216 protein-coding genes, 2 tRNA genes, 2 other RNA genes, 6 pseudogenes, 1 riboswitch and 1 other annotated feature (2 of these 228 running past the window's edge) are annotated in these 230686 nt (G+C 51.1%); of the genes and pseudogenes, 120 read left to right on the top strand and 106 right to left on the bottom strand.

What is annotated here, in order from left to right; translation table 11 throughout:
- The 3 genes from SK39_RS22500 to cybB all read right to left on the bottom strand — a co-directional run.
- On the bottom strand, positions 1 to 1211 hold the 5' portion of the coding sequence (locus tag SK39_RS22500) for a Y-family DNA polymerase (RefSeq protein WP_003843755.1). The gene continues 58 nt to the left of window position 1, outside the view; only the first 1211 of its 1269 coding nucleotides appear in the window; its start codon is at positions 1209 to 1211; the stop codon falls past the left edge of the window.
- Positions 1212 to 1213: 2 nt separating this feature from the next.
- The gene (locus SK39_RS22495) at positions 1214 to 1633 is read right to left on the bottom strand and encodes a translesion error-prone DNA polymerase V autoproteolytic subunit (protein WP_003020321.1); all 420 of its coding nucleotides are present in this window, start codon (positions 1631 to 1633) and stop codon (positions 1214 to 1216) included.
- 172 nt (positions 1634 to 1805) lie between these two features.
- Positions 1806 to 2336 carry a cytochrome b561 gene (gene cybB, locus SK39_RS22490; protein ID WP_048217518.1) on the bottom strand — a complete coding sequence of 177 codons (531 nt, stop codon included), beginning with the start codon at positions 2334 to 2336 and terminating at the stop codon, positions 1806 to 1808.
- Between the two features lie 189 nt (positions 2337 to 2525).
- Here cybB and gap point away from each other — a divergent pair, with 189 nt between their 5' ends.
- Together gap and SK39_RS22480 are read left to right on the top strand one after the other, a co-directional pair.
- A complete protein-coding gene (gene gap / locus SK39_RS22485; protein ID WP_003020325.1) occupies positions 2526 to 3527 on the top strand; it encodes a type I glyceraldehyde-3-phosphate dehydrogenase in 1002 nt (333 codons plus the stop codon).
- 126 nt (positions 3528 to 3653) lie between these two features.
- Positions 3654 to 4580: an alpha/beta hydrolase gene (locus SK39_RS22480; protein ID WP_003020328.1), complete on the top strand. Its 927-nt coding sequence runs from the start codon at positions 3654 to 3656 to the stop codon at positions 4578 to 4580.
- Between the two features lie 41 nt (positions 4581 to 4621).
- On the opposite strand, the gene aldA is transcribed toward SK39_RS22480, so the two are convergent.
- The 3 genes from aldA to hrpA all read right to left on the bottom strand — a co-directional run bounded on the left by aldA (position 4622) and on the right by hrpA (position 11041).
- Positions 4622 to 6061 (bottom strand): aldehyde dehydrogenase, encoded by a 1440-nt coding sequence (gene aldA, locus SK39_RS22475; protein WP_044710833.1) that lies wholly within the window; start codon positions 6059 to 6061, stop codon positions 4622 to 4624.
- Positions 6062 to 6260: 199 nt separating this feature from the next.
- Complete coding sequence (locus SK39_RS22470; protein WP_171278978.1) at positions 6261 to 7058, bottom strand: YdcF family protein; 798 nt, start codon at positions 7056 to 7058, stop codon at positions 6261 to 6263.
- A gap of 80 nt (positions 7059 to 7138) precedes the next feature.
- The gene (gene hrpA, locus SK39_RS22465; RefSeq protein ID WP_048217516.1) at positions 7139 to 11041 is read right to left on the bottom strand and encodes an ATP-dependent RNA helicase HrpA; all 3903 of its coding nucleotides are present in this window, start codon (positions 11039 to 11041) and stop codon (positions 7139 to 7141) included.
- Positions 11042 to 11242: 201 nt separating this feature from the next.
- Here hrpA and azoR point away from each other — a divergent pair, with 201 nt between their 5' ends.
- Positions 11243 to 11848 carry an FMN-dependent NADH-azoreductase gene (gene azoR / locus SK39_RS22460; RefSeq protein ID WP_016150301.1) on the top strand — a complete coding sequence of 202 codons (606 nt, stop codon included), beginning with the start codon at positions 11243 to 11245 and terminating at the stop codon, positions 11846 to 11848.
- 43 nt (positions 11849 to 11891) lie between these two features.
- On the opposite strand, the gene SK39_RS22455 is transcribed toward azoR, so the two are convergent.
- The 4 genes from SK39_RS22455 to SK39_RS22440 all read right to left on the bottom strand — a co-directional run bounded on the left by SK39_RS22455 (position 11892) and on the right by SK39_RS22440 (position 15367).
- Positions 11892 to 12083, bottom strand: coding sequence for a hypothetical protein (locus SK39_RS22455; RefSeq protein ID WP_003020344.1), 192 nt, complete (start codon positions 12081 to 12083; stop codon positions 11892 to 11894).
- Between the two features lie 122 nt (positions 12084 to 12205).
- Positions 12206 to 12532 carry a YdbL family probable chaperone protein gene (locus tag SK39_RS22450; protein WP_003840834.1) on the bottom strand — a complete coding sequence of 109 codons (327 nt, stop codon included), beginning with the start codon at positions 12530 to 12532 and terminating at the stop codon, positions 12206 to 12208.
- Between the two features lie 7 nt (positions 12533 to 12539).
- Positions 12540 to 12731, bottom strand: coding sequence for a YnbE family lipoprotein (locus SK39_RS22445; RefSeq protein WP_003020350.1), 192 nt, complete (start codon positions 12729 to 12731; stop codon positions 12540 to 12542).
- Positions 12728 to 15367 carry a YdbH family protein gene (locus SK39_RS22440; protein ID WP_003020352.1) on the bottom strand — a complete coding sequence of 880 codons (2640 nt, stop codon included), beginning with the start codon at positions 15365 to 15367 and terminating at the stop codon, positions 12728 to 12730. Before SK39_RS22440 ends, SK39_RS22445 begins: the two co-directional genes overlap by 4 nt.
- 615 nt (positions 15368 to 15982) lie before the next feature.
- Between SK39_RS22440 and SK39_RS22435 the strand changes: the two genes are divergently transcribed.
- Positions 15983 to 16972, top strand: a complete 990-nt coding sequence (locus SK39_RS22435; RefSeq protein WP_003020354.1) for a 2-hydroxyacid dehydrogenase — start codon at positions 15983 to 15985, stop codon at positions 16970 to 16972.
- Positions 16973 to 17084: 112 nt separating this feature from the next.
- The gene (gene hslJ, locus SK39_RS22430) at positions 17085 to 17504 is read left to right on the top strand and encodes a heat shock protein HslJ (RefSeq protein WP_044710852.1); all 420 of its coding nucleotides are present in this window, start codon (positions 17085 to 17087) and stop codon (positions 17502 to 17504) included.
- Between the two features lie 13 nt (positions 17505 to 17517).
- Here the strand turns inward: hslJ and SK39_RS22425 are convergent, their stop codons facing one another.
- Positions 17518 to 17784 carry a putative hemolysin gene (locus tag SK39_RS22425; protein WP_003020360.1) on the bottom strand — a complete coding sequence of 89 codons (267 nt, stop codon included), beginning with the start codon at positions 17782 to 17784 and terminating at the stop codon, positions 17518 to 17520.
- A 274-nt stretch (positions 17785 to 18058) separates the two neighbouring features.
- Here SK39_RS22425 and nifJ point away from each other — a divergent pair, with 274 nt between their 5' ends.
- From nifJ to ttcA, 5 genes are all read left to right on the top strand, one after another.
- Positions 18059 to 21583, top strand: a complete 3525-nt coding sequence (gene nifJ, locus SK39_RS22420) for a pyruvate:ferredoxin (flavodoxin) oxidoreductase (protein ID WP_044710855.1) — start codon at positions 18059 to 18061, stop codon at positions 21581 to 21583.
- 367 nt (positions 21584 to 21950) lie between these two features.
- The gene (ompC, locus tag SK39_RS22415) at positions 21951 to 23105 is read left to right on the top strand and encodes a porin OmpC (RefSeq protein ID WP_032935630.1); all 1155 of its coding nucleotides are present in this window, start codon (positions 21951 to 21953) and stop codon (positions 23103 to 23105) included.
- A 145-nt stretch (positions 23106 to 23250) separates the two neighbouring features.
- Positions 23251 to 23463 carry a KTSC domain-containing protein gene (locus SK39_RS22410; RefSeq protein WP_003020366.1) on the top strand — a complete coding sequence of 71 codons (213 nt, stop codon included), beginning with the start codon at positions 23251 to 23253 and terminating at the stop codon, positions 23461 to 23463.
- An 81-nt stretch (positions 23464 to 23544) separates the two neighbouring features.
- Positions 23545 to 23979 (top strand): universal stress protein UspF, encoded by a 435-nt coding sequence (gene uspF / locus SK39_RS22405; RefSeq protein ID WP_048217515.1) that lies wholly within the window; start codon positions 23545 to 23547, stop codon positions 23977 to 23979.
- 198 nt (positions 23980 to 24177) lie between these two features.
- Complete coding sequence (ttcA, locus tag SK39_RS22400; RefSeq protein ID WP_003833209.1) at positions 24178 to 25113, top strand: tRNA 2-thiocytidine(32) synthetase TtcA; 936 nt, start codon at positions 24178 to 24180, stop codon at positions 25111 to 25113.
- A gap of 93 nt (positions 25114 to 25206) precedes the next feature.
- Here ttcA and dbpA read toward each other — a convergent pair whose 3' ends face one another.
- The 4 genes from dbpA to SK39_RS22385 form a co-directional block, all read right to left on the bottom strand.
- A complete protein-coding gene (gene dbpA, locus SK39_RS22395) occupies positions 25207 to 26580 on the bottom strand; it encodes an ATP-dependent RNA helicase DbpA (protein ID WP_003843930.1) in 1374 nt (457 codons plus the stop codon).
- 28 nt (positions 26581 to 26608) lie between these two features.
- A complete protein-coding gene (ynaL, locus tag SK39_RS27920; RefSeq protein WP_085951593.1) occupies positions 26609 to 26776 on the bottom strand; it encodes a proline-rich small protein YnaL in 168 nt (55 codons plus the stop codon).
- A 275-nt stretch (positions 26777 to 27051) separates the two neighbouring features.
- Positions 27052 to 28035 (bottom strand): zinc transporter ZntB, encoded by a 984-nt coding sequence (zntB, locus tag SK39_RS22390; RefSeq protein WP_003020379.1) that lies wholly within the window; start codon positions 28033 to 28035, stop codon positions 27052 to 27054.
- A 154-nt stretch (positions 28036 to 28189) separates the two neighbouring features.
- Positions 28190 to 29299, bottom strand: a complete 1110-nt coding sequence (locus tag SK39_RS22385; RefSeq protein ID WP_016150306.1) for a methyl-accepting chemotaxis protein — start codon at positions 29297 to 29299, stop codon at positions 28190 to 28192.
- 411 nt (positions 29300 to 29710) lie between these two features.
- Between SK39_RS22385 and SK39_RS22380 the strand changes: the two genes are divergently transcribed.
- Together SK39_RS22380 and SK39_RS22375 are read left to right on the top strand one after the other, a co-directional pair.
- Positions 29711 to 31825: a putative bifunctional diguanylate cyclase/phosphodiesterase gene (locus SK39_RS22380; RefSeq protein WP_048217514.1), complete on the top strand. Its 2115-nt coding sequence runs from the start codon at positions 29711 to 29713 to the stop codon at positions 31823 to 31825.
- 67 nt (positions 31826 to 31892) lie between these two features.
- Positions 31893 to 33125, top strand: a complete 1233-nt coding sequence (locus SK39_RS22375) for a GGDEF domain-containing protein (RefSeq protein WP_003843938.1) — start codon at positions 31893 to 31895, stop codon at positions 33123 to 33125.
- Positions 33126 to 33137: 12 nt separating this feature from the next.
- Here the strand turns inward: SK39_RS22375 and smrA are convergent, their stop codons facing one another.
- Positions 33138 to 33701, bottom strand: a complete 564-nt coding sequence (smrA, locus tag SK39_RS22370; protein WP_003843940.1) for a DNA endonuclease SmrA — start codon at positions 33699 to 33701, stop codon at positions 33138 to 33140.
- A 225-nt stretch (positions 33702 to 33926) separates the two neighbouring features.
- Between smrA and ogt the strand changes: the two genes are divergently transcribed.
- The 3 genes from ogt to uspE all read left to right on the top strand — a co-directional run bounded on the left by ogt (position 33927) and on the right by uspE (position 36491).
- Entirely contained in the window at positions 33927 to 34442 is a 516-nt protein-coding gene (ogt, locus tag SK39_RS22365; RefSeq protein ID WP_003840811.1) for a methylated-DNA--[protein]-cysteine S-methyltransferase, read from the top strand.
- Positions 34443 to 34636: 194 nt separating this feature from the next.
- On the top strand, positions 34637 to 35389 hold the full coding sequence (gene fnr / locus SK39_RS22360; protein WP_003020397.1) for a fumarate/nitrate reduction transcriptional regulator Fnr: 753 nt from the start codon (positions 34637 to 34639) through the stop codon (positions 35387 to 35389).
- Positions 35390 to 35540: 151 nt separating this feature from the next.
- Positions 35541 to 36491: a universal stress protein UspE gene (gene uspE, locus SK39_RS22355; RefSeq protein WP_003020400.1), complete on the top strand. Its 951-nt coding sequence runs from the start codon at positions 35541 to 35543 to the stop codon at positions 36489 to 36491.
- A 48-nt stretch (positions 36492 to 36539) separates the two neighbouring features.
- Here uspE and SK39_RS22350 read toward each other — a convergent pair whose 3' ends face one another.
- Positions 36540 to 36800, bottom strand: a complete 261-nt coding sequence (locus tag SK39_RS22350; protein ID WP_003020403.1) for a DUF2534 family protein — start codon at positions 36798 to 36800, stop codon at positions 36540 to 36542.
- A 244-nt stretch (positions 36801 to 37044) separates the two neighbouring features.
- Here SK39_RS22350 and SK39_RS22345 point away from each other — a divergent pair, with 244 nt between their 5' ends.
- Positions 37045 to 38076, top strand: coding sequence for a mechanosensitive ion channel family protein (locus SK39_RS22345; protein WP_003020406.1), 1032 nt, complete (start codon positions 37045 to 37047; stop codon positions 38074 to 38076).
- 37 nt (positions 38077 to 38113) lie between these two features.
- Here the strand turns inward: SK39_RS22345 and SK39_RS22340 are convergent, their stop codons facing one another.
- The 3 genes from SK39_RS22340 to SK39_RS22330 all read right to left on the bottom strand — a co-directional run bounded on the left by SK39_RS22340 (position 38114) and on the right by SK39_RS22330 (position 40334).
- Positions 38114 to 39166, bottom strand: coding sequence for an NAD(P)-dependent alcohol dehydrogenase (locus SK39_RS22340; protein WP_044700101.1), 1053 nt, complete (start codon positions 39164 to 39166; stop codon positions 38114 to 38116).
- Positions 39167 to 39209: 43 nt separating this feature from the next.
- Positions 39210 to 39617 (bottom strand): cupin domain-containing protein, encoded by a 408-nt coding sequence (locus SK39_RS22335; RefSeq protein ID WP_048217513.1) that lies wholly within the window; start codon positions 39615 to 39617, stop codon positions 39210 to 39212.
- Between the two features lie 333 nt (positions 39618 to 39950).
- Entirely contained in the window at positions 39951 to 40334 is a 384-nt protein-coding gene (locus tag SK39_RS22330) for a VOC family protein (protein ID WP_048217512.1), read from the bottom strand.
- 120 nt (positions 40335 to 40454) lie between these two features.
- Between SK39_RS22330 and SK39_RS22325 the strand changes: the two genes are divergently transcribed.
- On the top strand, positions 40455 to 41225 hold the full coding sequence (locus SK39_RS22325; protein ID WP_048217511.1) for a DeoR/GlpR family DNA-binding transcription regulator: 771 nt from the start codon (positions 40455 to 40457) through the stop codon (positions 41223 to 41225).
- On the opposite strand, the gene SK39_RS22320 is transcribed toward SK39_RS22325, so the two are convergent.
- Both SK39_RS22320 and SK39_RS22315 read right to left on the bottom strand, forming a co-directional pair.
- Entirely contained in the window at positions 41213 to 41506 is a 294-nt protein-coding gene (locus tag SK39_RS22320; protein ID WP_048217510.1) for a Rho-binding antiterminator, read from the bottom strand. The genes SK39_RS22325 and SK39_RS22320 overlap by 13 nt on opposite strands.
- Before the next feature lie 66 nt (positions 41507 to 41572).
- Positions 41573 to 41803: a glutaredoxin family protein gene (locus SK39_RS22315; protein ID WP_003843952.1), complete on the bottom strand. Its 231-nt coding sequence runs from the start codon at positions 41801 to 41803 to the stop codon at positions 41573 to 41575.
- 114 nt (positions 41804 to 41917) lie between these two features.
- Here SK39_RS22315 and SK39_RS22310 point away from each other — a divergent pair, with 114 nt between their 5' ends.
- Positions 41918 to 42481, top strand: coding sequence for a MarR family winged helix-turn-helix transcriptional regulator (locus SK39_RS22310; RefSeq protein ID WP_048217509.1), 564 nt, complete (start codon positions 41918 to 41920; stop codon positions 42479 to 42481).
- A 99-nt stretch (positions 42482 to 42580) separates the two neighbouring features.
- Here SK39_RS22310 and mppA read toward each other — a convergent pair whose 3' ends face one another.
- A complete protein-coding gene (gene mppA / locus SK39_RS22305; protein ID WP_048217508.1) occupies positions 42581 to 44194 on the bottom strand; it encodes a murein tripeptide ABC transporter substrate-binding protein MppA in 1614 nt (537 codons plus the stop codon).
- A gap of 184 nt (positions 44195 to 44378) precedes the next feature.
- On the opposite strand from mppA, the gene mpaA reads away from it, so the two are divergent.
- Positions 44379 to 45107 carry a murein tripeptide amidase MpaA gene (gene mpaA, locus SK39_RS22300; protein ID WP_048217507.1) on the top strand — a complete coding sequence of 243 codons (729 nt, stop codon included), beginning with the start codon at positions 44379 to 44381 and terminating at the stop codon, positions 45105 to 45107.
- On the opposite strand, the gene ycjG is transcribed toward mpaA, so the two are convergent.
- A complete protein-coding gene (gene ycjG, locus SK39_RS22295; RefSeq protein WP_003840784.1) occupies positions 45082 to 46047 on the bottom strand; it encodes an L-Ala-D/L-Glu epimerase in 966 nt (321 codons plus the stop codon). The two genes, mpaA and ycjG, sit on opposite strands and share 26 nt — an antisense overlap.
- 115 nt (positions 46048 to 46162) lie before the next feature.
- Here ycjG and tpx point away from each other — a divergent pair, with 115 nt between their 5' ends.
- On the top strand, positions 46163 to 46669 hold the full coding sequence (gene tpx / locus SK39_RS22290; RefSeq protein ID WP_003020437.1) for a thiol peroxidase: 507 nt from the start codon (positions 46163 to 46165) through the stop codon (positions 46667 to 46669).
- A gap of 53 nt (positions 46670 to 46722) precedes the next feature.
- Here tpx and tyrR read toward each other — a convergent pair whose 3' ends face one another.
- The 4 genes from tyrR to pspE form a co-directional block, all read right to left on the bottom strand.
- Positions 46723 to 48267, bottom strand: a complete 1545-nt coding sequence (tyrR, locus tag SK39_RS22285) for a transcriptional regulator TyrR (protein WP_032935606.1) — start codon at positions 48265 to 48267, stop codon at positions 46723 to 46725.
- 147 nt (positions 48268 to 48414) lie between these two features.
- Positions 48415 to 49476, bottom strand: a complete 1062-nt coding sequence (locus tag SK39_RS22280) for a YcjF family protein (protein WP_003840778.1) — start codon at positions 49474 to 49476, stop codon at positions 48415 to 48417.
- Positions 49473 to 50870 (bottom strand): YcjX family GTP-binding protein, encoded by a 1398-nt coding sequence (locus tag SK39_RS22275; protein ID WP_003843959.1) that lies wholly within the window; start codon positions 50868 to 50870, stop codon positions 49473 to 49475. The genes SK39_RS22280 and SK39_RS22275 overlap by 4 nt, the downstream gene beginning before the upstream one ends.
- A 142-nt stretch (positions 50871 to 51012) precedes the next feature.
- Entirely contained in the window at positions 51013 to 51330 is a 318-nt protein-coding gene (gene pspE, locus SK39_RS22270; RefSeq protein ID WP_003020447.1) for a thiosulfate sulfurtransferase PspE, read from the bottom strand.
- 228 nt (positions 51331 to 51558) lie between these two features.
- Here pspE and SK39_RS22265 point away from each other — a divergent pair, with 228 nt between their 5' ends.
- The gene (locus SK39_RS22265; RefSeq protein ID WP_048217506.1) at positions 51559 to 52569 is read left to right on the top strand and encodes a LacI family DNA-binding transcriptional regulator; all 1011 of its coding nucleotides are present in this window, start codon (positions 51559 to 51561) and stop codon (positions 52567 to 52569) included.
- 214 nt (positions 52570 to 52783) lie between these two features.
- Here SK39_RS22265 and pspD read toward each other — a convergent pair whose 3' ends face one another.
- The 4 genes from pspD to pspA are packed head-to-tail and all read right to left on the bottom strand — an operon-like array spanning position 52784 to position 54329.
- Complete coding sequence (pspD, locus tag SK39_RS22260; protein WP_003020493.1) at positions 52784 to 53014, bottom strand: phage shock protein PspD; 231 nt, start codon at positions 53012 to 53014, stop codon at positions 52784 to 52786.
- 8 nt (positions 53015 to 53022) lie between these two features.
- On the bottom strand, positions 53023 to 53382 hold the full coding sequence (gene pspC / locus SK39_RS22255; RefSeq protein WP_003020497.1) for an envelope stress response membrane protein PspC: 360 nt from the start codon (positions 53380 to 53382) through the stop codon (positions 53023 to 53025).
- Positions 53382 to 53606, bottom strand: coding sequence for an envelope stress response membrane protein PspB (gene pspB / locus SK39_RS22250; RefSeq protein ID WP_003020509.1), 225 nt, complete (start codon positions 53604 to 53606; stop codon positions 53382 to 53384). Before pspB ends, pspC begins: the two co-directional genes overlap by 1 nt.
- Positions 53607 to 53660: 54 nt before the next feature.
- On the bottom strand, positions 53661 to 54329 hold the full coding sequence (gene pspA / locus SK39_RS22245; RefSeq protein ID WP_003020532.1) for a phage shock protein PspA: 669 nt from the start codon (positions 54327 to 54329) through the stop codon (positions 53661 to 53663).
- A gap of 155 nt (positions 54330 to 54484) precedes the next feature.
- Here pspA and pspF point away from each other — a divergent pair, with 155 nt between their 5' ends.
- Both pspF and SK39_RS22235 read left to right on the top strand, forming a co-directional pair.
- Positions 54485 to 55474 (top strand): phage shock protein operon transcriptional activator, encoded by a 990-nt coding sequence (pspF, locus tag SK39_RS22240; RefSeq protein WP_162778279.1) that lies wholly within the window; start codon positions 54485 to 54487, stop codon positions 55472 to 55474.
- A gap of 44 nt (positions 55475 to 55518) precedes the next feature.
- Positions 55519 to 55806, top strand: a pseudogene (locus SK39_RS22235) (pentapeptide repeat-containing protein); the annotation flags it as partial.
- A gap of 8 nt (positions 55807 to 55814) precedes the next feature.
- Here the strand turns inward: SK39_RS22235 and SK39_RS26430 are convergent.
- Positions 55815 to 56138 (bottom strand): hypothetical protein, encoded by a 324-nt coding sequence (locus tag SK39_RS26430; protein ID WP_071684394.1) that lies wholly within the window; start codon positions 56136 to 56138, stop codon positions 55815 to 55817.
- Between the two features lie 311 nt (positions 56139 to 56449).
- Between SK39_RS26430 and sapA the strand changes: the two genes are divergently transcribed.
- The 5 genes from sapA to sapF are packed head-to-tail and all read left to right on the top strand — an operon-like array spanning position 56450 to position 61732.
- Positions 56450 to 58093, top strand: a complete 1644-nt coding sequence (sapA, locus tag SK39_RS22230; RefSeq protein ID WP_003840735.1) for an ABC transporter substrate-binding protein SapA — start codon at positions 56450 to 56452, stop codon at positions 58091 to 58093.
- Positions 58090 to 59055, top strand: coding sequence for a peptide ABC transporter permease SapB (gene sapB, locus SK39_RS22225; RefSeq protein WP_003020545.1), 966 nt, complete (start codon positions 58090 to 58092; stop codon positions 59053 to 59055). The genes sapA and sapB overlap by 4 nt, the downstream gene beginning before the upstream one ends.
- Positions 59042 to 59932: a peptide ABC transporter permease SapC gene (gene sapC, locus SK39_RS22220; protein ID WP_003020550.1), complete on the top strand. Its 891-nt coding sequence runs from the start codon at positions 59042 to 59044 to the stop codon at positions 59930 to 59932. Before sapB ends, sapC begins: the two co-directional genes overlap by 14 nt.
- A complete protein-coding gene (gene sapD, locus SK39_RS22215; protein ID WP_003020556.1) occupies positions 59932 to 60924 on the top strand; it encodes a peptide ABC transporter ATP-binding protein SapD in 993 nt (330 codons plus the stop codon). The genes sapC and sapD overlap by 1 nt, the downstream gene beginning before the upstream one ends.
- A 1-nt stretch (position 60925) precedes the next feature.
- A complete protein-coding gene (gene sapF, locus SK39_RS22210; protein WP_003020558.1) occupies positions 60926 to 61732 on the top strand; it encodes a peptide ABC transporter ATP-binding protein SapF in 807 nt (268 codons plus the stop codon).
- A gap of 37 nt (positions 61733 to 61769) precedes the next feature.
- Here the strand turns inward: sapF and SK39_RS22205 are convergent, their stop codons facing one another.
- Positions 61770 to 62459, bottom strand: a complete 690-nt coding sequence (locus SK39_RS22205; RefSeq protein WP_048217504.1) for an EAL domain-containing protein — start codon at positions 62457 to 62459, stop codon at positions 61770 to 61772.
- Between the two features lie 442 nt (positions 62460 to 62901).
- On the opposite strand from SK39_RS22205, the gene fabI reads away from it, so the two are divergent.
- The 7 genes and pseudogenes from fabI to osmB all read left to right on the top strand — a co-directional run bounded on the left by fabI (position 62902) and on the right by osmB (position 71013).
- Positions 62902 to 63690: an enoyl-ACP reductase FabI gene (gene fabI, locus SK39_RS22200; RefSeq protein ID WP_003020565.1), complete on the top strand. Its 789-nt coding sequence runs from the start codon at positions 62902 to 62904 to the stop codon at positions 63688 to 63690.
- Between the two features lie 197 nt (positions 63691 to 63887).
- Positions 63888 to 65033 (top strand): CMD domain-containing protein, encoded by a 1146-nt coding sequence (locus tag SK39_RS22195; RefSeq protein ID WP_044700143.1) that lies wholly within the window; start codon positions 63888 to 63890, stop codon positions 65031 to 65033.
- An 89-nt stretch (positions 65034 to 65122) separates the two neighbouring features.
- Entirely contained in the window at positions 65123 to 67057 is a 1935-nt protein-coding gene (locus tag SK39_RS22190; RefSeq protein ID WP_003840726.1) for an exoribonuclease II, read from the top strand.
- A gap of 264 nt (positions 67058 to 67321) precedes the next feature.
- Positions 67322 to 69312: pseudogene (gene pdeR, locus SK39_RS22185) on the top strand (cyclic di-GMP phosphodiesterase).
- 183 nt (positions 69313 to 69495) lie between these two features.
- Positions 69496 to 69678, top strand: coding sequence for a YciZ family protein (locus SK39_RS22180; RefSeq protein ID WP_003020577.1), 183 nt, complete (start codon positions 69496 to 69498; stop codon positions 69676 to 69678).
- Between the two features lie 95 nt (positions 69679 to 69773).
- Complete coding sequence (gene yciT / locus SK39_RS22175) at positions 69774 to 70526, top strand: DNA-binding transcriptional regulator YciT (protein ID WP_003020580.1); 753 nt, start codon at positions 69774 to 69776, stop codon at positions 70524 to 70526.
- Between the two features lie 268 nt (positions 70527 to 70794).
- A complete protein-coding gene (gene osmB / locus SK39_RS22170; RefSeq protein WP_003020583.1) occupies positions 70795 to 71013 on the top strand; it encodes an osmotically-inducible lipoprotein OsmB in 219 nt (72 codons plus the stop codon).
- 91 nt (positions 71014 to 71104) lie between these two features.
- On the opposite strand, the gene yciH is transcribed toward osmB, so the two are convergent.
- From yciH to pgpB, 5 genes are all read right to left on the bottom strand, one after another.
- A complete protein-coding gene (gene yciH / locus SK39_RS22165) occupies positions 71105 to 71431 on the bottom strand; it encodes a stress response translation initiation inhibitor YciH (RefSeq protein ID WP_003843984.1) in 327 nt (108 codons plus the stop codon).
- Positions 71432 to 72169 (bottom strand): orotidine-5'-phosphate decarboxylase, encoded by a 738-nt coding sequence (gene pyrF / locus SK39_RS22160; protein WP_127674298.1) that lies wholly within the window; start codon positions 72167 to 72169, stop codon positions 71432 to 71434.
- 189 nt (positions 72170 to 72358) lie between these two features.
- Positions 72359 to 73528, bottom strand: a complete 1170-nt coding sequence (lapB, locus tag SK39_RS22155; RefSeq protein ID WP_003020592.1) for a lipopolysaccharide assembly protein LapB — start codon at positions 73526 to 73528, stop codon at positions 72359 to 72361.
- 6 nt (positions 73529 to 73534) lie between these two features.
- The gene (locus SK39_RS22150) at positions 73535 to 73843 is read right to left on the bottom strand and encodes a LapA family protein (protein ID WP_003020595.1); all 309 of its coding nucleotides are present in this window, start codon (positions 73841 to 73843) and stop codon (positions 73535 to 73537) included.
- A 149-nt stretch (positions 73844 to 73992) separates the two neighbouring features.
- Positions 73993 to 74757 (bottom strand): phosphatidylglycerophosphatase B, encoded by a 765-nt coding sequence (pgpB, locus tag SK39_RS22145; RefSeq protein ID WP_048217503.1) that lies wholly within the window; start codon positions 74755 to 74757, stop codon positions 73993 to 73995.
- Positions 74758 to 74959: 202 nt separating this feature from the next.
- On the opposite strand from pgpB, the gene ribA reads away from it, so the two are divergent.
- Positions 74960 to 75550, top strand: coding sequence for a GTP cyclohydrolase II (ribA, locus tag SK39_RS22140; RefSeq protein ID WP_003020601.1), 591 nt, complete (start codon positions 74960 to 74962; stop codon positions 75548 to 75550).
- Positions 75551 to 75599: 49 nt separating this feature from the next.
- Here ribA and acnA read toward each other — a convergent pair whose 3' ends face one another.
- The 5 genes from acnA to topA form a co-directional block, all read right to left on the bottom strand.
- A complete protein-coding gene (gene acnA / locus SK39_RS22135) occupies positions 75600 to 78275 on the bottom strand; it encodes an aconitate hydratase AcnA (protein ID WP_048217502.1) in 2676 nt (891 codons plus the stop codon).
- Between the two features lie 308 nt (positions 78276 to 78583).
- Complete coding sequence (locus tag SK39_RS27425; RefSeq protein WP_008322403.1) at positions 78584 to 78754, bottom strand: hypothetical protein; 171 nt, start codon at positions 78752 to 78754, stop codon at positions 78584 to 78586.
- Between the two features lie 2 nt (positions 78755 to 78756).
- Entirely contained in the window at positions 78757 to 78897 is a 141-nt protein-coding gene (locus tag SK39_RS26415; RefSeq protein ID WP_213165176.1) for a YmiA family putative membrane protein, read from the bottom strand.
- A 314-nt stretch (positions 78898 to 79211) separates the two neighbouring features.
- Positions 79212 to 80186 carry an HTH-type transcriptional regulator CysB gene (gene cysB, locus SK39_RS22130; RefSeq protein ID WP_048217501.1) on the bottom strand — a complete coding sequence of 325 codons (975 nt, stop codon included), beginning with the start codon at positions 80184 to 80186 and terminating at the stop codon, positions 79212 to 79214.
- Between the two features lie 208 nt (positions 80187 to 80394).
- Positions 80395 to 82992 (bottom strand): type I DNA topoisomerase, encoded by a 2598-nt coding sequence (topA, locus tag SK39_RS22125; protein WP_003840713.1) that lies wholly within the window; start codon positions 82990 to 82992, stop codon positions 80395 to 80397.
- A 398-nt stretch (positions 82993 to 83390) separates the two neighbouring features.
- Between topA and SK39_RS22120 the strand changes: the two genes are divergently transcribed.
- Positions 83391 to 83642, top strand: a complete 252-nt coding sequence (locus SK39_RS22120; RefSeq protein WP_003020616.1) for a YciN family protein — start codon at positions 83391 to 83393, stop codon at positions 83640 to 83642.
- A gap of 110 nt (positions 83643 to 83752) precedes the next feature.
- Here SK39_RS22120 and sohB read toward each other — a convergent pair whose 3' ends face one another.
- Positions 83753 to 84799, bottom strand: coding sequence for a protease SohB (gene sohB, locus SK39_RS22115; protein ID WP_003843986.1), 1047 nt, complete (start codon positions 84797 to 84799; stop codon positions 83753 to 83755).
- A gap of 221 nt (positions 84800 to 85020) precedes the next feature.
- Here sohB and SK39_RS22110 point away from each other — a divergent pair, with 221 nt between their 5' ends.
- Together SK39_RS22110 and cobO are read left to right on the top strand one after the other, a co-directional pair.
- On the top strand, positions 85021 to 85782 hold the full coding sequence (locus tag SK39_RS22110; protein ID WP_003843987.1) for a YciK family oxidoreductase: 762 nt from the start codon (positions 85021 to 85023) through the stop codon (positions 85780 to 85782).
- Positions 85779 to 86369, top strand: coding sequence for a cob(I)yrinic acid a,c-diamide adenosyltransferase (cobO, locus tag SK39_RS22105; RefSeq protein ID WP_016150337.1), 591 nt, complete (start codon positions 85779 to 85781; stop codon positions 86367 to 86369). Before SK39_RS22110 ends, cobO begins: the two co-directional genes overlap by 4 nt.
- Before the next feature lie 83 nt (positions 86370 to 86452).
- Here the strand turns inward: cobO and rluB are convergent, their stop codons facing one another.
- A complete protein-coding gene (gene rluB / locus SK39_RS22100) occupies positions 86453 to 87328 on the bottom strand; it encodes a 23S rRNA pseudouridine(2605) synthase RluB (protein ID WP_016150338.1) in 876 nt (291 codons plus the stop codon).
- A gap of 254 nt (positions 87329 to 87582) precedes the next feature.
- Here rluB and SK39_RS22095 point away from each other — a divergent pair, with 254 nt between their 5' ends.
- From SK39_RS22095 to SK39_RS26385, 6 genes and pseudogenes are all read left to right on the top strand, one after another.
- Positions 87583 to 88047, top strand: a complete 465-nt coding sequence (locus tag SK39_RS22095; RefSeq protein ID WP_053069603.1) for a hypothetical protein — start codon at positions 87583 to 87585, stop codon at positions 88045 to 88047.
- Positions 88048 to 88114: 67 nt separating this feature from the next.
- Positions 88115 to 88803, top strand: a pseudogene (locus tag SK39_RS26950) (IS3 family transposase); the annotation flags it as partial.
- A 672-nt stretch (positions 88804 to 89475) separates the two neighbouring features.
- Positions 89476 to 90984, top strand: coding sequence for a group II intron reverse transcriptase/maturase (gene ltrA / locus SK39_RS22085; protein WP_001189111.1), 1509 nt, complete (start codon positions 89476 to 89478; stop codon positions 90982 to 90984).
- A gap of 80 nt (positions 90985 to 91064) precedes the next feature.
- Positions 91065 to 91253 (top strand): annotated as a pseudogene (locus SK39_RS26395) (DDE-type integrase/transposase/recombinase); the annotation flags it as partial.
- 272 nt (positions 91254 to 91525) lie between these two features.
- Positions 91526 to 92602: an IS110 family RNA-guided transposase gene (locus SK39_RS22080; RefSeq protein ID WP_000227969.1), complete on the top strand. Its 1077-nt coding sequence runs from the start codon at positions 91526 to 91528 to the stop codon at positions 92600 to 92602.
- 16 nt (positions 92603 to 92618) lie between these two features.
- A pseudogene (locus SK39_RS26385) lies at positions 92619 to 92927 on the top strand (integrase core domain-containing protein); the annotation flags it as partial.
- Positions 92928 to 92955: 28 nt separating this feature from the next.
- On the opposite strand, the gene SK39_RS22075 reads toward SK39_RS26385, so the two are convergent.
- The 5 genes from SK39_RS22075 to rnm all read right to left on the bottom strand — a co-directional run bounded on the left by SK39_RS22075 (position 92956) and on the right by rnm (position 96748).
- On the bottom strand, positions 92956 to 93399 hold the full coding sequence (locus tag SK39_RS22075; protein WP_003841269.1) for a hypothetical protein: 444 nt from the start codon (positions 93397 to 93399) through the stop codon (positions 92956 to 92958).
- A 117-nt stretch (positions 93400 to 93516) separates the two neighbouring features.
- Positions 93517 to 94143 carry a hypothetical protein gene (locus SK39_RS22070; protein ID WP_048217500.1) on the bottom strand — a complete coding sequence of 209 codons (627 nt, stop codon included), beginning with the start codon at positions 94141 to 94143 and terminating at the stop codon, positions 93517 to 93519.
- Between the two features lie 25 nt (positions 94144 to 94168).
- Positions 94169 to 94900 (bottom strand): HNH endonuclease, encoded by a 732-nt coding sequence (locus SK39_RS22065; protein WP_046671245.1) that lies wholly within the window; start codon positions 94898 to 94900, stop codon positions 94169 to 94171.
- Between the two features lie 352 nt (positions 94901 to 95252).
- Positions 95253 to 95873, bottom strand: coding sequence for an L-threonylcarbamoyladenylate synthase (locus SK39_RS22060; protein ID WP_003020628.1), 621 nt, complete (start codon positions 95871 to 95873; stop codon positions 95253 to 95255).
- On the bottom strand, positions 95870 to 96748 hold the full coding sequence (gene rnm / locus SK39_RS22055) for an RNase RNM (protein ID WP_048217499.1): 879 nt from the start codon (positions 96746 to 96748) through the stop codon (positions 95870 to 95872). Before rnm ends, SK39_RS22060 begins: the two co-directional genes overlap by 4 nt.
- Positions 96749 to 96883: 135 nt before the next feature.
- On the opposite strand from rnm, the gene trpL reads away from it, so the two are divergent.
- The 6 genes from trpL to trpA all read left to right on the top strand — a co-directional run bounded on the left by trpL (position 96884) and on the right by trpA (position 103552).
- Entirely contained in the window at positions 96884 to 96928 is a 45-nt protein-coding gene (gene trpL / locus SK39_RS27215; RefSeq protein WP_191229385.1) for a trp operon leader peptide, read from the top strand.
- Positions 96905 to 96999 (top strand) — a sequence feature (Trp leader region). Its footprint overlaps the gene before it by 24 nt.
- A 23-nt stretch (positions 97000 to 97022) precedes the next feature.
- Positions 97023 to 98585 carry an anthranilate synthase component 1 gene (locus SK39_RS22050; protein ID WP_048217498.1) on the top strand — a complete coding sequence of 521 codons (1563 nt, stop codon included), beginning with the start codon at positions 97023 to 97025 and terminating at the stop codon, positions 98583 to 98585.
- Positions 98585 to 100180: a bifunctional anthranilate synthase glutamate amidotransferase component TrpG/anthranilate phosphoribosyltransferase TrpD gene (gene trpD / locus SK39_RS22045; protein WP_003020639.1), complete on the top strand. Its 1596-nt coding sequence runs from the start codon at positions 98585 to 98587 to the stop codon at positions 100178 to 100180. Before SK39_RS22050 ends, trpD begins: the two co-directional genes overlap by 1 nt.
- A 3-nt stretch (positions 100181 to 100183) precedes the next feature.
- Positions 100184 to 101542, top strand: coding sequence for a bifunctional indole-3-glycerol-phosphate synthase TrpC/phosphoribosylanthranilate isomerase TrpF (gene trpCF / locus SK39_RS22040; RefSeq protein ID WP_048217563.1), 1359 nt, complete (start codon positions 100184 to 100186; stop codon positions 101540 to 101542).
- 10 nt (positions 101543 to 101552) lie between these two features.
- Positions 101553 to 102746: a tryptophan synthase subunit beta gene (trpB, locus tag SK39_RS22035; RefSeq protein ID WP_003020645.1), complete on the top strand. Its 1194-nt coding sequence runs from the start codon at positions 101553 to 101555 to the stop codon at positions 102744 to 102746.
- Positions 102746 to 103552, top strand: coding sequence for a tryptophan synthase subunit alpha (trpA, locus tag SK39_RS22030; protein WP_003020647.1), 807 nt, complete (start codon positions 102746 to 102748; stop codon positions 103550 to 103552). The genes trpB and trpA overlap by 1 nt, the downstream gene beginning before the upstream one ends.
- A 32-nt stretch (positions 103553 to 103584) precedes the next feature.
- On the opposite strand, the gene SK39_RS22025 is transcribed toward trpA, so the two are convergent.
- Together SK39_RS22025 and SK39_RS22020 are read right to left on the bottom strand one after the other, a co-directional pair.
- The gene (locus SK39_RS22025; RefSeq protein ID WP_032935568.1) at positions 103585 to 105057 is read right to left on the bottom strand and encodes a GGDEF domain-containing protein; all 1473 of its coding nucleotides are present in this window, start codon (positions 105055 to 105057) and stop codon (positions 103585 to 103587) included.
- 185 nt (positions 105058 to 105242) lie between these two features.
- Complete coding sequence (locus tag SK39_RS22020; RefSeq protein ID WP_003841288.1) at positions 105243 to 105518, bottom strand: hypothetical protein; 276 nt, start codon at positions 105516 to 105518, stop codon at positions 105243 to 105245.
- A gap of 260 nt (positions 105519 to 105778) precedes the next feature.
- On the opposite strand from SK39_RS22020, the gene SK39_RS22015 reads away from it, so the two are divergent.
- Positions 105779 to 106216, top strand: coding sequence for a hypothetical protein (locus tag SK39_RS22015; RefSeq protein ID WP_231040640.1), 438 nt, complete (start codon positions 105779 to 105781; stop codon positions 106214 to 106216).
- 72 nt (positions 106217 to 106288) lie between these two features.
- On the opposite strand, the gene SK39_RS22010 is transcribed toward SK39_RS22015, so the two are convergent.
- Entirely contained in the window at positions 106289 to 107005 is a 717-nt protein-coding gene (locus SK39_RS22010; protein ID WP_003020658.1) for a YebC/PmpR family DNA-binding transcriptional regulator, read from the bottom strand.
- A gap of 567 nt (positions 107006 to 107572) precedes the next feature.
- On the bottom strand, positions 107573 to 108211 hold the full coding sequence (gene ompW, locus SK39_RS22005) for an outer membrane protein OmpW (RefSeq protein WP_003833354.1): 639 nt from the start codon (positions 108209 to 108211) through the stop codon (positions 107573 to 107575).
- A gap of 283 nt (positions 108212 to 108494) precedes the next feature.
- Here ompW and SK39_RS27630 point away from each other — a divergent pair.
- The 4 genes and pseudogenes from SK39_RS27630 to yciA form a co-directional block, all read left to right on the top strand.
- A pseudogene (locus SK39_RS27630) lies at positions 108495 to 108581 on the top strand (YkgJ family cysteine cluster protein); the annotation flags it as partial.
- 28 nt (positions 108582 to 108609) lie between these two features.
- Positions 108610 to 109353, top strand: a complete 744-nt coding sequence (locus tag SK39_RS22000; protein WP_003020663.1) for a YciC family protein — start codon at positions 108610 to 108612, stop codon at positions 109351 to 109353.
- Between the two features lie 54 nt (positions 109354 to 109407).
- Positions 109408 to 109947 (top strand): septation protein A, encoded by a 540-nt coding sequence (locus SK39_RS21995; RefSeq protein ID WP_003020667.1) that lies wholly within the window; start codon positions 109408 to 109410, stop codon positions 109945 to 109947.
- A gap of 165 nt (positions 109948 to 110112) precedes the next feature.
- Positions 110113 to 110514 (top strand): acyl-CoA thioester hydrolase YciA, encoded by a 402-nt coding sequence (gene yciA, locus SK39_RS21990; RefSeq protein WP_003020670.1) that lies wholly within the window; start codon positions 110113 to 110115, stop codon positions 110512 to 110514.
- Positions 110515 to 110578: 64 nt separating this feature from the next.
- Here the strand turns inward: yciA and tonB are convergent, their stop codons facing one another.
- Positions 110579 to 111307, bottom strand: a complete 729-nt coding sequence (tonB, locus tag SK39_RS21985) for a TonB system transport protein TonB (protein WP_171278973.1) — start codon at positions 111305 to 111307, stop codon at positions 110579 to 110581.
- A 215-nt stretch (positions 111308 to 111522) separates the two neighbouring features.
- Between tonB and SK39_RS21980 the strand changes: the two genes are divergently transcribed.
- Positions 111523 to 111819 carry a YciI family protein gene (locus SK39_RS21980; protein WP_003020675.1) on the top strand — a complete coding sequence of 99 codons (297 nt, stop codon included), beginning with the start codon at positions 111523 to 111525 and terminating at the stop codon, positions 111817 to 111819.
- Between the two features lie 50 nt (positions 111820 to 111869).
- Here SK39_RS21980 and SK39_RS27210 read toward each other — a convergent pair whose 3' ends face one another.
- Complete coding sequence (locus SK39_RS27210; protein WP_003020684.1) at positions 111870 to 112043, bottom strand: YciY family protein; 174 nt, start codon at positions 112041 to 112043, stop codon at positions 111870 to 111872.
- A 142-nt stretch (positions 112044 to 112185) separates the two neighbouring features.
- Between SK39_RS27210 and cls the strand changes: the two genes are divergently transcribed.
- Both cls and SK39_RS21970 read left to right on the top strand, forming a co-directional pair.
- On the top strand, positions 112186 to 113646 hold the full coding sequence (gene cls / locus SK39_RS21975; RefSeq protein ID WP_003020687.1) for a cardiolipin synthase: 1461 nt from the start codon (positions 112186 to 112188) through the stop codon (positions 113644 to 113646).
- Between the two features lie 34 nt (positions 113647 to 113680).
- Positions 113681 to 114010: an HI1450 family dsDNA-mimic protein gene (locus SK39_RS21970; RefSeq protein ID WP_003020691.1), complete on the top strand. Its 330-nt coding sequence runs from the start codon at positions 113681 to 113683 to the stop codon at positions 114008 to 114010.
- A 37-nt stretch (positions 114011 to 114047) separates the two neighbouring features.
- On the opposite strand, the gene SK39_RS21965 is transcribed toward SK39_RS21970, so the two are convergent.
- The 7 genes from SK39_RS21965 to ychE all read right to left on the bottom strand — a co-directional run bounded on the left by SK39_RS21965 (position 114048) and on the right by ychE (position 121972).
- Complete coding sequence (locus tag SK39_RS21965; protein ID WP_003020693.1) at positions 114048 to 114884, bottom strand: ion transporter; 837 nt, start codon at positions 114882 to 114884, stop codon at positions 114048 to 114050.
- A 45-nt stretch (positions 114885 to 114929) separates the two neighbouring features.
- Positions 114930 to 115934: a murein tripeptide/oligopeptide ABC transporter ATP-binding protein OppF gene (gene oppF / locus SK39_RS21960; RefSeq protein WP_048217496.1), complete on the bottom strand. Its 1005-nt coding sequence runs from the start codon at positions 115932 to 115934 to the stop codon at positions 114930 to 114932.
- Positions 115931 to 116944 carry a murein tripeptide/oligopeptide ABC transporter ATP-binding protein OppD gene (gene oppD / locus SK39_RS21955; RefSeq protein ID WP_003833364.1) on the bottom strand — a complete coding sequence of 338 codons (1014 nt, stop codon included), beginning with the start codon at positions 116942 to 116944 and terminating at the stop codon, positions 115931 to 115933. Before oppD ends, oppF begins: the two co-directional genes overlap by 4 nt.
- An 11-nt stretch (positions 116945 to 116955) precedes the next feature.
- The gene (oppC, locus tag SK39_RS21950) at positions 116956 to 117864 is read right to left on the bottom strand and encodes an oligopeptide ABC transporter permease OppC (protein ID WP_003020701.1); all 909 of its coding nucleotides are present in this window, start codon (positions 117862 to 117864) and stop codon (positions 116956 to 116958) included.
- A 14-nt stretch (positions 117865 to 117878) separates the two neighbouring features.
- The gene (gene oppB / locus SK39_RS21945; RefSeq protein WP_003020708.1) at positions 117879 to 118799 is read right to left on the bottom strand and encodes an oligopeptide ABC transporter permease OppB; all 921 of its coding nucleotides are present in this window, start codon (positions 118797 to 118799) and stop codon (positions 117879 to 117881) included.
- Between the two features lie 122 nt (positions 118800 to 118921).
- Entirely contained in the window at positions 118922 to 120553 is a 1632-nt protein-coding gene (oppA, locus tag SK39_RS21940; RefSeq protein ID WP_003844005.1) for an oligopeptide ABC transporter substrate-binding protein OppA, read from the bottom strand.
- A gap of 771 nt (positions 120554 to 121324) precedes the next feature.
- The gene (gene ychE, locus SK39_RS21935) at positions 121325 to 121972 is read right to left on the bottom strand and encodes an NAAT family transporter YchE (RefSeq protein WP_003020714.1); all 648 of its coding nucleotides are present in this window, start codon (positions 121970 to 121972) and stop codon (positions 121325 to 121327) included.
- Positions 121973 to 122459: 487 nt separating this feature from the next.
- Between ychE and adhE the strand changes: the two genes are divergently transcribed.
- Positions 122460 to 125138 carry a bifunctional acetaldehyde-CoA/alcohol dehydrogenase gene (gene adhE, locus SK39_RS21930; protein ID WP_048217495.1) on the top strand — a complete coding sequence of 893 codons (2679 nt, stop codon included), beginning with the start codon at positions 122460 to 122462 and terminating at the stop codon, positions 125136 to 125138.
- A gap of 237 nt (positions 125139 to 125375) precedes the next feature.
- Here the strand turns inward: adhE and tdk are convergent, their stop codons facing one another.
- Positions 125376 to 125993, bottom strand: coding sequence for a thymidine kinase (gene tdk, locus SK39_RS21925; protein ID WP_003020720.1), 618 nt, complete (start codon positions 125991 to 125993; stop codon positions 125376 to 125378).
- A 610-nt stretch (positions 125994 to 126603) separates the two neighbouring features.
- Here tdk and hns point away from each other — a divergent pair.
- Positions 126604 to 127017 (top strand): histone-like nucleoid-structuring protein H-NS, encoded by a 414-nt coding sequence (gene hns / locus SK39_RS21920; protein ID WP_003020723.1) that lies wholly within the window; start codon positions 126604 to 126606, stop codon positions 127015 to 127017.
- A 136-nt stretch (positions 127018 to 127153) separates the two neighbouring features.
- Here the strand turns inward: hns and galU are convergent, their stop codons facing one another.
- The 3 genes from galU to rssA form a co-directional block, all read right to left on the bottom strand.
- Positions 127154 to 128062, bottom strand: a complete 909-nt coding sequence (gene galU, locus SK39_RS21915; protein WP_003020727.1) for a UTP--glucose-1-phosphate uridylyltransferase GalU — start codon at positions 128060 to 128062, stop codon at positions 127154 to 127156.
- A 204-nt stretch (positions 128063 to 128266) separates the two neighbouring features.
- A complete protein-coding gene (rssB, locus tag SK39_RS21910; protein WP_003841305.1) occupies positions 128267 to 129280 on the bottom strand; it encodes a two-component system response regulator RssB in 1014 nt (337 codons plus the stop codon).
- Positions 129281 to 129370: 90 nt separating this feature from the next.
- On the bottom strand, positions 129371 to 130282 hold the full coding sequence (rssA, locus tag SK39_RS21905; protein WP_003020732.1) for a patatin-like phospholipase RssA: 912 nt from the start codon (positions 130280 to 130282) through the stop codon (positions 129371 to 129373).
- 111 nt (positions 130283 to 130393) lie between these two features.
- On the opposite strand from rssA, the gene SK39_RS21900 reads away from it, so the two are divergent.
- The 6 genes from SK39_RS21900 to SK39_RS26360 all read left to right on the top strand — a co-directional run bounded on the left by SK39_RS21900 (position 130394) and on the right by SK39_RS26360 (position 132461).
- Complete coding sequence (locus SK39_RS21900) at positions 130394 to 130849, top strand: YchJ family protein (protein ID WP_003841307.1); 456 nt, start codon at positions 130394 to 130396, stop codon at positions 130847 to 130849.
- A 55-nt stretch (positions 130850 to 130904) separates the two neighbouring features.
- Complete coding sequence (purU, locus tag SK39_RS21895) at positions 130905 to 131747, top strand: formyltetrahydrofolate deformylase (protein ID WP_048217494.1); 843 nt, start codon at positions 130905 to 130907, stop codon at positions 131745 to 131747.
- A 156-nt stretch (positions 131748 to 131903) separates the two neighbouring features.
- Positions 131904 to 131988 (top strand) — tRNA-Tyr (locus SK39_RS21890).
- A 44-nt stretch (positions 131989 to 132032) separates the two neighbouring features.
- Positions 132033 to 132164, top strand: a non-coding RNA gene (locus SK39_RS26365) — RtT sRNA.
- A gap of 36 nt (positions 132165 to 132200) precedes the next feature.
- Positions 132201 to 132285: transfer RNA gene (locus SK39_RS21885), tRNA-Tyr, on the top strand.
- Positions 132286 to 132329: 44 nt separating this feature from the next.
- A non-coding RNA gene (locus tag SK39_RS26360) (RtT sRNA) lies at positions 132330 to 132461 on the top strand.
- Positions 132462 to 132696: 235 nt separating this feature from the next.
- Here the strand turns inward: SK39_RS26360 and narI are convergent.
- From narI to narK, 5 genes are all read right to left on the bottom strand, one after another.
- Positions 132697 to 133374, bottom strand: a complete 678-nt coding sequence (narI, locus tag SK39_RS21880; protein ID WP_003020743.1) for a respiratory nitrate reductase subunit gamma — start codon at positions 133372 to 133374, stop codon at positions 132697 to 132699.
- Entirely contained in the window at positions 133374 to 134084 is a 711-nt protein-coding gene (gene narJ / locus SK39_RS21875) for a nitrate reductase molybdenum cofactor assembly chaperone (protein WP_003020745.1), read from the bottom strand. The genes narI and narJ overlap by 1 nt, the downstream gene beginning before the upstream one ends.
- On the bottom strand, positions 134081 to 135619 hold the full coding sequence (narH, locus tag SK39_RS21870) for a nitrate reductase subunit beta (protein ID WP_003020747.1): 1539 nt from the start codon (positions 135617 to 135619) through the stop codon (positions 134081 to 134083). The genes narJ and narH overlap by 4 nt, the downstream gene beginning before the upstream one ends.
- On the bottom strand, positions 135616 to 139359 hold the full coding sequence (locus SK39_RS21865; RefSeq protein ID WP_016150348.1) for a nitrate reductase subunit alpha: 3744 nt from the start codon (positions 139357 to 139359) through the stop codon (positions 135616 to 135618). The genes narH and SK39_RS21865 overlap by 4 nt, the downstream gene beginning before the upstream one ends.
- Positions 139360 to 139874: 515 nt before the next feature.
- Entirely contained in the window at positions 139875 to 141266 is a 1392-nt protein-coding gene (gene narK, locus SK39_RS21860) for a nitrate transporter NarK (protein ID WP_048217493.1), read from the bottom strand.
- Between the two features lie 340 nt (positions 141267 to 141606).
- On the opposite strand from narK, the gene narX reads away from it, so the two are divergent.
- Positions 141607 to 143403 (top strand): nitrate/nitrite two-component system sensor histidine kinase NarX, encoded by a 1797-nt coding sequence (narX, locus tag SK39_RS21855; protein WP_003020754.1) that lies wholly within the window; start codon positions 141607 to 141609, stop codon positions 143401 to 143403.
- The gene (gene narL / locus SK39_RS21850) at positions 143396 to 144046 is read left to right on the top strand and encodes a two-component system response regulator NarL (RefSeq protein ID WP_003020756.1); all 651 of its coding nucleotides are present in this window, start codon (positions 143396 to 143398) and stop codon (positions 144044 to 144046) included. The genes narX and narL overlap by 8 nt, the downstream gene beginning before the upstream one ends.
- A 21-nt stretch (positions 144047 to 144067) precedes the next feature.
- Here narL and SK39_RS21845 read toward each other — a convergent pair whose 3' ends face one another.
- The gene (locus SK39_RS21845) at positions 144068 to 145453 is read right to left on the bottom strand and encodes a YchO/YchP family invasin (RefSeq protein WP_044700186.1); all 1386 of its coding nucleotides are present in this window, start codon (positions 145451 to 145453) and stop codon (positions 144068 to 144070) included.
- A gap of 175 nt (positions 145454 to 145628) precedes the next feature.
- Here SK39_RS21845 and SK39_RS21840 point away from each other — a divergent pair, with 175 nt between their 5' ends.
- Both SK39_RS21840 and SK39_RS21835 read left to right on the top strand, forming a co-directional pair.
- Positions 145629 to 145982: a DsrE/DsrF/TusD sulfur relay family protein gene (locus tag SK39_RS21840; RefSeq protein ID WP_003020761.1), complete on the top strand. Its 354-nt coding sequence runs from the start codon at positions 145629 to 145631 to the stop codon at positions 145980 to 145982.
- Between the two features lie 262 nt (positions 145983 to 146244).
- Entirely contained in the window at positions 146245 to 146490 is a 246-nt protein-coding gene (locus SK39_RS21835; protein ID WP_003020763.1) for a DUF1883 domain-containing protein, read from the top strand.
- A 54-nt stretch (positions 146491 to 146544) separates the two neighbouring features.
- On the opposite strand, the gene SK39_RS21830 is transcribed toward SK39_RS21835, so the two are convergent.
- The gene (locus tag SK39_RS21830; RefSeq protein WP_003020766.1) at positions 146545 to 147240 is read right to left on the bottom strand and encodes a gamma-glutamylcyclotransferase; all 696 of its coding nucleotides are present in this window, start codon (positions 147238 to 147240) and stop codon (positions 146545 to 146547) included.
- A gap of 403 nt (positions 147241 to 147643) precedes the next feature.
- Between SK39_RS21830 and chaA the strand changes: the two genes are divergently transcribed.
- Complete coding sequence (gene chaA, locus SK39_RS21825; RefSeq protein ID WP_003020769.1) at positions 147644 to 148744, top strand: sodium-potassium/proton antiporter ChaA; 1101 nt, start codon at positions 147644 to 147646, stop codon at positions 148742 to 148744.
- A 98-nt stretch (positions 148745 to 148842) separates the two neighbouring features.
- On the opposite strand, the gene kdsA is transcribed toward chaA, so the two are convergent.
- The 6 genes from kdsA to hemA are packed head-to-tail and all read right to left on the bottom strand — an operon-like array spanning position 148843 to position 154147.
- Positions 148843 to 149697 carry a 3-deoxy-8-phosphooctulonate synthase gene (kdsA, locus tag SK39_RS21820; protein WP_003020772.1) on the bottom strand — a complete coding sequence of 285 codons (855 nt, stop codon included), beginning with the start codon at positions 149695 to 149697 and terminating at the stop codon, positions 148843 to 148845.
- A 35-nt stretch (positions 149698 to 149732) separates the two neighbouring features.
- Positions 149733 to 150542, bottom strand: coding sequence for an invasion regulator SirB1 (gene sirB1, locus SK39_RS21815; RefSeq protein WP_003020775.1), 810 nt, complete (start codon positions 150540 to 150542; stop codon positions 149733 to 149735).
- 2 nt (positions 150543 to 150544) lie between these two features.
- The gene (gene sirB2 / locus SK39_RS21810; protein ID WP_003020779.1) at positions 150545 to 150937 is read right to left on the bottom strand and encodes an invasion regulator SirB2; all 393 of its coding nucleotides are present in this window, start codon (positions 150935 to 150937) and stop codon (positions 150545 to 150547) included.
- Positions 150934 to 151767 carry a peptide chain release factor N(5)-glutamine methyltransferase gene (prmC, locus tag SK39_RS21805; RefSeq protein WP_048217492.1) on the bottom strand — a complete coding sequence of 278 codons (834 nt, stop codon included), beginning with the start codon at positions 151765 to 151767 and terminating at the stop codon, positions 150934 to 150936. The genes sirB2 and prmC overlap by 4 nt, the downstream gene beginning before the upstream one ends.
- Positions 151767 to 152849, bottom strand: a complete 1083-nt coding sequence (gene prfA / locus SK39_RS21800) for a peptide chain release factor 1 (RefSeq protein WP_003020786.1) — start codon at positions 152847 to 152849, stop codon at positions 151767 to 151769. Before prfA ends, prmC begins: the two co-directional genes overlap by 1 nt.
- A gap of 41 nt (positions 152850 to 152890) precedes the next feature.
- The gene (gene hemA, locus SK39_RS21795; RefSeq protein WP_003020789.1) at positions 152891 to 154147 is read right to left on the bottom strand and encodes a glutamyl-tRNA reductase; all 1257 of its coding nucleotides are present in this window, start codon (positions 154145 to 154147) and stop codon (positions 152891 to 152893) included.
- 211 nt (positions 154148 to 154358) lie between these two features.
- Here hemA and lolB point away from each other — a divergent pair, with 211 nt between their 5' ends.
- The 4 genes from lolB to dauA all read left to right on the top strand — a co-directional run bounded on the left by lolB (position 154359) and on the right by dauA (position 158851).
- Positions 154359 to 154982: a lipoprotein insertase outer membrane protein LolB gene (gene lolB, locus SK39_RS21790; RefSeq protein ID WP_016150355.1), complete on the top strand. Its 624-nt coding sequence runs from the start codon at positions 154359 to 154361 to the stop codon at positions 154980 to 154982.
- Entirely contained in the window at positions 154979 to 155830 is an 852-nt protein-coding gene (ispE, locus tag SK39_RS21785) for a 4-(cytidine 5'-diphospho)-2-C-methyl-D-erythritol kinase (RefSeq protein ID WP_016150356.1), read from the top strand. The genes lolB and ispE overlap by 4 nt, the downstream gene beginning before the upstream one ends.
- 266 nt (positions 155831 to 156096) lie before the next feature.
- Positions 156097 to 157044, top strand: coding sequence for a ribose-phosphate diphosphokinase (gene prs, locus SK39_RS21780; protein WP_001518537.1), 948 nt, complete (start codon positions 156097 to 156099; stop codon positions 157042 to 157044).
- A 124-nt stretch (positions 157045 to 157168) separates the two neighbouring features.
- Positions 157169 to 158851, top strand: coding sequence for a C4-dicarboxylic acid transporter DauA (gene dauA, locus SK39_RS21775; RefSeq protein ID WP_071701111.1), 1683 nt, complete (start codon positions 157169 to 157171; stop codon positions 158849 to 158851).
- A gap of 120 nt (positions 158852 to 158971) precedes the next feature.
- Here dauA and SK39_RS21770 read toward each other — a convergent pair whose 3' ends face one another.
- Both SK39_RS21770 and SK39_RS21765 read right to left on the bottom strand, forming a co-directional pair.
- Positions 158972 to 160435, bottom strand: a complete 1464-nt coding sequence (locus tag SK39_RS21770; RefSeq protein ID WP_048217490.1) for a pyridoxal phosphate-dependent decarboxylase family protein — start codon at positions 160433 to 160435, stop codon at positions 158972 to 158974.
- Positions 160436 to 160450: 15 nt separating this feature from the next.
- On the bottom strand, positions 160451 to 161836 hold the full coding sequence (locus tag SK39_RS21765; RefSeq protein WP_048217489.1) for a diaminobutyrate--2-oxoglutarate transaminase: 1386 nt from the start codon (positions 161834 to 161836) through the stop codon (positions 160451 to 160453).
- A gap of 608 nt (positions 161837 to 162444) precedes the next feature.
- Here SK39_RS21765 and lysC point away from each other — a divergent pair.
- The gene (lysC, locus tag SK39_RS21760; RefSeq protein ID WP_048217488.1) at positions 162445 to 163806 is read left to right on the top strand and encodes a lysine-sensitive aspartokinase 3; all 1362 of its coding nucleotides are present in this window, start codon (positions 162445 to 162447) and stop codon (positions 163804 to 163806) included.
- A 114-nt stretch (positions 163807 to 163920) separates the two neighbouring features.
- Here lysC and ychH read toward each other — a convergent pair whose 3' ends face one another.
- Positions 163921 to 164202 (bottom strand): stress-induced protein YchH, encoded by a 282-nt coding sequence (gene ychH, locus SK39_RS21755; RefSeq protein ID WP_003020810.1) that lies wholly within the window; start codon positions 164200 to 164202, stop codon positions 163921 to 163923.
- 274 nt (positions 164203 to 164476) lie between these two features.
- Here ychH and pth point away from each other — a divergent pair, with 274 nt between their 5' ends.
- Both pth and ychF read left to right on the top strand, forming a co-directional pair.
- On the top strand, positions 164477 to 165061 hold the full coding sequence (gene pth, locus SK39_RS21750) for an aminoacyl-tRNA hydrolase (RefSeq protein ID WP_003020814.1): 585 nt from the start codon (positions 164477 to 164479) through the stop codon (positions 165059 to 165061).
- Positions 165062 to 165176: 115 nt separating this feature from the next.
- Complete coding sequence (gene ychF / locus SK39_RS21745) at positions 165177 to 166271, top strand: redox-regulated ATPase YchF (protein WP_003020818.1); 1095 nt, start codon at positions 165177 to 165179, stop codon at positions 166269 to 166271.
- 200 nt (positions 166272 to 166471) lie between these two features.
- Here the strand turns inward: ychF and SK39_RS21740 are convergent, their stop codons facing one another.
- Positions 166472 to 167467, bottom strand: a complete 996-nt coding sequence (locus tag SK39_RS21740; protein WP_048217487.1) for a LacI family DNA-binding transcriptional regulator — start codon at positions 167465 to 167467, stop codon at positions 166472 to 166474.
- A gap of 173 nt (positions 167468 to 167640) precedes the next feature.
- Between SK39_RS21740 and SK39_RS21735 the strand changes: the two genes are divergently transcribed.
- The 3 genes from SK39_RS21735 (at position 167641) to SK39_RS21725 (ending at position 171380) form a co-directional block, all read left to right on the top strand.
- A complete protein-coding gene (locus SK39_RS21735) occupies positions 167641 to 169077 on the top strand; it encodes a glycoside hydrolase family 32 protein (protein ID WP_032935439.1) in 1437 nt (478 codons plus the stop codon).
- Positions 169078 to 169107: 30 nt separating this feature from the next.
- Complete coding sequence (locus SK39_RS21730) at positions 169108 to 170055, top strand: aminoimidazole riboside kinase (RefSeq protein ID WP_003844025.1); 948 nt, start codon at positions 169108 to 169110, stop codon at positions 170053 to 170055.
- Between the two features lie 65 nt (positions 170056 to 170120).
- Positions 170121 to 171380, top strand: a complete 1260-nt coding sequence (locus tag SK39_RS21725) for an MFS transporter (protein ID WP_016150363.1) — start codon at positions 170121 to 170123, stop codon at positions 171378 to 171380.
- A gap of 78 nt (positions 171381 to 171458) precedes the next feature.
- Here SK39_RS21725 and SK39_RS21720 read toward each other — a convergent pair whose 3' ends face one another.
- From SK39_RS21720 to ycgZ, 4 genes are all read right to left on the bottom strand, one after another.
- On the bottom strand, positions 171459 to 172010 hold the full coding sequence (locus tag SK39_RS21720) for a LuxR C-terminal-related transcriptional regulator (RefSeq protein ID WP_032935433.1): 552 nt from the start codon (positions 172008 to 172010) through the stop codon (positions 171459 to 171461).
- A 132-nt stretch (positions 172011 to 172142) separates the two neighbouring features.
- Complete coding sequence (locus tag SK39_RS21715) at positions 172143 to 172409, bottom strand: biofilm development regulator YmgB/AriR family protein (protein ID WP_003020849.1); 267 nt, start codon at positions 172407 to 172409, stop codon at positions 172143 to 172145.
- 34 nt (positions 172410 to 172443) lie between these two features.
- Positions 172444 to 172716, bottom strand: coding sequence for a hypothetical protein (locus SK39_RS21710; RefSeq protein ID WP_003844030.1), 273 nt, complete (start codon positions 172714 to 172716; stop codon positions 172444 to 172446).
- Between the two features lie 41 nt (positions 172717 to 172757).
- Positions 172758 to 172994, bottom strand: a complete 237-nt coding sequence (ycgZ, locus tag SK39_RS21705; RefSeq protein ID WP_003020856.1) for a regulatory protein YcgZ — start codon at positions 172992 to 172994, stop codon at positions 172758 to 172760.
- A gap of 317 nt (positions 172995 to 173311) precedes the next feature.
- Here ycgZ and SK39_RS21700 point away from each other — a divergent pair, with 317 nt between their 5' ends.
- From SK39_RS21700 to SK39_RS21620, 17 genes are all read left to right on the top strand, one after another.
- Positions 173312 to 174541: a diguanylate phosphodiesterase gene (locus SK39_RS21700; RefSeq protein ID WP_032935432.1), complete on the top strand. Its 1230-nt coding sequence runs from the start codon at positions 173312 to 173314 to the stop codon at positions 174539 to 174541.
- 203 nt (positions 174542 to 174744) lie between these two features.
- Positions 174745 to 175476 (top strand): MerR family transcriptional regulator, encoded by a 732-nt coding sequence (locus SK39_RS21695; protein WP_003020862.1) that lies wholly within the window; start codon positions 174745 to 174747, stop codon positions 175474 to 175476.
- A gap of 309 nt (positions 175477 to 175785) precedes the next feature.
- Positions 175786 to 176316 carry a Csu type fimbrial protein gene (locus SK39_RS21690; RefSeq protein ID WP_003020867.1) on the top strand — a complete coding sequence of 177 codons (531 nt, stop codon included), beginning with the start codon at positions 175786 to 175788 and terminating at the stop codon, positions 176314 to 176316.
- A gap of 14 nt (positions 176317 to 176330) precedes the next feature.
- On the top strand, positions 176331 to 177053 hold the full coding sequence (locus SK39_RS21685; RefSeq protein ID WP_003020869.1) for a fimbrial biogenesis chaperone: 723 nt from the start codon (positions 176331 to 176333) through the stop codon (positions 177051 to 177053).
- Positions 177054 to 177108: 55 nt separating this feature from the next.
- Positions 177109 to 179394, top strand: a complete 2286-nt coding sequence (locus SK39_RS21680; protein WP_032935429.1) for a fimbria/pilus outer membrane usher protein — start codon at positions 177109 to 177111, stop codon at positions 179392 to 179394.
- Between the two features lie 13 nt (positions 179395 to 179407).
- On the top strand, positions 179408 to 180376 hold the full coding sequence (locus SK39_RS21675) for a Csu type fimbrial protein (RefSeq protein WP_032935427.1): 969 nt from the start codon (positions 179408 to 179410) through the stop codon (positions 180374 to 180376).
- Between the two features lie 321 nt (positions 180377 to 180697).
- Positions 180698 to 181972, top strand: coding sequence for a Glu/Leu/Phe/Val family dehydrogenase (locus SK39_RS21670; protein ID WP_003841543.1), 1275 nt, complete (start codon positions 180698 to 180700; stop codon positions 181970 to 181972).
- A 325-nt stretch (positions 181973 to 182297) separates the two neighbouring features.
- On the top strand, positions 182298 to 183368 hold the full coding sequence (dhaK, locus tag SK39_RS21665; protein WP_048217486.1) for a dihydroxyacetone kinase subunit DhaK: 1071 nt from the start codon (positions 182298 to 182300) through the stop codon (positions 183366 to 183368).
- A gap of 11 nt (positions 183369 to 183379) precedes the next feature.
- Positions 183380 to 184012, top strand: coding sequence for a dihydroxyacetone kinase subunit DhaL (gene dhaL / locus SK39_RS21660; RefSeq protein ID WP_003020881.1), 633 nt, complete (start codon positions 183380 to 183382; stop codon positions 184010 to 184012).
- Positions 184013 to 184022: 10 nt separating this feature from the next.
- Positions 184023 to 185453 carry a dihydroxyacetone kinase phosphoryl donor subunit DhaM gene (dhaM, locus tag SK39_RS21655; RefSeq protein WP_048217485.1) on the top strand — a complete coding sequence of 477 codons (1431 nt, stop codon included), beginning with the start codon at positions 184023 to 184025 and terminating at the stop codon, positions 185451 to 185453.
- A 170-nt stretch (positions 185454 to 185623) separates the two neighbouring features.
- The gene (locus SK39_RS21650; protein ID WP_003841545.1) at positions 185624 to 187336 is read left to right on the top strand and encodes an alpha,alpha-trehalase; all 1713 of its coding nucleotides are present in this window, start codon (positions 185624 to 185626) and stop codon (positions 187334 to 187336) included.
- Positions 187337 to 187543: 207 nt separating this feature from the next.
- The gene (locus tag SK39_RS21645) at positions 187544 to 188566 is read left to right on the top strand and encodes an ABC transporter substrate-binding protein (RefSeq protein WP_032935420.1); all 1023 of its coding nucleotides are present in this window, start codon (positions 187544 to 187546) and stop codon (positions 188564 to 188566) included.
- A 26-nt stretch (positions 188567 to 188592) separates the two neighbouring features.
- Entirely contained in the window at positions 188593 to 189552 is a 960-nt protein-coding gene (locus SK39_RS21640; protein ID WP_370686028.1) for a FecCD family ABC transporter permease, read from the top strand.
- Positions 189549 to 190310 carry an ABC transporter ATP-binding protein gene (locus tag SK39_RS21635; RefSeq protein WP_032935414.1) on the top strand — a complete coding sequence of 254 codons (762 nt, stop codon included), beginning with the start codon at positions 189549 to 189551 and terminating at the stop codon, positions 190308 to 190310. The genes SK39_RS21640 and SK39_RS21635 overlap by 4 nt, the downstream gene beginning before the upstream one ends.
- 9 nt (positions 190311 to 190319) lie before the next feature.
- Positions 190320 to 191132, top strand: a complete 813-nt coding sequence (locus tag SK39_RS21630; RefSeq protein WP_032935412.1) for a class I SAM-dependent methyltransferase — start codon at positions 190320 to 190322, stop codon at positions 191130 to 191132.
- Positions 191129 to 191986 (top strand): ModD protein, encoded by an 858-nt coding sequence (modD, locus tag SK39_RS21625; RefSeq protein WP_016150375.1) that lies wholly within the window; start codon positions 191129 to 191131, stop codon positions 191984 to 191986. Before SK39_RS21630 ends, modD begins: the two co-directional genes overlap by 4 nt.
- 23 nt (positions 191987 to 192009) lie before the next feature.
- Positions 192010 to 193980 carry a TonB-dependent receptor plug domain-containing protein gene (locus SK39_RS21620; protein WP_016150376.1) on the top strand — a complete coding sequence of 657 codons (1971 nt, stop codon included), beginning with the start codon at positions 192010 to 192012 and terminating at the stop codon, positions 193978 to 193980.
- A 41-nt stretch (positions 193981 to 194021) separates the two neighbouring features.
- On the opposite strand, the gene SK39_RS21615 is transcribed toward SK39_RS21620, so the two are convergent.
- Positions 194022 to 194276: a GlsB/YeaQ/YmgE family stress response membrane protein gene (locus SK39_RS21615; RefSeq protein WP_003020908.1), complete on the bottom strand. Its 255-nt coding sequence runs from the start codon at positions 194274 to 194276 to the stop codon at positions 194022 to 194024.
- Between the two features lie 201 nt (positions 194277 to 194477).
- On the opposite strand from SK39_RS21615, the gene ycgR reads away from it, so the two are divergent.
- Positions 194478 to 195212, top strand: coding sequence for a flagellar brake protein YcgR (gene ycgR, locus SK39_RS21610; protein ID WP_003020911.1), 735 nt, complete (start codon positions 194478 to 194480; stop codon positions 195210 to 195212).
- An 11-nt stretch (positions 195213 to 195223) separates the two neighbouring features.
- Here the strand turns inward: ycgR and emtA are convergent, their stop codons facing one another.
- Positions 195224 to 195835 carry a membrane-bound lytic murein transglycosylase EmtA gene (gene emtA / locus SK39_RS21605; protein WP_003020914.1) on the bottom strand — a complete coding sequence of 204 codons (612 nt, stop codon included), beginning with the start codon at positions 195833 to 195835 and terminating at the stop codon, positions 195224 to 195226.
- Between the two features lie 98 nt (positions 195836 to 195933).
- Between emtA and ldcA the strand changes: the two genes are divergently transcribed.
- Complete coding sequence (gene ldcA, locus SK39_RS21600; RefSeq protein ID WP_003841560.1) at positions 195934 to 196848, top strand: muramoyltetrapeptide carboxypeptidase; 915 nt, start codon at positions 195934 to 195936, stop codon at positions 196846 to 196848.
- A gap of 97 nt (positions 196849 to 196945) precedes the next feature.
- Positions 196946 to 198679: a potassium/proton antiporter gene (locus tag SK39_RS21595; RefSeq protein WP_032935411.1), complete on the top strand. Its 1734-nt coding sequence runs from the start codon at positions 196946 to 196948 to the stop codon at positions 198677 to 198679.
- A gap of 105 nt (positions 198680 to 198784) precedes the next feature.
- Here SK39_RS21595 and dadX read toward each other — a convergent pair whose 3' ends face one another.
- Both dadX and SK39_RS21585 read right to left on the bottom strand, forming a co-directional pair.
- The gene (dadX, locus tag SK39_RS21590; RefSeq protein ID WP_003020922.1) at positions 198785 to 199855 is read right to left on the bottom strand and encodes a catabolic alanine racemase DadX; all 1071 of its coding nucleotides are present in this window, start codon (positions 199853 to 199855) and stop codon (positions 198785 to 198787) included.
- 12 nt (positions 199856 to 199867) lie between these two features.
- On the bottom strand, positions 199868 to 201166 hold the full coding sequence (locus SK39_RS21585) for a D-amino acid dehydrogenase (protein ID WP_003841565.1): 1299 nt from the start codon (positions 201164 to 201166) through the stop codon (positions 199868 to 199870).
- Between the two features lie 322 nt (positions 201167 to 201488).
- On the opposite strand from SK39_RS21585, the gene SK39_RS21580 reads away from it, so the two are divergent.
- On the top strand, positions 201489 to 203021 hold the full coding sequence (locus tag SK39_RS21580) for a SpoVR family protein (RefSeq protein WP_003844058.1): 1533 nt from the start codon (positions 201489 to 201491) through the stop codon (positions 203019 to 203021).
- Positions 203022 to 203123: 102 nt separating this feature from the next.
- On the opposite strand, the gene fadR is transcribed toward SK39_RS21580, so the two are convergent.
- Positions 203124 to 203843: a fatty acid metabolism transcriptional regulator FadR gene (gene fadR, locus SK39_RS21575; protein WP_003020931.1), complete on the bottom strand. Its 720-nt coding sequence runs from the start codon at positions 203841 to 203843 to the stop codon at positions 203124 to 203126.
- A 236-nt stretch (positions 203844 to 204079) separates the two neighbouring features.
- On the opposite strand from fadR, the gene nhaB reads away from it, so the two are divergent.
- From nhaB to SK39_RS21560, 3 genes are all read left to right on the top strand, one after another.
- On the top strand, positions 204080 to 205624 hold the full coding sequence (gene nhaB / locus SK39_RS21570; protein ID WP_003020934.1) for a Na(+)/H(+) antiporter NhaB: 1545 nt from the start codon (positions 204080 to 204082) through the stop codon (positions 205622 to 205624).
- Between the two features lie 141 nt (positions 205625 to 205765).
- Complete coding sequence (gene dsbB, locus SK39_RS21565) at positions 205766 to 206296, top strand: disulfide bond formation protein DsbB (RefSeq protein WP_003844060.1); 531 nt, start codon at positions 205766 to 205768, stop codon at positions 206294 to 206296.
- A 110-nt stretch (positions 206297 to 206406) separates the two neighbouring features.
- The gene (locus tag SK39_RS21560; protein WP_003020940.1) at positions 206407 to 206748 is read left to right on the top strand and encodes a TehB family protein; all 342 of its coding nucleotides are present in this window, start codon (positions 206407 to 206409) and stop codon (positions 206746 to 206748) included.
- A 29-nt stretch (positions 206749 to 206777) separates the two neighbouring features.
- On the opposite strand, the gene SK39_RS21555 is transcribed toward SK39_RS21560, so the two are convergent.
- The 3 genes from SK39_RS21555 to SK39_RS21545 all read right to left on the bottom strand — a co-directional run bounded on the left by SK39_RS21555 (position 206778) and on the right by SK39_RS21545 (position 208339).
- Positions 206778 to 207224, bottom strand: a complete 447-nt coding sequence (locus SK39_RS21555; RefSeq protein WP_003020944.1) for a YcgN family cysteine cluster protein — start codon at positions 207222 to 207224, stop codon at positions 206778 to 206780.
- 92 nt (positions 207225 to 207316) lie between these two features.
- Entirely contained in the window at positions 207317 to 207976 is a 660-nt protein-coding gene (locus SK39_RS21550; protein ID WP_003020947.1) for a fumarylacetoacetate hydrolase family protein, read from the bottom strand.
- Positions 207977 to 208045: 69 nt separating this feature from the next.
- Positions 208046 to 208339, bottom strand: a complete 294-nt coding sequence (locus SK39_RS21545) for a YcgL domain-containing protein (protein ID WP_003020949.1) — start codon at positions 208337 to 208339, stop codon at positions 208046 to 208048.
- Positions 208340 to 208465: 126 nt separating this feature from the next.
- On the opposite strand from SK39_RS21545, the gene minC reads away from it, so the two are divergent.
- Genes minC through minE form a run of 3 tightly spaced genes read left to right on the top strand, consistent with a single transcriptional unit; the run spans position 208466 to position 210279 of the window.
- Positions 208466 to 209173 carry a septum site-determining protein MinC gene (gene minC, locus SK39_RS21540; RefSeq protein ID WP_003844062.1) on the top strand — a complete coding sequence of 236 codons (708 nt, stop codon included), beginning with the start codon at positions 208466 to 208468 and terminating at the stop codon, positions 209171 to 209173.
- A 23-nt stretch (positions 209174 to 209196) separates the two neighbouring features.
- A complete protein-coding gene (gene minD / locus SK39_RS21535) occupies positions 209197 to 210009 on the top strand; it encodes a septum site-determining protein MinD (RefSeq protein ID WP_003020956.1) in 813 nt (270 codons plus the stop codon).
- 3 nt (positions 210010 to 210012) lie between these two features.
- A complete protein-coding gene (minE, locus tag SK39_RS21530; protein WP_001185666.1) occupies positions 210013 to 210279 on the top strand; it encodes a cell division topological specificity factor MinE in 267 nt (88 codons plus the stop codon).
- Between the two features lie 86 nt (positions 210280 to 210365).
- Here minE and SK39_RS21525 read toward each other — a convergent pair whose 3' ends face one another.
- Entirely contained in the window at positions 210366 to 211283 is a 918-nt protein-coding gene (locus SK39_RS21525) for a LysR family transcriptional regulator (protein WP_032935407.1), read from the bottom strand.
- A 103-nt stretch (positions 211284 to 211386) separates the two neighbouring features.
- On the opposite strand from SK39_RS21525, the gene SK39_RS21520 reads away from it, so the two are divergent.
- Entirely contained in the window at positions 211387 to 212472 is a 1086-nt protein-coding gene (locus SK39_RS21520; RefSeq protein WP_032949464.1) for a tartrate dehydrogenase, read from the top strand.
- Between the two features lie 50 nt (positions 212473 to 212522).
- Here the strand turns inward: SK39_RS21520 and rnd are convergent, their stop codons facing one another.
- From rnd to SK39_RS21495, 5 genes are all read right to left on the bottom strand, one after another.
- Positions 212523 to 213638, bottom strand: coding sequence for a ribonuclease D (gene rnd / locus SK39_RS21515; protein WP_008322612.1), 1116 nt, complete (start codon positions 213636 to 213638; stop codon positions 212523 to 212525).
- An 84-nt stretch (positions 213639 to 213722) separates the two neighbouring features.
- Positions 213723 to 215408 (bottom strand): long-chain-fatty-acid--CoA ligase FadD, encoded by a 1686-nt coding sequence (fadD, locus tag SK39_RS21510; RefSeq protein ID WP_003020970.1) that lies wholly within the window; start codon positions 215406 to 215408, stop codon positions 213723 to 213725.
- Positions 215409 to 215612: 204 nt separating this feature from the next.
- Entirely contained in the window at positions 215613 to 216197 is a 585-nt protein-coding gene (locus SK39_RS21505; RefSeq protein WP_003020975.1) for a Slp family lipoprotein, read from the bottom strand.
- A gap of 94 nt (positions 216198 to 216291) precedes the next feature.
- Positions 216292 to 216987, bottom strand: coding sequence for a tRNA (adenosine(37)-N6)-threonylcarbamoyltransferase complex dimerization subunit type 1 TsaB (gene tsaB / locus SK39_RS21500; protein WP_048217484.1), 696 nt, complete (start codon positions 216985 to 216987; stop codon positions 216292 to 216294).
- Between the two features lie 58 nt (positions 216988 to 217045).
- Positions 217046 to 218956 carry a DNA repair helicase YoaA gene (locus tag SK39_RS21495; protein WP_003020980.1) on the bottom strand — a complete coding sequence of 637 codons (1911 nt, stop codon included), beginning with the start codon at positions 218954 to 218956 and terminating at the stop codon, positions 217046 to 217048.
- A gap of 140 nt (positions 218957 to 219096) precedes the next feature.
- Here SK39_RS21495 and SK39_RS21490 point away from each other — a divergent pair, with 140 nt between their 5' ends.
- Complete coding sequence (locus SK39_RS21490; RefSeq protein WP_003020984.1) at positions 219097 to 219441, top strand: RidA family protein; 345 nt, start codon at positions 219097 to 219099, stop codon at positions 219439 to 219441.
- 6 nt (positions 219442 to 219447) lie between these two features.
- Here SK39_RS21490 and SK39_RS21485 read toward each other — a convergent pair whose 3' ends face one another.
- Positions 219448 to 219627 carry a YoaH family protein gene (locus SK39_RS21485; protein ID WP_048217483.1) on the bottom strand — a complete coding sequence of 60 codons (180 nt, stop codon included), beginning with the start codon at positions 219625 to 219627 and terminating at the stop codon, positions 219448 to 219450.
- Positions 219628 to 219710: 83 nt separating this feature from the next.
- Between SK39_RS21485 and pabB the strand changes: the two genes are divergently transcribed.
- The 4 genes from pabB (at position 219711) to SK39_RS21465 (ending at position 224934) form a co-directional block, all read left to right on the top strand.
- Positions 219711 to 221072: an aminodeoxychorismate synthase component 1 gene (gene pabB, locus SK39_RS21480; RefSeq protein WP_048217482.1), complete on the top strand. Its 1362-nt coding sequence runs from the start codon at positions 219711 to 219713 to the stop codon at positions 221070 to 221072.
- Between the two features lie 3 nt (positions 221073 to 221075).
- Positions 221076 to 221654 (top strand): CoA pyrophosphatase, encoded by a 579-nt coding sequence (locus tag SK39_RS21475; protein WP_003020991.1) that lies wholly within the window; start codon positions 221076 to 221078, stop codon positions 221652 to 221654.
- Positions 221655 to 221837: 183 nt separating this feature from the next.
- Complete coding sequence (sdaA, locus tag SK39_RS21470; protein WP_003020994.1) at positions 221838 to 223202, top strand: L-serine ammonia-lyase; 1365 nt, start codon at positions 221838 to 221840, stop codon at positions 223200 to 223202.
- A 130-nt stretch (positions 223203 to 223332) separates the two neighbouring features.
- Positions 223333 to 224934, top strand: a complete 1602-nt coding sequence (locus SK39_RS21465; protein ID WP_016150388.1) for an EAL domain-containing protein — start codon at positions 223333 to 223335, stop codon at positions 224932 to 224934.
- Between the two features lie 6 nt (positions 224935 to 224940).
- Here SK39_RS21465 and yoaE read toward each other — a convergent pair whose 3' ends face one another.
- Both yoaE and SK39_RS27915 read right to left on the bottom strand, forming a co-directional pair.
- Positions 224941 to 226500, bottom strand: coding sequence for a CNNM family cation transport protein YoaE (yoaE, locus tag SK39_RS21460; RefSeq protein ID WP_003844070.1), 1560 nt, complete (start codon positions 226498 to 226500; stop codon positions 224941 to 224943).
- Positions 226488 to 226646: a protein YoaL gene (locus tag SK39_RS27915; protein WP_370766360.1), complete on the bottom strand. Its 159-nt coding sequence runs from the start codon at positions 226644 to 226646 to the stop codon at positions 226488 to 226490. The genes yoaE and SK39_RS27915 overlap by 13 nt, the downstream gene beginning before the upstream one ends.
- Positions 226647 to 226959: 313 nt before the next feature.
- On the opposite strand from SK39_RS27915, the gene manX reads away from it, so the two are divergent.
- The 5 genes from manX to mntP form a co-directional block, all read left to right on the top strand.
- On the top strand, positions 226960 to 227922 hold the full coding sequence (gene manX, locus SK39_RS21455) for a PTS mannose transporter subunit IIAB (protein WP_003841624.1): 963 nt from the start codon (positions 226960 to 226962) through the stop codon (positions 227920 to 227922).
- Between the two features lie 58 nt (positions 227923 to 227980).
- Positions 227981 to 228781, top strand: a complete 801-nt coding sequence (locus SK39_RS21450; protein WP_003021004.1) for a PTS mannose/fructose/sorbose transporter subunit IIC — start codon at positions 227981 to 227983, stop codon at positions 228779 to 228781.
- Between the two features lie 12 nt (positions 228782 to 228793).
- On the top strand, positions 228794 to 229645 hold the full coding sequence (locus SK39_RS21445) for a PTS mannose transporter subunit IID (protein WP_008322630.1): 852 nt from the start codon (positions 228794 to 228796) through the stop codon (positions 229643 to 229645).
- 60 nt (positions 229646 to 229705) lie between these two features.
- Positions 229706 to 230164 (top strand): DUF986 family protein, encoded by a 459-nt coding sequence (locus tag SK39_RS21440; protein WP_003021010.1) that lies wholly within the window; start codon positions 229706 to 229708, stop codon positions 230162 to 230164.
- Positions 230165 to 230361: 197 nt separating this feature from the next.
- Positions 230362 to 230466, top strand: a riboswitch (yybP-ykoY riboswitch).
- Positions 230467 to 230596: 130 nt separating this feature from the next.
- On the top strand, positions 230597 to 230686 hold the 5' portion of the coding sequence (gene mntP, locus SK39_RS21435; RefSeq protein WP_003021013.1) for a manganese efflux pump MntP. 477 nt of this gene lie beyond the right edge of the window; only the first 90 of its 567 coding nucleotides appear in the window; the start codon lies at positions 230597 to 230599; the stop codon falls past the right edge of the window.

Genomic DNA, 230686 nt, shown 5'->3' with positions numbered 1-230686 from the left:
CGCTTCATCGCCCACGGTTGTTGTATACCTTGTCCGGCAAAATAGAGCGTTCCTTTACCCTTTTCAGCATTGAGCGTATCCAGAACGGCCATCAGCTTATCGCTGTTATGCCGTGGAGCGTTGTCATCAAAAAGATTCAACTGTGCAACACCTGAGCTAAAAAAATCGCCCAGCATGACCCCTGCTTTTTGATAACGTAGCCCCTCTCGCCATATTGCGTCCAGGCTACATGTGGCCGCCCTTATAATTTCCCGACTATCCTGGGTTGGTGTCAGCAGTTTTATCGATGCGCTGTTACCGTAATACGGTTCATTCAGGGAAAATGGGCTGGTTTTGATAAACGTAGAGATAAACCGGCAGAACTGGTGCTCTCTGCGCAGCTTTTCCGCAGCACGTGAAGCATAGGTACAAATTGCCTCTCGCATCGCGTTGTAATCCGTGAGTTTTTCACCAAACGATCTTGAGCAGATAATTTCCTGCTTAACTGGCGCAAACTCCTCCAGCTCCAGGCAAGGTTCACCGCGCAATTCCCGCACAGTACGCTCAAGCACAACGTTGAAATGTTTGCGGATAAAGCGAATATCGGTATCTGCCAGGTCGCAGACCGTTTTAATGCCCATAGCGTCAAGTTTTTTACTGATACGGCGTCCGACACCCCAGACTTCATCAACCGGGAGCGCAGTCATCAGCTTACGCTGGCGCTCAATATTCGAGAGATCCACCACCCCGCCAGTCTGTTCCTGCCACTTTTTGGCCGCATGGTTAGCCAGCTTGGCCAGGGTTTTGGTCTGGGCGATACCGACCCCAACCTTGAGGCGTGTTTTTTGTAAAATGGTTGCTCTGATTTCCCGACCAAAATCCGTCAGATCCCGGCAGTTTCGCACGCCCGTTAAATCGCAAAAGGCTTCATCAATACTGTACATCTCCACGCGCGGCGACAGCTCCTCCAGAATCGACATCACCCTGCTGCTCATATCCGCATACAATTCGTAGTTCGAACTAAAACAGAACACGCCATAGCGCCTGAACAGATCTTTCTGTTTGAAGTATGGCGCGCCCATATTAACGCCAAGCGCTTTTGCCTCCGCGCTACTGGCAATGACACAGCCATCGTTATTTGAAAGAACGACAACGGGTTTGCCCTTAAGATCGGGCCGGAATGCCGACTCACAGCTGGCATAAAATGAATTAACATCCACCAGCGCAAACATAATCAGCCCGCAGATTTAATGATGAATGTCACCACGCCAAATATATCCAGCGTGTCCTCGCTGCCGATCATGATCGGCGCGTAGGCGCTGTTCTCTGGCTTCAACATCACCACCGGATGCAATTGCAGGCGCTTAACGGTGAATTCGCCTTCAATAGCAGCAACCACAATGTCTCCGTGGGCCGCTTTTCTGGCACTGTCGACTACCAGCAAGTCGCCAGCACCGATCCCTGCCCCCATCATGGAGTCGCCAGACGATTTAACAAAATAGGTTGCACTGGGATGCTGCACCAACAGATCGTTGAGATCGATACGTTTCTCAACGTAATCCTGCGCAGGAGAGGGAAAACCGCAGGGCACGAGATCGCTAAATAGCGGGAAGTGTTTGATTTCGCGGTGTTCAACTGGCTGGAAAAACAACATAATAATCTGCCTCTCATATAACTGTATTTATATACAGTAGTTTTAATGAAGACAGTGATCAAGTGACAAGTGTGGCGAATTGAGCGTTGTTTAACCATCTTGTCGATAAGCTTTTATGATGTCTGGAAAAATAATCGGCTAAAAAAATGCCCCACATTTGCGGGGCATTACCTCAGGAGCGTTTTCGCGGCATCATGCGCAACAACGTATTGTCCTTCCAGAAATAGTGATGCATCAGGGCAGCAGCAGCATGCAGAGCAATAACAAAATAACCCAGGTTTGCCAGCCTCACGTGCCAGGACTTCAGCATATCCACTAAATCAAAGTTGGCCTCTGCCGCATGCGGCATAACGATGCCGAATGCAATCCACGGGTTACCCCGGTTGTACATCATCACCAGCCCAATAATCGGCAGGACAATAAACAACAGATAGATAACCAGATGCCCCAGATGCGCCATTCCGGTCATCATCGGCTTCGGTTTTGGCACAATCGGCGGAGCCGGGTATTTCAGCCTGACCAGCAGACGCGCCACCATCAGCGTTAAAATAGTGATACCGCAGGATACGTGCACCATGTTGAACAAGGGGCGATAGCTGCGCGGGAAAAATCCGCGAAACTCCATGGCGCTGTACGCCACAATAACCAACAAAAAGACCAGCCAGTGAATACCGATTTGCAGGCCAGAATACTTATTCCCCATAACACTTCCTGAATAAAAACAATAATGCGTCAACATAACGGGCTTTTGTTAAAAATTCATTAACTTTTGTTCACCCATTTTCAGTCGCTTACGCTTAACCGCAAGAACCGCTATTGCCGAGGATGCCTGTCTGGACTAAGCCTGGTAGGGAAAATATGTCGTACCGCCTCATTCTGACAGGAGAAAACCATGAGTAAAATTGGCATTAACGGTTTTGGTCGTATCGGTCGTCTGGTATTGCGTCGACTACTGGAAGTCAAAAGCAACGTGGAGGTTGTGGCCATTAATGACCTCACCTCGCCCAAAATTCTCGCCTATCTGTTAAAGCACGATTCAAACTACGGCCCGTTTCCCTGGAGCATCGACTTTACCGAAGACGCGCTGATTGTCGACGGTAAAAAAATCGCGGTTTACGCAGAAAAAGAGGCCAAAAATATTCCGTGGAAAACGACTGGCGCTGAGATAATCATCGAATGCACCGGTTTTTATACCTCGACAGAAAAAGCCAACGCGCACCTGGATGCAGGGGCCAAAAAAGTGCTGATATCCGCCCCGGCTGGCGATATGAAAACCATCGTCTTTAACGTCAACGACGATACAATGGATGCGAACGATCGGATTATCTCGGTCGCATCGTGCACCACTAACTGCCTCGCACCGATGGCGAAAGCCCTGCACGACAGCTTCGGTATTCAACTTGGCACCATGACCACCATCCACGCCTACACGGGAACGCAGTCGCTGGTTGATGGACCTCGCGGGAAAGATCTGCGCGCCTCACGGGCAGCAGCGGAGAATATCATTCCCCATACCACCGGAGCCGCCAAAGCCATTGGTCTGGTCATTCCGGCATTGAGCGGAAAATTAAAAGGCCACGCCCAGCGTGTTCCGGTGAAAACAGGATCCGTCACGGAACTGGTATCGGTATTGGGGAAAAAAGTCACTGCTGAAGAGGTCAACAACGCGCTGAAAAAAGCCACGCAAGACAATGAGTCATTTGGTTATACCGATGAGGAAATCGTCTCGTCAGATGTCATTGGCTCGCATTTCGGTTCGGTATTTGATGCGACACAAACCGAAATTACCGAAGTGGGCGATCTGCAACTGGTAAAAACAGTCGCCTGGTACGATAACGAATACGGTTTTGTCACCCAACTTATTCGTACACTGGATAAATTTATCAAGCTCTAATGTTCTGGCGGAGGCTCGCCTCCGCCCTCTTTCATTTCCCGCGAATTCAATACGTTGTGAGTCTCTCCCCGTTTTCGATTCACTGACTGTGCTATAGCTAACCTTTGCCACTGAGGGAGCATAGTAATGGAAGCACTGAGTCGTGAAACGTTAGAAAACATGATGGAGCAAGCCGTTGCTAAGGCCACCACCGTCTCATTCTGGCCGCAGGGTGAAGCCCCCGGAGCAAAAAACAGCGATGCGGTGTTTACGCCTGAACCCCGACATACAGGAACATCTCAGTATGATCGTGCGGTCACCGGTATTCGCGCCCCGGAAATTACCGTTTATGCCCCCGCAAAACCTAACGGCATAGGGATCCTTGTCACGCCAGGCGGCTCTTATCGTCGCGTGGTGGTGGATAAAGAAGGCAGCGTACTGGCACCGTTCTTTAACGCTCGCGGTTATACCCTGTTTGTGATGACCTACCGCATGCCGGGTGATGGCCATGAGGAAGGCGCAAACGCGCCGCTGGCCGATGCCCAGCGCGCCATGCGCTACATTCGCGCCAACGCCCATGAATGGAAAATTAACCCTGATCGTATCGGTGTGTTGGGCTTCTCTTCCGGTGGTCACGTGGCCGCCAGTCTGGGAACCCGGTTTGCTGAAACGGTTTATACGCCGATAGATAACGTAGACGAGCAACCTGCGCGCCCTGCGTTTATGGCACTGGTGTACCCGGTTGTCACTCTGCGCGAAGACATCGGTCACCCGGGATCTCGTCTTGAGCTGGTTGGCGCTAAGCCCGAAAAGGAAGATCTGCGCCACTATTCTCTGGAAGAACGCGTGGATAGCACAACGCCGCCGACATTCCTGCTACACGCCATTGACGATCCGGCGGTGAAGGTAGAAAACAGCCTGGTCTTCTTTAATGCGCTACGTGAGCAGGGCGTTCCGGTCGAAATGCATCTGTTTGAACGCGGTAAGCACGGATTTGGTATTCGTGATGCGCAAGGGTTACCGCTGGCAATCTGGCCGGAAATGATGATGAACTGGGTAGCCACTAAAGTGTGAAGATTGCGCCGGGTGGCGTACAGACTCACCCGGCGAAAAACTTAGGACTGCAGATACACCACTTGCGTTTGCAGGTATTCGTTCAGACCATGTTTACCATCAGCCCCGCCAATCCCGGACTTACGCCAGCCAGCGTGGAAGCCCTGCATCGCCTCGAAGTTTTCACGATTAATATAGGTTTCGCCAAACTTCAGCCCCTTAATCGCCTTCATTGCCGTATTCAGATTCTGCGTATAGATCGATGAGGTCAGACCGTAGTCGCTGTCATTGGCCATTGTCAACGCCTGTTCCAGCGTATCAAACGCTACCACTGGCAGCACCGGACCAAACGTCTCCTCGTGCATAATCGCCATCTCCTGGCGCACGTCTAACAGTAACGTCGGCGGGTAGTAATAACCTTTGCCGACAACAGCCTTACCGCCCAGCACCACTCTGGCCCCTTCCTGCACCGCTCGTGCGACTTTCTGCTCCACACGATCCAGCGCAGCGGCGTTAATCAGCGGCCCCATCGCAATGTCATTGCGTTCGGCCGGATTGCCAAACTGCACGGCTTTCATCGCCTCACCCAAACGATTAACGAACTGGTCATAGATACCTTTCTGAACGTATACGCGCTCAGCACAGTTGCATACCTGTCCGGTATTGATCACCCGCGAGTCAACAATGGCCTTCACCGCCAGCTCAAGGTCAGCATCGTCCATCACGATAGCCGGAGCTTTACCACCCAACTCCAGACAAACTTTAGTGATGTTTTTGGCCGCTGCAGCCATAATTTTTTCGCCCGCGCCGACGCTGCCGGTCATACTCACCATCGCCACCTTCGGGTTTCCGGCCAGCTCCTGACCGACCGTTTCACCGCGTCCCAGCACCAGATTAAAGACCCCGCGCGGTAAACCAATGTCATCAACAATTTTGGCAAAGGCGATGGCGTTATTCGGTGTGAATTCACTCGGCTTAATGACAATGGTATTCCCCGTCAGCAAGGCGGGAGCCAGTTTGCGGGCAATCAGGAAAAACGGGAAGTTCCACGGCAGAATGCCCGTCGTCACGCCCAGTGCACGCTTAAACAGCAGAATATTCTCACCCGGGCGATCGCTTTGCAGGATCTCGCCTTCATAGCGACGCGCCCATTCCGCCATGTAATCGATATAGTCGGCGGTAAACGCGACTTCAACGTCAGCCAGTTGTCGAATTTTTCCACCTTCCGCCACAATCAACGCGCTGATTTCATCGGCTCGCTGGCGGATACCCGCAGAAATTTTGCGTAACCAGTTTGCCCGTTCAATGGCAGGCAACGCTTCCCATTGCGGCTGAGCGCGATCCGCGGCATCGATCGCTTTACGTGCGTCTTCGGCACGCCCATCGGGAATACGCGAGATAATCTCTTCCGTGGCCGGATTGACGACATCAATCCAGGCGTCATCGTGCCAAGTCACAAACTGCCCATCGATATACATAGGATGTTGTACGGGTACTGACATGCGGCTCTCCTGTGATTGATTTGTTTTCAACAAGTAAAACTATTGTTAATTAATATCAATCATGCATGGCGCATTATCGCTGGAGTGGCGGTTCTGTGAACTGCTTCATAAAAGCGCCTGGCAAAGTGATTATGAAGAGAAAAAACGGGTGGGCTTTCTGCCCGTTTGCCGTAAAACGCCGACAAACGGGCAGAAGGGATTACAGAGAACGGCTCTCAAGTAAGTCGGTCAGCGCGGTATCATTTTTTAGCTGCTGCCAGGCTTGCTCAACGTCCTGAGGAATATCAACATGGGCGATAAAATCGCGGCCGCAAGGCCCGTAGCCGGTTGCATCATCACGCAGGCGCGGAAGCTCACCGGTAATGAGAGACAGGTAACGATCCACCGACCACAGACCTTCGGCGGTCGGGGCAAAATCCACGCCGTCGCCCTGCTCAATCAACTCGGGGACAAAACCGGGGAAACTGATCCAGCGTGGGGCCTGAGGGTCGTCACGCGTGACGCGTTCAAATGTCGCCATGGTACGGCGCTGCATGGTAGGGTCTTGCACCACAATGACGGTCCCCATGGTTTGGGTCGCCTGACGCAGTAACGCACAGCTAAACCGGGCGTTCTCCCCACAGTTGGTGGACTGATCCTCTACCCAAATCTTCTCACCAGGAATGTGCCAGAACTGGTGCGCGATATCGGCAAGGATCGCCGCTTCCGCGCGACCAGTGGTACGAATCGTGTGGTAGCGTGGATGCTCTGCGATGGCGGCATACAGAAAGGTCGTTGAGTGACCGATACCGCCGCTAATCAGCAAGGGAACCTGTTGCTCTTTCGCTATCCGACAGGCTGCATCGATGGTCGGGATCACTGCGTTCCCGGCCAGAATCACGCAATCTGTCTGCACCGTGATATTTTCAGCGAAATCATTTTGCGCCAGCCATTGCCCCACGGTGTTAATCGCCGCAAGGGTGGTGGCGGAAAGTGGCGGAAACTGTCTCATGTTCATGACTCCTGGAGTTTGTTCTTTACCGGATACAGATGCCGGATGGCGGCTACGCCTTATCCGGTCTACGGTCCAGCACTGCGTTAACCCGTAATCTGATCCATTGCCTGCAGGATACGCTTATCCGAAATCGGATACGGCGTGCCAAGCTGCTGGGCAAAGTAGCTGACGCGTAGCTCTTCTATCATCCAGCGGATCTCTTTGACATCGTCATCTTCGCGGCGCGCGGGCGGCAGTTTATTGAACCACTGCTGCCAGGACTGCTGCACGCTGTCCACTTTCAGCATCTGCGCGCGATCGCGGTGCGGATCGATGGCCAGTTTCTCCAACCGTTTTTCAATCGCCTGCAAATAACGCAGCGTATCGCCCAGACGTTTGAAACCGTTGCCGGTAACAAATCCTCGATACACCAGTCCGCCCATTTGCGCTTTGATATCCGCAAGCCCCAGCGCCATGGTCATATCCACGCGCCCTTTCAGACGTTTGTTGATATTAAACACTGCGGTCAGGATCTGTTCGACCTGCTTCGCAATCTCCACCACCGTATCGTTCAGTTCAGCCCGCACTTTTTCATGCAACGCCGCAAAGCCTTCTTCGGTCCACACCGGACCACCGTTGGCGTCAATTAACTGATCCACACCGCAGGAGATACAGTCGTCTATCAAATCCAGAACTTTACCGTACGGGTTAAAGTACAGTCCCAGCTTGGCTTTATTGGGCAGCTTCTCGTGCAAATATTTGATTGGCGAAGGAATATTCAGCAGCAACAGGCGGCGTAAACCGCACCACATCGCCTGCTGTTGTTCCAGCGGATTATCAAACAGTTTGATGGCAACGCTGTCACGCTCATCGACCAGCGCCGGCCACGCTTTTACCTTATAGTTACCGCGTTTTTGTTCGTAACTTTCCGGAAGTCGGCCGAAGCTCCAGATGTGCAATCCACTCTGTTCGATACCGTCATCGGCCACCGCAGACAATGTTTCCTGAACTTTGCCCTTCAGCGCATCTTTCAAATCCTGTAGCGAACGCCCTTCCTGCAGCTTCTTGTTCTTATCATCCACCACCCGGAAGGTGATTTTTAGGTGATCGGGCACCTGATCCCAGTGCCAGTCTTCACGGTCAACGGTGACGCCAGTCATGCGGCGCAGTTCACGCTCCAGCGAGTCCAGCAGCGGCATTTCCAGCGGCGTCACTCGGCCTAAAAACGCTTCCGCATAGTTCGGTGCGGGTACAAAGTTGCGTCGTACCGGTTTTGGTAACGATTTAATCAGGGCGATCACCAGTTCGCGGCGCAGCCCTGGAATTTGCCATTCAAAACCGCTCTCGTCGATCTGGTTGAGCAGCGGGAGTGGAATATGTACGGTCACACCGTCCGCATCGGCTCCGGGTTCGAACTGGTAGCTCAGGCGCAGCTTAAGGTTACCCTGATGCCAGAAGTTCGGATAATCCAGCTTACTGATTTTCTCCGCGCCCTCTTTGATGAGCATGCTCTTTTCAAAGTTGAGCAGATCCGGTGTTTCACGGCTGACCTTTTTCCACCAGCTATCAAAGTGACGAGCAGAAACCACCTCATGGCTGATACGTTGGTCGTAGAACTCAAACATCGTTTCGTCATCGACGAGAATGTCGCGGCGGCGTGATTTGTGCTCTAACTCTTCCACCTCCGCTCGTAGTTTCAGGTTATCGCGGAAAAACGCATGGCGCGTTTGCCAGTCACCTTCCACCAGCGCATGACGAATGAACAGTTCACGCGATAACGCAGGATCGATCTGACTGTAATTCACCTTACGGGCCGCAACAATCGGTAAGCCGTAGACAGTGACTTTTTCTGTCGCCATCACAGCACCCTGCGCGCGTTCCCAGTGCGGCTCACTGTATGAACGTTTGATCAGATGCTGGGCTACCGGCTCCACCCATTCAGGATCGATACGCGCGGCAATGCGTCCCCACAAGCGGCTGGTTTCCACCAACTCCGCTACCATCGTCCACTTCGGCGGTTTTTTGAATAAACCTGACCCCGGGAAGATCGAGAAGCGAGCGTTACGCGCCCCGGTAAACTCCTGTTTATCGGTATCTTTCATCCCGATATGAGACAGTAAACCGGTCAGCAACGCGACGTGGATCTCCCGATATTCAGCAGGTTCGCTGTTAACCGGAATACCCAACTCTTTCACCACCTGGCGCAGTTGTGTGTAGATATCCTGCCACTCTCGCACGCGCAGATAGTTCAGAAAGTCGACTTTGCACTGGCGACGAAACTGGTTTGACGACAACGCTTTTTGCTGCTCGCCGAGATAGTTCCACAGGTTCACAAACGCGAGGAAATCAGACTCTTTGTCGTGGAAACGGCGGTGCTTCTCGTCGGAAGCCTGCTGCTTGTCCATTGGACGCTCGCGCGGATCCTGAATGGACAGCGCCGAGGTAATGATCATCGCCTCACGTACGCAGCCATGTTTTTGCGCTTCCAGCACCATGCGCGCCAGACGCGGATCCACCGGCAGTTGCGACAGCTGACGGCCCAACGGCGTTAACTTGTAAGCTGTTGCCTGTTCGTCGGTGGTTATCGCCCCCAGCTCTTCGAGCAGGCGTACACCGTCCTGAATATTGCGCTTATCCGGCGCTTCAACAAACGGGAACGCCGCGATATCGCCCAGCCCCAACGCGGTCATCTGCAAAATAACGGATGCCAGGTTGGTACGCAGGATCTCCGGGTCGGTAAACTCCGGACGCGACAGGAAATCGTCTTCGGAATACAGACGAATACAGATCCCTTCCGAAACACGACCGCAGCGGCCTTTACGCTGGTTGGCAGAAGCCTGCGACACCGGTTCAATCGGCAAGCGCTGAACTTTGGTGCGGTAACTGTAGCGACTGATACGCGCGGTGCCTGGATCAATGACGTATTTGATTCCCGGAACGGTCAGCGACGTTTCTGCCACGTTGGTCGCCAGCACGATACGGCGACCACTGTGCGACTGGAATACGCGGTTCTGCTCACTGTTTGAAAGACGCGCATACAGCGGCAACACTTCGGTGTGGCGTAAATCCAGTTTATTCAGGGCATCGGCGGTATCACGGATTTCACGTTCGCCGCTCATGAAGATCAGAATGTCGCCCTGACTTTCACGGCCTAACTCATCTACGGCATCAAAAATCGCCTGCAGTTGGTCACGCTCGGTGTCATCTGCATCTTCAACAATCGGGCGATAGCGCACTTCCACCGGATACGTTCGGCCGGAGACTTCGATAATCGGCGCGTTATTGAAATGCTTTGAGAAGCGTTCAGGATCGATGGTCGCCGAAGTGATGATAATTTTTAGATCCGGGCGACGCGGCAGAAGTTCTTTCAGATAGCCGAGCAGAAAGTCGATATTCAGACTGCGTTCATGCGCTTCATCGATGATGATGGTGTCGTACTGCATCAGCAGTCGATCCTGCTGGATTTCCGCCAGCAGGATACCGTCCGTCATCAGCTTGACCATGGTGTTATCACTGACATGATCGCTGAAACGAACTTTATAACCAATACAGCCGCCCGGCTCGGTCTGCAGCTCTTCCGCAATACGGTTCGCCACGGTGCGCGCCGCCAGACGACGCGGTTGGGTATGGCCGATCAGCCCTTTTACCCCGCGCCCCAGTTCCATACAGATTTTGGGTAACTGGGTGGTTTTCCCCGAGCCGGTCTCGCCAGCAACAATCACCACCTGATGATCGCGAATTGCGTCCAGAATATCCTGTTTTTTCTGGCTGACGGGCAGGTTTTCCGGATAGCTGATTTCCGGACGCGCCGCTTCACGCAGCACAACTTTACCGGCTGCCTGCTCAATCTCTTTCGCCATCTCCTGGTAAATGGCCTGTTGTGCATCAGGATTTTTAACCTTCTTCACGCCGTGCAGGCGGCGGGCAAAACGCTGTCTGTCACGCAGCATCAATGAATCCAGCTGTTGCTGCAACATGTTGAAGGTTAATTTTTGTTGTTCTGTCATAGCGTTAAAAGGCAGTGCTCTGCCGGGTTAAATCTCTTTTAGATGATGGGTATAGAGTACCACATCGGCGCTTTTCATGTGTTGTTCAATAATTTCGAACATAGGATTCGATATATTGCGCTATCACTGCGACAGGATTGTGAATAAAGTGTCAACAAGCAACGGGGCTCACCCCCTTCAAACACATAAAAGGAAACACCCATGAGCAAGGTATTAGTTCTTAAATCCAGTATTCTGGCAGGGTACTCTCAGTCTGGTCAGTTGTCTGATTATTTTGTTGAACAGTGGCGTGAAAAGCACTCTGCTGATGAAATCACTATCCGTGACCTGGCTGCAAATCCTGTACCGGTACTGGATGGCGAACTGGTGGGTGCGATGCGCCCGAGCGATACACCGCTGACACCGCGTCAGCAGGAAGCGCTGGCGCTGTCCGATGAGCTGATTGCTGAGCTGAAAGCGCATGATGTGATTGTTATCGCCGCGCCGATGTACAACTTCAACATCCCTACGCAGTTGAAAAACTACTTTGACCTGATTGCCCGCGCTGGTGTGACTTTCCGTTATACCGAGAAAGGCCCGGAAGGTCTGGTGACGGGTAAACGCGCTGTGGTGCTGACCAGCCGTGGTGGTATCCATAAAGATACACCAACCGACCTGATCACGCCGTACCTGAACGTATTCCTGGGCTTTATCGGCATCACCGACGTGAATGTCGTCTTTGCTGAAGGTATTGCTTACGGCCCGGAAGTGGCGTCTAAAGCACAATCCGACGCGAAAGCCGCTATCGACAGCGTAGTTGCTGCCTGATAATTCCCCCTCTCACCGTCCGGTGAGAGGGTTTCTCCGGCACTTACTTCTTTACCTGTACCCGTATCTGTTTGCCGTGAATGCGATTAATATCACGCCAGATGGTTGCATAATCCCTGCATTTCGCCAGATTCTCTTCCCAGCAATGAAGCAAAAATTGTTCAGGCTCCGCGACATCCCGGCTTAACAGTTTGAATACCCAACGATTCCAGACATACCACTTGAGAAGCCACATGATTTCACCCCACAACGCGATCGGTGTTGGACTATATCAGCATCCATTTTATGCCGTGTGACAACTATTGCGATGTCGATGAATAAGTCAGCGTCGTGACCAGGGGTTGTGTACAAAGAGATTTATTCTTTCCGCAACCACTTACCATTTATACCCTGGACGTATTCACCCGGTTTAGCGCGAGCAACCAGCTTTTGCCCGGCCATTTTTGCTACTTCATCTGGCGGAATATTATTGCTCTCTGCCAGTTGCTGATAGCTGGCGTTGCGCGCTTTATTAATCTCACTCACCAGTGCCTGCGTTTCGGCATCGGTTTGCAATGCAACCAGATAGCCATTGAGCGTTTCTCCTACTCGACCCTGAGCTCTGGCTTCATTCAGGGTCAATGCCCACGCATTGCTACTGAGTAAACTCAGGACGACCAGCGCCACTGCAAACTGTTTTCTCATCATGACCTCAGAACAAATCGCTGCGCGATTTCAATAAGCTTTCGACGTCTTTATCAACTTTGATATGGATCTCATGCTCGATTTTGACGTTCATATTAATGGTGATGGGCTCTTTTGGCGCAGCCACTTCGATTCTGGGAGTGCACCCTACCAGCAGAGATGAAGCCAGCAGACCCAGCATGGCAGCTATCGTTTTCATTGTTGTTCCTCACATTCCTTGCCTTCCGGGCAATGGGTTTCCGGCAGCGCTGCATTTTGTTCAAGCCATGCCTGTAAATTGTCGCCAAAACGCAAGCTGCGCCATAGCGTAAAGACGTTTTCCTCGTGGGTATAATTCAAATTAACTGTACCTACTTTGCCATCCACCCGACTATTGCCAGTCACGGTTGACTGCATGGTTAAGACACCGAGGTTATCCAGATTTATTTTCGTCCACGAATGGCTTATTTCCATATAACGCAGCCAGTTAATGGCCGCCCCCGCCGCCATGTTATCTTTGACGACCGCATCAGCGGTATCCTTATCAATACGCAACGTCATCGGCCCTGGATTAGTCAACCAGCCGTCTTTAATGATCCATTTTTCATTATCCAGCCATAATGGCAACGCGCCACTGACCGGGCCAGACATGGCGAACTGTTTGGGGTTAACCGCACTGATAAGCTCGCTGGAAGAGATATTCTGCACTCGCAATAAGGCCGGATCGTGCTGCGGCATCCGCAGTTGCTGCATGATGATTTTGCCCCCCAGCAGGTCAGCGCTGACATCGCTCAACAGTAACGGGTTGTTTTCACTCCAGGGGTATGCCCCCTGCAGATCGGCGGCGATATTTTTCACCGTCACCTGATTCACCACTTCCGCAATACGCAAAGAAATAGGTCCACGCGTACCCAGTTGCCATGCACCTTCACTAAACCGGAAAGGCAATACAAAATCGACACCGTTGATTTGGTTATCGGGCATCCAGGCGCTACCGCCTTTTAACACTCCATGACCGCCCGCTTCAAAGCCCTGCTCCGGGGCTGCCGAAAACGCGACCTGCGCATACAGCTCACCTTCTCGTAGCTTCATTTTCCAGTCAGGTGGGATCAGCGGTTGGAATACGGTGAGCGATTGTTTTGGCCACCAGGCCTGTCCGCGCAGGCGGATACCGTCCCAACGACCATTCAACTGTACGGGCCCAATCGCCCCAGCGTGAAGCTGGCCTTTGAACTGGAAGATTGTCGGATCGCTACCATCGACGCTAAACTTCAGCGTCGATGGTGGTAACACGCTTCCCCCGGTGAAAGTGGTGTTACCTGCGTCCAGCGACAGCGCGCCGCTAAATGTCGGTTTGGTTGCATCCCGCACCCAGACTATCGGTTCGTCCATCACCAGACGTGGGTTTTCCACCTTCATCGTGCCGTATTGCAGATGATCAAATCCGGTGGAAAGATCAAATAGCTTCAGGGTATTGTCATGCCATTCCCCCTTACCCGCTACGTCCCAACGGGCATGCATCGGCGTAAAGCTGCCTTCACCCCAATATCGCCACTGCCAACGACCAGCATCAGGAAGAAAATCATTTGCCAGGCCATCCAGATGCAGTTCAAAGCCCCCCATCTGGTTTTCATGCGCACGTAAAATAGCCTGCAGACGCCCATCCACACCGCGTTGCGTGACTTTTACCCCTGCCAGCGGCCAGCGAATCTCGTCAATATCCAGCGAATCAATCACCCGCCCACGTGAGCGCAGCAGCGCCCCTGGCTCGAAAGCCAATTGCGGATCGTTCAGACTTCCGGTGAGTCTCGCGGGTAATTTCGCGTAGAAGATCAGATCGCCCTGTTTCGCTTCACCGGTCAACTGTAGCGGCATCTCGCTACTATCCATGCCAAGCTTACCCGGCCCCAGCGTTAATACGGCATTTCCTTTACCGGCGTCGCCATGCGTCAGAACATTCAGACGCCCACTCACCACCGCGTTTTCCAGTCCTGCCTGCCAGTTTTCAACTTTCATGCCCAGCCGGCCACTTAACGGGAATCCCTGATAAGGCCAGTTCCAGCGTCCGTCGCTGATGGTCAGTTGCTGGCGTGTTATTTCCCACGGAAGGTCAAGCAGCGGATCGGCATTATCCCGCGCCATGACGATCAGTTGTCCGCTGTTTTGTTGCCACTCCAGTTCGGCGTCCACAAGCGTAGGTTCTTGCGGCAAACTTAACGTCGCAACCGCATGACCGCTTACCGGCAGTCCATCGGGCACCAGTGGCATAGTAAATTCACCGACCAGTCTTACCGGCGGCTGGCCTTCAAATGCCGCAACATCCAGCTCAGTTACTGTGAGGTTTTGCCCGTGCAAACGCCCCTGGAATTTAACTTTGTCCCCCTGGTAACGCAGCTGTTGAGTAGAGGGAGTGAGCGAGAGTGACAGTTTTCCCTGCCATTCCTGCCATGGAGAGAGAATAAGTTTGTCGATGTTAATCCAGGTATTAGGCAGCATTGACTGCCATTCAGCCAGCGTTTTGGGCGCTACTGGCGACGGCTCTGTCTGCGGCAATTTGGCCAGGCAAGCTGAGTCCAGCTCGATGCTCCCGACATTCAGCAACCAGCGGCTGGGGTGAGACAGATCCGCCTGAGTAATGCGCGCTAGCGGACAATCTTCAACCAGATAGCGGAGTTCAGGTATATGTAACCCATGCCGTGTCAGCCGCGGGCTCTCGTCCAGCGCGATGCGTGTTCCAACGGGTAACCAGATACCCACCAACGTAGGCACCCACAGGCCAAGCGTCATCACTAGCGTCAGCGGCACGAGAATCAATAATAAGAGGAGTGCCAGAACGGCTTTATATTTACCCTTCATGGGTAGTTAATATCCTGATTTAGCAAAAATTTAAGCCGGTTTAGGCCCGTATTGTGGCATGTTTAACTGGATATGCCCACATTAAGGATAGATAACCGTTTTATAGGCACGCTGTTACACGTGCCGTCGGGGATATTAAGATTCAGACTCAATGGGGCCTCAGTTGTCCATCGCTATGTTTAGGTCCTATACGACCTGCTTCTATCAGAATTTCTTCAATGAGTTCTTCGAGGCACTCCCTACCATGATGATCGCAGACCAGATGTACCTGCCGGGAAATCTCATCAGGTTTCATACCATCGCATAATGCCGCCTTCAGCATTAAGGTGGCCCATCGTTTTGCTTCAGAGTGAGTTAACATGACTCCTCCCGATATTTGCTACCTGTATAAGCGTAGCTGTCAGGATGTGATTCGGCTGGCTTTTTCACCACGTTGTCTTTACCGGCATGAGCTGAATGAAAATTATCCAGTTGTTGAAAACGCGTAATCTGCCCACACTAACCAGATATACGTTGGAATTATTCATTACGTCCATGACTATCAATAACTTTTTATATTTTGTAAAATAATTTGAATTAGATTAATGTGACGTCAAAATCACTGGAGAAAGTCTTATGAAACTCGCCATCTATAGTACAAAACAGTACGACAAGAAGTATCTGCAGCAGGTTAACGAGGCTTTTGGTTTTGAACTTGAATTCTTTGACTTTCTGTTGACGGAAAAAACAGCCAAAACCGCCCATGGCTGCGAAGCCGTGTGCATTTTCGTCAACGACGATGGTAGCCGCCCTGTTCTGGAAGAGCTGAAAAAGCATGGCGTGAAATATATCGCGCTACGTTGTGCCGGGTTCAACAACGTCGATCTCGACGCTGCAAAAGAGCTGGGTATGCAGGTCGTACGTGTGCCAGCCTATTCACCGGAAGCCGTCGCTGAGCATGCGATTGGCATGATGATGACGCTGAATCGCCGCATTCACCGCGCTTATCAGCGTACCCGTGATGCCAACTTCTCTCTTGAAGGGCTGACCGGCTTTACCATGTATGGCAAAACGGCTGGGGTGATCGGTACAGGTAAAATCGGTATTGCGGCCCTGCGGATCCTGAAAGGTTTTGGTATGCGCCTGCTGGCGTTTGATCCCTACCCAAGCGCTGCTGCGCTGGAGTTAGGCGTTGAATATGTCGATCTTAAAACGCTATTTGCCGAGTCCGATGTCATCTCTCTGCACTGCCCGTTAACACCGGAGAATTATCATCTGCTCAATCACGAAGCCTTTGAGCAAATGAAAAACGGCGTGATGGTTATTAACACCAGTCGTGGTGCATTGATCGACTCGCAAGCCGCTATCGATGCGCTGAAAAACCAGAAAATTGGTTCTCTGGGTATGGACGTGTATGAAAACGAACGCGATCTGTTCTTTGAAGATAAATCCAATGACGTGATTCAGGATGATGTGTTCCGTCGTCTGTCGGCCTGTCATAACGTGCTGTTTACCGGGCACCAGGCATTCCTGACCGCCGAAGCGTTAACCAGCATTTCTGAGACTACGCTACAGAATCTGGCACAAATCTCCAAAGGCGAAACCTGTCCAAACGCCCTCTTCTGATTTCCGTGCTCCCCTGGATTCAGGGGAGCATTTTCAGACAATCACCGATGATAAAACACTCAGTATCATTATTATATTGAATGTATTCCCGTCACAAACCCAGAGAAATAGAATGAAGAAAGTTGTCACGTTGATTGCGCTCAGCATGCTGATGGCTGGCTGTGTGAGCAATGGAAAAGTGTCCGTCAATCGCGAACAGTTGCAGCATCACCGCTTCGTTTTGCAGAGCGTCAATGGCAAGCCGGTAACCGTCGCCAATAACCCACCTGAATTAAGTTTCGGTGAAAATATGACGGTGTCGGGAAAAATGTGTAATCAGTTCCATGGTCAGGGCAAGCTGTCCGACGGTGAATTAAAAGTGAAAGACATAGCAATGACGCGCATGATGTGCGCCGATCCACAGCTTAACGCGCTCGACGGCATCGTCAGCGAGATGTTTAAGCAAGGCGCACAAGTTGATCTGACTGCTGACCAGTTAACACTGGCTACGGCAGAACAAACGTTGACGTTTAAACTGGCAGATTTAATGTAGTAAAAGCAGTGGCTCAATAATTCCCACAGCTTCCGGCGGCAAGCGACTGCTCACTACAGCGTTTGCCGTTAGGTAATGCACACATGCCGATGGCAGAACCATCCAGTTGGCGTGCCACGGAGAGCGAACCTCCAATCATGGCGCAATTTGCCTCTCCAGAACTGGACATTGCGGCCTTCATCCCCGGTGCGACATGAGCGGCTGTTGCCTGCTGAACAGGTTCACTGCTGCACGCCGATAATAATAACGCGGCACACCCTACCCAAAACGCTGCGCGCATCTTACTCCCCTCTGAATATTAACCAAACGACACAGCCATAAATAATAGGCAGCGGAAACACTGCCGTCGAGAGGCAAAATGCGCATTTATGCGTGCTGTTTACATTTTCTGGCAATTTTTTGGCTACTCCTTTGATCAAACCATTCATTCTGATTATTCCCAGGACACAAAAGCGAAAATCTGTCTTTAGCGCTTTTGCTAAAATAGAAAGATAACTACAGGATTCGCCGCAGTTACGCGGGTCCCTCTTTTTGCGCAATGTAAGGGTGTCAGTATGATCACAATTGACGGTAATGGTGCGGTTGCTTCAGTCGCATTTCGTACCAGCGAAGTTATCGCCATCTACCCGATTACGCCCAGTTCGACAATGGCTGAACAGGCAGATGCCTGGGCCGGAAACGGGCTTAAAAACGTCTGGGGAGATACCCCTCGCGTCGTAGAAATGCAGTCAGAAGGCGGCGCAATCGCAACCGTTCACGGTGCATTGCAGACCGGTGCGCTCTCTACGTCGTTTACCTCATCGCAGGGCCTGTTGCTGATGATCCCAACGCTGTACAAACTGGCCGGTCAGTTGACGCCATTTGTGCTGCACGTTGCCGCGCGTACCATTGCTACTCATGCGCTGTCTATCTTCGGTGACCATTCCGACGTAATGGCAGTGCGCCAGACAGGGTGCGCGATGCTGTGTGCCAGCAGCGTGCAGGAAGCACAGGACTTTGCGCTCATTTCACAAATGGCCACTCTGAAAAGTCGGGTTCCGTTTATTCATTTCTTTGATGGTTTCCGCACATCGCATGAAATCAATAAAATTGTGCCGCTGGCCGATGACACGATCCTCAGCCTGATGCCGCAAGCTGAAATTGATGCGCATCGTGCCCGCGCGCTGAACCCTGAACATCCCGTTATTCGCGGGACATCTGCGAACCCGGATACCTACTTCCAGTCGCGTGAAGCGACAAACCCCTGGTATAACGCGGTTTACGAAAACGTCGAACAGGCGATGAACGACTTCGCCGCGGCGACGGGCCGCCAGTATCAACCCTTTGAGTATTACGGTCATCCACAGGCGGAACGTGTCATTATCTTGATGGGTTCTGCAATTGGTACCTGCGAAGAAGTCGTCGAAGAGTTACTTGCTCGTGGAGAGAAAGTTGGCGTCCTGAAAGTTCGGCTATTCCGCCCATTCTCTGCCAAACATTTACTGCGCGCCCTGCCGGAAACCGTACGCAGCATCGCCGTTCTGGATCGCACCAAAGAGCCGGGTGCCCAGGCAGAACCGCTGTATCTGGATGTAATGACCGCGCTGGCGGAAGCCTTTAACTGCGGCGAGCGGGAAACCCTACCACGCGTAATTGGCGGGCGTTATGGCCTTTCTTCCAAAGAGTTTGGCCCGGACTGCGTCATGGCGGTCTTTACTGAGCTGAGTAGCGCGAAGCCGAAACCTCGCTTTACGGTTGGTATCTATGATGATGTCACCAACCTGTCACTACCGCTACCGGAAAGCACCCTGCCCGGTACCGCGAAGCTCGAAGCGCTGTTCTACGGTCTGGGCAGTGACGGCAGCGTGTCGGCCACCAAAAATAATATCAAGATTATCGGTAACTCGACGCCGTGGTATGCGCAGGGTTATTTCGTGTATGACTCGAAAAAAGCAGGCGGTCTGACGGTTTCTCACCTGCGCGTCAGCGAGCAGCCTATTCGATCAGCGTATCTGGTTTCACAAGCCGATTTTGTTGGCTGTCACCAACTGCAATTTATCGATAAGTATCAGATGGCCGAGCGCCTGAAACCAGGCGGGATCTTCCTGCTTAATACTCCTTACAACGTGGATGAAGTCTGGGCGCGTTTGCCGCAGGAAGTTCAGGCAGTACTGAATCAGAAGAAGGCCCGTTTCTACGTGATTAATGCGGCCAAAATCGCTCGCGAATGCGGTCTGGCAGCGCGTATTAACACCGTTATGCAAATGGCATTCTTCCATTTGACGCAAATCTTACCCGGCGACAGCGCGTTGGTTGAATTGCAGGGTGCGATTGCGAAAAGCTATAGCAGTAAAGGTCAGGATCTGGTTGAACGTAACTGGCAGGCGCTGGCTCTGGCGCGTGAATCCGTCGCCGAAGTGGCACTCCAGCCAGTTGACCCGCACAGCGCTAACCGCCCACCGGTGGTTTCTGATGCCGCGCCGGATTTCGTGAAAACCGTTACCGCGGCAATGCTCGCCGGTCTGGGTGATGCTCTTCCCGTATCCGCGCTGCCGCCAGACGGCACCTGGCCAATGGGCACCACGCGTTGGGAAAAACGCAATATCGCCGAAGAGATCCCCATCTGGAAGGAAGAGCTGTGTACCCAGTGTAACCACTGCGTTGCCGCTTGCCCGCACTCGGCAATCCGCGCCAAAGTGGTTTCACCAGAAGCGATGGAAAACGCCCCTGCCAGCCTGCATTCTCTGGATGTGAAATCACGCGATATGCGCGGTCAGAAATATGTCCTGCAGGTTGCGCCTGAGGATTGCACCGGTTGTAATCTGTGCGTCGAAGTGTGCCCGGCGAAAGACAGGCAGAATCCGGAGATCAAGGCCATCAATATGATGTCGCGCCTTGAGCATGTTGAAGAAGAAAAAGTTAACTACGACTTCTTCCTCAATCTGCCGGAAATAGATCGCACTAAACTGGAACGCATTGATATTCGTACCTCACAGTTGATAACGCCACTGTTTGAATATTCCGGCGCCTGCTCGGGCTGTGGTGAAACGCCGTATATCAAGTTGCTTACGCAACTGTACGGCGACCGCATGCTGATCGCCAATGCGACCGGCTGTTCATCGATTTATGGCGGTAACCTGCCCTCAACGCCGTATACCACCGACGCTAACGGTCGTGGGCCCGCGTGGGCAAACTCACTGTTTGAGGATAACGCCGAGTTCGGTCTGGGCTTCCGTCTGACGGTAGATCAGCACCGTGTGCGCGTTATGCGTTTATTGGAACAGTTTGCCGATAACATTCCGGCTGAACTGAATGACGCCCTGCACGCTGAAGCGACGCCAGAAGTACGCCGTGAACAAGTTGCCGCGCTGCGCCAGCACCTGAAAGATGTCGAAGGCGCACAGCAGCTGTTAACCGATGCCGACGCGTTGGTCGAGAAATCCATCTGGCTGATTGGCGGCGACGGCTGGGCTTACGATATTGGTTTTGGCGGTCTGGATCACGTCCTGAGCCTGACCGAGAACGTCAATATTCTGGTGCTGGATACTCAATGTTACTCCAACACGGGTGGACAAGCGTCGAAAGCCACGCCTCTCGGGGCTGTCACCAAATTTGGCGAACACGGCAAGCGCAAGGCGCGTAAAGATCTTGGCGTCAGTATGATGATGTACGGGCACGTGTATGTTGCACAGATCTCTCTAGGCGCACAGTTGAACCAGACGGTGAAAGCGATTCAGGAAGCAGAAGCCTATCCGGGTCCGTCGCTGATTATCGCCTATAGCCCATGTGAGGAGCACGGTTACGATCTCGCGCTAAGCCACGATCAGATGCGCCAGCTGACGGCGACCGGATTCTGGCCGCTGTACCGCTTTGATCCGCGTCGTGCAGATGAAGGTAAATTGCCGCTGGCGCTGGACTCTCGCCCACCGTCAGACGCGCTGGCCGAAACATTGCTTAACGAGCAGCGCTTCCGCCGCCTGAATGCCCAACAGCCAGAAGTTGCTGAGCAGCTGTGGAAAGACGCCGCCGCCGATCTGCAAAAACGCTACGACTTCCTGGCCCAACTGGCAGGTAAAGCAGAAAAGAGCGGTGCCGAGTAATACATTTATCTCAGTATTTGCCTGGAACCAAAAAAAAAGCCCGAACAGTCGTTCGGGCTTGTCAATTTATTCGCTGGCTAATTAATAATTACCATCAATATACCAACGAAAAATAAAACGTGACAATAAAGGCATATAACACGCGCAGAATAGCCCAACAAAATTCAATTGTATAATTTTTATTTTATATATATTTCAACCAATTCATTCATGATGTCTATTACCATTTCCGTAGAATTATTTGTTTAAGGTTTTACTTAAGGCGTAACAATTCACATTTATCTCTTTACGGAACTTCTCCTTTAGCATGCCTTTACTCCCTACATGGGTAGTCACAGGTTAATAAAAAAACTAAAGGATTATTTCAATGAACAGAAAAGTACTGGCTCTCATAATTCCTGCCCTGCTGGCTGCAGGCGCTGCTCACGCTGCTGAAGTTTATAATAAAGACGGCAACAAATTAGATCTCTACGGTAAAGTAGACGGCCTGCATTATTTCTCTGACGACGCTAACAGCGATGGCGATCAGACTTATATGCGTATGGGCTTCAAAGGCGAAACTCAGGTTAACGATATGATCACCGGTTATGGCCAGTGGGAATATCAGGTTCAGGCCAACGGCACCGAAGGCGATAAAGGCGACTCCTGGACTCGTCTGGCATTCGCAGGTATTAAAGTCGGCGACTACGGTTCATTCGATTACGGCCGTAACTACGGCGTCATGTACGACGTTGAAGGCTGGACCGATATGCTGCCAGAATTCGGTGGCGACTCTTACACCAAAGCAGACAACTTCATGACCGGTCGTGCAAACGGTGTTGCAACCTACCGTAACACCGACTTCTTTGGTCTGGTTGACGGTCTGAACGTTGCGCTGCAGTACCAAGGCGCGAACGAAAATCAGTCACCAGAACAAGAAGGCACCAATAACGGTGGCGACGATCGTAACATGAAGAACTCTAACGGTGACGGCTTCGGTATCTCCTCTACCTACGATCTGGGTATGGGCGTAAGCTTCGGTGCCGCATACACTTCTTCTGACCGTACTAACGAGCAGGTAAACCATTCAACTGCAGGTGGTGATAAAGCTGACGCATGGACTGCTGGTCTGAAATACGACGCGAACAATATCTACCTGGCAACCATGTACTCTGAAACCCGCAATATGACTCCGTATGGTGGTTCTGACGGTAGTGATAATACTATCGCCAACAAAACTCAGAACTTTGAAGTGACTGCGCAATACCAGTTCGACTTCGGTCTGCGTCCGGAAGTTTCTTTCCTGATGTCTAAAGGTAAGGATCTGACTATGCCAGGTACTGCTGCAAGCCCAGCAGGAACAAGCGGTGACAAAGATCTGGTCAAATATGCTTCTGTAGGCGCTACTTACTACTTCAACAAAAACTTCTCCACCTATGTTGATTACAAAATCAACCTGCTGGACGAAGACGACAGCTTCTACACTCGCAATGACATCTCTACTGATGACACTGTAGCACTGGGTATGGTTTACCAGTTCTAATCCGTCAGCCCGCTGGCAACAGCGGGCTCTCTTTATGTTCTAACAATTCTGTTTTATCCAGATCAAAACATTATATCTGTTGCGTTAAAACATCTCTCTGATAGATGATATCTTGCATTAAGACCTGTAGTAGAGGATACCTGCAATGAATCATCATCCTGTAAAATCATCCCGTATTGCATCCGTCGGCTATGACGAATCCTCTCACACGCTGGAAATTCGCTTTCACCAATTGGCTACCCTGCAATATCAGCCTGTCCCTGCCCGTATTTTTCGTGATTTCCTGAGCGTGGTCTCGAAAGGTCGATTTTACGACGGCGTAATAAAAGGCAAGTTTCCTGAAATCAAAATAAAGTGATGCCAAAATGTGATCTTTGTCATTGTACATAAAGTGCCATTACGCGGTAAGCTTTAGGTGGATACTTAAACAGGAGGTTTTATGAACAGAACGATTCTTGTACCCATCGATATTTCAGACTCAGAATTAACTCAACGCGTTATTGCCCATGTTGAAGCAGAGGCCAAAATTGACGATGCGCAGGTCCATTTTCTGACCGTAATTCCGTCACTGCCCTACTACGCTTCTCTGGGACTGGCCTACTCGGCAGAGTTACCGGCCATGGACGATCTGAAAGCCGAAGCAAAATCTCAACTGGAAGAGATTATCAAGAAGTTCAATATCCCAAGGGACAGGGTGCACATTCATGTCGCAGAAGGTGCGCCGAAAGATAAGATTCTGGAGATCGCCAAAAAATTACCGGCTGATATGGTCATTATTGCCTCACACCGACCTGACATCACCACCTACCTGCTGGGCTCTAACGCCGCAGCAGTAGTGCGTCATGCGGAGTGTTCGGTACTGGTAGTCCGCTAAGCTTTCAGGCCCGCACATCGCTGCGGGCTTTTTGTTTCTACCACTTATACCCCACGATTCCTGTCCTAAATGTGCTGACATTTTTCCCGCTTATCCGTACCATACACGCCACAGTTTTTATATCAGACTTCTTTTGCCGGACTATCCGGCGTGATGCATACTCTTCTGATGCCACACTATGAATTGAGCCTCTATTAAATGTCGCAAAATCAAGATATTAGCAAGAAAGAACAATACAACCTGAACAAATTGCAAAAACGTCTGCGTCGTAACGTGGGCGAAGCCATTGCCGACTTCAATATGATCGAAGACGGCGATCGCATTATGGTGTGTCTTTCCGGCGGGAAAGACAGCTATACCATGCTGGAGATCCTGCGTAATTTGCAGCAAAGCGCCCCGATCAGTTTTTCCTTGGTTGCGGTTAACCTCGATCAAAAACAACCTGGCTTCCCAGAGCACATTCTGCCGGAGTATCTGGAACAGCTGGGCGTTGAGTACAAGATTGTCGAAGAAAACACTTACGGGATCGTCAAAGACAAAATCCCTGAAGGCAAAACGACCTGCTCGCTCTGCTCTCGCCTGCGTCGCGGCATTCTGTACCGTACGGCAACCGAGTTAGGTGCCACCAAGATTGCGCTCGGCCACCATCGCGACGACATCCTGCAAACGCTGTTTTTAAACATGTTCTACGGCGGAAAAATGAAAGGTATGCCGCCGAAGCTGATGAGTGATGACGGTAAGCACATCGTGATCCGTCCGCTGGCTTACTGTCGTGAGAAAGATATCGAGCGCTTCTCCGAAGCGAAAGGTTTCCCGATTATTCCGTGCAATCTGTGCGGCTCACAGCCTAACCTGCAGCGTCAGGTCATTGCTGACATGCTGCGTGACTGGGACAAACGCTATCCAGGTCGGATTGAAACCATGTTCAGTGCGATGCAGAACGTTGTGCCTTCACATCTGAGCGATATCAATCTGTTCGATTTTAAAGGCATTAAGCACGGTTCAGAGGTTGTGGACGGCGGTGATTTAGCGTTCGATCGTGAAGAGATCCCGCTACAGCCTGCGGGCTGGCAGCCAGAAGAAGATGATGCTCAACTGGATGAGTTACGCCTGAACGTGGTGGAAGTGAAGTAAGTCGATTATGTAAACGCCCTATCAGGCCTACAACGAGCATATACCCGTTGTAGGCCTGATAAGCGGAGCGCCATCAGGCACTCCAATGGGTATTTATTTCAATAAACGAACTCGGCAAGTCTTGCCTTTAATCTTACCGTTTTGCAATTGTTTCCACGCCTTGTGCGCTATGTTCTGGCGAACGGCGACATAGACGTGTGCCGGATGAACGGCAATTTTGCCGATATCGGCGCCATCCAGGCCAATATCACCGGTCAGAGCCCCCAGAACATCACCAGGACGCATTTTAGCCTTTTTGCCACCATCAATGCATAACGTCGCCATCTCTGCTTCCAGCGGCAGGATTGACACGTTAGCTGGCGCCGGCAGCCAGTTCAGCTTCAATTGCAGCATTTCAGAAAGAATATTGGCACGCTGTGCTTCTTCCGGCGCACAGAAACTAATCGCCAGACCGCTGTTACCGGCTCGCGCGGTACGTCCGATACGATGGACATGAACCTCCGGATCCCACGCCAGTTCGAAGTTAACCACCAGTTCGAGTGATTTAATATCCAGGCCACGTGCGGCCACATCGGTAGCAACCAGAACGCGTGCGCTGCCGTTGGCAAAACGCACCAGCGTCTGGTCGCGATCGCGCTGTTCAAGATCGCCATGCAGTGAAAGTGCGCTTTGCCCCGCCGCATTCAATGCGTCACACACGGCCTGACAGTCTTTTTTGGTGTTGCAAAAAACGACGCATGAAGCAGGCTGGTGCTGGCTGAGCAATTTTTGCAGCAGCGGAATTTTTCCGTGGCTGGAGGTTTCGAAAAACTGCTGTTCAATCGCCGGTAACGCATCGACCGTATCAATTTCAATGGTTAATGGATTTTGTTGCACCCGGCCACTGATGGCGGCAATGGCTTCCGGCCAGGTCGCAGAAAACAGCAAGGTCTGGCGAGAAGCTGGTGCAAAGCGAATGACATCATCAATCGCATCGCTAAAGCCCATATCCAGCATGCGGTCGGCTTCATCCATAACCAGCGTATTCAGGGCTTCCAGAGAAACGGTGCCTTTTTGCAGGTGGTCGAGTAAACGCCCCGGCGTGGCGACAATAATATGAGGTGCATGCTGCAGAGAGTCACGCTGTGCACCAAAGGGCTGCCCACCGCATAGCGTTAAGATCTTGGTGTTTGGCAGAAAGCGCGCTAAACGACGCAGTTCACCCGCCACCTGGTCGGCAAGCTCTCGGGTTGGGCACAGCACCAGAGACTGCGTCTGAAACAGCGCGGCATCAATATGCTGTAATAGCCCAAGACCAAAAGCAGCCGTTTTGCCACTGCCGGTTTTAGCCTGCACGCGAACATCTTTCCCCGCCAGGATTGCCGGTAATGCGGCAGCCTGAACAGGCGTCATTTCAAGATAACCCAGCTCGTTAAGGTTCTCGAGTTGAGCAGCAGGTAAAACATTCAGGGTTGAAAAAGCGGTCACAATTTAATCTCGCGGTAAAAACTCACATTCAGCAGGCGCGTATCCTCGCAGATCTACGCCCACGATGCGACAATTTAATAGGTTCTTCATCCGGCGGCGGATCCGGCATTGGCTGTGGACGAGGAATGGGATCGGGAATGGGAACCGGGTCAGTCGGGAGCGAATCCGTGTGCGCAGTTGCAATCAGACAGGTCATATACTCCTCCAGTCATTCAGGTTGACTCTTTTAGGGTAGACGCTGATTTCCTGCAGGCAAAAAAAAGCCGACTAATCTAAGTCGGCGTCGTACGAATCAATTGTGCTATGCAGTAATTCAAAAAAGGAAGTAAGACAATATGGAGCGCAACGCCCATCGCTTGACGTTGCATTCACCTGCGAGAGAGATATTGCCCCGAATAGGTAGATGGTTTATTGACCTCGCTCAAAATTCAGGACGTTTTCATGCGCAAAAGTCACTAAAAAACGTTGTTGTTACAACCATTTACTACGATGCAACCATAAAGTAACACCACCAATCAGGACCACTAACAGAATACAAAAAAGTGAGAAACCGAACTGCCAACCACCGCCGGGGATACCGCCGAGGTTAACGCCGAAAAGCCCGGTTAAGAATGTGCTGGGAAGAAAAACCATTGCCATCAATGACATTGTATACGTTCGGCGAGCCAGAGACTCCTGCATCACCTGCGCAATTTCATCCGCCATGATACCGGTTCTGGCAATACAGGCATCGATTTCATCCAGCCCTCTCCCCAGCCTGTCAGCGATATCCTGCATCCGTCGCCGATGGTCGTCAGTCATCCAGGACAACCTTTCGCTCGCCAGGCGGGCATAGACATCACGCTGTGGCGCCATATAACGGCGCATCACAATTAACTGCTTACGCAGTAATGCCAGGAAGCCACGCGGCGGGATCTGCTGATCGAGCAGGTTATCTTCCAGATCGATAATTTTGTCGTGCAACTGTTCGATAAATTCGCTGGCATGATCGGTCAGCGCATCACAAACATCCACCAGCCAACCGCCACAATCAGCCGGCCCTGTACCTTCCTGGAGGTCGCTGACCACATCATCCAGTGCCAGCACTTTGCGCTGACGCGTTGAGACAATCAGACGTTCATCCATATATAAACGCATCGCTACCAGTTGGTCAGGCCGCTCGTCGGTGCTGCCGTTGATACAGCGCAGCGTAATTAACGTACCTTCTCCTACCCTGCTGACACGCGGGCGCGTGCTTTCACCCGCCAGCGCATCACGCACGTTATTGGGAAGTAAGGGCGTTGTCGCCAGCCATTGCGCACTTTCAGGATGAGTATAATTAAGATGCAGCCAGCAGGGATGCTGAGTATCGATAACATCGTTATCTTCCAGTGGTTTCACCCCACCACGCCCATCCAACAGCCAGGCAAACACGGCATCCGGCACATTAACATCCGTTCCCTTAATGGCTTCCACAGCGCCTCCACAAACATTCAGCTTTTTTCGTTAGTCTAGCCGTCAGAATATGTTAAGCAATATCTCATTGTCCCATTGTGCTGAAATGACTCATAAAAGTATCTGATAACAAAAAAAGCGCCGACAAATGTGGCGCTTGTTGCGAGGCACCCTGTTAAGCCCGCTGGCGTCTCTCAGATTCAAAAGCGTGACTTAAACGAAACTTGTGCGTTCGCGACTGGAGGTCAGTCACTTGATTTTTCAGAATATCCGAAGAGTCAGACAGTTCATCCACCATAATGGCGTTACTCTGTGTAACGTTTTCCAGTTCCGCGAGCGCATGAGTAATACTGATGATCCCTTTCTCCTGCTCCTGCGTAGTGGTTAATATCTCGCCCATCAGTTGGTTTAATTGCCCGGCACCACCAACAATATCCTGCATATTTTTTTCAGCTTCACGCACAATAGCCGCACCTTGCTGAACGTTTTCATGAGTTTGGGCAATCAGATGTTTAATATTCTTAGCGGCATCTGCGCTACGGTGCGCGAGCATTCGTACCTCTCCGGCCACCACGGAAAAACCTTTTCCATGTTCTCCCGCTCTCGCCGCTTCTACGGCGGCATTCAATGCCAGAATATTTGTCTGGAATGCAATACCATCTATCAGGGTAATAATTTCTGTCATCTGCTGGGCGCACTCGGTGATCGACTGCATATTGGTTGCGACCTGCACCATTAAATCACCGCCCTGCCGGGCAGATAGTGTTGCAATATTGGCCTTAGCACTCGCCATTTGCGTATTCTCTGCATTGTTACGCGTGCTGACCGCTATTTCATCCATGTTGGCAGCCGTTTGCATTAATGCTCCGGATTGCTGCTCTGTTTTTACTGATAACTCAGCGCTGCGTTCCGCGAGCTGTTCAGAGAGCGCCATCGCCGTTTGTGAAGATGTTCTGATCTCATTAACGAGTGTTGAAATATTACTTGATAAACTATTAATGCCCGGTATTAATCTTCCCGCACAGTTATTGCCAAACTCTGGAATACTAATCGCCAGATTCCCGGAGGTTACCTCCTCAATGCTTCTTTTAACCGTATTAATTGGCACGACTAAATATTTCGTCATATACCACCACAAACATAATATAGAAGTAAAACTGACCAAATTAGTTCCAATGATAATTACCGGGGGAGCGGAAAATATTATTTCAAAAACATTGAGAGCGACCGCCGTAATGAGCAGAAATAAAATAATAAAGGTTCTGACGCTAATATCATTTAACATTTTAGTCCTGTGCGCTAAGAAATAACGTGGATATTATTTTTTATAGCATCTGCAATGCAAATTTCCATAACGCGGAGACGAAAGACGAACTTTCAATGAGAGTCTGCAATCCTTTCACTTAAGACAGGTAATCACACTATTAATTTACATTAACCAGGTGTTTTATCCTACAAAGGATGAGACTGGCGCTTGTCGTTAGATTATTGTGATGACAAGCACGTCGTGTGCATAAAATGCACAGAATTATAAATCTTATGAATATTTGTATAAGTAAAGGTCTATCATTTTCGATGTTTGCCCCTTCCCTCTAATAGTCATTGTAAAAACACAAGAACATCCCAGGTTTTATCAGGTTAACTGGACAAAACCTGCTAAATTTATCATCACGTCTTTTTTTTGATAGGTAGTAAGATGTTGCACGTGTCGTGGGACCCTGTATTGATTGGGATTTCCTTTATTGTCGCGTTTATTGCCTCCTTTATTGCCCTCGACAGCGCGGGCAAAGTGGCAATTTCCAGCAGACGTGAATCTACCTTCTGGCGACTCTCTGGCGGCGCTACGCTGGGTATGGGGATCTGGTCGATGCATTTTATCGGTATGCTGGCCATGAAAATGAGTATGCCAATAAATTACCATTTATCCCTCACCGCGTTTTCGTTCTTTATTGCGCTCATTTCTGCGACAGTCGCCATCAATATCGCCATTTCTGGTAATACGCTATCAACAAAACGCCTGCTCATTGCTACCAGCATATTAAGTGCCGGTGTTGTTACAATGCACTACGTTGGTATGTATGCCGTTATCGAACATGTGGCTATAACCTGGGATCGCTCGCTGATCCTACTCTCCGTGATTATTGCCGTCGCTGCGTCTGGCGTGGGTTTGTGGCTGGCCTTTCACTTACGCCAAAATAGCCGTCGAGCGCTAATAAATCGGCTTATTGCTGCCTTTATTATGGCGCTGGCAATAGCCTCTATGCATTACACCGGTATGGGAGCAGCTACGTTCACCCATTTTGGACACACTGCGCACGATGGTCTCAGCACGCTGGAACTTTCTATCTGGGTCTGCGCCGTCACGCTTGTTATTTTGGGGATCATGCTGGTGATTTCGATGGTGGATTCGCAACTCCGTACCTCCCGACTGGCTGACAATCTGCATCAGTTGAACTGCCAGCTTGAGCATCAGGTTCACTTCGACGCGCTGACCGGTCTCGCTAATCGTACGCAAATAGACACCTGCTTACTGGCCTGCCTGCGGCATTCTAAACTGCATCAGCAGCATTTCGCGTTGGTATTTATCGACCTCGATCGTTTTAAAGTCGTTAACGATACCTGGGGACATCACATTGGCGATCAGCTACTGATAGCCAGTACACAGCGAATCTTCACTTGCCTTGATGACTCAATGACGCTGGCAAGACTGGGGGGCGATGAATTTATCCTACTGGTTCCAGACTGCAACCAGCAGGATATCTCCGCCCTGCTGACGCGGATTGCCGATGTGATCGGTGAACCCTTTACCTTGTTCGGACATACCATTCGGGTTTCGTTAAGTGCGGGGAGCAGTATTTACCCTGAGCATGGCTCAACGCTGCATGAGCTAAAAGTGAAGGCCGATATGGCGATGTATCATGTCAAACAGGCGGGCAGAAACGGCTGGGCTATTTATCATCCTGAAATGGAAGCTATCGCGGATACACCGCCGACATTTTTACAAGAATTGTCGCAAGCGCTTGAACGCAACCAGTTTGAGCTATGGTATCAGCCTAAATATACCGCTGGAGATCATTCCCTGACCGGTTTTGAAGCATTATTACGCTGGCATCATCCGGAACGCGGCATGCTGCTGCCAGCCGAATTTCTTTCTGCGTTGGAAGATACGGGCCTGATTATTCCCGTTGGGAAATGGGTTATCCAGCAGGCATGCCTGCAGTTGCATAAATGGAAATTACAGGGAAATACAGAATGGACGCTCGCCGTTAACCTCTCACCCGCCCAGTTTGAACAGCATGATATTATTGATGTTGTTTGTAATGCCCTGGCGCAGTATCAACTGTCACCTGCCTGCCTCACGCTGGAACTCACTGAAAGCACCGCCCTTAAAAATTTGAAACGCAGTGTGGAAGTCCTGAATGCTTTTTCTGCTTTGGGGATCACCGTATCTATTGATGATTTCGGTACAGGTTATTCAAATATATTGATGCTGAAGTCTCTTCCGGCGCGCGAATTAAAAATTGACAGGATATTTGTCAAAGATATCAGCGAGAACAGCAAAAACACAAAAATTGTGTCTACCATTATTGACATAGCTCACTCCATGAATATGCGTGTGGTGGCAGAAGGAATAGAAACCCAGGAACAGGAAATACTCCTTACTCAGATGGGGTGTAGCATGCTGCAAGGTTTCTTGTTTGCAAAACCGCTGCCAGCACATAAGATTCATGAACTGATACAACAAGAAAACAGCATCAAGCAAAAGCCAGTTGTACCCCCCTTGTCTCACCGACAATCAATAACATTGTGAGACGTAATATCTAAAAATATTCGCCATTTAACAGGCAACACAGCAGATAAAAATAACGGGATTATCGATGAGCACAACCGAGCTGCATTCACTGGATTTATTAACCTTTCCGGTGTGGATTGTTTTGCCACATACCGAAGAGCTGGTGTTCGCTAATAACGTTGCACGGGAGCTAATGCAGGGTCTCTGTTTTTCCCCGCTCCGCAAGGGAACATTTTCAACGCATGCTCAAAATGACTTAACCATGTATCTCAGCGACTTGCGAAATCATCACCATGTAGTGGAAATTCTCACGGTTTACCGCGACGGTGAAGAGATTGCGATGGCAAGTCGCCTTTCCATTAAACCCCTGCCTGGCATGGGTGAAGTCATCCTTTTCGAAGGCATTGAGACGCCTGCTGCACAGGGTCTGAAAGCGAGCCGTTCAGCAACCTATCAGCGGAAAAAACAGGGATTTTATGCGCGCTTCTTCCAGACTAATTCCGCGCCAATGTTACTTATTGATCCGTCCCGCGATGGGTTGATCGTGGATGCAAACCTCAGTGCGCTCAATTTTTATGGATACACTCATGATGTGATGTGTCAGAAACATACATGGGAAATCAATATGCTGGGCCGCCATATACTTCCGGTGATGCATGAAATCGCCCATCTGCCCGGCGGCCATAAACCTTTGCATTTTGTCCATAAACTGGCTGATGGGACTTCCCGTCATGTGCAAACCTACGCCGGACCGATCGAAATTTACGGTAATAAACTGATGTTGTGCATTATTCATGACATTACCGAACAAAAGCGGCTGGAACAGGAGCTGGAGCGTGCGGCCCTGCGAGATGTTTTAACGGGATTACTTAACCGCCGACATTTTTATCAGGTAACCGAGCCGGAACAGACGCATGCGATATCATTGACGCAGGACTACAGCCTGTTGTTGATCGATACGGATCGCTTTAAAAGCATTAACGATCTGTTTGGCCATTTAAAAGGCGACGAAGTGCTTTGTGCTCTGGCACGCACCCTGGAATCCTGTGCGCGAAAAGACGATCTTATTTTTCGCTGGGGTGGTGAAGAATTTGTGCTGCTCCTGCCGCGAACGTCGCTGGATGTCGCTCTCAACCTCGCAGAAGTGATCCGTGCGACAGTGGCAAAGGTGACTCTCCCTGGCCTTCCCCGCTTTACCGTCAGCATTGGTGTAGCACGGCACGAAACAAATGAAAGTATCGATGAGTTATTCAAACGTGTTGACGACGCGTTGTACAAAGCCAAGAACGAAGGCAGGAACAGAGTGCTGGCCGCCTGATGTTTACGTCGTTCAGCGACTACGTTTAGCGTGACGCTCCCAGTTATCCTGTTTTGCCTGCGCGGTTTTACGCAATGCCACATAGCATGCCCCGCTGCCGCCGTGATGCGGCAGTGCGGCGCAGTATGCTTGCACGTCGTCAAATTCCGTCAACCAGCGCGCTACGTAGCTGCGAATGATATTGGCATGAGAATTATCGTCACGTCCCTTGCCGTGTATCACCAGCACGTTACGCAACCCTTCTTGCTGCGCCTGCAGAATAAAGCTAAAGAGCATCTGACGACATGTTTCAACAGGTTGGCGAATAAGATTAAGACTCGCCTGCTGCGGGTATTTTCCGTTTCGCAGCTTGTCAGTCACACCGTTCTGTAAACCTTCGCGACGAAACTCGAGCGGCACACTTAACGGGACAATATCGAGAAATCCTGTCGAGAGAAAATTATCCAGTTGAAGCGTATCGATACGCGCCGGAGTGCGAAGATTGCGCATGGGCTGCCAGTGTACATCGGTATGGCTTTTCAGCGGTTGAACATCCCCCATAGCGTCAAGAAACAACGATGCATCATCAAGGTTCATGTTTCATCCTCCAGCGTATTGCGACGGGCATTATCATAACCGCGCACTATTATACCGACAACTATACCGGTAACGGTTTACGGTTATTTCCAATAATTAACAGGATCCGTCGCGCTGAACCGATCTACTCACGACAAGTTGATATCCATTTTTAGAGGTATAGCTGCGACGGTCACTGGCGTGATAATGTGTAGCCTCGCCTGAATGCTGTAATGAGAGAAACGGATGCTTAACTTACTGGAAGACACCATCGACACGCCGCTGGGCCCGCTGTGGGTTATTTGTGATGAGCAATTTCGCCTGCGCGCAGTGGAATGGGATCAGCACAGCGATCGCATGGAACAATTGCTGGATATTCATTACCGCACAGAAGGTTATCAGCGCATTACCGCCAAAAACCCAGGTGGATTAAGCGACAAACTCGCTGAGTATTTTGCCGGAAACCTCAGCATCATTGACACGCTGGAAACGGCAACCGCTGGGACGCCTTTCCAGCGTGAAGTCTGGCAAGCGTTACGCACTATCCCCTGCGGGCAGGTCATGCATTATGGTCAACTGGCCGAACAGTTGGGACGCCCCGGTGCTGCAAGAGCCGTCGGCGCAGCTAATGGCTCCAATCCAATAAGCATTGTGGTCCCCTGTCATCGCGTCATTGGACGTAACGGCACCATGACCGGATATGCCGGTGGCGTACAACGAAAAGAGTGGTTATTGCGTCACGAAGGTTATTTGCTACTCTAGATTCCAGGCAATTAATGCCTTATCCATCACACTTCCGCATAATGCGATCCCAAATTAATTGTGGTTAATCAAGCAGATACAAATATTCACTCCAGTTATGCTTGAATTATTCTCTCTTGGGAGTAGCTCAGGCTTACGTGCTCACCAAAAAGATGTTAAAATTGACAAATATCAATTACGGCTTGAGCAGACCTATGATCCCGGAAAAGCGAATTATACGGCGCATTCAGTCTGGCGGTTGTGCTATCCATTGCCAGGATTGCAGCATCAGCCAGCTTTGCATCCCGTTCACACTTAACGAGCATGAGCTTGACCAGCTCGATAACATCATCGAGCGCAAAAAGCCTATCCAAAAGGGGCAGACGCTCTTTAAAGCAGGTGATGAACTTAAATCACTCTATGCTATCCGCTCCGGAACGATTAAAAGCTATACCATTACCGAACAAGGCGATGAGCAGATTACTGGCTTCCATCTGGCGGGCGATCTGGTCGGTTTTGACGCGATTGGCAGCGGACATCACCCGAGCTTTGCTCAGGCGCTGGAAACCTCGATGGTATGCGAAATTCCTTTCGAAACCCTTGATGACCTGTCCGGCAAAATGCCAAATCTGCGTCAGCAGATGATGCGTCTGATGAGTGGCGAAATCAAAGGCGACCAGGATATGATCCTGTTGTTGTCGAAGAAAAACGCTGAAGAGCGCCTGGCGGCCTTTATCTACAATTTGTCTCGTCGCTTTGCCCAGCGTGGATTCTCGCCTCGTGAATTCCGCCTGACCATGACCCGTGGCGACATCGGTAACTACCTCGGTCTGACGGTTGAAACCATCAGCCGCCTGCTGGGTCGTTTCCAGAAAAGCGGTATGCTGGCGGTGAAAGGCAAATACATCACTATTGAGAATAGCGATGCGCTGGCAGTTCTTGCTGGCCATACGCGTAACGTTGCGTAATCTTTCCGCAAGCCTCTCTGTTATCCTTCTGTCAAATCGCTAAATTATCCCGATTTATTGATCTGGCAGGAGGTTATTCCCTGTTTCAAACCACATTATTGGGTTACTCTTTTAGTTACAAACTGCGATGACAGTTGTAAGGAGACCCTGTATGGCTATGTATAAAAATATGCTGGTCGTCATCGACCCGAACCAGGACGATCAACCAGCATTACGGCGAGCTGTTTATTTGCATCAACGGATTGGTGGCAAAATTAAAGCCTTTTTGCCGATCTATGACTTTTCCTATGAGATGACTACCCTGCTGTCGCCCGATGAGCGTACGGCAATGCGTCAGGGAGTTATCAGCCAGCGAAGTGCATGGATACGTGAACAAGCGAAATACTATATCGAAGCAGGGATCCCTCTGGAGATTAAAGTGGTCTGGCATAACCGACCCTTTGAAGCCATCATCCAGGAAGTCATCAGCGCCAAGCATGACCTGGTCCTCAAGATGGCGCACCAACACGACCGCCTCGAAGCCGTAATATTTACGCCAACCGACTGGCATTTATTGCGTAAATGTCCAAGTCCGGTATGGATGGTGAAAGACCAGCCATGGCCTGAAGGGGGTAAAGCACTGGTTGCAGTAAACCTCGCCAGTGAAGAGGCTTATCACAACGCGCTCAATGAAAAACTGGTCAAAGAGACGCTACAGCTTGCAGAACAGGTTAACCATACCGAAGTGCATCTGGTAGGCGCCTACCCTGTTACGCCAATCAACATCGCGATTGAACTGCCTGAATTTGATCCCAGCGTTTACAACGACGCAATCCGTGGACAGCATCTGCTGGCCATGAAGGCGCTACGCCAGAAATTCAGTATTGATGAGAAAGTGACGCACGTTGAAAAAGGCTTACCTGAAGAGGTCATTCCTGATTTAGCCGAGCACCTACAGGCAGGTATTGTGGTATTGGGGACCGTCGGACGTACCGGTATTTCTGCCGCGTTCCTTGGTAATACCGCGGAACAGGTTATCGATCATCTACGCTGTGACCTGCTGGTCATCAAGCCAGATGAATATCAGACGCCAGTTGAACTGGACGACGAAGAAGACGATTAACCACATAATAAAATGCCGGATGGCGATATCATCCGGCATTTTAAACGCCTAGTGTTGCTCCTCGCCGCCGAGGAAATAGATACCAAGCGGGATAGCCAACAGAATCGTAAACACCATGCTGTAGACACAAATCATTGCAGATTGAATGGCATACATTGAAGCGGTCCAGTCGGATAGCGGAATATCATACTGTTCAATAACGCCGCCGATCGTCGCGCGCGTCACGACCGACGCTGCGATAATAAACACTCCAAGCAGGCACAACAAAAATTTCCGTCCCTTCGCTGTTTTCAGCTTAGCCATGATCATAGTACTGTCCTTTTGCAGATGAAAACCTTGTTACTTTGCGCTAACAATACCATGACATCAACTGACTGTCTGCTACATAAACCGCATACAGGGTTGACGTCAGCACTATTTCGCTGAAAATAATGCTGATTGCATTATTTATCTCTCCTTTTGATTAATGATCTGACCACCCTAACTGAGTAAAATATCCGGGGATTAAGATGTCAGATGATATTTAGATAACATGGAGTTGCCAGGAAGAATCATGATCGCTGAACTGTTTATGAATAATGCGTTTAATTTGACGGTAATTCTCAGTTGCTGTGCCGCGCTGGTCCTGATGAGCGTCTGGTATCATCGTGAAGAGCGTCGCTGCAAAGGATTCATATTTCATGCCGCACAATTTTTTGTCTATGCCATTATCATTGGGACGTTTGGCAGCATTGCTAATAACGTTATCGAAAGTTACAGCCTGAAATTTATCTCCCCCAGCGTGGTCGACTTTATCTGCACCTCATTGATTGCGTTAATCCTGACCATCAAACTTTTTCTGGTGATTAATCAGTTTGAAAAGACGCAGATTAATAAAGGCAGAGATATCACCAGCGCGAGGATCCTGTCGCGTATCATCAAGATTACCATCGTGGTTGCCATCATTTTACTGTATGGCGAACACTTCGGTATGAGCTTATCCGGCCTGTTAACCTTTGGCGGCATTGGCGGTATCGCTGTGGGTATGGCGGGGAAAGATATTCTGAGCAACTTCTTCTCAGGCATTATGCTCTATTTCGACAGACCGTTTAGCATCGGCGACTGGATCCGCTCCCCGGACCGCAATATTGAAGGCACTGTGGCCGAAATTGGCTGGCGAATGACTAAAATAAACACCTTCGACCATCGTCCGTTGTATGTGCCAAACTCGATTTTCTCCTCCATCAGCGTAGAAAATCCAGGGCGCATGACCAACCGGCGTATTAAAACGGTGATCGGGTTACGATATGAGGATGCCGATAAAGTCGGTGCTGTTGTCGAGTCGGTCAGAGAAATGCTGCAAAACCACCCAGGAATAGACCAGAAACAAACTCTGTTGGTCTATTTTAATGAATTTGCCGATTCATCGTTGAATATCATGGTGTATTGCTTCACGAAAACCACCGTCTGGAAGGAATGGCTCGCGGTACAGCAAGACGTTTATTTAAAGATTATCACGATAGTCCAGGCAAATGGCGCCGACTTTGCGTTCCCCAGCCAGACGCTGTATATGGATAATCCTGAAGCATCGCCGTCGACACACTAACAAAAAAAAGACGCGGAAATCCGCGTCTTTTTTGTACTTATTTCAATGAGGCAATATCAATTACAAAGCGGTATTTCACATCGCTTTTCAACATCCGCTGCCAGGCATGATTAATATCCTGAATATTGATCACTTCGACATCGGCGGTAATACCATGCTGACCACAAAAATCGAGCATCTCTTGCGTTTCGGCAATACCGCCGATAACTGAACCCGCCACAGACCTACGTCCAAGGATCAGGGGAACCGTATTCAGAAACGGATCCAACGCACCGAGATAACCAACCAACACCAGCGTACCGCTTAGTGCCAGGGTTGGGATATACGGGTTCAGGTCATGAACGTAGGGCACAGTATCGATAATCAGATCAAACTGATTTGCTGTCGCTTTCATCTGCTCACTGTCAGTGGAAAGCACAACATGACTGGCACCCAAACGTCTGGCATCAGCTTCTTTGCCCGGTGAACGCGTAAACAGCGTAACTTCCGCGCCCAGTGCATTTGCAAGTTTGATTGCCATATGCCCAAGTCCCCCCAGACCGACAACCGCGACTTTACTGCCCTCGCCTACCTGCCAGTGGCGCAGAGGCGACCATGTCGTGATCCCGGCGCAGAGCAGCGGTGCCGCACCGCGTAAATCGATCCCTTCAGGGACCTTCACCACAAACTTTTCAGTAACGACAATTTTGTCAGAATAGCCGCCGAAAGTGGGCAGACCGTCATGACGGTCGATATCGTTATACGTTAGCGTGTTGCCTTCTTCGCAATATTGTTCCAGCCCTTGTTCACAGGCGCTACAGTGTTGACATGAATCAACCATGCAGCCTACCCCTGCGAGATCGCCCACGTTGAATTTCGTTACCGATTTACCAACATGCACCACGCGGCCAATGATTTCATGCCCTGGTACCATCGGATATTTAGCACCGCCCCAATCGTTGTAGGCGTTGTGGATATCCGAGTGGCAAACACCGCTGTATAAAATATCGATAACCACATCATCTTCACGCGGGTCACGACGAACAAAACTATGGGGGACTAAATCTTCTTTCACTGCCAGAGCAGCATAACCCTTCACGTTCATGACCATTGAGATCTCCTCAGGGATTAGGTGTTACCAGAACCAGCATAGTTCAGGGCAGCAGGTTGTACTCAGCGTCGCTAACCGGTTCCAGCCATTCGTTCGACGCGCCAGGGGCCGGGATTTCCACGGCGATATGGGCAAACCAACTATCACGCGCAGCGCCATGCCAATGTTTCATTCCCGCAGGAATATGCACGACATCACCGGTTTCCAGCTCGCGCGCCGGTTGATTCCATTCCTGATACCAGCCTCTGCCCCTGGTCACCAGCAATATTTGTCCGCCCTCATGATGAACATGCCAGAAGTTACGACAACCCGGTTCAAATGCGACATTGCCAATTACCACACCTTCCATGGAGAGCATGGTCAGATAGCTATCACCAGTGAAATACTTCGCATAAGCTTCATTTTTCTCGCCTCGCGGAAAGACGCTGTTACCATCAAATTGTTCGTTCATAGTGACTCCAGTATGAATAATGTCAGCGGTGTTCGTGCAAGACAATCATTAAAAACCGTACGGGCATATCAGGACAGGCCGTTCAGACTGCGAGGGAAACCGCAGTATGCTTAGAGCTGTGCTTCATTGAGCGTGAGTCCCGCATCCAGTTGGTATTGCATATTCGACTCTCCAGAGCGGTGGCAACATTGCACCACCGGGGGCTGAAAACAGTAAAATTATAGAGACTCGACGTGTCGGTGATTAGAGAGGAAAAGAAGGACAAACTTATGAGCTGAGCTCATCAATAATAAGCAGCAGGTACTCTTTATTTGCAGGTTACTGATTGATGGCTTACGCCACAATCTCGATTAAATTGCCGTCAGGATCTTTTATCACCGCTTCGTAATAACCATCGCCCGTAGTGCGCGGACCTGAGACTAATATCCCCTGTTTCTGCGCTTGCATTGCAACGGCATCAACATTTTCATTGCCGCCAACAGAAATGGCGAGGTGTACCCATCCGCAACGATTATTGTCAGGTTGCTGCCCGACAAGACCCGGTTTGGTCATTAGCTCAATTGCAATATCCTCGCCAATTTTGACAAAATAAGATTCAAACCCAGGGTTGGTTTTACTGCAGTATTTTTCGTTGATCTTACCGTCAAAAAATGAGACCCAGAAGCGAGCTTGCTGCTCTAGATCCTGTGTCCATAACGCCATATGCGCAATTTTCATAGCTTACCTCTTTCCGTTGTATCCAGAATAGTACGATCCCTGTAAGGGATGTTGACATCGTTAATCATAATGCACGATCATGCACTTTATTGCTCGATGTTTATTTTAACTGGAGTATCTATGCTCGATTACGCCGCATTCCCGGAACAGCGCCAGGCGCTTATCTATCAGATCCTGCAAGAAAACGGCAGAGTCATTTGTTCTGAACTCGCGAACCGATTAGGCGTTTCTGAACATACAATTCGTCGTGACTTGCATGAATTGAGCAAAGATGGCGTGTGCAAGAAGGTCTATGGTGGCGCGGTAATTTCACTCCCTGAATCCGAAGACATTGCCGTGCGCAAGGGTATTAATGTGGCCCAAAAGAGCAACATCGCGCAGCGATGTGCCAGACTGGTCAAATCCGGAAGCTGTATTTTTATCGACACGGGTAGCACCAATCTGGCGATGGCAGAAGCTCTGCCCGCCGAACTAGCGTTAACCGTGGTGACAAATTCACCGGAGATTGCCGCCGTTTTGCTAAAAAAACCGCTGTTTGAGGTCATTATGCTGGGCGGCGCGGTACAGAGATCTTCAGGCGGGTGTGTGGGAGCTTCCGCCATCGCACAAGTGCAGGACATTTTATTCGATCAGGGATTTATTGGCGGCTGTGCGATGTCGCCTGAATCCGGCTTAACGGGGTTCGATTACGCGGATTGTGAGTTCAAAAAAGCGGTGATCAAACAATGTAATGAAACTATCGTCGCGCTAACCGCTGAAAAAATCCCAGCCGTCGCCCGATATGTCGTTACCGAAAGCAGCAATATTGATGTAATTGTTGTAGAGGACAACATCAGCAAAGAGTACGCCACAGCATTCCAGGCGCACGACATTCGGATTTATACCGTATAACCGCGGCAGGCTCTCTGAAAACTTACTGTGCTAAACGTCGCTCCTGGCGTCAGCGCGGTGATCGCTGACAGACAATCCAGACGGATTTTTTGCTGATTTTCAGATTGCCCCACTACCAGAAATTCTTCTTTTTCCACGGTGGTACACGTCGTCAACGCTTTAGCATCAAAACATGTGCCATCCGTTAGTTCAATGCGCAACCAATAGTGGTACATGCAGGCGATTTCCAGATAATCATGAAGATCGCAATCTATCGGGTGATACTCTTCGGTCGTGTTCATCGCGTTACCTTCCCCAACGTCTTGTATATTCGGGAAATCGCCAACGCAACTTCCCGAACTATCCAGCTATTTCAACGCTTCAATGGGAGCGCCAAAATTAATATGCAGCACATTGCCGTCAATCACCAGCGCCGGAACAGATTTCACGCCAGCCACTTCAGCCTCGGCAACCCGATCAGGATGCTCTCCCAGATGAACCACATCGATTTCAACATCCGCAGACAAGTGCTGCAGAAGAGCTTGTTCTGCGGAAACACAAACCGGGCAACCTGCATGATAGAAACGAGCTTTAGTCATGATACATCTCCTTTAAATTATAGTATCGATTCGATACTATAATTTATAGTACGTTGCTTTTATTCTTTGTCAATATAGTTTTCAATCGATACTATATGCCGAGGAGGATTTGTTATGCCCGACATGTCACTTTTCGACGTACTTGACCGGCTTTCCAGCCTGACACGGATGTGGTTTCGCCAACATCCTTTACTGGTGGATCTCCAGCCAGTACAACTTAGTGCGTTAATGTATCTGGCCCGTTGTAACCGTTATTCCAATACGCCGTTTGGCGTGACAGACTACCTTGGTCTCACCAAAGGTACCGTGTCGCAATCGCTGAAGCTGTTGGAAAACAAAGGGTTGATTGTTCGCAAGCCGGATGACCGTGATAAACGTAGCGTCCATCTACACTTAAGTGAGTCGGCCAATACCTTACTGGAAGCCCTGCTGCCCCCCACGTTTTTAGTGGAGGGTGAATCGGCAATGGGTGAACGGGCGAGCGTACTCAGAGAGCTGCTGTTAGAACTGTTACGCGGGATCCAGAGGACCAACAATGTGCCTGGCTTTGGTCTTTGCCATAGCTGTCGGTTCCACCAAAAAATTGATGGTCAGGGATTTTGTAATCTGACGAAAGAGAGATTAAGTGAAGAAGATTCGTCGCTGATTTGCCGTGAGCATCAACCGCCGGAAACGTAATGCGGTTAACAATGGTTAACGAGATGTGCTGGCGCTGAAATCCGCGCCAGCTCTGGTTTTAGATGAGGTTAACGAAGGTTATCAGGAGAGTGTATCCAACTAGTGTTTAACGATATACATTGTGCGGCTATAGGCCACATCTTCAGGGTTAGTAATCGGATACCCTTTCAGCCACGGTTTAATTAAACGCCCATTAGTGTACTGATAGATCGGCGCAATAGGCGCCTGTTCCATCAGAATTTTCTCCGCAGCGTTATAATCAGCATTCCGCGCTTTTTCTGTATTCTCCAGAGTAGCCTGGGTCAACACTTTATCGTATGCAGGGTTATTAAAGCGGGAGATATTGCCCGTATGGGTCGATGTTAATAGCGACAGGAACGTAGAAGGTTCATTGTAGTCACCCACCCAGGAGGCACGGATCACATCAAAGTTGCCGGTATTACGACTATCAATATAGGTTTTCCACTCCTGGTTTTGCAGTTTCACGTCAACACCAAGGTTTTTCTTCCACATAGAAGCCACTGCGATAGCAATCTTCTGATGATTTTCTGAGGTGTTGTACAGCAGCGTCAGTTTAAGCGGTTTCTGTGGACCATAGCCCGCCGCACGCAGCAGCGTTTTCGCCTGCGCATTCAATTCTTCCTGACTCATTTGCTCAAACGGTGAAGGTTCCGGCACAAATCCTGCCGTTACATCCGGCGTAAAATGCCATGCTGGCTTCTCACCGGTACCCAGCACCTTCTCCGCCATCAGGCGACGATCGATAGTCATGCTGAGCGCCAGACGCACGCGTGAATCGGCAGTCGGTCCCTTCTGGGTATTAAAGGCATAATAATAAGTACCAAGCTGCGGCGGGGTGTAAACCTGACCCGGGATATCCTTCAACAGTTTCTGGTACATATTTTTCGGGAAGGATTCTGTGATATCAATATCACCAGCAAGATAGCGCTTGGTCGCTGCCGATTCCTGGTTAATTGGCAGGAAGGTAACTTTTTGCAGCACTGTTTTGGCGTTGTCCCAATAATGCGTGTTCGGGATAACTTCCAGTTTTTCGTTCACGACGCGATTTTTTAGCACATAGGCGCCGTTACCAATCAGGTTACCCGGTTTGGTCCACTCTTTGCCGCTCTCAACGTTGGCTTTTTGTACCGGATAAAATGCAAAACTCGCCGTCAGATTGGCAAACCAGGGCAGCGGTTTATCCAGTTGAACTTTCAATGTCCGTGCATCGACAGCACTAACGCCAAGTTTATCAGGCGTGGCTTTGCCATCGATAATAGCCTGAGCATTATTAATGCCCGCCAGCGCAGCAAACCAGGCAAACGGCGACAGCGTTTTTGGATCAACCAGACGCTGCCAGCTGTAGACAAAATCCTGCGCCGTTACGGGCGTACCATCCGCCCATTGCGCATTGTCGCGCAGCGTAAACGTCCAGATGCGGTTATCGTTACTCTTCCACTGGGTAGCGACGCCAGGTACGATCTCACCCTTCTCATTCTGGTTGACCAGCCCTTCAAATAAATCACGAATTACCTGAATCTCAGGGAGCCCGACGGCCTTTGCCGGATCAAGCGACGCCGGTTCGTCTTTTATATGACGCACCAGTTCTTGTTTCTCTGCCAGTAACGTTCCGCTGGGAACATCAGCAGCCCAGGATAAAGAAATGCTGCTAACCAACAACGCACAACAGGTTACTGAAACAGAATGCTGCATAAGATACCCTCGATTCCGGCTACTAAGTGAATGTGTAATTATTTGTATCGCCAGCAGGAAATGCAATTAACTTCCGACAAGAAAGTGATATTACACCTGAAAAGATAAGTGTGTGAAAACGATTTGATTATCCATACATTTTGCACAACACTGCGAGTAACAATCCAAGCATTCAGAGATGACTATGACCGTTACCCGTCCCCGTGCCGAGCGCGGCGCATTCCCACCTGGAACCGAACATTACGGACGTTCATTGTTAGGCGCACCGCTAATCTGGTTTCCTGCACTGGCAGCCGATCGTGAAAGCGGCCTGATACTGGCGGGAACGCACGGCGACGAAAACTCCTCGGTCGTAACCCTTTCCTGCGCATTGCGTACGCTTAACCCTTCCCTGCGTCGCCATCATGTGGTGCTAGCCGTAAACCCTGACGGTTGCCAGCTTGGGCTGCGCGCAAATGCGAACGGCGTCGATCTTAACCGTAACTTTCCCGCCGCAAACTGGAAAGAAGGCGAAACGGTGTATCGCTGGAACAGTAGCGCAGAAGAGCGTGATGTGGTGTTGTTGACCGGCGATCATCCGGGCTCGGAACCAGAAACCCAGGCATTGTGTCAGCTTATTCACCGAATTCATCCCGCCTGGGTAGTCTCTTTTCACGATCCACTGGCCTGTATTGAAGATCCCAGAAGCAGCGAGCTGGGCGCGTGGCTGGCACAATCGTTTGAATTGCCTCTGGTCACCAGTGTAGGTTATGAAACGCCCGGCTCTTTTGGTAGCTGGTGCGCAGACCTAAATTTACACTGTATAACCGCCGAATTTCCGCCCATTTCATCGGATGAAGCGAGCGAAAAATACCTGCTGGCCATGTCCAATCTCCTGCGCTGGCACCCTAGAGATGGAGCTGCCCGGTCGTAAAATGCAGGGCTGGCACCGCATCGGTGGCAAGCCACGTTGGACCATCAAGATCGGCAAAGCTAACCAGTGGCGTAAGGGGTAATGCCGCGCCGATCGCCCGGGAGGTACACAGCATGCAGCCCAGCATCAGCGCAAATCCCTGCTCGCGTGCTTCGGTTGCCAGCGCGAGCGCTTCCGTCAGGCCGCCTGTTTTGTCCAGTTTGATATTGACCATTTCATAGCGTCCGTGCAGCGCTTTCAGACTGCTACGGGTGTGGCAGCTTTCATCTGCGCAGATGGGCAGCGGATGTACAAAATTCTCCAGCGCGGCATCATCCTGCGCCGGCAGCGGCTGCTCCAGCATCGCAACCCCTAAATCAGCCAGCAGCTGACAGCGTGCCGCAAGGCCTTCTGCCCGCCAGGATTCGTTGGCGTCGACAATAATCGTGGCGTCAGGAACAGCCGCACGAATGGCAACCATTCGCTCACTAATCAAGCGAGCATCCAGTTTAACTTTCAGCAATTTCGCGCCATTTTCCCACAGCGCAGCCGCGCTCGCAGCCATTTGTTCCGGCGAGCCAATCACTACGGTTTGCGCCGTAGTCACCACTTCCGCCAGTTCACTTCCCACTAATTCCGCCAGCGACTGCTGCTGTTGACGCGCGCTTAGATCCCACAACGCGCAATCCACGGCATTACGCGCTGCCCCCGCTGGCAGCTGCTTTTGCAGCTCTTCACGCGTCATTCCGTTTTCCAGTTGTGGCGCAATGCTCATAATTTGCGCCAGCACTGAGGCATCGCTTTCACCGTAGCGCGGGTACGGTGTGCACTCGCCTATACCTGTGACGCCGTTTTCTTCCACTTCGACAACCACCACATGCGCTTCGGTCCGGCTCCCACGGGCAATGACAAAGGGAGTGTGCAGCGGCCAGGCTTCCTCATATACCTTAACTGTTCTCATTTGTTTTCCTTAATGCAGTCCCTGAAGCGGATATCCGCAAATAGCGTTTGCCGTGTTAACTGCTGATGGCATAAACTAGCCTCGACGTTAACTATATGTAAACAGGAAGATAACCATGTCACAAACCGTTCATTTCCAGGGCAACCCGGTTGCAGTTGCCGGCTCTATTCCTCAGGCTGGAAGCAAAGCTCAGGCTTTTACCCTTGTGGCTAAAGACCTGTCTGACGTTACGCTGGGCCAGTTCGCAGGCAAGCGCAAAGTGCTGAATATTTTCCCAAGCATCGATACCGGCGTTTGCGCGGCATCGGTACGTAAGTTTAACCAACTGGCGACAGAAATCGACAATACCGTCGTACTGTGCATCTCAGCCGACCTGCCATTCGCCCACTCTCGTTTTTGCGGCGCGGAAGGTCTGAGCAACGTTATCACGCTGTCCACCCTGCGCAACGCAGAATTCCTGAAAAACTACGGTGTTGAAATCGCTGAAGGCCCGCTGAAAGGCCTGGCCGCACGTGCCGTGGTCGTTATTGATGAAAATGATAACGTTGTTTTCAGCCAGCTGGTCAATGAAATCACCAACGAACCAGACTACACCGCTGCGCTGGACGTACTGAAAGCGTAAGCTGCGTCTGCATACAAAAATGCCTCCACATGGAGGCATTTTCATTTACGGTATTACTCTTCGCTTTTTTTCTGCTGGCTCAGTCCATACTCACGCAATTTGTTAGCAATCGCAGTATGCGAAACACCTAGGCGCTTGGCCAGCTTGCGCGTGCTGGGATAATTCATATACAGCTGCGTCAACACGGAGCGTTCAAAGCGGCTGGTGATTTCATCCAGCGACCCTTCCATCACCTCTTCTCCGACAGCAACCGTTGCCGCATCATAATCCGGCAGCAAAATATCCTGTGGTCGCAGCTCATAGCCTTCTAGCTGGGTCAGAGCCCGGTAGATCGCATTTTTAAGCTGACGCACGTTGCCCGGCCAACCATAACGAGTTAGTACCGTGCTGAGATCTGCGGACAGTTTCGGACGCGGCACGCCCTGCTCGTCGGCAAAACGCGCCACAAACAGTTCGGTAAGCGGCATAATATCTTGTGGGCAATCGCGCAGCGGCGGCAGGTTTAGCGTTAGTACATTCAGACGATAATAGAGGTCTTCACGGAAAAGTCCTTTCTGCACCAGTTCCACAAGGTTCTTTTGCGTTGCGCAAATCACGCGAACATCAACATGAACTTCGTGATCTTCTCCCACACGACGGAACGTGCCGTCATTGAGAAAACGCAGCAATTTGGTCTGCATACGCGGCGACATTTCGCCAATTTCATCTAACAGAACCGAACCGCCATTCGCCTGCTCAAAGAAGCCTTTTTTACCTTCCGGCGCATGGCCAAACAGCTCGCTTTCAACCGCATCTTCAGGAATTGACGCGCAGTTCAGCGCCAGATACGGTTTTGACGCACGCGGACTTGCCAGGTGGCAGGCATGAGCAAAGAGATCTTTGCCGGTGCCGGTATTACCGGTAATCAGCAGCGGCGCGCTCAACGTCGCCAGCTTACGCGCCTGTTCCACCACATGTTTCATTTTGGCGCTGACGGCAATAATCTGGCTAAACGCGCTGAGATCCTGCGTAGTCATATTTTGCAGCTGGCGTCCCATTCGGATAGTGGAGCGCAACATCACCACCGCACCGGTCAGCATCTGCTCCTGATTTTCGCCCTGCAAATGGACAGGCGTAATTTCCATCAGGAAATTCTGTCCGTTAATCACGACATGTTCGCTATGGGAATCCTGCGGATTGCTTTCCAGCCAGCGCTGGAAGTTAAACCCATTGATTAACTGGGCAGCGGTATGATTGCGCATCCGTTCCTGACTGTGGGCGAAAAGCTGACAGCTCGCAGGATTCGCCATCTCGATTTTGCTTTTCATATCCAGAGAAAGGACCGGTTCTGGTAGCGCCTCAAGCAGCGCGCTCAGCGCAAGATGTTCACGCTCTGAAGGCATCCAGGGTACAGTACGCACATCCGTAACGCCTGATATACGGCGGATTTCAGCCATCAGACTGCTGAAGTTGGTGAACTCCAGCTCCGCAAAATTAAGGTAAATTCGCCCGATGGGGTCAATCTCGATACCGCGTAAATCAATGCTTCTCAGCACCAGTAAATCGAGCAGTTCGCGGGTCAGACCAAGACGGTCTTCACAAAAGACTTCCAAACGCATAGGAACCTTCACCTGGACAAGGGATTATGTGTTAAATGATAAGCCAGTATTTGGTTTGCAGGAAGAACTCTGTCAACAAATATTGACAGCGAGCTGGAAAATTGGGCGCCGGGGCGTAAAGTTAAACGATCGGCGCCTGTTTTATAGTTAACTTTCGCGCGGAGATTTATTCTTTTGTAAGGTCTCTTTCACCTGACCAATCAGTTGGCGGCGGAAATCGCCCAGCCGTGGCTTATCATCATCGAACCACGGCAATGGTCGGCAAAGTTCCATAGCTTTAATGCCCAGACGCGCCGTTAATAACCCCGCGCCAATGCCCTGAGCCGCACGCGTAGATAAGCGGGCGGCTAAATCCTGCGACATCCAGTCCATTCCTACTTCCCGCACCAGTTCACTGGCCCCGGCAAAAGCGATATTCAACAGCACCAGACGGAACAAACGCAGGCGGCTGTAATAACCCAGCTCAATGCCATACAGCGAAGCAATACGATTAATCAGCCGCAGATTGCGCCAGGCGATAAACGCCATATCCACCAGCGCCAGCGGACTGACGGCAATCATCAGTGTGGATTCTGCCGCTGAACGGCTAATCTCACGCCGGGCTTGCGCATCCAGCACCGGCTGCACCAGATGGGCGTACAGACTAACCACTTCACGATCGTTCTGCGTTTCATGAATTGAGGCATACCAGCGCTGCAATGCCGGATGAGACTGATCGATGCCCGCCTGCTGCGCCAGCTTTTCACAGAATGCACGACCTTTTCCGGTTCCATGGCTGTGGAGTAGATCTCGCGCTTCATCACGTTCGTGCGCGCGCTGACGCAATCGCCACAATCTGCGCCATTCGGTCGCCACCGATCCAACCCCTGCGCCGATAATCAATGCGCCTGCGGCACATCCTCCCAGCGCGACCCAGTCCTGAGTCTGCCAGGCATTCATAGTCCACTGCACACCCTGAGCGACAACGCTCACGCCAAACAGCGCCAGGCCACCCATCACCATCTTACGCCACAGACTACGTTTAGGGCGAAGGGCCGCATCAATAACGGCTTCTGCCTGACCTTCGTCTTCCAGTGGTTCATCCACTGTCGCCGGAGAAAAAGTTTGCGCCTCCGTTTCGTTAAACATCTGCTGCGCTTTAAACGCCGCATTTTGTTCCACGTCCAGCGGACCTGAGAAATCGATACGCGGTTTTAACGGCTCGCTCATCGCAATTTATCTCCTATTAAAAACTCCAGCGCGGCATCAAGACGGATATGCGGTAAGGGCTTATCGACATCCATCACCTGCGGGCGAAACGCCTCAAACTGAAAGCCCTGGTTGTCCCAAAACGCTTGTCCAGGTAAACGCGCGGGCACTTCCCCCGGATAAACGGTTAGCGGTTCGCCATCGCTCAGACGATTACCACGCAGCGCGGGGATCTTTTCACCTTTCACATCGATAAGGCCGCTGGTGGTTGCCTGCACCGATGCCAGGCCCAGACAATCCATGCTGATACCTTCGAACGCAGCGTTTTGCCAGGCATCCTGGATCAACTGCTGTAAAAGCGACACCATATTGGCGTGCTGATCGACCGTGACATGGTCAGCTTTGGTGGCGGCAAACAGCAGTTTGTCGATCACCGGAGAAAACAGCCGACGAAACAGCGTGCGCTGTCCATAATGGAAACTTTGCATCAGTTGGGTCAGCGCCAGACGCATGTCGTTAAACGCCTGTGGCCCGCTGTTGAGCGGTTGCAGGCAATCGACCAGCACAATCTGACGATCAAAGCGCAGGAAGTGATTCTTATAAAATCCCTTCACGACTTTTTCACAGTAGTAATTAAACCTGTCGCGCAGCATGCCCGCATTGGTGTGTTTATCTGCCTGCGCCAGCTTCGTTTCTCCCCAGGCATCAACGTCCGGCCACGGGAAGAATTGCAACGCAGGCGCGCCCGCCATATCTCCTGGCAGAACAAAACGGCCCGGCTGAATAAAGTGCAGTCCCTGCTGCTTGCATTGATGCAGATACTCCGTCCAGGCAGCAGCAATTTCCGCCAGACGGTTTTCGTCAGCAGGTGCCAGTGGATCCAGCCCGTGGCTTAACTGCCGCCATTTTGCCGACCATTCGCCACGCTGACCCTGTAATAATCCGGTCATTTGCCGCGACCAGCCCAAATAATCCTGGGCCAGCATCGGTAAATCGAGCAGCCACTCCCCCGGATAATCGACGATTTCCAGGTACAGCGTGGAGGTGTCTTTAAAGTGGCGCAGTAATGAGTCATTAGACTTGTAACGCAGTGCCAGACGAATTTCACTCACACCGCGCGTTGGTGTCGGCCAGGTCGGCGGAGAGCCATACAGCTGCGCCAGTCCTTCATCATAGGTAAAGCGCGGAATACCAAAGTCGCGTTGTGGAACTCGTTTCACGCCAAGCAGACGCTCTTCGCGCACGCAACTGAGCAACGGCAAACGCGCACCGGCATGAATATTGAGTAACTGATTTACCATTGCGGTGATAAACGCCGTTTTACCGCTCCGGCTAAGTCCGGTGACAGCCAGGCGTAAATGCCGGTCTACGCCGCGATTAACCAGCGAATTGAATTCATTTTTAAGTCGCTTCATCGCCATCCCGTTTTGCTGAAGGAACCGAAGAAATTATAACAAACAGGAAGTAAAGATAGGGGTCAATTCTTACTTATCAACTACCTGAGCTGTATCAGGCGGCATTATTCTTACCGCCTGTAGCAGAATGAATGTGGGCGGTTTATTTATTCTCTACTTTAGGAAGCGCTATCTGGTTGATGCCACCTTCGTTGGTCACCTGCGTGTAGCCCATTTCAGTCAGCATATCTTTCGCCTGCCCTGATTGACGCCCGGAGTTGCAATAGAGCTTCACGGTATCGTTCTTATCTGGAACTTCAGTTACGATACGCGCCTTGATCTCTTTTAACGGGATGTTGACAGCCCCCTGAATATGCTGCTGTTGGTACTGTTCAGGAACGCGAACATCAATCCAGTGCTCGGCAGCATAAACCGGCATGCCAATAACCAGTGCCAACGCTAATACGCTTTTCTTCAACATAATATCTTCCTGACTGATAGTTGGATTTAACCCTTACACTATACGCCAGTTCTTAAGAAAATATTGCGACCGCATTATCACCGTCCGCACCCGTGGACGATTGTTCCTCAGCACGCACATAGTGCGGTTAGCCTTTTGATTTTCCAACTCGCATTCCGAGATTGTTGTCATTCGCCACTTAACTCCATAATATGTCCGCCATTGACTCTCGGACGGAGCTTGGGATCTATGTCTCCTACCATTTATGATATTGCACGAGCCGCTGGTGTATCAAAATCCACGGTATCGCGCGTGCTTAATAAGCAAACCAACATCTCGCCGGAGGCGCTTGAAAAGGTGCTGCGCGCAATTGATGAGTTACAGTATCAGCCTAATAAACTAGCTCGCGCGCTTACCTCTTCCGGATTTGATGCAATAATGGTGATATCTACCCGTTCTGCAAAAACAACTGCCGGTAATCCGTTTTTCTCTGAAGTATTGCATGCAATTACTGCCAAGGCTGAAGAAGTCGGTTTTGATGTCATATTGCAGACGTCGCGAAGCACCGAAGATGATTTACAAAAATGTGAGAGCAAAATTAAGCAGAAGTTGATCAAAGGGATCATTATGCTGAGCTCTCCTGCCGATGAATCATTTTTTGCTCGGTTGGATAAATACAACGTCCCGGTTGTGGTTATCGGGAAGGTTGAAGGTGACTACACTAATGTCTATTCTGTAGACACCGATAATTATCGCGACAGTATTACGCTGACAAATGCGCTGATTGAGAGCGGCCACCGTAATATAGCCTGTTTGCATGCACCGCTTGACGTTCATGTTTCTATCGATCGCGTTAACGGTTATAAAGCCAGCCTTCAGGCACATAACATTAAAATGCGTGATGAGTGGGTTATTGACGGGGGGTATACTCATGAAACCGCCCTACTTGCTTCTCGAAAATTACTGAGTCAGCAGTCGTTACCCGATGCCGTATTTGCGACAGACAGCTTAAAGTTAATGAGTTTATATCGCGTAGCGGCCGAGAAAAACATTTCCATCCCAAAACAACTTGCCGTCGTAGGCTATAGTAATGAGCTACTTTCTTTTATGCTCACACCAGTTCCTGGTGGAATTGATGTACCTACTCAGCAATTGGGTGAACAAAGTTGTAATTTATTATTTAATCTGATTGCAGGTGAAAAAGGATTACAGAATATCACGGTGAGCACGCAAATATCGTTGGCGGACTCACTGGTGTAAAAACAGGGGCATAATAATGTTTCATTTTTACCTTTGTGGTAGCGGTCCCATGAACCAAGAGACTACTCTGCGGAAAATAAGCTGTCAATTAGCAGAGGTGGTCTGGAGGGGGGTAAAAAAGAATTTTGGCAGCCAAAAAATCGTATTTGTGAGCTGCCGCAAATTAACTGAGGGAATGTTGATTAATTGTTGCTTGCTTTTACTAATTCAAATATCAGGTTCGATTACCGGAATATCGTTTCGACAATTTTGCCGCGGCCCGACTCAACACCGGTTCCAGAACCAACGCCAGCAGCATTTTTAGCGGGCGTCGGGCGACGGATTTCACCGCCCACCCTGCTACTCCCGCCGGGCCGTAGCGAAGCGCCGTTAAAAGCACCAGCTTACCTGCTATTTTAAAGCCCGGCTTAACCCTTTGCCCGGCACGTTGCCAGCGATTGTTCATTTCTAACCTCACAATTGGCGGAAACGACTACGTAAGGAAAAAGTATCGGACGTCACATAACGTTCCATTTCACGCAAACGCTTTTCACTAGCCGCCAGCTCGCGATCGACGGCATCCAACAGCTCACCGCTTGAAGGCTGCTGCTCGCCGGAAACCACATTATCCGGCATCGGATCCAACACAAATGTCAGCACGATATAGGCGACGAAGGTGAAAAAGGCCAGACCAAAAAAGACTGACAGCACCACCAGGATCCGTACCAGCTTCACAGGCACATCGAGATAATGCGCAATACCCGCACAAACCCCCTTCACCATGCCCTGCTGCGGAATACGCCACAGTTTTTTGTTCAGATTAACGCCTCCCATTAGCGGTCCCTCCAGTTTGGATGTTCAGCATCAAGGATGTCTTCCAGCGCCTGAATGCGCTCGCGCATCCGCTGTGCGTCATCGTTAAGTTCGACCAGACGTTGCTGTTCACTTTGCGACAGTTCGCCACGACTGGAACGGTTGCTGTAATGCAGCCAGAGCCAAATCGGTAAAACAAACAACACAAAGATAGTTAACGGGATAGCCAGAAATAGCGCGCTCATGAGTACTCCTTACAGGTGATGAGCGGCGGCGCGTTCGGGCGCCGCCAGATGTTATTATTGCTTGTCTTGCTGCATTTTGGCTTTAAGTTGCGCCAGCTGCTCGCTGATTTCATCATCTGCTTTCAGGTCAGCAAATTGCTGATCCAGGGACTTCTGTTTACCGAAATTATGGCTTTCAGCCTCAGCTTCCATCTGATCGATACGACGCTCGAAAGATTCAAAGCGCGCCATCGCTTCATCAAGTTTACCGCTGTCCAGTTGACGACGAACATCACGTGAAGAACTCGCTGCCTGATGACGTAACATCAGTGCCTGCTGACGAGCACGGGTTTCACTGAGTTTATTTTCCAGCTCACCAATCTCTTTTTTCATACGCGCCAGCGTATCGTCGACCAGCGTGACTTCATGCTCCAGAGAGGCAATCAGGTCAGTCAATTTCTGTTTTTCGATTAACGCAGAACGCGCCAAATCTTCTTTCTCTTTGCGCAGCGCCAGCTCAGCTTTTTCTTGCCACTCTGCCTGTTGCGCGCTGGCCTGTTCGATACGACGAGATAATTGTTTCTTTTCTGCCAGAGCGCGTGCGGAGTTTGAACGCACCTCAACCAGCGTATCTTCCATTTCCTGGATCATTAACCGCACCAGCTTCTGCGGATCTTCAGCCTTTTCCAGCAACGCATTAATGTTGGCGTTCACGATGTCGGCAAAACGAGAAAAAATACCCATAATGTAATCCTCACTTACTGTTCTGATATCGGGCTATGCCCTGCTGATTTCGTAATGCACTTGGCGTGCCAACTTTTTATCTAATTGATTTTAATAATTATATCTAATTTTACCTGGCGAGAGAATTAGGGTAAATTGGTGAATAACACTAACAAATGGTGAATTTCATCATGGCAGGATACAAAGATAATCTTCTGGGTGAAGCAAACAGCTTTATTGAAGTGCTGGAGCAGGTTTCTCATCTGGCGCCGCTGGATAAGCCTGTCCTGGTTATCGGTGAGCGAGGTACTGGGAAAGAGCTTATTGCCAACCGCCTGCACTATCTCTCCACCCGTTGGCAAGGCCCGTTTATTTCACTTAACTGCGCAGCGCTCAACGAGAACTTGCTTGATTCCGAACTGTTTGGTCACGAAGCAGGTGCCTTTACCGGCGCTCAAAAACGCCATCCTGGACGCTTCGAACGCGCCGACGGCGGTACGCTGTTTCTCGATGAACTGGCAACCGCCCCGATGTTGGTGCAGGAAAAATTACTGCGCGTTATTGAATATGGAGAGCTGGAACGTGTTGGCGGCAGCCAGCCGTTGCAGGTTAACGTACGACTTGTTTGTGCAACCAATGCCGACTTACCTAGCATGGTCAACGAAGGCACTTTTCGCGCGGACCTGCTGGATCGTCTGGCCTTTGACGTAGTGCAACTCCCACCGTTACGCGAACGCCAAAGCGACATAATGTTAATGGCCGAGCATTTTGCCATTCAGATGTGCCGCGAGATCGGGTTACCACTGTTTCCAGGGTTTAGTGCCGAAGCCAGAGAAACGCTCCTCCACTACCGTTGGCCGGGCAATATTCGTGAACTGAAAAACGTCGTGGAGCGATCCGTTTATCGACATGGGACCAGTGATTACCCGCTGGATGAGATAATCATTGATCCCTTCCGCCGTCATGTCGTGGAATCTCAGGTGCAGGAAGCAAAACCAACATCTGCAGCATTACCGCTGGATCTGCGTGAATTCCAGCAGCAACAAGAGAAAGACTTTCTACAAACCAGCTTACTGCTGGCTAAATTTAACCAGAAAAAAGCCGCTGAATTACTGGGTCTGACTTATCATCAGCTACGAGCCTTGCTGAAGAAGCACCAGATCTAGCACGCATTCGCAAGTGTCATACTGGCGGGTTTGACGCATAACCTCATCTAAGCTACGCCAATTTTTCGAAAGTCGTGTTGGAAAAGTGTGAGCTGCGGGAGAACCGCTGGATGGGGACTCAGGTACTGGGTGCGACATTCAGTGGCTCAGATCTCTCCGGCGGCGAGTTTTCTACTTTCGACTGGCAAGCAGCAAACTTCGCACATTGCGATCTGACCAATTCGGAGTTAGGTGACTTAGATATTCGGGGTGTTGATTTACAAGGCGTTAAGTTAGGCAACTACCAGGCATCGTTGCTCATGGAGCGGCTTGGTATCGCTGTGATTGGTTAGCCCAGCGTTTACACCGGGAGATGCGTTTGACGATTTACTTTTAACCAGTACGACTCCTGGCAAGCATTGTGAAACGTTTTCTCCAGTGGACGAATATCCTGACCTGCCGCATCAACGACATGCCATCTAATGCTGCATTCTGGACAGGCATTTGATGAATATTTAACCAATTCATTTTCGCGAGAACAACGAATAACCACTCCCGAATCATGAAGCCATGTCTTATTTATAATCTCAACTTCAGCCATGTCATCCCGTTTACTGACATCCTCAATACAAATAACATTTATGCCTATTTTTATAGCATTGACATAATCCGCTAAGTTGCTCATTTATTAAATATTCCCGTTGATTCGTACAATAACGCATTGTAATCGCTTACGCATTTTGTCACAGCGAGGAAACCGTAACAAATTACGCCAACTGTCCACATCCTGCACCGCGTTTATAGCAAGTCAGATGGGGCATGAAAATGCTAAGATAGTTAACAGAGTAGATTCAAAGTGGATAGCAGGTATGAATTTTGACCATGACGCGGTGTTGAACTCGCGCTTATCGAACCTGTTGCTCCCAAAAACAAACGGTAATGGCAAATGTCATTAAGTATTAGTAAGATAGCCTCTTTATATAATCCATTAAAATTATGCGCCTGGTTTTATCATCTCTGATCGTGATGGCTGGATTTCTGAGTGGTCAGGCTGCTGCTGCGCCTGAGCAAGCTTCGCACGCTGATATCCGTGACAGTGGGTTTGTCTATTGCGTCAGCGGGCAGGTCAATACGTTCAACCCGCAAAAAACGAGCAGTGGTCTCATCGTCGACACGTTAGCGGCCCAATTGTATGACCGACTGCTTGATGTAGATCCCTACACCTATCGACTAGTGCCTGAGCTGGCTGAAAGCTGGGAGGTGCTGGATAACGGCGCAACCTACCGCTTCCATCTGCGTCGTGACGTACAGTTTCAAAAGACCGCCTGGTTCACTCCCACCCGCAAACTGAATGCAGACGATGTGGTGTTTACCTTCGAGCGCATCTTTGATCGCCACCATCCATGGCACAATGTGAACGGCAGCAATTTCCCCTACTTCGACAGCCTGCAGTTCGCCGATAACGTCCAAAGTGTGCGCAAACTGGACAACAACACCGTTGAATTCCGCTTAACTCAACCTGATGCCTCCTTTATGTGGCATCTTGCCACACACTATGCCTCCGTAATGTCGGCGGAATATGCGGCTAACCTGGCAAAACAGGATCGTCAGGAACTGCTCGACAGACAACCTGTCGGCACAGGACCGTACCAACTTTCGGAGAATCGTGCCGGCCAATATATTCGGTTGCAGCGGCATGAAAAATTCTGGCGTGGCACTCCTCTGATGCCGCAGGTGGTAGTGGACCTCGGTTCTGGCGGAACCGGACGGTTATCAAAGTTACTGACCGGCGAATGTGACGTTTTAGCCTGGCCTGCCGCCAGCCAGCTCAGCATATTGCGTGATGACCCTCGCCTGCGTCTGACGCTGCGCCCGGGGATGAACATTGCCTACCTGGCGTTCAACACCAATAAACCGCCGTTGAATAACCCTGCCGTGCGGCATGCGCTGGCGCTAGCGATCAACAACCAACGGTTAATGCAGTCTATCTACTACGGGACGGCAGAAACCGCAGCATCTATTTTGCCTCGCGCCTCGTGGGCTTATGATAACGAAGCTAAAATTACAGAGTACAACCCGGCAAAATCGCGCGAGCAGCTAAAAGCGCTGGGGCTGGAGAATCTGACGTTACAACTTTGGGTTCCTACCAGCTCTCAGGCCTGGAACCCCAGTCCGCTGAAAACCGCAGAGCTGATTCAGGCAGATATGGCTCAGGTGGGTGTGAAAGTGAAGATCATCCCGGTAGAAGGCCGTTTTCAGGAGGCAAGATTAATGGATATGAACCATGATCTGACGTTATCCGGCTGGGCGACGGACAGTAACGATCCTGACAGTTTTTTCCGGCCGTTGCTCAGCTGTGCCGCCATCAATTCGCAGACCAACTTTGCCCACTGGTGTAATCCGCAGTTTGACAGCATTCTGCGCAAAGCCCTCTCTTCGCAGCAGCTTTCATCGCGAATAGATGCCTATGACGAAGCGCAAAATATTCTAGCGCAAGAGTTACCGATCCTGCCGCTGGCCTCTTCACTGCGTCTACAGGCTTACCGCTACGACATCAAAGGGCTGGTGCTCAGTCCGTTCGGCAATTCCTCTTTTGCCGGGGTGTCCCGGGAAAAGAAAGATGAGGTGAAAAAACCATGATTATCTTCACCCTGCGTCGATTTTTGTTGCTGCTGGTCACCCTGTTCTTTCTGACCTTTATTGGATTCAGCCTGAGCTACTTCACACCTCATGCGCCGTTACAGGGCGCATCGTTGTGGAACGCTTGGGTATTCTGGTTCAATGGTCTCATTCACTGGGATTTCGGCGTATCCAGTATCAATGGTCAGTTGATCTCAGAACAGCTGAAAGAGGTGTTCCCGGCCACAATGGAACTGTGCATTCTTGCCTTTGGTTTTGCACTAATGGTCGGGATCCCCGTTGGTATGCTGGCAGGCATCACGCGCAACAAATGGCAGGATCGTTGCATCAGCGCATTGGCTCTGATGGGGTTTTCTATCCCCGTTTTTTGGCTGGCTCTGCTGCTGACATTGCTCTTCTCACTGACCCTCGGCTGGTTACCCGTTTCCGGGCGTTTTGATCTTCTCTACGAGGTGAAACCCGTTACCGGTTTTGCCATTATTGATGCGTGGATCTCCGACTCACCCTGGCGCGATGAAATGCTGGTCAGCGCTATCCGTCATATGGTGCTCCCGGTGCTAACGCTCTCCGTTGCGCCCACCACCGAAGTCATCCGCCTGATGCGTATCAGCACCATTGAGGTCTTTGATCAGAACTACGTCAAAGCGGCAGCCACACGCGGTTTGTCACGCTTAACGATTCTGCGCCGTCACGTTCTGCACAACGCCCTGCCGCCGGTGATCCCGCGTCTGGGCTTACAGTTTTCCACCATGCTGACGCTGGCGATGATCACCGAGATGGTCTTTAGCTGGCCTGGTCTTGGCCGTTGGTTGATTAACGCGATTCGCCAGCAGGATTACGCGGCGATTTCAGCGGGCGTGATGGTGATTGGTTCACTGGTTATCATCGTCAACGTTATTTCTGATATTTTGGGTGCTATGGCTAACCCTCTGAAACATAAGGAATGGTATGCCTTACGATAGCGTCTATAGCGAAAAACGCCCGCCAGGTACGTTACGCACCGCATGGCGCAATTTCTATGGTGATGCAACTGCGATGATCGGCCTGTACGGCTGCGCGGGATTGGCTGTTTTGTGTATTTTTGGTGGTTGGTTTGCCCCTTACGGCATCGATCAGCAATTTCTCGGCTATCAGCTTTTACCGCCGTCATGGTCACGCTATGGCGAAGTCTCTTTCTTCCTCGGAACTGACGATCTGGGACGAGACGTTTTAAGTCGTCTGCTCAGCGGCGCGGCCCCGACCGTTGGAGGCGCGTTTGTCGTCACTCTTGCCGCCACACTGTGTGGCCTTGTATTGGGCGTAGTTGCCGGTGCGACGCACGGCTTGCGCTCCGCTGTGCTGAACCACATTCTGGACACCCTGCTGTCGATCCCTTCTCTGCTGCTGGCGATTATTGTGGTGGCCTTTGCCGGACCGCATCTGACACACGCCATGTTTGCGGTCTGGCTGGCGTTGCTGCCGCGCATGGTGCGCTCCGTTTACAGCATGGTGCATGACGAGCTGGAGAAAGAATACGTCATTGCCGCTCGCCTGGATGGTGCAACCACACTGAATATTCTGTGGTTTGCCGTTCTGCCCAATATTACCGCCGGTCTGATTACTGAAATCACCCGCGCACTGTCGATGGCGATTCTGGATATCGCCGCGCTGGGTTTTCTCGACCTTGGCGCACAGCTGCCATCCCCGGAATGGGGGGCCATGCTCGGCGACGCGCTGGAGCTGATTTATGTCGCACCGTGGACGGTCATGCTGCCAGGCGCAGCGATTATGATAAGCGTGCTGCTGGTTAACCTACTGGGTGACGGCGTGCGCCGCGCAATTATTGCGGGGGTGGAATAATGCCATTACTGGATATCCGCAACCTGACGATTGAATTCAGAACCGGTGACGACTGGGTTAAGGCAGTTGATCGCGTCAGCATGACCCTCAACGAGGGTGAAATCCGCGGGCTGGTCGGCGAGTCTGGTTCCGGCAAAAGTCTGATCGCTAAGGCCATTTGCGGCGTCGCTAAAGATAACTGGCGCGTAACCGCAGACCGTATGCGTTTTGATGATATCGATCTGCTACGCCTTTCCGCGCGTGAACGACGCAAACTGGTCGGTCATAACGTCTCCATGATTTTTCAGGAGCCACAGTCATGTCTCGATCCGTCTGAGCGGATCGGACGGCAGCTAATGCAAAATATTCCTGCCTGGACTTACAAGGGCCGCTGGTGGCAGCGCATCGGCTGGCGCAAACGCCGTGCGATTGAACTCTTACACCGCGTCGGGATAAAAGACCATAAAGATGCCATGCGCAGCTTCCCATATGAGCTAACCGACGGCGAATGCCAGAAGGTCATGATCGCTATCGCATTGGCGAATCAGCCGCGTTTGCTGATTGCCGATGAACCGACGAACGCGATGGAGCCAACCACCCAGGCGCAAATTTTCCGTCTGCTAACCCGTCTGAATCAAAACAGCAATACCACCATTTTGTTGATAAGCCATGACCTGCAAATGCTCAGCCAGTGGGCTGACAAAATCAACGTGATGTACTGCGGACAAACGGTGGAAACCGCGCCAAGTAAAGATTTGGTGACCATTCCGCATCATCCTTATACTCAAGCGTTGATTCGCGCTATTCCTGATTTTGGTAGCGCAATGCCGCACAAAAGCCGCCTGAATACCATGCCAGGAGCAATTCCATTGCTGGAACAATTACCCATCGGCTGTCGTCTGGGGCCGCGCTGCCCTTATGCACAACGCGAATGTATTGAAACCCCAAGACTGACCGGAGCAAAGAATCATCTCTACGCCTGTCATTTCCCGCTGAACATGGAGAGAGAGTGAGATGGTAGAAACCCTGCTCGAAGTTCGTAATCTGAGCAAAACCTTTCGCTACCGGACAGGTTTATTTCGCCGCCAGACCGTGGAGGCCGTCAAGCCCCTGAGTTTCACCCTGCGCGAACGTCAGACGCTCGCCGTCATTGGTGAAAACGGTTCAGGGAAATCTACGCTGGCAAAAATGTTGGCGGGTATGATTGAACCTACCAGCGGTGAGCTGCTGATTGACGATCATCCGTTAAAATATGGTGATTATTCATTTCGTAGTCAGCGGATCCGTATGATTTTCCAGGATCCGTCAACATCGCTTAATCCTCGGCAACGTATCTCGCAGATCCTCGATTTTCCGCTACGTCTGAATACCGACCTCGAGCCTGAGCAGCGTCGTAAACAGATCGTGGAGACCATGCGTATGGTCGGACTGCTGCCGGATCACGTAAGCTATTACCCGCATATGTTAGCGCCGGGGCAAAAACAGCGTCTGGGCCTTGCCCGTGCGCTCATTTTACGACCCAAAGTCATTATCGCCGACGAAGCCCTGGCTTCTCTGGACATGTCGATGCGTTCGCAGCTCATCAATCTGATGCTGGAATTACAGGAAAAACAAGGGATTTCATATATCTATGTGACTCAGCATATTGGCATGATGAAGCACATCAGCGACCAGGTATTAGTCATGCATCAGGGCGAAGTTGTTGAGCGCGGCAGTACAGCGGACGTTCTGGCCTCCCCGTTGCATGAACTTACCCGTCGCCTGATTGCAGGTCATTTCGGCGAAGCGCTTACCGCCGACGCCTGGCGGAAAGATCGCTAACAAACGACTGCCCCCTCAACCGGGGGGCATTCTGCCATCAGTGACACAACGTAGGTAAGAGCAGCGTATCAACTTCGGTAAACGTGACTGACGGATAAAGGGCACCCTGCATTGCCCAGACACCTGCAGCACTGGCCTCGTCGACAAGTTGTGCTGTTTCGACTCCCTTCACTACAACACGGTCGCAATATTCCCTGATATTTTTGATCAGCACCGGGAACATCGGTTTTTCTACCTGTTCCAGGAAAAAACCGCGATCCAGTTTAACAACGTCAAAATGACCGCAAACCAGCGGGCTGGCCCCTACGCTGCCGGAGCCAAGATCGCCTAACCACAATGCGTTTGGGCCGTCGCGAAGTGAATTAATCAACAGACTATTCAGGCACACGGTATTCGTCAGAAAACGTTCTGAAAGTTCCAGTGCAATAAATGGTAGTGCCTGTAAGGCCGACTTGATGGCTGGATCACCAATCGCCAGCAGCGCCATTTCGTCAATGAGTTTCAGGGTACAAATAAGGCTGTTGCGCTCAAACCAGTCACGCTTTTCGGCAATTAATCGAATTTGCTCGAGCATGAAATTACGCTTTTGTTCGCTATCCCACGCTGAAATGATGAAATCTGGATGCAACGGTTGAACCGTATCTGAAGTAAACCGGGTGTTGATCTCTACGCCCAGTAATTTATCTGTTGTGTCTCTCATCGTTTCCGCGATGAAATGATAGTGCATAAGACCACTCCAATTGATCATAACGTCATGATAATGCACTTCTAATCACAATCAATCAATAATATCGATCAATGCGACGATATTGATCGATAAAAACAATATATCATAACAAGCTGAATATTGTCATATTTTTTGTTTTAAGAAAGTTCCTACCTTGCTATGTTTATTAACATCAGCTAGCAATGAAATAATACCATTTCAATGCCTTTGAAACCTTGCATTTTCTCTGATTCACCGACGTTAAATGCCTGAACGAAGCATAACCGGAGGGGAATGATATACTCCCCACATGCAATGAAGTGACAGGTCACGTGAGGTTGATAACCATTCCTCAGGGAAAAGGCGTGGGATATAATTTCAGACCAATTTCGAGTGAGCTTAACGCGTCAATCATAATTCATTGATTGGTAAAAGATAAGTGTTAACAAAAAGGATTAAAGCCATGGGTTTTTTATCAGGTAAGCGTATTCTGGTGACAGGCCTTGCCAGTAAATTGTCTATCGCATGGGGAATCGCTCAGGCGATGCATCGCGAAGGTGCTGAACTGGCGTTCACCTACCAGAACGACAAGCTGAAAGGTCGTGTGGAAGAATTTGCAGCGCAATTAGGCTCCAACATTGTTTTGCAGTGTGATGTGGCTGAAGATGCCAGCATTGACGCCATGTTTGCTGAACTGAGCAAAACCTGGCCGAAATTCGACGGTTTCGTACACTCAATCGGCTTCGCACCTGCTGACCAACTGGATGGCGATTATGTGAATGCAGTTACCCGCGAAGGATTTAAAATTGCGCATGACATTAGCGCTTACAGCTTTGTTGCGATGGCAAAAGCATGTCGTTCCATGCTAAACCCTGGCTCTGCGCTACTGACGTTGTCCTATCTGGGCGCAGAGCGTGCAATCCCTAACTATAACGTCATGGGCCTGGCTAAAGCCTCCCTGGAAGCGAACGTCCGTTATATGGCTAATGCGATGGGACCTGAAGGCGTGCGTGTGAATGCCATTTCCGCAGGTCCAATCCGTACACTCGCCGCTTCTGGCATTAAAGATTTCCGTAAAATGCTGGCGCACTGTGAAGCGGTTACACCGATTCGCCGCACCGTTACCATTGAAGATGTGGGTAACTCCGCAGCATTTCTGTGCTCCGATCTCTCTGCCGGTATCTCTGGTGAAGTCGTACACGTTGACGGTGGCTTCAGCATCGCCGCAATGAACGAGCTGGAACTTAAATAATCCTAAGACCTCGATGGGCGGTCTTGCGCCGCCCATGACACTCCTCTCAGCCACCACATATGCCTTTCTGATATTTATTATCACGTAACAATCTTTCATCCCCTCATCTGCTTACGTCAGGATATTGCAGCGCAAACGATCCGGCGTAGTAGTATGACGACGAGTCCGGGTCGCCACTTTTAGACCAAGGAACGCCCATGGAACAACGCCGAATTGAAGGCAAAAGCCACTGGTATCATGAGACGCAATCCAGCACGTATCCGCATGATGTTCTGCCGCTGGTCCCGGAAGCCGCTCATGTCGACGACAGTTTTTTACTGGATCTGGCATTACCTGATGACGCTCTTTCGCCCTTTCAATCCTGGTTAACCCCTGCCCGTAAACTTGCCCAGATGCTCTTCCCGGCTCATGTAAACCTGAATCAGATGCATACGTTCAGTGCCTATGAACGGATGAGTACAGCCCTGACCGTCGCTCAGGTGTATGGTGTGCAGCGATTATGTAATCACTATGCCGCGCGTTTAACACCGCTTCCCGGTCCGGACTCCTCGCGGGAAAGTAACCATCGACTGGCACAAATCACCCAATATGCTCGCCAACTTGCCAGCTCTCCTGCCGTGATAGGCGAACGCGACCGTCAGCATCTGGAAGCGGTCGGACTGACCACCAGCGATAATATTCTGATGAATCAAATCATCGGCTTCATCGGTTTTCAGGCCCGAACCGTGGCCCTGTTTCAGGCCTGGTCTGGTCATCCGGTACGCCGAATACCGGGGCTGGATATTCAGCAATTTGCTCACGCTTCGTTATTTAACGCTACAAAGACAACCTGGCATGCTGCACCATTCCCGATCGAAAAATATCCCCCCCATGCTGAGAATTCTGCCAGAGGATATCCCGATGAACTGCAAGCGTTGGTGCCATTATTGATACATTCACCGGTCATTTTAGATTTACTCACGACGCTGATTTCCGCTGTCCGGCGCAGCACTGTATCAGTACAGGAATTTTCACTGGCAGCGCTGGTGACGTCACGAATTAACGGCAGCGTGGCCTGCTTTAACGAGCAGGCGCATACAGCAAATGAATTAGTCGACGTTATCGCCCTGCTTCGCCTGGATGAACGTGAATTACAACGTTGGGAACAACGACATCCGGTTGAGCGCGTCACCCTACAGGCGGTACAATGGCTGACCCGGGCGCCCGACCGCTTTAGCACCGCACTGTTAACGTCTTTGTTCGATCAGGGAATCTCTTCAGAGCAGGCCATCAACCTGCTAGCCTGGAGTGGATTGTGCGGATGGTTGAATCGCTTGAAAATCGCGCTGGGCGACACTGATTAACCGATCCACTTACTGAAAGAGCGCTTGCTGCCACTGGCAGAATCGCGTAAAACTGTCAGCCGCTCTTTTAGCCACGAAAATAGACAATTATGCTTCAGGACAACCCGCTGCTAGCGCAGCTTAAACAGCAACTACATTCCCAGACGCCACGTGCTGAAGGGGTGGTAAAAGCCACGGAAAAAGGCTTTGGCTTCCTGGAAGTCGATGCACAAAAAAGCTATTTCATTCCACCGCCGCAGATGAAAAAAGTGATGCATGGCGACCGCATTGTTGCGGTTATCCATACAGAAAAAGATCGTGAGTCTGCAGAGCCGGAAGAACTGATCGAACCCTTCCTGACGCGCTTCGTGGGTAAAGTTCAGGGCAAAAATGATCGTCTGTCCATCGTGCCGGATCATCCGTTACTGAAAGATGCTATTCCTTGTCGTGCCACCCGTGGCGTTGAACATGAATTTAAAGAAGGCGACTGGGCAGTTGCAGAAATGCGCCGTCACCCGCTGAAAGGCGATCGCACCTTCTACGCCGAGTTAACCCAATTTATCACTTTTGCTGATGACCACTTTGTCCCGTGGTGGGTCACACTGGCACGCCATAATCTGGAAAAAGAAGCACCGGACGGCGTAGCAACCGAAATGCTGGACGAAGGCCTGGTTCGTGAAGATTTAACCGCACTTAATTTCGTCACCATCGACAGCGCCAGCACCGAAGATATGGACGATGCGCTGTATGCTGAAGAACAAGCTGACGGCACGCTACAATTAACCGTCGCCATTGCCGACCCAACAGCCTGGATTGCAGAAGGCAGTAAGCTGGATAAAACGGCAAAAATTCGCGCGTTCACCAATTATTTACCGGGGTTCAATATCCCGATGTTGCCACGTGAATTGTCTGACGATCTCTGCTCTCTGCGCGCGAACGAAGTGCGCCCGGTTTTAGCTTGTCGTATGAGCATTACCGCCGATGGCGCGATTGAAGACAACATCACCTTTTTCGCTGCGACAATTGAGTCAAAAGCGAAGCTGGCCTATGACAATGTTTCCGACTGGCTGGAAGGTACAGGCGAGTGGCAACCAGAAAACGACGCGATTGCGGAACAGATCCGTCTGCTGCATCGTATTTGTCTGAGCCGAGGAGAGTGGCGCCATAACCACGCGCTGGTCTTTAAAGATCGCCCGGATTACCGTTTCGTTCTCGGTGAAAAAGGTGAAGTACTGGACATCGTCGCTGAACCACGCCGCATCGCAAACCGTATCGTGGAAGAATCCATGATTGCGGCAAATATTTGCGCCGCCCGTGTGCTTCGCGACAAGCTGGGCTTCGGTATTTATAACGTCCATATGGGATTCGACCCGGCCAACGCCGACGCTCTGGCCGCGCTGCTGAAAACCCACGGTATGCACGTCGATGCCGAAGAAGTCCTGACTCTGGAAGGTTTCTGCAAACTGCGCCGCGAACTGGATGCTCAGCCATCAGGCTTCCTCGACAGCCGAATTCGCCGCTTCCAGTCTTACGCTGAAATAAGTATTGAGCCAGGTCCACACTTTGGGCTGGGTCTGGAGGCATATGCCACCTGGACTTCCCCAATCCGTAAGTATGGCGATATGATCAACCACCGTCTGCTTAAGGCTGTCATCAAAGGCGAAACCATCGCCCGACCTCAGGATGATACCACCGTGCAAATGGCAGAACGTCGTCGCCTGAACCGGATGGCTGAGCGTGACGTGGGTGACTGGCTTTACGCCCGTTTCCTGAGTGATAAAGCCGGTACCGACACCCGCTTTGCGGCCGAGATCATTGACGTCAGCCGCGGTGGCATGCGCGTGCGTTTAGTTGATAATGGCGCTGTTGCCTTTATTCCTGCTCCCTTCCTGCACGCCGTTCGTGATGAACTGGTATGCAGCCAGGAAAGCGGCACCGTGCAAATTAAAGGTGAAGTGGTTTACAAAGTCACAGATGTGATTGACGTAACTATCGCTGAAGTACGGATGGAAACCCGCAGCGTTATCGCGCGTCCAGCCGCGTAACACGCATAAATCAAGCGACCTTTCTCATTTTTGAAAGGTCGTTTTCTTTTTACCTCCCAAATTTCAACCGCGCACTACACTTCTTTCATCCAGTCAAAAAATTTATTTACTATTTTTCAGCTCCGTTGGCTTTGCTTTTTACGGATTCTGGATTACACATAAATATATAAAAAAAACAATACGTTCAGCCATAATCACCCTGAATGAATCATGGCTACCCATACTTTTGAGGCTCTATGCGCTTTAAACGGGATAGTACACATCATGAAAGACGTCCGGGAGCTGATTACGTTGTATAGCTATGTTGGCACTAATAACCCTTACTGGCGTTTGTCAGAGGATTGCAACATCCTGCATTTCTCTGTCGAAGAAACGTCAGAGGCCGATCAGACCATCGAATTATCCCCGGAACAAGCCGAACGCATTCGCGAGATGACGGTAATTACGTCAAGTTTATTAATGACGTTGCCGATTGAAGATGACAACATTCCCGTGCATCTGGTCGGCCGAAAAATCAATAAGCGTGAATGGGCTGGTAGCGCATCCGCCTGGGATGACACCCCTTCCGTAGCCCGTGACCTGGCTCATGGCCTCTCTTTTGCAGAACAGGTGGTTTCTGAAGCCAATTCAGTCATTGTCATTCTTGATCGTATGGGCAACATTCAGCGGTTTAATCGACTGTGCGAAGAGTATACCGGACTCAAAGAACGTGAAGTCATTGGCCAAAGTGTATTCACATTATTTATGAGTCGACGTGAAGCTGCCGCGTCACGACGCAATATCGAGGTCTTTTTTCGCGAAGGTAACTCATATGAAGTTGAACGCTGGGTGAAGACCTGCAAAGGACAGCGTCTGTTTTTATTTCGTAATAAATTTGTGCATAACGGTAGCGGCAAGAACGAAATATTTCTGATCTGTTCCGGGACCGATATCACTGAAGAACGCCGCGCCCAGGAGCGTTTGCGGGTGTTGGCGAATACTGACTCGATCACAGGATTACCCAATCGCAACGCTATTCATAATCTGATCAGCAATGCGATTGAGAACGCGGGCGATACGCAGGTCGGGATTGTGTACCTCGATCTGGATAACTTCAAAAAGGTAAACGATGCCTACGGGCATATGTTTGGCGATCAGCTATTGCAAAGCGTATCGCTGGCAATACTCAGTTGCCTTAGCGAAAACCAGTTACTGGCACGGTTTGGCGGCGATGAGTTTATTGTCCTTGCCACCGAAACATCCCAGGGTTCACTGGAAGCCACCGCGTCGCGTATTCTGACACGCCTGCGTCAACCTTTTCGCATCGGCCTGATTGAAATCTATACCGGATGCTCTATTGGTATTTCCCTCGCTCCACAACATGGTCAGGACTGCGAGAGCGTCATTCGTAACGCCGATACGGCCATGTACACCGCAAAAGAAGGTGGCCGTGGACAGTTTTGTGTTTTCTCTCCGGAAATGAATCAGCGGGTATTTGAATATCTGTGGCTGGATACTAATCTGCGCAAGGCGCTGGAAAACGATCAACTGGTTATCCATTATCAGCCAAAGATCACCTGGCGAGGCGAAGTGCGCAGCCTGGAGGCGCTGGTTCGCTGGCAGTCTCCGGAACGTGGCCTCATTCCACCACTGGAATTTATCTCCTACGCCGAAGAATCAGGGCTTATCGTTCCTCTGGTCGCTGGGTTATTCTGGACGTTGTGCGTCAGATAGCAAAATGGCGCGCAAAGGGAATCAATCTGCGCGTGGCGGTAAACGTTTCTGCCCGGCAGCTCGCCGATCAGACGCTATTTACCGATCTCAAGCAGGTGCTTCATGAACTCGACTTTGAATATTGTCCCATCGATGTCGAATTAACGGAAAGCAGTTTAATTGAAAATGAGCAGTTGGCACTGTCCGTCATTCAGCAGTTTAGCCAGATGGGGGCGCAAATCCATTTGGATGATTTTGGTACCGGTTATTCGTCACTGTCTCAACTGGCCCGGTTCCCACTTGATGCAATTAAACTGGATCAAACCTTTGTCAGGGATGTACACAAACAACCTGTTTCGCAGTCGCTGGTACGTGCCATTGTTGCGGTCGCACAGGCACTCAACCTGCAGGTCATCGCCGAAGGTGTTGAAAGCGCGAAAGAGGATGCGTTTTTAACCAAAAATGGCGTCAACGAGCGTCAGGGTTTTTTGTTTGCCAAACCAATGCCAGCCGCCGCGTTTGAGCGTTGGTATCGACGGCACCTCAATAAAAAAACACGCTAATGCAGTGGGATCAAACGTTGGAAATAGCCATAAATGGACATTACGTAACGATCCTATCTTCATGTAATCACAGAATATATAATATTCTTCTATCGTTGATAGTTAATACTATTTTTCCCTTCTCTTTTGCCATGAAATTCTGCATCATGAAATTCAAACTCTATTGCCATTAGGATGATAACCATGTCTGATATCGACGCTCAGCGTCTGGCCGAACGCATTGATACTGTGCTGGATATCCTCGTTGCAGGTGATTACCACTCAGCTATCCATAATCTCGAAATTCTGAAGGCTGAGCTGCTAAACATGACCAAAGAAGATGCCGAATCCTTGCCCAAAAAGCACAAGGCTCCCTGGGAGATCTGATGACATTAACCCTTTAATGTCGCTGCTATAAGCAAACTGCACGTGAGGCAGTTTCCGTTTAATTTCCGATACGATATCGCAATAAAATTAATATTATGAATTCCCGACAACAATCTATTTTGCAGATGGTGACTGATAAAGGTCAGATGAGCGTTGCCGAACTGGCAAAAATCACCGGTGTCTCAGAAGTGACCATTCGACAGGATCTGAACACACTGGAAAAACAGAGTTATTTACGCCGTGCGCACGGTTTTGCTGTTTCATTGAACAGCGATGATGTGGAAACGCGCATGATGACTAATTTTACGCTGAAGCGTGAGCTGGCTGAATTCGCCGCATCGCTGGTAAGCCCAGGTGAGTCCGTATTCATTGAAAACGGCAGCAGCAATGCGCTCTTAGCCAGAACGCTCGCGGAGCAAAAAGATGTCACCATCATTACCGTCAGCAGCTATATAGCCCATCTGCTGAAAGAAACCCCCTGCGAAGTGATTCTCCTTGGCGGCATCTATCAGAAAAAAAGCGAAAGTATGGTTGGGCCCTTAACTCGCCAGTTTATCCAGCAGGTACACTTCAGCAAGGCCTTTATCGGCATTGATGGCTGGCAGGCTGACACTGGCTTCACCGGACGCGACATGATGCGTTCTGATGTGGTTAACGCGGTGCTGGAAAAAGGTGCAGAAGTTATTGTGCTTACTGACAGCTCAAAATTCGAAGCCATTCACCCGTACACGCTGGGTCCATTAGAGCGATTCAGCCGCGTAGTCACGGACTCCAGGCTTAGCGCCAGCGTACAAATGCAGCTTGAGCATTCCGGATTAACCGTCAATATCATTGATGCCCACGCGTAACATCTTCAGCAGATGATTTGTCAGTTGGCAAATCATCTCCTCTCTGAGAGTTATCTGACAGTCCAATTAAGACTTTTTACCTGTCGTTAACAGGATTAAGTCGTAAAATTAATGTTAGCGATATAACAGGAACGAACCTCCAACTTCAGGATAGTGTTTGTAATGCCTTCGCTAAACGGTTTCACGGAAATATCTTCGTTAGCCTAAATTTAGCGCTATTCTTAAAGAACACTGGATTCCGTGAATCAATAATTCAGGAGAAAGTATTATGTTAGTAACGAGCAAAAAAATGACCGCTGCCATTCTGGCGATTACTCTGGCAATGTCGCTGAGCGCCTGCTCTAACTGGTCCAAACGCGATCGTAACACTGCAATCGGTGCTGGTGCAGGTGCAATAGGTGGTGCAGTCCTGACTGACGGCAGCACGCTGGGTACGCTGGGTGGTGCTGCAGTAGGTGGTATCATTGGCCACCAGGTGGGTAAATAATCTACGGTTGAACGGCTCGATATAATAATACGTTTACTTTTTCAGGTCTGTATTATTAAAAAGCCACGGAAAAATTCCGTGGCTTTTTTTATTAACCGCCAGCCAGTTTAACTTTCATTCCTTTGGCTTCCAGCAGCGATTTAATCAGGTCGCGTTTATCACCCTGTATCTCAATCACGCCATCCTTCACTGCCCCGCCGCAACCACATTTTTTCTTCAGTTCCGCAGCTAATTTGGTCAGTTCGGCATCATCTTGATCAATACCGGTAATCAAACACACGCCCTTGCCTTTGCGGCCACTGGTCTGGCGCTGGATACGGACAATGCCATCGCCTTGTGGACGCACAGGAGCAGCTTTTGGTTCATCAATGCGCCCGGAGTCGGTTGAGTAGACCAGGCGAGAGTTTGAGTCGTTCATTTACGCACCTCGTTTCAGTGAGGCATTAATCATCTTCAGCGTCTGAGCCGGATCTGCCGACTGCGTGACCGGACGACCAATAACCATATAATCCACACCAGCTGACTGTGCTTGTTCCGGCGTCATAATGCGACGCTGGTCGCCCGCCTCGCTGCCTTCAGGACGAATACCCGGCGTAACCAATTTAAATGCCTGGCCAAACGCCTGCTTGAATCGCGCCGCTTCCTGCGCGGAGCATACAACGCCATCCAAACCACAATGTTGGGTTAAGCGCGCCAGCCTTTCAGCATGCTCTGCAGGTGACAACGTCACGCCGAGATCGGCGAGGTCGCTGGCTTCCATACTGGTCAGAACCGTTACCGCAATCAGCAGCGGTGCGTCCTTGCCAAAAGGTAATAAGGCTTCACGTGCGGCGGTCATCATACGCGCCCCACCAGAAGCATGAACGTTAACCATCCACACGCCAAGCTCAGCCGCTGCCGCAACGGCATGCGCGGTAGTGTTGGGAATATCATGAAATTTCAAATCAAGAAAAACGTCAAAACCACGCTGTTGTAAATCGCGAACCAACTGAGGTCCAAAAAGCGTGAACATCTCTTTGCCCACTTTCAAACGGCAATCACGAGGATCAATTCTGTCGACAAAAGCTAATGCTTTATCACGATTGGAATAATCGAGAGCGACAACGACAGGAGAATCAGTAACAGCACGAGAAGAAGATGAAGCAGTAAACGTCATGACCAGACCTTCTTGAGGATGGGCGCCGACAGTAGCGCGAAATGGGTAAACGGCGTGCATTCTACCTGCGGTAATAGAAAATTAACAGGCGCGATTCCATTTCTGCCAGGCGAATTTGGCAACGGTGGCTGAGGATGGCTTTGTTCTCATCATTAGTATGTTGTAACTAAAGTAAGATTTTTTTAAAAATTACAACCCATCAAGTCCGCGAATAGGCTTAATGGTTGACCATGAGCGACAAGATGGGCAGTGCCAGTACAGTGTATATGCGGTAAATCCGCACTTCTGGCAACGATAGCGCGGCTTGCTGCGCACCTGCTCCCCGACCATATCGCGCAGAACCATCAGGCTCTCTTTCGCGCGCCCTTCTTCTGCTTCGTTAAGATGGTAATCCATTAATTTGTGGAAAACGCGCATCGTAGGATGGCGTTGTAGTTGGCGGGTAATATAAACCTGAGCGGTATCAGTCCCCTCACGCGCTTCAAGAATATCGGCCAGCATCAGCTCGGCGGCGGCGCCAGTATTCTCTTCAACGGCCCGACGTAAAAACTCTGCCCACTCATCGGTTTTCCCCAGATGCTGGTAGCAGCTTTGCAGCATTTCCAGCGTTTCGCTGACCAGTTCTTTATCCTGAGAAATCACGCGTTGCAGACTTTCAACGGCCTTCGCGTACTCGCCTTTCACCATGTACACACGGCCCATCATGATAGAAACCCGGGCACTGTTTTTGTCTGCCGCAGCCCCTTTTTTCAACAGCGCCATGGCGCGATCCATATCGTCGCTGCCCATCTGCTGTAAGGCCAGTTCGCAGTAGAAGTGGGCTATCTCAATACGCTGTTTATCTTTGCCTAGCTTCACCAGACGTTCTGCGACATCAATGGCTTTCTGCCAATCGCTGGTCGCCTGATAAATTTGCAGCAGTTGCTGTAATGCACCGACGCGAAAATCTGTTTCATCGGTAAGCTGATTGAACATGTCTTCCGCGCGGTCGTACAGACCTGCGGCCATGTAATCGCGCCCCAGCTGTTGTACGGCCAACAAACGCTGCTCGTAGGTCAGCGAAGCACTTTCCATTAACGTTTGATGGATGCGGATTGCGCGATCGACTTCACCGCGCGAGCGAAACAGGTTTCCGAGAGTGAGATGAGCCTCAACGGTGCCCGTATCCTCTTTTAGCATATCGAGGAACAGATCCACCGCTTTGTCTTGTTGGTTGCTCAGGAGGAAGTTAACCCCGGCGACATAGTCACGGGAAAGACGGTTAGCTTCATCCTGCTTGGTTTGTTGCGCACTTCTGCGACCCATATACCACCCATAGGCAGCGGCTACAGGTAAAAGCAGAAACAACAACTCCAACATAAATAATTATTCCTTCACAACCGACGAATCGGCAGAAACCGCAACGTCGGTCGCAGGCGTAAGCTGGTTTTCCAGTCGTTTGATTTTACGTTCGGCGCGCGCAAGAGACACACGAACCTTCAGCCAGAAAAGGCCGCAAATTAACCAACCAATCGCAAAACCTGCGGCAAACAATACAGCAAGCAGCGTAGAGATACGATACTCACCCTGAGCCAGCAGGTAATTAAACGTAACCTGTTGATCGTTTTGCGCACCTAATGTCACCGAAATAACAAAAATCGCCAACACCAGTAAGAAAATGAGTAAATATTTCACATTACTTCCCGTTATGTGGTTTAAGCGAATAAATCGTGTACAACTTACCGCGTTGAGCCCTTTAAATTACCATTTTCACAACGAGTGCGAAATGGAAAAGCGCTTTCCGCTTTCTGATTTAAGGGCAAAATTTGAAAAATCAATCATAGCTAGCTTTCTTGCTCGCGTTGCGCGATTTCTTTTGCCTCCTGCACAGGCGGCGTAAGTGGTCCGCATACTCGCTGCGCGAGCCAGGTCGCCAGCGTTACCAGCAACCATGAAATCAGCGTTGCAACGACCAAATCACGCGGCCAGTGCATGCCCAACAGCAAGCGGCTACCCATAACACCTGTCGCCCAGATAAGCAAAAACACAATCGTCAGCGTACGTCGGCGTGGCCATAACAGCCCTACTGCCAGTAAAGCCCAACTGGCAGCAAACATCGTATGTCCTGACGGAAAGGCAAAACCCGTTTCTTTTTGCCAGTGCTTACGTAGAAACGTCGGAATATCCTGTTGTTCGCCCAATTGCTCTTTAACTAAGTTGCCACGATCTTTACGTTTTAAAGTGTAGAACTCATCAACCGGGATATGGTGCGTTTTTTCCAGCCATACGACAAAGGGCCGAGGTTCCTGCACCCTGTCTTTAACCCAGGACTTCACACCCTGACCGACTAAAATTGCCACGGCCAGGATCGCAAACAGCATTACCGCAGCTTTCAGACGAAAACGCAGACACCACAGAAACCATGCGCAGAGCACAACGTGAGTGATAATCCCCCACGGCTGCGTCACCGTTTCCGTTACCCAGTACAGAGATTTTAGCCACCAAACGTTGTGTCCCGGCTGCCAGCTCCAACCCGATACCCATACAGCAACCGGCATAATAAGTAGCAGCCCGGCCCCGACCGCAGTGCGCTTTGCAATTGACAGCATTGCCTCTCCTTTCGTCGATAAGTCTCACAATCATAACTGAAAAAAGTGCATGCCGGGAAAATTGACATTTTTGTGCCATTCCAAAGGCGAATCCGTTGTCGCGATTAGGTGAACATCGTTGCCTTATGGCAAAATAGTGCAATACAGAACAAGAAGCCAACAGGCGACGGCACGACAGTGCCAGCATAATCTGGAGAATTACATGCAGCTTAAACGTGTGGCAGAAGCCAAACTGCCAACCCCCTGGGGTGATTTCCTGATGGTGGGATTTGAAGAACTGGCAACCGGACACGATCACGTCGCACTGGTTTTTGGCGATATCACAGGTCAAACGCCTGTTCTGGCGCGTGTCCACTCCGAATGTCTGACTGGCGATGCATTGTTTAGCCTGCGTTGCGATTGCGGCTTCCAGCTCGAAGCGGCTCTCACCCACATTGCTGAAGAAGGGCGCGGTATCCTGCTTTATCATCGTCAGGAAGGACGCAATATCGGCCTACTCAATAAAATCCGTGCCTACGCGTTGCAGGACCAGGGTTATGATACCGTTGAGGCTAACCATCAGTTGGGCTTTGCGGCAGATGAGCGTGATTTCACGCTGTGTGCGGATATGTTCAAGCTGCTGGGCGTGGACGAGGTTCGTTTGCTGACCAATAACCCGAAAAAAGTGGAAATTCTGACTGAAGCGGGAATCAATATTGTTGAACGCGTGCCGCTGATTGTGGGTCGTAACCCGAACAATGAACATTACCTGGACACCAAAGCCGCCAAGATGGGGCATTTGCTGGGCAAGTAATGGTTGTTACCGCCGATAAAAAAGCCTGCTCTCGCAGGCTTTATACATTTTAATTCAACATATTACGAATCACGTAGTGCAGAATACCATCGTTTTGGTAGTAAGTTAGCTCCGTCGCGGTATCGATACGGCAGCGGCATAAAATCACCTCTTTACGTCCATCTGAGCGAACCATATTCACCGGCACTGTTGCGCCCGGCTTGATGTTTTGCAGGTCCGTAATATCGATCGCTTCCTCACCTGTTAGTCCCAGCGTTTTGCGCGTGACTCCCTGTGGAAATTCCAGCGGCAAAATCCCCATACCAATCAGGTTAGAACGGTGAATTCGCTCAAAGGACTCAGCGATAACCACGCGAACCCCCAGCAAGCGCGGGCCTTTTGCCGCCCAGTCGCGACTGGAGCCAGAGCCATACTCTTTCCCGGCAATAACCGCCAGGGGGATATTCTCCTGTTGATATTGCATAGCCGCATCATAGATAGCCACTACCTCAGTTCCCGGCAAATGACGCGTCATCCCACCTTCCACTCCGGGTACCATCTCATTACGAATACGAATATTGGCAAAGGTACCGCGCATCATCACTTCATGATTCCCGCGGCGTGAACCATAGGAGTTGAAATCTTTACGCTCAACGCCGTGGCTTTGCAGATAACGACCTGCCGGGCTATCCGGCTTAATACTGCCGGCAGGAGAAATATGGTCGGTGGTGACGGAATCCCCAAGCATTGCGAGGATACGCGCACCATGAATGTCCTGGACCGGATCCGGCGTAGCCTGCATACCATCGAAGAACGGCGACAAGCGGATATAAGTTGAGTCAGACTGCCAACCATAGGTATCAGCCCGATCAACCTGGATAGCTTTCCATTCTGGCGTACCTTCAAAGACTTCAGCGTATTCTTTATGGAACATGGCGGTAGAAACCTGCTCCACGGCACGGGCAATTTCCTGAGCCGTCGGCCAGATATCTTTCAGATAAACGGGATCGCCCTTTCTGTCATGGCCTAACGGATCTTTCGTCAGATTGATATTCATATTCCCTGCTAGCGCATAGGCCACCACCAGCGGCGGAGACGCTAACCAGTTGGTCTTCACGAGCGGATGGATACGCCCCTCAAAGTTTCGGTTGCCGGAAAGCACGGCGCCAACGGTGAGATCGCCTTTTTTGATGGCTGTCTCGATAGGATCGGGTAACGGACCCGAGTTACCAATACAGGTGGTACAGCCATAACCTACAAGGTAAAATCCCAGCTCATCAAGGTACGGCGTGAACCCAGCCTGCGCCAGATAATCAGACACCACCTTCGATCCTGGCGCCAGCGAGGCTTTCACCCACGGCTGACGTTTCAAACCAAGCGTCACTGCTTTTTTCGCCAGCAGTCCCGCCGCCATCAATACGCTTGGGTTGGAGGTGTTGGTACAGGAAGTGATAGCTGCTATCACCACCGCACCGTCCGGCAGCTTATACTGCTGACCGCTCATGGTGTAGTCCACGGGCTGACGGTCTTTCAGCGAGCTATTTACTTCGAGTTCATTACTTGCCGAAAACGCTTTCGGAACATCAGCCAGTGCCACCCGATCCTGCGGACGCTTCGGTCCGGCAAGGCTAGCTTCCACACTGCCCATATCCAGCTCCAGTGAACTGGTAAATACGGGTTCATCCCCTGGATTACGCCACATGCCCTGCGCTTTGGCATAGGCGCTGACCAACTCAACCTGCTCCTCACTGCGTCCACTCAGACGCATATATTCAAGAGTGATGCCATCGATCGGGAAGAAACCGCAGGTTGCGCCGTATTCCGGCGACATGTTCGCAATGGTTGCCCGATCGGCCAGCGGTAAGGTGTCGAGGCCATCACCATAGAATTCAACAAATTTACCGACCACGCCGTGCTTACGCAGCATCTGGGTAACGGTTAAAACCAGGTCGGTAGCGGTGATACCTTCCCGCAGTTTGCCCACTAGTTTAAAGCCCACAACATCCGGGATAAGCATAGAGACCGGTTGACCCAGCATTGCTGCTTCAGCCTCAATGCCTCCAACGCCCCATCCCAGCACACCGAGACCATTAATCATTGTCGTATGGGAATCGGTACCGACCAGCGTATCGGGATAAGCCACCCACTCACCGTCCTGTAACTCGCTCCAGACGGCTTTGCCAAGGTATTCAAGGTTTACCTGGTGGCAAATACCCGTTCCCGGCGGTACAACGCTGAAGCGACTAAATGCCTGCTGTCCCCATTTCAGGAACACATAACGTTCATGGTTACGTTCCATTTCCAGGCGAACGTTTTCTTCGAAAGCATCATCATCACCAAAACGGTCCACCGTTACCGAGTGGTCAATGACAAGGTCCACTGGCGAAAGCGGATTCACTTTTGCCGTATCTCCCCCCAGTCGTTTCACCGCTTCGCGCATGGCGGCAAGATCGACCACCGCCGGCACGCCGGTAAAATCCTGCATCAGAACACGAGCGGGTCGATAGGCAATTTCACGATCGGCATGGGCGGTCTTCAGCCAATGCGCGAGAGCATGAATATCATCTTCGGTAACGGAATTACCATCCTGCCAACGAAGCAGGTTTTCCAGCAACACTTTTAGCGATTTGGGTAGTCGGGTGATATCACCCAGTGATTTAGCAGCCAGACGTAAACTGTAGTAGCGGTAGGTTTTATCTTTAACCTGCAATGTGTCCTTACTGGCTTCTCGTAGGGTCGACGACATAGCTCCTCCTTAAATGACAGGGTTGGATCCCCTGATTTTCCTCAGGGTTAGTATTAAAGATAACACAAACAAAATGTAACGCTTTGATAACAACTCAAAATGATAAAAGTAGCGGGCGATATAAAAGCGCGAACTGAGGTCGATGGTAAGGAGGAAGGTCTAGCCGTGTAGATTAATAGGATGAATATTCAGCAGGCAATAGAGCAATGGATAATACGTTGATTAGGTTGTTGATGACGATTACATAGATAAATGATTCGATATTCAAGGGCACAAGGTAATCGTTATTATTATAAAATACGTACGAATTATTGTTTCTGTTCATCATCATCAGTTAACAGATCAATAAACGCCCGTTGTTCAGGAGAAAGGTTCCAGGATTCGGGTACCTTCTGCCCCTTCTCTGCGACGGTTTTGCTCTCTTGTTCATGGTCATGAGGCGATAGCGTTTCGGTAGAGTGCTGCTCTGGTGCGGACATATTTACCCCCACACATTCCAGGCCACGAGTGCGACAACAATCCAGAATATCGCAGAACCAAGAAATACGGCGAACCAGGCTTTACGTTTCATCACCGGATCCCTGCGTGCTGGCTGGTTTCCTGAAGGCATCGCTAACCTCATACTATCGAAATCACTTATCATTTAGGCACCAAACAATCGGTACAATTAATCATCAGATAGGAGGAATCCTAATAAAAAAGGCGAAAAAAAGCCAGTTAATTTTCTGACTCGTCCTGATAAATAAATCGATTGTTTGATCGGTTATAAATATTTGAAAGGAATTTTTGGCAAGCTGACTAATTTGAAACTACTTTAGAGAACTTTTTCCACAAGCTATATATGGTTAATTTATCCACGGTAAATTATCAATTAATTCAGTGTTTCCCGTCGGTATCGCTTTATGCTTATGGATACCGACGAGGTTACAGTCGTTATTATTTCTCAGGCAATTTAATATCATTAAACATGGCTTCAATATCATCGTTGGAACGCAGCGCCACCGCCGTGTCCACCACATCACGCGTCAGATGCGGCGCGAAACGTTGAATGAAATCATACATGTAACTGCGTAAGAAGGTGCTGCGACGAAAACCAATTTTGGTGGTGCTATGGCTGAAGATATCGTGAGCATCCACGCGTACCAGGTCAGGATCGGAAACAGGATCAACCGCCATACTGGCAATCACGCCCACGCCAAGGCCCAGACGGACATAGGTTTTAATGACATCAGCATCGGTCGCGGTAAAGACAATACGTGGCTCCAGACCCGCGCGGTTAAACGCGGTGTCCAGCTCCGAGCGTCCGGTAAAACCAAACGTGTAGGTCACCAGCGGATACTGTGCCAGTTCCTCAATAGAAACCGAAGATTTTCCCGCCAACGGATGATCCGGCGTGACGACGATCGAGCGGTTCCAGTGATAGCAAGGCAACATCACCAGGTCGTCATACAAGTGCAAGGCTTCCGTCGCGATAGCAAAATCTGCATTTCCTTTAGAAACGGCTTCGGCGATTTGCGTCGGCGATCCCTGGTGCATATGCAATGAGACGCGAGGATAGCGCTCAATAAAACCTTTAATCACGTTCGGTAAAGCGTAACGCGCCTGAGTATGCGTAGTGGCGATATATAACGAGCCTTTGTCCGGCCAGGTATGTTCGCCAGCAACGGACTTAATGGCATCCACCTTCGACAGAACTTCTCGCGCAATACGAATAACTTCCTGCCCTGCTGGCGTAACCTGCGTCAGGTGCTTACCGCTACGGGCGAAAATCTGGATGCCAAGTTCATCTTCCAGCATACGAACTTGCTTACTGATACCGGGCTGCGAGGTATAAAGCCCTTCCGCTGTTGAGGAGACATTAAGGTTGTGGTTCACCACCTCAACAATGTAGCGAAGCTGCTGTAATTTCATGTTATGCCATCCCGATTCGCGCCATCAAATCATCGTTTCAGTGCAGGCTCGCGGGCGCTGCTAATACGATTTAATAATAAAAAGTCTGTTAACTATAACCACTATATCATTTCTATGTACGCTGTATAGGTATGACAAAAAATAATATGCGAGAAACAAAAAGGGCCGCTTACGCGACCCTTTGAGGAGAAATTCAGCCGAAACGCTGTTATTTCTTCCCTTCTACCCATTTGCCGTCAACGAAGAACGCGGACCAGCCAGTCGCCTTACCGTCTTTCTCAGCGGCAACGTATTGCTGCTTGGTTTTACGGCTGAAACGAACCATGGACTTGTTACCATCCGGATCAGTTTGCGGCGCATCTGCCAGATAACGCAGTTTTTCCGGCAGGCGATCGCGGAAGCGGTACAACTCTTCCACCAACGGCGCACGAGTCTCACGTGATTTCGGGAACGTATTGGCCGCCAGGAAGATACCTGCAGCACCATCACGTAACACGAAATACGCGTCAGATTTTTCACACGGCAGTTCCGGCAACGGAACTGGGTCTTCTTTCGGCGGAGCGACTTCACCGTTACGCAGGATCTTACGGGTGTTTTTGCACTCGTCGTTAGTACACGCCATGTACTTGCCGAAACGTCCCATTTTCAGGTGCATTTCAGAACCACATTTTTCGCACTCGACGATAGGACCGTCATAACCCTTGATACGGAACTCGCCCTCTTCGATCTCGTAGCCGTCGCAGGTTGGGTTATTACCACACACATGCAATTTACGCTTAGGATCGATAAGATAACTGTCCATTGCCGTACCGCACTTCTGGCAGCGGCGTTTGGCGCGCAATGCGTTCGTTTCCGCGTCGTCGCCTTCCAGCACGTTCAATACTTCGTTTTCCGGCACCAGGTTAATGGTGGTTTTGCAACGCTCTTTCGGGGAAAGTGCATAGCCGGAGCAACCAAGGAAAACGCCGGTACTGGCGGTACGAATACCCATCTTGCGTCCGCAGGTCGGGCAATCAATGCTGGTCAGCACCATCTGGTTCGGACGCATACCGCCTTCTTCAGGATCTTTCTCGGCTTTATCCAGTTGCTGAGTAAAATCAGTGAAGAAGTTGTCGAGTACGCCCTTCCATTCGGCTTCTTTATTCGCCACCTGGTCGAGGCTATCTTCCATCTGCGCAGTAAAATCGTAGTTCATCAGTTCGCGGAAGTTTTCTTCCAGACGATCGGTGACGATTTCACCCATTTTTTCAGCGTAAAAGCGACGATTTTCAACGCGAACATAACCGCGATCCTGAATCGTAGAAATGATCGACGCATAGGTAGATGGGCGACCAATACCACGCTTTTCAAGCTCTTTAACCAGCGAAGCTTCACTGAAGCGCGCAGGCGGTTTAGTAAAGTGCTGTGCTGGCGTCAGTTCGATAAGCGTCAGCGTATCGCCTTTGTCCACCGCCGGTAAGATGCGATCTTCATCGCCTTTACGCAACGCTGGCATCACTTTCGTCCAGCCATCGAAGCGCAGAATACGACCGCGCGCCTTCAGGCGGAAATCACCCGCACCCACGGTGAGCGTGGTGGAATCGTATTTAGCTGGGGTCATCTGACAGGCAACAAACTGGCGCCAGATCAGCTGATACAGTTTTTGCGCATCAGCTTCCATATCTTTCAGCGATTCCGCCTGTACGGCGACATCAGAAGGACGGATAGCTTCGTGCGCTTCCTGCGAGTTCTCTTTGCTGGCGTACTGGTTCGCGTTTTCCGGCAAATATTTTTTACCAAAATTATCGCTGATGTAATCGCGAACCATGGTCACTGCATCCTGGCTCAGGTTGGTTGAGTCAGTACGCATGTAAGTGATGTAACCCGCTTCATACAAACGCTGCGCCATCATCATGGTTTTCTTCACACCGAAGCCGAGACGCGTACTCGCAGCCTGCTGTAGCGTGGAGGTAATGAACGGTGCGCCCGGCTTGCTGCTGGTCGGTTTATCTTCACGTTCCAATACGCTATAGCGCGCTTTTTCCAACAGGCTAACAGCGGCAAGCGTTTGTTCCCGATTTACGGGACGGAACGGCTTATCATTTTGATGCGTCACCTCAAGCGGCAACGCGTCGCCGCCCGGCGTGGTCGTGTTAGCATCAATTTCCCAGAACTCTTCTGGAACAAATGCTTTGATTTCGCGTTCACGCTCAACCACCAGACGCACAGCCACAGACTGTACGCGACCGGCAGACAGACCGCGTGCAATTTTTTTCCACAGCAGTGGCGACACCATATAGCCCACAACACGGTCCATAAAGCGGCGCGCCTGTTGCGCATTAACACGATCGATGTTCAACTCGCCCGGTTTTTCAAACGCCTGGCGAATAGCATTTTTGGTAATTTCATTAAACACCACGCGGCTGTAGCGGGTGTCGTCGCCACCGATGACTTCCCGCAGGTGCCATGCAATGGCTTCCCCTTCGCGGTCAAGGTCAGTTGCGAGATAGATGTGGTCGGCTTTTTCAGCCAGTTGCTTCAGTTCAGAAACAACTTTCTCTTTACCAGGCAGCACTTCATAGCGCGCATCCCAGTTGTGCCACGGGTCAACACCCATACGGTTGACGAGAGCGCCACGTTCATCCTTTTTGGGCTTTTTAGCCGTTTTGGTGGAGGTTGAGTCGGCGCTCTTTTTAGTTGCTGAGCCACTGGTCGGCAAATCACGGATATGACCGACGCTGGATTTCACCACGTAGTCATTACCCAGATACTTGTTGATCGTTTTGGCTTTTGCCGGGGACTCAACGATGACAAGAGCTTTACCCATATTCACCTTTACCTAATTTGATTCTTCCAGAATGCGTCGCACGTTGATTCACCTTCCACTGGCGACGAGACATCGATATGGTCTCTGCGTCGGCGGATATCAACCCTTTAAACTGATTCGCGCTTGTAATGTAACTCTCATGTAACTGAGTTAACAGGCTTTTTTTCTCACAAACGCTCTAGCACGACGAAGTATTGGTCGAATGTCAAGCAAATCTGTTGCCAGATTGACGAAAGCGTCACACTGTACCTGATAAAATGCGTTACGCAACTTTATTAGCATGCAAAAACAAATCTCGCCAGTTGTAACACTGTCGTAAAACCTTCATTTATGTCAGGGAATATTTGCCCATAAGGCGGGCTCAGCGTAGACTAATGTCCTTGTTTAAGGAGTAAATCATGCATAAAGACACTCAACCCATCGATCGCGAAACACTGCTGATTGAAGCCAACAAAATCATTCGTGAGCATGAGGACACGCTGGCGGGGATTGTCGCCACCGGCGTTACGCAGCGAAACGGCGTGCTGGTTTTCAGCGGAGATTACTTTTTAGACGAGCAAGGGCTACCAACGCCCAAAAGTACGGCGGTGTTTAATATGTTTAAACACCTGGCGCACGTACTTTCCGAAAAGTATCACTTGATCGATTAACACGAGTAATAATTTGCCGGATGGCGGCATCGCCTTATCCAGCCTATATTGGTGCATATTTGTAGGCCGGATAGGAGATATATGAGCATCGCTATCCGGCAATGACAATTTTACATCAGTGGCTTCTGCCCCCGCTGCCACCAGCGCATCAGCAAACGATCGGCGCTCTCCGCCGCACTACCGGTAAAACGATCCATCAGCTTTTTACGCTGCAGATAGCGAACGTTCAACACTTCACGACCTTCCATCAGCCCGAGGATCACCTCATCGCTGGTATTGATCTCATCCACCAGCCCATTTGCCAGCGCCTGTTGACCAAACCAGTGTTCACCGGTGGCAACCTGCTCAATGTCCAGAGTCGGACGCATGCGCTGCACAAAATCTTTAAACAGATGATGCGTTTCGTTCAGATCTTCGCGGAATTTCTGCCGCCCTTCTTCCGTGTTTTCACCGAGTAAGGTCAACGTACGCTTATACTGTCCGGCGGTGTGCAGTTCGATATCAATATCTTTCCCTTTCAGGAAGCGGTTAAAGTTCGGGATCTGCGCCACCACGCCAATTGAGCCGACGATTGCAAACGGCGCCGAGACAATTTTATCCGCCACGCAGGCCATCATATATCCGCCGCTCGCAGCGACTTTATCCACCGTAACGGTCAGCGGGATCTGCTTATCGCGCAGACGTTGTAACTGGGACGCAGCCAGGCCATAACCATGTACCACACCACCCGGACTTTCCAGACGAACCACCACTTGATCCTGAGGTTTAACAACCGCCAGCACAGCCGTCACCTCTTCGCGTAATGCGCTGACCTCATGGGCATCCATACTGCCTTTAAAATCAAGCACCCATACACGAGGTTTATCTGATGACGTACTGTCACCCAGTTTCGCTTTTGCCTTAGCCGCTTTCGCCTCCAGCTTTTGTTTCTTTTTCTGCGCCTTATGCCAGAATTTTTGCTGATGCCCATCCAATAAGGCTAGCGACAGGTCTTCCTTCATCTCTTTATATTGATCGCTGAGGTTAATAACCCGCAATTCCCCACGCTGACGTTTGCGTTGTGTCGCGTTTACGATCAGCATCACCACCACTGCAATAGCCACCACGACAGTGACAATTTTTGCCAAAAACAACCCATATTCAGACAACAATTCCACGAGACCCACCTTGGTTAAACAACGCGACTTCCGCTCAGTGTACAACAGGCGTGTCACCTCGTCTTGCTTCATACATCCAGTGCTGAATCAGTAAAAAGCATGACAAAGCGTTCATTTTGCGGTGTTATTGCCTTTGGCTGATTGAAAAAGTACAGGGTTTAAGGCATAAAGCCCAAAAGTTATCGCGAACGAGATATCCAGGACGTCGCCGAGGAGTAGCCGTGCATTACCAACCTAAACAAGACCTTCTACAGGGCCGCATTATTCTTATCACCGGTGCCAGCGATGGTATCGGACGCGAAGCCGCGCAGACCTATGCACGCTATGGCGCGACCGTTATCCTGCTTGGGCGTAACGAAGAAAAACTGCGTCAGGTTGCCCGCACTATCGCCGATGAAAACGGAACACAACCACAGTGGTTTACACTGGATCTACTGACCTGTACCTCTGAAGAATGTCACCAGCTTGCGCAGCGCATTGCTGCACATTTCCCGCGTCTGGATGGCGTACTGCATAACGCCGGATTACTCGGCGATATTTGTCCAATGAGTGAACAAAACCCGCAGGTCTGGCAGGATGTGATGCAGGTAAATGTAAATGCCACTTTTATGCTGACTCAGGCATTGCTGCCGTTGTTACTCAAATCCGATGCCGGATCGCTGGTCTTTACCTCTTCCAGTGTCGGTCGCCAGGGACGCGCCAATTGGGGAGCATATGCCACCTCAAAATTTGCGACCGAAGGGATGATGCAGGTTCTGGCTGATGAGTATCAAAACCGTCATCTGCGCGTAAACTGTATCAATCCTGGTGGGACGCGAACTGGCATGCGAGCCAGCGCATTCCCAACGGAAGATCCGCAAAAATTGAAAACTCCCGCCGATATTATGCCGCTCTACCTGTGGCTGATGGGCGATGACAGCCGCCGTAAAACCGGTATGACTTTTGATGCCCAGCCGGGCCGTAAACCAGGAATTGCCCAATGAGTGAAGAACGCTATCAGCAACGTCAACAGCGCGTAAAAGATCGGGTTGACGCACGCGTTGCCGCAGCGAAAGATGAGCGCGGAATTATCATCGTGTTCACCGGAAATGGTAAAGGTAAAACCACCGCCGCATTCGGGACCGCCACGCGCGCTGTGGGCCATGGTAAAAAAGTCGGCGTCGTACAATTTATTAAAGGTACGTGGCCAAACGGAGAACGTAACTTACTTGAACCCCACGGCGTAGAGTTTCAGGTTATGGCGACAGGATTTACCTGGGAAACGCAGAACCGCGAGTCTGACACCGCAGCCTGTATGGCCGTGTGGGAACACGGCAAGCGGATGCTGGCCGACGATGAACTGGATATGGTGATACTGGATGAGCTAACCTACATGGTGGCATACGACTATCTGCCGCTTGAAGAGGTCATCAATGCCCTGAAAGCGCGCCCAGCCCATCAAACGGTCATTATCACCGGCCGTGGATGTCATCGCGATATTCTGGAGTTAGCTGACACGGTTAGCGAGCTGCGCCCGGTCAAGCATGCGTTTGAAGCGGGCGTGAAAGCCCAAGCAGGAATCGATTATTGAGTGTAGGCCGGATAAGGCGTTTGCGCCGCATCCGGCTCCACGCTAACGCCTGATGGCGCTTTGCTTATCAGGCCTGGTCATGATTAACCGTTGTTGCTGCGACCACCCGGACGACGGCTGCCGCCGACCTGAGAGTGGCGCTTCACCGCACGACGGATCTGATTCGCCTTCATGCGACGACGATCTTTCTCGACGGCCACTTTAGAGGTCGTTTCCGGCTTCAGGTCCACCAGTTCACGCAGATAGTTGGTCTGAGCAAGATCAAGCTCTGTCCAGCCACCACGCGGCAGGCCTTTCGGCAGCGGGATATCACCATAACGGACACGAATCAGACGGCTTACCTGTACACCTACAGCTTCCCACAGGCGGCGGACTTCACGGTTACGTCCTTCGGTCAGCGTGACGTTATACCACTGGTTGATCCCTTCACCACCGCTGAACTTGATCGTTTTAAATGCCGCCGGACCATCTTCCAGCTGCACGCCACGACTCAGATCGCGCAGTTTTGCATCATCAACCTGACCAAACACACGTACCGCATATTCACGCTCAACTTCGCGGCTTGGGTGCATCAGACGGTTAGCCAGTTCACCATCGGTGGTAAACAGCAGTAAACCACAGGTATTCACGTCCAGACGCCCTACGGCAATCCAGCGCGCATCACGCAGTTTTGGTAAACGATCAAACACGGTCGGACGACCTTCCGGGTCGTTACGGGTACACAGTTCGCCTTCTGGCTTGTAATAGGCCAGAACACGGCAGATTTGCTCCGCAGACTCTTTAACCGAAATCAGATGACCGTCGATACGGATTTTCAGACCCGGAGTGACTTCAACGCGATCGCCGAGCGTGGCAATTTTGCCATCAACGCTCACGCGACCCGCGGCAATAATAGATTCGATTTCACGGCGAGAACCGTGGCCAGCGCGCGCCAGCACTTTTTGTAACTTTTCGCTCATAGAGCTTCCTTTAGGTGTCGCCTTCACAGGCGTCTGGTATACTTTCTAAAACAACGAGTTAGCTAAAACATCAACTTAACTCACTGATCTGTAACTCTTTCATGGTACACAGCATGGCAAACAACGTGTCACACAAGCTGTCACACACAATGATTCGTGGGCGCACATACTACACTAACTTTAGACTAAATGATTCAACAACTTTTGTGCGCTTAAGTCTCAGTACTGATAGCCTAAAGCAAGCAGAAGTGATCATGAATCAAATCCGCCCTTTCATTCCCCTTGTGCAGAATGGAAAGATGAGCCTCGAAGAGTTCAAACGCAAAATGCAGGGCTACCGAGCCGCCACTAAGCAGGACTTTGACAACTACCTTCTACAGGCACTCGAAAGGGATGTTGACGAAGTGAAGCGTCTGCCTGAGTTAGGGCAATGGCACAGAAACATTAATCCTGATTCTCCTTTATCAGCTTCTGATACGATTTATGCAGCTCAAGGTTACTCAGAAGCACACTTCCAACGCATGATGAATGGTAGCGATCAGATGGCAAACGAAGTGCTTGCAAGTCTTCACATGAAGAAACTGGAACTTTCCAAGGATGATTTGCCCCTTGCTAATCAAGTGGGCGCTGCTCTTGATATGAGCCGCGCGACCGTCGCGCAAGCCTATGAAGCATTCTTTTCGAAAGATCTGCTGCAATATCGCCAACTCATTGTGTAGTGGTTTACTGAATTTGGCCACCTGAACAGAGGTGATATGCTCACCTCAGAACATTACAGGTGCCTCAATGAAAAAAAGAAATTTCAGCGCAGAGTTTAAACGTGAATCCGCTCAACTGGTCCTTGATCAGAACTACACCGTTGCAGCTGCGGCCAGTGCTATGGATGTGGGTCTTTCTACCATGACGCGATGGGTAAAGCAGTTGCGGGATGAACGACAGGGCAAAATACCTAAAGCCTCCCCTATAACCCCGGAACAGATTGAAATACGTGAGCTGAAGAAAAAGCTACAACGCATTGAAATGGAAAACGACATATTAAAAAAGGCTACCGCGCTCTTGATGTCAGACTCCCTGAACAATTCTCGTTAATCGGGAAACTCAGAGCGCAGTATCCTGTGGTCACACTCTGCCACGTGTTCGGGGTTCATCGCAGTAGCTACAAATACTGGGAGAAAAGCGCCGAAAAGCCAGACGGCTGGCGAGCTGTGTTACGCAGCCAGGTTCGGGAGCTGCATAACATCAGCCATGGCTCTGCTGGCGCAAGAAGTATCGCCATTATGGCAACCCTGAGAGGCTTCAGAATGGGACGCTGGCTTGCTGGCAGGCTCATGAAAGAACTGGGGCTGGTGAGTTGTCAGCAGCCTACCCACCGGTATAAACGTGTTGGTCATGAACACATCGCTATCCCGAATCGCCTTGAGCGACAGTTCGCAGTGACAGAACCTAACCAGGTGTGGTGCGGCGATGTGACGTACAGTGTGCCCGGAGTTCAGGGCGGGCATGGATGCTTAAATGAACCGCGAGTCTGTCTGGAATATTGAACCGGTAACTCACGATGAGAAACCCAACAATCCCACCGGGTGTGACGGTGGAGAACCTGAGCGGCAGTGACCTGCGGCATGCCCGCAGGGTGATGTAACCCGCTGACAACGGGGATTGAGGCGAGATCACTAAGCCGAGATGATCCTCAAGGTTAAGTACTGAAAGGCTGAAGAACATGAACCCGTTAATCCGCCTCTGTGGGTTGAAAACGTCACCACGGCCTACGTGATCTGACAGGCCGTGCAGGAGGAACTGGCAGTGATACGTAAGCACTGCCGGTCGAAGGTGTTTTGACATGTATGCGAAACACCGGGGCAGCAGCGTCTATCACGCTTGCGTTGCTGACTTCTGCCAACTTGCGGCAAGCAAGGATAAAGAGTGCGACGGGCAGCCTCCTCAGTATGCCTGAGTCCAGGCAGGTAAACCGGGGAAGGTCAGCGACGGATGTTAAGGGGGCATGGCTCCGATGACGCGCTGGCTGGCGGAGCTTCCGTAGTAGTCCGCGATGGGGAAAGCCCATTACATGGCGAAGGGAAGCAGTTTGAATGTGTTTGCGACGTGAATTAACTGACCTAACGAGGTGAAGACCTTTGATAATCAGCGAAATGCAACGCAAGCTTGCCACATGGGCAGCCACCGATCCGTCCCTACGGATTCAACGGCTGCTGCGTCTGATAACACAACCAGAATGGCTGGCTGAAGCGGCGCGGATCACGCTTTCATCAAAGGGGGCGCATACCCCCGGCGTTGATGGCGTGAACAAAACAATGCTACAGGCCAGACTGGCTGTTGAACTGCAAATCCTCAGGGATGAATTACTCTCAGGCCACTACCAGCCCTTGCCCGCCAGACGGGTTTACATCCCTAAAAGCAACGGCAAACTGCGACCACTGGGTATCCCCGCGTTGCGGGATCGTATTGTTCAGCGGGCCATGCTGATGGCGATGGAGCCGATATGGGAGAGTGATTTTCATACGCTCTCATATGGCTTCCGGCCTGAGCGCAGTGTCCACCACGCGATCCGCACGGTGAAATTACAGCTCACAGACTGCGGTGAAACCCGGGGACGCTGGGTGATTGAAGGCGACCTGTCCAGTTACTTCGACACCGTACATCATCGACTGCTGATGAAGGCTGTACGCCGCAGGATCAGTGACGCACGTTTCATGACTCTGCTGTGGAAAACCATCAAGGCGGGACATATCGATGTCGGTCTCTTTCGGGCGGCCAGTGAAGGTGTGCCACAGGGCGGTGTTATATCGCCGCTATTATCGAACATCATGCTGAATGAGTTCGATCAATACCTGCATGAGCGCTACCTGAGCGGGAAAGCCAGAAAAGATCGGTGGTACTGGAATAACAGTATCCAACGGGGCCGAAGTACGGCGGTCAGAGAAAACTGGCAGTGGAAACCCGCGGTGGCGTACTGCCGCTATGCCGATGATTTTGTCCTCATCGTCAAAGGCACCAAAGCACAGGCGGAAGCCATCAGGGAGGAGTGTCGGGGTGTGCTCGAAGGCAGTCTGAAACTCAGGCTGAACATGGATAAGACTAAAATCACCCATGTTAATGACGGCTTTATCTTTCTGGGGCACAGGATCATTCGCAAACGCAGTCGTTATGGCGAGATGCGAGTGGTCTCAACGATCCCGCAGGAGAAAGCCAGAAACTTCGCCGCATCGCTGACAGCACTGTTATCAGGCAACTACAGTGAAAGCAAAGTCGATATGGCTGAACAACTCAACCGAAAACTGAAAGGCTGGGCCATGTTCTATCAGTTCGTTGATTTTAAGGCCAAAGTCTTCAGTTATATCGACCGTGTCGTGTTCTGGAAGCTGGCTCACTGGCTGGCCCGCAAATACCGTACAGGTATCGCTTCCCTGATGAGGTGGTGGTGTAAATCACCGAAACCGGGTCAGAGCAAAACGTGGGTTTTATTTGGTAAAACCAATCACGGCAAGCTCAGCGGCGAAATACTGTACCGGTTGGTGGGGCAAGGCAAGAAGCTGTTCCGCTGGCGGCTACCCGAAGGCAATCCCTATCTGAGGACGGAGACCAGAAACACGTATACATCGCGCTTTACAGAAGTGGCAATGGCGTTCGCCAGCATTTAAATGGAGAGCCGGATGCGCTGAAAGGTGCACGTCCGGTTCGGGGAGGAGAGGCAGGGAAATAGTCCGACTACGCCCTGCCTCTTACTCTACTCTGGACAGGCAAGCGTTGGGCTTACCTTGCAGTTGTTCTCGATCTGTTCGCAAGGAAACCAGTGGGCTGGGCAATGTCATTCTCGCCGGATAGCAAGCTGACCATCAGAGCGCTGGAAATGGCGTGGGAAGCTCGCGGTAAACCAGCCGGAGTGATGTTCCACAGTGACAGTAATAATGCCGATGTCAGTCTTTACCACCACTTAGTTTGCCGTTTAACCAGATTGGTGTGATTACTGATGCAGTGAAGACCTTCCCGCATCCTGACTCACACAGCGATCGACCTTTTGTGTCCTGCCCTGGACCCGTCGGTTGCCGGAAGCGCCTTCATGCGAGGCATCTCCTCACCGATGCGCGTGACTCAAGAAGGGCCTGACGGCTTGTCTCGTTACTGTCCTGTCCGGGTTATCTGTCTGGAGATTCAACTCTGTTTCCTCACAGGAGCTCTGTCATGGTTGATAAAGTTACCGAAGCTGCCGTTGTGGGTGGCGTGGATACACATAAAGATTTGCACGTTGCCGCTGTCGTAGATCAGAACAATAAAGTCCTTGGGACTCAGTATTTCTCCACAACACGACAAGGTTACCGGCAGATGCTGGCATGGATGACCTCGTTTGGGACATTAAAGCGAATTGGTGTTGAGTGCACAGGTACCTATGGTTCCGGTTTGCTTCGTTATTTTCAGAACGCCGGGTTAGAAGTTCTTGAGGTGACTGCTCCAGACCGGATGGAGCGACGCAAACGGGGTAAAAGTGACACAATTGATGCTGAATGTGCCGCTCATGCAGCATTCTCAGGCATCAGGACAGTTACTCCCAAAACGCGTGATGGCATGATTGAGTCCCTGCGGGTATTAAAAACTTGCCGAAAAACAGCAATATCAGCCCGCAGAGTCGCTCTCCAGATTATCCATTCAAATATTATCTCTGCCCCGGATGAATTACGTGAACAGCTCAGAAATATGACGCGCATGCAGCTCATCAGGACCCTGGGTTCCTGGAGACCTGATGCCAGTGAATACCGCAATGTAACCAACGTTTATCGCATTTCATTAAAGTCCCTTGCCCGACGCTATCTCGAGTTACATGACGAAATCGCTGATCTGGATGTCATGATTGCGGCAATTGTCGACGAGTTGGCACCTGAGCTGATTAAACGTAATGCTATCGGATACGAAAGCGCTTCACAGTTGCTGATCACTGCCGGAGACAATCCTCAACGGTTAAGATCAGAATCAGGATTTGCGGCACTGTGTGGTGTCAGCCCGGTCCCCGTTTCTTCTGGAAAAACGAACCGTTACCGACTTAATCGTGGTGGAGATCGTGCTGCAAATAGTGCACTTCACATCATCGCCATCGGACGCTTACGAACTGACGCAAAAACAAAGGAATATGTCGCCAGGCGTGTAGCCGAAGGACATACAAAAATGGAAGCGATACGCTGTCTAAAGCGATATATCTCCCGCGAAGTTTACACGTTACTGCGCAATCAAAACAGGCGGATCAACAGTATCCCGATAACAGCTTGACTCTTAGAAGGGCGTCCAGGGTAGCCACTATACAAGCAGGCAGTTCCGGCAGTTACTGTGGCGTTGCCAGATCAGGCAGAGTATGAGCCGACGTGGAAACTGTTGGGACAACAGCCCGATGGAACGCTTCTTCCGTAGTCTGAAAAACGAGTGGGTGCCAGTGACAGGTTATATAAACTTTAGCGATGCTGCTCATGCGATCACAGACTATATCGTCGGGTATTACAGCTCGCTAAGGCCGCATGACTATAACGGTGGGTTGCCCCCAAACGAATCGGAAAACCGATACTGGAAAAACTCTAAAGCCGTGGCCAGTTTTAGTTGACCACTACAAACCAACAGTGTAAGTCCCCCTAAGCATTCGATTTTTTCTTGCAACTTTCGCTGTCATATAGCGTCACAGACATAGGTTCCCCCTCTTTATTCTCAACGGATACTAAAACAACGGCATTTTTACTCATAATCAGTGATTTTATTGAAGGGTTATTACAAACCAATATCCCTTTTATACCGTGGTCACTACTAGCCACATCATTGATAAAACCTGCATCAGTTGAATCAACTCTCACTGTATAGTTGAGAGAATCTATACGTTGCGCAGGAAGTTTAACAACCTTATTTCCTGTTTCCACTATCGGGACATAACCATCTAGTGTTGAAATTTTCACGCTGGTTATGGTGAAGAACTGTTTCAAGAAATCAGGTGGTACAACAATCTTCGTTTTTTGAGTACCTCCTGTCTCATCAGCAAATGCCAAAGAACTTATAAAACAAACAAGTAGAGCTAATATTTTCATCACATTTTCTCTTGTATTGCCAGCTATGACAGGAAGCCAGCTTCATTTGCTTATGATGTGGTTACAGGCTTTGAGAGGATAGCCGATAACACGTAAAGGGGCGCAACGCCCCCTTTATCATGGAAACTTTTTGCCTTGCCTCTGATAATAATCCTTCCAGAATTTCGTTGGTGATTCTGCACAATAATCGGACAACTCTTTGAAATCAGACTTAAACTGAGGGAGGTTTTTGGCCAATGTTATTTGCTTTGGTAGTGCACCTGTACCATCACCAACAACTTTAAACGTCATTGCACCACGCTTTCTATCCTCGTTAATTAATTCCAATACTGCAACAGTTTGCATTCTGCCTTCATGCAACTGCTTCAAATAAAACTTTCGGTTAAGGAAGAAATCACGGAATGTTGGCGCGTCTGCTTCAAGCCTAATGTCCCAAGTAAGCGGTAGAGCATCACAGATTTTTTCACTCATCATTTCACCGCTCGCGCTTCCGTCCTCGGATGCCTCCATACTCAAAGTCATCTTTGGTTGTGAAGGATCTAATCCCAGTTCGCCACTGTCCGCTGAGTATTCAGCATTTGTTGACCATTGACCTGTTAAAAATTCGCTATCGTAGATGTACGTATTCTTTAATTCTTTATAGGAGGAAGGAATTTTCACTAAACTATCTAAAACTCCACTGAAACTGGTCAGAAACCCCGCAAGATAGATCAGCGCGTATTTACCCCATTCGAGTTTTTTCATGGACATCCTGTGCGAGAAGTTGTGTTCAATCTTGCTTGTTAACCGCCACTAATTCCAAAACACCATGATGAGCTTGCCTATGGCAGTTTGGACATAATGCTATAGCATTTTCCACGGAGTCCTCTCCCCCTTTAGAAAGCCACTCAATGTGGTGAACCTCAAGAAATGGAGTACCATCTTCTTTCAGGAAAGGTGCATCACGCTGACAGCTTTGGCACTTACCATTAGCTCTTAAAAGAACTTCAGCAACTACATAGGGGCTTCGCTTATAAACTCGCGTTGTAACTTCGATTAGCTCAGGAGTTTTACTCTCAGCTTCTAAAATCTCTTTGCGTTCTGACGGGAGCAGTTCTGACGCAGCATCAACAGCCTTTTCAAACTCAGATTTTACCTTGCGGTAACACCATTTGCCTTGTTGATCCTGGTATAACTCCCAAATACCATGAACTGAGGGTTCATAGATTTCAAAAATGTTCCCTCGCTTGAATAAGCGGTCATACTGGTGATGACGATGGGTTACATTATCCGTTCGTCTGGCTGTTTTGTTGAAACTCCAGTAGCTCCGATTGCAGTTAACCGTGTTAACAATAAGGTTAAGGCGAGTATCGTCTTTATAATGCGGGAATATCCCTCTAAGATAATCATCCACTTGATTAGCCGTTGCAGCACCTCCGAACTGTTCTGCGACAACTTGTACAGTAGTTATTCTTATAGGTTGATCCCCATACTTGTATGTTCGTTTGGATTTTGCAGACATCATCATAACTCTTGCATCCCAAGATTTATCTCAGGTTAACTATCGAGCATAGTATATGCAACTATCTGCTTTAGGTATAAGAAACCATTCAGGGCGTTGATGATAAGTCAACGTGCAGAACCATTCGGCATAAGCGTAATATTGAAGGGAAAAGTGTACATACACCATGAGAGTCGAGGTGTGGCTATTGGCTGTCACACAATCTGGTAACAGCCATTAACTAAATGAAATTAAGTAGTTGATTTTAAATGGTTTAATATTCACCTTGTGCGCCTTCACAGGCGTCGAACAGGAGAATCAACGGCGCCAGTCAGCGCCATTTTAAGGCCGCGTAGTATAGCGGTTCACGCCCTTATAAGAAAGGTTTAACGTCACCGACGCCTTCACGCAACACCACCGGAGAATCGTCGGTTAAATCAATGACCGTGGTCGGCTGTTGGCCGAGATATCCGCCGTGGATAATTAAATCCACCTGTTTCTCCAGGCGGTCTTTAATTTCTTCCGGATCTGACTCGGTAAATTCGCTACCCGGCAGCATCAGTGACGTGGAGAGCATCGGCTCGCCCAGCGCTTCAAGCAGCGCCAGTGCTATCGGGTTTGAGGGTACACGCAGGCCGATGGTCTTACGTTTTTCTTGCAACAAGCGGCGCGGAACCTCTTTCGTCCCCTTCAGGATGAAGGTGTAGTTGCCCGGCGTGTTGTTTTTAATTAAACGGAAGGCCACGTTGTCGACAAACGAATAGGTCGACAGTTCAGACAGGTCACGGCACATCAGCGTAAAGTTGTGCCCGTCCGGCAGGTGACGGATGCGGCAAATGCGCTCCATTGCGCCTTTATCTTCAATTTTGCAGCCCAACGCATAGCCGGAATCGGTTGGATAGACGATCACCCCACCTTTACGCACGATTTCAACGGCCTGATTGATCAGCCGCTGCTGCGGGTTTTCGGGATGAATATAAAAAAACTGGCTCATACTTTCCTCTCTGTGATCTTGGGCTGCTCCCAAAGTTGCCAGACGCCTTCTACGCCTGCGGGCAACCAAAGTTTACGACCCAACTCAATCCATGGGCAGGGTAGATGAAAATCAGACCCTTGCGATGCCCACAATTGATGCTGACGCGCAAGCGTCGCCAGATGGGTGCGTTCATTGGGAGACTGCTGACACTGCGCTACTTCCATCGCGTCGCCGCGATGTTCAGCAAAATGTGCAACCAGTCTTTTCAGCCACTTAGCGCTAAGATCGTACCGCCCAGGATGAGCCAGAACAGCCTTACCGCCAGAATGATGAATGACATCAATAGCTTGTTCTATTGTACACCACTGTGGCGGAACGTAACCGGTTTTCCCACGGGCAAGATATTTTTTAAAGACATCCGCCATGGTTGTGGCTTTGCCACATTCCACCAGGAAACGCGCAAAATGGCCCCGCGTAACCGCCCCGCCATCAGCCAGGCGCAACGCCCCTTCCCACGCGCCGGGGATATGCGCTTTGTCGAGTCGTTCGGCAATCAGGCGCGCACGCTGCTGACGACGTTCCGTTTGTTGCGCCAGAAAATCGCACATCATGGGATGGGCGATATCAATGTTCAGACCCACTATATGGATCTCATGGTTTTCCCAGACAGTTGATATCTCGACACCAGGGATCAAATTTAACGCTAATCCCGAACGTGAAATTTCTTCTCTTGCCGCCGCAATGCCCGCCGTGGTGTCATGATCGGTGATCGCCAGTGTACCGACTCGCATCTCTACCGCACGGTGTACTAAGGCTTCTGGGGTTAATCGCCCATCGGAGGCTGTAGTATGACTATGCAGGTCATAAATCACTGCGTAATTCGTGTCGCTCAAGGCGGCTCCCGTTTCAATAAATGTCGTAACACGCCCATCATAGCGGTTTCGGCAAATATACTGAAATCAGGTGTTGACTTTATTCCACCGAACTAGTTAACTAGTACGCAAGTTCACATGAAGAAGGTATCTGCAATGAAAGCAACATTTTTTCTGCACGGTTGGTGGCGCACTTCCTGATTTCGGGCAGTGTCTTACGTCTGCAATTTGCAACCAGATACCCGGCCCGCCTAATGAGCGGGCTTTTTTTTGAACAAAATTAATGAGAATAACGATGCAAACACAAAAACCGATACTCGAACTGCTTGCCTGCGATGCCGCCTACCGTGAGAATCCGACGTCGCTGTTTCATCAGGTATGTGGCGCACGTCCGGCAACGCTGCTGCTGGAATCTGCAGATATCGACAGCAAAGACGATCTGAAGAGCTTGCTGCTAGTCGACAGCGCATTGCGCATTACCGCTCTCGGTGACACTGTCACTATTCAGACGTTATCCGCAAACGGCGCATCGCTGCTGCCCTTGCTGGATGCTGCCCTGCCCGCTGGCGTTGAGAATGAAAAACAGACGAATGGTCGTCATCTGCGATTCCCTGCCGTCAGCCCGCTGTTGGATGAAGACGCCCGTTTATGTTCTCTTTCCGTATTTGATGCTTTTCGCATACTGCAGGGGCTGGTGAATGTTCCTGTTCAAGAACGTGAAGCGATGTTCTTCGGCGGTCTGTTTTCCTACGACCTGGTTGCCGGTTTTGAAGATTTACCTCAGCTTGAAGCGGGCAACCGTTGTCCTGACTACTGCTTCTATCTGGCAGAAACGCTGATGGTTATCGACCACCAGAAAAAAAGCACCCGAATTCAGGCCAGTGTTTTTACCCCCAATGATGCGGAAAAACAGCGACTTAACGCCCGTCTGGCGCAGCTGAGCCAGCAGCTTACCGAGCCTGCGCCGCCGTTGCCGGTCACTGAAGTCCCGCAGATGCGCTGCGAGTGCAATCAGAGCGATGAAGAGTTCGGCGCCGTAGTACGTGGCATGCAAAAAGCGATTCGCGCGGGCGAAATTTTCCAGGTAGTTCCGTCCCGACGTTTCTCGCTGCCCTGCCCGTCACCGCTGGCAGCCTACTATGTGCTGAAGAAAAGTAACCCCAGCCCATACATGTTTTTCATGCAGGACAACGATTTCACGCTGTTTGGCGCCTCCCCGGAAAGCTCGCTGAAATACGATGCCACCAGCCGCCAGATTGAGATCTACCCGATTGCCGGCACTCGCCCGCGTGGTCGTCGTGCGGACGGTTCGCTTGACCGCGACCTTGACAGCCGTATCGAGCTGGAGATGCGTACCGACCATAAAGAGCTTTCTGAGCACCTGATGCTGGTTGACCTTGCGCGTAACGACCTGGCGCGCATCTGTACGCCTGGCAGCCGCTATGTTGCTGACCTCACCAAAGTCGATCGTTACTCCTTCGTAATGCACCTGGTTTCGCGTGTGGTAGGCGAGCTGCGTAGCGATCTGGATGTGCTGCACGCTTACCGCGCCTGTATGAATATGGGCACGTTAAGCGGAGCGCCAAAAGTTCGCGCTATGCAGCTTATCGCCGAGGCAGAAGGTCGTCGCCGTGGCAGCTACGGCGGCGCGGTAGGTTACTTCACGGCTCATGGCGATCTGGATACCTGTATTGTCATTCGTTCCGCCCTCGTGGAAGACGGTATTGCCACCGTACAAGCCGGTGCCGGGATTGTTCTGGATTCTGTACCGCAGTCTGAAGCCGATGAAACCCGTAATAAAGCGCGCGCGGTTCTGCGTGCTATCGCCACCGCGCACCACGCACAGGAGACCTTCTAATGGCTGACATTCTGCTGCTCGATAATATCGACTCTTTTACCTATAACCTGGCGGATCAGCTGCGTACTAATGGTCACAACGTGGTGATTTACCGCAACCATATTCCGGCCCAGACGTTGATTGACCGCTTAGCAACGATGAAAAATCCTGTGCTGATGCTCTCTCCAGGCCCAGGTGCGCCAAGCGAAGCAGGTTGCATGCCGGAGCTGTTAACCCGTCTGCGCGGCAAGCTGCCAATCATCGGCATTTGTCTGGGACATCAGGCCATTGTTGAGGCCTATGGTGGATATGTGGGCCAGGCTGGAGAAATCCTGCACGGCAAAGCGTCCAGCATTGAACACGACGGTCAGGCAATGTTTGCTGGTCTGGCGAATCCGCTGCCGGTGGCACGCTATCATTCGCTGGTTGGCAGCAACGTTCCGGCAGGATTAACCATTAACGCCCACTTTAACGGCATGGTGATGGCGGTGCGTCACGATACCGATCGCGTCTGCGGCTTCCAGTTCCATCCGGAGTCCATTCTGACCACCCAGGGCGCGCGTCTGTTGGAACAAACGCTGGCCTGGGCGCAACAGAAGCTTGAACAAACCAATACGCTGCAACCAATTCTGGAGAAACTGTACCAGGCGCAGACGCTGTCTCAGCAGGAAAGCCACCAGCTGTTCTCCGCCGTGGTCCGCGGTGAACTGAAGCCGGAACAACTGGCTGCGGCGCTGGTGAGCATGAAAATTCGTGGCGAACACCCGAATGAAATTGCCGGTGCGGCAACCGCGCTGCTGGAAAACGCAGCCCCATTCCCGCGCCCTGATTATCTGTTCGCCGATATTGTCGGTACCGGCGGCGACGGCAGCAACAGCATCAATATTTCTACCGCCAGCGCCTTTGTTGCTGCGGCTTGCGGACTGAAAGTTGCCAAACACGGCAACCGCAGCGTCTCCAGCAAGTCAGGCTCTTCGGATCTATTAGCGGCATTTGGCATCAATCTGGATATGAACGCCGACAAATCCCGTCAGGCGCTTGACGATCTCGGCGTGTGTTTTCTGTTTGCGCCGAAATACCACACCGGTTTTCGCCATGCCATGCCGGTACGCCAGCAGTTGAAAACCCGCACGCTGTTTAACGTGCTCGGCCCGTTGATTAACCCGGCACATCCGCCGCTGGCGCTGATCGGCGTTTACAGCCCGGAGCTGGTGCTGCCGATTGCCGAAACGCTGCGTGTGCTCGGATATCAGCGGGCAGCCGTAGTGCACAGTGGTGGCATGGACGAAGTTTCGCTGCATGCACCGACCATTGTGGCAGAGCTGCACGATGGGGAAATCAAGAGTTATCAACTGACGGCAGAAGACTTTGGCCTGACGCCTTACCACCAGGAACAGCTGGCTGGCGGCACACCGGAAGAAAACCGTGACATTCTTAGTCGCTTGTTACAAGGTAAAGGTGAAGCCGCTCATGAAGCCGCTGTTGCCGCGAATGTCGCCATGTTAATGCGCTTGCACGGTGAAGAAGATTTAAAAGCCAATGCGCAAACCGTGATTAATGTACTGCGCAGCGGTGCGGCCTATGACCGTGTCACTGCACTGGCAGCAAGAGGGTAAATGATGCAAACCGTTTTAGCGAAAATTGTCGCAGACAAGGCGATTTGGGTAGAAGCCCGCAAACAGCAACAACCGCTGGCCAGCTTTCAAAATGATGTTCAACCCAGCTCTCGTGATTTCTACGATGCGCTGCAAGGTGCGCGCACCGCCTTTATTCTGGAATGTAAAAAAGCATCTCCGTCAAAAGGCGTGATCCGTGATGACTTCGATCCGGCACAGATTGCGGGCGTTTATAAACATTATGCTTCCGCGATTTCCGTACTGACCGATGAGAAATATTTCCAGGGCAGTTTTGATTTCCTGCCTATCGTCAGCCGCATCGCGCCGCAACCTGTTCTGTGTAAGGACTTTATTATCGATCCTTACCAGATTTACCTGGCGCGTTTCTACCAGGCGGACGCCTGTTTGTTGATGCTGTCGGTCCTCGATGATGAACAATATCGTCAACTCGCCGCCGTCGCCCACAGCCTGAAAATGGGCGTACTGACCGAAATCAGCAACGAAGAAGAGCTGGAGCGCGCTATCGCACTGGGCGCCAAAGTCGTTGGTATCAACAACCGCGATTTACGCGACTTGTCGATTGATTTGAATCGCACCCGCCAGCTTGCGCCGCGCCTGGGCCACGGTGTGACCGTCATCAGCGAGTCCGGGATCAATACCTATGGTCAGGTGCGCGAGCTCAGCCACTTCGCCAACGGTTTTCTGATTGGTTCCGCGCTGATGTCGCATGATGATCTGCACGCTGCCGTGCGTCGCGTACTGCTCGGCGAGAATAAAGTCTGCGGTTTAACCCGGGCTCAGGATGCCAACGCGGCGTATAAATCCGGCGCGATTTATGGCGGACTGATTTTTGTACCCACATCGCCACGCGCGGTTAGCGTTGAGCAAGCGCGAGAGGTCATGACCGGCGCGCCGCTGCAATACGTCGGGGTGTTTCGCAACACAGATATTATCGACGTACGTGAAACAGCGGCTGCTCTGGGACTCACGGCCGTGCAACTGCATGGTAGCGAAGATCAAGCCTACGTAGACGCGCTACGCAATGCGCTACCCGCACAGGTACAAATCTGGAAGGCGCTCAGCGTCAGCGATAAGTTGCCAGCCCGGGATTATCAGCATGTCGATAAATACGTATTCGACAACGGTCAGGGCGGCAGCGGGCAACGCTTCGACTGGTCACTTTTAGGCGGACAATCGCTGGATAACGTATTACTGGCTGGCGGACTTGGCGCAGATAACTGCGTTGACGCGGCAAAAACCGGCTGTGCCGGTCTCGATTTCAATTCTGGCGTAGAGTCACAGCCGGGCATCAAAGATGCACGTCTTCTGGCTTCGGTCTTTCAGACGCTGCGCGCATATTAAGGAAAAGGACATGACAACATTACTCAATCCGTATTTTGGTGAATTTGGCGGTATGTATGTGCCACAGATTCTGATGCCTGCCCTGCGCCAGCTGGAAGAAGCTTTTGTCAGCGCGCAAAAAGATCCTGAATTTCAGGCGCAGTTTACAGACCTGCTGAAAAACTATGCGGGTCGCCCAACCGCACTGACCAAGTGCCAGAACATTACTCAAGGCACCAACACGACGCTGTATCTCAAGCGTGAAGATTTACTGCACGGCGGCGCGCACAAAACCAACCAGGTGCTGGGCCAGGCGTTGCTGGCGAAGCGCATGGGTAAAACGGAAATTATCGCCGAAACAGGCGCGGGGCAGCACGGTGTTGCATCTGCTCTCGCCAGCGCACTGCTGGGGTTGAAATGCCGTATTTACATGGGCGCGAAAGATGTTGAACGTCAGTCGCCGAACGTTTTCCGTATGCGTTTGATGGGTGCAGAAGTTATCCCCGTTCACAGCGGTTCCGCAACGCTGAAAGATGCCTGTAACGAAGCGCTGCGCGACTGGTCTGGCAGCTACGATACCGCGCACTATATGCTCGGTACAGCGGCAGGTCCGCACCCCTTCCCGACTATTGTGCGTGAGTTCCAGCGGATGATCGGTGAAGAAACCAAGGCGCAGATTCTGGAAAAAGAAGGTCGTCTGCCGGACGCCGTTATCGCCTGCGTGGGTGGCGGTTCTAACGCCATCGGTATGTTCGCCGATTTTATTAATGAAACCAGCGTCGGTTTGATTGGCGTAGAGCCAGGCGGTCACGGGATTGAGTCTGGAGAACACGGCGCGCCGTTGAAACATGGTCGTGTCGGGATTTACTTCGGCATGAAGTCCCCGATGATGCAGACCGAAGAAGGACAGATTGAAGAGTCTTACTCTATTTCCGCCGGGCTCGACTTCCCATCGGTCGGGCCACAGCATGCGTACCTGAACAGCATTGGTCGCGCCGATTATGTTTCAATAACCGATGATGAAGCACTGGAAGCCTTCAAAACGCTGTGTCTGCACGAGGGGATTATTCCGGCACTGGAGTCCTCCCATGCCCTGGCACACGCGTTGAAAATGATGCGTGAAAATCCGGAAAAAGAGCAGCTACTGGTGGTTAATCTCTCCGGTCGCGGCGACAAAGACATTTTCACCGTACACGATATTCTGAAAGCGCGAGGGGAAATCTGATGGAACGTTACGAAAACCTGTTTGCACAGCTGAAGGACCGCAAAGAAGGTGCTTTTGTCCCCTTCGTAACCCTGGGCGATCCGTCTGTTGAGCAGTCACTGAAAATCATTGATACGCTGATTGAAGCTGGTGCCGACGCGCTTGAACTCGGCATTCCGTTCTCCGATCCGCTGGCCGATGGCCCAACCATTCAGGAAGCCACCCTGCGTGCGTTTGCCGCCGGCGTCACACCATCGCAATGCTTTGAGATGCTGGCGCTGATTCGCCAGAAACATCCGACGATTCCCATTGGGTTGCTGATGTATGCCAACCTGGTCTTCAGCAAGGGCATTGACGAGTTTTACGCCCAGTGCGAAAAAGTGGGTGTGGATTCTGTGTTGGTAGCCGATGTCCCTGTTGAGGAGTCTGCGCCATTCAGAACTGCTGCACTGCGTCACAACATCGCACCGATTTTCATCTGCCCGCCGAACGCTGATGAAGAACTGCTACGCCAGATTGCCTCTTACGGTCGCGGCTACACTTATCTGCTTTCACGTGCAGGTGTGACCGGTGCCGAAAATCGTGCGGCATTACCGCTGCATCATTTGGTTGAAAAGCTGAAACAATATGATGCACCGCCTTCTTTACAGGGCTTCGGTATCTCTGCGCCTGAACAGGTAGCCGGAGCTATTGAAGCCGGTGCTGCCGGTGCAATTTCCGGCTCGGCAATTGTGAAAATCATTGAGAAAAATGTTGCGGCACCGGAACAGATGCTGGCTGAGCTGAAAGCGTTTGTCAGCACGATGAAAGCCGCCACCCACCAGTAAGTTAAATCAACCGCCAGAGACGTCTGGCGGTTTCACCCTTCTTCCGTGTGCTTCATTCTATACATAGCGCTATCCGCATTCTGAATGGCTACATCCAGTTCACCGTTCACCTCTGCAATTCCCCACGATACTGACAATGGCACGGTATGCCCATCCACCACAAACACATGACTGGTCACCTGCCCGCTAATACGTTGCGCGATTGCTATGGCGTCAGTTGCCTGCGATCGAAACAGCAGGATCATAAATTCATCCCCGCCGGTACGAATTACAATATCGTGGCTGGTGCGAGTGTTTGACAGCATCCTGTTGGCGATAATTTGCAACGCGCGATCGCCTGCCGCGTGGCCCCAGGTATCATTGACGGCCTTAAATTTATTGCAGTCCAGTAGCACCACCGAACAGTGTGATAAATCCCGACGCTTGATAATGTCGAGTATTCGGCGGTTAAAACAGCCGGTCAGAGTATCGATATAAACCTTGAGGTCGCTTTCGTTTAGCCATGACTTTAACGAGAAGCTAATGATGATGAAAAAGAACGGCGCCAGCAGGATAACAATCCCGGCATGTGTATCGCGCGCCATAAAACGGCCTAATGAAAGCGAATAGTGCAGCGCATATTTCTCCGAAAAATTGCGCACCAAATAGCTGGATTGCCCCGCACATTTGCCGGATAAGCAGAGGCTCTCTTTGTTGGTCAGATTCACTAACTCCACGTTCAATCCGGGAAGGATTTGATTATCAAACGCCTCGGCTAACGCTTCCTGCAGTTCAGGCTTCGAATGATCATAGACCAGATAGGCAACGATTTGGTCTGATATCTCCTTACCCGACAGATCGTAGATATAGCTCACTACGCTGTAGGCTTTTTCACCGGTAATTTTATCGGTATAGAAGTTTGTTGAACTGAGAGCTTTATTTTTGACGTTTTTTTGCAACAACCGGGTATAGAAATCGGTGGGCGGATAGAAAAAATGCGTTATATCCATCGCCATTTCGGAGTCAGAAAAACTGAAATTGCGCGAGTCAGAAGCCATAAACCAATAAAAATAATCTGAATTGCTGGCGATAATGTAACGGTGCGCATCGAAGCTGCCTGGATTTAGCTCATTAACCATTCCGCGAATGAACTCCGCCGCAGTATACATACACAGCGCATTATGGCTGGGTTGCTGAGCAATAATCGTCCCCGTTGCAGAATGAACCCGCTTTGGGTCGGCGTTAATTCCCCATTCATCTTTGTTTCGCGGAACAAACTGCGCCATAACACCACACTGTTCGCCGGTTTTGATGTGGTAATAACGCTCGCCAATCGCATCGGCAATCAGTTCATTATCGTTAAAAATGTCCAACATGTGAGCTTGCAGGCGGCTAACGCCTTCACTGGCGGCCGCCATACGCTGTTCATAAATGATAAACAGAAACAACGAGGTAAAAATCAACGTAATGAGCCCGGATACCAGCAGAGCCTGCCTGTTTCTGAGCTTATCCTGCACAATCTTCACGAGTCCACCCTGATAGTTAACAGTATTGCCAAATCGGTTACCCGTTTATGTTGTTGCATAACAGCGTTGTACGTTGATAGAGAATGTTTGCCACTCCGAAGCAGGTAAGTTGATGTAGCCCGCAGCAGCGCGCGTAGGTTACAGATTTATACAATAAAGCACATATTTGTTAACATAAGCGCAAACTAATCATCACCTTCGATAGGATACCCTGCCCGCCGGATGGCCTCGCGGCAGTCGTTTACGCCTGCGGCATAGCCCGCCTCAATCTCACAAACCGGACTTGCGCTGCAATAAGGTAGTGTAACCGGAGTCGCAATAAGTTTCTCCAGCGCCTCAATTTTATCCATGCAAAGCAATAATTCACGTGCAACACTCACGGCAAACGCTGCCGTTTGATCCTCGTAGAACGGTTCCAGAAGTGTGATTTTTTGCTGTAGCAGATGGCGGGTCAACATCATCAGCAATCCCCTCAAAGTTGGTTTGCTTAAAGAGTAGCACTACATCAAAGGGGAGAAAGGCAGGATGTTTTCCCCAGAATTTTTTAAATGAAGAACGAGGGGAATTTTTCCTGGCTGCTAACCACGGGCAGGTATGCCCGGAATCTATACAGTTCAGTCGTTTTGGTTGTGCAACCATTAATGAAGTTGACTTCAAAAAGTCCCTTGCGAGACACTGAAGGAAAGCATGCCAAATATGGGTGAACTTGTTGAGACATCTGTTGATTAAATTAGTTATGTTAAGCGTTGGATTTTTAAGCGCTGGGGACATACTGGCAAATACTCCGGAACAGGTAATCACCGCTTTCCAGAGGGATTATAAATATTGGAATGACCAGTCATTTCAGAGAAATCAGAACTACGGAAAGCAAGAAGTTATGCTCCTGGCCCAGAAGGGTTGGAATGAGCTTTTGAATAAATATACAAAACCTGGTTTTCAGGGCGAGCCTATAGCTTTTGGTTCTGAGTCTAGTCATGATCCTGAGCAAGAGAACATCATATCGGTTCAGATTACTGAAAAAGTAGCGACCGTGACGACCAGATTATCGAGGCAGTATTATTCACCTGTTTATGAATATCAATTGTCCAAAGAGAATGATACCTGGTACCTATCTCAGATATTTTTAGTTGATGATGATGGAAAATATCCGAGTTTGTAATAAATAGTGCACTCATTACAACTTTATGAGTTAAAAAAATCTGCCATAATGACAGATTTCTTTAATCTATCATTAGAGATTTGCAACGTTATGATATACTTTTTGAACATCATCGTCATCTTCAAGAGCATCAACAAGCCCTGCAAAGACTTCTAAATCTTCTGGTGAAAGTTCAATTTCTGATTGAGCAATCATCTCTAATTCTGTAGTTGAGAACTCAGTAATTCCTGCTGCTTTTAGAGCTGCAATGCCTTTATGAAGATCTGTAGATTCAGTATAAATAACGATGTTTCCTTCTTCCTCGGTTACATCACGAACATCTACTTCAGCATTAAGCAGAATTTCAAAAATATGGTCAGGGTCTGTCCCTTCAAATACAATTACTCCGGTATTGTCAAACATATAGCTGACAGAACCCGCCGCTCCGATATTCCCGCCTTTTTTATTAAAAATTGAGCGGACATTAGCAATCGTACGGTTAACGTTTGAAGTCAATGTTTCAGCGATAATCAGTGAGCCACTGGGACCAAAGCCTTCATAACGCCCTTGCACGAACGTTTCATCGCTGCCGCCTTTGGCTTTATCAATGGCTTTATCAATAACGTGTTTTGGAACCTGCGCTTGTTTCGCACGTTCAATAACGAATTTTAAAGATGTATTTAATTCTGGGTCTGGTTCGCCTTGTTTAGCAGCAGCATAAATTTCTACACCGAATTTTGCATATACATTAGACGTTGCACCGTCTTTAGCTGTTTTTTTAGCAACAATATTTGCCCACTTACGTCCCACTGGAATGATCTCCTCGAAAATTCATTTACATTATTGAATGGTAAATAATCTGCCATCACATTATATCATGATGTATAAACATTAGTCCATGAAAAATAAAATATCCAAATTTTACGATATGTTACTTTAATTTTATCAATAGGTAACATTTTGGATAAGTTATCCCCTTATTATCTGCAGGTTCTTTTTTGTACGTAATAAATGAGCCGCAGCAATAATGCATAAGAGAATAGAAACAAAAGCGATATTCCAGATAAACACACAGGCTATTATAGTTACCGCGGTACTGCTTAAAGAGAGCGCTACAAGTCATCTTGCACAGCGCCTTATTTGATAGTGTGTTCGTTTAGTACCGGGACAAGATACTTAGCCTATATTTACTCCACCACTACAACAAAGGGAAATGCTAAATGGGTGGAACGGTACAACCAGCATCTCTGACTGATGCGTTCAGAAGCACACGTGACTCAGTTGACTACGGCTGGTCAAAATAACGATACGCGTGGAAAAGAATGGAAAAACTGGTCATTTGATGACCAGTTTTGCAGAGGAGTTTTGCAGAAGAACTTAAAAACGATAACCCGCAGAGAACATAAACACCCACGGATCGAGGCGTACACTGTCGCGCTGCTGGACGCCACCCATTTTATAGCTTGCGGTGGTGTCGATATCCATGTACCAGACCGACATGTTAATCAGCCAGTCGCGGTTAATCAGATAGTCCATACCGACTTGCCCTGCTGCACCCCAGGAATCTTTCAGACTCAGGTCCGATAATCCTGTTTCTTTACCGTTATCGTTAAAGCCTTCATCGAAGAAGGTCGTGTAGTTCACACCAACACCTACGTACGGACGCAGTTTACTGCTGGAGTCACCGAAGTACCACTGTGCCATTAACGTCGGCGGCAAATGATGTACGGTGGCAATATCACCCGTTGCTGCAGTACCAATTTTATGGCGGAACGGTGTAGCCGCCAGTAATTCAACACCGATATTGTCGGTTGCCATGTAGGTAAATGTCAGACCCAACTGCGTGTTATTGCTGACATCAAAGCCACCTAAGCTGCCCAGCGTACCACCTGCACCTTCCGTCGGTCTGACGGTGGCTGAACCTGCACGAATAAAGAACTCTCCAGCTTCATGCGCAAATGCGTTACCAGAGAGAAGGGTTGTTAAAGCCAATGCTGCAACTGTTAATTTTTTCATGTCCGCTCCATCGTTATGGTTATAAAAGCGGAATGAATATACCTACTTTGGAGTAATAAATGATCTAACATGGATCACATTGACTTTGATAATTTAACATTTATTGATCCAGATTAAGTTAGAACTTGCATTCAGAATCCTGGTTAAATTAATTCAGATCAATTTTGATATATTTTCAATGTGCAAGTACCTCCAGCTCATTGCTGATGGGTGTTTGTTATCTGCACGCGATGCGCAGATAACAAACAGCGTTCATGCACGACGCTGAAGTCATAGCCAAAAATTACCGCAGCTTTACAAAGATATGCTTTTCCATACATCGCGCGATGCTGCCACTGTAGAGTTATCCAGGGTACAATTGCCCGCAAATGAACACCTGCAAAACTCAAGGAGAGTGCATGTCTATCACGGCGAAATCCGTTTACCGTGACACGGGAAACTTTTTCCGTAATCAATTCATTACCATCTTGCTGGTATCGTTGTTGTGCGCGTTTATCACAGTGGTGTTAGGGCATGCCTTTTCCCCCACTGACGCACAAATTGCGCAACTCAGTGAAGGCGATCAGTTAACCAGCAGCGTGGGGTTGTTCGATCTGGTGCAAAACATGACCCCGGAGCAACAGCAAATTTTGCTACGCGCTTCCGCGGCGTCTACGTTTTCTGGTCTGATTGGTAATGCCATCCTTGCCGGTGGGGTCATCCTGATGATTCAGCTGATTTCAGCAGGTCATCGGGTCAGCGCATTACGTGCCATCGGCGCCAGTGCGCCAGTGTTGCCAAAGCTGTTTATTCTGATTTTTTTGACTACTCTGCTGGTGCAAATCGGTATTATGCTGGTTGTTGTTCCCGGTATTCTGCTGGCCATCCTGCTGGCACTCGCACCTGTGATGTTGGTACAGGACAAAATGGGTGTCTTTGCCGCGATGCGCAACAGTATGCGTCTGGCGTGGTCGAATATGCGACTGGTTGCGCCGGCAGTAATCGGTTGGTTGCTGGCAAAAACGCTGCTGTTGCTTTTTGCGCCAAGTTTTGCAGTACTTACGCCGAATGTAGGCGCGGTATTGGCGAATACGCTGAGCAATATGATCTCCGCGGTGTTGCTGATCTATTTGTTCCGCCTGTACATGCTGATTCGCCAATAAACCCTGAACGCATTCCGGGCTTGTACCCGGTGCTTTTGATGACGGAATCGAAGAATGAAGCAGTTTCTTGATTTTTTACCGCTGGTTGTCTTTTTTGCTTTTTATAAGCTTTACGACATCTATGCGGCGACCTCGGCGCTGATTGTCGCAACGGCTGTAGTGTTGATTTACAGCTGGGTTCGCTATCGCAAGGTCGAGAAGATGGCGTTAATCACCTTTGTCCTGGTGGCCGTATTTGGTGGCCTGACTATTTTTTTCCACAACGATGAATTCATTAAGTGGAAAGTAACGGTGATTTACGGGCTGTTTGCTGGAGCATTGCTGGTAAGCCAGTGGGTGATGAAAAAACCGCTGATCCAGCGCATGTTAGGTAAAGAACTGACCCTGCCGCAGCCAGTCTGGTCGAAACTAAATTTAGCCTGGGCAGTCTTTTTCATCCTGTGTGGTCTGGCGAATATCTATATTGCATTTTGGCTACCGCAGAACATTTGGGTCAACTTCAAAGTGTTCGGCCTGACCGCCCTGACTTTATTCTTTACGCTGCTGAGTGGGGTCTATATTTACCGTCATCTGCCGCAAGAAGATAAATCGTAATACATGCTCGCCAGATCTGCGGATCTGGCGAATTTTTATCCCCTCGCGTTCCATAGAGCTGACAACCTGACTTACATCTGCTCTGCATGCCGCATCCCCTCTGTTCTCGACGCACAAATTCTAGTAGCATCGCGCCTGTAATCTTTCTCTATAGTCGGTTCTACAATGACAACAACGAATAACACTCCCCAGGGTGAACTGGTTTTACGCACTCTGGCCATGCCTGCCGATACCAACGCGAACGGTGATATTTTTGGCGGCTGGCTGATGTCACAAATGGATATAGGTGGCGCGATTCAAGCCAAAGAGATCGCACATGGTCGTGTGGTAACTGTGCGGGTTGAAGGAATGAGCTTTTTGCGCCCGGTCGCCGTAGGTGATGTAGTGTGTTGCTATGCTCGCTGTGTGAAACGCGGGACAACCTCAATCAGCATCAATATTGAAGTTTGGGTGAAGAAAGTCGCTTCTGAACCTATTGGCCAGCGTTATAAGGCCACCGAAGCTCTGTTTATCTACGTTGCCGTTGATAAAGACGGGAAACCGCGTCCAATCCCCACGTTGGCCTGATAGCACACGCCAGTAATGCTATCCGGCAATCATCACTCTTGATCATTGCCGGACGGCCTGATGCTTACTCGATCTGCGTTGTGCCGTTTAATTTGAAAACAATATTCACCACGAGTCCGGAACCGGGTTTACCTGCTTCATAACGCCATCTACGCATCGCGTTTTTCACTTCACGCTCAAACATATTGGCAGGCTGTGCAGACAGGATCTCCACATTTTCAACCCGACCATCCGGCGTTACATTAAATTTGACCTTTACCCGCCCTTCAATGCGCAGCGCCTGAGCTCGCGCCGGATACTGAGGCTGATTACGGCTTAAAGCACGTGGACCCGATGGCGCACTGACCACCGGTTTGCTGGTAGTTGCCGGTGCTGTATTGGTCATTGTGCGCGTAGGTGCCGTATTTTCCAGCGGGGAGGCCGGCCGCGGTTCTGCTGGTTTAACATCGCGTTTCGGCTGCTCTTCCACCTTTTTCACCGGTTTTGGCTTCGGTTTAGGCTTGGGCTTCGGTTTTTCAATCACCACCGGCGCCTCTTTTGGTGGCTCTGGAATCGGCTCTGGTTCCGGTTCAGGCTCGACAGCGGGTTCCGGCGGCGGCTGAACGGCCTGAGGTGGTTCGAGATCGGCAGGCGCGACCATCGTGACAGAGATCGGCTGCGCTGGCGCAGGCAGTTCAATAACCTGATGTACCGAGGTATACAGCAAACCAGCCACTACGGCACCATGAATGCCGACAGACAGTAACGTTGGCCAGGGAAAGCGACGAGGTAAATCAAGGGTCATTGAAGTCATAATCGTTTCAGTAAAAAAACCAGGCCCCGATTTTAAATGCAAATAGCAATCATATTCAATAAGCCCGTGGCGGTAACTGACATTTAGAACGCGATTTTATGATAAAAAACCACTTTCAGAGTATGGCCTTAACATATCAGTTATCTTTCCGTTGCAGTTGTTAGGCCTTTCCAATAACGTTATTAACGACTTTTACCGTTCAAGGAGTTCTACCCGTGCTGTATGTTATTTACGCCCAAGATATCGCAGACTCTCTCGAAAAACGTCTTTCCGTGCGCCCTGCTCATCTGGCTCGCCTGCAACTCCTTCATGACGAAGGTCGTTTGCTCACGGCGGGCCCCATGCCAGCGGTCGATAGTAACGATCCCGGTGCGGCGGGTTTTACCGGCTCGACGGTGATTGCCGAATTTGAATCTTTGGAGGCGGCACAGGCGTGGGCGGAAGCCGATCCGTATGTTGCAGCGGGCGTTTACGCGCAGGTTTCAGTAAAACCGTACAAAAAAGTATTTTAAAAACAAAACAAAAACAGACATTGGGCACCGCCAGCGGTGCCCTTTTGGGATCAGATGCTGTGGATCGCAAACAGCAACGAGTTGCGTTGATGGTTGAGAATGCACTTTCTGATAGTGTGGATACGCATATTACGACGCGATTGTCCTTCAAGCCAACGTGCTTTACGGCGGCTAGCCTGACGCAGCATCCGCCAGCGTCCCACTTCCGTTCTACTACGCTTCATGTTTACTACTCTTTCAGTCACTGAGTGGCCATTATAACGCCACACCGAATGCAGACCAGCGGTTTTCCCGTGTTTTTATTTGCCAGATTAATCCTGATGCGTAAACTCTTAACAATACGCTTTCAAAAGGATTTTTAAATTTATGACAACCTTCTACACCGTGGTGAGTTGGCTGGTCATTCTGGGTTACTGGGTACTCATTGCTGGCGTAACATTACGCATTCTAATGAAACGACGCGCAGTGCCCTCCGCAATGGCCTGGCTTTTGATCATCTATATTCTGCCATTGGTAGGGATCATTGCTTATCTGTCCTTCGGTGAGCTCCACCTGGGTAAACGCCGCGCCGAACGCGCCCGGGCAATGTGGCCGTCAACGGCCAAGTGGCTGAACGATCTTAAAGCCTGTAAGCATATTTTTGCGCAGGAAAACAGCAGCGTCGCCTCCTCCTTATTTAAACTGTGCGAGCGTCGTCAAGGAATCGCCGGCGTTAAGGGAAATCAGCTGCAACTGCTCACCAGTTCAGATGACGTGATGCAGGCGCTGATCCGTGATATTCAACTGGCGCGCCACAACATAGAGATGGTGTTCTACATCTGGCAGCCGGGTGGTATGGCCGATCAGGTAGCCGAGTCGTTAATGGCTGCCGCGAGGCGTGGCATTCACTGTCGCCTGATGCTGGACTCCGCCGGCAGCGTGGCGTTCTTCCGCAGCCCTTGGGCGGCGATGATGCGTAACGCAGGTATCGAGGTTGTAGAAGCGCTGAAGGTGAACCTGATGCGTGTATTTTTACGCCGTATGGACCTGCGTCAGCATCGCAAAATGATTATGATCGACAACTACATTGCGTATACCGGCAGCATGAACATGGTCGATCCGCGCTTCTTCAAACAAGATGCAGGCGTTGGGCAATGGGTTGATTTAATGGCAAGAATGGAAGGCCCGGTAGCCACCGCTATGGGCATCGTCTATTCTTGCGACTGGGAAATTGAGACCGGAAAGCGCATTTTGCCCCCGCCACCGGACGTCAATATCATGCCGTTTGAGCAGGCCAGCGGGCACACCATTCACACAATTGCCTCGGGTCCTGGTTTCCCAGAAGACTTGATTCATCAGGCGCTGTTAACCGCAGCTTATTCAGCGCGCGAATATTTAATTATGACCACGCCTTACTTTGTTCCCAGCGACGATTTGCTGCATGCAATTTGTACGGCAGCACAGCGTGGGGTCGACGTCAGTATCATTCTTCCGCGTAAGAATGATTCCCTGCTGGTTGGCTGGGCAAGCCGGGCCTTTTTCACTGAGTTGCTGGCAGCTGGCGTTAAAATTTATCAGTTCGAAGGCGGCCTGCTGCATACCAAGAGCGTACTGGTCGATGGCGAGCTGAGCCTGGTCGGTACCGTTAACCTGGATATGCGCAGTCTGTGGCTCAATTTTGAAATCACGCTGGTCATTGACGATGCTGGATTCGGCGGCGATCTCGCCGCCGTGCAGGATGATTATATTTCGCGTTCCCGCCTGCTTGATGCCCGTTTGTGGGTAAAACGACCACTCTGGCAGCGGATAGCAGAGCGACTGTTTTACTTCTTTAGTCCGTTGCTGTAAAACGTGCCCATCAGACAGTAAACAGGTAGTCATTATGGATATGGATTTGAACAATCGCCTGACCGAAGACGAAACGCTTGAGCAGGCTTACGACATTTTTCTCGAACTGGCTGCGGATAACCTCGATCCGGCAGATATCATTCTGTTCAATTTGCAGTTTGAAGAACGCGGCGGTGCCGAGTTATTCGATCCGGCAGAAGACTGGCAGGAGCATGTTGATTTTGACCTGAACCCTGATTTCTTTGCCGAAGTGGTGATTGGTCTGGCAGATACAGAAGACGGCGAGATTAACGATATTTTTGCGCGCGTTTTATTATGTCGCGAAAAAGATCATAAGCTCTGCCATATTCTCTGGCGCGAATAATCAAACAAAAAAGCTGCTCTCGCAGCTTTTTTTATTTTTAGCCCGGCAGTTTGCTTCCGCAACGGTTACAAAACTGCGCGCTATGTTCGTGCTGCGCCTGCTGACACTGGGGACATTTTCGTTGGTGCCCGCGATGCTGGAACGCACTGCTCATGTGCGTGGTAATCAATCCCGTCGGTATCGCAATCACCGAGTAGCCAATCAGGATAAGCACGGACGCCACCATGCGCCCCAACGGGGTGTGCGGTGTGATATCGCCATAGCCGACGGTGGTTACAGTAACAATCGCCCAATACACCGACGCATTCAGCGTAGTAAATCCATATTTTGGCCCTTCAATCAGATACATCATCGCACCAAAAACCACCATCAGAATGGCGATAAAGGAATAGAACAACATCAGCTGATGTCGGGCACTTTTTAACGCATTCCAGAACACCCGTAGAGAAGGCATAAAGCGCAACAGCTTGAGAATACGCAGTACGCGCAGAACACGCATCGCCCGCCAGGCGAAAACATAACTCAGACTGATTTCCGGCCATAGCCACATCACATACAGCGGCAGAATGGTGGCAAGGTCAACTATCCCCCAGAAACTAAACACATATTTGGCGGGATTGGCCCAACAGCATAAGCGCAGAAGATATTCGAGAGTAAAGACCAGAGTAATAAAGATCTCCAGCCAGACAAAAACGCGCCATTCCTCAAAGGTTAAATGGTATTGCGTCCCTACTCCGGACTCAATGAAGATAACAATAACGCTGAGCAAGGCGAATAGCGCGCACATACCTTCAAAGCGACGCCCTGAACGGGTGTTTAAATCGAATAATTTGCGAAAGAGCGCGCGGCGGACAGAAGAGACTAAACCTGGCACAGATACCTCACCAAAAAAAGGGCTGACTTTTGTCAGCCCTCGGAATTATAGCGGGTCTACTTTCAGGCAGGAAACTGCGTGTCGGAAACTTCCTTCGAGAACCGGGCGCGTTTTTGCGCATTCCGGCCCTGCAATCGGGCAGCGCGTACGGAACACGCAACCGGAAGGAGGGTTAATCGGGGACGGTAACTCGCCTTCCAGCAACTGGATAACCTTGTTCCTTTCCTGATCCGGATCGGGGATCGGCACCGCAGACATCAGCGCTTTGGTATAAGGATGCAGCGGGTTATGGTACACCTCGTCATAGGTCCCTAATTCCACCGCATGTCCGAGATACATAACCAGCACACGGTCGGAGATATGTTTAACCACCGCGAGGTCGTGGGCAATGAAGATTAACGATAATCCCATTTCTCGCTGAAGTTGTTGCAGCAGGTTAACCACCTGGGCCTGGATTGACACGTCCAGCGCCGAAACGGGTTCATCGCAGATAATCAACTTCGGTTCGAGGATCAGCGCGCGGGCAATACCAATACGCTGACACTGGCCACCTGAAAACTCATGTGGGTAGCGGTTAATCAGGTTGGGCAGTAATCCTACCTTCATCATCATCGCTTTCACACGATCGCGGACTTCCTGACCAGTAAGATTCGGATGATAAGTACGCAGCGGTTCGGCAATGATTTCACCAATGGTCATGCGCGGGTTTAAAGATGCCAGCGGATCCTGGAAAATCATCTGGATATCACTGCGTACTTCCCGCCACTCATCGGGTTTCATGCCGAGTAAATCTTTACCCAGCCAGGCAACCTTTCCATCGGTGGCCTTCACCAGGCCGATAATCGCACGGGCAAAGGTCGATTTCCCGCAGCCTGATTCACCGACCACGCCCAGGGTTTCGCCCTCATACAGTCGCAGGGTTACGCCATCAACTGCCTTAAGGGTTTTAGATGGTTGCCAGAACCACTGTTTGCCATCTTTAATATCGAAATGGACTTTAAGGTCAGCAATCTCAAGGAGCACTTTACGTTGTTCGGTTACCGCATTCATACCAGTTCCTCCACCGGCTTAAAGCAGGCGCGCAAACGGCCTGGACTAAATTCCTCCAGTGGCGGAGCACTGCTACAGATTTCCATCGCATGCGGGCAACGCGGCTGGAAGGGACAGCCTTTTGGCAGACGCAGCAGGTTCGGTGGGTTGCCCGGGATCGTGAGCATCTCTTCCCCTTCTGCATCCAGACGAGGTACTGCATTCAGCAAACCAATCGAATACGGATGAACGGGCTTATAAAAGACATCCCGCGCACTGCCGTATTCCATCGTACGACCGGCGTACATCACCAGAACTTTATCGCAAATACCGGCAACAACCCCCAGATCGTGGGTGATCATGATAATCGCGGTGTTGAATTCGCTTTTCAGTTCATTCAGCAGCGTCATGATTTGCGCCTGTACCGTCACATCGAGCGCAGTGGTCGGTTCATCGGCTATCAGTAATTTGGGCCTGCACAGCAACGCCATAGCGATCATAACGCGCTGACGCATACCACCGGAGAATTCATGCGGATACATTTTCATGCGCTTACGCGCTTCCGGCATTTTCACCGCATCCAGCATTCTGACCGACTCTTCAAAAGCTTCCGCTTTGCTCATGCCTTTATGCAGCATCAGAACTTCCATCAACTGCTCCCCGACCCGCATGTACGGATTGAGAGACGTCATCGGGTCCTGGAAAATCATCGAGATTTGCTCGGCGCGCAGTTTGTTCAGTTCACGTTCCGGTAAGTTCAGAATTTCACGTCCGTTGAACGTAGCGGAGCCCCCGATACGACCATTAGCCGCCAGCAGGCCCATCAGGGCAAAGGCCGTTTGCGATTTACCTGAGCCGGATTCTCCGACAATACCCAACGTTTCTCCAGCTCGCAGAGAAAAGTTTAAATCGTTGACCGCAGTTACATCGCCGTCGGGGGTAGCGAACGTCACACGCAAATCTTTTACGTTCAGCAGTGCGTTAGCCTGTTGTTGCGCGAGCGGCGCGGTTGAGGTTTCAATTACGCTCATGGCTGCACTCCTTAACGGTCTTTCGGGTCGAGGGCATCACGCAAGCCATCGCCAATAAAGTTAAAACAGAACAAAGTGACCACCAGGAAACCTGCCGGAAACAGCAGCAGCCATGGTGAGACTTCCATTGAGTTGGCACCATCACTGAGCAGAGCGCCCCAGCTACTTAACGGCTCCTGCGTACCTAATCCCAAAAAGCTCAGGAAGGATTCAAACAGGATCATGCTCGGCACCAGCAATGAAGCGTATACCACCACCACACCCAGCACGTTCGGCACAATATGGCGGATAACGATACGCACGGTAGACACCCCACCCACTTGCGCCGCTTCAATAAACTCTTTGCGCTTGAGGCTCAGCGTTTGTCCACGCACGATACGCGCCATATCCAGCCAGGAGACCATCCCGATAGCGACAAAAATCAGCAGGATATTTTGCCCAAAGAAGGTGACCAGCAGGATCACAAAGAACATGAACGGGAAGGAGTTGAGAATTTCCAGCAGACGCATCATCACCGAGTCGATTTTTCCGCCGAGGTAGCCCGACAGAGAACCGTACAGTGTACCGACAACAACCGCGACCAACGCCGCCGCAATGCCGACCATTAGCGAGATGCGCCCGCCAATCGCCACGCGTACCAACAGGTCACGTCCCGACGAGTCAGTACCGAAATAGTGGCCTGATTCCGTATCCGGCGCGCTGGACATCATGCCCCAGTCAGTATCGAAGTAGGTAAACTGCGACAGCATCGGCGCGAGCGTCACAAACAGCGCAATAATTACCAGCACCACCAGGCTTGCTACCGCAGCACGGTTATGCATAAAGCGTCGACGCGCGTCCTGCCACAGGCTGCGGCCTTCGACCTCCAGCTTTTCACTGAAATTCTCCAGCGCTTCGCTGTTTTTCTTACTTAACATCATAGCGAGCTCCAGTATCAGTAACGAATTTTCGGGTCGATAACGGCATAAAGCACATCGACAATCGCGTTAAACACGATGGTCAGCGTACCCACCAGTATGGTCAGACTCAGAACCAGCGAATAGTCGCGGTTTAACGCGCCGTTGACGAACAACTGACCAATGCCAGGTAAACCATAGATGGTTTCAATAACCATCGAACCAGTGATAATGCCGACAAATGCCGGTCCCATATAGGACAGCACTGGCAACAGCGCAGGTTTTAACGCATGGCGGAAAATAATCCGCCGCATCGGCAGCCCTTTGGCGCGCGCGGTACGAATAAAGTTAGAGTGCAGCACTTCAATCATCGAACCGCGAGTAATACGAGCGATACTGGCGATGTAGGCCAGTGACAAGGCCACCATTGGCAGGATCATAAATTTCAACGCCCCACCGTTCCAGCCCCCGCCGGGCAGCCATTTCAAGGTTATGGCAAATATCATGACCAATAAGGGAGCGACCACGAAACTGGGGATAACTACCCCAGTCATTGCCACCCCCATCACCGTGTAATCCCAACGTGTATTTTGCTTCAGCGCGGCTATCACCCCGGCGCTAACGCCGACGAGTACCGCCAGAATAAAGGCTGCCGCACCCAGCTTCGCAGAAACCGGAAAACTCGAAGCAACGAGGTCGTTAACCGTGTAGTCTTTATATTTAAAGGATGGTCCAAAATCGCCATGCGCCAGCTGTTTCAGATAGCTGAAGTACTGCGTCGAGATAGGATCGTTAAGATGATATTTCGCTTCAATATTCGCCAGCACCTCTGGCGGTAACGCGCGTTCCCCGGTGAATGGGCTTCCGGGCGCAAGGCGCATCATAAAGAATGAAATCGTAATAAGAATAAACAGCGTCGGAATCGCTTCCAGACAGCGACGTAATATGAATTTTAACATTGCCCGTACCTTCTGGCGTGTGCCTTTATACCTCTTTAACCCCGACGTTCAGGTAAAGCGGTATTAATAGTTCGAAGAAAAAAGACACTGTGGGGCAAAAATGATTGCCCCACGTCTTGCCATTAATGCTTGATAATATACAAGTCTTTAACGTGGATATTATCCATCGGGTCTTTACCGGAGTATCCGCCAACCCATGGTTTCACCAGGCGGGCATTAACATAGTAATAAACCGGTACAATCGCAGAATCTTTATCCAGCTGCTGTTCCGCTTTCGAATACAGTTCGCTGCGCTGCGCTTCATCCGTCACTTTCAGCGTATCCGCAATCAGCTTATCAAATGCCGGGCTCTTATAGTGGACGGTATTATTGGAGCTGTCGGACAGCACCATATTCAGGAAGGACGTCGGTTCGTTATAGTCCGCACACCAGCCCGCACGTGAAACATCATAGTTGCCCTGATGGCGCGTATCGAGGAACGTTTTCCATTCCTGGTTTTCCAGCTTCACATTAGCACCCAGATTTTTCTTCCAGATAGATGCCGCGGCAATAGCCAGCTTCTTATGCAGGTCTGAAGTGTTATACAGCAGGTCAAAGGTCAGCGGTTTCTCAGCGGTATATCCGGCCTCAGCCAGCAGTTTCTTCGCTTCTTCGTTACGTTTTTCCTGAGACCACTTGAACCACTCTGGCTCAACCAGTTTCGCGCCATCGGTGTATGGAGGAGTAAAGCTATACGCCGGCAGGTCACCCTGGTTTTTCACTTTATTGACGATAATGTCACGATCCAACGCCAGCTTCAGGGCGGTACGAACACGAACATCGTTGAACGGTGCTTTCTGGTTGTTGATTTCGTAATAATAGGTGCACAGATACGGGTCAACGTGGACTTCGTTCGGGATCTCTTTTTTCAGTTTCTGGAATAACTCAATCGGCATGTTGTTATAGGTCATGTCGATTTCACCGCTGCGATAGCGGTTAACGTCAGTCACTTCAGAAGAAATAGGCAGGTAGGTTACCTGGTTAATAACCGTTTTGGCGTTGTCCCAATAGTTGGTATTACGCTCAAGCACAATGCGCTCGTTCACAACCCAGTCTTTCAGTTTATACGCACCGTTAGTAATGATGTTAGCGGGCTGGGTCCACTTCTCGCCGAATTTTTCAACAGCAGCTCTAGGAACTGGTGAAACGGAAGAGTGCACAAGCAGTTTGTAGAAATAAGGAACAGGTTCACTGAGGGTGACTTCAAAAGTATGATCGTCGAGAGCTTTTACACCGAGATCGGTGATCGGTTTTTTACCGGCGATAATATCATCAATATTGACGATGTGACCGTACTGCAAATAACTGGCGTACGGTGATGCAGTATTTGGATTAGCCAAACGTTGCCAGCTATACACGAAATCTTGCGCGGTAACAGGCGTGCCGTCAGACCACTTAGCATCTTTACGCAGATGGAATGTCCAGACTTTAAAATCTTTATTTTCCCATTTTTCAGCCACGCCAGGCGATGGTTTGCCATCGACATCACTGATTAATAAACCTTCAAACAGGTCACGGTTAATGTTGGATTCAGGTACACCTTCGATTTTGTGGGGATCGAGTGACTGCACTTCCGAACCGTTATTACGCACCAGAGTCTGCTTTTCAGCAAGCTGCACACCCGCTGGCACTACTGCCGCCGTGGCAACATTTCCAGCGACTAGCGCAGTTAAGATCCCCGCAGCTACTAAACTTTTTTTAGTGATGTTAGTCATTGTGTTGTACTCCCTCATTATTATGGCTGGTTTTTTAACCAGACTGTTAATCCTGTCAGGATCACTGTACGGCACCGGAGATTTTCTGCCGTCAGGTCGTTTTTTGTTTTACTGCTTGCTATCACCGACTTTATTTATTCTGGCGGTTCGTATGACTGCCTTACGTCGATTATCTACGTGCCTCCCCTGCCGGAAACACGCTATTACCCTGTTGAGAGAAACTAACTGCAAATGATTCTCATCAACGTGAATTCTTCTGCATAATACCTGGCCGGAAAGTATCAAATGCGTTTCTTAACCGCCAATACATTTTACAAATTTGTTAACCAATTCTCTTTTATTGGAAATAAATCTCACAAAGAAAGTCTTACGAATGAAGGTTTTCTATAATAAACCCATGAGAAACAATAAATTACATCAAGAAAGGTGTTAACTACCCTGTCAGGTGTCAACACCACGTCAAAATGCACATAAATTTAACAATTGGTTATTAATTAGCACATTCAACTGAAAAAAACGCTGAAATAACTAATAACATTTCGATAATCCTACAGCAAGCCCCAGAGTATGATGTTAATTAAATAACAGCGATATCAGGCTCTCTCTGGCAGATGGATGAGTGTTACATTCATAAAATCAATGAATAAACAAATGAATAACCATCAGCATTTTTTATTATCACTATGCTGATTTTCAACTTTAGTGAGAAGTTTTACTGATAATGAAAGGAAACGGAGCCGGGACCGACTCCGTTTGTACAGAAGAGAGATATCAGGCCAGCAAACCTGGGAAAATGGATTTGATACCTGTAACAATGAATTCGATACCCAAGGCCATTAACAGTAGCCCCATAATACGCGTAATGACGTTGATGCCAGTTTGTCCCAACAGTCGTACCAGCCATGGCGCCATGCGAAACAGCCCCCAGCAGCACAGGGCAAACAGCGCAATCGCGACAAAAAAGCCAAACAGGTTAATCGCACTGTGATATCGCGTACCCCAAACAATAGTTGAGCTTATCGCCCCCGGTCCCGCCATCAACGGCAATGCCAACGGTACAACGCCGATACTCTCACGGATTGCGGTTTCTGATTTTTCCTGTTTGTTTTGTTTATCTTCCCCTAGTTTTCCGCTAATCATTGACATCGCGATAGTCACAACCAGAATGCCGCCGGCAATCCTGAACGAATCTATTGAGATACCGAAAAGTTGCAGAATACCATCACCAAGAAACAGCGAAGTCCACAGAATGATAGCGACTGACAGGTTTGCCGTAAGGTTGGTTTTGTTTCGCGCTGCAGCAGTTTGATAACTGGTCATACTGATAAAGACAGGGATGATCCCTACCGGGTTGACTAACGCAAATAACCCAATGAAAAATTTAAAATAGACAGGAAAATCAAATAGCGTTTGGATCACGGTTAGCTCCGAAGCGTTAGCCGGATAAAATGAGTCATAAAAATTGATAAAATCCGCGCTGAAGATACGCCTTTTGTCAGCATACTTCACCTTCTATCTTCGTATATCTACGTAAATACGCTACCAATACTCAGTGTTATTAATATGTATTAATTATGCTAACGTTATTAGCATTCATTACGTCAATTTATTAACACTTGACAAGAAACGCTAAAAGGGCCTGCTGAAAGGTGTCAGCTTTGCGAATTTTTGATCCAGATCACGCAATTACTACTCAGAAGTGAGTAATCTTGCTTACGCCACCTGGAGGTAACGCGTTAGAGTTAACTGGCACTAGCGTACAAGCTCTTTTAGTAAATCAAAGTAAAGTGGACGTTAATTAACCGTTTGATTTTCAAACCGTTACACAAATTTTCGTCGGTCTGTCTATACTCTCGTATCGAGCAGATGATTTACTAAAAAAGTTTAACATTATCAGGAGAGCATCATGGCTGTTACTAATGTCGCTGAACTTAACGCACTTGTAGAGCGCGTAAAAAAAGCCCAGCGTGAATATGCCAGTTTCACTCAAGAACAGGTTGACAAAATCTTCCGCGCCGCCGCTCTGGCTGCCGCAGACGCTCGAATCCCTCTCGCGAAAATGGCCGTTGCCGAATCCGGCATGGGTATTGTCGAAGATAAAGTGATCAAAAACCACTTTGCTTCTGAATACATTTACAACGCTTACAAAGATGAAAAAACCTGTGGTGTGCTGTCTGAAGACGACACTTTCGGTACCATTACCATTGCGGAACCAATTGGTATCATCTGCGGTATCGTTCCAACCACTAACCCAACTTCTACCGCTATCTTCAAATCGCTGATCAGCCTGAAGACCCGTAACGCCATCATCTTCTCTCCGCATCCGCGTGCAAAAGATGCAACTAACAAAGCAGCAGACATCGTTCTGCAAGCTGCAATCGCTGCTGGCGCACCGAAAGATCTGATCGGCTGGATCGATCAACCTTCCGTTGAACTGTCTAATGCGCTGATGCACCACCCGGACATCAACCTGATCCTTGCGACCGGTGGTCCAGGCATGGTTAAAGCGGCATACAGCTCCGGTAAACCGGCTATCGGCGTAGGCGCAGGTAACACCCCTGTTGTTATCGACGAAACCGCTGATATCAAACGTGCTGTTGCATCTGTTCTGATGTCTAAAACCTTCGATAACGGCGTAATCTGTGCTTCTGAGCAGTCTGTCGTCGTGGTTGACTCTGTATATGATGCAGTACGTGAGCGTTTTGCGACTCACGGCGGCTACCTGCTGCAGGGCAAAGAGTTGAAAGCAGTCCAGGACGTTATCCTGAAAAATGGCGCGCTGAACGCAGCTATCGTTGGTCAGCCGGCATACAAGATTGCTGAACTGGCAGGCTTCTCCGTACCAGAAACCACTAAGATTCTGATCGGTGAAGTGACGGTTGTCGATGAAAGCGAACCGTTTGCTCATGAAAAACTGTCTCCGACGCTGGCAATGTACCGTGCGAAGGACTTCGAAGACGCAGTCATTAAAGCTGAAAAACTGGTTGCGATGGGCGGTATCGGTCATACATCTTGCCTGTACACTGACCAGGACAACCAGCCAGAACGTGTTGCTTACTTCGGCCAGATGATGAAAACCGCGCGTATCCTGATTAACACCCCAGCTTCTCAGGGTGGTATCGGTGACCTGTACAACTTCAAACTCGCACCTTCCCTGACTCTGGGTTGTGGTTCCTGGGGTGGTAACTCCATCTCTGAAAACGTTGGTCCTAAGCACCTGATCAACAAGAAAACCGTTGCTAAGCGAGCTGAAAACATGTTGTGGCACAAACTTCCGAAATCTATCTACTTCCGTCGTGGCTCTCTGCCAATCGCACTGGATGAAGTGATTACCGATGGTCACAAACGTGCGCTCATCGTGACCGACCGCTTCCTGTTCAACAACGGTTATGCAGACCAGATCACCTCCGTTCTGAAAGCTGCTGGCGTTGAAACCGAAGTGTTCTTTGAAGTTGAAGCTGACCCAACTCTGACCGTTGTTCGCAAAGGTGCTGAGCTGGCTAACTCCTTCAAACCAGACGTAATCATCGCGCTGGGCGGCGGTTCCCCGATGGACGCTGCGAAAATCATGTGGGTTATGTACGAGCACCCGGAAACTCACTTCGAAGAACTGGCGCTGCGCTTTATGGACATCCGTAAACGTATCTACAAGTTCCCGAAAATGGGTGTGAAAGCGAAGATGGTCGCCGTTACCACCACTTCCGGTACCGGCTCTGAAGTGACTCCGTTTGCGGTTGTTACTGACGATGCAACTGGGCAGAAATACCCGCTGGCAGACTATGCGCTGACTCCGGATATGGCGATTGTTGACGCCAACCTGGTGATGGATATGCCGAAGTCCCTGTGTGCGTTCGGTGGCCTCGATGCCGTCACTCACGCTCTGGAAGCTTACGTTTCCGTACTGGCTTCTGAGTTCTCCGACGGTCAGGCTCTGCAAGCGCTGAAACTGCTGAAAGAAAACCTGCCGGCGTCCTACCATGAAGGTTCTAAGAACCCGGTAGCACGTGAGCGTGTACACAGTGCAGCAACCATCGCCGGTATCGCGTTTGCTAACGCCTTCCTGGGTGTATGTCACTCAATGGCGCACAAACTGGGTTCTCAGTTCCACATTCCTCACGGTCTGGCGAACGCCCTGCTGATCAGCAACGTTATTCGTTATAACGCGAACGACAACCCGACTAAACAGACTGCATTCAGCCAGTACGACCGTCCGCAGGCACGCCGTCGCTACGCTGAAATCGCAGACCATCTGGGTCTGAGCGCACCGGGCGACCGTACTGCCGCGAAAATCCAGAAACTGCTGGGCTGGCTGGAAGAAATCAAAGCTGAGCTGGGTATTCCTAAGTCTATCCGTGAAGCTGGCGTTCAGGAAGCTGACTTCCTGGCACACGTGGACAAACTGTCTGAAGATGCGTTTGATGACCAGTGTACTGGTGCAAACCCACGTTACCCGCTGATTGCTGAACTGAAACAGATCCTGCTGGATACATACTACGGTCGTGAGTACAGCGAAGGCCAGACCACCGCTAAGACTGAAGCAGTAGCTGCACCGAAAGCAGAAAAGAAAGCGAAGAAATCCGCTTAATTTTCTCAGATAAGTTTTAGTTTCACCATAAACGGTCCCAGTTGGGACCGTTTTTTTTCGTCTTTTGTTATGAAAATTGAGTGATCCCCAATTTAACCATGTGAATAGAATGGCACGGTAAGAGATGTATTCAGGAAGATGTGAGAATAGCCGTCAGAAGAGAGTCTGACAGGGTAGAGAACATTGACGAATGTCCCGGCCTACCCTGTATTTATAAGCGCTCAGAAGCCTGCAGGGTTAATCGTGGCTGTGTCGTTCTTGTATCGCCGTCAGAGAGCCCTCAGACTGCGCCTGTTTGTAGTGTTTACGACATACCGACACATAGCGTTCATTCCCGCCAATAACCACCTGCTCGCCCTCGTTATAGGGCCTTCCAGACTGATCAAGACGTAAAACCATGCTGGCCTTACGCCCACAGAAACAAATGGTTTTTAATTCAACGAGCTTATCAGACCACGCAAGCAGGTATTCGCTGCCGCCAAATAATTCACCACGGAAATCTGTGCGTAAGCCATAGCACAACACGGGAATATCCAGCCGATCGACAACTTCAGATAATTCATAAACCTGTTGTCGAGTCAGAAACTGTGACTCATCAACCAGTACACAGTGAATTCTTTGCTGCTCATTTTCAGCACGAATCTCTTCGTACAATGATGAATTTTGGTTAAACAATTTTGCAGGCGACGACAGACCTATACGTGAACTTACTTTTCCAGCACCAAAACGGTCATCAATTTCCGCTGTATATACAACAGCACGCATCCCACGTTCCTGATAATTGTACGAAGATTGCAGCAATGCAGTCGACTTACCGGCATTCATTGCAGAATAGTAAAAATATAGCTGTGCCATTGACCGAAGGCCCTCACATGGGGAAATAAATATGCGCGGGATTGTATCATATTTCACGAAAGTGTCGGTGTAGCGTTGCGCCCAAAGGCGTATAAATGCGCGGGCAAGCCCGCTCAGTGCCGCCTGAATTTCAGTAGCAGGTTGTGAGAGAGCATACAACCATCGACCATACAGCCCGAGCTCGGACGCGTATATACACTCTCTTTCGCAAATAGTGCTCATGAAATTTATCAATGTCACTTATCATCATACGGCAATAAAGAAACCCTTCCCATATTGTTATTGAATCTACCCACTCTCACCATGTATTAGCGAATTCACGTAAGCAAAACTAATACAAAAGGTTGAAATCACTGCAAAGAGATACTATTTGTACACCATAAAATGTGACCTGAATCTTGAATTTCTACTCTCAACCGCTGAGAAGCCCCCTCGCCAATAAGCCTTTTTTATGCCCAACATCATGGGGAATTTAAGACAGGAGAATTAATTCTGTTACTAAATAAAGCGCAATTTTGAATTCCTTACATTCCTGGCTATTGCACAACTGAATTTATCGCTCTATTATTAGCTCAACAAACCACCCCAATATAAGTTTGAGATTACTACAATGAGCGAAGCACTTAAAATTCTGAACAACATCCGTACTCTTCGTGCGCAGGCAAGAGAATGCACTCTGGAAACGCTTGAAGAAATGCTGGAAAAATTAGAAGTTGTAGTTAGCGAGCGTCGCGAAGAAGAAAGCGCTGCTGCCGCTGAAGTTGAAGAACGCACTCGTAAACTGCAACAATATCGTGAAATGCTGATCGCTGACGGCATTGATCCGAACGAACTGCTGAATAGCATGGCTGCTGTTAAATCTGGCACCAAAGCTAAACGCGCTGCACGTCCGGCTAAATATAGCTATGTTGACGAAAACGGTGAAACTAAAACCTGGACTGGCCAGGGTCGTACACCGGCAGTGATCAAAAAAGCGATGGAAGAGCAAGGTAAACAACTGGACGATTTCCTGATCAAGGAATAATTCAGAAATACGTTGCTTAAAATCCCGCCATTGGCGGGATTTTTTTTACTGGTACTTCGCTCAGCCCTACCCGGATTAGGTATAAAAAAACGGCGCTGTTAATACAGCGCCGTTCTGACCAGATAATACCAGAAGGTTACTTCTTAATACCCATCTCGTCTTCCAGCCAGGCTTTAAATTCAGCGCCGAGAGTATTATGGCGAATACCATATTCGACGAACGCCTGCATATAGCCCAGTTTATTACCACAGTCATGGCTTTTGCCCTTCATGTGATAAGCTTCAACCGTCTCTTTTTCAATCAGCATATCGATTGCATCTGTCAGCTGAATTTCATCACCCGCTCCCGGAGGGGTTTTAGCCAGCAGAGGCCAGATATCGGCACTAAGAACGTAACGACCCACAACGGCCAGATTAGAAGGCGCTACATCAGCTTTTGGTTTTTCAACCACGCCAACCATCGGGACGCTTTCGCCCGGGGATAATTCAACGCCTTTACAATCAACAACACCATAAGCCGTAACATCTTCTACCGGTTCAACCATAATCTGGCTGCTACCTGTTTCATCAAAACGATGAATCATTTCGGCAAGGTTGTCGCGGGATAAATCAGATTCGTATTCGTCAAGAATTACGTCCGGCAGGATTACAGCAACCGGTTCATCGCCAACCACAGGGTGCGCGCACAATACTGCGTGGCCCAGACCTTTTGCCAGACCCTGACGCACCTGCATAATAGTCACATGCGGCGGGCAAATAGATTGCACTTCTTCCAGAAGCTGACGTTTTACACGTTTTTCCAGCATCGCTTCAAGTTCAAAGCTTGTATCGAAGTGGTTTTCAATAGAATTTTTAGACGAGTGAGTTACAAGTACAATTTCAGTGATGCCCGCAGCAATACATTCGTTTACGACGTACTGAATTAATGGCTTATCAACCAACGGTAGCATCTCTTTCGGGATTGCTTTCGTAGCCGGTAACATCCTGGTTCCTAATCCCGCAACTGGGATAACGGCTTTTTTGACTTTTGAATTAAGGGCAGCCATTTAAAACTCTCCTGGACTGTTCATGTATTGAACGTGTTCATCATTCTGTATCGCATCCGAGTATATCAGTACAGCGACAAACTTCTGGTCTGAAAAGGACGCGCGTCGGTATAATTAAGATAAATACGAATAAATCTGGCGCTGATAGTAGCACTCACAGCACGGGGAGGGTGAACCAATTTCATTTGCACGCCTCTCAATTGTTCATTCCGCAGACAACATCAAGCGCAGACGCCCTCCCGCCCCCCATATTTGGCATTGCCATGACTCACAATGTTGGCTCAACTGATTAAGATACGTATTACCTAAGGTACCCAGCGGAACGCCATTGCTGATTTGCACTTGGTGGGAACCTGTATTTAATGTCGCATTCAGCCCTGCAGATACCAGAATCAGATTTTTTAATCCGCTGTGGTAATACCCCACCAGCAAGGGAAACTGCCCTGGTAAATTTGCTTGCCGCAACAAATGATTTACCTGTTTCAATAACGTACCTAACTCCGGCAACCGCTGATTTTGTTGTGTCAGTTGCTCCTGCAGTAGACCATTAAATAGCGCCCGCAATAATAATGCAGCCAAAACACCATTATCCCCTGCCCGCGTCACATCAAGGCAATAGAATGCAAGGTCATGATCCGACAGCGGCGCAATATCCAGCACCAGCCCCGGTTGGTCGGCTACTACCAATTGTCGATAGTTAATGCGACAGTGCGAAATCACTTGCGACACTGGAGGCTGTAATTCTTTTAGCAGCTTCGCGGCGGCGGCAGGATCGTCCACCATCGCATCCCAGTCGCGAAACAGCCGCTCTTCTTCTTCCACGCGTGAATTAAACATGTTGGGATAAAGACATGCAAAGACGGTTTCTCTCAAGCGATTAAGGTCTTTCACCGGCTTCAATAGGACATCATCCACCCCGAGTCGTAGCGCTTTGGCTATGTCGGACATGTTTTCCGTCGCAGAAATCACCAGTATCGGGGTCTGATCGCCACGATTGCGTAGATACTCAACCAGTTTGAGGCCGTTCATTCTTGGCATAGCCAGATCGCAAATCATCAGATCTGGCGTGAAGTGTCCAAGTAGTTCAAGTGCTTCAAGCCCGTCGCCAGCCACCGCCGTTGTCGCTCCCAAAGAGGAAAACCATGAGTCCATGAGTGAGCGAAATACCGGCTCATCCTCAACGATAAGAATCTGTTTTCCGACCAATGGCTGCGTCATATTCTCCCCCCTGACTGGCTTTAATAAATAGTGGCATGCTATTGCCACTCACGCCTGTCAGAATTAGCTTAAGTGTTGATAAAAAATGCGTTAGACGTTGGTTTTCACCAAGGGTAGAAGTTCATCCATTTTCTTCTCGACCGCCAACTGCCCGGCAGCAATTGCTGCACTGGCGCGGTGAAAATCCAGCGTGGATATTTGTGGACAAAACGGCTGAATCAGTATGTCTGGAGGGTCGCCGGCCATGCGGTTACGTTTCAGACGATTTTCCAGAACCTGAATAGACGTCGTCATGATCTCCATCGCCGTCGGTGCCGTGACCGCACGCCTGGCCGTAATATTGCTCAATCGCTCTTTCAGGCGGGCATGCCATGAAAGCTCGTCAGCATCATTACCCGATTCGGCATCGCTATTGACGTTGAAGGAGAGTAAATCTTGTTGCATGAGATGAGCATCGTGTTGCAGGTCGACCGCGATAACAATATCGGCCCCCAACGCACGAGTCAGGGATACAGGGACGGGATTCACCACCGCGCCATCGACCAGCCAGTAACCATTATGCGCCACGGGAGACATCAGACCAGGAATACTACAGGAGGCTCGGACAGCCAGATGCAAATCACCTTCGGTAAACCACAGCTCCCGCCCCGTACTCAGATTAGTAGCAACAGTTGCGAAACGGCGTGTGCATTGCTCAATTGCTTCTACCGGCATAACATTACGGTACTGATTGAATACCCGTTCACCGCGCAGTAAACCTCCCCTGCGCCACGAGAGATCCATCAGCCGTAAAACATCCCAATAGCTGAAAGAACATACCCACTTTTCAAGAGCAGGCAACTTATTGCAGGCGTAGGCAGCACCAACCAGCGAACCGATGGAGCACCCTGCCACGATATCAACATCGATGCCCATATGCTTAAGGGCTTTAATAACCCCAATATGCGACCAACCTCGCGCCGCGCCGGAACCTAGCGCCAGCCCAATTTTTATTTTTCTCATTATACGTACAAACTTCCCCTGGCTTGCAGACGTAGCAACATCGCTACCGCTCAGTTAACATAGTGCCACTCTGGCGTTTTTACGCCGTTTTTATATTCCAGGGAGTACTTTGTGTCTCAGCTTTGTCCCTGTGGTAGCGCTGTCGAGTATAGCCTATGTTGCTACCGTTATGTGTCCGGCGCGCAAGTAGCACCTACGCCGTCACACCTCATGCGTTCTCGTTACTGTGCTTTTGTGATGAAAGACGCAGATTATCTTATCAGGACCTGGCATCCAGATTGTCATGCGGCCTCGTTTCGCGACGACATTATCGCAGGATTTAATCATACTGAATGGCTTGGGCTGACCGTTTTTGAACAAGAGACGGCAGACACAGAAGATATCGGCTATGTCAGTTTCGTCGCACGGTTTTCTGAACAAGGTAAAACAGGTGCAATTATCGAGCGCTCTCGTTTTTTAAAAGAAAACGGTCAGTGGTACTATATAGACGGTACACGCCCTCAAATTGGACGAAACGATACCTGCCCTTGTGGCTCCGGTAAAAAATTTAAAAAGTGCTGCGGCTAATCAACGCCCGACAGTATCAATTTTGCAAACATTCTCAACAGGATCACCGCTGCAAATGCATTCATTACAAAGAAAAGTGCTGCGTACTATTTGCCCAGACCAAAAAGGTCTGATCGCACGCATTACGAATATCTGTTACAAGCATGAACTGAACATCGTGCAGAACAATGAGTTTGTGGACCACCGCACCGGACGCTTTTTTATGCGCACCGAACTGGAGGGCATTTTTAACGACGTCACGCTGCTTGCCGATCTGGACAGCGCCTTACCTGAAGGCTCAATCCGTGAATTAACCCCAGCAGGCCGCCGCCGCATCGTCATTTTGGTCACTAAGGAAGCGCATTGCCTGGGCGATCTGTTAATGAAGGCCAATTATGGCGGGCTGGATGTTGAAATCGCCGCGGTGATCGGCAATCACGAGACGTTGCGTCCTCTGGTTGAACGGTTTGATATTCCGTTTGAGCTGGTCAGCCATGAAGGTTTAACACGTGACGAACATGATCAGAACATGGCTGACGCTATCGACGCCCACCAGCCGGACTATGTCGTGTTGGCTAAATACATGCGCGTTCTGACCCCGACATTTGTTTCACGCTTCCCAAATAAAATTATCAATATTCACCATTCATTCCTGCCAGCATTCATTGGTGCTCGCCCGTACCATCAAGCTTATGAGCGCGGCGTGAAAATCATCGGCGCGACGGCCCACTACGTAAATGATAACCTTGATGAAGGCCCAATCATTATGCAGGACGTGATCCATGTTGATCACACCTACACTGCCGAAGATATGATGCGCGCGGGTCGCGACGTTGAAAAAAATGTTTTAAGCCGTGCGCTGTATCAGGTTCTGGCTCAGCGCGTCTTTGTTTACGGTAACCGAACGATTATTCTGTAATCGATTGATAAGTTAATTGGTTACCTTTACATCTTTACGTGTAAAAATCAGGCAACCAGTTCTTTTTTATCAACGGAATGCTTTACAGGGGCGCATCATTTGATATGATGCGCCCCGCTTCCAACGGAAGCAGGCCAGTAATTAGCATTACCCCGTGGTGGGGTTCCCGAGCGGCCAAAGGGAGCAGACTGTAAATCTGCCGTCATCGACTTCGAAGGTTCGAATCCTTCCCCCACCACCATTTTTTACTACAGCGATGTAGTTATCCCGGTGAGCAATACAGAAGTTTGCATTTGTCGGGGAAGGGTGAGAACCTTCGATTAAGGTTCGACTCGAGCGAAAGCGAGAGAACGTTGCCAACGGCAACGGCCCGAAGGGTGAGGAGCGAAGCGACGAATAATCCTTCCCCCACCACCATTCATTCTTTTAGACTCACAAAATTAGTATACCCCTGGTGGGGTTCCCGAGCGGCCAAAGGGAGCAGACTGTAAATCTGCCGTCATCGACTTCGAAGGTTCGAATCCTTCCCCCACCACCATCACTTCATAAAGCACCAACACAAAATCAATCTGCAATGCCCCAAATCCTTCCTATTCGGGAAGGATGAGAAGCTTCGACCAAGGTTCGATTCGAGCGTTAGCGAGAAAGCGTTGCCGCAGGCAACGACCCGAAGGGCGAAGCGCGCAGCGCTGAGTAATCCTTCCCCCACCACCATCACTTCATAAAGCACCAACACAAAATCAATCTGCAATGCCCTTTATTTGCCTGATGCGCTGTGCTTATCAGACCTACAAACTCGACACATGCCCACAAATTGCCTGATGCACTACGCAGGCCTACGGCGCTCGCTTAAACCTGCGTAGGCTGGATAAGGCGCTTGCGCCGCCATCCGGCAAACAGACATAAAAAAACCCCGCCGAAGCAGGGTTTATCTTTCACAGAAATACGATTAGTGACGTGCACGAACAATCTGGTATTTGCGTGTCAGATATTCGACAGGGACGCTCCAGATGTGTACCAGACGCGAGAATGGGAACAACAGGAACAGCGTCATACCCAGCACAAGGTGCACACGGAAAATAAATGCGACGCCATCCAGATACTGAGACGCTCCGCCATGGAAGGTCACCACTGTCTGCGCCCAGTTCACCAGCTTCATCATCTCGCTGCCGTCCATATGCTGGGCGGAGAACGGAATGGTCAGCAGACCCAGCGCACACTGGATAACCAACAGAGAGAGGATCAGAATATCCGCTCCGGTGGTGGTGGCCCGCACTCGTGGGCTGAACAAACGACGTTTCAACAGCAGTACACCGCCAATCAGACACATTACGCCACTGGCGCCACCCGCGAACATCGCCATCTTTTGTTTCACTTCAAGCGGCAGCCACGCTTCATACATCCAGTGCGGCGTTAACATACCCAAGAAGTGCCCGGCAAAAATCCCCAGGATCCCGATGTGAAACAGGTTTGACGCCAGGTTCATCCCTTTGCGATCCAGCATCTGACTGGAGGCCGCACGCCACGTATACTGCCCGTAGTCATAACGCAGCCAACTGCCGATCAGAAAGACAGAACCCGCGATGTACGGATAGATGTCAAAGAAGAACGTATTCAGGAAGTGCATTAGTGCTGTCCTCCGGTGGTGATATTCAGATACTGCGGCGCAACGGCCCCGGCAAAACGACGCTGGTGAGCGGAGATTTCCGACTCGCCACACCCCTGATCGGCGAAGAATTTTACCTGCTCTTCTTCCCAGACCGCATCCAGCGCTTGTGGAGTATCATCACGGGCTTCATCCGCAATTTTTTCAGCCACTTTATCGCTGTCGATAACGGTATTCGCCAGTTTTAACAGCAAATCGAACAGCACTGCATAACGGCTTCCACGCTGCTGCAAACGAGCGCTGAGCAAAGCCAGGATCGGCGCAATATCCTGCAAGCCACCTAGCGCTTCGCTTTTCGGCAGTTGCGCAAGATATTCCAGATACAACGGCAGATGATCGGGAAGTTCGCGGCTGTCGAGCTGCAAACCGTGCTGTTCATACTGTGCCATCAGGTCAACCATCGCCTGACCGCGATCGCGGGATTCACCGTGTACATGTTCAAACAGCAGCAGCGAGGTGGCACGGCCACGATCAAACAGTTCGCTGTAACTTGCCTGCACATCCAGCACGTCTTGCGCGATTAGATCGCGCAGGAAAACGCCCAGAGTCTGGGCATCCTCTTTATCCAGGTTCTCAGATGACGCGAGTGCATCGAAAAGTTCCTGCTGATGCTGCCACAGGGCAGCATCCGGGTACTCGAGCAAACGCGAAACAATGACGAGTTCAATCATTGGTGCGGCTCCGTTTTGCTGGTCACATCGACAGCGTCGATGCGGCGGCTGTTGAACAGATTGAATTTAGTATCAGAACCGTGGCAACCGTCACCGAAGGTAAAGCCACAACCGCTTTTCTCCGGGAACGCGTCACGCGCCAGTTCACGATGGCTGCTCGGTACCACGAAACGATCTTCGTAGTTCGCGATCGCCAGATAACGATACATTTCCTGTGCCTGCGCTTCGCTCAAGCCCACCTCTTCCAGCGCACGGGTATCGACTTTACCGTCAACGGTTTCCGTACGTTTGTAGTGACGCATTGCCAGCATACGTTTCAGCGCCAACAGCACCGGCTGAGTATCGCCTGCGGTCAGCAGGTTCGCCAGGTACTGAACCGGGATACGCAGACTGTCAACGTCCGGCAGTATACCGTTGCTGCCCAGCTCGCCCGCATCGGCGGCAGACTGAATCGGTGACAATGGCGGCACGTACCAAACCATCGGCAATGTGCGGTATTCCGGATGCAGAGGCAGCGCCAACTTCCAGTCCATCGCCATTTTATAAACCGGAGACTGCTGTGCGGCATCGATAACGCTCAGCGGAATACCATCTTTCAGCGCCTGTTCAATAACAGCCGGATCGTTCGGATCGAGGAACACGTCCAGTTGACGCTGGTACAGATCTTTCTCATGCTCGGTGCTTGCCGCGCTTTCAATCGCATCCGCGTCATACAGCAGTACGCCGAGGTAACGGATACGACCGACGCAGGTTTCGGAGCACACGGTCGGCTGACCGGCTTCGATACGTGGATAGCAGAAAATGCACTTCTCTGACTTACCGCTCTTCCAGTTGAAGTAGATTTTTTTATACGGGCAACCGGTGATGCACATACGCCAGCCGCGGCATTTGTCCTGATCGATCAGCACGATGCCATCTTCTTCACGCTTGTAAATGGCACCGCTCGGGCAAGTCGCCACGCACGCCGGATTAAGGCAGTGCTCGCACAGACGCGGCAAATACATCATGAAGGTGTTTTCGAACTGACCGTACATCGCCTTCTGCATGTTCTCGAAATTTTTGTCTTTCGCCAGCTTCTCGAACTCACCGCCGAGGTCATCTTCCCAGTTCGGACCTTTGGTGATTTTATCCATACGCTGACCGGTGATCAGCGAGCGCGGACGGGCAATCGGCTGCGCTTTGCTGTCTGCCGGGGTGTTGTGCAGAGTCTGGTAATCGAAGTCAAACGGTTCGTAGTAGTCATCAATACCTGGCAAATGCGGGTTAGCAAAAATTTTACCCAGCAGCAGCGCTTTGTTACCCATGCGCGGCACCAGCTTACCGTTGATTTTACGGATCCAACCGCCCTTCCATTTTTCCTGGTTTTCCCAATCAGTTGGGAAGCCAGTACCCGGTTTGGTTTCAACGTTGTTAAACCAGGCATACTCCGCACCTTCACGGCTGGTCCAGACGTTTTTACAGGTTACTGAACAGGTGTGGCAACCGATGCACTTATCGAGATTCAGCACCATGCCGACTTGTGAACGAATTTTCATTTTACGCTCTCCTGTACCTGGTCATTGCCTTCGCCATCCAACCAGTCAATGTTCTTCATCTTACGAACCACCACGAACTCATCACGGTTCGAACCTACGGTGCCGTAGTAGTTAAAGCCGTAGGCCAGGTGGGCATAACCACCAATCATGTGCGTCGGTTTCGGTGTGATACGGGTCACCGAGTTATGGATCCCGCCGCGCTGCTCGGTAATCTCCGACCCCGGAATATTCACAATACGTTCCTGGGCGTGGTACATCATGGTCATCCCGGCCGGGACACGTTGACTCACAACCGCACGAGCGGTGAGTGCCCCGTTACTGTTAAAGACTTCGATCCAGTCGTTATCCTCGATACCCAGATCTTTCGCATCCGCTTCGCTCATCCACACGATCGGACCGCCGCGACCTAACGTCAGCATCAGCAGGTTATCGCTGTAGGTGGAGTGGATACCCCACTTCTGGTGTGGCGTCAGGAAGTTGAGCGCTTTTTCTGGGTTACCATTTGATTTCTCGCCCATCACCTCTTTCACCGAACGAGTATCAATTGGTGGGCGGTAAACCAGCAGGCTTTCACCGAAGTCTCGCATCCACTGATGATCCTGATACAGCTGCTGGCGACCAGTCAGCGTACGCCATGGGATCAGCTCGTGAACGTTGGTGTAACCGGCGTTGTAAGAAACATGTTCATCTTCCAGTCCTGACCAGGTCGGGCTGGAGATAATTTTGCGCGGCTGCGCCTGAATATCGCGAAAGCGGATTTTCTCGTCTTCTTTATTCAGCGCCAGATGCGTATGGTCACGGCCGGTAAATTCACTCAGCGCAGCCCAGGCTTTCACCGCCACCTGACCGTTGGTTTCCGGTGCCAGGGTGAGGATCATCTCAGCGGCATCAATCGCCGTATTCAGCATCGGCTGGCCTTTTGCCGGGCCTTCAGCCTTGGTGTAATTGAGCTTGCGCAGCAGATCCATTTCGCTCTGGGTATTCCAGGCAATCCCTTTCCCGCCGTTACCGACTTTATCCATCAGTGGGCCGATGGACGTGAAGCGTTCGTAGGTTGCCGGATAATCACGCTCAACTGTCATGATGTGCGGCGCGGTAACGCCTGGAATCAGATCGCATTCGCCTTTCTTCCAGTCTTTAACATCCAACGGCTGCGCCAGTTCGGCGGCCGAGTCGTGCTGAATAGGCAGCGTCACTACGTCGGTTTCTTTGCCAAGGTGACCCACGCAAACTTCAGAGAATTTCTTGGCGATAGCCTTGTAGATTTCCCAGTCGCTCTTCGATTCCCAGGCTGGGTCAACGGCGGCAGACAACGGGTGAATAAACGGATGCATATCCGAAGTATTCATATCGTCTTTTTCATACCAGGTGGCGGTCGGCAGCACGATGTCGGAGTACAGACAGGTGCTCGACAGACGGAAGTCCAGGGTGACGACCAGATCCAGCTTGCCGTCCAGTCCGTTATCCTGCCATTCCACTTCTTCTGGCTTCACGCCCCCCTGTTTACCCAGATCCAGCCCCTGAATACCATGTTCAGTACCCAGCAGATACTTCAGCATGTACTCGTGGCCTTTACCGGAAGAGCCGAGCAGGTTAGAACGCCAGATAAACAGGTTACGCGGATGGTTTTTACCGTTCTCTGGTTGTTCAGCCGCAAAGCGAATAGAACCTTCCTTCAGAGATTTAACGGTGTAATCCACCGGTGTCATCCCGACTTTTTCCGCCTCACGCGCAATGTACAGCGGGTTAGTACCCAATTGCGGCGCAGATGGCAACCAGCCCATACGTTCAGCGCGAACATTAAAGTCAATCAAATGGCCACTATAGCGGGATTTGTCTGCCATCGGGGACAGCAGTTCCTGTGCCGTAACCGTCTCATAGCGCCATTGGCTGGAGTGGTTATAGAAGTAGGACGTACTGTTCATATGACGCGCCGGACGCTGCCAGTCAAGGCCAAACGCCAGCGGCTGCCAACCGGTCTGCGGACGCAGTTTTTCCTGACCCACATAGTGGGCCCAACCGCCGCCGCTCTGGCCGACGCAACCACAGAACACCAGCATGTTGATAAGCCCACGATAGTTCATATCGAGGTGATACCAGTGGTTCAGACCCGCGCCGACAATAATCATTGAGCGGCCGTGCGTTTTATCTGCGTTATCGGCAAATTCACGGGCAATACGCACGATCTGAGCGCGCGATACGCCAGTGATTTTCTCTGCCCATGCCGGAGTATACGCTTTGATATCGTCGTAGCTGGAGGCGCAGTTTTCATCGTTCAGACCGCGTTCCAGACCGTAGTTGGCCATGGTCAGATCGTAAACGGTGGTCACCAGCGCGGTGCTGCCATCTGCCAGTTGCAGGCGTTTTACCGGCAGTTTGTGCAGCAGAACATTTTCCAGTTCAACTTTGCTAAAGTGCTCGGTGCCTTCGCCGCCAAAATACGGGAAGCCGACTTCAGCGATGTCGTCCTGGCTGCCCAACAGGCTGAGCTGCAGTTCGGTTTCGTTACCGGACGTGCCGTCGCGCTGCTCAAGGTTCCATTTACCTTTTTCACCCCAGCGGAAACCAATTGAACCGTTTGGCGCAACCATTTCGCCGTCGGTATTGATGGCAACAGTTTTCCACTCTGGATTATTTTCCTGACCCAGGGAGTCAACCAGATCGGCGGCACGCAGCATACGACCCGCCGCATAATACCCGTCACGCTCTTCGAGCATCACCAGCATCGGGAAGTCGGTGTAACGACGCACGTAGTCGGTGAAGTATTGGCTCGGGTTATCAAGGTGGAACTCGCGCAGCATGACGTGACCCATTGCCAGCGCCATTGCGGCATCGGTGCCCTGCTTCGGAGCCAGCCACAGATCGCAGAGTTTAGCGATTTCAGCGTAATCCGGGGTGATGGCGACCGTTTTAGTCCCTTTGTAGCGAACTTCCGTGAAGAAGTGCGCATCTGGGGTACGGGTCTGCGGAACGTTTGAACCCCAGGCGATAATGTAACTGGAGTTATACCAGTCGGCAGATTCCGGAACGTCAGTCTGCTCACCCCAGGTCTGCGGAGACGCAGGCGGCAAGTCACAGTACCAATCGTAGAAGCTCAGGCAGGTGCCGCCAATCAGCGACAGATATCGTGCACCGGAGGCGTAGGAAACCATCGACATCGCAGGGATCGGCGAGAAGCCCGCCACGCGGTCAGGACCGTAGGTTTTAACGGTGTAAACGTTAGAAGCGGCAATCAGCTCATTCACTTCCTGCCAGGAAGAACGCACAAAACCACCACGACCACGCGCTTGTTTGAAGCTTTTTGCTTTATCGGCGTCTTCGATGATGGAGGCCCATGCGTCTACCGGATCGCTGTGCAGTCTTTTCGCTTCACGCCACATTTTCATCAGACGTTTGCGCATCAGCGGGTATTTCAGACGGTTAGCGCTGTAGAGATACCAGGAATAGCTTGCACCACGAGGGCAACCACGAGGCTCGTGGTTTGGCAGGTCCGGACGGGTACGCGGATAATCGGTTTGCTGGGTTTCCCAGGTCACCAGACCATTTTTCACATAGATTTTCCAGCTGCATGAGCCAGTGCAGTTTACCCCGTGGGTTGAACGCACGATTTTGTCATGCTGCCAACGCTGGCGGTATCCGTCCTCCCAGTCCCTGTTGGTATTGAGAAGCTGGCCATGCCCATCGGCAAAGGTTTCGCCCTTCTGCTTGAAGTAGCGAAACCGGTCCAGGAATTTACTCATCGGTTTTCTCCTGTAGGAGCCTGACGGCTCTCTGATAAATCGACATTGCTTGATTGAGAGCGAAGGTAACGCTCTGAAAGGGCGTGAGAATTGATAACGATCAAGGCAGGCAGGGATGAAAAATGAGGGTTGGTTTTTACATACCCCCAAAGTGGGATATTGACATTTAACGTAATAAATTGAATTTAAAGGATTTTTAATAATTCAATTATCATGCAAATGTTAAATTCTTTATAAGTGGGTATTAAGGGGTATCCCCCCTGCTTAGCATGTTGCGTACGCCGTTCTCACAGGCTGTTGTCATGCCACAATACAAAAGTATGTTGTAACTAATTATAGACAAAAAAAAAGCGCGGTCTAACACCGCGCAATGGATAATCAACTTACACTTCATCCTTCAAACTGCTTCGCGTTGGCTGCGCTCGTTCTCCCCAGTCACTTACTTCTGTTAGCTCCTGGGGATTTCTCACTTGTCGCCTTGATGCAGTTAGAATGATTTTGTGTATACCACTTTTTTACTTTTTAGAATGACGTCCGTATACCGCCCAGGTGATAACCACACAAGCGACATAGAAGATCAGAAATACTTTCATCGCACCGACCGGAGAACCGGTTAATGCCAGGGACGTGCCAAATGCTTTCGGGATAAAGAAGCCGCCGATCGCACCAATAGCAGAGATAAAGCCCAACGCTGCCGCCGTATCGGTTGCCGCCTCGCGCATCGCTTTCTCTTCTGAACCACCTTCAGCTTTCACTCTGTCCATCGTCAGTTTGCGAAAGATTACGGAGATCATCTGGAAGGTTGAACCACTCCCCAGTCCGGCCGTCAGGAACAACGCCAGGAACACAGCGAAGAAGGCAATGAAGTTGCCGCCGACACCGTTTGATGGCAGCGTCAGGAACAATAAGGCACTGAAAATAGCCATCAGAATGAAGTTCACCAGCGTGACGCGGGTCCCGCCCAGACGGTCAGAGATTGCGCCGCCCGCAGAACGCGCCAGCGCACCAATGAACGGGCCAAAGAAGGCGTAATGCAGGATCTGCACCTCAGGGAACTGCGTTTTTGACAGCATCGCGAAACCGGCAGAGAAACCGATAAAGGAACCGAAGGTCGCCAGATACAGCAGGCTCATAATCCACAAATGCCCGCGTTTCAGCACCGGCAATTGCTCTTTCAGCGAGGCTTTGGAGGTTGCCAGTTCGTTCATACCGAACCATGCGGCCAGCGTGAAAATAGCGAGGAACGGCACCCAAATCCATGCGGCGTTTGCCAGATACAGCTGCGTGCCATCCGGTTGTTCAACCCCGTGGCTACCAAATACGGCGAAGATTGACAATGAAACCACCAGCGGCGCGACCAACTGCATCACGCTGACGCCCATGTTGCCCAGGCCACCGTTCAGACCCAGCGCGCCGCCCTGTTTCTGTTTTGGAAAGAAGAAGCTGATGTTTGCCATACTGGACGCAAAGTTCGCACCAGCGAAGCCGCACAGCAGGGAGATAATAATAAAGGTACTAAACGGCGTGGAGGTATCCTGCACCGCAAAACCTAACCATACGCAAGGAATGATCAGGATGCCGGTGCTAAATGCCGTCCAGCGACGTCCACCAAACAGGGGGACCATAAAGGAGTACGGAACACGCAGCAGCGCGCCGGACACCGAAGGTAATGCCGTCAGCATGAACAGCTGTTCAGTGGTGAAATCAAATCCGACTTTCGGTAAGTTCACCGCCACGGCGCTAAATAACATCCACACGCAAAACGCCAGCAGCAAGCAAGGGACGGAAATCCACAGGTTACGGCTGGCGATTCGTTGACCACGCTGCTGCCAGAAGGCGGGATCTTCCGGCCGCCATTCGGTAATTACAGCTCCAGATGCCCTTTCCGGGGCAGATGAGTGACTCATAGACACCTCTGATACTTGTTTCGATGCCTGCAACATTAGGGTTTACAGCTGGAGGTAAGTTGATATAAATCAAAGGAAAAGGTGTCATTATTCATGCCTAAAATTTATTATTACCCTTAATGAGTACATAACTTCGGTAAAAAAGATGTGGTTTTTCACGCTTCTGTCGCACCCTACTCCCCCTCGCCCAGGATCTCTCCCTCCACTGGCAATTAAGGGGTAGCCCGTTTGAGGTATGGGTATACTCCAGTGTATCGCCGAGAATAACGCCACTGCCTGCAGCAGAATCGTCATTCAATAAGGTTTTCTGTTCGACGAAAACCCGAAGGAACAAGTCACCATGTTTAAACGTTGTCTCTCCCCGCTTACGCTGGTCAACCAGGTGGCGCTGATTGTTTTATTGTCCACAGCCATCGGCGTGGCGGGTATGGCTGTCTCCGGCTGGCTGGTTCAGGGCGTTCAGGGTAGCGCCCATGCAATCAACAAAGCGGGATCGCTGCGCATGCAGAGTTATCGCCTGCTGGCAGCCGTACCGCTGGACGCTAGCGATCAACCGCTGCTGGATGAAATGGAGCAAACGGCGTTTAGCCCGGAGTTGACGCGTGCCGCAAAGCGAGATGGACAACAGGCGCAGTTAAAAGCATTACAGGATTACTGGCACACTGAACTTGCGCCGGGACTTGCGCATGCGCAAACGCCTGATGCGGTAGCGCAGGATGTGACGCGCTTTGTGGGCGGACTGGATAAATTGGTCACCGCCTTTGACCATACCACCGAATTACGCATTGAACGCGTCGTCCTGCTGCATCGCCTGATGGCCGTATTTATGGCATTGCTGCTGGTTTTCACCATTATCTGGCTGCGCGTGCGCCTGTTAGAGCCGTGGAAACAGCTGCTGTCGATGGCGCGAGCCGTCAGCCAGCGTGATTTTACCCAACGCGCGCATATCAGCGGTCGTAATGAGATGGCGGCTCTGGGCTCGGCGCTAAATAATATGTCGGAAGAACTGGCCGAAAGTTACGCTGTGCTGGAACAGCGAGTACAGGAGAAAACGGCGGGGCTGGAGCACAAAAATCAGATTCTTTCTTTTCTGTGGCAAGCTAACCGCCGCCTGCACTCTCAGGTGCCGTTGTGCGAACGCCTCTCTCCGGTACTGAATGGTTTGCAAAATTTGACCTTGCTGCATGATATTGAGCTCCGGGTTTACGACCTGGAAGATGAAGACAATCATCAGGAATTTACCTGTCAGTCAAATGCCAGCTGTGATGAGAAAGGTTGCCATCTGTGTCCTCGCGGAACGCTGCCCGCGATTGACGGCGGGATTACATTGAAGTGGCGGCTGACCGATGCGCATACCCAGTATGGTATTCTGCTCGCCACCTTGCCGAACGGACGCCATCTCAGCCACGATCAGCAGCAGCTGGTTGATACTCTGGTTGAGCAACTGACCGCAACGCTTGCGCTCGACAGGCATCAGGAGCGTCAACAGCAGTTGATTGTGATGGAAGAGCGTGCCACCATTGCGCGCGAACTTCATGATTCCATTGCACAATCGCTCTCTTGTATGAAGATGCAGGTTAGCTGTTTACAGATGCAGGGCGATGCGCTTTCAGATAACTGTCGCGAGTTGCTCAGCCAGATTCGTAACGAGCTAAATGCTTCATGGGCACAACTACGAGAACTGTTAACCACCTTCCGTTTACAGCTCACGGAACCTGGATTACGACCGGCGCTGGAAGCCAGCTGTCAGGAGTACAGCGCCCGTTTTGGATTTACGGTTAAGCTGGATTACCAGCTACCGCCACGCCTGGTCCCTTCGCATCAGGCGATTCACCTGCTACAAATTGCGCGCGAAGCCCTGAGCAACGCACTTAAACACTCTCAGGCCAATGAAGTGGTCGTGACGGTGGTGCAAAATGGCAAGCAGGTCAAACTGACAGTGCAAGATAACGGCTGCGGCGTACCGGAAAACGCCGAACGCAGTAACCACTACGGCATGATAATAATGCGCGACCGCGCGCAGAGCTTGCGCGGCGATTGCCGCGTACGCCGTCGCGAGACGGGCGGTACTGAAGTTGCTGTCACTTTTATTCCCGAAACAAACTTCACAGAAGTCCAAGGAGATACCCATGAGTAATCTGGAACCGGCAACTATCCTGTTGATCGACGATCATCCGATGCTGAGAACCGGTGTAAAACAGCTTGTCAGCATGGCGCCCGATATTACCGTTGTCGGCGAAGCCAGCAATGGTGAGCAGGGTATCGAGCTGGCTGAATCCCTTGATCCTGATCTGATCCTGCTTGATCTCAACATGCCCGGCATGAACGGTCTGGAAACCCTCGATAAGCTGCGTGAAAAATCACTGTCGGGCCGCATCGTTGTGTTTAGCGTATCCAATCATGAAGAAGATGTGGTTACCGCACTGAAGCGTGGTGCCGACGGTTACCTGCTGAAAGATATGGAGCCGGAAGATTTACTGAAAGCATTGCAGCAGGCTGCCGCTGGTGAAATGGTGCTGAGCGAAGCCTTAACCCCGGTTCTGGCCGCCAGCCTGCGCGCCAATCGCGCAACGTCCGACCGTGATGTTACTCAACTGACGCCGCGCGAACGCGATATTCTTAAACTCATCGCCCAGGGTCTGCCTAATAAGATGATCGCCCGCCGCCTCGACATCACCGAAAGCACAGTAAAAGTTCACGTGAAGCATATGCTGAAGAAAATGAAGCTCAAATCACGCGTTGAAGCCGCGGTATGGGTGCACCAGGAACGCATTTTCTGATAACGCGCTCATGCGTCATTGTTAACGAGGATCATTTTCCGAAACGGTAATAAACGGTTCGGTCAGTGATAGCGTGATCTCATTGGAAGAGACACGCTGGCCCTGCTCATCTTCTACCACCACAGACAACCGCCAGCGGTTTGTCGCACCTTCTCTGTTGTCCCACTTCGGCATAATAATCGTCCAACCCTGAGCGCTTCGGCTATTGCTGCCCGCCGTTAAGCTCAACGCCTGAGTATCACCCTGCCATGCCAGACGACGGATCCCATGCAAACTACGCACCTGCACCTTCAACGCCACCGTCTCACCAGGCTTGAGATCCCAGGGTGGCGTGGCCAAAAATACCGACAGTGTTTTACGCTGGCGATACTCCAGCGTCGGCAGATTGTTACGTTGTGGATCGTCATAACGACTGCCGCGCAGCGATCGACTGTTTGCCACCTCGCTTACCATCAGCTGTTTTTTTAGCGGCACACCAAAACGATAATTTAGCGTTAATCCGAGGTTATTCTGACTGACGCCATTTTCACCCTGCTTATGCTGTGCTGTCACGGTGATCAGCGGCACCGGCGTATAGCTCAATCCCAGATTCACCGCCACAGGATTGTGGTACCCGGTTCCGGAATGAAACAGATCCACCTGGTCACCAAAATACTGCTCCACGCTGACGCTGGTATTGAGATGTTGATAGAACGGCATGCGCATTTGCGCGGTCAGGTCGTATCCCCGGGCCATCCGTTGTTCTTGAGTTGCAAAACGATCCTGCCAGGAGGACAACGGTTGATAGTAATTAGCAGATAAACGGAGGTATTCACCCCACGCCTCTGCCCCCACGCCTCCCCGAGGCAGATTCTCATCCAGCAGGTTGTCATAAAAGGTGTTGTAACCCAGTAACCAACCGTCACGAACCCAGCGCTGCCCAATCCCCGCATTACTGACCAGGCCTCCGTCCTGTTGCGTCAGCCCCAACTGGCTCCATGTGAGATAACGTTGATTGTCCTGCCACGGGATAAACCAACTTCCCCGACTCCCGGTAAAGCTGCCTTCGTTATCCACCTGCAACCCGACGCTGGCGTTTCCCCAGGGAGAGAGCCAGGATTCCAGTTGCTGATTCACCTGTTCGCTGACCCTGTCGCGCACCTGGCCAAACGCAAACTGCTTCGCCTGTTCACCTGTATCAAGCCCGTTATCGGTCATGCTGGCTTCCCCAAACGCTTTGACCATTTCGGCAAAGTGCTTTTCGCCTGCCCGCGACTCCGGCGCCATACCAAGATCGGGCAAGCCATCACTATTGTTATCGAAAGGGTTTTCCGCCTGGTGAATAAATGACGATTGCGCGCTGGCAGTACCGCCTGCCAACGGCAAGAGTGCAAATACAGCGAGAGATAAATAAATATTACGGCTCAAATCGTTAGTGGTTTCTTATATCTATTAGCCACAGCGGCATACTTATCTTAAACCATAACGTCTTCAGTATTGATTTTCAGCCCTTCCTTCCTTTTTCGGCATTATCCTGGCATCTAGAAATAGGTGTAACATACGTGTCAGTTTTTAACGCTCACATGCAGCAAAAGGAGTAAAAATGCAAAAGATAGTGATCGTCGCGAACGGTGCAGCCTATGGAAGCGAATCGTTATTTAACAGCCTACGTCTGGCTATCGCCTTGCGCGAGCAGGAAGGGGATCTCGATCTGCGTTTGTTTTTAATGTCGGACGCGGTAACCGCGGGATTGCGTGGTCAAAAACCCGCGGAAGGATACAATATTCAGCAAATGCTGGAGATTCTGACGGCGCAAAATGTGCCGGTCAAACTGTGCAAAACCTGCACCGATGGCCGTGGAATCACCACGCTGCCGTTAATTGACGGAGTAGCCGTCGGCACGCTGGTTGAACTGGCTCAATGGACGCTGGCTGCAGATAAAGTGCTGACCTTCTGATACACCGCTTTCAGGCAAGCACACTGAAAGTGTCGATAATTTCCGGATTTAATCGTAGATGGGCGCGGTTTCGTTGAACGTTAGCACGCCCTTTCAATCCTTTTGAGGGATTTTGTCACTTTTGTTTAATCGTTATGCCATTTTTTGATCAAAATCAGCATCCCGTTGCTCCCCCTTTGGTGTTATGCAATGAGTGAAATGTGAACAACATCACGCAGCACTTTCGACAGAAAGTACGTTGTTTTCAAGAACGGGGTGAAAAATGGCATTAGTGAAGGCAAGTTTAAAGTTATTTGGTGGCGATACGGTGGTTGTGCGCTGTTCCGAGCGCTGTCACATCCATCTGATGAGCGAGAAAAATCACGTCAAAGACACGCAGTCCGACATCTTAAGCGTGCAGGATCGTGATAACGCATGGTTGACCGTGCCCTACACCGGCATCTGGAATGTGCTGATCGACAGCCACAGCCAGTCGCTAGAGCATTCAATAAGTTATATTGCAGCCTAAGCGTTAATTGCCCGAAAAGCGCCTGGCTTTCGGGCATTCAGTTCCCGGCTGGATTCAGGCAAACCCTGGCCGCATAACGCCTTCCGGCAGATTCTCTCCCAACAATCGTTTGACCGTGATCACCAGATCGTTAAGACAGTCATCCTGCATCCCCAACTTGACCAGCTCTTGTTCCAGCGAGAACAAATACTGGGCGTTGGTGCCTAAAGGTCCGCTCGCCGCAGCGATAAGCGGCGCAATCACCTGCGCGCGCGTGTCTGACTCAAACAGCGGGTGGCGAGGATCCATAATAAAGACCAGCGCGTTCACCGTCCGACCATCATCCAGCGCCAACTGGCACCAGGTGGGCAGATAGCATCCGGTGATCATTTCACGCTTCCACAGTAAAGAAAGCTCTTGTTCGAGCGATGCGTTAGGTAAGCGGTAGGCTACACCGGTAGTGCGTCCGCCCTCTTTCAAGGCCAACATGCGTCCTGGCTGACCCGCCGTTCCTCGCCCCGCCGTCAGGCGCAGGCAAAAAGCACGGTGCCAGCCAACTAACGTCCCGGTACAGGACTCATCAAACTCTAAGGCCGGATTCCACATCAACGATCCATAACCGAAGATCCACACCGGTCCATCATCGGGTCGGCAAGCAAGCGTGGCCGCCAGTGAGGCTGCCCGTTGTTCCGCTGACCAGAGTAGTGATTCTTCAATAGCACCAAATGCCGTCTTACAGTCGGCATTCAATAAAAAATCACGCGTTAACACCTTACACCTCCGCCACTGCTGCTTCCCTGCGACAACTTTTTTGACGCCTTCCGGGCTTTTTTACTGCTCATTTTGAAACCAATAGCTGGACAATAGGCAATTCGCCGCTAGCTTGCAAGGCAACAAAGCGTCAACGGCACTTTATATCCTCTCGCGTTGCTAAGCTCTGCACTATCATTTGTATCAGTAGTATCAGCAATTTTTGTTGACGTTAAAATCTAATGCTTTGTTATTTAAATACTCTATAAACAAGATATGCAATTTTATCCGCTTGGATGCAAAAATTGGTCCATGCCGTAAAATTACGTAAAACTAGATCGGAAATACCGAAAGATCTGTTATTTTTTACATTCTTTAATACTTTTATAATTATAAATACCTGCAGAGATGGAGAATTAGTTCAATGACACAAGTACATGAGGCGGTAAAAACCCGCCACAAGGAGACCTCTCTCGTCTTCCCGATTTTGGCGCTGGTAGTCCTGTTCTTCTGGGGGAGCAGTCAGTCACTACCAGTGGTCATCGGTATTAATGCGCTGGCCCTTATTGGTATATTAAGCAGCGCATTCAGCGTTGTCCGTCATGCGGATGTATTAGCACATCGACTTGGCGAACCCTACGGGTCACTGATCCTCAGCCTGTCCGTCGTTATTCTCGAAGTCAGCTTAATCTCCGCATTAATGGCGACCGGTGATGCTGCACCTACGCTCATGCGCGACACGTTGTACTCAATCATTATGATCGTCACCGGCGGTCTGGTCGGTTTTTCGTTACTATTGGGTGGCCGTAAATTTGCTACTCAGTATATGAATCTGTTTGGTATTAAACAGTATTTAATTGCCCTGTTCCCACTGGCCATTATTGTACTGGTGTTCCCAATGGCGTTACCGGGAGCGAATTTCACTACCGCCCAGGCGCTGCTGGTAGCATTAATTTCTGCAGCGATGTACGGCGTATTTTTACTGATTCAAACCAAAACGCACCAAAGCCTGTTCATTTACGAGCATGAAGATGAAGGCGACGATGACGACCCGCATCACGGCAAGCCATCAGCACACAGCAATATGTGGCACGCCGCCTGGCTTATCATTCATCTGATCGCCGTTATTGCCGTAACCAAGATGAACGCCAGCCCACTGGAGACCTTGCTGACTGAACTGAATGCCCCAGTGGCCTTTACCGGTTTCCTGGTTGCGTTACTCATCCTCTCTCCTGAAGGGCTGGGCGCGCTGAAAGCGGTTCTGAGCAATCAGGTACAGCGGGCGATGAATTTGTTCTTCGGTTCAGTATTAGCCACTATTTCACTAACCGTACCAGTGGTGACGCTGATCGCATGGGCAACCGGGAATGATTTGGTGTTTGCGCTGGGCGCGCCAGAGATGATTGTGATGGTTTCTTCACTGGTACTGTGCCATATCTCTTTTTCCACCGGACGCACCAATGTGCTTAACGGTGCGGCACATCTGGCGCTGTTTATCGCCTATCTGATGACGATATTTGCCTGATGAAAAAAGCCGGACACCGACATAACTTGTCGGGTCCGGCTTCTTATTTCCTTTCGTATACCTGATAAGCGCAAGCTCTATCAGGCACACAAAATGAATTAGTTCTCAGTATCCAGCTCGTCGAAGCTTTTCACCAGGTCATCAATCGCTTTAATCTGCGTCAGGAACTGTTCCAGTTTTGCCAGCGGCAGCGCGGATGGGCCATCGCATTTCGCATTGGCTGGATCCGGATGCGCTTCAATAAACAGACCCGCCAGACCTACCGCCATACCGGCGCGAGCCAGTTCGGTAACCTGCGCACGACGACCGCCGCTTGCTGCGCCAAACGGATCACGGCATTGCAGCGCATGGGTAACGTCAAAAATCACCGGTGAGTTGCCGGAGACTTTCTTCATCACGCTGAAGCCCAGCATGTCTACAACCAGGTTGTCATAACCAAAGTTCGCGCCACGGTCGCACAGAATAACCTTATCGTTACCACCTTCATGGAATTTATCCACGATATTGCCCATCTGGCCAGGGCTTACGAACTGCGGTTTCTTCACGTTGATAACGGCACCGGTTTTCGCCATCGCTTCCACCAGATCGGTCTGACGCGCGAGGAATGCCGGCAGCTGAATCACATCCACCACGTCAGCAACAGGCTGCGCCTGGCTGGCTTCGTGAACGTCGGTGATCACTTTTACGCCAAAAGTCTGCTTCAGTTCCTGGAAGATTTTCATCCCTTCTTCAAGGCCCGGTCCACGGTAAGAGTGGATGGAAGAACGGTTGGCTTTATCAAAGGAGGCTTTGAACACGTAAGGGATACCCAGCTTTTGAGTAACGGTTACGTAGTGCTCACAAATGCGCATCGCCAGATCGCGGGATTCCAGCACGTTCATTCCGCCAAACAGCACGAACGGCAGGTCATTTGCCACGTTGATGTCGCCAATGCTAACCACTTTTTGTTTCATAGGATCGCCTTAAACGGTAGGTAAAGTGTCATTAATCAATGCAATACAATTTGCTTGTGCGAAATAGTATTAATCTGCGCACGAATCATTTCGCTGATCGGGTCTTCCGGACACTGCTCAACGAAATAACTTAAATCGGTCAGCGCAACATGTTCACACTCGAGCTGCGCGTAGATTAATCCACGATCGCGTATTTCATACGGATCTTCAGGATTAAACTGTAATAGTGCTTCGCTGGCACGCAGCGCCAGCTCCATTTGCCGCTCTTCCATCAGCGATGATTTCAGCGTGTCGAGCAGCTTGCGGATTACTTCTGCATTATCCGCCTCATCCAGGTCTTCGTTAAACAGCTCCGCGACCGGGCTGATATTCCCCTTCAGCCACACTTCCAGCGTGTGCTCATTTAACGTTTCGCCATTGAACGGATTGATTAGCCACATTTCGCCATCGAGCGATTCAATACGCAGGATGAGTTGTGTCGGGAAAATCACCGGCACCAGCGGTAGCTCCAGTCGGTTGGCAATCCACAACAAGATAGCGCCCAGAGATACGGCGCTGCCCTGACGATTTTTCAGTACCTGGTCAAGCCATAATGCATCAGAAAGACGATAGACGCCGTGGGTATCCGTAAACCCCCATTCGCCGTAAAAAAGTGCCAGCAGTTTTTCCAGTTGCTCATCCTGAGACAGGAGCTGGCTAATTTCTTCTTGCGCCAGACTAACCAGACGTTCCAGTTCGTCATACACAGTTTGTGTTGGAAAATCCAGACGGATAGACTCCGACGCCAGGATCATCCCATCACACAATGGCGCTTTATTAAATTCGAAATCAGCTAACGACCTCATGCTTACCCCAGTAACGGTATTTTTGTGGTGGCGAGTTTAATGATGATGTACAGCACCACCAGCGCCAGCGGAAATGCGACTAATCGCGCCTGCTGACTGCGCGCCCGACGATAATCGAGCGCAATAAAACCCAAAACGATGTAAATGATAACCCCAAACAGCTTTTCAGTCAGCCATGTCCCGTGCTCAGTGAATGGCAGGATGTGCGCTTTAACCATTAACGCTATGCCGCTGAGTAATAAAACGGTATCGACAACCGGCGGCACGATGCGCGTCCAGCGCGCGCAGGCAAGGCGCGAGTCGGTGTAACGCCACCAAAAACGCAGCGTTAACAGACCAACAGAAAGCGCAATGCTGATGAGATGGACGTTGAGTAACACGCTGAAGGTACTCATGATGGGATGCGTCCAAGCGTAATTCGCTCGTTGCCGCCATAGTCGCGGCAGGTTTCAACCGCCTGGTAACCAGCATGAGTATAGGCGTCGCGGACTGCCTGTCCCTGCTGCCAGCCGTGCTCCAGCAACAGATAGCCGCCGGGCGTTAGCATTTGTCGAGACTGGTCAATGATATGCACGATATCCGCCATACCCTGCTCACCCGCCACCAGTGCCGATAGCGGCTCAAAACGTACATCGCCAAGCGCCAGGTGCGGGTCCTGTTCGTCGATATACGGCGGATTGCTGACAATCATGTCAAACTGCTGCCCCTGCAAAGCGCTGAACCAGTCGCTTTGCAGCACGCAAACATTGTCGATGGCCAGATGCTGTTTGTTGCGAGTTGCCAGCGCCACGGCATCGGGCATGCGGTCAACCGCGGTCACCGCGCAATCCGGACGCTCAGTTGCCAGCGCCAGCGCGATGGCGCCCGTGCCGGTTCCCAAATCGAGAATACGACACGCAGAGGCAGGCAGACGAGCCAGCGCCTGCTCAACAAGACACTCAGTATCCGGGCGTGGAATAAGCGTAGCCGGAGAGACAAACAGCGGCAGCGACCAGAACTCGCGCACGCCGGTCAGATGTGCCACCGGCTCACCCCGCTGACGGCGTTCCAGTAATGTATCGAGCCGTTGACACTGCGCCTCGGTTAACACCGTTTCGCCGAACGCCAGAATAAAGGTGCGCCCCTTACCGGTGACAAACTCGAGTAAAATCTCGGCGTCACGTCGCGGGCTTTCGCTTGCCTGTAATTGGCTTATCGCTTCACGCAGCCAGTGCTGATAATCCATTAATCCTGCTCGGACAACGCCGCCAGTTGGTCGGCCTGGTATTCCTGGACAATTGGCTCAATCAGCATATCCAGTTTGCCTTCCATCGCTTCATCCAGACGGTAGAGTGTCAGGTTAATGCGGTGATCGGTCACACGACCCTGCGGGAAGTTATAGGTGCGGTTACGATCGCTGCGATCGCCGCTGCCCAACAGGTTACGACGTTCAGAGGCTTCCGCCTGTTGACGTCTTGCCACTTCGGCGGCACGAATTCGCGCCCCCAGCACCGACATCGCTTTGGCTTTGTTTTTATGCTGTGAACGTTCGTCCTGGCATTCCACCACGATACCGGTCGGTAAGTGGGTAATACGGATTGCGGAGTCGGTGGTGTTAACGTGCTGACCGCCCGCGCCTGATGAACGGAAGGTATCAATACGCAGATCGGCCGGGTTGATATCCGGCAGTTCGGCATCCGGCAGTTCCGGCATGACAGCGACCGTACAGGCAGAAGTATGAATACGCCCCTGCGATTCCGTCGCAGGTACGCGCTGCACGCGATGGCCGCCGGACTCAAACTTCAGTCGCCCGTAAACGCCTTCGCCGCTAATCTTGGCAATGACTTCTTTAAACCCGCCATGTTCGCCTTCGCTGGCGCTCATGATCTCTACCCGCCAGCGACGCGATTCAGCGTAACGGCTGTACATGCGGAACAGATCGCCGGCAAACAGCGCCGCTTCATCACCACCGGTTCCCGCACGCACTTCGAGGAAAGCGTTACGTTCGTCATCGGGGTCTTTAGGTAACAGCAGGACCTGCAGATGCTGTTCCAGCTGCTCGCATTTCTCTTTTGCTTCGCGCAGTTCATCCTGCGCCATTTCACGCATTTCAGGATCGTCGAGCATCATCTGAGCCGTCTCGATATCTTCCTGAACCTGTTGCCAGTCCGTAAAACAGCGAGAGACATCGCTTAATTGCGCATATTCGCGCGACAGCGCACGAAAGCGATCCTGGTCTGCGATAGTACCCGCATCACCGAGCAGCGCCTGAACTTCTTCATGGCGTTCATGCAGGGCTTCCAGTTTGGCAACGATAGAAGGCTTCATAGGCGTAAATGCACCCTGTAAAAAATAAGATTGGTGTGCTGCTACTCCAGCCCGAGGCTGTCGCGCAGAATATTCAGGCGTTCACTATCCCCGTCACGGGCGGCCTGTTGAAGTGATTTGGTTGGTGCATGGATCAGGCGGTTGGTCAGTTTCCAGGCCAAATCCTGCATAATGGCTTGCGCATCACCGCCCTGCTGAAGAGCGGCCAACGCTTTAGCGGTCAGTTCATCACGGATCTGTTCTGACTGACTGCGATACTCGCGGATAGTGTCGCTTGCGCCCTGGGCGCGTAGCCAGGCCATAAACTCGCTGGCTTCCTGCTCCACAATCGTTTCGGCTTCCACCGCCGCCGCTTTGCGCTGGGCCAGGTTATGCGAAATGATGCTTTGCAGGTCATCAACACTGTACAGATAGGCGTTAGACAATTTACCCACTTCCGGCTCGACATCGCGCGGTACGGCGATATCCACCAGTAGCATAGGCTGATTGCGACGGTTTTTAAGCGCGCGTTCCACCATTCCTTTACCGATAATCGGCAGCGGACTGGCAGTAGAACTGATAATGATATCGGCATCCTGCAAACGCGCGTCGATATCACTCAGTGAAATCACCTCGGCGCCGACTTCATCCGCCAGCACCTGCGCACGCTCGCGCGTACGGTTGGCGATGATCATCTTCTTCACTTTATGCTCGCGCAAGTGTCGCGCTACCAGTTCGATGGTTTCGCCCGCACCGACTAACAGCACGGTTACCGTTGAGAGCGATTCAAATATCTGCCGCGCCAGAGTACAGGCGGCAAACGCCACCGACACGGCGCTGGCACCGATGTCAGTTTCTGTACGTACACGTTTAGCAACAGAGAATGATTTCTGGAACATGCGCTCCAGCGCACTGGCGTTCTGGTGGCCTTTTTGCGAATCCGCAAATGCTTTTTTCACCTGCCCCAAAATTTGCGGTTCACCGAGCACCAGTGAATCCAGACCACTGGCAACGCGCATCAAATGACTGACGGCGTCGTTGTCCTGGTGCCAGTACAGGCTATTACGTAGGTCTTCTTCATTGAGGTTATGGTATTCGCACAGCCAGCGAATCAGCGCTTCTCGCAGGTTATCCTGCTCTTCCACGCTGAGGTAAATCTCTGTGCGGTTACACGTCGACAGCACTACCCCGCCCTGCACCATTGGCAGCGCTTGCAGGCTGTCCAGCGCCTGATCGAGCGTATCCGGCGAAAACGTTACGCGTTCTCGCAGCGATACAGGTGCCGTTTTATGGTTAATACCAAGCGCTAAAAGGGTCATGTGTGCGGGAATAGTACCAGCGTTGATAAGGTTAGACTGGGTGCATCATACAGGATGCGTGCGGTCAATAAAAGAGACTGACCCCTTTTGGAGTAATAGCTTAGTGCACAAATTTAAGCGATTTAAGATAACTTGAACGTAGACGATGTCAGATGGTGGCGCTAGCATTGAGAGTTATAACTGCAACGTATCTCAAGGATTTGTCATCATTATGACCCTGCCTGATTTTCGCCTGATTCGCCTGCTGCCCCTTGCGGCCCTGGTTCTTAGTGCCTGTACCCTCAACGCGCCGAAAGGTCCCGGCAAAAGCCCCGATTCCCCGCAGTGGCGCCAGCACCAGCAGGAAGTACGCGCCCTGAACCAATATCAGACGCGCGGTGCGTTCGCTTATATCTCCGATCAACAGAAAGTGTATGCCCGCTTTTTCTGGCAGCAAACCGGTCAGGATCGCTATCGTCTGCTGCTGACCAACCCGCTGGGCAGCACGGAACTGGAACTCAACGCGCAGCCGGGCAACGTTGAACTTGTCGATAACAAAGGCAAGCACTACGCTGCCGACGACGCTGAAGAGATGATCGGCAAACTGACCGGCATGCCTATCCCATTGAATAGCCTGCGCCAGTGGATCCTCGGTCTGCCGGGAGATGCCACCGATTACAAACTCGATGATCAATATCGTCTAAGTGAAGTGAACTACAGCAAAGACGGTAAAAACTGGAAAGTGGCCTATAGCGGCTACGACAGCAAAACGCAGCCAGCGATGCCGGCAAACATGGAGCTGTCGGACGGCTCCCAGCGTATTAAGCTAAAAATGGATAACTGGATTGTGAAATGATGACTCATTGGCCCTCTCCGGCAAAACTGAATCTGTTTTTATACATCACCGGACAACGTACGGACGGTTACCATTCGCTGCAAACGCTATTTCAGTTTCTTGATTATGGCGACACGATAGATATTGCGCTGCGTGGCGACGGCGAAATCCGCCTGTTAACCCCGGTGGAAGGCGTTGCGCACGAAGACAACCTGATCGTCCGTGCGGCACGTTTGCTGATGAAGGTAGCATCTGAAAACAATCGCCTTCCCAAAGGGAGCGGTGCGGACATCAGTATCGACAAACGCCTGCCGATGGGCGGCGGCCTCGGCGGTGGTTCATCAAATGCGGCAACCGTTCTGGTGGCGCTTAACCATCTCTGGCAGTGTGGACTTTCGATTGATGAACTGGCGGCACTCGGTTTAACCCTAGGGGCGGATGTTCCCGTGTTCGTGCACGGCCATGCGGCCTTTGCCGAAGGTGTTGGAGAAATTCTGACGCCGGTCGAGCCTGAAGAAAAGTGGTATCTGGTTGCTCACCCGGGAGTCAGCATTCCGACACCGGTGATTTTTAACGATCCCGACCTCCCGCGCAACACGCCAAAAAGGTCAATAAAAACGTTACTAAAATGTGAATTCGGCAATGATTGCGAGGTTATCGCAAGAAAACGTTTTCGCGAGGTTGATGCGGCGCTTTCCTGGCTGTTAGAATACGCGCCGTCGCGCCTGACTGGTACAGGGGCTTGTGTCTTTGCTGAATTTGACACTGAGTCTCGTGCTCGCCAGGTGCTTGAGCAAGCCCCGGAATGGCTCAAAGGCTTTGTGGCGAAAGGCGTCAACCTCTCCCCATTGCACAGAGCGTTACTCTAAATCCTTCTGGTTTCAGGAAGATGGCGAAATGACGAACCGCCAGGAGCATACAAAAGTATGTGACTGATGTGAGGAATTAATGCCAGCGAACATGAAACACGAAGGATAACGAGTAAACCGGGCAAGCTGAGTTGCGGTGACAACGTCACCCTGTTCCAGACGTTGCATCGCGCTCTTTAATACACCGCATGGAGAGGATACTGCCTGGCCCGCACAGTTTTCGGCAGATTCTTTCCACCAATGGACGCATGCCTGAGGTTCTTCTCGTGCCTGATATGAAGCTTTTTGCTGGTAACGCCACCCCGGAACTAGCACAACGTATTGCCAACCGCCTGTACACTTCACTCGGCGACGCCGCTGTAGGTCGCTTTAGCGACGGCGAAGTCAGCGTACAAATTAATGAAAATGTACGCGGTGGTGATATTTTCATCATCCAGTCCACTTGTGCCCCTACTAACGACAACCTGATGGAATTGGTCGTTATGGTTGATGCGCTGCGCCGTGCTTCCGCAGGCCGTATCACCGCCGTTATTCCTTACTTCGGCTATGCACGTCAGGATCGTCGCGTACGTTCCGCTCGTGTACCGATTACCGCTAAAGTCGTCGCTGATTTCCTGTCCAGCGTTGGCGTTGACCGCGTCCTCACCGTTGACCTGCATGCTGAACAGATCCAGGGCTTCTTCGATGTACCGGTTGATAACGTATTCGGTAGCCCGATCCTGTTAGAAGACATGCTGCAGCTGAACCTGGACAACCCGATTGTGGTTTCTCCAGATATCGGTGGCGTCGTGCGTGCCCGCGCTATCGCTAAACTGCTGAACGATACCGATATGGCTATCATCGACAAACGTCGCCCGCGTGCGAACGTTTCTCAGGTGATGCACATTATTGGTGACGTTGCAGGTCGTGACTGCGTGCTGGTTGATGACATGATCGATACCGGCGGTACGCTGTGCAAAGCAGCAGAAGCACTGAAAGAACGTGGTGCAAAACGCGTATTTGCTTACGCAACCCACCCGATCTTCTCAGGTAATGCGGCAAACAACCTGCGCAACTCTGTTATTGATGAAGTCGTTGTCTGTGACACCATTCCACTGACTGACGAAATCAAAGCACTGCCAAACGTGCGTACATTGACCCTGTCGGGTATGCTGGCCGAAGCGATTCGTCGTATCAGCAACGAAGAATCCATCTCTGCTATGTTCGAGCATTAATCGAGCCCGGCTCAAAAACCCGCTGCGGCGGGTTTTTTTATCTGTAATATTTATTTGTATGACTTTTGCCTCCTTCACCTGCCATTCAGTTGACAGATGATGCGCCCATGGATGAAACATTATTGTGAACAGATTATTTTCCTCACATGTGATGCCTTTCCGCGCCCTCATCGACGCTTGTTGGAAAGAAAAATATACTGCTTCCCGCTTCACCCGCGACCTGATCGCCGGGATAACGGTTGGGATCATTGCCATTCCACTGGCGATGGCGCTGGCAATAGGCAGTGGCGTTGCTCCGCAGTACGGTCTGTATACCTCAGCCGTTGCTGGGATTGTTATCGCCCTTACCGGGGGCTCGCGCTTTAGCGTATCTGGCCCAACCGCCGCCTTCGTGGTGATTCTGTATCCGGTGTCGCAACAGTTTGGGCTGGCAGGCCTGCTGGTTGCCACACTCATGTCCGGGATATTCCTGATCCTTTTCGGCCTCGCCCGCTTTGGTCGTTTGATCGAATATATTCCGGTCTCCGTGACGTTAGGTTTTACCTCAGGTATCGGTATCACCATCGGTACTATGCAGATTAAAGATTTTCTCGGCCTGCAAATGACCCACGTGCCAGAGCACTATTTGCAGAAGGTGGGCGCGCTATTTATGGCTTTGCCGACCATCAACGTGGGTGATGCCGCGATTGGCATGGTGACACTGGGGATCCTGATTTTCTGGCCGCGTTTGGGTATCCGATTACCGGGCCACCTTCCCGCACTCCTGGCAGGCTGTGCGGTAATGGGTATCGTGAACCTGACCGGCGGCCATGTCGCCACCATCGGATCTCAGTTCCACTATATTCTGGCTGACGGCTCGCAGGGCAATGGTATCCCACAGTTGCTGCCGCAACTGGTATTACCGTGGAATATGCCAGAGTCAAACTTTACGCTGAGCTGGAGCTCGTTACAGGCGCTGTTACCGGCAGCATTCTCGATGGCAATGCTCGGGGCGATCGAATCTCTGCTGTGCGCCGTCGTACTCGATGGGATGACCGGCACCAAACACAAAGCTAACAGTGAGCTGATTGGTCAGGGACTGGGCAACATCGTCGCACCGTTCTTTGGCGGTATCACCGCCACGGCGGCAATTGCCCGTTCTGCGGCAAACGTCCGCGCGGGTGCAACATCGCCAATCTCAGCGGTTATCCATGCGATTCTGGTGATCCTAGCCCTGTTGGTGCTTGCACCGCTGCTTTCCTGGTTACCGCTTTCCGCCATGGCCGCCCTGCTGCTAATGGTGGCATGGAACATGAGTGAAGCGCATAAAGTGGTGGATTTGCTGCGTCATGCGCCGAAAGACGACATCATCGTCATGCTGATGTGTATGTCGCTGACGGTGCTGTTCGATATGGTTATCGCCATCAGCGTCGGTATCGTTCTTGCATCTCTACTGTTTATGCGTCGTATTGCGCGCATGACGCGTCTGGCGCCGGTCAACGTAGACGTACCGGACGATGTGCTGGTGTTGCGCGTCATTGGCCCGCTATTCTTTGCCGCGGCGGAAGGATTATTTACCGATCTCGAGTCGCGTATTGAAGGTAAACGCATCGTAGTCTTGAAGTGGGACGCGGTCCCGGTACTGGATGCCGGTGGTCTGGACGCTTTCCAGCGTTTTGTGAAAAAACTGCCTGAAGGCTGCGAGCTGCGGGTATCTAACCTGGAATTTCAGCCGCTGCGCACCATGGCGCGCGCGGGTATTCAGCCGATCCCCGGTCGTCTGGCATTCTTCCCGAATAAAGACGCCGCTTTAGCGGATATTAAATAGCAAAAAGGCTCCCGTGAACGGGAGCCTTTTTATTGCCGGATGAGGTTCGCTTATCCGGCCCACAAAACCCAAACATTGCACCGAACCCGTAGGCCCGGTAAACGCAGTGCCACCAGGCAATTACGCGTTTAAAATGCTCAATGCCGTTGCCTTAACGCTGGCCAGCAGGACTTTCACATCCTCCAGGCACACCGTCGGGTTCAGTAGCGTCAGCTTCAGGCAGGTGATGCCATCCGCTTCGGTCACGCCGACGTTGGCGCTACCGGAAGCCAGCAGCACGTCGCCAATACGCTGGTTCAGCAGCGCAACGAACGCCATATCATCGCTTTCAGGACGGAAGCGGAACAGCACGCTTGCCAGCTGTGGTTCCATCACCAGTTCAAGATGCGACTGGGTTTTGACAAACTCAGCAACATCACGCGCCAGCGTTACGCCATTATCAATGATTTCGGCATACTGCTTTTTGCCCAGCGCTTCGAGGCCCATCCACAGCTTCAGCGCATCGAAACGACGCGTGGTCTGCAGCGACTTCGATACCAGGTTTGGTACGCCAGCCTCTTCATCGAAATCAGAGTTCAGGTACGCCGCCTGGTAACGCATCAGCTCGTAGTGGCGCGCATCTTTTAACAGGAACGCACCGCAGCTGATGGTCTGGAAGAACTGCTTGTGGAAATCCAGCGTCACGGAATCTGCCAGCTCAAGGCCGTTGAGGAAGTGACGATACTGCTCAGAAAGCAGTAACGCCCCGCCCCATGCCGCATCCACGTGCATCCAGATCTGATGTTCTGCCGCCAGCGCCGCAATATCCGCTAACGGATCGATGGCGCCCGCATCTGTCGTGCCAGCCGTCGCGACAATGACCATCACCTGCTCGCCGTTGGCTTTCGCCTGGGCCAGCTTGTCTTTCAGGTCAGCCAGATCCATGCGTGAAAACGCATCGGTCTTCACCTGGGTGACGGAGCGGTAGCCCAGCCCCATTAGCGCCATGTTCTTCTGCACGGAGAAGTGCGCGCTTTCAGAGCAGAACACTTTAATTTTGCTCAGATCACCGGTCAGACCATCTTGCTGAATGGAATGTCCCTGGCGAGCAAAGAAGGCGTCGCGCGCCAGCATCAGGCCCATCAGGTTACTCTGGGTGCCGCCGCTGGTGAATACGCCCGCATCGCCTGCCGCATAACCCACCTGCTCACGTAGCCATTCGATCAGTTTGATCTCAATGATCGTGGCCGACGGGCTTTGGTCCCAGGAGTCCATACTCTGGTTAGTGGCGTTGATCAGCACTTCCGCCGCCTGGCTAATCACCAGACTTGGGCAGTGCAGGTGCGCCACGCACTGAGCATGGTGAACCAACAGGCTGTCTTTGAGAAAGTATTCAACCGCACGCTCAATAGCGGCCTGGTTGCCCAGGCCCTGAGACGTAAAATTCAGGTTGATACGTTCACGCAGTTGCTCAACGGTTTTGCCCTGATACATCTCAGGCTGCTTCAACCATTCAACGACCGCTTGCGTACTCTGCTCGATAGCGTCCTGATAGGCGGCGATGCTTTGCGCCGAGCCGGACAGAATCGGGTTTACGTCTGACATTCGATCCAACTCCGTTTAAACCGGCTTCACGCCAGCGCCCAGCAGGGCGTTTTCGAATTTATCGAGGAAAATTTCCAGCTCAGCGTTGGTGATCAGCAGAGACGGCAGCAGACGCAGCACGCAGCCGTTGCGGCCACCACGCTCCAGAATCAGCCCGTTTTCGAAGCATTTCTTCTGCAGCAACGCAGACAGCTCGCCATCAGCCGGGTAGCAACCCATATGATCCTGCGCTTCGTTCGGCTTCACGATTTCCAGGCCGATCATCAGGCCCAGACCACGCACCTGACCGATAACCGGGTAGCGTTTCTGCAGGTCAGTCAGTTTGCCTTTCAGCCATTCGCCCTGGGCGGCAACTTTATCGGCAATCTTGTCGTCTTTGAGGATCTTCAGCGTTGTCAGACCGGTCGCCATCGCCAGTTGGTTGCCGCGGAAAGTGCCAGTGTGGTGGCCCGGAGCCCACGCATCGAATTGCTTTTTAATGCCCAGTACCGCCAGTGGCAGACCGCCGCCAACCGCTTTGGACATCACGATGATATCAGGTTCAATACCGGCGTGTTCGAAGGCGAACAGTTTACCGGTACGTGCAAAGCCAGCCTGAACTTCATCGATGATCAGCAGAATGCCGTGTTCCTGAGTCACTTTACGAATGCGTTGCAGCCATTCGACCGGAGCCGGGTTCACGCCGCCTTCGCCCTGCACGGCTTCAAGGATCACGGCCGCAGGTTTACGCACGCCGCTTTCAACGTCGTTGATCAGGTTTTCGAAGTAATAGGTTAATGCTTTAACGCCAGCCTCGCCGCCGATACCCAGCGGGCAACGGTACTGATGTGGATACGGCATAAACTGCACTTCCGCCATCATATTGCTGACCGCTTCTTTCGGCGACAGGTTACCGGTCACGGACAGCGCGCCGTGTGTCATCCCGTGGTAGCCACCGGAGAAACTGATGATGCTGGAACGACCAGTAACTTTCTTCGCCAGCTTCAGCGCCGCTTCAACGGCATCTGCGCCGGACGGACCGGTGAACTGCAGGCAATATTCTTTGCCCTGGCCCGGTAATAAAGAAAGTAAATATGATGAGAATTCATCTTTTAACGGCGTGGTAAGGTCAAGCGTATGTAACGGTAAGCCGCTTGTGATGACACTTTGAATGCTCTGCAGCACTTCAGGATGGTTATGACCAAGCGCCAGGGTTCCGGCACCTGCCAGGCAATCAAGATATTGATTATTTTCTACATCAGTAATCCAGACGCCCTGCGCTTTAGCGATTGCTAATGGCAGTTTACGTGGATAGCTGCGGACATTAGATTCAAACTCAGCCTGTCTTGCTAAAAAGGTATCATTGCTCTGTGGTAATGAATTAGCACTTAAAGTATCAATACGGACTTTATCCGTCATCATATCACTCCTACAACCAGGTGTAGATTAACGCCTGATTGAATAAATGGTTATAAGGATTACCTGTAAAAAAGCGCGGCTAATATATGTTGTTTTAGCTTAGGACTCAATCATTTATTTCCTTGCATCAGAAATAACAACTTTCCCCTTAAAAATCAAAGCACAAAGACCATCCGCCATTACTAAATCCTAAAGAAATATAGCTATTTAATTAACAATGTTGTCGCTAATTGCAACGCAGACAATGTAATAAAAACCATGAGATTTTCATGTTTTTATTATTTTTTTACACGTTTTTACCATTAATAATGTAGGCACTTTCTTGTTACGACATGATTTTTCACTTATTTGCCTATAAACCGAATAAAAAAGTCGATCCCTTAATATAAATCACTTAGTATGGCGCGCTTATTTGCAGGCTTTGTAAATAAAATTAATGCGCAGCACCCGGTAACGCGTACAGGCGACACTCGTTATCGACAACAGGTATACCCTGGGTTGTCAGCAGAAATGTTCGCGGGCGGACATTTCGTAAGGCGAACTTTGTTCCCTTATGCCGAGAATGAAAATTTTCTAGCCATACTTTTATGGCGCCCTGATATGAGATTGTTATGACTCACATTTATCCACCATCCGTCGTTGCCAAATTTGGCGGCACCAGCGTCGCTGATTTTGATGCGATGAACCGAAGCGCCAGCATTGTCCTTGCTGATCAAGATGTCCGTTTAGTCGTTTTGTCTGCTTCAGCAGGCGTGACAAACTTACTGGTCGAGCTTTCTGAAGGTCTGGAAACGCATCAACAATTAGATAAGCTTGAGACTTTACGCGCCATCCAATACAAAATTATTTCCCGCCTGAAGCAGCCTTCCGTTATCAGCACGGAAATCGATAATCTTCTCAACAACATACAGCGTCTTGCACAAACGGCGATGGTTTCACCGTCTGATGCGTTAAGCGATGAATTAGTCAGCCATGGCGAGCTGATGTCCTCACTACTGTTTACTGAAGTCTTACGTGAACGGCAGGCCGAGGCCGGGTGGTTTGACGCCCGCAGCGTGATGCGTACTAACGCGAACTTCGGCTGCGCCGAACCCGAGCTTGGCACACTGCACCACCAGGTGGAGACTCACCTGCGCCCTCGTCTTGAGCAAGCGATTATGGTGACTCAGGGATTTATCGGGCGTGATGCCGCAGGACACACCACAACGCTTGGACGCGGCGGTAGTGATTACACGGCTACGCTTCTCGGTGAGGCGCTTCACGCCACACGCGTTGACATCTGGACCGACGTCGCAGGGATCTACACCACCGACCCACGCATTGCGCCGCGGGCCAAACGAATCGACCATATCTCATTTTCCGAGGCCAGCGATATGGCCGCCTACGGTGCGAAGGTCCTCCACCCGGCTACGCTACTCCCGGCAATGCGTAAAAGCATTCCGGTCTTTGTTGGCTCAAGTAAGGATACTGCCGCCGGAGGTACGTTGGTGCACAACACCACCGATAATCCACCTCGCTATCGTGCGCTCGCCGTGCGTCGTAAACAGACGCTGTTACGGTTACACAGTCTGGAGAAGCAACCTTCCTGCTCTTTCCTGGCGCAGTCCTTCGCCATTTTAGCTCGCCACGCTGTCACGGTGGATTTGGTTACAACCTCAGAGAATAGTATTGCGCTGGCGCTGGACGCCACTCATGCAACCTCAGGTGAAGACCATGTGCTGACCACCGCATTGTTTACCGCATTATCCTCCCACTGTCGCGTGGAAGTGGAAACCGGGCTGGCGTTGGTCACTTTGGTGGGGAATCAACTCACACAGGCTGCGGGAGTTTGCAAAGACGTTTTTGCCTGGCTTGAAGAGCATACGATACGAATGATTTGCCATGGAGCATCGAACGACAACCTGTGCATCCTGTTACCGGCTGACGATGCAGATAGCACGATTAGAGCATTACATTACCGGTTATTCGAATAATTCTTCTCTTATTCTGTCGCATCCAGTTTAAGCAATGATCATAAACAAGCAGAGCCCTGGTTTTATAACCGAGGCTCTTCATTCTGACCACCACCCTCTCAACAGAGGGAGGATTTAGTTATGACGGTGATTGGTGTCACCACGACGACAGCGTTTGTCATAATGACGTACCCACCAGTAACGGTCACTGATTTGTTCGTGTCCACCCACTCTGGCACCTGCTAACCAGAGAATACCGCCAACAAAAATACTGAGCACCGCACCATGTGCGAAAAACTGCGGCAGATTAAATTGCGGCAACTGGTTTAAAATTGAATAACCCACACCCACAACCATTACCACCAACCCTAAAGCCATGAGCACGTTACCGAGTAGCGAAGCGTTTTTGCGTTTCATGTGTCACCTCCGGAACTTTGGGTTGTTACAGGGAATACCCCTAATCCTTATGTGTAAAGTATAGACAACACTGCCGTTCGCAAGTGCGGGAGCGATCACAATTACAAACACTCATGCAACAAAACTTTACAAATAAGCCACTGAACATACTCATTTTCTAATAGTCCATTTGTGCAATTATTCAGCTTTTGGCGATAAGCACGCAGTTTTTTGTCAAGCGCACCATCAGACAGTAAACTACACGTCGTTTATCGAAACACTCAGGACAAAACACGTGGCGATTAAATTGATTGTCGGCCTGGCGAACCCCGGCGCAGAGTATGCGGCAACGCGACACAACGCAGGCGCATGGTATGTCGATCTACTGGCAGAGAGATTACGCGCCCCCCTGCGCGATGAGCCGAAATTCTTCGGTTACACCTCCCGAGTAACGCTTGAAGGTGAAGATGTCCGTCTGCTGGTACCGACCACATTTATGAATCTTAGCGGCAAGGCCGTCGGTGCGATGGCCAGTTTTTATCGTATCAACCCCGATGAAATTTTGGTCGCGCACGATGAATTAGACCTGCCTCCTGGCGTCGCCAAATTTAAGCTTGGCGGAGGTCATGGCGGACATAATGGCCTGAAAGACATCATTAGCAAATTAGGTAATAACCCCAACTTTCATCGTTTACGCGTTGGAATTGGCCATCCGGGCGATAAAAACAAAGTTGTCGGATTTGTTTTAGGCAAACCGCCTGTTTCAGAACAGAAGTTAATTGATGAAGCGATTGACGAAGCGGCACGTTGTACCGAGATTTTGTTCAAAGATGGCCTGACCAAAGCTACGAGCCGGTTACACACCTTTAAAGCGCAATAAGCAGTGATGTGCGGCATTTTTCTCGCGTGCTGTGTATAATAGGCAAAGTTATTTACATTTCTACAATCTGTTTTCCATAATAGGTTGAATATCAAAAGATTAAGGTGATTTAAACATGGGATTCAAATGCGGTATCGTCGGTTTGCCAAACGTAGGCAAATCCACCCTGTTCAACGCGCTCACAAAAGCGGGTATTGAAGCGGCAAACTTCCCGTTCTGTACTATCGAGCCGAACACGGGTGTTGTCCCGATGCCCGATCCGCGTCTGGATCAGCTGGCCGAAATCGTCAAACCACAGCGTATCCTGCCTACAACGATGGAATTCGTCGACATTGCCGGTCTGGTAAAAGGCGCGTCCAAAGGTGAAGGTCTGGGTAACCAATTCCTTACCAACATCCGTGAAACCGAAGCTATCGGCCACGTGGTGCGTTGCTTTGAAAACGACAACATCATCCACGTTAATAACAAAGTGGATCCGGCTGACGACATCGAGGTTATCAATACCGAACTGGCGCTGTCTGACCTGGATACCTGTGAGCGTGCTATCCATCGTGTGCAGAAGAAGGCCAAAGGCGGTGACAAAGACGCTAAAGCGGAACTGGCTGCGCTGGAAAAATGCCTGCCACAGCTGGAAAACGCCGGCATGCTGCGCGCGCTGAAAACGCTGACTGACGAAGACAAAGCGGCCATCAAATACCTGAGCTTCCTGACCCTGAAGCCAACCATGTATATCGCTAACGTCAACGAAGACGGTTTTGAGAACAACCCGTACCTCGACAAAGTGCGCGAAATCGCGGCAGCCGAAGGTTCTGTTGTGGTTGCCGTTTGCGCTGCCGTTGAAGCTGACATCGCAGAACTCGATGATGCTGACCGTGAAGAATTCATGGCTGAAATGGGTCTGGAAGAGCCGGGCCTGAACCGCGTTATCCGTGCTGGTTACGAATTGCTGAACCTGCAGACCTACTTCACCGCTGGCGTGAAAGAAGTCCGTGCATGGACCATTCCTGTCGGCGCCACGGCTCCGCAGGCCGCAGGTAAAATCCATACCGACTTCGAGAAAGGCTTTATCCGCGCACAAACCATCGCGTTTGAAGATTTCATCACCTATAAAGGTGAGCAAGGTGCGAAAGAAGCTGGGAAAATGCGTGCCGAAGGTAAGGACTATATCGTCAAAGATGGCGATATCATGAACTTCCTGTTCAACGTCTAAGCCGTTTCTATTGTCTCATGCGATCTCAGTGAATCGCATGAAAAATGGGAAACCCCATAAAATCCACGCAATTGCGTGGATTTTTTATTTTATAGCATCTCAGAGGTTCCCGCTGTGGTGCATCTGAAAGTTGGCACCAAACACGATGACCAAAAAGGCTGAGCTATTTTGGCAAAGCAGCAGTTGCCACGTGAACGTACTCATATTGAGGCGCGTGGAAGCCAGGGGCTGTCTACCCGCACGGTATCGCGGTGATCGAGCCCCTGGATAAGATGCAGTGCACTGAGACGGCCAATTTCATAATGCGGCAGCTGTACTGTGGATAGCGGCGGCAAAAACAGCTCGCCGGTGCCTACCATGTTGTCATAGCCCAGTACGGCAACATCCTGCGGAATGCGCAGCCCTCGCCCCAGCAAGACCTGGTAGATAACAAAAGCCACGCGGTCGTTACCGCATACCACCGCATCAAACATCGGACGCGTGCCACTCAGGTAATGCCCGGCAATCTCCGCCGCATCAATATGGTGACTCTCGCCCGCCGGAAGATAGTGGTGGAACATGGCATCAGGGTCGACGCCCGCTTCACGACAGGCGCGCACCATTCCCGCCCGGCGGCGATCGGTGGCCACAATCCCTTTTGGCAGGTGGATGCACAGCAGCCGACGGTAGCCTGCGGCCAACAGCGCTTTCACGCCAAGGTATTGCCCTTGCTCATCATCAGGAATATAGGTGGGAAAAGGGCCACTGATGCTTTCGCAGTTCGCCAGCACGCAACGATACTTATGCAGCTTTTCCGGCACGGGAACCTGACGCAGCCCCATCGCGGTGTAGATAATGCCGTCAGGGCGATGCGCCAGCAGCAGATCCACCATTTTCTCTGGCTGGTCATTGCTGAACATATTCACCACAAAGCTATTCCAACCGTGCGCCCGCGCGGTCTCTTCGATAGAAAGCGTTATCTCCACGGAAAATGGCGTGGTCATGGTGTCCAGCGCTAACACCCCGATAGTGTTAGCCGTGGTTTTCGCGCCACGAATTTTTTTCGCTGAGAGATCGGAGACATACCCCAGCGCATCTACCGCTTCCATCACCTTTTTATAGGTTTCTGGCCGCAGTCGTTCGGGTTCGTTAATCGCTCGCGATACGGTCATTAACGAGACGTTAGCCCGTTGCGCCACATCCTTTAAAGATGCCATACCCTCTCCTTTGACGGCGTTCATCCTGCCGGGTCTGAAAATGCGATCTTGATAACACTCGCAAAATGTTAACGTTAACTTTTGTGATTAACATCGATATTACCATCAAATTCGCGAGAAAACCGAGAATGTTAACGTTATCTTTTGCTCAATTCACTTACAGGGACCAGCAAATGACATCACTACTTTCCAAAGCCAACGAAGCCTTAAACCAGCAGAAAGACCTTGTAAACCCGCGCTGGTATCCACGCTATCACCTCGCCCCTCCGGCTGGCTGGATGAATGACCCTAACGGCCTGTCCTGGTTTGATGGTTACTACCATGCGTTCTATCAGCACTATCCGTGGCAGCCGGTCTGGGGACCAATGCACTGGGGCCATGCGCGCAGCCGCGATATGGTGAACTGGGAGCACTTACCCATCGCACTGGCACCTGAAGGGCCGGAAGATAAAGACGGCTGTTTTTCCGGTTCAGCGGTGGTTGAAGGCAATAAGCTGGCCCTTATCTACACCGGACACAAGTTTGACGGCGAGGCGAAAGAGGAAAACCTGTATCAGGTACAGTGCCTGGCCACCAGCACCGACGGGATTCACTTTGAACGCCAGGGCATGATTCTGGATACCCCGCGAGGCGTACACCATTTTCGCGATCCGAAAGTCTGGCAAGAGGGAGACAACTGGTACATGGTGGTGGGTGCCCGGGTCGATGACGTGGGCGAAGTGCAGCTCTATCACTCGCAGGATCTACAGCACTGGCAGTTTGCCAGCACGCTCGGCAGGGCCGATGACGGCATGGGCTACATGTGGGAGTGCCCTGACCTCTTCCCACTGAACGATAAGCTCGTCTTCATGTTCTCGCCGCAGGGCATCGCCGCGGACGGATACGATTACCGTAACCTGTTCCAGAGCGGCTATATGGTCGGCGAATGGCAGGATAACCATCAGTTCCACGTTACCCAACCCTTCCAGGAGATGGATCACGGGCATGATTTTTACGCCCCTCAGTCATTTATCACTCCGGACGGTCGCCGCGTGGTGATCGGTTGGCTGTCCATGTGGGAGTCGCCGATGCCAGAACAGGCCGACGGCTGGGCGGGCATGCTTACTCTTCCCCGGGAAGTGACGCTCGATGCAGATCTGCGGCTGCGCATGAACCCGGTCAAAGAGCTGGAGACATTACGCGGTCAGCTTCATGTCTGGCCGGTCAGTGACCTGAACAATCGCACCCTGATGGTAGAAGAACAGGCGCATGCTCTCGAAGTCGAACTGAGCCTCGATATCGCCCGCAGCCATGCTGAACAGTATGGCATCGCGCTGGGTGACGGGCTACGCGTCTTCGTCGATACCCAGGCACAGCGTCTGGTGCTGGAACGCCGCTATCCGCAACACGGCCTGTCGGGCTGCCGTAGCGTACCGCTGCCCGCCAATGATGTGCTGGACCTACGTCTATTTATCGATAGTTCGTCGGTAGAAGTCTTTGTTAATCACGGCGAGTACACCCTTAGCAGTCGTATTTATCCTGAACCGGACGATCGCCAACTGACCTTATTTAGCCAGAACGGACATGCCATTTTTAATAACGGGCATGCCTGGCCGCTCGCCGCCAATTAACCACCCGTCTCATTGCTTTGGGGAAAAATAATGACAATCTGGACGCTCGGAGATGCCGTGGTGGATTTGCTACCGCGCGACAATATGCAGTTTGAAGCCTGTGCGGGAGGCGCGCCCTTCAATGTGGCCATCGGCGTCGCCCGCCTCGGCCATGACAGCGGCTTTATCGGCCGTGTGGGCAATGACACTTTTGGCCGCTTTCTGCATCAGACGCTGGTAACAGCGCAGGTGGATACAGGAAGTCTGGAGTTTGATGCACAACAGCACACCAGTACCGTACTGGTTTCACTGGCTCCCAACGGTGAGCGGCAGTTTGAGTTTTTAGTTAATCCGTCTGCCGATCAATTTCTCAGCCCGGCGAGTCTGCCCGACTTTGGTGCCGATATTCTGCACTTCTGCTCGCTGGCGCTGGTTGCCCCTGAGTGCCGCGCCACCCTCACTCAGGCAATGGCCGCATTGCGACAGGCCGGCGGTACGCTGAGCTTTGACATTAATCTGCGTCCGCAGATGTGGAGCAACGAGATGCAGATGTTTGACCTTGTCAGCGAGTTTGCCCGGCAGAGCGACATTCTGAAGATGTCGGAAGAAGAGCTGCTATGGCTAACACAAACTGACTGTCTTAGTAGCGCCTGCGAACGCCTGGCTGATTTTCCCGCACGCCTGAAAATCATCACCCGCGGCGCCGATGGCGCAATCGCTTTCTGGCAAAACCATAGGCTGACTTTAAGCGGCTATCACGTCGACAGCATCGATACCACCGGCGCCGGTGATGCCTTTATGGCCGGGCTGCTGGCGGCACTCGCCGGAGAAGGCTGGCCCACATCGACGTCAACGCTACTTCCGCTTATCGAGCAGGCCAGCGCTTGTGGTGCTCTGGCGACCACCCGGCGTGGCGCGCTAAGCGCGTTTCCCGACAGCCAACACCTGAGCAGCTTTATTCAGTCGCAACCGTCGCTACGGAGAACGATTACCTCGTAATAAAGCGCACTCGTTACGTCGTATCAGAAAGACCTTACAATGACCTGATCTGGATTGGAAAAATCATGAAGATAAATATGCCGTTCAGTAATGATAAATATCGATACTCATCCGGGTATCTGCTCTTTTTCTTTGCCGCCTGGTCGTTGTGGTGGTCTTTTTATGCAATATGGCTAAAAAATAAACTTGGCCTGTCCGGAACGGAGCTGGGAATGCTGTATGCCGTAAACCAGTTTTTCAGCATGCTGTTTATGCTGGGCTACGGTTTTCTGCAGGATAAGCTCGGTACCCGCAAACCCCTTATCTGGATGATGGGGACTGTCATCACGCTCAGCGGTCCGTTCCTGATTTATGTTTATGAACCGCTGCTGGTCTCCAACTTCAAGCTTGGCATGGTGCTAGGCGCCATTTTCTTTGGCCTTGGCTATCTCGCCGGTTGCGGTCTGGTGGAAAGCTTCGTCGAGAAAGTGAGCCGTAAATTCAACTTTGAATTCGGCACTGCTCGTTTCTGGGGATCGCTTGGCTACGCCGCAGGGACTTTTGTTGGCGGTATCTTCTTCAGCATCAACCCACACATTAACTTCTGGTGCGTGTCGGTCATGGGGGTGTTATTCCTGGTGATTAACGTGGTGTTCAAAACCGACGCACCGGCCCCGGCATCCACGGATACACGTTCGCCCGAGCCAGACGCGCTGACCCGAAAGGATTTTCTCACCATCTTTAAAGATTCGCAGTTCTGGTTTTTCGTTATCTTTGTCGTCGGCACCTGGTCGTTCTATAGCATCTACGATCAGCAGATGTTCCCGGTGTTTTACGCCAGCTTATTTGACGATCCCGAACTGGCACCACGCGTATACGGCTACCTCAACTCGGTACAAGTCTTTATGGAGGCCGTCGGTATGGCGCTGGTTCCGTTCCTGATTAACCGCATCGGGCCTAAATCCGCATTGCTGCTGGGTGGAACAATCATGACCTGTCGAATCCTGGGGTCAGCACTGTTCACCGATATATATATTATCTCTTTGATTAAAATGCTCCATGCGCTGGAGGTCCCACTGTTTGTTATTTCAGTGTTTAAATTCAGCGTAGCGAATTTTGATAAGCGCCTGTCGTCAACGATATATCTTATTGGCTTCAATATCGCCAGTTCCATTGGCATCATCGTGCTGTCACTGCCTGTCGGTAAGTTGTTTGATAAAGTGGGCTATCAGGAAATCTTCCTGATTATGGCGAGCATCGTGGTAATAACACTAATATTTGGCTACTTCTCGCTGAGTAAAAAGCATCATCAGCAGAAGGGTATCAATGAACTGGTGACTGAGTAGCGAAGTTTTATTAATATCGCGACAGGGCCATTAGCCCTGTCGTACCCCCTCAACAGTAAGTTCGAACTGTCGATTTACTCAGGCATGTTCCAGCCAGTTGCGGAATATTTGCGCTCGCAGTATTCCCTGAAAATCAATCAGCCCAGAACAACCAAGCTTCTTGATCAGATTCTGCCGGGCCTGGTAAATCGTTTTTAAGTGTAGATTTAACAATGCGGATATCTCAAAAATAGTTCGACCTTCTCCTAACTGCGTTAAAATATATTTATCTCTCGCGGTTAATGAGATATTTGAATCAGATTGATTCTCGTGATTACCACCAGCACGAGTAATATCAATAATAAATTGTTTGATTGAGGCAACTCCGATATCTACTGGTAGTCTGTAAAGCGAAACATCATTAAGATACTGATACAAATGACCATCAATCAGCAATACCAGACGATGCGTTTTCAGATTGTAATTTTGCTTTTTTACCGCCTCAAAGTGATTCGCGGTAAAGAATACAAGTCGCGCATTGTCATCTTCAAAAATGATATCTGCAAGAATATTCATTAACCCTTGCCTGACAAAAATATCATCAATCCATAACTCTGCGTTTAGAGTATGTTCCTGAACGATGTTCATCATTATGGCCTCAATGAAAAATCATAATTGATTTAGAGGGGTGCTATGTATAGTCTTAATTCAAAAAATGCTTAGCATAAGGGCTTTCAGCATATAACAAGGGTACTGTACATATTTTGTTAATATGAAGACTTATTAAACGTCGTCAGCTGTGTAGCGCAACACTATTTCCAGGGTTTTTCTGATAACATCTGCCTGGACAACGTCAACAGTTGACTCCAGAGAACCAATCAGGCTTAAAATGATGTTTTTATTATTAACATTATCACCTGCCAGAATTACATTTGTTACCGCCTGCCCCAATACCACAGACTCATCTGCTAATAGCTCACCTGCATTATGGAAGTAACTTGATAAAGCTTTATCCGTCATTACGTTGTGGACATTAATTTCATGGAGCATGGTAACCTCGCTTGTATAGTCTGGAAGATTATCTTTAATGTAATTTAGGGTTTTTGCTGGCACTGAATGCACTCTCATCTCTGGTTTTATCCGGTTTTCTGCTTATTTTCTCCGGATTAATGTTTGTAAAATCATTGATAACGCTGTCAATTAATTGCTTGCGTGTGCCATCTATTTCACTGGCCTGCATAAGTCGCAATTGCTTAATCACTGCAGCTAACGAAACGTCTCTATGCATTCGCAGAATTTCTAGCACAGCCAAACCTGTAATTTCATGTTTCAAGCGTTCACTATCAGTTTTCTTCATAACGCCTTCACTACTTACCCCTATCATATAAGGGGTTTATTTTATTCAAAGAGCAGACCAATTAACGCATTGTAATGTTTTTGTTCTTTCTCCCCTGATGCTTTTTCAAGACGACACAAAAGCTTAGTGCAAAGTGATTTGCGGTTCAGATTACGTCCATCTTTGAGTATCTCAGTGACGATTTCTCCCAATGTTTCCTGTTGAGTTGGCAGATGCGCCTTTGCAAAGTAACGAGAAATCGCGCTTGCAGTATCAGTGCGAACGTTATGCTGCTGCATGTCATGCTCCTGTATCAAAATGCTGGTGAATATTAAGTTTTATAACAGTAGCAAAGTTGTACCAAAAATGTGTACAACAAGATTAATTTGTTTTTACCAAAATGTGCTAAATGATATAAATCAATTAGTTATAATTATATCGATTGATATAAACATTAGGATCACTGTACAAACCACGTCGTAACATGGCTAAATTTCATCTTAATCAGACCGTTCAATTGTGAAATTAAAGTTAGAATAATGTATTAAAATCAGGACATAACCTGGGTTGTCTGATACTGTCATATATCTTCCTCTCCCTTATTCCCGGACTGTCCATGCTCACGACCATTATTTACCGCAGCCATCTACGTGATGACGCCCCCATCAAAGCGCTTGAGGATATGGTGACAGCCGCAAATATCAAAAACAGGCGATCTGATGTTACGGGAATCTTACTCTTTAACGGTCACCACTTTTTCCAACTGCTTGAAGGCCCTGAGGAGCAGGTAAAAGAGATTTATTGTTGTATTTGTAACGATCCACGGCACCACAATATCGTTGAGCTGATGTGTGATTACGCTCCTGCGAGAAGATTCGGAAAAGTGGGAATGGAGTTATTTGATCTACAAAAACATGAACGCAATGACGTTCTGCAAGCTGTGCTGAATAAGGGAACATCAAAATTTCAGCTCACCTATGATGACAGGGCGTTACAGTTTTTCCGCACATTTGTCCTTGCGACGGAAAAATCGAGCTATTTTGAAATACCAGCGCCGGATTGCTGGAGTTTTATTGCCGACAACTCTTGTACTCTCCTGGATGAAAACACACTCCCATCCGATATCGATTTCAGCTTTGCTTTTCAACCAATTATCGATCCTATGTCGCAACGCGTCATTGCTCTGGAAGCACTTATTCGTGGTAGAGACGGTGAAACGCCCGCAACTTATTTTGACAACTTAAATCCTGAGGAACTGTATACCGCGGATCTGCAGAGCAAAAAGACTGCTTTTGCAATGGCAAGCGCGCTGGGACTTAACGACAAAATGCTGTCAGTCAATCTGCTCCCCATGACCCTGGTAAACAAACCCAATGCAGTCAGCTTTCTTATAAACGAAATCGCTGCGCACGGGCTAGTGCCTGAACAAATCATTGTAGAGTTTACCGAAAGTGAAGTTATTTCTCGCTTTGATACGTTCGCGCAGGCCGTGAAGTCACTCAAGGCTGCGGGGATCTGTGTGGCGATAGACCATTTTGGGGCAGGTTTTGCCGGGCTTCAGCTTCTGTCTCGTTTTCAACCCGACCGAATTAAGATAAGCCGCGAGCTGATCACGGATGTGCATAAAAGTGGACCGCGGCAGGCTATCATTCAGGCAATTATCAAATGCTGCGCGTCACTGGAAATTATGATTTCCGCAGTCGGCGTTGAAAAACCCGAAGAGTGGATGTGGCTTGAATCCGCGGGCATTGAAATCTTCCAGGGTAACCTTTTTGCACAAGCCTGCCTGAATGGTATTCCATCTGTTGCATGGCCAGAGAAAAATGATTTCTCAGCGTCAAAATAACTAACGCATTGTTATAAATCAACAATCACCACAACCGCCCTCATGCTGAACATAAAAAAACAGCATTTACTCCTTGCATGATAGTAAAGTAAATCTTAATTTTGCTAGAATCTTATATATGTTTTGTACAATTTGATGAATGTTGTACAAAGTAGCAGGAACCGCATATCGGTGACGGAGAATCAGGAGTGTCCGGGGGAACTATGGCTTATTACAGCATTGGGGATGTCGCAGAACGTTGCGGGATAAATCCTGTCACCCTTCGGGCATGGCAACGACGTTACGGTTTACTCAAACCTCAACGCAGTGAAGGTGGCCACCGACTCTTTGATGAAGAAGATATTCAGCGTATTGAAGAAATAAAACGTTGGATTAGCAATGGCATACCTGTTGGCAAAGTTAAGGCGTTGCTGGAAACCAGTACCCGTCAAGCTGACGACGACTGGAATCAATTACAAGAAGAGATGATGAGCATTCTTCGCATGGCGCATCCACCGAAACTGCGAGCCAAAATTACCGCACTCGGTCGCGTTCACCCCGTAGATGCGCTGATTGATCACGTTTATCTTCCCGTACGTCAACGGCTGATACTTGACCATAATACATCCCGCATAATGAACAGCATGCTTGATGGCGCATTGATTGAATATGTTGCAACACTGCTGTCTGAAACGCGGCGCAAGTCAGGAAAGGATGCTCTGCTGATGGCCTGGGATGTTGAAGACAGAACCCGTCTGTGGCTCGAAGCCTGGCGTTTATCGCAATCTGGTTGGCATATTGCCGTTCTGGCTGAACCCATTGAATCGCCAAGACCTGAACTTTTCCCTGGGCAAACGCTTTTTGTCTGGACCGGTATCGCGCCAACCCGCAGACAAAATGAACTGCTACAACACTGGAATGAGCAAGGTTATAAGGTCATTTTCCACAGCCCGTAGCCATTACGTAATACGTGTAAGATAAATCATACAACTCTCATTTTTTGGGTGGTTATTTTGAGTACCATCCAAGGAATATGTTGCCCCCTACTCTCCTGACTTAACACCCGCTATAGCATAAAAATAAAACAAGATACTCACCCGTTGGTATTATTTTTTTGTCGACGACATCACCTTTTTCCTAAGTAAAATTCATTAGATCAACTGGCGTACACCTAATACTTATTCTAGGGTTAAATTATGTCTTCTTGTGCCACATTATTGTTTTTCTAAAGTAATAAATGTGGTTATTTGAAAAAGGTAAAGGATATGGCTCTAGTCTTAGACAAACGCTTAATTCTTTGTTGCTGCGCCTTTTCCATTATCTCTGTGGCAAATGCAGCAACCGTTAACGGAACATTTCAGGTGCTGATGACGATTCAAAAGGCCTGTACCGTGACAGCGGGTTCGGCTTCAAATATCACACTTGGTCCGGTGAATACCACGGCGACAAATACCAGTGCAAGCAACACTATTTCAATTAATTGCTCAAAAACCACGCCCTATTTTATCGGGCTGGCGCCGTCGGCCGCTAATGGAGGGACGACGACGGGCTCGGGCGCCATGTCCTCTGTGGCTAACGCTGCTACCAATACCGATAAAGTGCCCTATCAGCTAAATCGCACGTCAGCAACAGGTCCGGTATGGGGAAATACCGCCACCGACACCGCACCTGGGAATGGCGTAGCAGCGACAGGGACCGGTCTGGTGCAAACTTTTACTGTTTATGCCACCGCACCGAGCGCCAACTTCACTCCTGACGACTATGCCGACACGGTAACGGTTAACGTTAACTACTAACTTCAGGAAGCTATATGAGAGTAAAACTGCCTGTTAAGCAGTGTGCCTGCGCATGCCTGCTAGGGATGGTTGCGAGCGCCAACCTTGCCACTGCCAGTGGGCTGCAAATAGCCCCGGTCACGTTAACGTTGCAAGCGACGCAAAATGCCGATGGTATCTGGTTGAGTAACGCGGGTGAAAATGTGCTCAATGCCCAGGTTCGGGTTTTTCGCTGGAGTCAAAGTGCTTATGACAACAAACTTTCCCCCTCTCAGGGGCTGGTGATAAGCCCGCCGATGTTGGCATTAGCCCCTGGAGAACGTCAGTTGATTCGAGTTATTCGCACAAGCCCTCCCTCGGCACATGCCGAAGACGCTTATCGTTTGTCGATAGATGAGTTACCTCCTGCAAAAGTAGAAAAAAATAAGCTTCAGTTTGTGCTGCATTATTCCGTTCCCGTTTTCATTCAACCAACATCAGCGGCACAAACGCAGGCAAAACTGCAATGGAAATTACAACAACTGGATGGCAAAAAATTTATTGAAGTCAGTAATCAGGGAAATGGGCATGCACAGTTATCTGCTGCAACATTTATAAGCCCTGACGGTACTAAAAAAGTCATTACACCCGGACTATTAGGCTACGTTTTACCAGGCTCAACAATGCGCTGGATAGTCTCCCCGTCGGCCAGTAATAATCATTATGGCGGGAAAATTGAAGTCACAATCAATGGCCAAAAAACAGTACAAGATCTGTAACAGATTCTGGCTTCTGGTGAAATATTGCTTTCTCAATGGAGTATTAATATCGGGAATGGTTTGCGCACAAACGCTGAATAATAACCAGAGTGAGAATGGTGTTATTAATAGCACCTCACAAATTACGGGAGTCGATTTGTATCTCGATGTCACCTTAAATGGGAATCCCGTTGGGCTGGTACATTTTGGCTACGATAATGGAAAGCTTTATGCGGGAGCTAATACCCTGAGTAAAATGGGCTTTCGCTTTGCTCCAGACGCCACTAACGCCGTCTGCCTGAACGATATCCCCCAGTTAACCATTGACTACAACGTTCAGTTGCAAACGCTCTCGCTTACTGCGCCACTTAGTTCACTCGATCTTGCCACCACGCAGCTTAACTCGCCTACCGAAACCGCGCCAACGGCGACAACATCACGCGGAGCGCTGCTCAATTATGATATCTATACCCAGCAGGGGGATGAGAGCGTAATAAATACCTTCAGTGAACTTCGCGCCTTCAATGCTGCCGGCGTGCTCAGCACCACCCAGTTGACGCAGTACTCCACCGAGGGATACGCCGATAACAGCTTTGAGCGCCTTGATACCAGCTGGCGTACCTCATTTCCTGATACGATGTTGGCGTTAACCGTTGGCGATACCCTGACAAGCTCACTCATCTGGTCCCGACCAACGCGTATCGGCGGCATTCAGATAGGCACCGATTTTGGTTTACAGCCCTATATGCCAACCACCCCGCTCCCTGCATATCTGGGATCCGCGACGTTGCCATCAAACGTTGAGCTGTACGTGGACGGTGTCAGGTACTACAACGGAGAAGTCCCCGCAGGTAGTTTTCAGATCAACACCATGCCTAACATCAGCGGCGCGGGAACGGGTCAGGTGATGATGACAGACGCGCTGGGCAGAACGAGCGTACAAAATTTCTCGTTCTACAACGATCAACAACTCCTGCGGGAAGGATTAACCGCCTGGTCGGCAGAATTGGGCACGGTACGCGAAAATTATGGTTATTCCTCTTTTGACTATGCCAGCGCACCGGTATTGAGCGCTACGTGGCGTCGCGGGTTTAGCAATACGTTGACCGCCGGGGCTCACGCAGAAACCAGCGATGGACTAATTAACGCAGGCTTCAGTAACGACTGGATCCCGGGAACCCGCAGCGGCACATTTTCGACATCACTTGCCGCAAGTAGCGATTCAGGGCAGAACGGATTTCTGTATAGCTTTGGTTATCGTTGGTCCGGCGAACGGTTTAATTTCAGTACCAGTACCACGGCAACTTCTGGCGATTACCGCGATGTCGCCACCCATTATGGTGAGCCGCCCCCAACGCTTAACAGCAACACGGTCATTGGCTATTCGCTGGAATCTGCCGGAAATGTCAGCCTGAGTTATCTGCAGTTTCGTTATCCACACGAAAATGCGGTGCGCTACGCCAACGCCAGCTGGTTCAAATCCGTTACAGACAGCATCTCACTGAATGCCGGACTCAACCAGAACATTGACGATAACCGCGATCGCAGTATCTATCTGATGGTAACGATTACCACTGATAACAATCTGAGCGCCAGCAGCACGCTACAACGCACCAACGATGAAACCGGCTATCAGCTCAACGCCAGCAAGACGCCGCCTGCCGACGGCGGTTGGGGCTGGAATCTGGCCGCCAGTCAGCAGGCTTCCCGACAAAGTGGCCAGGGAGAAGTAGGATATCTGGGGCGTTATGGTAAAGCGTACGCGGGATTCAGCCGTTTACCAGATAACCATTACGGCTACGCAGGCGCAACCGGATCGCTGGTGACCATGGGAGGCGGCTTGTTTGCAGCAAGGGAAATCAACAATGGTTTTGCCGTCGTCTCAACTGACGGCGTGCCTGATGTTCCAGTCAAACTGCAAAATAACCTGATTGGTCGCAGCGATGACCAGGGACTACTGCTGGTCACGCCGCTCAACAGTTATCAAAAAAACCTGATCAGTATTGACCCGATGGATCTCCCCACCAATATGCGGATCGCACGCGTTGAGACGAATGCCACGCCTGCCGATCGTTCCGGCACTTTGGTTAGTTTTGGCATCACCCCCGTACGTGCTGCGCAGGTTATCCTCGTCGACAATCAGGGTAAGCCAATTCCTGAAGGCAGCATGGCTTACGCCATCAGCGGAAAAGGACAGTCGTCTGTCGTTGGCTTTGATGGGATGACCTGGTTCGACACACTGGAGCAGCACAACACGCTGCGCGTTGAGACGGACACCGGTAGTTGTCGCGTGCAATTTGACTATCCTGTGTCAGCAAAGGGGATTGTACAAATAGGCCCGCTGGTTTGTCGCCCACACTAACAGGAGTGCGCTCATGAGGTTAAGACATCTGCTACTCATCGCTGCCGTACTTTTTTGTCCGGCAATTAGCCATGCGGTAACCTGTTCGGTGAGCAATGTGCAACCCATAAATTTAGGTTCGGTCAATCCACTGTCTGCGACAGGCGCAACGTCATCAATGACGTTCAGTTACACCTGCACCAAAGAGCTTGGTGACGCGCTGGCAGGGATCAATCTCTGTTTTAATATTGGCGCCTCGGCCGTCAGTGGCCAGGTGACACCGCGAAATATGTCATTAAGCGGAACGCCTGCCAGAACGCTGGCATACCAGCTTTACCAGGATAGCGGGCGCACCAAAGTCTGGGGCAGCCAGTATCAGTCGGGAACCACTTTTCCCATGGTACAGCTTAACCTGCTGAATCTGACGCCAGTGACGGGTTCACTCACGGTATCGGCGCAGATCGTCACGCCACAAACCGCAGCCGTCCCCGGAAATTATCAGGATAGCTATACGACGGCCACAGCCCTTGTCACTCTCAATCCCGGATTGCTTTTCCCGCCAACAACCTGTGGCGATACGGTTGCCGCCAGGCTGCCTTTCACCGTATCGGCGACCGTAAGCAAACAGTGCAATATCACCTCTGCAACCGATATTAGCTTTGCGCCAGCCAGGGCGACCGGGCGTAACCTTACGGCTTCAAATACCGTGGGCGTAGCATGTTCCAATAACACGCCTTACACCATCGGGCTTCAGCCCTCCAACGGTAATACGGCAGGCACCGGCGTGATGGCGGGCACAGGGTCAAATACGGATAAAGTCCCCTACCAGCTTAGTTCGACGCCAGGTCCTTCCGGTACGGTCTGGGGCAATACATCGCTCAATACCGTCGCGGGCAACGGTACGGGGACAACGACTACCTACCCGGTTTACGCCACCGTCCCCAGCGCGAACTACACGCCAGACAACTATGCCGATACCGTTACCATCGCCGTAACCTACTGACCTCAGCTTAACCGCAATAAAGCAAATACATTTTGTTATCAAATTATTTACTTTTAGAGGTGCGTCATAAATCTAACAAATTACGATTTTTATATATTCTGCATATTAAATTACGCACCCTGCAAAACAACCCAAATACAAGCAAAGACAAAGAATAACTATTCAATCGCAAGTTAAAGCCCATACTAATCATGGCGATAATTCGTGCTGGTCGGGCAGGCCCTTCTATGAAAAAAATGTTAAATTTAGGTTTATATGGTGAGATTCACTGTATACCACGGCCAAATTAAGAACATATTACTTTTATAACTAAGGTTTATCATGGATAAGTTATCTTACGCTTCAGATAGCAGCACATCTGCCTGGAATACCTACCTGCAACAAATCGAGCGTGTGGCCCCTTACCTGGGCGAACTTTCCCATTGGGTGGATACCCTGCGCCACCCAAAACGCGCGCTGATTGTCGATATCCCGGTGCAGATGGATGACGGCACTATCCGTCATTTTGAAGGGTATCGCGTGCAACATAACCTCTCCCGCGGGCCGGGCAAAGGCGGTGTGCGTTATCATCCTGATGTTGATCTTAATGAAGTGATGGCCCTGTCCGCATGGATGACCATCAAATGCGCAGCGTTGAACCTGCCGTACGGCGGTGCCAAAGGTGGAGTGCGCGTCGATCCGTTCTCGCTGTCTGAAGGCGAACTGGAGCGTTTAACTCGTCGTTATACCAGCGAAATCGGCATTATCATTGGGCCGCAGAAAGACATTCCTGCGCCGGATGTAGGTACTAACGGAAAAGTCATGGCCTGGATGATGGATACCTACTCCATGAACCACGGCACCACCGTGACCAGCGTGGTCACCGGTAAACCTATTCACCTTGGCGGTTCATTAGGTCGTGATAAAGCCACCGGTCGCGGCGTTTTCGTCAGCGGTCTGGAAGTCGCGCGCCGTGCCAACATCGAAGTTGAAGGTGCTCGCGTTGCAGTGCAAGGTTTTGGTAATGTCGGCAGCGAAGCCGCCCGACTGTTCGCGGCAGCTGGTGCACGCGTAGTCGCGATTCAGGATCACACCGCTACGCTGTTTAACTCCACAGGTATCGACATGACCGCGTTGTCTGCCTGGCAGTTAGAGCACAAACAGATTGCCGGTTTCCCGGGCGCTGAAACCATCGCCAGCGAGGCCTTCTGGAGCCTGGATATGGATATTCTTATTCCTGCCGCGCTCGAGGGTCAGATCACCCGTCACCGTGCGGAAACCTTGACCTGTAAACTGGTACTTGAAGGCGCTAACGGCCCAACCTATCCGGATGCCGATGATGTGCTGGCAAGCCGTGGTATCGTGGTTGTGCCTGACGTGGTCTGTAACGCCGGCGGCGTGACCGTCAGCTACTTCGAATGGGTTCAGGATATGGCAAGCTTCTTCTGGAGTGAAGAAGAGATCAACAATCGCATGGACAAAATTATGACTGATGCGATGGTGCATGTTTGGGAAAAAGCAGCTGAGAAATCCTGCTCCCTGCGTACCGCAGCCTACATCGTTGCCTGCGAACGCATTCTGCTGGCACGAAAAGATCGCGGAATTTATCCGGGTTAACGCCGAAATCGACCATGCCTACAAACCACCTGTTCTGCAGGTGGTTTGTTTTCCATAAAAACTCGTTCAAAAACTTTCCGCACAAATACCGCCCGACCTCTCACTTTCGCTGTTTTATGCACCATGACGTTCCAATACGGAACATTATTATGCTGCTATGTTTCGTATTGAAACGCTCTTCACAGCAATTTTCTTTTGCAAACCCGTGTGCAAAATTACCTTATCGGCAGCGAGCGGTCGCCGTAGCGTTGTACAAACCGATACCCTACATCAGATGCCTGCCCGAATTTGGCAGCCATCCAGGACTGTCTGCGGAGCATAAATAATGAAAAAATTGATCAACCGTGTTGAAGACGTACTGAATGAACAACTCGCCGGACTGGCGAAAGCGTATCCTTCCCTTGCACTGCATCAGGACCCAGTGTATGTCACCCGCGCAGATGCACCGGTGATGGGCAAAGTGGCGCTGCTTTCCGGCGGCGGCAGCGGGCACGAGCCTATGCATTGCGGCTACATTGGTCAGGGCATGCTCTCCGGCGCCTGCCCGGGTGAGATTTTTACCTCCCCCACGCCGGATAAAATGTTCGAATGCGCCATGCAAATTGATGGCGGCGAAGGCGTGCTGCTGATAATCAAAAATTACACCGGCGACATTCTTAATTTCGAAACCGCTACCGAGCTGCTGCACGAAAGCGGCGTCAAAGTCACCACCATGGTGGTGGATGACGATGTGGCGGTGAAAGACAGTTTGTATACCGCCGGACGTCGTGGTGTGGCTAATACCGTATTGATCGAAAAACTGGTCGGCGCGGCCGCCGAACGCGGTGACTCGCTGGAAGCCTGTGCGGCTCTGGGTCGTAAGCTGAATAACCAGGGCCACTCCATTGGCATAGCCATTGGCGCCTGTACCGTTCCGGCAGCCGGACAACCGTCGTTCACGTTACAGGATAACGAGATGGAGTTTGGCGTAGGTATCCACGGGGAACCGGGCATTGACCGCCGCACCTTCACCTCTCTCGATCAGACCGTTGATGGAATGTTCGATACCCTGCTGGAAAACGGTAACTACAGCCGTACGCTCCGCCACTGGGACAACGTCCAGGGCGCGTGGCATGAAGGTAAAGAAAGCAAGCGTGCGTTACAAAGTGGCGATCGGGTTATTGCGCTGGTCAATAATCTCGGTGCGACGCCGTTGTCTGAACTCTTCGGCGTGTATAACCGCCTCGAAAGCCGTTGCCAGGATGCAGGCATCGTCATTGAGCGCAACCTGATCGGTTCTTACTGTACCTCTCTGGATATGACCGGCTTCTCCATCACCCTGTTACAGGTGGATGACGAAACGCTGAACTTATGGGATGCACCGGTTCACACCCCTGCCCTCAACTGGGGTAAATAAGGAGATTAATGATGTCCCTCAACAGAACACAGATTGTTAACTGGCTCTATCGCTGCGGTGAAATATTCACCACTGAAAGTGATTTTCTCACCGGACTTGACCGGGAGATCGGCGATGCCGACCACGGTCTGAACATGCATCGTGGTTTCAGCAAAGTCGTTGAAAAGCTGCCGTCCATCGCGGACAAAGACATCGGCTTTATTTTGAAAAACACCGGTATGGTGCTGCTCTCAAGCGTCGGCGGGGCCAGTGGACCGCTGTTTGGCACGTTTTTTATCCGCGCCGCCCAGGTGACTCAGGCTCATCAAAGCCTGACGCTTGAAGAGCTGTATCAAATGATTCGTGATGGCGCAGAAGGTGTGATTAGCCGCGGTAAGGCTGAACCTGGCGATAAAACCATGTGCGATGTCTGGCTGCCGGTAGTGGAGTCTTTACGCCAGTCATGCGAACAGAAGCTGAGCGTCCAGGCGGCTCTGGAAGCGGCAAGCCAACAAGCGGAAGTCGCAGCGCAAAGCACCATCACCATGCAGGCTCGCAAAGGCCGCGCCAGCTATCTAGGTGAGCGCAGCATTGGGCATCAGGATCCCGGCGCAACGTCGGTCATGTTTATGATGCAAATGCTGGCTCAGGCGTCCAGAGAGTAAGGATAAAGCGATGGTAAACCTGGTTATTGTTTCTCACAGCGCCCAACTGGGCGAAGGCGTCGGCGTGCTGGCCCGGCAGATGTTAATGGGTGATGGTTGCAAAATAGCCATTGCCGCAGGCATTGACGATCCTGAGAATCCGATTGGCACCGATCCGATTAAGGTGATGGAAGCCATCGAGTCCGTGGCCGATACGGACCACGTGCTGGTGATGATGGATATCGGTAGTGCATTACTGAGTGCGGAAACCGCGCTGGAACTGCTCGACCCTAACATTGCCGCCAAAGTGCGTTTGTGCGCAGCACCACTGGTTGAAGGCACACTGGCCGCGACGGTTAGCGCCGCCGCAGGTGCTGATATCGATCGGGTCATCCGTGATGCCATGAACGCCCTCGACGCCAAATGTGAACAACTGGGTTTACTTTCGCCATCCGCAGCGAAACCCGCATCCGCAGAACTGTCTCCCGACGCTGATGCCCGTTCTGTTGCCATTGTGGTGAAAAACCCTAACGGCATCCACGTCCGCCCGGCTTCGCGGCTGGTTTCTGCGTTGTCTGGTTTTAACGCCGACATGTGGCTGGAGAAAAACGGCAAGTGTGTGGTCCCTGATAGCCTGAATCAAATAGCCCTGCTGCAGGTACGCTGTAATGACACGCTACGCCTGATTGCTAAGGGCGAACAGGCAGAGGATGCGCTGGCCGCATTTAAACAGTTGGCGGCAGAGAATTTTGGTGAATCGCTCGAGCCCGCGCATACTGATAACAAGGCAACTCTGGCTCCCTCAAAAGTCACGGGGACGGCATTTTGTCACACGCCGTTCTCGCCAAAGGTAAACCCGCAGTCCGCCGCATCACTGCAGGCTGAGCAGCAGCGATTACAGACCGCCATCCAAAGTACGCTGAACGATCTGAGCAAACTCACCGCTCTTGCTGAAGAACGATATTCCGCAGATATCGCCGCCATCTTTTCCGGTCACCACACGCTGTTGGACGATCCTGAACTGTTTGAAATGGCCTGCGATGTAATGCGTGAAAAACAATGCAGCGCCGCCTGGGCCTGGCATCAGGTGCTGAGCGATCTCAGCCAGCAGTATTTACAGCTCGATGATCCTTATCTGCAGGCGCGATACATTGATATTGAAGATTTGCTGTCTCGTTCACTGCAACATTTGACGGGAGAGAGCGCACAAATTCCCGCGTTCTTGCGCCCCACTATCCTGGTCGCTGATGTCATTTATCCGTCTACGGTACTGCAACTCGATCCGAAGACCATCAAAGGTATCTGCCTGCGGGACGGCAGCGAAGCCTCTCATCCGGCGATTATCGCTCGTGAAATGGGTCTGTGCTGGATGTGTCAGCAAGGCGCTGCTCTCGATAGCATCAAGATGGGCGATACTCTGACCATTGACTGTGTCGCACAGCGGATAACCCGCGCAAACTGATACCGAAGCACACCCTTTCCGACAAAGGGTGTGCTTCTTCTCTATTCGCGTCGGGAAATGTCTGTTTGTTCGCAAAATGGGGTGTCGATCACGCGCAACGGTCGATCCTGAACTAAGGTTTTCTCATGGTAAATGCCGCTACTTCGGCACACCGCTAAGGAGATTAACCGATGATAACGCCTGCAACTCGCCATCCAGGCCTGCTTTCTGTTGCAATAAAACTGACTCTCGCCAGTACATTTTTTGCCCTTTCCTCTTTTGCCGTCAATGCAGAAGACGCGCCAGCCGCTACACCGCAGCCGCCAGATATCCTGCTTGGACCTCTGTTTAACGATGTACAAACGGCTAAACTGTTTCCAGACCAGAAAACCTTTGCTGACGCAGTTCCTAACAGCGATCCTCTCATGATCCTTGCCGATTACCGGATGCAGAAAAATCAGTCCGGATTCGACTTACGCCATTTTGTGGAGGTGAATTTCACATTACCGAAAGAAGGCGAGAAATACGTTCCCCCGGCCGGGCAATCATTACGCGAACATATTGACGGACTGTGGCCGGTCCTCACCCGCTCGACAACTGACGCTGAAAAATGGGACTCGCTACTGCCACTTCCAGAGCCGTATGTGGTGCCTGGCGGGCGTTTTCGCGAAATATATTATTGGGACAGCTATTTCACCATGCTGGGGCTTGCCGAAAGCAATCACTGGGATAAGGTCTCGGATATGGTGGCAAACTTCGCTTACGAGATTGATTCCTGGGGACACATTCCTAACGGCAACCGCACCTACTACCTGAGCCGTTCGCAACCGCCGTTCTTTGCCTTTATGGTTGAACTGCTGGCGCAGCATGACGGGAATGACGTGCTGAAAAAATACCTCCCGCAGATGCTCAAAGAGTACAGTTACTGGATGGAAGGCGTCGAAACACTCCAGCCCGGTCAGCAAAATAAGCGCGTGGTTAAACTGGATGACGGTACCATTTTGAACCGCTACTGGGATGACCGCGATACGCCGAGGCCAGAGTCCTGGGTCGAGGATATCGCCACCGCTAAAAGCAACCCCAATCGCCCTGCCACAGAAATCTACCGCGACCTGCGTTCAGCGGCTGCGTCCGGCTGGGATTTTAGCTCCCGCTGGATGGACAATCCTAATCAGCTGGGCACTCTGCGCACCACCAGCATCGTTCCGGTCGATCTCAATGCGTTGATGTACAAAATGGAAAAAATGATCGCCCTCGCCAGCAAGGCTGCCGGTGATGATGCCAAAGCGGCGCAGTACGATGGCTTCGCTAATGCCCGACAAAAAGGGATCGAAAAGTACCTGTGGAACGACAAAGAAGGCTGGTATGCCGACTACGATCTGAAAAGCCATAAAGTACGCAATCAGCTCACGGCCGCCGCCCTGTTCCCGCTGTATGTCAATGCGGCGGCAAAAGATCGCGCCAGTAAAGTCGCCACAGCCACCCAGGCACATCTGCTGCAACCGGGCGGCCTTGCTACCACGTCGGTGAAAAGCGGCCAGCAGTGGGATGCCCCCAACGGCTGGGCCCCGCTCCAGTGGGTCGCAGCATCCGGGTTACAGAATTACGGTCAGGATAACGTTGCGATGGATGTGACCTGGCGATTCCTTACCAATGTGCAGCACACCTACGATCGAGAGAAAAAGCTGGTTGAAAAATATGACGTGAGCACCACCGGCACCGGCGGTGGTGGCGGGGAATATCCATTGCAGGATGGTTTTGGCTGGACCAACGGCGTCACGCTAAAAATGCTTGACCTGATCTGCGCCAAAGAGAAGCCCTGTGACAGCGTACCCGCATCGCGGCCAACACCGACAAGTACACCACCAGCCGAGCCTAAAAAACAGACTCAACCGACGCCATAACGTCATTACCTGAGCCGTTTTACTCCCCGAATCCGCGCTTCGTCGCGGATTTTTCTGTCATATTTTTCGCTATTTAAGCTGCCTCTATCCCCTCTAGCCCTTATGGGGTATCCGGTGTTTTCATCCGTGAGAATTTGATTCTGAACATGTTTTTATTCGCTGTATATGTAAATATATAGCGAATTTGTAACCTTCAGGATACTGATAATGGCACTGACAAGACGGATGTTTGCCCAACTCGTGGCATCTGCACTGCTGCTACGCCATCTTCCCGCATTGGCGCAAACGCCGCTAACCGTTGCCGTTGGAGGCTCGCCAGGGCCGAATATAACCCAACGCGTGGTCAGCGCGGGGGCGCCCGCTGACATGCTGCTGCTGGCCGTCGCGCCGGAAAAACTGGTAGGGCTTTCCTCCTTTGATTTATCTCGCCAGACCGCCATCCCGTTCCACGATGATATTCGGGCATTGCCGAAACTGGGCAGGCTGGCGGGCCGCGCCAGCACGCTCTCGCTTGAAGCACTCCTGGCGCTTAAACCTGACCTGGTTATTGACTGCGGTAATGCCGATGAAACCTGGCTTTCTCAGGCCAGACAAGTGAGCGCACAAACTCACATTCCCTGGCTGCTGATTAACGGCGAACTGCGCCATACCCCAGAACAGTTGCGCGCAGCCGGTGAAGCATTGGGCGTCGTCTCGCGTACCGCAATGCAGGCCGCGCTGGCCCGTCGATTTATCGATAATGCAATAGCTTTCTCGCATACAGCTGCAGCGAATCTGCGTTTTTATGCCGCGCGCGGTGCCAGAGGACTGGAGACAGGTTTACAAGGTTCTTTGCATACCGAAGCGGCAGAACTGCTGGGGCTACAGAATGTGGCGCACATCCCCGGAAGACAGGGGCTCACACAGGTTTCAATGGAAAATCTGCTCAGTTGGCAGCCCGATATTATTTTGGTGCAGGATACGATGACAGCGCAGCACCTACGAGAAGATCCGATCTGGCAAGGAGTCAAAGCAGTTGCGGACCGGCGCATTCTGTTTCTCAGCGGTCTGCCGTTTGGCTGGTTGGATGCACCTCCTGGCATCAACCGCTTACTGGGATTACGCCGCCTGCACGCCTGGCTTGATCCGCAGGTTAACGCGAGCTTTAAAGCCGATATGCAGCGCTACAGCGAACTGTTCTGGCATACCACGCTAAGCGATGCACAGTATCAACGTCTGGTGGCAGTCTGATGAAAACATCTACTCTCGGTTTTCTGATGATTGCTACGGTGGTGCTTTGCGCGAGCGTCGCCGCTGTATCGGGCGCATACCGCCTGGATGCACAACAGGTTGTGAATCTTATTACAGGTACTGATGACGTCCCGATGCAGGACAAAATCGTCTTCTGGCAAATCCGCCTGCCGCGCATTCTGGCCGCATTGCTGCTTGGCGCGGCGCTGGCAAGCGCAGGAACCACCTATCAGGGTATGTTCCGCAACCCGCTAGTCTCGCCGGATATCCTCGGCGTGGCGGCGGGTGCCGGTTTAGGTGCCTGTACGGCAATACTTTTCGGATTACCGATCCTTTTCATTCAGCTGTATGCGTTCACCGGCGGTTTATTCGTGGTCGCCGGTGTCTGGTTGATTACCCGGCGAGTTAAGCGTCACGACCCGGTGTTAACGCTGGTGCTGGTCGGGATTGCGCTGGGCACGGTATGCGGCGCGGGAATTTCACTCATCAAAACGCTGGCCGACCCGTATACCCAACTTCCCTCCATCACTTTCTGGCTGCTCGGCGGTTTATCAACGATTACGCTGCACGATCTGTGGTTCTCGGCACCGCTGATCTTGGCAGGACTGGTCCCGCTATTGCTGCTGCGCTGGCGCATGAACCTGCTTACCCTTTCGGATGATGAAGCACGATCGCTTGGCATCAACGTCGCCCGACTACGGCTGGGGCTGATCGTCTGCGCAACGTTAATCACCGCCTGCACCGTCGCCATCGCGGGCATCATCGGCTGGATTGGGCTGGTTGTGCCACATATCGGCCGACTCCTCAGTGGCAATAACCACCAGCAGCTACTGCCGGTTTCCATGGGGGTCGGCGCCATTTTGCTGCTGCTCACCGATACCCTCGCCCGTACGCTGAGCAGCACGGAAATTCCGCTGGGGATCCTGACTGCATTTATTGGCGCACCGTTCTTTTTGCTGCTTTTGCTGCGAGGAAATCGACCATGACGCTATTAATCGTGCGCCGGGCGTCGCTGGGATACCACAGTCAACAGCCCGTGCTACGCAATGTCTCATTTCAGGTTCCGCCCGGCTCCGTCTGTTGTCTGCTTGGTGCCAACGGTAGCGGAAAAACCACCCTGATGCGCACCATTCTCGGCGTTCTTTCGCCGCTTCACGGTGACATTCTTCTTGATGGCATCGCCATAAATCATCTCAACGATCGGCAACGCGCCGCCGCTATCGCCTGGGTTCCTCAGGCGCATGACGGCGCGTTTGCCTTCACTGCGCTGGACATGGTGATGATGGGGCTGGCCCCGCAACTGGCGGCATTTGCGGTTCCCGGGGCTAAAGAACACGACATTGCTCATCAACAACTGGCGATGCTGGGGATCTCTCACCTGGCGCCCCGGCGCTGGAACACTCTGAGCGGCGGAGAGCGGCAACTGGTATTGATTGCCCGCGCGCTGGCGCAACGTCCGCGCCTTTTGTTGCTGGATGAACCCGCTTCCAGCCTGGATTTTGGGCATCAGATCCGTCTGCTCGACACGCTGGTGACGCTGAAAAATTCGGGTATGGCCCTGCTGATGTCGACGCATCATCCGTTGCACGCCCGGGCAATCGCCGACAGCGTGGTACGCGTTGAACCGAACGGTGAAGTGTCGCAGGGGCTTCCTGAACACCAGCTCGCCACCGATCGCCTGGCTGCACTGTATCACGTTACACCGTCACAAATTGCCCGCCACCTCTTTGGCTCTCACAATTAAGGAATAAGAATGCTCATTGACGACATTGATTTTGCCGATCTTTACCGTAAACAGTTACAACTGGCGAACAGAACCGAGAAAAAGCCGGAGCACTGGGATAAACGTGCGGAAAAAATGGCGGAGAATTGCGCCTCATTAACCGACAGCTATTTGCTACAGCTGTTGGGGAAAATCGACCTGCAAGGAGCGGAGTCGCTGTTTGATATGGGCTGCGGTCCCGGTACGGTCTCGCTGGCGCTGGCTAAAAAGATACCAATAATTTACGGCGTAGATTACAGCCAGGGAATGCTGAGCGTTGCTGCCCGCCGCGCTGTGCAAATGAACGCCCGTCACGTACAGTGGGTGCAGCGGGCCTGGGAAGAACACTGGGATGATTTACCCCAGTGCGATATCGCCGTCGCCTCGCGCTCTACGCTGGTTGCCGATATGCGCCAGGCGATGACCAAACTGAATAATCAGGCCCGGCTGCGGGTTTACACCACCCATCTCGTCAGTTCATCTTTCGTTTCCCCCACCATTCAACGTGCGCTGGGCCGCGAGGTGATTGAGCTTCCCAACTATATCTATGCGCTTAATGTCCTGTATCAGATGGGGATCCACGCGCACGTTGATTTTATCCGCGGCCCCAACTGTCAGCAGGACAACAGTACCTGGACGCGCTTTCTGGAAAACGTGCGCTGGAGTATGGGCGAACTAAGCGCCGACGAGGTCGAACGTCTGGAAACCTGGTATCAGCAGCAGGATCCACGCGCGATTGCCCCCGCCAGCCGTGACTGGGCGCTTATCTGGTGGGACAGTGTGCCGCGGGAGGCGCTGCGATGATCTACTTTTCGCAGGCGCAAACCGACGCGCTGCTGCTGGAAGATATTCAGGGCGGCGATCTGACTACCCGCGCGTTGGGAATTGGCGCACAGCCCGGCGTTATGGAGTTTTACCATCGCCAGGGTGGGTGCGTTAGCGGCACCGCTGTTGCCAGACAAATGCTGACATCATTGGGCATAACCGTCAGCGATATTATGGCCGATGGCGAACGAGCGAGCGCGGGACAGAGAATAATTTGTGCGCACGGAAATGCGGCGGCACTACATCAGGGCTGGAAAGCGGTACAAAACGTTCTGGAGTGGAGCTGCGGAGTTTCGGGCTATCTTGAGAGCATGTTGAGCCAACTGCGCCAACGCTATCCTGATGGGCAGATTGCCTGCACCCGCAAAGCCATTCCCGGCACGCGTTCGTTGGCGACTCAGGCAATACTTGCTGCCGGGGGCATTATTCATCGCGGAGGATGCGCCGAAACGGTGCTGCTGTTCGCTAATCACCGCCGTTTTCTTACCAACCCAAACGACTGGACAAACGCGGTTGCGCGCTTACGCAGCCATGCGCCAGAAAAAAAGATCGTCGTCGAAGCGGATACGCCAGATGAAGCATTAGCCGCGCTACGCGCCGCGCCCGATGTTCTGCAACTCGACAAATTCACCCCTGAGCAGGCGACAGACATTGCCCGTCAGGCACCTTCACTGGCCCCTCATTGCACGCTGGCGCTGACTGGCGGCATTACCCTCGCCTCGCTGGCGAGTTATCTCGACTGTGGCATCAGGCTCTTTATCACTTCCGCACCTTATTACGCTCCACCTGCGGATATCAAAGTTAGCCTGAGCCCGGACGCACGTGGCATATAACATTAAAAAATGGACTAACAATAATGAATTTCAACAAAAGTTGTCTTTACACAGCCCTGTCGTTTGCTTTCGCGCACAGTGCTTTTGCTGGGCAAGAAAGCGAAACCATGACCGTCTGGTCAAGCCCGGCCTCTGCGGCAACCACTACGGTTCTCGGCCAGGAAACGATCCAACAGTTGGATAAACAAAACGTGGCGCAGGCGCTAAGCGTCGTCCCCGGCGTGGTGCTGCAAAAGTCGGGCAACCGCAATGAGCAGCAGGTGAAAGTACGCGGTTTTGACAGCCGTCAGGTTCCCGTCTTTTTTGACGGTGTGCCGGTGTACATCCCCTATGACGGCAACCTCGATTTAGGCCGTTTTCTGACATCCGATATCGCTTCAGTTGAAGTATCCAAAGGCTACTCATCTCTGCTACAAGGGCCTAACCAGATGGGCGGTGCCATTAATATCACCACCAAAAAGCCCACCAAACCAATTGAAGGCAGCATCGGTTATCGCCAGGGCTGGAGTCGTAGCAAAGACAACGCTCACGATATGCACGCTTCATTTGGCGCCAGTAACGATCTGGGTTACATTCAGCTCAGCGGCAGCCAGTTGAAGCAGGATTTCCTTGGCTTACCGCACGGCGTGGACAATCCGGTTGCGGGTAGTCACGGCAAGATTGCCAACTCGTCCGCCGATGATAAACGCGGCATCGTGAAGCTGGGCTTTACCCCTCGCGGCGATGATGAATATGTCCTGACCTATATTAATCAGGACGGTGAAAAAGATAACCCACCATATGCCGGAACCAGCAGTCAGAAATCACGCTACTGGCAATGGCCACAGTACGATAAAGAGAGCTATTACTATCAGGGCACCACCCATCTGGGCGATCGTTTCACTCTGAAAAGCCGTCTGTATCGCGATACCTTTGAAAATACGTTGATGATGTACAACTCGCTTGCCGATCTGAAAAACAAAAAAGGCAACTACAGTCATTATTCAGACTATAGCGATGGAGCTGGCCTGCAGCTCGCTGCGGATATGCGTGAAAACGACCTGCTCTCTTTCGCCGTAAACTGGAAGGATGATGTTCACCGCGAGAAAGGCGCACCGAATGCGGCTTACGACCGTTACGAAGACCGCACCTGGTCTGTTGCCAGTGAATATCAGTGGGCGGCGGCGGATAATGTCGATGTAGTGGCGGGAATAAGCTATGACTGGCGCGACAGTCTGGAAGGCATGAAGCACGAAAAAAATGGTAGCGTCACCCACTATGATGACAACAATCAGTCGGCCTTCAACTGGCAGATGATGACCAAATATCACTTCGAAAATGCAGACACATTAGCGCTGTCCTATTCTGACAGAACGCGTTTCCCTACGTTGAAAGAACGCTACACGACCTCAAAACCGGCCTATAACCAGGTGGCGCTGGTCAATCCGCAGCTTAAACCTGAACGCGCCCGCAGCGTGGATCTGACCTGGAATGGGTCACTTAGTCAGAACTGGGGATTCGAAGCCAGCGTGTATTACAACCGCATCAGCGACGCCATCCTTTCACACAATATTGATGCCGACACCATTCAGAATCAGAACAGCGGCCGGGTGGATTACACCGGTCTGGATGCAGGCGTTAAAGGTAAAGTCTTTGATATACTGGATGTCGGTCTGAGCTACGGCCTTATTCATGCAGACGTCAAACGCAGCGACATCGGCAAGATTACCGACCTGCCAACGCAAACCCTGACTGCCTGGATGACGCTGAAGCCATGGGATCCGCTCAGTATTACGCTGTCAGAAGAGGCCCGTTCGTCGAGCTATAGCAATAGCGACGGCTCACAGAAAGCCGCTGGTTTCGCCATTACCCATTTACGCGCTGACTACGCCATCGGTCACGGATTCAGCGTTAACGCGTCGGTCAATAACCTGTTCGATACGCAGTACGTTTATAGTGAAGGATTTATTGAAGAAGGCCGTAATTACTGGGCGGGGATTGAGTATCAGTTCTGACTTAGCAATACAGAGAAACGGCCCCCGCGGGGGCCGTTCGATTAATCTCGCCGCACCAGTCGGAAGACACCCAGCACAACAATCGCGCCGACCACGGCCACCAGGAAGCTGTGGAGATTAAACCCGCTGACATCGCCGCCGATACCAAACATCGTTGCCAGCCATCCACCGACCACAGCACCGACAACACCGAGAATACAGGTCAGGATAAATCCACCGCCATCGCGCCCCGGCATAATCAGTTTGGCGATAACCCCCGCAATCAGACCAAAAATAATCCAGGCAATAATTCCCATTTTCAGGCCCTCTTTCCAGTGAACGCACGCGCAAGACATTCTTGCGCCAGCCTTTAAAGTATAGGCAAACCATCGCTATATGCTGTTTTCACGCAGACTTAATTCATTGGCGTTGGTAAAAAATTTCATCCATTTGTATTAAGTTCCGTTGATTGATGCCGATAATCCAACGACAAACCAGGCATCCGGGAGTCATTAGGTGTGAGTAACTACAATGAGCAGTTCCTGAAGCAAAATCCGTTAGCGGTGTTAGGTGTACTTCGGGACTTAAAATCGCAGCAGGTTCCACTGCGTATCTCCTGGTCGGGCGGCCAGTTCATCAGCAAAGTTCTGGCCGTCAGCCCGGACGAGCTGGTCATGGATTTTGGTAGCCAGGAATATGAAAACCAGGCCGTACAGCGGGCCAGTCAGATCTCGATTATCGCCGAAACGCAGGGAGCCAAAGTAGAATTCACCCTGCCACAGTTAAAAAAAGGTGAGTATCAGCAACTGCCAGCGTTTATTTCATCCTTGCCGCCTTCCCTGTGGTTTGTTCAGCGTCGGGAATATTTTCGCATCGGCGCTCCGCTGCATCCTCCCTATCGCTGCACGGCAAAAATGCCGGACAACAGCACGCTGTGCTTTCGCTTATTCGATTTGTCGCTTGGCGGTATGGGCGGGCTGTTAGAAACGGCAAAACCAGAAGGACTGGTAGAAGGTATACGCTTCGCGCAGGTTGAACTGAACATGGAACAATGGGGGGTGTATCACGTTGACGCCCAGCTTATTTCCATTAGCGAACGCAAAGTTATCGACAGTAAAAACGAAACCATTACCACTCCCCGCCTGAGCTTTCGTTTTCTCAACGTCGGCCCGGCGGTGGAGCGGAACTTACAGCGGATTATTTTTTCCCTTGAGCGCGAGGCCCGGGAAAAGTCGAACAAAGTGCGCGATTAACATCACCTGAATTACATTACATCCAGCGCTTGCTGAAGCTTCCAGATATAGCGCGGAGCCTGCGGCGCCGGATGATTGTCCGCAACATGTTCAATAAATTCATCCGGGCTGAGATCGTTGATCTTATTGATGGCTTTCTTCCTGTCGGAAGAGAACGTTCGCAGCAATGCTCCCGCTCCGTTAGCGTACGATACTACCAGCGCATACTGCATCACCTGTGGATCCTCAATCCCTGCCAGCGGCCCGGTCTCCAGAATGCTCAGGTATGCGGCCCCCATGGAGATATTGCGTTCGGGGTTTTTCAACTCGCTGGTCGACGGCTCTCCGCTCCATCCCATGCGACGATAAACATCGCGGCCTGAAGTCGAGGCTTTTAACTGCATCAGACCAATCGCATTAGACTTACTGACCGCATTCGGATTACCGCCTGATTCAATGGCAATAATAGCGGTAATCAATTGTGGACTGACACCCCAGGCCGCACCGGCTTTTTCACTGATCGGCATCCATTGCATTGCGCGTTTAACCGGAACTTCAGCATTCCACGGCGGGTTTTTGTAATCATGTTTTGAACTACAGCCCGCAAGTAATACAACCAAAAAAGCAAACCATCTCAATTTCACGTCATCTATCCTTATAGCCGGAACCTGTCGCTGAGGTGACAACGACATACCTACGCGGCATGATATACATTTGGTTTTAGTTGTAGCAAGGAAATGCCATGTCCCGGTTTCACTTAATTGCCCCATCGGGCTACTGTATCAATCAACAGGCTGCCTTACGTGGGCTTGCACGTCTTACTGAGGCCGGTCATCAGGTCGACAATTCAGCGGTCATTGCGCGCCGCTGCCAGCGTTTTGCGGGTACTGAGGCAGAAAGGCTTGCTGATGTGAACTCGCTCGTTAATCTGAAAACCCCCGATACCATTGTGATGGCGGTACGTGGCGGCTATGGCGCGAGCCGTTTACTGGAAGATATTGACTGGCAAGGGCTGGCAGCCCGCCAGCAACAAGATCCGCTGCTGCTGTGCGGGCACAGCGATTTTACGGCGATCCAGTGTGGTCTACTGGCTCAAGGGAATGTGATTAGCTTCAGCGGCCCGATGCTGGCGGCCAACTTCGGTGCCGAGGAGATAAACGCATTCACCGAGCACCATTTCTGGCAAGCATTGCGTAATGCCCAATTCACCCTCGAATGGCAGGGTGACGGTCCGCAGTGCGCGACTGAAGGTACACTGTGGGGCGGAAATCTGGCGATGATCATTTCGCTGATGGGTACACCGTGGATGCCGGCCATCAAAAACGGCATTTTGGTGCTGGAAGACATTAACGAGCATCCATTCCGTGTCGAGCGCATGCTGCTGCAACTGTACCACGCGGGAATACTGGCCCAGCAAAACGCCATTATCCTCGGCAGTTTTAGCGGCAGCGCGCCGAATGATTACGACGCTGGTTACAATCTTGATTCAGTTTGTGATTTTCTGCGCACCAGGCTGTCCGTTCCGTTGATCGGCGGCCTCGATTTTGGCCATGAACAACGCACCGTCACCCTGCCGCTGGGAGCCAAAGCGGTGCTGAAAAACGATAAAAACAGCACTCAGCTCACCTTAAGTGGGCATCCGGTACTAAAATCGTAAAAAAAGCAGCTAATGGGGCTAAGTAAAACGCTGTTTCTGTCGTTATTATGGTAGGGTTTATTAATACGAAACAGCGTAATTCAGGAGTAACCGAACGTTGGATGCCGCAGCAATTATTAGCCTTTTTATTTTGGGTTCCGTTCTCGTCACCTGCAGTATCTTACTCAGTTCATTCTCATCACGTCTCGGTATCCCAATTCTGGTGATATTTCTCGCTATCGGTATGTTAGCGGGTGTGGATGGTATTGGCGGCATACCTTTTGATAACTATCCTTTCGCCTACATGGTGAGTAACCTGGCACTGGCGGTTATCCTACTCGACGGTGGCATGCGCACTCAGGCCAGCTCTTTTCGCGTTGCGTTAGGCCCGGCGCTATCGTTGGCAACGGTCGGTGTGCTGATTACTTCCGGACTCACTGGCATGATGGCCGCGTGGCTGTTTCATCTGGATCTTATCGAAGGACTCCTGATTGGTGCGATTGTTGGTTCAACTGACGCCGCGGCGGTCTTTTCCCTGCTTGGCGGTAAGGGGCTTAACGAACGCGTTGGCTCTACGCTGGAAATTGAATCCGGTAGTAATGACCCGATGGCCGTGTTTTTGACCATCACACTCATCGCCATGATCCAAAATCACGAGACCGGTTTAAGCTGGATGTTCGCGGTGCACATTATCCAGCAGTTTGGCTTAGGAATCGCTATCGGTCTTGGCGGTGGATATATGCTCCAGCAGATGATTAACCGCATTTCTCTGCCTGCCGGACTGTATCCACTCTTGGCGTTAAGCGGTGGGATCCTGATTTTTGCCCTGACCACTGCGCTGGAAGGCAGCGGTATTCTGGCGGTTTATCTGTGTGGTTTCCTGCTGGGGAATCGCCCCATCCGCAACCGATTTGGTATCCTGCAAAACTTCGACGGTCTGGCCTGGCTGGCGCAAATCGCCATGTTCCTGGTGCTTGGACTGCTGGTTACGCCGTCCGACCTGCTGCCTATCGCAATCCCTGCGCTGATTTTGTCTGCGTGGATGATATTCATTGCCCGCCCGCTTTCGGTCTTCGCCGGACTGCTGCCGTTTCGTGGCTTTAATCTGCGCGAGCGTATTTTCATCAGTTGGGTGGGTTTGCGCGGCGCGGTGCCGATCATCCTCGCCGTCTTCCCAATGATGGCGGGCCTGGAGAACGCTCGCTTGTTCTTTAACGTCGCCTTCTTCGTGGTACTGATCTCGTTGCTGTTTCAGGGAACATCACTTTCATGGGCCGCGAAAAAAGCCAAGGTGGTGGTCCCTCCCGTCGGCTGGCCCGTTTCGCGCATTGGTCTCGATATTCACCCAGATAACCCGTGGGAGCAGTTTGTTTATCAGCTCAGCGCAGATAAGTGGTGTGTGGGTGCCGCGCTGCGCGACCTGCATATGCCGGAAGAAACGCGAATAGCCGCCCTGTTTCGTGACAACGAGCTGTTTCACCCCTCCGGCAGCACGCGTCTGCGCGAAGGCGACGTATTGTGTGTTATTGGTCGCGAGCGCGATCTCCCGGCTCTCGGCAAGCTATTCAGCCAGTCGCCACCGGTGTCGTTAGACCAGCGCTTCTTCGGTGATTTTATTCTTGAAGCCAGCGCGAAATATGCCGATGTGGCGCTGATTTATGGTCTGGATGATGGCACAGAGTATCGTGATAAGCAGCAAACGCTGGGTGAAATTGTCCAGCATCTGCTTGGTGCCGCGCCGGTCGTCGGTGACCAGGTGGAATTCGCTGGCATGATCTGGACGGTGGCCGAGAAGGAAGATAATGCAGTGCTGAAGGTCGGTGTTCGCGTTGCTGAAGACGAGGATGAGTAAAGCGGATGATGTTTGCCGGGTAGCGGCAGCGCCTTACCCGGCCTGTAAAATGCACTGAATCTACAGGCCCGATCAGCGCAGCGCCATCAGGCAACCCCATAAATGTTACACCGTCACAACCGGTACGCGCAGCGCCAAAGAACACATCAACTCGTAGCCCACCGTTCCTGCTGAGGTAGCTACATCGTCAATTTTAATCTCTTTGCCCCACAGCTCTACCGGTGTCCCGATCCCTGCCTGCGGGCACGGTGTCAGATCTACCGCCAGCATATCCATTGAGACTGTCCCTACCGTCCCGGTACGTACACCGTCCACCAGCACAGGCGTTCCGCTTGGCGCATGGCGCGGATAACCGTCTGCATAGCCGGTCGCCACTATTCCAATGCGCTGCTCGCCGCTGGCGGTGTAACGGCCACCGTAACCCACCCGATCGCCAGCTTTCAGCGTTTGTATGCCGATTATCTCGCTGCTCAGAGTCATCACTGGCTTCAGGCCGGTGTTGGCGATGTCCCGCCATTGTCCCGAAGGCGACGCGCCATACAAAATAATGCCCGGACGAACCCAGTCATAATGCGCTTCAGGGTGCCACAGCGTGGCGGCCGAATTCGACAGTGACCGTCTGCACTCCAGTCCTTCTGTTGCCAGCGCAATACGCGCCATTGCTTCCTGGATACCTTCCGGGTGCTCTGCATCTGCAAAATGCGACATCAGCGTCATTTCGCCGACGTTGGGCATCGCCCGCAGCTGTTGCCAGACCGTTGGAACTCTTTCCGGTAAAAACCCAAGCCGGTTCATACCGCTGTTCACCTTCAGGTAAACATCGAGCGGTGCTTTGAGGCGGGCATTCTGCAATGCTTTTAGCTGCCAGTTACTGTGTACACAGGTGGTCAGTCGATAATTGTCATATACCGTCAGGTCTTCAGCGTGGAAAAAACCCTCCAGCATGAGTATCGGGCCTTTCCATCCGCGCTCGCGCAGGGTTATCGCCTCTTCAAGATTGAGCATGGCAAAACCATCGGTTGTGCCCAGCGCATTCCAGACGCGTTCAATGCCGTGTCCATATGCATTGGCTTTCACCACCGACCAGACGCGAGCGTCCGGCGCTGCCTGGCGGGTAATGGTCAGATTTTGTTTCAACGCCTGCAGGTCAATGCTGGCCAGTATCGGGCGGGTCATCTCACGTCCTTATCAGTTATGTGCGCCATGTAAATGTCGTGGACGAGAGGGGGTAAACCCCGGACTGTAACGCGCCACGCTCAGATCGTCATAAGGTATGGCTGGCGTACGGCCAGAAAGGATATCGCTCAGCAACTGACCGGAACCGCAGGCCATGGTCCAGCCCAGCGTGCCGTGGCCGGTATTGAGCAGCAGATTCTTAAAGCGGGTGCGCCCCACCACCGGCGTACCGTCCGGCGTCATCGGACGCAGTCCAGTCCAGAAGGTTGCCTGCTCCACATGACCGCCGCGCGGGAAGAGATCGCGTACGACCATTTCCAGCGTTTCACGACGAGGTTGTAGCAGCTCTGTATTAAAACCGACAATCTCCGCCATGCCGCCAACCCGAATACGATTGTCAAAGCGGGTAATAGCGATTTTGTAAGTTTCATCAAGGATAGTAGAAACCGGCGCACCGTCGTCTTGCGCTACCGGAATAGTCAACGAATAGCCTTTGAGCGGATAGACCGGGATATCAACGATCCCTTTCAGCATCGCCGTGGAATACGAACCAAACGCCATCACATAGGCATCGGCTTTGATAATCTCTTCGCCGCACTGGACGCCATAAATCTGCTCACCATCGCTCAGCAGCTTATCGACCGGGGTGTTAAAGCGAAACTTAACGCCCGCCTGCTCCGCCATCTGCGCCAGACGCTGGGTAAACAACTGGCAGTCGCCGGTTTCATCATTCGGTAAACGCAGACCGCCGGTCAGTTTGTGCGCTACTTCTGCCAGTGCCGGTTCGACTTCCGCCAGACGATTTGCTTCCAGGAGCTGGTATGGCACGCCAGCGTCTTCGAGCACGGCGATGTCGCGAGTGGCGTTCTCATACTGTTGAGCGGTACGGAACAGTTGCAGGGTTCCGCCCTGACGTCCTTCATACTCAATACCGGTAGAGGCGCGCAGCGCTTTCAGACAATCACGGCTGTATTCCGCCAGTCGCACCATGCGTCCTTTATTTTCCATGTAGTGGCTGGTGTCGCAGTTGCGCAGCATCTGCCACATCCATTTCAACTGGAACTGGGTTCCGTCAAGACGAACGGCCAGCGGAGCGTGGCGCTGAAACATCCATTTGATTGCTTTAAGCGGTACGCCTGGTGCCGCCCATGGTGCCGCATAACCTGGAGATATTTGCCCCGCGTTCGCCGCACTGGTTTCCAGTGCCGGACCGGGCTCACGATCAATGACGGTGACATCGTGTCCAGCCTGACTTAAGTACCAGGCGCTGGTCACGCCAACGACACCACTTCCCAGTATGACAACTCGCATAGCCACTCCGTTAACAGTAAAAGAACAATCATCTAATTACATCTTGATAACTCAGTTGAAAATATTATTCAACATATGGCTTTTTTATGGTGACTTATCTCACATATAGCGGTGATGGCGGGGAACTCTCTGCTTTGGCATCTCCTGCTGTGCGTTATTTTTATCCAGCATAAAATTTTGCGACCATGCCGTTTTTCAACGCCTCGCTAACGAGAAATCGCAAAGAAAAAATTTCTGCCGCAGCACGTTTTTTAACACCATGATCTATGCTTGAAATGAGGTACTCCAGACAGAGAGTGCCGCCAACAATGAGGGTGCGCGAATGGCTACGATTGATTCCATGAACAAGGACAGCACACGGTTAAGCGATGGACCCGACTGGACGTTTGATCTGCTGGATGTCTATCTGGCAGAGATAGACCGCGTGGCGAAACTCTACAGACTGGATACCTACCCGCACCAAATCGAGGTGATCACCTCCGAACAGATGATGGACGCTTACTCCAGCGTCGGGATGCCGATCAACTATCCTCACTGGTCGTTTGGTAAAAAGTTTATTGAAACCGAGCGCTTGTATAAGCATGGTCAGCAGGGACTGGCCTATGAGATTGTTATCAACTCCAATCCGTGTATCGCGTATCTGATGGAGGAGAACACCATCACCATGCAGGCGCTGGTGATGGCGCATGCCTGCTACGGACACAACTCCTTCTTCAAAAACAACTACCTGTTTCGTAGCTGGACGGATGCCAGTTCCATCGTCGATTACCTAATCTTCGCACGAAACTATATAACCCAGTGTGAAGAACGCTACGGGGTGGATGAAGTCGAAAAGCTCCTCGACTCCTGCCATGCGCTGATGAACTACGGCGTTGACCGTTACAAACGCCCGCAAAAAATCTCCCTACAGGAAGAGAAAGCCCGGCAGAAAAGTCGTGAAGAGTATCTGCAAAGTCAGGTCAATATGTTGTGGCGCACGCTGCCGAAGAAAGAGGAAGAGAAAAGCGTGGCGGAAGCCCGGCGTTATCCCTCTGAGCCACAGGAAAACCTGCTGTATTTCATGGAGAAGAACGCCCCGCTGCTGGAGTCCTGGCAACGCGAAGTGCTGCGCATTGTACGCAAGGTCAGCCAGTATTTTTATCCGCAGAAACAGACGCAGGTGATGAACGAGGGCTGGGCCACTTTCTGGCATTACACCATCCTGAACCACCTTTATGATGAAGGTAAAGTCACCGAACGGTTTATGCTGGAGTTTCTGCATAGCCATACCAATGTGGTATTTCAGCCACCCTACAACAGCCCGTGGTATAGCGGGATAAACCCTTATGCCCTGGGGTTTGCCATGTTCCAGGATATCAAACGTATTTGTCAGTCGCCGACCGAGGAGGACAAATACTGGTTCCCGGATATAGCGGGTTCCGACTGGCTGGAAACCCTGCATTTCGCGATGCGCGATTTCAAAGATGAGAGTTTTATCAGCCAGTTCCTGTCACCGAAGGTAATGCGCGATTTCCGCCTGTTCACCGTGCTGGATGACGATCGTCACAACTATCTGGAGATTTCTGCGATTCATAACGAGGAAGGATATCGTGAGATCCGCAACAGGTTGTCGTCGCAATACAACCTGAGCAACCTGGAGCCGAATATTCAAATCTGGAATGTCGATCTGCGTGGCGACCGTTCGCTCACCTTGCGCTATATTCCGCATAACCGCGCACCGTTGGATAAAGGACGCAAAGAAGTGCTCAAGCATGTACACCGGCTTTGGGGTTTTGATGTGATGCTGGAGCAGCAGAATGAAGATGGCAGCGTGGAGCTGTTGGAGCGTTGTCCGCCAAGGATGAACGGTCTGTAAATCTTATTGCCGGAGGCGGCGTAAACACCTTATCCGGCCTACGAAGTGCATGCATTCCAGGCCGGATAAGACGCTTTGGCGTCGCCATCCGGCTTTGAGCGATTAACGGCCCTGAATCGCCAAATCGCCCGGCAGATTCTTCTGCATACGATGCCAAATCTCGCCACTGTCGTGACCGTAGCGGCGCACCGTTTCATACACCTGCTCATGAGCACCCTGCTCGCAGAGTTCTGACAGCTTGTGGTAGAAGCTCAGCGCCAGCGCGCGCGCTTCCGGGTTGGCAAAATAATGGCGACCAATGCGGGTATATAATCCTTTCATACCGTTAAGGATCAAACCGTAAATCGGATTGCCGGAGGCAAATGCCAGACCGCGAAAAATGTTATAGTCCAGATCGGCAAATGCGTCAGCGTGGTCAGCCACCTGATTTGCCGTCGCCAGAACCTCCTGTGCTTTATCAGGATGCTGGCGAAACGCAGTACGAACAAAGATCGTCGAAATATTGGTACGCACAGACAGCAGATTATCAATCAGCTGCGGGACACTCTCGTGATCGAGGCGCGCCAGCGTTTCAAGAATATTCAGCCCGGAGGTTTCCCAGAAGTTATTTACCTTCGTCGGTTTGCCGTGTTGAATGGTCAACCAGCCATCTCGCGCCAGACGCTGCAATACTTCGCGTAGCGTGGTACGTGTCACCCCAATAAGTTCGGAGAGTTCACGTTCAGCGGGCAAAATAGTGCCAGGTGGGAAGCGGTTATTCCAGATACTTTCAATGATGTACTCTTCCGCGAACCCAGCCGGGCTTTGCGCCTTAATGACCATAGTAAAAATTCCATTACACAGCAAAACATAGTTACACACATCATACCAGATGGGTATCTTAGCTGATAGCTGACGCAATGAAGAAAAAGTGGATCAAGGCTTCATTTTCCAAATAACGCTACAATACAGCCAACCTTGCCAGTCTTGTGAATAGCTTGCCTGTACTCCCTCCTCCCGCTAAGCTTTGCGGTCAAACATAAAAATATGATTTCATTTTTAAAGGTAGGGAAATCACCATGGAGCTATCATGGGGCCGCGCGATGTGGCGCAATTTTTTAGGTCAATCACCAGACTGGTACAAACTTGCACTGCTTGTCTTCTTAGTCGTTAACCCGATTATTTTTTTCATCAACCCTTTTATCGCCGGCTGGTTGCTGGTGGCCGAGTTCATTTTCACGCTGGCGATGGCGTTAAAATGCTACCCACTGCTGCCTGGCGGGCTGTTGGCTATCGAAGCTGTCATTATTGGTATGACCAGCGCCACACATGTTCGTGAAGAGGTTGCCGCAAACCTTGAGGTGTTATTGCTGCTGATGTTTATGGTGGCAGGCATCTACTTTATGAAGCAGTTGCTACTGTTTATTTTCACGCGTCTGCTACTCACTATTCGCTCCAAAACGCTGCTGTCGCTGGCATTTTGTGTTGCGGCCGCTTTCCTCTCGGCGTTCCTTGATGCGCTGACCGTCGTGGCCGTGGTAATCAGCGTTGCGGTCGGTTTTTATGGCATCTACCATCGCGTTGCCTCTTCCCGCGCGGAAGACAACAACATGCTCGATGACAGCCATATCGATCAGCACAATAAGGTCGTTCTTGAGCAGTTCCGTGGTTTTCTGCGTAGCCTGATGATGCACGCGGGTGTCGGTACGGCGTTAGGCGGCGTGATGACCATGGTGGGCGAGCCACAAAACCTGATTATCGCCAAAGCGGCTGGCTGGCATTTTGGCGACTTTTTCCTACGCATGTCGCCGGTTACCGTCCCGGTACTGATTTGCGGCCTGTTAACCTGTGTACTGGTCGAGAAATTGCGCTGGTTTGGCTATGGCGAAACGCTGCCGGAGACCGTTCGTGATGTCCTGCAACAGTTTGACGATCAGAGCCGCCAGCAACGTACCCGCCAGGACAAAATCAAACTGATTGTCCAGGCTATTATTGGCGTCTGGCTGGTAGTTGCGTTGGCCCTGCATCTGGCAGAAGTCGGATTGATCGGTTTGTCGGTCATCATTCTGGCAACCTCCTTGACGGGAGTCACCGACGAACATGCGATAGGTAAAGCCTTTACCGAGTCGCTGCCCTTCACCGCCCTGCTGACCGTGTTCTTCTCTGTTGTTGCGGTGATTATCGATCAACAGCTCTTTTCGCCGATCATTCAGTTTGTATTGCAATCCTCCGAACATGCCCAACTGACGCTGTTCTACCTCTTCAATGGCCTGCTGTCTTCTATTTCTGATAACGTATTTGTCGGCACCATTTACATTAACGAGGCCAAAGCCGCGCTGGAACAGGGGACCATCAGCCTCAATCAGTATGAGCTGTTAGCGGTGGCGATCAATACCGGGACCAACCTGCCTTCGGTGGCAACTCCGAACGGCCAGGCTGCATTCCTGTTCCTGCTGACCTCTGCACTGGCGCCGTTAATTCGCCTCTCGTATGGTCGCATGGTGTGGATGGCTCTGCCTTATACTCTCGTCCTGACGCTCGTCGGTCTGCTTTGCGTCGAGTTCACGCTTGTCCCGGTGACCGAGTGGATGACCCAAACGGGCTGGTTAGCTACACTTTCATAACAATTAACCGGGCAAATCACTGCCCGGTTTGACTTTTTGCATGATAATTATCCGATTACGCAAATTTTCAATTCCCGCTAGTGGCGCATAAAGTGAATTGGTTTAAACTGCGGTCTCTACGCATGTTGCAGGGAAATGATTATGTTGCGATTTTTAAACCAGTGCTCCCGAGGTCGTGGGGCATGGTTATTGTTGGCGTTAACCGCCTTTGCGCTGGAGCTCGTTGCGCTGTGGTTCCAGCACGTCATGCTGCTAAAACCTTGCGTGTTGTGTATTTACGAACGTAGCGCATTATTTGGCGTGATGGGTGCAGGGCTGGTGGGTGCTATTGCACCAAAAACACCGCTGCGCTATGTGGCGATGATAATCTGGATTTACAGTGCCTGGCGCGGACTTCAGTTAGCATATGAACACACCATGATTCAGCTGCACCCGTCCCCGTTTATGACCTGTGATTTTGCGGCACGCTTCCCAAGCTGGCTGCCACTGGACAAATGGCTGCCGCAGGTGTTTTTAGCGTCCGGTGACTGTGCTGAGCGCCAGTGGTCTTTTTTAACCCTGGAAATGCCGCAGTGGCTGTTGGGGATCTTCGCCGCCTACCTGGTAGTCGCCGTGCTGGTGGTGATAGCACAGCCGTTCAAACCGAAAAAACGTGACCTCTTCGGTCGCTAACAGAGACGCTCCTTCGGGAGCGTTTTTTTTGGCTTAAATTCATTGCCTGCTGGCATCTATAAGATGTATATTAAATACATCTTATAGATGCCACACCAAGGAGATGTCTTATGTCCCATTTACGCATCCCGGCAAACTGGAAAGTTAAACGCTCTACTCCCTTCTTTACCAAAGACAATGTCCCCGCAGCACTTCTTTCTCACCATAACACTGCAGCAGGCGTTTTTGGCCAGCTTTGTGTGATGGAAGGTACGGTAACGTATTACGGTTTTGCCAATGAAGACGCAAAAGAGCCTGAAGTAAAAGTGGTAATTAATGCCGGTCAGTTCGCGACCAGCCCGCCGCAGTACTGGCATCGCGTTGAATTAAGCGACGACGCCCAATTCAACATCAATTTCTGGGTTGAAGATGACAACCATGGAGATGAGATGTATCAGGCGAAAAAGTCTTAAGCCCTTACGCCTGCTAATCGATGGGCGGCTTAGTCCGCCCATGAAGGTTTGTTCAAAATATGATCCTGCCAGTCACGCACTTCCGATTCTTTCACCGCAATATGACGTACTGAAATACGCTCGCCGTGCATTGCCGCTTTGGACCCCGTCAGCAGTGGATGCCACTCCGGCAGCCCTTTACCTTCCGCTAACAGACGATAAGCACAGGTCATCGGCAGCCATTCAAAGGTAGGCAGATTGTCGCGAGTCAGTTTGATACAGTCAGGCTCATACTCGAATCGTCGCTCGTAATTACGACACTGACAGGTTTTGATATTGAGCTGCTTACACGCGACGTTGGTAAAATAAATTTCGTCGGTGTCTTCATCCATCAGCTTATGCAGGCAGCATTGACCACACCCGTCACATAATGACTCCCACTCGGCATCGGTCATTTCATCCAGGGTTTTACTTTGCCAGAAAGGTATGTCGCTCATCAGGGTATCCGCTATTGCAATAAAGCTGCACCTTATAACCAGTCTGGCACGCTGATGCAAGTTTTGCCGCCCGAAAAGGCGGCAAGAGGAGATTACAGCACGCGTGTCGTCAGCGTTTGACCATGAAAACTGATGGCCAGCTCATCGCCGCTGTTTAACGGTCCAACACCCGCTGGCGTCCCCGTCAGCACAACATCGCCCGCTTTGAGAGTAAAGAAACGGCTCATATAGGCAATCAAAGGAACGATTTGATGGATCATATCCGCCGTGGAGCCGTGCTGGCGTGTTTCACCGTTGACCGTTAACCCCAGCATCGTATCCTGCGGATCGCCGTTAAACTCGGCCACCGGAATAAACCCCGACAGCGGGCAAGAGTTATCAAAACCTTTCGCTTTTTCCCACGGTTGCCCCGCCTTCTTCATTTTGCCCTGAATATCACGCAAGGTCAGATCCAACGCGACGCCATAGCCCGCGATGGCTTTGCGCACATGTTCTTCCGTCGCCTGACGTAGGGTCGCGCCAATCAGTACCGCCAGCTCAACTTCATGGTGAACTGAACCCATATCAGATGGAATCACCAGCGGCTGGCGCAAATCGCACAGCGCAGTTTCCGGTTTGATAAACAACACCGGCTCTTCCGGAGGGGTTCCGCCCATCTCTTTAATATGGTTGGCATAGTTACTCCCTACGCAAACCACCTTACTCACCGGATAATCCAGCAGAGCACCATGCCAGTTATGATGTTGATACATTATTTTCCCCTAACGTAGTTATCGATTTCAGGTACTGCATCGATGGGGCGTGCTGCTGCCGGATGCAGTTTAACGTTTAGCGTCTGGTGTATTTTGTTTCGCCGCAGCCAGATGCTGTTTAAGTAAATCTTCTGGCGGTGGTGGTATTTGTAAATAATAGCCCTGCTCGGTGAGTGCCTGTTTTACTTTTTCCAGATCGGCATTAACGAGCTTTTTACGGCCATCAAGCGGCAGCATCATTGCCAGCGTCGGCTGACCAAATCCTTTCATCAGTTCTTCAGGAACTCGCGAGAAATCGTCTTTTTTTTCGACATATAAATAGGTCTGGTCACGTTTACTGCTTCGGTAGATCACACAAAACATATCTTTTACTCTGAATTCACGGAATGGTGGCTTGCCTCAATATAATACTGACTATAACATGCCTTATAGTCTTCGGAATATCACCCCGCGCTGGGGATGATAAATAGCAAATTGAGTAAGGCCAGGATGTCAAACACGCCAATCGAGCTTAAAGGCAGTAGCTTCACCTTATCAGTGGTTCACTTACATGAAGCAGAACCCGAGGTTATTCGTCAGGCGTTGGAAGACAAAATCGCGCAGGCACCTGCTTTTTTAAAACATGCTCCCGTCGTGGTTAACGTGAGTGGTCTTGAAAGCCCGGTAAACTGGTCAGCGTTGCAGAAAGTTGTCGCGTCTACTGGATTGCGCATTATCGGCGTTAGCGGATGCAAAGACGCCAGACTCAAGGCTGAAATCGACGAAATGGGTCTTCCTTTACTGACAGAAGGTAAAGAAAAAGCTATTCGTCCTGCGCCCGTTGAGGCCCCGGCTCACGTCGCTCCGCCGCAAAACGTTACTCCCATCACAAAAACACGATTAATAAATGTGCCGGTTCGTTCCGGTCAGCGCATTTATGCACCACAATGTGATCTGATTGTTACAAGCCACGTCAGTGCAGGCGCAGAGCTTATCGCTGATGGCAATATTCATGTTTATGGAATGATGAGAGGCCGTGCGTTGGCAGGCGCTAGCGGTGATCGGGAAGCGCAAATTTTTTGTACCCATCTGACGGCAGAACTGGTGTCTATCGCAGGTGTTTATTGGCTGAGTGATAAAATCCCAGCAGAATTTTATGGCAAAGCGGCACGTCTGCAATTAGCAGAGAACGCTTTGACAGTTCAACCGTTGAATTGATCCCTTTTTAACAAGGAATTTCTATGGCACGCATTATTGTTGTTACTTCGGGTAAAGGGGGCGTTGGCAAAACCACCTCCAGCGCGGCCATCGCTACAGGTTTGGCCCAGAAGGGAAAGAAAACTGTCGTTATTGATTTTGATATCGGCCTGCGTAACCTTGATCTGATTATGGGTTGTGAACGCCGCGTCGTTTATGACTTCGTCAACGTTATTCAGGGAGATGCGTCGTTAAATCAGGCGTTAATCAAAGATAAGCGTACCGAAAATCTCTTTATTCTTCCGGCCTCACAGACTCGCGATAAAGACGCGCTGACGCGTGAAGGCGTCGCGAAAGTTCTGGACGATCTGAAAACGATGGAATTCGACTTCATTGTCTGCGACTCTCCGGCGGGTATTGAAACCGGTGCGCTGATGGCCCTGTATTTTGCCGATGAAGCGATAATCACCACTAACCCGGAAGTTTCCTCTGTACGTGACTCTGACCGTATTCTGGGGATTCTGGCGTCGAAATCTCGTCGTGCGGAAAACGGTGAAGATCCGATTAAAGAGCATTTGTTGCTGACGCGCTACAACCCTGGCCGCGTAAATAAAGGTGACATGCTGAGCATGGAAGACGTACTGGAAATTCTGCGAATCAAGCTGGTTGGCGTGATTCCTGAAGATCAGTCAGTCCTGCGCGCGTCTAACCAGGGTGAGCCGGTTATTCTCGACATCAATGCTGATGCCGGTAAAGCCTATGCTGATACCGTAGACCGTCTGTTGGGAGAAGAACGTCCTTTCCGCTTCATTGAAGAAGAGAAGAAAGGTTTCCTCAAACGCCTGTTCGGAGGATAAGTTATGGCATTACTGGATTTTTTTCTCTCGCGGAAAAAGAGCACAGCGAACATCGCTAAAGAGCGACTGCAGATTATTGTTGCGGAACGCCGTCGTAGTGACGCCGAGCCACATTATTTACCGCAGTTGAGGAAAGATATTCTCGAGGTTATCTGCAAGTATGTACAAATTGATCCTGAAATGGTGACCGTACAACTTGAGCAAAAAGACGGCGATATTTCTATCCTCGAACTTAACGTGACATTGCCTGAAGCCGAAGAATCTAAATAACGGCTTTACTCAGAGAGTCATCGTTACAAAAAAGGCAGATTATTCTGCCTTTTTTATTTTCTGTTTCTTACCAACCTGTTGCACTTTTATTCCAAAGTAAACTTTGGATAGTTTTCGGTAAAATAGCGGCGCAAATACTCGACCGTAATACGGATTTTTGCCGACGTCGCCAGCCGGGAAACATACACCGCCCAAATATTTGCTGGTTGATAATACTCGGGCAATATGTGTATCAGGTTTCCGCTGGTAATGTTGTCGCAAACGTCCCACCATGACCGCAGGGCTATTCCCTGCCCATCAAGGCACCACTGATGTACCACTTCGCCATGATTAGATGACAGAGGCCCCGTAACTTTAATCGAATGATCGCCCTCTTTATTGCGCATTTGCCAGATACCAAACGGATGGTCGCGCTCTTTGATGACCAGACAAGGAAGAGTGGCAAGATCGTTGAGTTGCTTCGGCGTCCCATGCTGCGTCAAAAATTCCGGCGAGGCGCACAAAATACGGTAGTTAGTCGCCAGCTTGCGGGCAATCAGGTTCGGCGCGATATCATCCCCGATACGAATATCAAGATCGATGCCCTCATTCACCATATCCACCAGACGATCTTCAACATCGAACCTCAGTTCTAACTGCGGGTACTCTTTTGCCAGCGCCGACAGCGCCGGAGCCACCACCCGGCGGCCAAAACCAAAGCTACTAATAATACGTAGCATCCCCCGCGGGACCTGCCTGGCATCAGAAAGCTCGTCCATCATTTGATCGACATCCTGTAGGATCCGCTGCGCCCATTCGTAGATCCGCTCCCCCTCTTCCGTGATGGTTACGCGCCGCGTTGTTCGATGCAGCAGCACAACATTCAGCGTTTGCTCCAGCAGGGCAACGCGCTTACTGATAAAAGCCGGTGATACGCCCAGTTCCTCGGCAACAGCGGCAAATCCTGCACGACGGGCAACCAGCATAAAGACGCGTAAATCTTTTAGCAGCGGCAGATTATTCATGATCTGTGTTTTATGTTTCACCAGTTAGGGGGATTAACTATTAATCAGTCAATTATAGGATAAGGGGAAAGTCAATTTTGATGGCGCACAAGTGAGAGCTGCTATGAAGAAAACCTGGCGTATCGCCGCTATCCCCGGAGATGGCATTGGTAAAGAAGTCCTGCCTGAGGGCATTCATGTTTTGCAGGCAGCCGCCGAGCGTTGGGGGTTGTCGCTCAGCTTTGAGCAAATGGAATGGGCCAGCTGCGAATACTACGCCCATCACGGCAAAATGATGCCCGATGACTGGCATGAGCAGTTGCAATCCTTCGATGCTATCTATTTTGGCGCGGTTGGCTGGCCGGACACCGTGCCTGACCACATCTCATTATGGGGTTCGCTGCTTAAGTTTCGCCGCGAATTTGACCAGTACGTCAACCTGCGACCGGTGCGCCTGTTTCCGGGAGTTCCTTGCCCACTGGTTGGCAAGCAGCCTGGCGACATTGATTTCTACGTCGTACGCGAAAACACCGAGGGAGAATACTCTGCCCTCGGCGGACGCGTGAGCGAAGGTACTGAACACGAGATGGTGATCCAGGAGTCGGTCTTCACCCGCCGTGGCGTCGACCGAATTTTGCGTTTTGCCTTTGAACTGGCACAAAGTCGCCCACGCAAAACGTTGACTTCGGCGACCAAATCCAATGGGCTGGCCATCAGCATGCCCTACTGGGATGAACGCGTCGAAGCGATGGCGTCACACTATCCTGAGATCCGCTGGGATAAACAGCATATTGATATTCTGTGCGCCCGCTTTGTCATGCAGCCTGAGCGATTTGACGTCGTGGTTGCTTCCAACCTGTTTGGTGACATCCTCTCCGATCTCGGTCCAGCCTGTACCGGAACGATTGGCATTGCGCCTTCTGCCAACTTAAATCCGGAACGCACCTTCCCGTCCCTGTTCGAGCCGGTACACGGTTCGGCCCCGGATATCTACGGTCAGAATATCGCCAACCCTATAGCGACTATCTGGGCTGGAGCCATGATGCTCGACTTCCTTGGCAACGGTGATGCCAACTATAAAGCCGCCCACGACGGTATTCTGGCGGCAATTGAGCAGGTCATTGCCAGCGGCCCGAAAACGCCAGATATGAAAGGCTGCGCCACCACCCAACAGGTAGGTGAAGCCATTCGTCAGGCACTGTGTCGCTAACTCAAATCCGATTAAAAACGGGAGCGCCAGCTCCCGTTTTTTTAGGTTTTCTACTGTGGGTATTCCTGCAGCAGCGCGTTGAGTCGTTCTGCCATCAACTCGCCACGCCAACCGGAAATCAGTTCCGGCAGGGACTGCTGCGGCTTTAATTTCCAGTGCCAGTTGAGCAACTGGTTAATCTGACGACGCGAAGCAAGCAGCTCGACGCTAAGATTATGTTCCGCACTCACTTCAGTAACCAGCGTCTTAATGGCTTTGAACGCCTTGCGATAGCCTGGCATATCCATCAAATTCAGCAGCGGCTGCGGCAGCGACTCTTCCGGTAAGGCCTGTGCCTTCTCTACCAGGGAGATCAGCGTCTTGCCGTGGAAGCGAATTTCACTGCCGGAAAGTCCCAGACTATCCAGCTCACCCAGACTCCCTGGCATATAACGAGCGACCGACCACAGGTGTTCTTCACGCACCACAAAGTTCACCGCCAGATCGCGCTCACGAGCTTTACGCAGTCGCCAGTCGGCAAGCAGTTGCAGGCAGGCCAACTGACGGGTACGCAGTTGCCAGGCGTTGGTGATGTCGCGCCATGCGTCTTCAGGTGCCAGAACCTCCTGGCGACGCTGCTGCATTAAGCGACATTCGTCCAGTGCGGCTGGCAGCCAGCCGCTGGCTTCAGTTTCGACCATCAGTTTTGTGGTGATCGGTAATAGATACCAGACATCAGCCGCCGCGTACTCACACTGACGCTCGGTCAGCGGTCTGGCCAGCCAGTCGGTACGCGACTCGCTTTTGTCGAGCGCCACGCCCGTAAACTCTTCCACCATCGCGGCAAAGCCCCACGACAGCGGACGACCGCAAAAAGCAGCCAGAATTTGCGTATCAATCAACGGCTGCGGCAGTTCGCCAAAAGTGTTGAGAAACACTTCCAGATCTTCGCTACCTGCATGTAGGAATTTGGTGATGGCAGTATCACGCAGAATATCGCGCAGCGGCGACCAGTCGGTGATCCCCTGCGGATCAATCAGAGCAACGTGTTTGCCATCAAACAGCTGGATCAGCCCCAACTGCGGATAATAGGTACGCGTGCGAACAAATTCTGTATCCAGGGCTATCGCCGGAAATTCACGGACGGCTTCGCACAGCGTGGCCAACGCGTCGTCCGTGGTGATCATTTGATAATTCAAATCGTGCTCTCTTAGGTTTGCGCCAAAAAAAACGCCGGATTACCCGGCGTTTTCTGCTGGCTGACTTAACGCTCAGCCTTTATTGTCCACTTTGGCGCGCGCTTCGTCACGTAATTCTCGTCGCAAAATTTTACCGACGTTAGATTTCGGCAACTCATCGCGAAACTCCACCAGCTTCGGTACTTTATAGCCCGTCAGGTGACGACGACAGAAAGTGACCAGCGCTTCATCGGTTAACGAGGCGTCTTTCTTCACCACGAAAATTTTTACCGCTTCACCGCTGCTGCCGGACGGAACACCAACCGCAGCCACTTCCTGCACGCCAGGATGTTGCATAACCACGTCTTCAATTTCGTTCGGATAGACGTTAAAGCCGGACACGAGGATCATGTCCTTCTTACGATCGACAATACGCAGGAAGCCTTCATCATCCATCACTGCAATATCGCCGGTGTGCAGCCAGCCGTCTTTGACGATTTCGTCAGTGGCGTCTGGTCGCTGCCAGTAACCCAGCATCACCTGCGGGCCTTTCACGCAGAGCTCCCCCGGTTCTCCCGGCGGCACTTCGTTGTCGTCGTCGTCCACCAGCTTGACCTCGGTGGAAGGCACCGGTAACCCGATACTGCCGCTGTGGTAGTCGATATCGTGAGGGTTGACGCTTACCAACGGCGCGCACTCCGTCAGGCCGTAGCCTTCCAGCAGATACTGACCTGTCAGCTTCACCCAACGTTCAGCTACCGCCTGTTGAACCGGCATTCCGCCGCCTGCCGAGAGGTGGAGTGAAGAGAAATCCAGTTGCTGGAACTCTTTGTTATTCAGCAGCGCGTTAAACAGCGTATTGACGCCGGTCATCGCGGTAAATGGATACTTCGCCAGCTCTTTTACCAGCCCCGGAATATCACGCGGGTTAGTAATCAGCAGGTTTTGACCACCTAGCTCAATAAACAGCAGGCAGTTCATCGTTAGCGCAAAAATGTGATACAGCGGTAGGGCCGTTACCACCAGCTCTTTACCCGGATGCAGCAACGGGCCATAGGTGGCGTTAACCTGCTCCAGGTTAGCCAGCATGTTGCGGTGTGTAAGCATCGCGCCTTTCGCCACGCCGGTTGTCCCGCCAGTATATTGCAGGAACGCCAAATCTTCCGACACGACTTCGGGCTTCACATACTGCATGCGATAACCGTTTTGCAGCGCACTGCGAAACGAGATGGCATCCGGCAGGTGATATTTCGGCACCAGGCGCTTGATATACTTGACGACGAAGTTAACCAGCGTCCCTTTGGCGGTGGACAGCTGATCGCCCATACGCGTCAGGATCACGTGTTGCACAGACGTTTTGTCTACTACTTTTTCCAGCGTGTGGGCAAAGTTAGATACGATGACAATCGCCGACGCACCGCTATCGTTGAGCTGATGTTCCAGCTCGCGAGGCGTGTACAGCGGATTTACGTTCACGACGATCATGCCGGCACGTAAAATCCCAAACAGTGCGACCGGATATTGCAGCAGATTCGGCATCATCAGCGCGACGCGATCGCCCTTTTTCAGCCCGAGCCCCTGTTGCAAATAAGCGGCAAACGCACGGCTACGCTCTTCAAGCTTGCGGAAGGTCATCACCTCCCCCATGTTTACAAACGCGGGCTGATCGGCATACCGTCTTACTGAGTGTTCAAAGAGTTCCACCAGGGATTGATAACGGTCAGGATTGATCTCCGCAGGAACACCAGCGGGATAACGGTTAAGCCAAACCTTTTTCAATACATCACCTCTAAAATGCGTATTCGTCGTCATCACAACCCCAGGCAATAAACAAACTGTTAACATAATATTAACTCAGCGTACCAGTTTGTTTATTACGCAACGACAAGGTTGCGAAGCACGTCACTATTTATTTTTCTTATATCCACGTTAATGCAGAAACAGCGGACGGGCCGCTGTTTCTTTTACCGATAAAACAAAGAGTTACTCTGTTACTATGGTCTGAACCTGTGCCGGGCCGGGATTGTACCAGCCCCATCCACCATAGCCACCGTAAGGCCAGCCACGCGCACCGTAGAACCAGGGGTCGATAGGCTGAGGCGGCATGACAATCTGCTGAGTAATATGCCAGCGTTTATAACCGGTTACCTGCATCAGCATGAATTTATACGGCGTATTACCAATTTTTCCGTCCACCGTACCGCTAATCGGGCCGACGACGGTGACCAGTTGCCCGCGAAAGTCCACCGGGTCGAGGAAGCCATTTACATCAGCATAAATCCGCCCGCGAGAGGCTTCACCCAACACTGGACGCGCACCACTATCGAGCGGAACGGTGGCAATTTCCAGACGGGATTTTCCCTGCTGGTTCTGAATGTCCACCACTTTGCCACCAAAACGCGCTTCCTGTCCGACATACAGCTGCGGCGCATTCATCACCCGCACCAGATCCTGCTGCGGCATCGGGCTCGAACCTTTAATCGCATCCGGTATGGTGACGCAGCCGCTAAGCATTAACGCCAAGGCCCCCGCCAACACACCTTTCAATAACTGCTTTTGCACCGCCATATTGCGACTCCCTTTTCTTAGCTTCTGCCCCGGCCTGTTCACAACGCTGTGCACCGACGTCTATGAAAATAAACCGGGGATGTACTACTAAGATTCATTCTTTACCGGGAAGTTTCTTCCACGCCACGGTGTTACGTAAATAAACCGGTTCCGCGTGTTCGACCGCTACGGTCTTACCCGCAGCCAGCATTTGCATGGCGACAGGCAGCATATCTTCAGCCGCAGGAAGCAGCACGTCACCATCGCTGAGCGTCAGACCGCTATCTTTACCAAGCTCAGGCCAGGCTGGCCACCCCGTCCCAACAGTTACCCACTCGCCAGAAAGCTGCAGTAAACGCTCATGTACCTGCTCGGGGGTTAACACCGCTTCGGTTTCTTCACCGTGCCAGTTGCCGTTGTCATCACGCTGGTATTCGGCCCAGTAGACTTCGCCCATTCGCGCGTCAATCGCCGCCAGTACACGAGTCGCGCCCGACTTACGCCAGGCGCCCTGCGCCATGGTCGCCAGGGTGGAGACGCCGATCATCGGTAAGTTTGCGCCTAACGCCAGCCCCTGAGCAATGCCAATACCGATACGCACGCCGGTGAAACTGCCGGGACCCCGACCAAACGCCAGGGCGTCGATATCGGTTAACGTGAGATCGTCAGCGGCCAGGATTTCCTGAACCATCGGTAAAATTCGTTGGGTGTGTTCTCGTGGGCAAAGCTCAAAGTGAGCCTTGATAGTACCGTCATTCCACAGGGCAACAGAGCACGCCTCTGTGGCGGTATCGATAGCCAGAATTCGCATGGGTGTTTGTGATCAGATCAATAAATTTGGCGCGCATCTTACCACACTCCGTAACAAATTACTCAGTCGTTGGTATGGCAAGAAAGCGAACCGCGCGAGCTATGTCACGCGTCCGCGGCGCAGGAGGAAGACTCGCCAGGAAGGTGGCGCCGTATGGCCGCATAACCAGACGATTGTCGCAAATCACCAACACGCCGCGATCGTCGGCATCACGTATCAGACGCCCTACCCCCTGCTTCAGGGTGATGACCGCATCCGGCAACTGGACGTCTTCAAACGGATCGCCGCCGCGCAGTCGACAATCCTCCATTCGGGCTTTTAACAGCGGGTCGTCCGGCGAGGTAAACGGCAGTTTGTCGATTATCACCAGCGACAGCGTATCACCGCGCACGTCCACGCCTTCCCAGAAGCTGCTAGTGGCAACCAGTAGCGCATTACCTGCGCTGACAAACTGCTGTAACAGTTGCCCTTTACTGGTTTCGCCCTGCAGCAGAACGGGAAGCGTCATGGTGGCGCGGAATTGTTCCGCCAGATCGCGCATCATCGCGTGCGAAGTGCACAGCATAAAGCAGCGACCGTTGTTCGCTTCAATAATAGGTCGCAGCATGGATGCTAACTGGCGTGCAGCCCCCGGCTGGTTGGTTTGCGGGAGATTACGCGGCACGCATAGCAGCGCCTGGCGCGTGTAATCAAATGGACTCGGCAATAACATCGACTCGGCATCTTCAATCCCCAACCTCGCGGTGAAATGATGAAGGTCATCGTTTACCGACAACGTCGCGGAAGTAAAAATCCAGCAGCCCGGCTTTTGTTCCATCACTTCTTTGAATTTATCCGCCACAGTGAGCGGCGTCAGCGCGAGAGTGAAATGGCGGGAGGTGCATTCATACCAGTAGCTGAAGCCTGGCTGGTTGATCTCTTTCAGACGCTTCAGGCGCGCACGGTAAAGTGTGGCGCGTTCAAACGCGGCATCCAGCAACGCCGAACGCCCAAGAGACAGCTTCGCCACGTCATAACATAGCTCCAGCGTGTCATCGAGCAGCAAAAACGCGCGTTGTACGCGCTGGTCGGCCAGCAGTTCCCGCAGGTTTCCGCGATAGCCCGGCTCACCAAGTTGCAAGCGGAAGTCCTGAGCGCTTTGTGCAAGGCGATCGGCGCACTTTTGCAACTGCTGAGTGTCTTTCAGCTCGGTGCGATAGGCAATGGTGATGTCTTTCGCCAGGTCTAACAGCTGGCGACTGGAGAGCGATTGACCAAAGTACTGGCTGGCGATATCCGGTAGCTGATGCGCTTCATCGAAGATCATTACATCAGCTTCCGGGATCAATTCGCCAAACCCGCTTTCTTTTACCACCATATCAGCGAGAAACAGATGGTGGTTAACCACGACGACATCCGCATCCATCGCTTTTTTACGCGCTTTCACGACAAAACACTCTTTATATAGCGGGCAGTCGCTGCCCAGACAGTTGTCATTAGTGCTGGTGACCAACGGCCAGGCCTGAGAGTCTTCCGCCACGCTGACGCAGGTGCTGATGTCCCCATCAAGGGTTTGATTTGACCAGGAGCGCAGCAGGATAACGTCGCTTAACGTTTGTACCGGCAAGTCACCACCCGCCAGCGCCTGCTGTTCGAGACGCTCAAGGCACAGATAGTTTGAACGCCCTTTCAGCAGCGCCAGTTTACCGGTGAACTTTAGTGCCTTAGCGACGGTCGGGAGATCGCGGCTGTATAGCTGATCCTGCAACGCCTTCGAGCCCGTGGAGACAATGACCTTCTTTCCGGCACGCAGCGCTGGGGCAAGATAAGCATAGGTTTTACCCGTCCCGGTTCCGGCTTCTACCACCAACGGTTGTGATTTTTCGATGGCATGACTGACGGCGATGGCCATCTGCCGCTGTGGTTCTCGCGGTTTAAAACCCGGTATCGCTTTAGCCAACTGACCGTCTGCTGCAAAATCGTCCGTCACACTGCCCCCTGTTCATTTGAACAGGGATTATGTCAGGCCAGCAGCTCTTTCGCCAGTTGAAGAGGTGACGTGGGCACAACATTATGGCAGTCTTGGCGCAACCCAAAGCCATTTGAAAACACGTAAATGAGGAATGATTTATGACGATTGTGCGCATTGATGCCGAAGCGCGTTGGTCCGACGTGGTTATCCACAACAACACGCTGTATTACACTGGCGTGCCGGAAAATCTGGATGCAGACGCTTTTGAGCAAACGGCAAATACGCTGGCGCAAATTGATGCGGTGCTGGAAAAACAAGGCAGCAACAAGTCACGTATTCTTGATGCCACCCTGTTTTTGGCAGACAAAAACGATTTTGCCGCCATGAACAAAGCCTGGGACGCGTGGGTTGTTGCGGGTCACGCGCCGGTACGTTGTACCGTTCAGGCCGGGTTGATGAACCCGAAATACAAAGTTGAGATTAAGATTATCGCTGCAGTTTAAGCGGCGTTATTCGTCTTCATCTTCAAAACGCGCCACGATCCGCTCGCCGGTATGACTGGCGCGTAACTCTTTAGCAACAAGAGCAATGGCTTGTCCGCTGCTCATCCCCTGCGACATCAGCTCCTGAATACGCTCTACCGCTTTTTGCTGCTGCTCATGACTGAGTGAAGGTAAACCTGCAAACATTGTTAACTCCTGCTAAATTGTCTGCGCTAATTATTTCATGCTACCGGGCAGTTAGCCAGTAGAGTAGCAACGAGTCAGGACTGATGAAGACGTTATCTCCCGCAGTAATCACATTACCCTGGCGTCAGGACGCCGCTGAACGCTATTTTTCGACATTAAGCCATCTGCCCTGGGCGATGCTGCTGCATTCGGGTCAAGCCGACCATCCGCATAACCGCTTTGATATTCTGGTGGCGGATCCCGCCACCACGCTTGTTACGCGAGCTACAGAGACCGTAGTGCAGGACGGGCACACAACCTCGCGCTCGCTTGATGATCCCATGACGGTATTACATTCCGCACTAATCGCACACAAGATTCACCCCGAATATCATCCAGACCTGCCGTTTCAGGGCGGTGCGTTAGGTCTGTTTGGCTACGATCTTGGCCGACGCTTCGAATCTCTGCCCACTATTGCAGAGCGTGATATTACGCTACCGGATATGGCCGTTGGCATTTACGACTGGGCACTGATTGTCGATCACCAGTTGCAGACCGTATCGCTGCTCAGCCATACCGATGTCGAGGCTCGCCTGAAATGGCTCGACGCGCAACAACCGCCAACGCGTGAGCCGTTTACATTAACTTCGGCGTGGCAGTCTAATATGAGCCGTGCTCAGTACGGCGAAAAATTCCGCCAGGTGCAGGATTATCTGCACAGCGGAGACTGTTACCAGGTCAATCTTGCCCAGCGTTTTCAGGCGCATTACCAGGGCGATGAGTGGCAGGCATTTGTCACTCTCAATCACGCCAACCGCGCCCCGTTTAGTGCATTTATTCGTCTTGAGGAAGGTGCAATCCTCAGCCTTTCGCCGGAACGATTTATTCTGCTGGAAAACCAGCACATCCAGACGCGTCCGATTAAAGGCACGCTACCGAGGCTTGAAGATACCGATGCCGATCGTGAGCAGGCCCGGCGACTGGCGAATTCGCCGAAGGATCGTGCGGAAAACCTGATGATCGTCGATTTGATGCGTAATGATATTGGCCGCGTTGCCGTACCGGGTTCGGTACAGGTTCCGGAGCTGTTTATCGTCGAACCGTTCCCTGCCGTTCATCATTTGGTCAGCACCATTACCGCACGTCTGCCAGAGTCATTATACGCCACCGATCTGCTACGCGCCGCCTTCCCCGGCGGCTCTATTACCGGCGCGCCGAAAGTGCGGGCGATGGAAATTATCGACGAACTGGAGCCGCAAAGACGCAACGCCTGGTGCGGCAGCATTGGTTATCTGAGCTTTTGCGGCAATATGGATACCAGCATTACCATTCGCACGCTGACAGCCACAAACGGAAAAATTTATTGCTCCGCAGGCGGTGGTATTGTTGCAGACAGTCAGGAAGACGCTGAATATCAGGAAACATTTGATAAAGTGAATCGCATTTTGCACCAACTGGAGAATTGACACGTGGAATACAGCAGCCTGACGCTTGATGATTTTTTATCGCGCTTTCAACTCCTGCGCCCGCAGGTCAATCATGCCGCGTTAAACCAGCGCCAGGCCGCCGTACTGATCCCCGTCGTGCGTCGCCCACAGCCGGGGTTGCTGTTAACCCAGCGTTCCGTTCACCTGCGCAAGCACGCCGGACAGGTCGCATTCCCCGGTGGGGCAGTGGATAGCAGTGATGCCTCGTTAATTGCCGCCGCCCTTCGCGAAGCACAGGAGGAGGTGGCGATCCCACCTTCATGCGTAGAAGTGATTGGCGTTCTGCCGCCTGTCGACAGCGTGACCGGTTTCCAGGTCACCCCAGTGGTAGGCATTATCCCGCCTAATCTGCCGTATCGCGCCAGTGAAGATGAAGTTTCCGCAGTGTTCGAAATGCCGCTGGCCCAGGCCCTGCATTTGGGTCGTTACCACCCGTTGGATATTTACCGTCGTGGCGATTCACATCGCGTATGGCTTTCCTGGTATGAGCAATATTTCGTCTGGGGAATGACTGCCGGAATAATTCGTGAGCTGGCGCTGCAAATTGGCGTCAAGCCCTGACTATACTTATCTTTACGCACACAATAGACAACTTGAAACTCAGGTCACAACATTAGTAAAACCGCGGTTATCTATTAGTTTAATTCATGTGAATAGTTAAGCCGATCGCCGCGTTCCCTCTTACACTATGCGCAGTTATAACATCGTTACTGGAAAGCCCAGTCGCCCTGTAGGAGTATTATCGTGATTAGTCTATTCGACATGTTTAAGGTGGGGATTGGTCCCTCATCTTCCCATACCGTAGGGCCTATGAAGGCGGGTAAACAGTTCGTCGATGACCTGGTCGAAAAAGGATTACTGGACAGCGTTACTCGTGTCGCCGTCGACGTGTATGGTTCACTGTCGCTCACGGGTAAAGGTCACCACACCGATATCGCCATTATTATGGGTCTGGCGGGCAATGAGCCTGCTACCGTGGATATTGATAGCATCCCCGGATTTATCCGCGACGTAGAAACGCGTGGACGCCTGCTGCTTGCGCAGGGTCAGCACGAAGTGGATTTCCCGCAGAATGACGGGATGCGTTTTCACAACGGCAACCTGCCGCTGCATGAAAACGGAATGCAGATCCATGCGTACAATGGCGAAACCGTCATTTATAGCAAAACCTACTACTCAATCGGCGGTGGATTCATCGTTGATGAAGAACATTTTGGTCAGGATGCCTCGGGCGAGGTCAGCGTGCCTTATCCGTTCAAATCCGCTACTGAAATGCTGGAATATTGCAACAGCACCGGCCTGTCTCTCTCTGGCATGGCAATGCAGAACGAACTTGCGCTGCACAGTAAAAAAGAGATTGAAGAGTATTTTGGCCACGTCTGGCAAACCATGCAGGCATGTATCGATCGTGGCATGAACACCGAAGGTGTGTTGCCGGGCCCGCTGCGCGTTCCTCGCCGTGCTTCAGCCCTGCGTCGTATGCTGGTTTCCAGCGATAAGTTGTCTAACGATCCAATGAACGTGATCGACTGGGTGAACATGTTTGCGTTGGCCGTTAACGAAGAAAACGCCGCGGGCGGTCGCGTGGTGACAGCGCCAACCAACGGTGCCTGCGGTATCGTGCCTGCGGTACTGGCCTATTACGATCATTTCATTGAGTCCGTTAGCCCGGATATCTATACCCGCTATTTCCTGGCGGCCGGTGCGATTGGCGCGTTGTACAAAATGAACGCCTCTATCTCTGGTGCAGAAGTAGGTTGTCAGGGTGAAGTGGGCGTAGCCTGCTCCATGGCAGCCGCGGGTCTGGCTGAACTGTTAGGCGCAAGCCCGGAGCAGGTGTGTGTTGCTGCTGAAATTGGCATGGAACATAACCTCGGGTTAACCTGCGATCCGGTTGCCGGTCAGGTACAGGTTCCGTGCATTGAGCGTAACGCAATTGCTTCAGTGAAGGCGATCAACGCTGCGCGTATGGCAATGCGCCGTACCAGCGCGCCGCGCGTCTCGCTGGATAAAGTCATTGAGACTATGTACGAAACGGGTAAAGACATGAACGCCAAATACCGCGAAACGTCACGCGGTGGCCTGGCGATCAAAGTTCAATGTGACTAATACTTAATTTTCGCCCATCTGCAACGGATGGGCGAATTTACCCCCTCTCCCTCGTCTACTGTAATTTTCCCCACTACACTTGCTCTGTTGCTGTTGGCTTCTGTGACCAACGGCTTATCGGGCGGCCCGCATGCAAACAGCACAACGGATCATTAAAAATTATCGCCGGAATCGCTTAATCGTCTGCACAGTATGTGCACTACTGACGCTCATCCTCACATTAACTGTCCGATTTATTTCGGAGCGTAATTTAAATCACCGAAATATCGTCACCTTTGCCAACCATGCTGTAGAAGAACTGGATGACGTGCTTTTACCCTTGCAGACCGGACGGGACGTATTGCTGCCGTTGATTGGCCTCCCCTGCTCAGTGGCGCGTTTACCCTTAAGCAAACATGCCGCAAGGTTGCAAACGGTGCGTTCTATTAGTCTGATTCAAAGCGGGATCCTCTATTGCTCCAGCATTTTTGGTTATCGTAATGTTCCCATTAGTCAACTGCAGCCCGAATTACCCAGCAGGGAACCGCAACTGCTGCTGTCTACCGACCATTCGTTGATTAAAGGCAGTCCGATTCTGACTCAGTGGTATCCGTCTTCTGCCGATGGTGAAGATGGCGTACTGGAAATCGTCAATATTGACTTATTGTCGTCTATGTTGCTTGAACCCCAGCCGCCGCAGATCACCGATGCCAGCTTAACCGTTGGTAATCGGCATTTACTGTATGATCAAGGTGTTGTCGATACTCTGCCTAAGCTAAATGATGAAAAACGCTACCAGCTTTCATCTCAACATTTTCCGTTTACCATTAGCGTCACCGGCCCTGGTCCCAGTGAGTTGGCGGTAAAACACCTGCCAACACAGCTGCCGCTGGCGGTGATCCTAAGTTTATTAGTGGGTTATCTGGCATGGCTGGCTACCGCCAGCAGAATGAGTTTCTCATGGGAGATTAATCTGGCCCTTGCTGCTCGGGAATTCGAACTATTTTGCCAGCCGCTGCTTAATGCGCAAACCCAGCAATGCATGGGCGTGGAAATCCTTTTACGCTGGAATAACCCACGCCAGGGTTGGATCTCTCCGGAAGTGTTTATTCCCATCGCTGAGGAGCACAACCTGATTGTACCGCTTACCCGCCATGTCATCGCAGAAACCATTCAGCAGCGACACGTTTTCCCGATGAGCAGCCAGTTTCATATTGGGATTAATGTCGCCGCCAGCCATTTTCGTAATGGCACGTTGCTAAAAGATCTTAATCAGTACTGGTTCAGCCAGCACCCAATCCAGCAATTGGTTATCGAACTGACCGAACGCGATGCGTTACTGGATGTGGATTATCGGGTCGTACGCGAATTAAATCGGCTTGGCGTAAAACTGGCGATTGATGATTTCGGTACCGGCAATAGCTCGCTCTCCTGGCTGGAAAAGCTCCGCCCGGATGTGCTGAAGATCGATAAATCATTTACTTCGGCAATAGGAACAGACGCCGTGAACTCAACCGTCACAGACATCATTATCGCTTTGGGGAAAAAATTGAATATCGAACTGGTGGCGGAAGGCGTTGAAACACAGGGGCAAGCTCAGCATTTGCGCCGACACGGCGTACATTTATTGCAAGGTTTTCTGTATGCCAAGCCAATGCCGCTGCGCGATTTTCCAAAATGGCTGGCGGGCAGCACGCCGCCGCCCACCCGGCATAACGGGAGACACAGTATGCCCGTCATGCCGTTTCGCTAAACCCGGTTACTCGTCTTCGTCGTGAGCGGGTTGTTCTTTAACAATGCGAACTAAATCCACACGATAGTCATTCGCTTCGACAATCGTAATGCTCAGCGGTGCGACCTCGATAACATCACCTACACGAGGAATATGGCCGTTAGCCGCAATGACTAAACCTGCCACCGTAGCGATGTCTTCGTCTTCATTCACTAACGTATCCACGTCCAGCGCCTGTTGCAACGCATGCAGATCGGTACCGCCTTTGACCAACCAACCGCCTGCATCAGCTATAATTTCAGGCGTTTCATCGGCATCAGGGAATTCACCGGCGATGGCTTCTAATACATCCAGCGGCGTGACCAGACCCTGTACTACGCCAAACTCGTTTGTGACGATAACGAAGCTACCGCGGGCACGACGCAGAACGCCTAACAGATTGATCGGGTCCAGCGTTTCCGGAACAACAATAGCCGGAGAAGCAGAGGCAATCGCCGCCACATCCACACCGTCTTCCAGCGCCACCAGCAGCTCTTTAGCACGCACGATACCGATGATTTCATCCAGTTCACCACGACATACCGGGAACAGGCTATGAGGTGACGAAAGCAACTGCTCGCGAATTTCCTCCACGCTCAGGTCTGCATCAACCCAACTGATCTCCCCACGAGGCGTCATAATGCCGCGTAATGAACGCGACGCCAAAGAGAGGACGCCGTTGATCATATAGCGTTCTTCTTCTACAAATGCGCCTTCCGGGACGGGAACCGGTACCGGATTGTCGGATTCCATCTGCACGCTGGCCTGACGTTTACCGCCCATCAGACGGAGAATCGCATCGGCAGTACGAGCACGCAATGGCAGCGTCGACTGGTGACGAATAAAGTTACGACGGGCAATCTGGTTAAACAGCTCAATGATGATTGAGAAACCAATCGCCGCATACAGATAGCCTTTCGGAATGTGGAAGCCAAACCCTTCGGCAACCAGACTCAGACCAATCATCAACAGGAAGCTCAGACACAGCACCACCACCGTCGGGTGTTGGTTCACAAATCGGGTCAACGGCTTAGAGGCCAACAGCATCACGGCCATGGCAATCACTACTGCCGCCATCATCACTGGCAGATGGTTGACCATACCGACCGCCGTAATCACAGCATCCAGCGAGAACACTGCATCGAGGATGACAATCTGCGTTACGACAACCCAAAAGCTCGCATACCCTTTCGTCTGCCCGGTATCATGTTCACGGTTTTCCAGCCGCTCATGCAGCTCTGTCGTAGCCTTGAACAAGAGGAAGATACCCCCCAGCAGCATAATCAGATCGCGCCCCGAGAACGCATAATCCATTACCGTGAACAGCGGCTTTGTCAGCGTCACCATCCACGAAATCACGGACAACAGGCCCAGACGCATAATCAGTGCCAGTGACAAACCGATTAAACGCGCTTTATCTCGCTGTTTCGGCGGCAGCTTATCAGCCAGGATCGCAATGAAGACCAGGTTATCAATACCCAGAACAATTTCAAGAACGACAAGCGTGAGCAAACCCACCCAAATCTGCGGGTCCATTAATAATTCCATGACAAGCTCCTGCTTAAGGAATGACCAAACTGCGCGCTGAGGATCTCAGGCGTTAAAGCGATATGCAGAGAAAATTTGTGGCAAAAAGTGCCAATCTGACAGGCTTGATACGGCCTGAAGGTGAAATGACGTCGGTGACGATCCATATGGTGGGCTACTGCCCTATACTCCTGAGTAATTAAACAGATGCTAAACATAACAGAGAGAAGCGGTTTTTAGCAAAGATTTACCTTCCTTTGCAATAAGTTGTTTCGGAGATATTTTACCCTTCGAAATTTCTTTAAATCGGAAGTTAAATTACGGATCTTCATCACATAAAATATTTTTTTCGATATCTAAAATAATTCACGAAAATCATAGGTTTTTCTTTGTAACCCTTATCTGAATCGATTCGATTGCGGACGACGATTCAAATACATCTTCACGTTGATGTGTTAACGATAATAAAGGAGGTAGCAAGTGACCATTGCTATTGTAATAGGCACACATGGTTGGGCTGCAGAGCAGTTACTTAAGACGGCAGAAATGCTGTTAGGCGAGCAGGAAAACGTCGGCTGGATCGATTTCGTTCCAGGCGAAAATGCCGAAACGCTGATCGAAAAGTACAACGCTCAGTTGGCAAAACTCGATACCAGTAAAGGCGTGCTGTTTCTCGTTGACACATGGGGAGGCAGCCCGTTTAACGCTGCAAGCCGCATTGTCGTCGATAAAGAGCATTACGAAGTTATCGCCGGTGTGAACATTCCCATGCTGGTTGAAACCTTCATGGCGCGTGATGACAACCCGAGCTTTGATGAATTAGTGGCACTGGCCGTTGAAACCGGTAGCGAAGGCGTGAAAGCGCTGAAAGCCAAACCGGTTGAGAAAGCCGCTCCTGCCCCAGTAGCAGCACCCAAAGCAGCAGCTCCCGCCAAACCGATGGGGCCGAACGATTATATGCAGATCGGCCTGGCGCGTATTGATGACCGTTTAATCCATGGTCAGGTGGCAACTCGCTGGACCAAAGAAACCAACGTAACACGCATTATCGTCGTCAGTGATGAAGTTGCCGCCGATACCGTGCGTAAAACGCTGCTGACTCAGGTAGCACCTCCGGGTGTGACGGCGCATGTGGTTGATGTCGCAAAAATGATCCGCGTCTACAACAACCCTAAATATGCAGGTGAGCGTGTGATGCTGTTGTTCACCAACCCAACCGACGTAGAACGTATCGTTGAAGGTGGTGTGAAAATTACCTCCGTAAACATTGGCGGTATGGCTTTCCGTCAGGGTAAAACGCAGGTAAACAACGCAATTTCTGTCGATGACAAAGACATCGAAGCCTTCAAGAAACTCAACGAACGCGGTATTGAGCTTGAGGCACGTAAGGTTTCTACCGATCAGAAACTGAAAATGATGGATTTGATTGCCAAGGTGAAATAATTCCCTGGCATTTACTTAGTTTTCACACTTAAGTCTGTATAGCAATAGGAGAAGTACAATGGAGATTACCACTCTTCAGATTGTGCTGGTGTTCATCGTCGCATGTATCGCGGGTATGGAGTCGGTACTCGATGAATTTCAGTTCCACCGTCCGTTGGTGGCCTGTACGCTGATTGGTGCCGTTCTCGGGGACATGAAAACCGGTATTATCATCGGTGGTACCCTGGAAATGATCGCCCTGGGCTGGATGAACATCGGTGCTGCGGTTGCACCAGATGCGGCACTGGCCTCAATTATCTCTACCGTTCTGGTTATCGCAGGTCACCAAAGCATTGGTGCCGGTATCGCGCTGGCTATCCCACTGGCAGCCGCAGGCCAGGTACTGACCATTATCGTTCGTACTATCACCGTAGCATTCCAGCACGCAGCGGATAAGGCGGCCGAAAACGGTAACCTGACGGCACTCTCCTGGCTGCATGTATCCTCTCTGTTCCTGCAGGCTATGCGTATCGCTATCCCAGCGGTAATCGTAGCGATTTCTGTTGGTACCAGTGAAGTTCAGAGCATGCTTAACGCCATTCCGGAAGTCGTGACCGGCGGTCTGAACATCGCAGGCGGTATGATCGTGGTGGTTGGTTATGCGATGGTCATCAACATGATGCGCGCAGGCTACCTGATGCCATTCTTCTACCTCGGCTTCGTCACCGCGGCATTTACTAACTTCAACCTGGTTGCTCTGGGTGTGATTGGCGCAGTGATGGCGATCCTCTACATTCAGCTGAGCCCGAAATATAACCGCGTAGCCGGTGCACCTGCTGCGGCGGCTGGCAATAACGATCTCGATAACGAACTGGACTAGCAGGTGAGCGAAATGGTTGATATGACTAAAACTACCACCGAGAAAAAACTCACTCCGAGTGACATTCGTGGCGTGTTCATTCGTTCTAACCTGTTTCAGGGTTCATGGAACTTCGAACGTATGCAGGCGCTGGGTTTCTGTTTCTCCATGGTGCCGGCTATCCGCCGCTTGTACCCGGAAAACAACGACGCACGTAAGCAAGCGATTAAGCGTCACCTGGAATTCTTTAACACCCATCCGTACGTAGCGGCTCCAGTACTGGGCGTTACGCTGGCGATGGAAGAACAGCGTGCAAACGGCGCAGAGATTGACGATGGTGCCATCAACGGTATCAAAGTTGGTCTGATGGGTCCGCTGGCAGGCGTCGGCGACCCGATCTTCTGGGGTACCGTTCGCCCAGTGTTCGCCGCGCTCGGCGCAGGTATCGCGATGAGCGGCAGCCTGCTGGGGCCATTGCTGTTCTTCGTTCTGTTTAACCTGGTTCGTCTGGCAACCCGTTATTACGGTGTGGCATATGGCTACCGTAAAGGTGTCGATATCGTTAAAGATATGGGCGGCGGCTTCCTGCAGAAACTGACTGAGGGGGCGTCAATCCTCGGCCTGTTTGTCATGGGGGCATTGGTTAACAAGTGGACGCACGTAAACATTCCACTGGTGGTTTCTACTATCACCGGTCAGGATGGTCAGACTCGTGTTACCACTGTGCAGACTATCCTTGACCAGCTGATGCCGGGTCTGGTTCCTCTGCTGCTGACATTCGCCTGTATGTGGCTGTTGCGTAAGAAAGTGAACCCGCTGTGGATCATCGTTGGCTTCTTCGTCATCGGTATCGCGGGCTACGCTGTCGGACTGCTCGGCCTGTAAAACTGTTGTACATCACCGGGGGCTTGCCCCCGGTTTTTCTATTTAGAGGGTTGAGGATTCATGACTATCACGGACCTGGTGCTGGTTCTATTTATCTTTTCGCTGCTGGCGTATGCCATTTACGATCAGTTCATCATGCCCCGCCGTAATGGCCCTACTCTGCTTACTGTCGCCCTGCTTCCCCGCAGCAGAGTCGACAGTGTTATCTTCCTTGGCCTGGTAGCTATTCTTATCTACAACAACATCACCAGCCACGGCGCGCAATTTACCACATGGTTATTATGTGCACTGGTATTGATGGGTTTGTATCTGTTCTGGATCCGTACGCCAAAAATCATCTTCAAGCAGAAAGGTTTTTTCTTCGCCAACGTCTGGATTGAATATAACCGCATTAAAGAGATGAATTTATCTGAAGACGGTGTATTGGTGATGCAATTAGAACATCGAAGATTGTTGATTCGCGTACGAAATATAGACGATCTTGAGAGAATATATAAACTATTAATTTCAAATCAATAGCTTATAAATATAGCCTGAACTATGTTTTTATATATCAGTGTAAAAGCAAACATAGCCAAGGCTATATTTCACTGTCCTCAATGTTATTTATTTTAACGTTTTATTTATAAATAAATCTAAATGAAAATCGTTTTCAACTAGAAGTCAAATATTATTTCTGCGTTTCTTGTTTTATATTCTCAAAATATGTTAAGGTTGCGCCCGTCGTTGGGGAGTAGCCGATTTCCAGACTCCGGAAATGTACGTGTCAACATACTCGTTGAAAAACGTGGCACGTACGGACTGAACTTACAGGTTCAGTCAGGCGAGACCATAGGCACATCAACTGCAATGCATATTTGAATGGCGCTGTATTTACAGTGATTCCAGCCTGTATGCATGGTTACTGGGGGCAGTGATGTGTTTTATGGATACCCCGGTCAGGACGCTGTTATGAATCTCACCGCTACCGTTCTTCTCGCTTTCGGCATGTCGATGGATGCTTTCGCCGCATCAATTGGCAAAGGCGCCACCCTGCATAAA

It is taken from the genome of Citrobacter sp. BIDMC107, assembly GCF_001037575.1.
Lineage (GTDB): Bacteria > Pseudomonadota > Gammaproteobacteria > Enterobacterales > Enterobacteriaceae > Citrobacter > Citrobacter freundii.
The sequence above is the reverse complement of the archived record's forward strand: the minus strand, read 5'-3'. Positions and strand labels throughout refer to the sequence as shown.

What these genes read in the sequence shown, in the direction of transcription:
- SK39_RS22495 (WP_003020321.1), bottom strand. Translation starts at nt 1,633, where the DNA reads ATGTTGTTTTTCCAGCCAGTTGAACACCGCGAAATCAAACACTTCCCG.
- cybB (WP_048217518.1), bottom strand. Translation starts at nt 2,336, where the DNA reads ATGGGGAATAAGTATTCTGGCCTGCAAATCGGTATTCACTGGCTGGTC.
- gap (WP_003020325.1), top strand. Translation starts at nt 2,526, where the DNA reads ATGAGTAAAATTGGCATTAACGGTTTTGGTCGTATCGGTCGTCTGGTA.
- SK39_RS22480 (WP_003020328.1), top strand. Translation starts at nt 3,654, where the DNA reads ATGGAAGCACTGAGTCGTGAAACGTTAGAAAACATGATGGAGCAAGCC.
- aldA (WP_044710833.1), bottom strand. Translation starts at nt 6,061, where the DNA reads ATGTCAGTACCCGTACAACATCCTATGTATATCGATGGGCAGTTTGTG.
- SK39_RS22470 (WP_171278978.1), bottom strand. Translation starts at nt 7,058, where the DNA reads ATGAACATGAGACAGTTTCCGCCACTTTCCGCCACCACCCTTGCGGCG.
- hrpA (WP_048217516.1), bottom strand. Translation starts at nt 11,041, where the DNA reads ATGACAGAACAACAAAAATTAACCTTCAACATGTTGCAGCAACAGCTG.
- azoR (WP_016150301.1), top strand. Translation starts at nt 11,243, where the DNA reads ATGAGCAAGGTATTAGTTCTTAAATCCAGTATTCTGGCAGGGTACTCT.
- SK39_RS22455 (WP_003020344.1), bottom strand. Translation starts at nt 12,083, where the DNA reads ATGTGGCTTCTCAAGTGGTATGTCTGGAATCGTTGGGTATTCAAACTG.
- SK39_RS22450 (WP_003840834.1), bottom strand. Translation starts at nt 12,532, where the DNA reads ATGAGAAAACAGTTTGCAGTGGCGCTGGTCGTCCTGAGTTTACTCAGT.
- SK39_RS22445 (WP_003020350.1), bottom strand. Translation starts at nt 12,731, where the DNA reads ATGAAAACGATAGCTGCCATGCTGGGTCTGCTGGCTTCATCTCTGCTG.
- SK39_RS22440 (WP_003020352.1), bottom strand. Translation starts at nt 15,367, where the DNA reads ATGAAGGGTAAATATAAAGCCGTTCTGGCACTCCTCTTATTATTGATT.
- SK39_RS22435 (WP_003020354.1), top strand. Translation starts at nt 15,983, where the DNA reads ATGAAACTCGCCATCTATAGTACAAAACAGTACGACAAGAAGTATCTG.
- hslJ (WP_044710852.1), top strand. Translation starts at nt 17,085, where the DNA reads ATGAAGAAAGTTGTCACGTTGATTGCGCTCAGCATGCTGATGGCTGGC.
- SK39_RS22425 (WP_003020360.1), bottom strand. Translation starts at nt 17,784, where the DNA reads ATGCGCGCAGCGTTTTGGGTAGGGTGTGCCGCGTTATTATTATCGGCG.
- nifJ (WP_044710855.1), top strand. Translation starts at nt 18,059, where the DNA reads ATGATCACAATTGACGGTAATGGTGCGGTTGCTTCAGTCGCATTTCGT.
- ompC (WP_032935630.1), top strand. Translation starts at nt 21,951, where the DNA reads ATGAACAGAAAAGTACTGGCTCTCATAATTCCTGCCCTGCTGGCTGCA.
- SK39_RS22410 (WP_003020366.1), top strand. Translation starts at nt 23,251, where the DNA reads ATGAATCATCATCCTGTAAAATCATCCCGTATTGCATCCGTCGGCTAT.
- uspF (WP_048217515.1), top strand. Translation starts at nt 23,545, where the DNA reads ATGAACAGAACGATTCTTGTACCCATCGATATTTCAGACTCAGAATTA.
- ttcA (WP_003833209.1), top strand. Translation starts at nt 24,178, where the DNA reads ATGTCGCAAAATCAAGATATTAGCAAGAAAGAACAATACAACCTGAAC.
- ynaL (WP_085951593.1), bottom strand. Translation starts at nt 26,776, where the DNA reads ATGACCTGTCTGATTGCAACTGCGCACACGGATTCGCTCCCGACTGAC.
- SK39_RS22385 (WP_016150306.1), bottom strand. Translation starts at nt 29,299, where the DNA reads ATGTTAAATGATATTAGCGTCAGAACCTTTATTATTTTATTTCTGCTC.
- SK39_RS22380 (WP_048217514.1), top strand. Translation starts at nt 29,711, where the DNA reads ATGTTGCACGTGTCGTGGGACCCTGTATTGATTGGGATTTCCTTTATT.
- SK39_RS22375 (WP_003843938.1), top strand. Translation starts at nt 31,893, where the DNA reads ATGAGCACAACCGAGCTGCATTCACTGGATTTATTAACCTTTCCGGTG.
- smrA (WP_003843940.1), bottom strand. Translation starts at nt 33,701, where the DNA reads ATGAACCTTGATGATGCATCGTTGTTTCTTGACGCTATGGGGGATGTT.
- ogt (WP_003840811.1), top strand. Translation starts at nt 33,927, where the DNA reads ATGCTTAACTTACTGGAAGACACCATCGACACGCCGCTGGGCCCGCTG.
- fnr (WP_003020397.1), top strand. Translation starts at nt 34,637, where the DNA reads ATGATCCCGGAAAAGCGAATTATACGGCGCATTCAGTCTGGCGGTTGT.
- uspE (WP_003020400.1), top strand. Translation starts at nt 35,541, where the DNA reads ATGGCTATGTATAAAAATATGCTGGTCGTCATCGACCCGAACCAGGAC.
- SK39_RS22350 (WP_003020403.1), bottom strand. Translation starts at nt 36,800, where the DNA reads ATGATCATGGCTAAGCTGAAAACAGCGAAGGGACGGAAATTTTTGTTG.
- SK39_RS22345 (WP_003020406.1), top strand. Translation starts at nt 37,045, where the DNA reads ATGATCGCTGAACTGTTTATGAATAATGCGTTTAATTTGACGGTAATT.
- SK39_RS22340 (WP_044700101.1), bottom strand. Translation starts at nt 39,166, where the DNA reads ATGGTCATGAACGTGAAGGGTTATGCTGCTCTGGCAGTGAAAGAAGAT.
- SK39_RS22335 (WP_048217513.1), bottom strand. Translation starts at nt 39,617, where the DNA reads ATGAACGAACAATTTGATGGTAACAGCGTCTTTCCGCGAGGCGAGAAA.
- SK39_RS22330 (WP_048217512.1), bottom strand. Translation starts at nt 40,334, where the DNA reads ATGAAAATTGCGCATATGGCGTTATGGACACAGGATCTAGAGCAGCAA.
- SK39_RS22325 (WP_048217511.1), top strand. Translation starts at nt 40,455, where the DNA reads ATGCTCGATTACGCCGCATTCCCGGAACAGCGCCAGGCGCTTATCTAT.
- SK39_RS22320 (WP_048217510.1), bottom strand. Translation starts at nt 41,506, where the DNA reads ATGAACACGACCGAAGAGTATCACCCGATAGATTGCGATCTTCATGAT.
- SK39_RS22315 (WP_003843952.1), bottom strand. Translation starts at nt 41,803, where the DNA reads ATGACTAAAGCTCGTTTCTATCATGCAGGTTGCCCGGTTTGTGTTTCC.
- SK39_RS22310 (WP_048217509.1), top strand. Translation starts at nt 41,918, where the DNA reads ATGCCCGACATGTCACTTTTCGACGTACTTGACCGGCTTTCCAGCCTG.
- mppA (WP_048217508.1), bottom strand. Translation starts at nt 44,194, where the DNA reads ATGCAGCATTCTGTTTCAGTAACCTGTTGTGCGTTGTTGGTTAGCAGC.
- mpaA (WP_048217507.1), top strand. Translation starts at nt 44,379, where the DNA reads ATGACCGTTACCCGTCCCCGTGCCGAGCGCGGCGCATTCCCACCTGGA.
- ycjG (WP_003840784.1), bottom strand. Translation starts at nt 46,047, where the DNA reads ATGAGAACAGTTAAGGTATATGAGGAAGCCTGGCCGCTGCACACTCCC.
- tpx (WP_003020437.1), top strand. Translation starts at nt 46,163, where the DNA reads ATGTCACAAACCGTTCATTTCCAGGGCAACCCGGTTGCAGTTGCCGGC.
- tyrR (WP_032935606.1), bottom strand. Translation starts at nt 48,267, where the DNA reads ATGCGTTTGGAAGTCTTTTGTGAAGACCGTCTTGGTCTGACCCGCGAA.
- SK39_RS22280 (WP_003840778.1), bottom strand. Translation starts at nt 49,476, where the DNA reads ATGAGCGAGCCGTTAAAACCGCGTATCGATTTCTCAGGTCCGCTGGAC.
- SK39_RS22275 (WP_003843959.1), bottom strand. Translation starts at nt 50,870, where the DNA reads ATGAAGCGACTTAAAAATGAATTCAATTCGCTGGTTAATCGCGGCGTA.
- pspE (WP_003020447.1), bottom strand. Translation starts at nt 51,330, where the DNA reads ATGTTGAAGAAAAGCGTATTAGCGTTGGCACTGGTTATTGGCATGCCG.
- SK39_RS22265 (WP_048217506.1), top strand. Translation starts at nt 51,559, where the DNA reads ATGTCTCCTACCATTTATGATATTGCACGAGCCGCTGGTGTATCAAAA.
- pspD (WP_003020493.1), bottom strand. Translation starts at nt 53,014, where the DNA reads ATGAACAATCGCTGGCAACGTGCCGGGCAAAGGGTTAAGCCGGGCTTT.
- pspC (WP_003020497.1), bottom strand. Translation starts at nt 53,382, where the DNA reads ATGGGAGGCGTTAATCTGAACAAAAAACTGTGGCGTATTCCGCAGCAG.
- pspB (WP_003020509.1), bottom strand. Translation starts at nt 53,606, where the DNA reads ATGAGCGCGCTATTTCTGGCTATCCCGTTAACTATCTTTGTGTTGTTT.
- pspA (WP_003020532.1), bottom strand. Translation starts at nt 54,329, where the DNA reads ATGGGTATTTTTTCTCGTTTTGCCGACATCGTGAACGCCAACATTAAT.
- pspF (WP_162778279.1), top strand. Translation starts at nt 54,485, where the DNA reads ATGGTGAATTTCATCATGGCAGGATACAAAGATAATCTTCTGGGTGAA.
- SK39_RS26430 (WP_071684394.1), bottom strand. Translation starts at nt 56,138, where the DNA reads ATGAGCAACTTAGCGGATTATGTCAATGCTATAAAAATAGGCATAAAT.
- sapA (WP_003840735.1), top strand. Translation starts at nt 56,450, where the DNA reads ATGCGCCTGGTTTTATCATCTCTGATCGTGATGGCTGGATTTCTGAGT.
- sapB (WP_003020545.1), top strand. Translation starts at nt 58,090, where the DNA reads ATGATTATCTTCACCCTGCGTCGATTTTTGTTGCTGCTGGTCACCCTG.
- sapC (WP_003020550.1), top strand. Translation starts at nt 59,042, where the DNA reads ATGCCTTACGATAGCGTCTATAGCGAAAAACGCCCGCCAGGTACGTTA.
- sapD (WP_003020556.1), top strand. Translation starts at nt 59,932, where the DNA reads ATGCCATTACTGGATATCCGCAACCTGACGATTGAATTCAGAACCGGT.
- sapF (WP_003020558.1), top strand. Translation starts at nt 60,926, where the DNA reads ATGGTAGAAACCCTGCTCGAAGTTCGTAATCTGAGCAAAACCTTTCGC.
- SK39_RS22205 (WP_048217504.1), bottom strand. Translation starts at nt 62,459, where the DNA reads ATGCACTATCATTTCATCGCGGAAACGATGAGAGACACAACAGATAAA.
- fabI (WP_003020565.1), top strand. Translation starts at nt 62,902, where the DNA reads ATGGGTTTTTTATCAGGTAAGCGTATTCTGGTGACAGGCCTTGCCAGT.
- SK39_RS22195 (WP_044700143.1), top strand. Translation starts at nt 63,888, where the DNA reads ATGGAACAACGCCGAATTGAAGGCAAAAGCCACTGGTATCATGAGACG.
- SK39_RS22190 (WP_003840726.1), top strand. Translation starts at nt 65,123, where the DNA reads ATGCTTCAGGACAACCCGCTGCTAGCGCAGCTTAAACAGCAACTACAT.
- SK39_RS22180 (WP_003020577.1), top strand. Translation starts at nt 69,496, where the DNA reads ATGTCTGATATCGACGCTCAGCGTCTGGCCGAACGCATTGATACTGTG.
- yciT (WP_003020580.1), top strand. Translation starts at nt 69,774, where the DNA reads ATGAATTCCCGACAACAATCTATTTTGCAGATGGTGACTGATAAAGGT.
- osmB (WP_003020583.1), top strand. Translation starts at nt 70,795, where the DNA reads ATGTTAGTAACGAGCAAAAAAATGACCGCTGCCATTCTGGCGATTACT.
- yciH (WP_003843984.1), bottom strand. Translation starts at nt 71,431, where the DNA reads ATGAACGACTCAAACTCTCGCCTGGTCTACTCAACCGACTCCGGGCGC.
- pyrF (WP_127674298.1), bottom strand. Translation starts at nt 72,169, where the DNA reads ATGACGTTTACTGCTTCATCTTCTTCTCGTGCTGTTACTGATTCTCCT.
- lapB (WP_003020592.1), bottom strand. Translation starts at nt 73,528, where the DNA reads ATGTTGGAGTTGTTGTTTCTGCTTTTACCTGTAGCCGCTGCCTATGGG.
- pgpB (WP_048217503.1), bottom strand. Translation starts at nt 74,757, where the DNA reads ATGCTGTCAATTGCAAAGCGCACTGCGGTCGGGGCCGGGCTGCTACTT.
- ribA (WP_003020601.1), top strand. Translation starts at nt 74,960, where the DNA reads ATGCAGCTTAAACGTGTGGCAGAAGCCAAACTGCCAACCCCCTGGGGT.
- acnA (WP_048217502.1), bottom strand. Translation starts at nt 78,275, where the DNA reads ATGTCGTCGACCCTACGAGAAGCCAGTAAGGACACATTGCAGGTTAAA.
- SK39_RS27425 (WP_008322403.1), bottom strand. Translation starts at nt 78,754, where the DNA reads ATGTCCGCACCAGAGCAGCACTCTACCGAAACGCTATCGCCTCATGAC.
- SK39_RS26415 (WP_213165176.1), bottom strand. Translation starts at nt 78,897, where the DNA reads ATGAGGTTAGCGATGCCTTCAGGAAACCAGCCAGCACGCAGGGATCCG.
- cysB (WP_048217501.1), bottom strand. Translation starts at nt 80,186, where the DNA reads ATGAAATTACAGCAGCTTCGCTACATTGTTGAGGTGGTGAACCACAAC.
- topA (WP_003840713.1), bottom strand. Translation starts at nt 82,992, where the DNA reads ATGGGTAAAGCTCTTGTCATCGTTGAGTCCCCGGCAAAAGCCAAAACG.
- SK39_RS22120 (WP_003020616.1), top strand. Translation starts at nt 83,391, where the DNA reads ATGCATAAAGACACTCAACCCATCGATCGCGAAACACTGCTGATTGAA.
- cobO (WP_016150337.1), top strand. Translation starts at nt 85,779, where the DNA reads ATGAGTGAAGAACGCTATCAGCAACGTCAACAGCGCGTAAAAGATCGG.
- rluB (WP_016150338.1), bottom strand. Translation starts at nt 87,328, where the DNA reads ATGAGCGAAAAGTTACAAAAAGTGCTGGCGCGCGCTGGCCACGGTTCT.
- SK39_RS22095 (WP_053069603.1), top strand. Translation starts at nt 87,583, where the DNA reads ATGAATCAAATCCGCCCTTTCATTCCCCTTGTGCAGAATGGAAAGATG.
- ltrA (WP_001189111.1), top strand. Translation starts at nt 89,476, where the DNA reads ATGCAACGCAAGCTTGCCACATGGGCAGCCACCGATCCGTCCCTACGG.
- SK39_RS22080 (WP_000227969.1), top strand. Translation starts at nt 91,526, where the DNA reads ATGGTTGATAAAGTTACCGAAGCTGCCGTTGTGGGTGGCGTGGATACA.
- SK39_RS22075 (WP_003841269.1), bottom strand. Translation starts at nt 93,399, where the DNA reads ATGAAAATATTAGCTCTACTTGTTTGTTTTATAAGTTCTTTGGCATTT.
- SK39_RS22070 (WP_048217500.1), bottom strand. Translation starts at nt 94,143, where the DNA reads ATGAAAAAACTCGAATGGGGTAAATACGCGCTGATCTATCTTGCGGGG.
- SK39_RS22065 (WP_046671245.1), bottom strand. Translation starts at nt 94,900, where the DNA reads ATGTCTGCAAAATCCAAACGAACATACAAGTATGGGGATCAACCTATA.
- SK39_RS22060 (WP_003020628.1), bottom strand. Translation starts at nt 95,873, where the DNA reads ATGAGCCAGTTTTTTTATATTCATCCCGAAAACCCGCAGCAGCGGCTG.
- SK39_RS22050 (WP_048217498.1), top strand. Translation starts at nt 97,023, where the DNA reads ATGCAAACACAAAAACCGATACTCGAACTGCTTGCCTGCGATGCCGCC.
- trpD (WP_003020639.1), top strand. Translation starts at nt 98,585, where the DNA reads ATGGCTGACATTCTGCTGCTCGATAATATCGACTCTTTTACCTATAAC.
- trpCF (WP_048217563.1), top strand. Translation starts at nt 100,184, where the DNA reads ATGCAAACCGTTTTAGCGAAAATTGTCGCAGACAAGGCGATTTGGGTA.
- trpB (WP_003020645.1), top strand. Translation starts at nt 101,553, where the DNA reads ATGACAACATTACTCAATCCGTATTTTGGTGAATTTGGCGGTATGTAT.
- trpA (WP_003020647.1), top strand. Translation starts at nt 102,746, where the DNA reads ATGGAACGTTACGAAAACCTGTTTGCACAGCTGAAGGACCGCAAAGAA.
- SK39_RS22020 (WP_003841288.1), bottom strand. Translation starts at nt 105,518, where the DNA reads ATGATGTTGACCCGCCATCTGCTACAGCAAAAAATCACACTTCTGGAA.
- ompW (WP_003833354.1), bottom strand. Translation starts at nt 108,211, where the DNA reads ATGAAAAAATTAACAGTTGCAGCATTGGCTTTAACAACCCTTCTCTCT.
- SK39_RS22000 (WP_003020663.1), top strand. Translation starts at nt 108,610, where the DNA reads ATGTCTATCACGGCGAAATCCGTTTACCGTGACACGGGAAACTTTTTC.
- SK39_RS21995 (WP_003020667.1), top strand. Translation starts at nt 109,408, where the DNA reads ATGAAGCAGTTTCTTGATTTTTTACCGCTGGTTGTCTTTTTTGCTTTT.
- yciA (WP_003020670.1), top strand. Translation starts at nt 110,113, where the DNA reads ATGACAACAACGAATAACACTCCCCAGGGTGAACTGGTTTTACGCACT.
- tonB (WP_171278973.1), bottom strand. Translation starts at nt 111,307, where the DNA reads ATGACTTCAATGACCCTTGATTTACCTCGTCGCTTTCCCTGGCCAACG.
- SK39_RS27210 (WP_003020684.1), bottom strand. Translation starts at nt 112,043, where the DNA reads ATGAAGCGTAGTAGAACGGAAGTGGGACGCTGGCGGATGCTGCGTCAG.
- cls (WP_003020687.1), top strand. Translation starts at nt 112,186, where the DNA reads ATGACAACCTTCTACACCGTGGTGAGTTGGCTGGTCATTCTGGGTTAC.
- SK39_RS21970 (WP_003020691.1), top strand. Translation starts at nt 113,681, where the DNA reads ATGGATATGGATTTGAACAATCGCCTGACCGAAGACGAAACGCTTGAG.
- oppF (WP_048217496.1), bottom strand. Translation starts at nt 115,934, where the DNA reads ATGAATGCGGTAACCGAACAACGTAAAGTGCTCCTTGAGATTGCTGAC.
- oppD (WP_003833364.1), bottom strand. Translation starts at nt 116,944, where the DNA reads ATGAGCGTAATTGAAACCTCAACCGCGCCGCTCGCGCAACAACAGGCT.
- oppC (WP_003020701.1), bottom strand. Translation starts at nt 117,864, where the DNA reads ATGATGTTAAGTAAGAAAAACAGCGAAGCGCTGGAGAATTTCAGTGAA.
- oppB (WP_003020708.1), bottom strand. Translation starts at nt 118,799, where the DNA reads ATGTTAAAATTCATATTACGTCGCTGTCTGGAAGCGATTCCGACGCTG.
- oppA (WP_003844005.1), bottom strand. Translation starts at nt 120,553, where the DNA reads ATGACTAACATCACTAAAAAAAGTTTAGTAGCTGCGGGGATCTTAACT.
- adhE (WP_048217495.1), top strand. Translation starts at nt 122,460, where the DNA reads ATGGCTGTTACTAATGTCGCTGAACTTAACGCACTTGTAGAGCGCGTA.
- tdk (WP_003020720.1), bottom strand. Translation starts at nt 125,993, where the DNA reads ATGGCACAGCTATATTTTTACTATTCTGCAATGAATGCCGGTAAGTCG.
- hns (WP_003020723.1), top strand. Translation starts at nt 126,604, where the DNA reads ATGAGCGAAGCACTTAAAATTCTGAACAACATCCGTACTCTTCGTGCG.
- galU (WP_003020727.1), bottom strand. Translation starts at nt 128,062, where the DNA reads ATGGCTGCCCTTAATTCAAAAGTCAAAAAAGCCGTTATCCCAGTTGCG.
- rssB (WP_003841305.1), bottom strand. Translation starts at nt 129,280, where the DNA reads ATGACGCAGCCATTGGTCGGAAAACAGATTCTTATCGTTGAGGATGAG.
- rssA (WP_003020732.1), bottom strand. Translation starts at nt 130,282, where the DNA reads ATGAGAAAAATAAAAATTGGGCTGGCGCTAGGTTCCGGCGCGGCGCGA.
- purU (WP_048217494.1), top strand. Translation starts at nt 130,905, where the DNA reads ATGCATTCATTACAAAGAAAAGTGCTGCGTACTATTTGCCCAGACCAA.
- narI (WP_003020743.1), bottom strand. Translation starts at nt 133,374, where the DNA reads ATGCACTTCCTGAATACGTTCTTCTTTGACATCTATCCGTACATCGCG.
- narJ (WP_003020745.1), bottom strand. Translation starts at nt 134,084, where the DNA reads ATGATTGAACTCGTCATTGTTTCGCGTTTGCTCGAGTACCCGGATGCT.
- narH (WP_003020747.1), bottom strand. Translation starts at nt 135,619, where the DNA reads ATGAAAATTCGTTCACAAGTCGGCATGGTGCTGAATCTCGATAAGTGC.
- SK39_RS21865 (WP_016150348.1), bottom strand. Translation starts at nt 139,359, where the DNA reads ATGAGTAAATTCCTGGACCGGTTTCGCTACTTCAAGCAGAAGGGCGAA.
- narK (WP_048217493.1), bottom strand. Translation starts at nt 141,266, where the DNA reads ATGAGTCACTCATCTGCCCCGGAAAGGGCATCTGGAGCTGTAATTACC.
- narX (WP_003020754.1), top strand. Translation starts at nt 141,607, where the DNA reads ATGTTTAAACGTTGTCTCTCCCCGCTTACGCTGGTCAACCAGGTGGCG.
- narL (WP_003020756.1), top strand. Translation starts at nt 143,396, where the DNA reads ATGAGTAATCTGGAACCGGCAACTATCCTGTTGATCGACGATCATCCG.
- SK39_RS21840 (WP_003020761.1), top strand. Translation starts at nt 145,629, where the DNA reads ATGCAAAAGATAGTGATCGTCGCGAACGGTGCAGCCTATGGAAGCGAA.
- SK39_RS21835 (WP_003020763.1), top strand. Translation starts at nt 146,245, where the DNA reads ATGGCATTAGTGAAGGCAAGTTTAAAGTTATTTGGTGGCGATACGGTG.
- chaA (WP_003020769.1), top strand. Translation starts at nt 147,644, where the DNA reads ATGACACAAGTACATGAGGCGGTAAAAACCCGCCACAAGGAGACCTCT.
- kdsA (WP_003020772.1), bottom strand. Translation starts at nt 149,697, where the DNA reads ATGAAACAAAAAGTGGTTAGCATTGGCGACATCAACGTGGCAAATGAC.
- sirB1 (WP_003020775.1), bottom strand. Translation starts at nt 150,542, where the DNA reads ATGAGGTCGTTAGCTGATTTCGAATTTAATAAAGCGCCATTGTGTGAT.
- sirB2 (WP_003020779.1), bottom strand. Translation starts at nt 150,937, where the DNA reads ATGAGTACCTTCAGCGTGTTACTCAACGTCCATCTCATCAGCATTGCG.
- prmC (WP_048217492.1), bottom strand. Translation starts at nt 151,767, where the DNA reads ATGGATTATCAGCACTGGCTGCGTGAAGCGATAAGCCAATTACAGGCA.
- prfA (WP_003020786.1), bottom strand. Translation starts at nt 152,849, where the DNA reads ATGAAGCCTTCTATCGTTGCCAAACTGGAAGCCCTGCATGAACGCCAT.
- hemA (WP_003020789.1), bottom strand. Translation starts at nt 154,147, where the DNA reads ATGACCCTTTTAGCGCTTGGTATTAACCATAAAACGGCACCTGTATCG.
- lolB (WP_016150355.1), top strand. Translation starts at nt 154,359, where the DNA reads ATGACCCTGCCTGATTTTCGCCTGATTCGCCTGCTGCCCCTTGCGGCC.
- ispE (WP_016150356.1), top strand. Translation starts at nt 154,979, where the DNA reads ATGATGACTCATTGGCCCTCTCCGGCAAAACTGAATCTGTTTTTATAC.
- SK39_RS21770 (WP_048217490.1), bottom strand. Translation starts at nt 160,435, where the DNA reads ATGTCAGACGTAAACCCGATTCTGTCCGGCTCGGCGCAAAGCATCGCC.
- SK39_RS21765 (WP_048217489.1), bottom strand. Translation starts at nt 161,836, where the DNA reads ATGATGACGGATAAAGTCCGTATTGATACTTTAAGTGCTAATTCATTA.
- lysC (WP_048217488.1), top strand. Translation starts at nt 162,445, where the DNA reads ATGACTCACATTTATCCACCATCCGTCGTTGCCAAATTTGGCGGCACC.
- ychH (WP_003020810.1), bottom strand. Translation starts at nt 164,202, where the DNA reads ATGAAACGCAAAAACGCTTCGCTACTCGGTAACGTGCTCATGGCTTTA.
- ychF (WP_003020818.1), top strand. Translation starts at nt 165,177, where the DNA reads ATGGGATTCAAATGCGGTATCGTCGGTTTGCCAAACGTAGGCAAATCC.
- SK39_RS21740 (WP_048217487.1), bottom strand. Translation starts at nt 167,467, where the DNA reads ATGGCATCTTTAAAGGATGTGGCGCAACGGGCTAACGTCTCGTTAATG.
- SK39_RS21735 (WP_032935439.1), top strand. Translation starts at nt 167,641, where the DNA reads ATGACATCACTACTTTCCAAAGCCAACGAAGCCTTAAACCAGCAGAAA.
- SK39_RS21730 (WP_003844025.1), top strand. Translation starts at nt 169,108, where the DNA reads ATGACAATCTGGACGCTCGGAGATGCCGTGGTGGATTTGCTACCGCGC.
- SK39_RS21725 (WP_016150363.1), top strand. Translation starts at nt 170,121, where the DNA reads ATGAAGATAAATATGCCGTTCAGTAATGATAAATATCGATACTCATCC.
- SK39_RS21720 (WP_032935433.1), bottom strand. Translation starts at nt 172,010, where the DNA reads ATGATGAACATCGTTCAGGAACATACTCTAAACGCAGAGTTATGGATT.
- SK39_RS21715 (WP_003020849.1), bottom strand. Translation starts at nt 172,409, where the DNA reads ATGCTCCATGAAATTAATGTCCACAACGTAATGACGGATAAAGCTTTA.
- SK39_RS21710 (WP_003844030.1), bottom strand. Translation starts at nt 172,716, where the DNA reads ATGAAGAAAACTGATAGTGAACGCTTGAAACATGAAATTACAGGTTTG.
- ycgZ (WP_003020856.1), bottom strand. Translation starts at nt 172,994, where the DNA reads ATGCAGCAGCATAACGTTCGCACTGATACTGCAAGCGCGATTTCTCGT.
- SK39_RS21700 (WP_032935432.1), top strand. Translation starts at nt 173,312, where the DNA reads ATGCTCACGACCATTATTTACCGCAGCCATCTACGTGATGACGCCCCC.
- SK39_RS21695 (WP_003020862.1), top strand. Translation starts at nt 174,745, where the DNA reads ATGGCTTATTACAGCATTGGGGATGTCGCAGAACGTTGCGGGATAAAT.
- SK39_RS21690 (WP_003020867.1), top strand. Translation starts at nt 175,786, where the DNA reads ATGGCTCTAGTCTTAGACAAACGCTTAATTCTTTGTTGCTGCGCCTTT.
- SK39_RS21685 (WP_003020869.1), top strand. Translation starts at nt 176,331, where the DNA reads ATGAGAGTAAAACTGCCTGTTAAGCAGTGTGCCTGCGCATGCCTGCTA.
- SK39_RS21680 (WP_032935429.1), top strand. Translation starts at nt 177,109, where the DNA reads ATGGTTTGCGCACAAACGCTGAATAATAACCAGAGTGAGAATGGTGTT.
- SK39_RS21675 (WP_032935427.1), top strand. Translation starts at nt 179,408, where the DNA reads ATGAGGTTAAGACATCTGCTACTCATCGCTGCCGTACTTTTTTGTCCG.
- SK39_RS21670 (WP_003841543.1), top strand. Translation starts at nt 180,698, where the DNA reads ATGGATAAGTTATCTTACGCTTCAGATAGCAGCACATCTGCCTGGAAT.
- dhaK (WP_048217486.1), top strand. Translation starts at nt 182,298, where the DNA reads ATGAAAAAATTGATCAACCGTGTTGAAGACGTACTGAATGAACAACTC.
- dhaL (WP_003020881.1), top strand. Translation starts at nt 183,380, where the DNA reads ATGTCCCTCAACAGAACACAGATTGTTAACTGGCTCTATCGCTGCGGT.
- dhaM (WP_048217485.1), top strand. Translation starts at nt 184,023, where the DNA reads ATGGTAAACCTGGTTATTGTTTCTCACAGCGCCCAACTGGGCGAAGGC.
- SK39_RS21650 (WP_003841545.1), top strand. Translation starts at nt 185,624, where the DNA reads ATGATAACGCCTGCAACTCGCCATCCAGGCCTGCTTTCTGTTGCAATA.
- SK39_RS21645 (WP_032935420.1), top strand. Translation starts at nt 187,544, where the DNA reads ATGGCACTGACAAGACGGATGTTTGCCCAACTCGTGGCATCTGCACTG.
- SK39_RS21640 (WP_370686028.1), top strand. Translation starts at nt 188,593, where the DNA reads ATGATTGCTACGGTGGTGCTTTGCGCGAGCGTCGCCGCTGTATCGGGC.
- SK39_RS21635 (WP_032935414.1), top strand. Translation starts at nt 189,549, where the DNA reads ATGACGCTATTAATCGTGCGCCGGGCGTCGCTGGGATACCACAGTCAA.
- SK39_RS21630 (WP_032935412.1), top strand. Translation starts at nt 190,320, where the DNA reads ATGCTCATTGACGACATTGATTTTGCCGATCTTTACCGTAAACAGTTA.
- modD (WP_016150375.1), top strand. Translation starts at nt 191,129, where the DNA reads ATGATCTACTTTTCGCAGGCGCAAACCGACGCGCTGCTGCTGGAAGAT.
- SK39_RS21620 (WP_016150376.1), top strand. Translation starts at nt 192,010, where the DNA reads ATGAATTTCAACAAAAGTTGTCTTTACACAGCCCTGTCGTTTGCTTTC.
- SK39_RS21615 (WP_003020908.1), bottom strand. Translation starts at nt 194,276, where the DNA reads ATGGGAATTATTGCCTGGATTATTTTTGGTCTGATTGCGGGGGTTATC.
- ldcA (WP_003841560.1), top strand. Translation starts at nt 195,934, where the DNA reads ATGTCCCGGTTTCACTTAATTGCCCCATCGGGCTACTGTATCAATCAA.
- dadX (WP_003020922.1), bottom strand. Translation starts at nt 199,855, where the DNA reads ATGACCCGCCCGATACTGGCCAGCATTGACCTGCAGGCGTTGAAACAA.
- SK39_RS21585 (WP_003841565.1), bottom strand. Translation starts at nt 201,166, where the DNA reads ATGCGAGTTGTCATACTGGGAAGTGGTGTCGTTGGCGTGACCAGCGCC.
- SK39_RS21580 (WP_003844058.1), top strand. Translation starts at nt 201,489, where the DNA reads ATGGCTACGATTGATTCCATGAACAAGGACAGCACACGGTTAAGCGAT.
- fadR (WP_003020931.1), bottom strand. Translation starts at nt 203,843, where the DNA reads ATGGTCATTAAGGCGCAAAGCCCGGCTGGGTTCGCGGAAGAGTACATC.
- nhaB (WP_003020934.1), top strand. Translation starts at nt 204,080, where the DNA reads ATGGAGCTATCATGGGGCCGCGCGATGTGGCGCAATTTTTTAGGTCAA.
- dsbB (WP_003844060.1), top strand. Translation starts at nt 205,766, where the DNA reads ATGTTGCGATTTTTAAACCAGTGCTCCCGAGGTCGTGGGGCATGGTTA.
- SK39_RS21560 (WP_003020940.1), top strand. Translation starts at nt 206,407, where the DNA reads ATGTCCCATTTACGCATCCCGGCAAACTGGAAAGTTAAACGCTCTACT.
- SK39_RS21555 (WP_003020944.1), bottom strand. Translation starts at nt 207,224, where the DNA reads ATGAGCGACATACCTTTCTGGCAAAGTAAAACCCTGGATGAAATGACC.
- SK39_RS21550 (WP_003020947.1), bottom strand. Translation starts at nt 207,976, where the DNA reads ATGTATCAACATCATAACTGGCATGGTGCTCTGCTGGATTATCCGGTG.
- SK39_RS21545 (WP_003020949.1), bottom strand. Translation starts at nt 208,339, where the DNA reads ATGTTTTGTGTGATCTACCGAAGCAGTAAACGTGACCAGACCTATTTA.
- minC (WP_003844062.1), top strand. Translation starts at nt 208,466, where the DNA reads ATGTCAAACACGCCAATCGAGCTTAAAGGCAGTAGCTTCACCTTATCA.
- minD (WP_003020956.1), top strand. Translation starts at nt 209,197, where the DNA reads ATGGCACGCATTATTGTTGTTACTTCGGGTAAAGGGGGCGTTGGCAAA.
- minE (WP_001185666.1), top strand. Translation starts at nt 210,013, where the DNA reads ATGGCATTACTGGATTTTTTTCTCTCGCGGAAAAAGAGCACAGCGAAC.
- SK39_RS21525 (WP_032935407.1), bottom strand. Translation starts at nt 211,283, where the DNA reads ATGAATAATCTGCCGCTGCTAAAAGATTTACGCGTCTTTATGCTGGTT.
- SK39_RS21520 (WP_032949464.1), top strand. Translation starts at nt 211,387, where the DNA reads ATGAAGAAAACCTGGCGTATCGCCGCTATCCCCGGAGATGGCATTGGT.
- rnd (WP_008322612.1), bottom strand. Translation starts at nt 213,638, where the DNA reads ATGATCACCACGGACGACGCGTTGGCCACGCTGTGCGAAGCCGTCCGT.
- SK39_RS21505 (WP_003020975.1), bottom strand. Translation starts at nt 216,197, where the DNA reads ATGGCGGTGCAAAAGCAGTTATTGAAAGGTGTGTTGGCGGGGGCCTTG.
- tsaB (WP_048217484.1), bottom strand. Translation starts at nt 216,987, where the DNA reads ATGCGAATTCTGGCTATCGATACCGCCACAGAGGCGTGCTCTGTTGCC.
- SK39_RS21490 (WP_003020984.1), top strand. Translation starts at nt 219,097, where the DNA reads ATGACGATTGTGCGCATTGATGCCGAAGCGCGTTGGTCCGACGTGGTT.
- SK39_RS21485 (WP_048217483.1), bottom strand. Translation starts at nt 219,627, where the DNA reads ATGTTTGCAGGTTTACCTTCACTCAGTCATGAGCAGCAGCAAAAAGCG.
- pabB (WP_048217482.1), top strand. Translation starts at nt 219,711, where the DNA reads ATGAAGACGTTATCTCCCGCAGTAATCACATTACCCTGGCGTCAGGAC.
- SK39_RS21465 (WP_016150388.1), top strand. Translation starts at nt 223,333, where the DNA reads ATGCAAACAGCACAACGGATCATTAAAAATTATCGCCGGAATCGCTTA.
- yoaE (WP_003844070.1), bottom strand. Translation starts at nt 226,500, where the DNA reads ATGGAATTATTAATGGACCCGCAGATTTGGGTGGGTTTGCTCACGCTT.
- SK39_RS27915 (WP_370766360.1), bottom strand. Translation starts at nt 226,646, where the DNA reads ATGGATCGTCACCGACGTCATTTCACCTTCAGGCCGTATCAAGCCTGT.
- SK39_RS21450 (WP_003021004.1), top strand. Translation starts at nt 227,981, where the DNA reads ATGGAGATTACCACTCTTCAGATTGTGCTGGTGTTCATCGTCGCATGT.
- SK39_RS21445 (WP_008322630.1), top strand. Translation starts at nt 228,794, where the DNA reads ATGGTTGATATGACTAAAACTACCACCGAGAAAAAACTCACTCCGAGT.
- SK39_RS21440 (WP_003021010.1), top strand. Translation starts at nt 229,706, where the DNA reads ATGACTATCACGGACCTGGTGCTGGTTCTATTTATCTTTTCGCTGCTG.